The sequence below is a fragment of the Brucella sp. NBRC 12953 genome, assembly GCF_040369775.1.
Lineage (GTDB): Bacteria > Pseudomonadota > Alphaproteobacteria > Rhizobiales > Rhizobiaceae > Brucella > Brucella pseudogrignonensis.
Genome location: NZ_BAABSV010000006.1, coordinates 57,672 through 288,357 on the forward strand (window position 1 = coordinate 57,672; position 230,686 = coordinate 288,357).

Consider the following 230,686-nt stretch of genomic DNA (forward strand, 5'->3'; position numbering starts at 1 on the left):
CGTTGGGCAGTTTCCGACTGGGCAGATGTGTTTATTGCACAGTGACGAAATTTTGTGACGAAGCGTTGCTTTGATTGTACGCTCGCGGCGTGGCGCAGATTCTCACCCTTTTCAGGAAACGTCTGATCAGCAGCATGATTGTGCTGCTGATTGTTATTATTGGCTGTTTTTTGATGTTGGAAACAGCACCGGGCGATGCTGTTGATGCCTATGCGGTAAGCTTCGGCGGTGATGCGAATGCCATTGCCGAAATGCGCGCTCGCTGGGGGCTGGATCAATCTGTTTGGCACAGGTTGACTGCCTATCTTGACGCACTTTTGCAGGGCAATCTTGGCTGGTCGGTCAGTTTCAACCGCCCAATTCTCGATGTCATTCTCGAACGCCTTCCCAATACGCTTTTGCTGATGGGCGCTGCGACGGCGCTGTCATTCGCGGTCGGCTCGGCTCTGGGGATTGTCGCAGGCGCAAGACCGGGAAGCTTTCGCGATCGTTTCCTCTCGGTTGCCTCGCTTGTCCTCTATGCAATTCCCGGTTTCTGGCTGGCACTTGTGCTGGTCATCCTGTTTTCAATCCGGCTGCGCTGGCTGCCTTCAAGCGGCATTGAGACCATTGCTTCCGGCAAGGAAGGTCTGGCGCGTGGGCTTGATATAGCGCGCCATCTCCTGCTGCCGGTGGTCTCGCTGGCGCTGATTTATCTAGCCCTTTATCTGCGTGTGATGCGCGCTTCCATGGCCGACATCTGGCGCATGGATTTCGTCCGCGCACTGAAAGCGCGAAGCATATCACGCCCGCGCATCGTGCTGTGTCATGTGGCTCGTAACGCGCTGTCACCGCTTGTCACCATGCTTGGGCTGCAAGCTGCTTCCATGCTGGGTGGTAGCGTGGTGATTGAAAGCGTCTTTGCTATTCCCGGCCTTGGAAGGCTTGCACAGGAGGCGGTTGCCAGCCGCGATACGCCTTTGCTGCTGGGCGTCATTTTGACGAGTGCCATCATGGTGATCGTGGTCAATTTTATTGTCGATCTTCTCTATCTCTGGCTTGATCCGCGCATATCTGCGGGAAAGGCCCGGCCATGAGTGGGATGAGACGTTACTTCGGATCGGGCGAAGGCATTGCAGGCGCGATTATTCTGCTCGTGCTTATCGCAGCAGCACTTCTTGCGCCGCTGCTCTTTCCCGGCGATCCGCTGCGTATTGTTGCAACGCCGATGCTTGCGCCGTTCGACAATGCATCGTTTCCGCTCGGAACAGACAGGCTGGGTCGTGATGTGCTGGCCGAGCTTTTCCATGCGAGCCGTGCATCGCTGGTCGTGGGGCTGGCCGCAGCGGCTGCATCCATTCTGATTGGCAGCATTGTCGGTACGCTGTCAGGTTTCGCCGGTGGTCTGGTCGATGAAGTGCTGATGCGCATCACGGAAGCTTTTCAGACTGTGCCGGGCTTTTTGCTGGCGCTGGCACTGGTCAGCATAGCCGGACCTTCGCTGCCGGTCTTGGTTGCGGCGATTGCACTTTCTAGCTGGACGCAGGCTGCACGCCTTACGCGGGGGCAGGTGCTGTCGATCCGTGAGCGCGATTATGTGGCGTCAGCCCGCGTTATCGGTATGCACCCGCTGGAAATTGCTTTCCGGCAAATCCTGCCCAATGCCTTGCCGCCCGTGCTGGCGCTTGTGCCGGTAATTGTCGCCTCTGCAATTCTGATTGAAGCAGCGTTGTCATTTCTGGGGCTTGGTGATCCCAATCGCGTGACATGGGGTGGCATGATTGCCGAAGGCCGCACAGTTTTACGCTCTGCACCGTGGTTGTCCATTCTGCCCGGGCTTGTGCTGGCTTTGACTGTCGTCGGCGTCTATCTCGCGGGCGAAGGCATCACGCAGGCTGCATCGCGGCGCGAGGTGCAGGCATGAGTGTGCTCGCCCATATTGAAAATCTCGGCGTGCGTTATGGCAGCGATACCGCGCTCAACAATCTTGACCTCGATATATATGCCCGTGAAACGCTTGCGATTATCGGTGAAAGCGGTTCCGGAAAAAGCACATTGGCGTTGGCCCTTGCCGGCCTGCTGCCAGCCAATGCTCGCATTTCAGGCGCAATCCAATGGCCGAATGGAAAACCAAAGCCGGGCCGCGATGTGGGCTTTGTGTTTCAGGATCCGGCTTCAAGTTTCGATCCCTTGATGCGCGTTGGTGCGCAACTCGTTGAGACAATCCGCGCCCACGAAAACATTGATCGTCATGAGGCAAAAGATAAGGCGCTCAAGCTGTTGGCGCGCGTGCAGATAGCGGAGCCTAATTCAAGTTTTTCGCGCTATCCGCATCAGTTTTCCGGTGGGCAGAAACAGCGTATCGCCATTGCACTTGCCATCGCAGCAAACCCCACTCTGTTGATTGCGGACGAGCCAACCAGTGCGCTCGATACCATTGTGCAAAGGCAAATCGTGGCACTGCTGCGCGCCTTGGTTCAGGCTGACGGCATGACGCTGATCTTCATCACACATGATATTGCGCTGGCTTCCAATTTGGCGGATCGTATTGCCGTGTTCCGTCATGGTGAACTGGTGGAGAGCGGCCCAGCGCGTGCGATCATAGCAAACCCAAAGAGCGATTATACAAAAGCGCTGATTGCAGCCGTTCCCGTGCTGGAGCCGCAACATGGATAGAACTGTGTTGCAGGCGACTGATCTGACCGTGCGCTATGGCGACAAGCTGGCGCTGGATCACGCAAATCTTGAGATTGCAGCAGGTGAAACGCTGGCGCTGGTCGGGCCTTCCGGCAGCGGTAAATCCACATTGGCGCGCGCACTTCTAAGGCTGCATCCGCTTGAATCCGGTTTTATCCAGTTTGAGAATGAGGATTGGCTCGCGCTCAAAGGCAGCAAATTAAGAAAGCGCCGCGCGCTGATGCAGATGGTATTTCAAGACCCGCTTTCGGCATTCAATCCACGCGCAACGGTGCATGATCTGCTCAGCGAACCGCTGCGTATTCATGGGATAAGACGCGATATTTCCGAGCTTTTGCAAAAGGTTGGCCTTGATCCCAAGTTGAGCAAACGCGGAGTGCATGAGATTTCCGGTGGCCAGCGTCAGCGGGTGGCAATTGCGCGGGCCTTTGCAACAACACCGACGCTCATCGTTCTGGATGAAGCAGTGTCGGCGCTCGATGTGACGGTGCGTGGCTCAATTCTGAAATTATTGAAGGAAATACAAAAGGCCGAAGGCACGGCCTATCTCTTCATCACGCATGATCTGGCGGTTGCTGCACAAATGGCCGATCGGATTGCTGTGATGGAGCGGGGGCGTATTGTCGAATGTCGCCCTGCGCGAGATTTGATCGCGGCACCGCAAGCGCTTGTTACAAAGGCGCTTATCGATGCAGTGCCGAAAATACTGATTTAGGCTTTACCCAGCTCAATCGAACGCTTGCGTGCCGCATCGACAGCATCCGCGACCAAATTCTTGAGGCGATCTTCACCCATCAAGACGTTCAGTGCTGCGGCGGTTGTGCCATTGGGGCTTGTAACCTGCTCGCGCAGCTTGGTTGGGCTGTCGCTGCTTGCGGCAGCCAATGCACCTGCACCCATGACTGTCTGCATAGCAAGAAGCGCTGCCGTTTCGCGCGGCAGACCAGCGGTCACACCAGCATCGGTCAGCGCTTCAATGAAGTGGAACACATAAGCTGGGCCCGAACCGGAAACGGCAGTCACGGCATCCATCTGGGCTTCATCGTCGATGCTTGCGACCTTGCCCGATGTCTTGAGTAGGCTCTTTACGAAAGCAGCATCGTCATCGCGGACATTGGCATTCTTATAGGTGACAAGCATTCCCTTGCCGATTGCGGCAGGCGTGTTTGGCATACAACGCATGATTTTTGCATCGCTGCCCAGGTGCTGTTCGAAGAATGAAACCGGAATGCCAGCAGCCACGCTGACAAAGGTAGCATTAGGTGCAAAGCGCTTATAGGCAGGCAATACATCGCCCATGACCTGCGGCTTGACGGCAACCAGCACCATGCGCGGATTGAGATCATCGGAGAGGGAGTCGGCGCTTGAGCAGGCATTTACACCTGCAAGCGCTGCGCGGCTCTGAAGGGCTTCGGAAGGTTCAACCACATGCACATTCTCGGATTGTAAAATGCCGCTGTCGAGCCAGCCTTTGAGCATGGCAAAGCCCATATTACCGCAACCGACGAGAATGACTGTATCTTGCATGAGAAAGTTCCACCTTCATGAATCGAGTGTTTAAGCACTGTCGTTTGTTGGGTCCGATATAGCCCTCCATAAACACAAACCGCAAGGCGCGAAGGCAAAAACTCTGGAGAAGAGACGCGCTTTAATGTTTCAAACTTGCAATCAATTCTTTGTTGAACAGATGCTGTTTTATGGATAGGTCTCTTTCTGGAAAATAGTTACGACCTAATAAAATCTGTTGTAAATCATTGCTTTAAAAGGTGAGCAAATGCTTGGAAAAGCTTTCCATATCGTGCGTGTGGTTGCAATTGCAGCCGGTGTTATGACCGCAGGTGCAGCCGTCGCCGAAACGCCAAACGGTCCGGAATGGGCCGTTAAGGAAATCAGCAAACTGTCCGATGCTGATCTTGTTATTTCGTCACCCGCAGGCAAAGCACTTATGGATAAGCTGGCTCCCGACCATGACAAAGCTTGTGGCAAGCCAGACGAAAACCGCCCGGACTTTGACGAGTATTGCTCATGGGCTTTCAACAATGAAGAGGCCGATTTTGATGTCCTTTTCGGCATTAAAGACGGCAAGATCGTCAGCGTCGTAGCGTCAACTGTGCCTGAAAATAACGATGTATGGGTATGCGGGCCGACCAAAAAAGATATTCCTGAGAGCGACTTGCAGACATGCAATGTGCGTTCAGCTGATGAAAAGAGCCGTGCGCATTGGTCGGAAAGCTGGGAAAGCTTCCTGAACTCGATCAACTAATGCTTAGTAACTAAGCGCAGGCTTTTATTATTCATAATAAGTGGCGCTGACGTAAGTTGGCGCCACTTTCTTTTTATAATTTTATTGTGATTTATTGATTGCTTACTCTTTATGTTCCAAGATGCGGTGCATATTGCATTGAGGGGAACAATGGATCCTGCATTAACGACTGGCGTGCCACCTGCGGAAGCTTTCACGCATGTTCGCATCATCATAGGCATTATTCTTGGTCTTTGCGTATCCCGTCTTCTGACGGGTTTCGCGCGTTTCATCCAGCATCCAGGCAAGCAGAAAATCTACCCGGTTCATCTGGGCTGGGTGGCTTTCATCCTGCTTTCCGTCATCCATTTCTGGTGGTTCGAGTTTAGCCTGCGCACCATTCCTCTATGGACCTTCGAGAAATATTTCTTCGTTATTTTCTATGCCGGGCTTTATTTCCTGCTCTGCACGCTGCTCTTTCCCGACAGCATGGAAGAATATACCGGCTATCGCGATTATTTCCTCTCGCGGCGAAAATGGTTCTTCGGCATTCTCGCGCTGGTTTACGTCGCTGATGTCATCGATACGCTAATCAAAGGCATGGAGCACTATAACCTTTACGGGATCGAATACCCAATTCGTGTCGGTGCGCTGATCGCGGGCAGTCTCATAGCGATGTTCACCGATAACCGGCGCTATCATGCGATCTTTGTCAGCGTCGCGCTCCTCTATGAAATAGCCTTCACGCTCCGGCATTTTGCGACTTTATCCTGAAACTTGCCTTTTCTGAGATTGTCATCTCAGTCGATGACGCTTATTGGCATGTTTTCAGGATCAAGGCGCTGTATCCCAAGGCATCGCCTGTTTAAAACGGAGCATTCGATATGGCCCAATTGATCGATGGCAAGAAGCTCGCCGAGGATGTGGTTTCCACGGTGAAGCGTGAGACCGAAAAGCTCGTTGGCGCGACCGGCGTTGTGCCGGGCATTGCAGTGGTGATTGTCGGTGAAGATCCGGCAAGCCAGGTTTATGTCGCCTCTAAGGGCAAGAAAGCCAAGGAATGCGGCTTTGTTTCCGTTCAGCACGATTTGACTGACGATGCTTCTGAGCAGGAACTTCTCGATCTCATCGACAGCCTGAATAACGATCCTGCCATCCACGGTATTCTGGTGCAGCTGCCGCTGCCAAAGCACATCGATTCAGGTCGCGTGATCCAGACAATCTCGCCAGAAAAGGACGTTGACGGCTTCCATTTCATCAATGTGGGCAAGCTTGGCACCGGCGAAGTCGACACGGCTTTTGTTCCATGTACGCCGGCTGGCGCGATGATCATGATCGAGCGCGTTCATGGCCGTGATCTGTCGGGCCTTAATGCCGTTGTGATTGGTCGTTCCAATATCGTTGGCAAGCCGATGTTCAACCTTCTGCTCGCAGCCAATGCAACAGTAACCGTAGCACATAGCCGTACTAAGGACCTGCCAGCGATTGCCCGCACCGCCGACATTCTGGTTGCGGCTGTTGGTCGTCCGCAGATGGTCAAAGGCGACTGGGTCAAGCCGGGTGCGACAGTGATTGATGTCGGTATCAATCGCATCCCTGCGCCTGAAAAGGGTGAAGGCAAGACACGTCTGGTTGGCGATGTCGATTTTGCGGATGCGGAAAAGGTGTCAGGTGCCATTACGCCTGTTCCGGGTGGCGTCGGTCCGATGACTATCGCTATGCTGATGGCCAACACTTTGACGGCTGCTTGCCGCAGTGTTGACTTCGAAAAGCCAGTATTTTGACACAATTGAAAGGCGTTTTTTGCGCCTTTTTGTGAGTTTTTCGTCAGTTTAAGAGGCAAAGCGGCATAAAAACCGCTTTGCCTTATTTTTAACACGTCAAATTTCAGAAGACCGAAGCGCCTTCGTCAGCTCGCCCGGCGATGTTGCGGAAAGCGCGGAAAAGTTCGCGACCCATGCCATGTTCATTGGCTGAAAGATCCGGGCGCTGTTCGATACGTTCATCAAGAAGCGCATCACTGATGAGAACGTCCAGAGTACCGTTCACGGCATCAAGACGAACAATATCGCCAGTGCGGATTTTTCCAATTGCGCCACCATCGAGTGCTTCCGGCGTCACATGGATGGCAGACGGCACCTTGCCGGACGCGCCGGAAAGACGACCATCGGTAACTAGCGCCACGCGCTGTCCACGATCCTGCAAAATACCAAGCACCGTCATCAGCTTGTGCAGTTCGGGCATACCATTGGCTTTCGGCCCCTGATAACGCACAACTGCGATAAAGTCGCCGGTCAGGTCGCCAGCCTTGAATGCCGCCTGCAATTCGGCCTGATCGTTGAAGACTTTCGCTGTCGCTTCAATGACATGGCGCTCCGGCTTGACAGCTGAAACCTTGATGATCGCATTACCGATATTGCCGGTCAGAACCTTGATGCCGCCGCTTGGCTGGAAGGGCGAGCCGATCTTGGCAAGAACCTTTTCGTCGCCGCTCTTTTCGGGAACGGGCTCGCGAACAACCGTGCCGTTTTGCCCGAGCTTTGGCTCAATCGCATAAGGGCGCAGGCCTTCACCCCAAACGGTGCGAACATCTTCATGCAAAATGCCGCCATCGAGCAATTCGCGGATCAAAAAGCCCATACCGCCCGCAGCATGGAAATGGTTCACATCGGCAAGACCGTTTGGATAAACGCGCGCCAGCAAAGGCACCACGTCTGAAATCTCCGAAATGTCCTGCCACGTCAGTTTTATACCGGCGGCGGCTGCCATCGCAATCAGATGGATCGTGTGATTGGTCGAGCCGCCGGTGGCGTTTAACCCGATGATACCATTGACGAAAGACCGCTCGTCGAGCATCTCGCCGACAGGCGTATATTCATTGCCGCAAGCCGTAATCGCCAGCGCGCGCTTGGCAGCTTCGCGGGTCAGTGCGTCGCGCAATGGCGTGCCGGGATTGACGAAGGATGAACCGGGCAAATGCAGCCCCATGATCTCCATCAGCATCTGATTGGAGTTGGCTGTGCCATAGAAAGTGCAGGTGCCGGGGCCGTGATAGGATTTTGACTCGGATTCGAGCAATTCTGCGCGGCCAACCTTGCCTTCTGCATAAAGCTGACGGGTCTTTGCTTTCTCGTCATTCGGCAGACCGCTCGTCATAGGCCCGGCTGGAATGAAGATCGCTGGCAAATGTCCAAAGGTGAGGGCGCCGACGATCAACCCCGGTACGATCTTGTCGCAAACGCCGAGATAGACGGCAGCGTCGAACATATCATGCGACAGGCCGACGGCTGCTGCCATGGCAATGACTTCGCGCGAGAACAGCGAAAGCTCCATCCCGGCAAAGCCTTGCGTAACGCCATCGCACATTGCAGGTACGCCGCCCGCAACCTGCGCCACGCCGCCTGCTTCGCGCGCGGCTTTGCGGATCAGCTCCGGATAGGTTTCAAACGGCTGATGGGCCGAAAGCATATCATTGTAAGCGGTGATAATGCCGAGGTTTGGTACGACATCGGCGGTCAAAGCCGCCTTGTCATTCGGGCCGCAGGCTGCGAAACCGTGGGCGAGATTGGCGCATCCAAGGATAGAGCGATGCGGCTTGCGGGAAGCAGCCTCGCGCACGCGTCCTATATAGGCTTCGCGGGTCGGTTTCGAGCGCTCAATGATACGCTCGGTGATGGCTTTGATGCGGGTATGCGCAGTCTGCGTCGTCATGGGTATCACCTGCTGAAATAATGCCAGGCTTGCCTGTGGCTAATTATAAAACCCACAGTCTCAAACGCAAACTGCTGCGTTCGATGGGACTGTTAGCTCGTCCAGTAGAGTTGTATCGGCTTGCGGGCGTGACGGAACACGGCGCGAACCGGCATTTCATTTTCGTCGTCGTTGGCAAGTGCTTTCTCAAGCGTTGCCTGCTTGGCAGCGCCTTCGATATGCAGAACAAGCATGTCCGCTTCCACCAACAGTGGCAAAGTCAGTGTCAGACGCTTTTCGCCTGCGCCTTCCGCATGAATTGGCAGAACGACAGCTTTGGTCTTGGGATCGATTGCCTGATCAAGCCTGTCAGCATTCGGAAAGAACGAAGCCGTGTGGCCATCATTGCCCATACCAAGCACAACAACATCAAACGGGCGACGCAATGCATCGATGCGATTTGCTGCTGCAAGTGCAGCGGTTTCTGCGGTTGCTGCCGGATTATAGAGGCCCACAAACTTCGCAACGCCTGCATGATCGCGCAACAGGTGGTCGCGCACCAGCTTTTCGTTGGAACGCTCGCTGGTTGGTGCAACAAAACGCTCATCGACGAGCGTGATTGTAACAAGCGTCCAGTCGATCATCTTGCGGGACAGGATGTCGAACAGCTTGAGCGGCGTTGTGCCGCCGGAAACAGCGATTGTCGCTTGCCCCCGCTCAGCGATAGCGGCAGCCAGCTTGTCCGCAATCGCTTCAGAAAGCGACTGTGCCAATTCCGTTCCGCTGGTAAAATCGTGCCGTTCGATGCTCATGCCATACCTTTCAAGTCAGGACAGAGCGAGCACCCCCTACCAGGTATTCGCGCTCGCTCTTTCTTTTTGGCACAAAGACTGATCCGGAAATGTCTGTCAACGTCTCCGGGTCTTTGCTTTATCAGCTTTCGTGCCAGGTCCGTCCGTCACGCTCGATAAGAGCGATCGAAGACGACGGACCCCATGTGCCTGACGTGTAGCCCTGAACCTGCTGGTTGTTCACATCCCAACCCTTGAGAATAGGGTCAACCCAGCGCCATGCAGCTTCAACTTCGTCGCGGCGCATGAACAGGGTCTGGTTGCCACGAACAACGTCCATGATCAGGCGTTCATAGGCATCCGGGTTACGTTCATTGAACGACTCGGCGAAGCTCATGTCGAGCGGAACGTGACGAAGACGCATTCCGCCCGGGCCTGGATCCTTAATCATCAGCCACTGCTTCACACCTTCATCAGGCTGTAGACGGATGACGAGCTGGTTGGCGACGACCTTGCCAGCATTTTCGCCGAAGATCGAATGCGGGATCGGCTTGAAGGTGACGACGATTTCCGAAACGCGCGATGCAAGACGCTTGCCCGTACGCATGTAGAAAGGAACGCCAGCCCAACGCCAGTTGTCGATTTCAGCCTTCAGCGCAACAAAGGTTTCGGTGTTGCTATCGTCGCTGCCGAGATCTTCGAGATAGCCCTTAACAGGGCCGCCTGCGGATGCACCAGCGCGGTACTGACCGCGAACCGTAACGTCTTCGACATTGGCCGTGGTGATTGGCTTCAGCGAACGCAGCACCTTGACCTTTTCGTCATGGACGGCATCGGCTTCGAGTGACGAAGGCGGCTCCATGGCGACGAGGCAGAGAAGCTGCAGAATATGGTTCTGCACCATATCGCGGAGTGCGCCAGCGGTGTTGTAATAGCCTGCACGGCCTTCAAGGCCGACGGCTTCGGCAACCGTGATCTGCACATGATCGATATGCGCGGAATTCCACAGTGGCTCATAAAGAGCATTGGCAAAGCGCAGAGCCATAAGGTTCTGAACAGTTTCCTTGCCCAGATAATGGTCGATACGGAAAATCTGGTCTTCGCGGAAAACGCTGCCGATGGTGTCGTTCAGCGCATTGGCGGATTCAAGATCGCGGCCAATCGGCTTTTCTACGATGATGCGCGTGTCGCGGGTGATAAGGCCATGCGACTTGAGGCGGCTTGCAATATCGCCAAACAGCGTCGGGCTTACGGCCAGATAGAATGCGCGAATCTTTTCAGGCTTCTTGCCAATGGCATCTTTCAGAGCGGCCCAGCCGTCTTCCGACTTCGCATCGACTGCAACATAGGTAAGGCGAGCAATGAAAGTCTCGACTTCCTTGGCGTCGATTTCAGAAGCTTTGACATGCTCGTTGATCGCATCGCGGGCAAACTTGCGATATTCCTCATCGGTCATGGCGCTACGCGAAGCACCGATGATGCGCGTCGGCTCACTGAGCTGACCTGCACGCTGGCGCTGATAAAGCGCAGGAATCAGTTTGCGCTCGGCAAGATCGCCGGAACCGCCGAAAACGATACAATCGAAGGGCTCTACCGGTATTATCTGGCTGGTCATATATTGCTCTCTTCCACTTCTGACGCAAATCACTGTGCTATAGCATCTGCCCAAAAATCGGAATCGATTTTTGGAAAGCACGATGCGTAGACTGAATAATTTAGAGCGTCCTTTGTACGCCCAAGAGGGCGTACGGCGCTCTAATTGCAGATTGCGATTTTCGTGCAGCCTTTGTCTATAATCTAATCGATTTAAATTCAACCGTCCAATATAACATTCTCGCGAATGTTGCCAATTACAGCTGTCTTTGCATTCCGGTTAACCGCATATGCATAGATGACATGTTCAACATAGAGCCATATTCAGGCATGAACACAGCTGTGCTGAACAAAGTTTTTAATGGTTTGACGGGCGGATCATATCTCTCATCCGCAAAAGGAGAATGACATGAAGAGGCTGCAGGATAAGGTTGCGATCATCACAGGTGCGGGATCGGGTTTCGGTTCTGCCATAGCGCGCCGATTTGCAGCCGAAGGTGCAAAGGTCGTACTGGCTGATGTCAATGTGAAGCGCCTTGAAGACGAGCTAGCCGATATTGGCGAGAATGCATTGTCTGTGCAGGCTGATGTTTCGCGCAAGGATGATATGGAGCGGCTGGCGCGTGCGGCATTCGACAAGTTCGGTCGTATCGACATCATGGTCAACAATGCCGGTTTTACGCATCGTAACATGCCTTTGACGGAGGTAGATGAGCATAATTTCGATCTCATCAATGCGGTCAACATGAAGGCGATTTATTATTCGACATTGCTTGTCGCGCCGATCATGGAACACCAGGGCAGCGGCGTCATCATCAATACCGCATCGGCGATGGCCAATCGTCCACGCAAGGGCCTCACATGGTTTGCTGCTTCCAAAGGCTGGGTTGTAAGCGCCACCAAGGCGATGGCGCTTGAACTTGCTGAGAAGAATATCCGCGTCAACTGCATCTGCCCTGCTGAAAGCGAGGGTGAGGCTCTCGGGTTGTTCCTGGCGGAAGATACCCCAAAGGCGCGTGAAGGTCTGAAAGCCACCATTCCGCTTGGCCGTTTCTCCAAACCGGAAGATGTGGCGGAAGCCGCACTTTTCCTGGCATCGGATGCATCATCGATGGTGACAGGAACCGCGCTCAATGTTGATGGCGGTTACTCGATTTAATAACCCGCCTCGCTCAGGAAGTCATTGAATATGGCTTCCAGTTTTTCATGGCGTGCCGCCGCCATCTGGCTTCCGGTTTCAGTTTTGAAGCCGGAGGCAAGTTTGAAAAGCTTGGTGCGGAAGTGATCCAGCGCATAGATTTTATCATCCAGCGGGCGGTTTTCGGCCATCGGATCGTTGCTGTCGTAAAGTGCGCTGCCAATGCGGCCTGCAATATAAAAGCAGCGCGCGGCACCAATTACCCCAATCGCCTCCAGTCGGTCCGCATCCTGCAATATCTTTGCCTCAAGCGTGCGCGTCTCGATATTGGCAGAAAAGCTGTGTGCCTCGATCACATGGGCGGTGGCAGCAATACGTTCTTCATTCCATCCAAGCTCACGCAGAAGATTGGACGCTTTTTCAGCGGCCAGTCCTGATGCGCGATGGCGATCCGGCGAATTCTTTTCGACGCTGACGCAATCATGGAGCAGGGCGGCGGCGAAGAGTATTTCCGCGTCGCCGCCTTCCGACTTTTGAATTGCAGCAGCATTTTTCCATACGCGCGCAATGTGGGACAGATCATGCGAGCCGTCGGCTTTTGCCTCCAGGGCGTGCGGCAGAAGCTGTTCTGCCAGTGCATCGAAGGGCGCGAATGGTTGGAATGTCATGTCAGGCTTTCAAAAAGGACTCAATTGATGGGTGTACCTATTCCCGCCATACGTCAGTTCTGTGAAGCCCTGCGCAAAACCATCCAATTATAAAGCGCCCCCATCGCCATCAAGAGACAGGTGCCGATAAATACCCACGGCATACCCATGCGTCCGCCGACAAAGCCACCGGCGACCGGACCCGCAACCTGCCCGACATATTGCGCCGAAACAGAGAGGCCAAGTACGCTGCCTGCAACACGGTCAGGGACATTGTGCCGGATGACGCTGCTGATGCAGGGTAAAAGGCCGCCGAGCGCCAAGCCCATCAGGAAGCGTAAACCGATCAGCTGCCAGGCTTCGGTTACGAAAGCCTGCGGAATCAGCAGGATTGCGGCAATCGCCAAAGCGCCAGTGATAACGCGGGTATGGCCGATACGATCTGCCAGACGGCCAAGACGCGAGGCCGACAGGATGCTGCCGAGCGCTGCCGCAGCCATCACGACGCCGGAAATCAGAGTGACCTTGGTCTGGTCATCCATGAGCTGCATCACATAGACGGTGATGATCGGTTCGATCGACATATTGGCGAACATCAACAACATACCGGTCGCAAGCATGGCAATGACCGGTCTGCGGTCGGGAACCGCTGCCCATATCGATTGCTTCTTTTGTTCCTTGTTTCGCTTGGGCGGTTTGCGATCTTCGCGGATCAGAAATGTCGTTGCAAGGAAGGTCAGGAAGATCACGCTGCCCGCCAGCCAGAAGGTCGCGCGGATGCCTATCAGCGGTGGAAGCGCGCCACCCAGCAGAGGGCCAGCCAGATTGCCTGCCATGATGCCGGCAGAAAGTGCGCCGAGCGCCCAGCCGGTCTTATCCTTTGGTGTCTGGGTCGCGACGAGGATCATGGAGCCGGACGAATAGCCGCCTGCGATGCCGACGAACAGGCGGAGTGCGACGAGCTGCCAGATATCTGTGACCATGCCCATCAGCGACATGGCAATAGCCATGCCAAGGCTTGCCCGGATCAGCATCAGCTTGCGGCCATAAAGATCACCGAGCTTGCCCCAGAACGGAGCTACAATTGCGGCTGCGAGAAAGGTCGCGCCATAGGCAATGCCTGACCATTGCACGATAGCGGCATGATCGGCGACGCCCAGTTGTTCAACATAAAGCGGTAGGAACGGCATAAGCAGCGACATGGCAACAAGCGTGGTGAACGAACCGATCAGGCAGATGAGAAGGTTCTGCTTCCAGTAGCGTTCGTGAATTTCGTCTGCGACGGTCGCGTTCTTCGCATCCGCGTTGATTGTGGCCTTGCCGCCGCTTGTGGCGTGCTGGGTGCTCATGCTGTGTTCCGTGTTTTTATGCGTGATTGCATTGTATGCCATTTTGGGATACCAAAATGGAATACACACATGCGCCTGTCCTGACGGCTTGTCAATCAGTCGCGCGCCAGAATTATTGAGGGTCCAATGTCACAGATGCGTCAAGTCGAAGAACAGCTACGCGATATGATCCTCGGGCTTGAGCTGGGGCCGGGTGAGCGGCTGACCGAACGCTGGATCGAAGCGCAGTTTAATGCTTCACGCACGCCGATCCGCGCAGCGCTTTTGCGTCTTGAGGCGGAAGGGCTTGTCGGGCGGGAAGGGCGCGGCTGGACCGTTTCACCGATCAATCTATCGGAGATTGAACAGATAGGCGTTTATCGCGAGGCGCTGGAGATTGCTGCCCTCGATGTCACTTGCGCGCTGGAAGATCGCAGTGGCGTGGAGGCGATTGCCGAAATGCTCAACAGTTGCGATGCCAAAAGCACGCGCGAGGAATGGCATCGTGTGGGCATGGATTTTCACATCGAACTCGCGCGGCTTTCAGGCAATGAATTTCTCAGCCGTGGTGTTCGCGATGCCATGCAGCGGCTGTCACGGGCGCGCTGGCTTGAAGTGCGCGACGCGGACGCGCTGGCGCGTGCGTGGCAGCAGCATCGCGCAATTCTTGATGCCGTGCGGGAAGGAGATGCGTCGCAAGCGACAGCTCTGATGACATCGCATCTTGGAGGAAGCCGGTCGCGCCTGATCGATAATCTGCGCGAGGACCGGCGAGGTTTGAAAGCGCGCGGCTTTGCGGTGGTTAGCGGCTAAAAGCATTTCCAGAAAAAGTGCGAAGCGGTTTTGCTGGAAATGCGTAAAAACAGATAACTTTCACCATTCAGGCAGCTTGTGTCCAGCACGGTCAAAGCAGGATGGTCGTCCTTCTTTAATGCCCACATCGCGCAGCAGATATTCCGGCGAATTCTCGCTGATGACGTAATGGCTCGGCTTCCGCTTGAACAAGCGTGCAATCCACGCACGCAGGCCGGAAGACGCTATTTTTTCAGGGCAAACAACGGCAATCGTAGAAGAGTTGATCTCAACATCACGCATGGTCGATCTCGATTTTTTCTGAGCTTAGAGCCTAGTGTGGTGGATTTGAAGTTCCTATCATTTGTGTTGCATTCACGTTTAGGAACTTCAAATCCGTAAACCACACTAGATTCAAAATTTTACTCGTATGGCTTAGAACCCGAAATTCGCTCCGAGAACTGCTTCAAAGTGATACGAATTTCGGGTTCGCCATACTAGTGGGAGGCTGGGCTGTCGGTTAAACTGTGCCTATAGTTATGACAGAAAAACGCGTTGTTTTCCAATCGAACGTCGATTATGATGCATAAGGAGAACTTATGTATTATGACGTCGCCCTTACCACCGCTCTCAGCCATTCGTGTTTTTGAATCCGCCTCCCGCCATGCAAGCTTTACGCGGGCTGCGGAAGAGCTTGGAATGACTCAGGCTGCTGTCAGCTATCAGATAAAATTGCTGGAAGAGCGTGTCGGCGCACCGCTGTTTCTGCGAAAGCCGCGCCAGGTGGAATTGACCGAACTGGGCAAGCGTCTTGCTCCCGCCATCAATGACGCTTTTGAAACCATGCGGGCCGCCTTTGCATCGGCTCGCGAAGATACGCAAGGCGTTTTGACGATCAGTGCTGTGGTGACTTTTGCAGCCAACTGGCTTGTGCAGCGGTTGGGATCGTTCCAGATGCGGCATCCGGCGCTGGCTGTGCGGCTGGATACATCGAACGATATGGTCGATTTCGCGACCTCGAATGTCGATATGGCCATACGCAGCGGGCGAGGTGAATGGCCCGGTATGATCTCGCATGAGCTGATTAAAGCGCAGTTTTCACCGATGCTTAGTCCGAAGCTTATTGAATCTGTCGGCGGTATTAAAGAACCTGCTGATCTGTTGCGTCTTCGCGCCGTTGACCCCACCGATCCATGGTGGAAAATCTGGTATAAGGCTGCCGGAATTGAAAACCCCGATATCAAGGGCAACGCATTCAGCCGGTATGGCGCGCAGCATCTGGAAGGGCGAGCCGCTGCAGCCGGGCAGGGCGTGGGTATCCTGACGCCTGCCTTTCATGCGGCTGAACTGGCATCAGGGCAATTGATCCAACCCTTTGATCTTCTTTGCGATGATGGACAGGCCTATTGGCTGGTCTATCCCAAAGCGCGAAAGAACATGCCCAAAGTCCGGGCTTTTCGTGAGTGGATTTTGAGTGAACTAAGTTAAGTCTTGAAGACGAATACCAAGGTCCTCGATTTCCGTATCTGCGAAAACCTCAATGCCATGGCCGCGAAGAAGAGTGGCGGTGACACCCGCACCAGAATGCTTCTGGCCGATGAATTTGCCATCATAGATCGTGCGACTGCCGCAAGACGGGCTACCATCGATTAACAGAGCAAAGCGGCAATCATTTGCTTGTGCAATAGCAAGCGCGGCCTGAGCACCGGCGACAAATTGTGCGGTTACATCGCCGCCGGTTTCTTCAATGACGCGGCCTTTTCCGGAAAGAACGGATTCACCATCGCCTCCCGCAGCGATTTCTGCAGGGAGGCGCGGCACGCTGAATCCCGCCATCAATTCGGGGCAAACTGTCACGAGTCGCCCTTCGGCACGCCACTTATCGACAAGTGGATGTGCAAGCGGCTTTGCCGATCCGTTGTAACGGACCGGATGACCCGCAAGGCAGGCGCTGATCAGTATTTTGCCGCTCATGGTGTGAACCTTTGATTATGGATGCGGATTGGGGAAACCGTGCCGCTCGGCAAGAACTGCGAGAATAGCGTCCTTGTCCGAAACGAAAGCATTACCTTCATTCTCGCCGGTCTGATGGACCGAGCGATCCCCTTTCGTCAATATGAACAAAGGTAATGACTGGTTTTCTTCCCCCACAAGAGCAATGACTTCATGCCTTGGACGCGGCCAGGCGACCCGCTTGATGTCGAGGTCTTTCCCGAGTTCGGGAAAGGAAGCCAGAACCCCTTCCATCAAGGCACAATGCTCGCAATAGAATTTTTGTCCGGGATAGGCCGGGTCTTCAAACCCCGGCTGCAAAAGGTAAAGCGTATCGCGATTCATGATTTCAACTTCCATTATTGCTTTGGAACAGGGCGCCATACAGCAGAATTCCATAAACTTGAATCAGTTTAAGACAAAATTATGCTGTAAATATAAAGTGTTAGATCGGCCTTTATGCGCCCAAAAAGGGCGCATAAAGGCCGATCGAGTCATGCTTGAGAGACTCGGCTGAGTTCTTCATTCAGATTAGCAGCCAGTTCAAAAAAGCGCTGACGAATTTGCGGTGCAAAGTCATTTGCACGTTCGATGGCATGGAAAACCTCTGGTGCATCATGGCGCACCATGCCGACGGCCTGCATAATGAGATCGAAGCTCTTCGTCGTCATACGCGTTGGCAATGGCTCCATCTGCACCAGCACTTTAGCGATCAGATGCGTGAGTCCCTGAACCATGGCCGCATCGCGATCATGGTCTTCGGGCGTTGTCATAATCACATCAAGCGCCAGTTGCTTGCGCAAGAATGCGCCGATGCGAAGCGCTTGCGTGCCGCGAACCGGACAAATGGCAATCTTCAGGCCAGCGATCCCGTTGCGTGCGCTTTGCGGACCAAACAACGGATGCGTGGCGACAATATCGACATGATCCGGCAGGCCTTTGAGCATGATATTGGCCGGGCCAACCTTCACCGATCCGACATCCATAACCAGTGCGCCGGGCAACAGATGCGGAGCAATTGCCTCAACAACACCTTCAAGGGTTGATACGGGTGTTGCCAGAATAACGATGTCGCAACCGGCTGTATCTTCGATTGTCGCAAGTGTTACAGAGAGCGCGCCTGCAACATTATCCAGTCTTGCGACAGGATCATAAGCATACAGACGGTAATATGGGCTGAGGTAACGGGCGATAAGCTGCCCGAATGCACCAAAACCGATAATGCCGATTGTTTTATGCTGATGATTTTCGTCGAAAGACATAGACTGACCTCTGAATGGCTGGATCGCCAGAGGCACCGTCTTCAAACTAAACCGCTGGCAATGCAGCGGTTGAACTATGACAAAGCAAAAACACCGCTATATGAGCGGGGCGTAATAAGACCGGGTGTTGATGAGCGCTTTAATCATGGTGCCTTGCTATTCCTGCCGGGACGCATTGTCAATCACTTGAATGCGCCCCGGCGTTCAATCGTTCAAAGGTTGCTCACGCCGCCGTCGACCTGAATTTCCGAACCGACCACGAATGTCGATTCATCGGAGGCAAGAAACACCGCAGCTTTTGCAAGCTCAACGGGCTTGCCCATCCGCCCAATTGGCACGAGCTTGCGTATATCCGCACGCAAGGCTTCTTCTTCATCGGCAGCAAGTCCCAGCTTGCCAAAAGCCGGCGTTTCAGTCGGGCCGGGACTCAGACCATTTACACGAATGCCGCGATCGACAAGTTCACCGGAAAGTGTCCGTGCGAGCGAAAGAATCCCCGCCTTGCTGGCTGCATAGACACTGCTTTGCGGTAAGCCGATATGTGCGCTGGCCGATCCGCACAGGATGACGGATGAGGGATTGGCAAGAAGCGGTAGCAACGCTTTGATGAGAAAGAATGGCCCTTTCAGATTGATCGCCATCAGGCGGTCATAGGCCTCTTCGGAAAAGTCCTGCAGCGGGCTATGGGTGACGTCGCCCGCATTTATGTAAAGGGCATCCAGGCGCGGCCATTGTTCTGCAAGCGTCTGTGCAAGCTGCTCCTGTGCCGCAACATCTCCTGAATCACTTCGGATTTTGAGAACACTGTCAGGCAGCTCGCGAGCAGCCGAGTCCAGACCTTCTGCCTTGCGGCCTGTAATGGCCACGGTCGCCCCTTCAAGGGCGAACTGTCTGGCTGTTTCAAGCCCGATACCGCTCGTACCGCCTGTAATAAGCGTATATTTTCCTTCGAGACGACCCATAATTCACCTTTCTGCAGCCGAAGCATTTTCGCTTCCGGGAGAAAGGACATTGTGTCCATTAGTATCCAATGTATAGTAGGCACCAATTTGGTACTAAAGGAATAATTTTCCGATCTGGAGATCACGTCCATGGGTGACATATCGAGTGAGGTGTCCACCGACAGTCGGTGCCCCATGGTTGATTTCGTCAATCTGATTGCTGGAAAATGGGCGATACCGATCCTGTATCGGCTGATCGTTACGGATGGTCCCATCCGTTTTGGTGAATTGCAGCGTGCTGTCGCGCCGATCACCCAGAAAGAACTGACGCGGCAGCTCCGGCTGTTTGAAACACGCGGGTTGATTACCCGCGTCGTTTATCCGGAAATGCCGCCAAGAGTGGAATATGAGGTGACGCCGTTAGGCAAAACCCTGCGTGATACGCTTGATTCACTTGCCTGCTGGATGCAGGCAAATGGATCAAAGCTGAAGGTCTGAAAGCCGTGTCTTATACCAAGGCGGCTCGAGATGCTGGCGCATCACGCCTAGAGAAAGTTCGAACGCTACTCGGACTAACCAGAACTCCATGAGGCATTCTCATAGAGTTTTGGTATTATGCAGGCTGGTTGGCGGCGCGCATATAGCGAACCGTCGCAAACCACAGCACCACGCCAATGCCGAGCAGCACAGCGGCAATAGCATATTGTTCTGTATCGCGTCCGGTCCAGGGACCGGCAAGGAATGTGCAGCTGATAGCACCCAGTATCGGCAGAATCGTGGGTGTGCGGAAATGCTTGTGATCGACATGATCATTGCGCAAAACCAATACTGCGACATTGACCACCGCGAACACACAGAGAAGCAATAATGCGGTCGTACCGCCGAGCGCTGGAACACCACCTGCAAACAGAATAAGGCCAACTGCCAGCAGCGAAGTGAAAATAATCGCGATATGCGGTGTGCGGCGACCCTTGTGCACCTTGCCTAACACGTCCGGAACCACGCCTTCACGCGCCATACCGTAGATAAGGCGGCTTGCCATCATCATGTTGATCAATGCGGAGTTGGCAACGGCAAACATGGTGATCAGCGCAAAGACACCAATCGGGAAGCCCGGTGCACCAGCTTGAATGACCTTGAGAAGCGGGGTATCGCCTTCACCAAGTTCGGCGGCGGAAACCAGCGTAATGGCCGAAATGGAAACGAGCACATAGACAATACCCGTAATGGCCAGGCCTGTGAGGAGCACTTTCGGGAAAAGGCGACTTGGTTCTTTGCATTCCTCAGCCATATTGACGGAGTCTTCAAAGCCGACCATCGCGAAGAAGGCGAGGGTCGTTGCGGCGATAACAGGCCAGAAATAGCCGCTGCCTTCAGGCGTTTCGAAAGTCCAGGCGCGCGATACATCGCCTTGGCCGCCAGCGATTGCCCAGAGGCCGATGCCGATAATTATGAGCAGGCCTGTGACTTCAACAACAGTGAGAACGACGTTCATTTTCACGCTCTCGCCAACGCCGCGAAAATTGACGGCCGCAATCAGTGCAATAAAGCCGACTGCAATGAGCGGTATGCCCCATTCACCGAAAGCCAGGCCCAGCGATGCCTCGAAGTTTGCAGCAAAGGCGCGTGAGGCCGTGGACGCGGAGGTGATGCCCGAAGACATGACAGCGAAAGCCACAAGAAAGGTAATGAAGTGAACGCCGAAGGCTTTGTGCGTATAGAGTGCTGCGCCTGCCGCACGCGGATATTTGGTGACAAGCTCAAGATAGCTACACGCAGTTAGCAGCGCGACCACGAACGCGATCAGAAAGGGTAGCCACACAACGCCACCGACTTCTGCCGCAACTTCACCGGTCAAGGCATAGATGCCTGTACCCAGCACGTCGCCAATGATGAAAAGTAAAAGAAGACCGGGCCCCATCACCCGTTTCAGTTCAGTTTTTTCTTCGCCCGCATTGTCGATCGGATTTTGCATCGAGTCCTCCTCATTCCGGGCACAAGCAGTTTCAAAGCTGCGCAAAGCCAAGATTTGCCGCAGCAAATGCAAGTATCGTCAATAAAAGCAGTCCAGACATCTTTAATGAACGAATATGCGAAGTGGTTCCGAACATCGGGCATTTCTGGAACGGGTAAAACAGATCACCACTTAATCTCGATCAACATTTTCTAGTTTTCAGACCGCTCAAATCCCGCCGAAAAAATCCCCCTTTGAGGTAGAGCCTACGCCTATTCGTGGAGGCTTTAGCCCGGATTGCTGGAATATTTTCGGTTGGGTCATCGGCTATGATCAGATTCGTAATCTTGGGGCGAAGCAACAGAAGCAGACCATCCGCGTAACACGGATTGGAAGCTTCAGATTTTTGATTTGACGCATCGTGCTTTGCAAAAATCCAAGTTGATTTTAGCCGATGCCTGGCATTCGAAGAGCGGAGGGATCCATGTCATCAGATAATAACCCGCACTCGCCTCGCAATCGCGCGCGACGACACTTTTTAGGCGCTGCCGCAGGAATGGCCGCAAAAGCTGCGGCGCTTGGCGCTTTGGCTTCGTCAATTTCATCACTGCCTGCGCGCGCCATGGGCACGAAATGGTGGGAGAATGGCGGTGGTTCGGCCGCCAATTGCCTTCTCAAGGGCACGCTCATCGATACGCCAAAGGGGCCTGTTCCCGTCGAAAAGGTGGCGATAGGTGATCTTGTCAAAACGGTTCGCGGTGAAACGCTGCCGGTTAAATGGATTGGGTGGCAATGTCTCGTAAGCTCTGGCGCGGAGTGGAATGAGAGCATCATGCCAATCCGCGTCAAGCGTCATGCGCTTGGCGGTAAACTTCCGCGGCGTGATCTTTATCTTTCGCCAAACCATGCCTTGTTGATCGACGGCGTTCTCATCCGCGTAAAAGATCTGGTCAATGGGCATTCGATTGCACGCATTTCAGAAGATGACGCCATCGATTATTACAACATCGTGCTCGACAGCCACGATGTGGTTTTTGCAGAGGGTGTGGCGGTTGAAACCTATCTAATGCGCGACGAAAACTATCTGAGCTTCACGAATTTCGCTGAGTATCAGCAGCTCTATGCTGATGAACCGCGTGTGACCATGACACCTTTCGCGCCGATCATGGGCTATGAAGGCGCACGGGAACATATGCACGCTCTTCTGTGTATGAGCGGCGTGCTGCCCATGCGCGATGTCGTGGAAGAAACCTATCAGAGATTGGCTACACCATCGGCCTAGAAATCAATTTTGATTTTTGGAAAGCACGATGCGTAATTCATGAAGTCATGGTGCCTGAGTAAGTGTCACTTAGAGTAACAGGTCAATTAAACTTGCGGGCGATACATCCTCAGATGTGTCGCCTGCTTTTTTAAATCCGATCCATCAGCGCGTACCATGACAGTGCAAGGAAGAGGAGGGGTGCCCTGAACGTGCGGCCACCCGGAAACGCCGGAATGCGTAACTCTTCAAACAGCTTGAGCTTGTCGCGCTTGCCGGAAATGCTTTCCGCGTAGAGCCTGCCCATGTAATTGGCGAGCATGACCCCATGGCCGGAATAGCCACCTGCGGAAATGACACCGGGCATCACTTCACGCACAAATGGCTGGCGCGGCATGGTTATGCCAACGGACCCACCCCAGGCCTGCGTGATTTCAACCTTGTCGAGTGCGGGATAGATTTCCGCGATCTGTCGGCGGATATGTTCGCTGATGTCGCGTGGATTGTCCGCCGTATAGGCTTCACGACCACCAAACAGCAGACGACCATCCTTGGATTTACGGAAATAGCGAACGACGAAGCGTGAGTCATCAACCGACTCCCCGCCGGGAATGACCGGGCTGTTATCGCCCAAGGGTGCCGTTGCGCCGATGAACGAACGGATCGGCATGACATGGGCAGCGCTCGTAGGCTCCAGATCGCCGCCATGCGCATTGACCGCAAGAAAAGCGTTCTTTGCTGAAATCGTGCCACGCGGGGTTTGAACTTCAACGCGGCCGCTTGCTGTCGTTATCTTCGTGGCTTTGGTGTTCTCAAACAGGTGCGCACCGGCAGCTTGTGCCGTCTTCGCCAGACCAACCAGCAATTTCAGCGGGTGAATATGCCCTGTCCCGGTATCATAGACCCCGCCGTGATAGCGGTTTGAACCGAGAAGCGTGGCCATTTCGTCGCGTTCGACATAGCGAATGTGAGGGTAGTTGAAACGCGTAGCCATCAGTTCCGCATGGTCCTGATAGTTTTTGAGATAGCGCGGCTTATGTACGGCCGAAATCTGGCCGGGCATATATTCCATGTCGATATTGTGCTCGCGGGCAAAACCAAGCAAATAAGTCTTGGCTTCTTCCGCAACGTCAAACAGGGCTTTGGCACGTTCAAAGCCATATTGCTTTTCGAGATCTTCGGCCCACATGCGCTGCCCTGTGCCGAATTGGCCGCCATTGCGGCCCGATGCCCCATCACCGAAGCGTGCAGCTTCGATCAGTACGACATCGGCTCCCTGCTTTGCCAGATGATAAGCCGCTGAAAGCCCCGTATAGCCGCCGCCAATAACCACGACATCCGCCTGACGGGCGCCGTCGAGTTCTTCATATTGCGGGCGTTCTCGAACACTCGCTTCGTACCACGAGAATCCGGGCGAGATTGGGGACTTATATGGCATCAACGACTCCGGAATAGGGCAATAGGGCAGTAAGGCAGTAGGGCAATATGTCTTTATTGATCGGATAATTTCCGGATCAACAATCGCAATAGCTTGCCTACGCTTTCACTCGTTTCCATTATTGAGCTCATCGTCTCTTTGTGTGTGAAATTCAGTCTTTCGGCAATTAGAAGGTGTGTTTCCATTTCTTTGAGGGAGCCTTGAGCGATACGAAGAAACTGTTGATATGAACCGCGATTTTCGCGTCCGAAACCTTCGGCAATATTGGCAGGAACAGAAACAGCCGCTCGGCGCACCTGACTGGTCAGTCCATAAATCTCTTCTTTTGGCCAGCTGTTGGTCAGCTTATAAATTGCAGTAACCAGTTCCATGGCTTGGTTCCAAACCAGGAGATCACGATACGAATTGACTGTCATGTTCCCCCGGGTTTGTATCCTACTGCCCTACTGCCCTACTGCCCTACTGCCCTACTGCCCTACTGCCGTAACTCAAACATTCAACAGCAGGAACTCACGTTCCCACGGGCTGATGACTTCCATGAAGGTCTCAAATTCGGCACGCTTGATCGCCGCATAGGTTGTGACGAATGAATTACCGAACAGATTGCGTAACTCCTGATCATTTTCAAACAGTTCTACCGCGTCGATCAGGCCGCGTGGCAGGTCGATTTCCTTGGTGTTGACGCTGGTTGAAGCTGGCTGATCCGCTTCAATTTTGTTCACCAGGCCAATCAGCCCGCAGGCAAGCGAAGCAGCAAGCGCCAGATAGGGATTTGCATCCGACGATGGAATGCGGTTTTCAACGCGTCGACCACCCGGCTCAGACCGCGGTACGCGGAATGCAGTCGTGCGGTTGTCGTAGCCCCATTTCACGTTGACAGGAGCCGACGCGGACGGTGTCAGACGACGATAAGAGTTTACATAGGGAGCAAACATTACGAGCGCGTTCGGCACATGGCGTTGCATACCGCCGATGAAATGGCGGAAGGCTTCGCTTTCACTGCCATCTTCATTGGAGAAAATGTTGCGTCCGGTCTTCTTGTCGACAATCGACTGATGAATATGCATCGCCGAACCCGGCTGGCCCTGAATAGGCTTGGCCATGAAGGTTGCATACATATCATGCTTGAGCGCTGCTTCACGGATCGTGCGCTTGAACAAAAATACCTGATCGGCCAGTTCAACCGGATCGCCATGGCGCAGGTTGATTTCAAGCTGGGCTGCACCTTCTTCGTGGATCAGCGTATCGATCTCAAGGCCTTGGCCTTCAGAGAAATGATAGATGTCGTCGATCAGTTCGTCGAACTCGTTGACTCCAGCAATCGAATAGCCCTGACCGCCGCCAATGGCGCGACCGGACCGACCGACCGGAGGTGTGAGCGGGTAATCCGGGTCGGGGTTTTTGCGGACCAGATAAAACTCGATTTCCGGTGCCACGACCGGTTTGAGGCCGCGCTTGTTATAGGCAGCAACGACAGAACGCAGCACGTTGCGCGGTGTGAATTCAACCGCACGTCCATCCTGATAAACCAGATCGCAGATAACCTGCGCTGTGGCGTCGGATTCCCACGGCACGGCGGAGAGGGTGGAAAGGTCTGGTAAGAGTCGCAGATCGCCGTCGTCTTCGGGATATTGGAAGCCATGGCCGTCTTCAGGATAATCGCCCGAAATCGTGGTCATGAACACCGCCGATGGAAGCGCCAGCGAAGTGTTCGATGTGAACTTCTTCGATGGCATCATCTTGCCGCGGGCAACGCCCGCCTGATCAGGGGTGATGCATTCGATGTCTTCAATGTCTCGCCATGCCAGCCATTCTGTGGCTTGCTTCCAGTTCTTCACGCCGCGAAGCGATTTGACATAAGCAGGCGTACGGCGACGCGGCGCACGCGTAACCTTCTTCTCCGTCGTATCAGCAGACATCCAACACCAAAAAATGATTTCGTATGTCCGCATGATAGCGGGGACATTCAACAATGACAAATGACCTTTGAGCAACAATAACATTAAATATTGTGGCGTATTTTGCGGGCTAGGTTGGTCCTGTTGGGCGGTCGGCACCCTTCGTTAACATCCGCTGTGTCAGCATGTGAGCAGCTCAGTTGCAAAGAGGGGCAAAGATGTGGATTGCCACTTTTGCGTAATGTTGGCGCCACGTTTGAGAGAAAAATTCCCAAATGCATTTTTTTGGAGATTTTCTTTATGCAAAGAACGATCAAAGCGGCTTTCGGATTGGCAGGCGGCACCTTGCTTGCGATGCTCGCCCTGCAAGGGCAGGCCTCGGCTGCAGGTCAAAAACTCACCTGCATGATCATCCTCAATGCGAACAGCGGTGAGGTCATCGCCAAAGAGGGCGAGATTTGCGACAAGCGCAACAGCCCGGCATCAACCTTCAAAGTGCCATTGGCGCTGATGGGTTTTGAAAGCGGCATATTAAAAGATAGCCACAACCCGTCCTGGCCTTACAAGGAGGGTTATCCGGCGTGGCGTGAATCTTGGAAACAATCTGTCGATCCGACCTATTGGGAAGACCAGTCGGTAGTCTGGTTCTCACAGGAGCTGACGCGGAAGCTCGGAAAAGAAAAGTTTCAGGAATACACAGACCAACTCAACTACGGCAATCGTGATCTGAGCGGCGATCCGGGCAAGAATAACGGCATGTTGCGCTCATGGATTTCCTCGTCGCTGACGATATCGCCCAATGAGCAGGCGGATTTTCTGATGAAAATGGTCAATAACAAGCTGCCGTTCTCGGAAGCTGCAATGACCAAAACCATGGCCATTCTGCCGAGCCATAAGCTTTCAAACGGCTGGACAGCTCATGGCAAAACCGGTTCGGCGTTTGAAACAGGTCCCAAGGGCAAGCCGGATCGGCGTCGTCAATTTGGCTGGTATGTCGGATGGGCTGAGAAAGGCGATGAAAAAGTCGTATTTGTGCGCCTGAACCGAAATATGCTGGCGCATAATGCGGGTATGGGGCCGGTGACGCGTGACGAGCAATGGTCGATACTGGAAAAGACACTTAAATAATCTGAATAGCGCGCCATCGAAATATCTTTCACGGCGCGCTATCGTTTTAAAGTCCGAAATGCTCTTTGATGGATGGAGCTGCAATAATCAGTTGGTCCACCAGATTTGGATCGCGTTCACGGATATATAGAAACACCTGATTTCCGGCATCGGTGATCTGCTCGCTTGAAAGACCGCTTGTGCGGAGATTGGCAGCAGCTTTGAGCAACGCGCTCATCTTTTCGCCAGCAATTGTGTCCATCAAACCTGAAAAAACACCGAGAAAACCGCCGCTTCCCGTGGCGAGCACGTCATGGCTTTCCGCCAGCGGCTTCGCATCGGGTAAAAGCTCGAACACTTTCTCTCCAATTTCCGGTGTGCTGTGTTGCAGCACGGAAAAAACTGATCCGGTCAGTTTTTCGGCAAGCGGCTGATCGATATTGACCCGATTTGCAACGGTGTCGACGAGCGATTGAATGGACATAGTGGCTCCTGATTGCGTCCTGCGACGGTTTTATGGGCCCTGCTTATTGATGGCAATTGTCAAGAACGCATCAAGATTTGATCGAGTTCAGAACTTGCGATGCTTGGCGAAGAAGCGCAAAGACTATAAGCACCGCCCGTAACATTCTGGGATATGCACTAAAATGATCGTTCGTCCGCGTCCGCCCTTGTGGAAATTATTCTTCATCCTCAAAGGCTCTATTGTCACGCGGATATTGCCACAAATCTTTGCGGTATTCGTACTGTCGCTCGTTGTGGTCTGGGCGCATCGCGCCTTTCCGGGTTGGGTTCCGGCATTCAACAATGGCACAGCCTTCGCGCTGCTTGGCATTGCGCTTTCGATCTTTTTGGGCTTCCGCAACAATGCTTGCTACGACCGCTGGTGGGAAGCGCGCAAAGTCTGGGGCAAACTTGTGCATGTGGCACGCAGCTTTTCGCGTCAGACAATGGTGCTGGACCATCTGTCGGGTGCGGAAGGCGCGCGCGCGAAGCTTCTTCATTATGTGATTGCATTCACGCAGTCGATGGTGCCGCATCTTCGGCCAGATGATGGTCAGGCAAAAGCCCACAAGTGGCTTAATTCTGATGAGCAAGCAGCCTTTACTGCAAGCCGCAACGGGCCGGATTTCATTCTACGCAAAATTGGTGAGATACTTGCAGAATTGCGCGGTGCAGGGCGTATTGATGCGATAGATTTCCAGACACTTGATGAAACGGTGAAAAGCCTTTCCGAAGTGCAGGCGGCCTGCGAGCGTCTGCGCTTTACGCCGGTGCCGTTTGGCTACACGTTGCTGTTGCACCGCACGGCCTATCTGTTCTGCTTTTTCATTCCCTTTGGTTTTGCAGATATGCTGGGCTGGGGAACGCCGTTCGCGACCACGCTGGTCGCTTACACCTTCTTCGGTCTTGATGCGCTTGGCGATGAGCTGGAAGAACCCTTTGGCACGCTGCCCAATGATCTTCCGATCGGCGCGATCGCTGATACGATCGAGATCAATCTGCGCGAAGCATTGGGTGAAACGAATTTGCCAGACCTGCCGCAGCCGAAAGATTACCTGCTCATGTAAAAAAGAACCCGACTGGCAGAGCCAGCCGGGGAGGTCAGTCAGGCCAGTCCAACATGGATGAACTGGTATATCAAGGTCTAATCGACTTTCTTTGGATGAAACGACCGGTATGCGACATTTACGCTCGTTATTTCCCGTCGCCGCAGCTTCGCCGAAGTAAACAATATCACGGTGAAGGTAATGGTCGTGAGCGTCATCATGGGTTTCGGGTAATGATAACCGGGATCAGCAGATCCCCCCATTTGCCTTCGCCATTCCCGTGTTGCCGTAGGCACACAAAAATAAAAAGCATGGTGGCGAAGGCAATTGTCGTGAGCGTCATCATGGGTTTCGGGTAACGATAACCGGGATCAGCAGATCTCCCCAGTTGCCTTCGCCACCATGATGTCGAGCGGAGCGAACCAGCTCAACGGAAACACCGGCCTCGACTGCATTCATAACCGACTGGTTGAGGCGGTGCAGGTCATTGGCAAGCATACGGATCGCGCTTTGCTGATCGGTGCTCATCGAGGTTGATTGCTCTTCGGCTCTTTCCTTAACGCGTGCAATCGAAGCCATTGTTATTCTCCTCTCAAGAATTGGGCGTCACTCAGCAGCCGGACGGAACTGTGCTGTTTCGGTGGATTCCTTCATGGCGGTGGTCGAAGACTGGCCGCCGGTGATTGCGAGCGACACGGCATCGAAATAGCCGGTGCCGACTTCGCGCTGGTGTTTGGTTGCGGTGTAACCATTGGCTTCAGCTGCAAATTCTGCCTGCTGCAGCTCGGAATAGGCCGCCATCTGACGATCTTTGTAGCCGCGTGCCAGTTCGAACATGCCGAAGTTGAGCTGGTGGAAACCGGCCAGCGTGATGAACTGGAACTTGTAGCCCATCGCGCCCAGCTCACGCTGGAACTTGGCAATCGTTGCGTCGTCGAGGTTCTTTTTCCAGTTGAACGACGGCGAGCAGTTATAAGCGAGCTTCTTGCCCGGATGCGCCTTATGCACGGCTTCCGCAAAGCGACGAGCCTGCTCGAGATCGGGCTTTGATGTTTCCATCCAGATCAGATCGCAATAGGGCGCATAGGCAATCGCACGGGCGATGCACGGCTCGATGCCGTTCTTCACCTGATAAAATCCTTCCGCAGTGCGGCCCGCATCATAATCAACGAAAGGCTGATCGCGTTCGTCAATATCCGAGGTCAGAAGTTTGGCGGCTTCCGCATCCGTGCGGGCGATAACCAGCGTGGAAGTTCCCATAACGTCAGCCGCCAGGCGTGCCGCATTGAGGTTGCGGATATGGGCCGCAGTCGGGATCAGAACTTTGCCGCCCAGATGGCCGCACTTCTTTTCAGATGCCAGCTGGTCTTCATAATGCACACCGGCAGCACCCGCTTCGATGAAGGCCTTCATGATCTCGAAAGCATTCAGCGGTCCACCGAAGCCTGCTTCCGCATCGGCAACAATTGGCGCAAACCACGTATCGACCGACAGTCCTTTGCCTTCTGCTGTTTCAATCTGGTCGGCACGCTGCAACGTCTTGTTGATGCGCTTGGCGAGTTCAGGTGCGGCATTAGCCGGGTAAAGCGACTGGTCGGGATACATGGCTGAAGCCGTGTTCGCATCCGCTGCAACCTGCCAACCAGAAAGGTAGATCGCCTTCAATCCGGCGCGAACCATTTGCATGGCTTGATTGCCGGAAAGCGCGCCAAGTGCGTTGACGAAGTCTTCCTCGTGGATGAGCTTCCACAGACGGTTTGCACCCATCTCGGCCAGCGAATACTTGATCTCCACCGAACCGCGCAGCCTTTTCACGTCTTCGGCTTTATGCGCACGCTGGATGCCGTCAAAGCGGCCCTTGGGTGCCGAAGGGATGAGGCTGTAAAAATCTGTCATTTCGGTGTCTCCTCACACTTGGATCAGGTTTTTGAAGAGCAGATTATCGTCGCTCTTTCTGTGACTAGATTTACAATCCCACTGCTTAAGCGGCCAGAAAAAGCAGAAAAAAGGCCAAATAATTGAGGTAATGCTGTCTGAAAATTGACTGGGCGGATCTGTAAATTTGTAAATATTGTCAAAGGTGAAATTTGAAGCTATTTTGTCACGAGTTGTAAAACTCATCATTGCTGGTTTGGGAGGACCTGATGAGCGAACGCAAGATTTTTGCCGGTCCACGCATCAGGCGCATCCGCAACGAGCGCGGTCTGACGCAGACATCGATGGCCGAGGCGCTTGGTATTTCGCCGTCTTATCTCAATCTCATTGAGCGCAATCAGCGTCCGCTGACGGTGCAGCTGCTGTTAAAGCTTGCCAGTGTTTACAAGCTCGATCTCGATAGCCTGCAGGCAGAAAGCGGCACGACGGTTGCGGGCCTGAAGGAAGTGTTTTCCGATCCGCTGCTGACGGGAGAATTGCCGGGCGATCAGGAGCTGGTGGAAATTGGCGAGGCAGCACCCAATGCTGCTAGTGGGATCGTCAAACTTTATCGCGCCTATCGTGAGCAGCAGCAGCGCCTTTCCGATTTGTCGCAGTTGCTTTCGCATGAAGGCAGCGATGCGCAGCTTTCCGCTACGCGGTTGCCGCTCGATGAGGTCCGTGATGTCATGGCGCGGCGGCCCAATCATTATCCGCGTATCGAAGAAGAGGCGGAGAGTTTTTATGGTCTGCTGAAGCCCGATGGCGACCTGTCGGGCGCACTGAAAGAATGGCTGCGGCGCGAGCATGGCATTACTGTGCGTACGCTGCCCGTCGCGACCATGCCGAACTGGCGCAGACGTTATGACCGGCATTCGCAGCGGCTGTTTATATCGGAGCGATTGTCGCCCTTTGATCAGTTGCAGGAAATTGCCATGGAGGCGGCGCTTATCCGTATACAGGTGATGATCGGCGCCGAAACGGAAGCGCTGAAACTCTCGTCCAGTGAAGCAAAGCGCATCGCGCGTTTTGAGCTGGCGCGTTATGCGGCGCAGGCCTTGATGATGCCCTATCGGCAGTTTCGCGATGCGGCTGTGCGGGCGCGCTATGATGTTGACGTGTTGCGCTCGCGCTTTGGTGTGTCGTTTCAGCAGGCGGCGAACCGGCTCACAACGCTTCAACGACAGGGTAATGCTGCTTTGCCGTTTTTCTTGATGGAAATCGACCATGCGGGCAATCGCTTGCGCATGGCGGGCTCGCAAGGGTTTCCTGTCCGGTTTGGTGGGCAATGTCCCAAGCTGCCGGTCTATGCGGCCTTTACACAAGCGGGGCAGTTGTTGGTGGAACCAGCCGAATTGCCCGATGGTTCCGCTTTTCTGACGATTGCGCGAACACTTGAAGGACCGCAAGGCGCTTTCAATGAACGTCCGCGGCGCACTGCCATTCTTCTCGGCTGCTCGCTCGATGCAGGTTCTGAGACAATTTATGGTGCGAATAGTGCTCCGCGCACGGAAATCGGACCGGCCTGTCGGCTTTGTGAGCGACAGGGCTGTATCACACGGGCCGAGCCGCCGCTTACCCGTCCATTGGGACTTGATGAAATGGTGGCGGGATTATCGGCTTTCGACTTCCAGTAGAGCCGGAAGATTTTAGCTCTGACGGTCTGCAAATGGCGCGACATCGCAATTTTTGTGTTCGTCTTGTCATCAGCCGGTTGACGAATGCTGCACAATCTAAAAAACTATGAAGTTGAAACAGTTTACCCACCCTTGAGCTGTACCTGGAATCACGGTGCAGAATGGAGCAAGCGATGAGGATGAAATCCTTTCTTCTGGCGACTACAATGGTTTCTGGCCTTGTAAGCGCCGCCGTATTTCCCGCAAGCGCGCAGGAGCGGGTGGTCAATATCTATAACTGGTCGGATTACATCGACGATTCGATCCTCAAGGATTTCACCAAGGAAACCGGCATCAAGGTCGTTTACGACGTTTATGATTCCAACGAAATTCTCGAAACCAAGCTTCTTGCAGGCGGCAGCGGCTACGATCTCGTGGTGCCATCGGGCGAATTCCTTGGCCGCCAGATCCCAGCGGGCGTGTTCCTGAAGTTGGATAAAGACAAGCTCCCGAACCTCAAGAACATGTGGGACGAAATCTCAACCCGTGCCGCGACCTACGATCCGGGCAACGAATATTCCATCAACTACATGTGGGGCACGACCGGCATTGGCTATAACAAGGCCAAAATCAAGGAAGCGCTGGGCACCGACACGATTGACTCGTGGGACGTTCTTTTCGATCCGGAAAAATCGGCAAAGCTTAAAGGCTGCGGCATTTACCTGCTCGATTCAGCCAGTGAAATGCTGCGTCCGGCTCTGAACTATCTCGGACTTGATCCAAATTCCCCATCGCCGGAAGATCTCGAAAAGGCGCAGGAACTTTATCTCAAGATTCGTCCGAATATCCGCAAGTTCCATTCTTCGGAATATATCAATGCGCTGGCTAACGGCGATATCTGCATGGCCGTTGGCTATTCGGGCGACATCTTCCAGGCACGTGATCGTGCAGAGAAGGCGAAACAGGGCGTAGAGATCGGTTACTCGATCCCGAAGGAAGGCGCGCTGATGTGGTTCGACCAGATGGCGATCCCGGCAGATGCGAAGAATGTGCCTGAAGCGCTTGAATTCATGAACTATATCATGCGTCCGGAAGTTGCAGCCAAGGCGTCGAACTTCGTGTTCTATGCAAACGGCAACAAGGCATCGCAGGAATTCATCGACAAGGAAATTCTTGATGATCCGGCTATCTATCCAAGCGATGAAGTTCTGAAGAAGCTCTTCGTACCGACGCCTTATGACACCAAGGTGCAGCGCGTTGTTACACGCGCCTGGACCAAGATCGTCACAGGCCAGTAACAGTCGGATAATATGACGGCTATTATTAGCCGACGCGGGTTTGCCCGTTGAAATTGAGAGCGGCTCACTGTTCGTACAGCTGGGCCGCTCTACGTCTTGTAGTAGATCAATGGCAGGCTGTGCCTGTGAATGTCAGGTTCCTGATAAGTCGATAGGGGAACGGAATGGAATCTTTTGGCAGCTTTCGCCGCAAATTCGCACCCTGGAATGATCCGGCGGCGAAGCCTTATATTTCTTTTGAAAATGTGACCAAGATTTTCGGCGATTTTACTGCTGTTGATAATCTGTCGCTGAATGTTTTCAATCGAGAGTTCTTCGCGCTGCTAGGGGCGTCCGGTTGCGGCAAGACCACGCTGATGCGTATGTTGGCTGGTTTTGAAGAGCCGACATCTGGTCGAATCACCCTTGATGGTCAGGATATGCGCGGCATTCCTCCCTATAAGCGTCCGGTAAACATGATGTTCCAGTCCTATGCACTGTTCCCGCATATGACTGTTGAAAACAATATTGCTTTCGGTCTCAAGCAGGACGGCATGGCAAAATCGGAAATCGATGCCCGCGTTGCTGAAATGCTGAAGCTCGTAAAGCTTGAGCAATATGGCAAGCGCAAGCCGCATCAGCTTTCGGGCGGTCAGCGCCAGCGTGTGGCCTTGGCCCGCGCCGTTGCGAAACGTCCAAAAGTGCTGCTGCTCGACGAACCGCTTGGCGCGCTCGACAAGAAGCTGCGCGAAGAAACACAGTTCGAGCTGATGGATTTGCAGGTCAAGCTTGGTCTCACTTTCATGGTCGTCACCCACGATCAGGAAGAAGCCATGACAATGTCCGATCGTATCGCCGTTATGGACAAGGGCCGTATCATGCAGGTGGCAACACCTGCCGAAGTATATGAAGCGCCGGGCTCCAAGTTCGTGGCCGACTTCATCGGTAATGTGAACATCATTGAAGGCGAAGTGGTGAAAGCCGCGAATGGTGAGGCAGAAATCGCCACCGAAAAATTCGGCTTCAATATTCAGACCGAAACCCGCGAACAGCTGAGCGCTGGCCAGAAGGTCTGGTATGCAGTGCGCCCTGAAAAGACACGCATCACCCGCGAAAAGCCGGAAGAAACCTCCGTCAATGCGGTTGAGGGTGAGCTTTGGGATATTGCCTATTTTGGCGATATGACGGTTTTCCACGTTCGTCTCGACAATGGCCGCACCATCAAGGCTGCAAGCCTGAATGCCGTGCGCAAGACGGAAAACCCGCTGACCTATGATGAGCGCGTATGGGTTTCGTTCGATACCGATGCCGGTCTGGTGCTGACAGCCTGAGGAGGGGAGGCACATGCAAAAGCTCATTGCTTCCATAACCAGTCGCCTCGTGATCGCAGTGCCTTATCTGTGGCTGTTGATCTTCTTTCTGGTTCCATTTTTCATCGTCTTCAAGATTTCGTTGTCCGAAGTCACGATGGCGATCCCGCCTTATCAGCCGGTCATTGATCTGACGCAGGGCTTCAGCCTTGCATGGGAGCGCGTGAAGCAGCTCTCCTTTGATAATTACCTCTGGCTGATGGATGATCCGCTTTACTATATGGCGTATCTCTCCAGCGTGCGGATTGCAGCAATCTCGACGTTCCTGACGTTGCTTGTCGCTTATCCGATGGCCTATGGCATGGCGCGTGCGCCGCAAAGTCTTCGCCCGACATTGTTGATGCTGGTCATTCTGCCGTTCTGGACATCGTTCCTTATCCGCGTTTATGCGTGGATCGGTATCCTCAAGCCTGAAGGCCTGCTTAACCAGTTCCTGATGTGGCTCAATGTCATCGATACGCCGCTTAACATTCTGAACACGGATACAGCCGTCTTTATCGGTATCGTCTATTCCTACCTGCCGTTCATGATCCTGCCGATCTACTCGTCACTCGAAAAGATGGATTACTCGCTGATCGAAGCAGCACAGGATCTGGGCTGCACAGCTTTCTCGGCTTTCTGGAAAATCACGTTTCCGTTGTCGCTTGCAGGCGTCGTAGCGGGTTGTTTCCTTGTGTTCATCCCGGCCGTTGGTGAATTTGTGATCCCTGATCTTCTTGGTGGTTCGCAGACACTGATGATCGGTAAAACAATCTGGAGTGAGTTCTTCTCCAATCGCGACTGGCCGGTTTCTTCGGCGGTGGCAGTGGTTCTGCTGCTCCTGCTTATCGTGCCGATTGTGATTTTCCAGCAGGCGCAGGCGCGCCAGCAGGAGAAGGGGAAATAAGATGCAGAACAACTGGTCTCGTTTTAACATCGCATCAGTCGCGCTCGGCTTTGCCTTTCTCTACCTGCCGATAGTTCTGCTGGTTATCTATTCGTTCAATGAATCCCGTCTGGTCACTGTCTGGGCGGGCTTCTCGACCAAATGGTATGTGGAACTGTTCCGCAATCAGGCGCTGATGGATGCGGCATGGGTGACGATCCGCGTCGGGCTTTTGTCGGCCACGATTGCAACCGTGCTTGGCACGCTGGCAGCCCTGGCATTGACCCGCTACACGCGGTTTCGCGGGCGCATCCTGTTTTCGGGCATGGTCTATGCGCCGTTGGTCATGCCGGATGTCATCACCGGTCTTTCGCTGCTGCTTTTGTTCGTGGCGATGAACTTTGATCGTGGTTTCTGGACGGTAACGCTTGCACACATCACCTTCTCGATGTGTTTCGTGGCTGTCGTTGTGCAATCGCGTCTGGTAAGCTTTGATCATTCGCTGGAAGAGGCGGCGATGGATCTTGGCGCGCCACCCGTAACCACGTTTATGAAAATCACTTTGCCGGTTATTCTGCCTGCGGTGGTTTCCGGCTGGATGCTGGCCTTCACCCTTTCGCTCGACGATCTGGTGATTGCAAGCTTCACATCGGGTCCGGGTGCAACAACGCTTCCGATGAAGATTTACTCACAGGTGCGGCTCGGTGTGACGCCGGAAATCAATGCGGTTTGTACCATTCTTATCGCCCTGGTGACGACAGGTGTTATCATTGCATCGGTCGTCAACAAGCGCCGCGAAGTGCAGCGCCGCCGTGATGAACAGGCGGCATTCCGCATCGGATAATCTGTAGAAAAATGCGGCGGGGCAGGTTTACTGCCCCGTTCCGCTTCCTGTCGATGATGGGGAAATAAATGGTCGATCCCATGAGCCGCCGACGAAGAAATGAAGCGGCGGCTTCGCTGCCGCGCCCTGAGCGTTTGGATCGCCCTGGGCTGGCTGGCCCTGCTGATTGTCGGCATTCTGCTGTTGCTGGGGCTGGCTGTCAGGGAAGATAACTTCGCCACTCAGCGCCAGACTGCGATCGACAAAAGGCACAATGCCAGCAAGGTTGAGCGTGCCTTCCGACGTTGCCAATGTCGCATTTTCCAGCGATGCCACACCATCCGAGAGGTTGGCTTTCATATCGAGGCGATTGAAGGCGAGCGAGACATTGTCCTGTCGCTCAAGGGCAAAGAAGCCCTGGCTTTGTGCCTTGGTCAGAAAGTCCTGAACCGAAAAGCCCTGCATCTGGCCATTGTTTAACTGTACCGAGACATTGCCCTGCGCATTGTTGAGCAAGCCGGACCAGCGATTGGCCGGTCCCTTCATGAACAACGACACATTGCCTTTGCCATTGATGAAAGGTTTGTCAAAGCCGAGCGCCGCAAACAGCTGCGAGCTATCGATGTCGGAGGCATTAAAGCGCAATTCGCCACTGGCGGTCTTCAAATCGCGCACAATCTGGAGATTGGCCTGAAGAATACCATTGAAGGCTTTGGCGTCGCCGATATCGAACATCGCACGGCCGCCTCTGATCTGGACGGCTGCAGCCACACCCGTCATTGAGACAGGCCCGGCAGTTGCCGTCTGTGCTGACAGCCGCAAATCCAACTCGGATCGATTGATGAAGCTTGTATCAATGGTGTCGCGTTCGTTCTGATCACGTTCGCTCGGCGAGCGGGGCTGGCTTACAGGCAGCGGCACAAAGATCGAAAACAGGCGACGCAGGTTCAGTTTCTCAAAAGCGAGCGTTCCCGTGACGGCGGGCGTTTCCTGCTCAAATCCAATCTCGATCACACCCTTGGCCGGGCTTTCATCCGTCGTCATCTCGACATCGGCAAATTTCAACCGACGCGGTGTGGAGGTGATGGTGGAGTCGAGTGAGAAGGCGCCGATTTCTGTGCTGCCCGCGACAGGTGGCAAGGCAAGCCAACGCAGCGAATTGCTCAATGAAGGCGTCTTGGCGCTCAAAGCACCTTCAAAGAAGCGATCATTGGAAATATTGGCTTTGCCCTCAAAGGTGATGTTGACCGGGTTGGACGTAAAGCTCGCGGTCACGTCAGAAGTGCCACCTGCGAGCAACGGAAGGGCTTGCGCTGCAGTCAGGCTGAACTGGGTGTTCTCGCCGCGCCATAGCGCACTGCCGCGAAGCGTTGCAGCACTTGATGTGCGTGGCCATTCGAGAGTGGCATTCACCTTGGTGATCTGCTGGTCTTCTTTTGGTTCTTCTTCCGAATCCGGGTGGTTGAACGAGATTGTGCCGTCGCGAACCACAACGCGGCCAAAAGGCTGCGAAGCCTGCTGCGTTGCAAGAGTCTTGTCATTGCCGCCATTTTGCTGCTGCAAGGCGCGTTGCGCGCGTATCGCTGTGCCCAATCGACCATTCGAACTTGCAATCGCATCCAGCAGCTCAGAAAAATTATCGACCGGACCGCCAATGTTAAAATGCGGCCTTACAATCTGTGTTTCAGAGAATGACAGCCTGCCCATGATAGCATCAAGCGGCGAAAGCTCGATTTCAATGCGGTTGGCGCTCATGAAAGGCTTGGCACCCTGATCGGACAGTTTGCTAAGTGTCACGCCATCGAGCGAAGCCCGAAGAACCGGAAACACGCGCAAGCGCGGTGCTTCGCGCAGTTCAACGCTATAGCCGGTCCACGCGCTGATTTCCTGCGCCACACGAATGCGGATCGCATCGGTTGAGACGATGAAAGGTATGATCGCGAGCAGGGTAGCGACCGCTGCCGCGCCCAGAATGACGAGCGCAATAATAAGGCGCATAAACTTCGGCCAGCGCATCAACCATCCTATCAGTGAGACATATTCCGTAATCTAAACTAGCTCAGCACTGTGGCAAAGCAAAGCCGCCTATGCTGATTCCATCTTATGGTTAAACAATTGTTTCTCAGAAATTAACCCTGATTTTACAGGAGTTTCCAATCTCTAAATTCCGACATCGGATTTTAAGGCCGTATTAACCAGCTAGGCGCGATATAGAATGCAACACTGAGTAATGATCGAGCCGCTTGTTGTGCTTATCTGTCACTTGCTTTCGTGTCTTTGTCTCTGAGATTTATCGCGCTGGCTTTTGCCGGCGCTTTTTTTGTTTGCAAATGAAAAGCCCTCCGGCCGGAGGGCTTTTATTCATATCTAGAGCATTTCCTATTGAAAATGCTCTATCTTTTCCGAAAACCGGTTCCCACTTTTCGGGATACGCTTCGATCATTCCGCGAGAACGCGTGTGGGTGGGAAAACGATTTCCACCACAGTTCCCTGGCCGGGTGTGGAGTCGATGGCAAACTGTGCGCGGTTGGCTTCAACCATCGCCTTGGTCAGCGGAAGTCCAAGTCCCGTGCCTTCGTTGCGCCAGTCTTTTGCGCTTTCGGCCTGACGCCGCTGCATCGTGTTGACCTGACGGAACGGCTTCAGTGCCTGTTCGATTTCAGCCTTGGTCATACCGACGCCGGTATCTCGCACACGCATCACGACATCGCCATTCAGCTCGTAATTCGTCGAAACGATAACCTGTCCGCCGGTTGCGGTGAAGCGTACGGCATTGGAGAGCAGGTTGAGTGCGACCTGCTTGATCGAGCGCGCATCGGCGACGATATCCGGCAGGTTCGACTGGAAGCTGGAACGGATAATGACACGTTCGCGGTTGGCCTGCGGCTGCATGAGCGCAATGGCTTCGCCGATAGCGTCATTGAGCGAAACCGCTTCGAACTGCATGTCGAGCGCACCGGCTTCGATCTTTGAAATATCAAGGAGATCGTTGACCAATGCCAGCACATGATTGCCGGAACGGTTGATGTCACGCAGATAGTCGCGATAACGCTCGTTGCCGATCGGGCCGAATTTTTCATCGGACATTAGTTCCGAGAAGCCGATAATGGCATTGAGGGGCGTGCGAATTTCATGGCTGATACGCGCAAGGAATTCCGTTTTCTGACTGGACGCACGTTCGGCTTCGCGACGTGCATTGGTCAGTTCTTCCTCTGTGCGCTTCCACTGAGTAATGTCGCGCAGAACTGCACAATATCCGTTTGTATGCGGTAGCTTGCCAATAGTCATGAACAGCGGAATGAAACCGCCCTGTGCTTCACGACCAATCACCTCGCGTCCGTCATTGAGGACACTCAAAACGCCATTACCGGAAAGGCCATGCAGATAATCCATCGCCGCACGCTGGCTTTCGATGGCAAAGAGCATGGAGAAGAACTTGCCTTCCGTATCGTCCTGATCGTAGCCAAACAGCGCCGAGGCCGAATGGTTCATCGAGCGAATGCGGCCCTCGGGATCAATCAGCACAACACCATCGGTTGCGGTGTCGAGAATGGTCTTGAGCTCTTCGATATGGGCCTGCAGTTCCTGCTTTTCAGAGCGATCCTCAGGGGCCGGTTCTGGTGTACTTTGAACAAGTGCAGTCGTTTCAACTGCGACAGGCATAAGGCTCAGCATCAATGCGCGGCCAGAACGCCAGTTGATCGCATTAAGATGTGCATCGACCGGTTCTTCATGGCCGTCGGCATGACGTAACACCATGCCCTGGCGTTTTTCACTGTCGTCGGCTTCGCTGTTAAAAAGCGCATCAACGCCACCAGCCTCACGGATGTCTTCAATCGCGTCATAACCCGTCAGATCAAGCAGCGCCTGATTGACGTAATGGATATCGCCGCCAGACTGAATAATCACCGGCACAGGCAGATTGGCAAGCAAAGCCGTTTCGTCAGCAAACACCTTTTCTTCAGAAACAGCGGGTGTTGTGGCCTCTGTGGCAGGCTGTTCGCCGGAATTTGTTTGAGCAGGTTCCGAAACCAGCGCGACAGGTGAGGCGCGTTCGGCGGCAGGTTTTATCTGCTCCGCTGCAATTGTCTTCTCATCTGTTGCATCTTGATCCTGACGCGAGTTAGCGAGACCTTGCTTGCGCAAGCGGTCAGCGATTTCGCGGAATGCATTGCGCTCGGTGGCAGTCAGGCCGCCTTCAGGGCGTTTGTCAGTCTTTGTCTTGTGTTCTTTTTCGTGATCCGCCGCGACTTTTTCGCGGGCTGCAGCGTTGAGAAGCTCAAGCACCTTGTCGGATTCCCGACGACCCGGATTAGGAGTCAGAACCACAGGTGGCTGATATTTGGCTTCTGAAGGATGATCGTCATTCGCAACTTCTTCTGAAAGCGCCAAAACATCATCGTCCGCACCGTCGAGCGGTAGACTGCTCTGTTGTTCTTCTGGAACGCGCTTTTGCGGAACACCGCCAGCCAGCACAATGCCGATGGTTTCAGGGTCTGCTTCTGCATCCTGTGGGTTCACAAGGCCGAAACCACGGAAACCGATAAATTCGCGATCGCGCGAGTAAACGGGAAGGGCGGCAAGCTCTACTGGCACGCGGAGATTTGTGCCCTCAACCGGCCAAAGCAGCTTTTTACCGGACCAGGTATCGCGCTTTTGCAGCAGAACGGCGATAGCGCCATCTGTGTCGAAGCCAAATACATTGGCAACTTCCGCAAAGCGGCGACCGATAACATCGGCAGCATTAGGCCCGATAATGATGCCCAGTTCTGGCGATAGTTCGGTAAATGTACCGGCCGCATCCGTCTTCCATATGAAGCGGGCTGGTGCGCCGTTACGGTCAAAAGCAAATTCCTTTGGCTTCTGGACCTCTTCGGTCTCGACCGCTGTGTCTTTCACTGCGGGTACGATATTTTGTTCAGCCAAAGGCGCATCGGCGGTCAAAGCCGCCTGTGTCGCTTCGCCGATAATGCAGAGCAGGTGCAGAGCAGGGTCGTCTGAAAGACGCGCCAGCGCACCCGGAACTGAATGCTTTCCCGCACGAATACGCCGCTTGACCAGATGATCATCCGCATCTTCTGCTTCGACGATTAGATCTTCAAGGGTGGATGCGGAAATATCAAGCGCTGCAAAACGTGAGCTCGCAGCAAGAATTCTCGCCTGTGCATCAATGAGTGCGACATGCGTTGTGTCATCAGCAAGGCCGGAAATAATATCGCCCGGCTTAACATTCTGACGGTCGACAGACATCAGCAAGGCTTCAATGCCATCGGGCAGGGCGATATTCGAAATCTTCAGGCGGGTCAGTTCGGCCCGCATTCCTCCGCCCAGACGAACGGCAACAATCCTGGGCGCGATGTCGGTTTCATCGGTGGAAGCTGTAATCTGTCGGCGCGTTGCGACCGGCAGATCAAGGGCGCCGGCGATCAGGTCTTCGATACGATCATGGCCAAAGAGGTTTGCGCCAGCGCCATTTGCCCAAAGCACTGTCGATAAGTCGCGCGTCAGCACGAGCTGCGCGTCGCCCTTGGCAAAGCCTTCGCGGATTTGATCCAGCGCGGCAATATCGATGAAGGGGTATGATCCTGACATACCGGTCCTTTACCTGTTCTTCCGTCCACCCAAGAAACCTCTTAACGATCTGTTAATAAGCCTCTTGCGGGTTCGGGTCCATATTTGCATTCGATATGGACCTTACTTTCTGTTCCATTAGTTAATGCAGGTAAGGCAATTTTATGTGTCGGTGGATAATCCGCGTTTATGCACAACCATGCATAAAACATGGTAACCGGATTGCGTCGAATTTTAACGATTGCGGCTTTCGAGCTAACAAACGGGGAAATCTTCAAAAAAGATCATTATAATCACTTGCAATGTGGTTCGATTCTCCGTATGTGACCCCCTGTCGACGGACACCGAAGCGAGTTCGTTGAGATTTAGGTACGCGGTCGTAGCTCAGTTGGTTAGAGCGCAGGATTGTGGCTCCTGAGGTCGGTGGTTCGAATCCACCCGTCCGTACCATCTAATTTCCAACATATACTGTAGACAGTGCCTGAAACAGAGCAGCATGTTGTGTGACATGCTGAAGTCTCTGTATTTGAGCGGAACGTCGGCATCTTTTTGCAATTTTAAAAAAGCTTCCAGCAAGTTATTGAAATTTCGTGATTCTGGATATTGTTCTTCATGGAATCCCGTAATATTGCCGGGCAATTTTGGCTAGCTTCTTCCCTGTGGAACAAAACCACTACCCAATCATTGGGCTATTGTAGGAGCGTCCAGAAAGGGAGGTATTGTTTCATGAAACAGGTCAGCCCGCGTGAAGCGCGACAGGGTCGTGAGGGCAAACCCGTTCTTGTAATTTTGCTGGTTAGCATAGCTGCAGCTGCAGTTGTCTGGCTGCTTGTTGAGCTTTTCGGTAGCGCAATTGCACCTGAAGTGCCTTCCAATAGTGAAGGCTCGGTGCCACCAGCCAGCACCGAAACTGTTCCGCCTGCTTCCGGCAATTGATCTTTAAAAACCAATATGAATTGCGGATACATATTGCGTTTCAATCCGCCTGAACAAAAGCCGAGAATTTCCGTTGAAGGGCATGGATCAATTCTGGGCTGAATTCACCCACGATAATATGCTCAGCCTGCCAGTCGTATTGGCAAGAATGCTGCTCGCAACTCTTCTTGGCGCGGTTATCGGTCTTGAAAGAGAATGGCGAAAGCGACCGGCAGGGTTGAAGACCCACATGATGGTCTGTCTCGCATCAGCAACCTTCACAATCGTATCGCTTGAGCTGGTGAATGTGCCGGTTTTTGACGATCAGAACATCCGCATGGACCCTTCGCGTCTCGTAGAAGCGATCACCAGCGGTGTGGCATTTCTTGCGGCTGGCTTTATCATCTTCGCCAAAGGCCAGATTACCGGCATTACAACGGGTGCGGGCATGTGGCTTGCTGCAGCTATCGGTCTCGCAAGCGGCCTCGGATTGTGGCACATCGCGATTATGGCAACGGCCATCGCCGTTATCATGCTGATCGGAGTTGGAAAGATGGAACGATCGGTAAGACCAGACAGAGGCGACTAGAGCGAATCCCGAAAAATGTGTGGCGGTTTTCGGACAAAGATGCGTGTCAGAAAATATTCAGAGCGCCGCCGCTGCCGTGGCCAGCTCAGTTGTTACTGGGCTAATGCTTGTTCAATTGTGTCTTTCAGTGCAAGCCGCTGCTTGCGCAGGTTGGTTTCCTCTTCCTGACTGACAGGTGCTATCTTGCTTTCGGCCCGATGAATACGGTCATTGACCGAGTCATATTCCTCCAGAATGCGAGCGAAACGCGGGTCAGCGGCCTTCAGGGCATGAATAGCAACCAACTGACCAGGAAACTCTTCACCAAGCGTGTGAGGGGAGTTTGACATGGTTTTCTCCTTCCTTTGATGAGAGCAGATTGGCAGGTGGAAACCGAAGCCTCATTGATCCCAATCAATAGGGATAAATATCGTTATATGCAGTTTCTGCATTGCTCTTATGCAAAGGCAGCACTTCAAACAGAAGTTGTGAAACACCATCTCAAGGGTGCGGACCAATAAGGTGTCCGTGATGGAGATGAAAATGTTTGCCCGCTTTAATAATCGTTTCGGTCGTGCCTTTGCGCAATTCGGTAGTGCCGTTCGCGCATCTGCTGCCCTGCGTGTTGGCCATCAGCCAATGGCAAAAGACCTTGAGACGCTCGGCATCGACGTGGCTCAGTTCCGTAAGATTCACGACTAGGCTTGCAGTTGTTTATTGAAGTAAAGCCCCGGTTTCCCGGGGCTTTTTGTTTTTTGAGTGGATTTCACTCCGGTCGGACTATGCTCTAGTCTTCGTCTGTTGCCATTTGCTTGAGCAACTCGCCCTTGCCGCGCTGGCGCATAATCATCGGCACGACGACTGCCGCGATTGCCAGTGCAATCAGCGTTATCGATACCCATGAATGTACCAGTGTCATCGGGTTTCCCTGGCTGATCTGCAGTGCCTGACGCAAACTCTTCTCTGCCATCGGTCCGAGGATCAGACCCACAACAACCGGTGCAATCGGGTATGAGAAGCGGCGCAGCACATAGCCAAGCAAACCGAAAGCCAGAAGCAGACCCAGTTCAAACGATACCGGAAGACCAAACAGCATTGATGTCGATGCGTTGGCACCGATAGTACCCAGTGTAGCGAAGACCAGAATGCCCGCATAAAGCCAGTGGCGCGGGATGGTGAGCATCTTCACCCAGAGGCCGATCAGCGGCAGGTTCAGTACCAGAAGCATCAGATTGGCGACCAGAAGGCTTGCAACCAGCCCCCATACCAGCGGCGCATTGGTGACAAAGAGCAGTGGTCCCGGCTGCAAGCCGAATTGCTGGAAACCAGCCAGCATGATTGCCGCCGTTGCAGTGGTTGGCAGACCGAGCGTCAGCAGCGGCACGAGAGTACCCGCAGCCGATGCGTTGTTGGCGGCTTCCGGGCCTGCAACGCCTTCAATAGCGCCTTTGCCAAACTCTTCCGGATGTTTGGAAAACTGGCGTTCTGCTGAATAGGACAGAAAGCTTGAAACGTCCGCGCCGCCCGCTGGCATCGCGCCAATCGGAAAGCCGATTGCCGTTCCACGCAACCATGGCATCCACGAGCGCTTCCAGTCATTCTTGGTCATCCAGACTGAGCCTTTGACGGCGATGACTTCATCGTCGGGGCTGAGCTTTTTGGAAACCACCGCCAAGGTCTCGCCAATAGCAAACAGCGCCACCGCAAGCGTGGTAACATTGATGCCATCGAGAAGGTTCGGCGTGCCCATGACCAGACGGGCCTGTCCGGTCAGCTGATCGATGCCGATAAGGCCAAGCGTCAGACCGATGAACAGCGAGGTGAGGCCGCGCAATGTGGAATCGCCAAATGCCGCCGAGACGGTCATGAAGGCAAGCAGCATGAGCGCGAAATATTCCGAAGGTCCGAAGGAGAGGGCGAATTTCACCACCCACGGGGCCACAAATGCCAAAGCCAGCGTTGCAATCAAGCCTGCAATAAACGAGCCGATTGCAGCGGTTGCAAGGGCTGGCCCACCGCGCCCCGCTCGGGCCATTTTATTGCCCTCCAATGCCGTAACGATGGAGGCGCTTTCTCCGGGCGTATTCAGCAAGATCGAGGTGGTCGATCCGCCATACATGCCGCCGTAATAAATACCGGCAAACATGATGAGAGAACCGGCGGGGTCGAGTTTATAGGTAACGGGCAGGAGCAACGCCACTGTAAGTGCTGGGCCGATGCCCGGCAGCACGCCAACAGCCGTGCCAAGTGTGACGCCAATCAGCGCGTAAATAAGGTTTGATGGCTCAAGGGCCACCAGTAGTCCGTTGGCGAGGAGAGTGATTGTATCCATGTTCTTTCGCCTTAAACGAATTGTTCAAGCCAGCCTGACGGCAGCGATAGCTGCAGGCCGCGTGCAAAAATGAACCAGATGACGAATGAGAAGACGATGCCGACCGGCACACTTATCCAGAATTTGCGATAGCCAAATCCGCGCGCCGTTGCTGCAAACAGCAGACCCGTTGCGATGGAAAAGCCCATGGTTTTCATGGTCAGCATCTGGATAACCAGACCGCCAACAATCCACGCCATAGGTGAAATTTCCTGATGTTCACGTTCGGGAAACTCGCCCTTCAATGCGCTGATTACGGTCCAGATAGACAGGATGAATAGCCCAGCTGCAATGATATAGGGGACGGTTTTAGGCCCAACGGGCGAGTAAGACAGCACATTGTTGCCATAGGCCGTTGACCAGGCAATTGCGATAGCAATTGCAGCAAGGATTAGGGCTATGACAAGAGCTGCGTAGTCTGGCGCCGTTCCAGCGGAACGGCGCTCTCCATGCTGTTCAGATCCTGTCATTTGACGAGGCCGATTTCCTTGAGGATGGTTTCAGTGGAAGCCACATCTTTCTTGAGTTGCTCTTTAAAAGCATCGCCTGCAAGATAGGTATCGGCCCAGCCCTTGTCGGCCAGTGCCTTCTGCCAGGATTCAGACTTCACCATCTTTTCGATATCTGCATTGACGGCCGCTTCCTGTTCGGCGGTGATGCCCGGAGCGGCGCCGACCATGCGCCAGTTCTGGATCGAAACGTCGACGCCACCTTCCTTGAAGGTCGGAGCGTCGATGCCTTCAACGCGTTCATCGCTGGAAATACCGATAATGCGAAGCGTACCAGCCTTGATCTGTGGGTCAAATTCGCCATAGCCGGAAATGCCGACTGTTACCTGATTGCCAAGAATTGCAGCGAGCGCTTCGCCACCACCGGAAAAGGCAATGTAGTTGACTTTGGTCGGATCAACGCCTGCAGCCTTGGCAAAAAGACCAGCTGTGATGTGGTCCGTACCACCTGCCGAGCCGCCGCCCCAGGAAACGGAGCCCGGATCAGCCTTGAGCTTGGCAACAAGATCGCCGAGGTTCTGAATGTCGGACGATGCCGGAACGACGATGGCTTCGTATTCGCCGGTGAGGCGGGCGATTGGTGTAATCGCGTCGAGATTGACGGGCGAATTGTTGGTCAGGATCGCACCGACCATGACATAGCCGCCAACGATGAGCTGGCTCGGGTCGCCCTTGTTCTGGTTGACGAACTGCGCCAGGCCAATCGTGCCACCTGCGCCCGGAACGTTAATGACCTGAACGCTGCCGGAAATCTTTTCATCCTGAAGCACGTTCTGCATGGTGCGTGCTGTCTGGTCCCAGCCACCGCCCGGTGCTGCTGGCGCCAATACCTTGTAATCTTCAGCCGAAGCTGCACCCGCCATTGCAAGCGCTGCCACCGACGAAATGGCCAGAATCCATTTACGCATAAATCCTCCCTGAATGCACTTTGCGTGCATTTTGCTGCTGTCTTTGCGACAGCCCTCCTCAAAAACCCCTGCTTCCCAAGCAGAGACTCCTGATCTGGAGACTACAGGAGAGAATTACAATATACCAGCAAGCAGCATCGCTTGTTTTTACTTGCAATATCGTATTAGCAAAAAGTCTTATATAGCGATTTTATAGGGCTGAATAAGCGACCCGGCTCGCTTGACGCTTATATCGGTGCGATGTAATACAGTTACGACGGTTCCCCGACCGAGAGTGAAGGGGATTAATAGGGAACACGGTGAGGACGACCCAAAAGGGACCGAGACCGTGGCTGCCCCCGCAACTGTAAGCGGATTGCCGTTCATCCTTGTGATGCCTCAAAGCGTCATGTCACTGAGACTGTTCCAAACAGCTCGGGAAGGCAGATGAACAGCGAATATCTGTGAGCCAGGAGACCTGCCGTCTAACGTAGTCCATTGTCACGGGCGGGGATGCCCGGTGCAGGAGAGTTGGTTATGACAGCTTTAAGCGTCGCAGGACGTTGCCTCCCATCGTCATTCATATCCCCGGATATGTCCGTCTTCTTTACGCGCCGGATCGCTTCCGCCGTTTGATGCGGCTTTTTCTCTTATCATTTCGGGGTTTTAAATGAACTTTATCGGCAAGACGTCGTTTCGCGTTGCCTTCTCAGCAGTTGCTATTCTTGCGAGTGGCTTCGCTGCACAAGCTGCTGAAACTCAGTATCCGCTGACGCTGAAAAATTGCGGTCGCGATGTTACGTTCAAACAGGCACCAACCCGCGCTGTGGCCGTTGGTCAGAGCAGTACAGAAATTCTTTACAGCCTCGGTCTTGGCGACAAAGTTGTCGGTACTGCTGTCTGGTTTGGCCCTGTTCTGAAGGGTTTTGAAGAAGTTAATGCAAAGGTCAAGCGCCTTGCGGACAACGACCCAAGCTTTGAAAGTGTGCTAGCGGAAAAGCCTGAAATCGTCACTGCTGATTTTCAGTGGCACGTTGGCCCGATGGGCATTGTCGGTAAGCCTGAACAATTTGAAGAATTGGGCATTCCAACCTACACCTCACCCTCCGATTGTGTAGGCAAGGATAATTCCGGCGGCGGCGATGGCGTCCGCACGGCACCTTTCAAGATGGAAATCGTCTATCAGGAAATCACTGAACTTGCTGAGATCTTCAACGTACAGGATCGCGGTGAAAAGCTCGTTGCGGACTTGAAGGCTCGTGAAGCTGCTGCGCGTGAGAAAATTGGCTCCACAAATGGCAAGCTTTCCGCGATGGTCTGGTTCTCCAGCACGCAGATCGATGCTGATCCCTATGCAGCCGGTAAATTTGGTGCTCCCGCCTATATCCTTTCCGCGCTTGGCATCAAGAATGTGATCGAGAGCGAAGAAGAGTGGCCAACTGTCGGTTGGGAAACAATCGCGAAATCCAACCCGTCGATGATCGTTGCAGCGAAGCTTGATCGCCGTCGTTATCCTGCCGACGACATTGCTGTGAAGCATCAGTTCCTTGAAAGTGATGCTGTTACCAAGCTGATGCCAGCCGTCTCAGGCGGCCATGTCTTCGATATGGATGCGCAGTCGATGAGCACTTCGCTCCGCGTGATCGAAGGTATTGAAACGCTTGCTGCGGATATTGCCGCTTCGGATCTCAACAAGTGATAGCACGCGCAGCCACTTCTGGCATTCATCTGGGCAAGGGCATGAGCGGCAGGTTGCTTTTCGTAGCGCTGGCGCTTGTCCTGCTTCTCGGTGCCTTGTGGCTGGGCGCTGCAATTGGTGAAACTGCGATACCTCTGGACGTGGTGGCGAAAACAATCGCCAACCGCGTCTGGAATGCAGGTTATCCGCTTGAGCCGATAGATGAAGGTATTGTCTGGAGCTATCGTCTCAGTCGTGCGGTGGTTGCCGCATGTTGTGGTGCAGCACTTGCCCTTTCCGGTGTGGTGCTGCAATCGCTTCTACGTAACTCATTGGCCGACCCTTATATTCTGGGCATTTCCGCCGGTGCGTCCACAGGTGCGGTCAGCGTTGCCATTCTAGGCATTGGCGCTGGTGTTCTGTCGCTTTCGCTGGGTGCGTTTATAGGGGCAATCATAGCATTTCTTCTGGTCTCGCTGCTGGCGCTAAGAGCAGGGCGAGGAAACAGTGCAATCATTCTGGCAGGTATCGCGGGGTCTCAGCTCTTCAACGCATTGACTTCGTTTATCGTGACGAAGGCTGCAAATGCCGAGCAAGCTCGCGGCATCATGTTCTGGCTTCTCGGCAATCTGTCGGGTGTCCGCTGGCCTGACGCGGCACTTGCCTTTCCTGCATGTATCATTGGGCTTGCAATTTGCCTTTGGCACGCACGGGCGCTTGATGCCTTCACCTTCGGCTCTGAATCTGCCGCCTCGCTGGGTATTCCAGTGCGTCGCGTTTACGCGGTTCTGATTGGTGTCAGTGCCATGATGACGGCGGTCATGGTTTCCATTGTTGGCTCAATCGGCTTTATCGGTCTGGTTATTCCACATGCAGCCCGAATGGTCGTTGGCGTTCGCCATGGGCGATTGTTGCCGGCAGCCGCACTGATTGGTGCAATCTTCATGATCCTCGCCGATATCCTGTCACGAATAATCATTCCGGGTCAGGTTCTACCCATTGGGGTAATTACGGCTCTGGTCGGCGCACCGGCCTTTGCACTCTTGCTCGGGCAGAGGAGGGATCAATCATGATGCTTTCGACGAAAAATGTTGGCTGGTCGGTAGGTGGTGCAGAAATTCTGCGGGATGTTTCGCTTGATGTGCAAGAAGGGGAATTCCTCGGCATTATTGGACCGAATGGGTCCGGTAAAACGAGCTTGCTTTCGCTGCTTTCCGGTGTGCGTCGCGGTCGCGCTGGCGAAGTAAAATTGTGCGGAACGCCGATCCATAAGCTCAACCGTCGCGAGATCGCACGCAAACTTGCACTTGTCGAGCAGCAGGCAGGCACAACTGATCGCATCACTGCACGGCAAGCCGTTGAACTGGGGCGGACACCCTATCTGGGTGCTTTATCGCCATGGTCTGATGCGGATGATGTCATTGTCGAACGGGCTTTAGCCAATGTAGATATGGCGCATCTGGCAAATCGATATTGGCATACGCTTTCAGGCGGTGAACGTCAGCGCGTGCATATTGCGCGTGCGCTGGCGCAGGAGCCTCAGATTCTGCTTCTGGATGAGCCGACCAATCACCTCGATATTGGCCACCAGATTGGTTTGCTCGATCTTGTAAGGCGTCAAGAGCTAACAGTTGTTGCGGCACTTCATGACCTCAACCATGCGGCGATGTTCTGTGATCGTATCGCAGTGATGAACAAGGGGCAGATTGTGGCGCTGGGTACTCCGCGCGAGGTACTACGGGCCGAATGTATTCGCAGTGTTTTCGGTGTTGAAGTCGACGTCGAATACTATGGAGTACGCGGTTGCCATATTCGCTATCGCGCACCAGGTCATGAACAGCTGCATCTAAAGCAATCAGCATAAGCTAAATTAGAATATTTCCAGCAAAAATGGAAACCGGTTTTGCGTCGGATAATGCGATAAAACAAAGAGACAGAGCGGTTTCAATGATTCAGCGCTAGCAGAAACAACTCCTAATAAAAGTTGTTATTAAAGTAGAGTTACCTAATTTATATAATTTGTTGATGCTTATAAAACGATAATATGTTTCACTTTTTACTTAAGTTTGTCACGCTATTGTGACCCATTTTGTTGACAAACTGTTTCCGTTTCATTGACGGTTTGTTTATATGGGACATCTCGTGTTTGGATAAGTGCCGTTTCAACCGCTTGAGTTGGGCAGCATCACCTGAATTTGCGATGCAGTCATATTGCGAATGTATTGTTATTTCTGGTTCCAGATATGCGGGCCGAATTCGATTCGCATAAGCTATTCGTGAAGAGAAGACGGTTCAGTTTGAATAAAGAAATAATATTTGCATTCCGCTCTGCTTAGGCAGTTTTAAAGATGGAATGTGAAAAAGGCTGTTTTAATATCAATTATTGTGAGCATTATTCAGCGGCGACTTGGCTTTTTGACAGGTCGCCGCTTTTTTAACTACGGATACTGCGCACCCGTGACGGTCAAATAGACCGCGTAGAGCGATTTCGTTGCCGCAATGAAAAGCCGGTTGCGACGTGGGCCGCCAAAAGTGACATTTGCAACAGTTTGTGGCGTCTTGATCTTGCCGAGAAGCTGGCCTTCTGGCGAGAAGCAATGCACACCGTCGCCTGCACTTGTCCAAAGGTTGCCATCCGTATCGAAGCGAAAGCCATCTGGCAGGCCGTTATCAATCGTGCAGAAAATATTACCACCCGTGACACGCTTGCCGTCGTCAACGACATCGAAAACCCGGATATGACGGGGTGCTTTTTCGTCGTGGCTATAGGCGCTGTCAGCAACAAACAGCTTTGTTTCATCGGGCGAAAATGCGAGGCCGTTTGGCTGCACAAAGTCTGTGATGGCGGCAGTAAGCTCACCGCTTTTCGGATCAAGTCGATAGATATTGCGGGTTGGCTGTTCGGGATCGGCTTTATAGCCTTCATAGTCTGCCAAGATTCCGTAGGTCGGATCGGTAAACCAGATGGTGCCGTCAGAGCGTACGATAACATCATTTGGTGCGTTGAGCTTCTTGCCCTGATAGCTGTCCGCAAGCACGGTGATGCTACCGTCAACTTCGGTGCGGGTAACACGACGCCCGCCATGTTCACAGGAAACGAGCCGTCCTTCACGATCGCGCGTATTGCCATTGGCAAAATTCGAAGGCTGACGGAACACAGAAACGCCGCCTTCCGGCACCCAACGCAAAATACGCTGGTTGGGAATGTCGCTCCATAGCAGGCAGTTCAGATCACTAAACCAGACCGGGCCTTCGGCCCAGCGACAATCGCTGTAAAGTTCATCAAGACCAGCGCTCGAAACAAACATCTGTCTGAATCGTTCATCGTGAATTTCGTAAATCGAATGATGTTGAGACAAGGAAATAGCTCCAAGGAATGTTGTTTAACGCTCAGGTCTGCGGCTGCTGGCAAGGAAAATCACCGCAATGATGGTGAGCCCTGTCAGGACCAGACGAACACCGGCACCAAAGCCGTAGGTGTTGAGCATTGAGACTATGAGGAACATGAAGAGTGCTGCACCCCAAATGCCGGGGATGTTAGAATCTCCACCTGCTACTGCCGTGCCGCCAATAATGACGACTGCAATCGACATCAGAAGATATTCAGCGCCCATATTGAGTGCTGCGCCACCAGAAAAACAGGCAAGCAGGAAGCCACAGAGCGAAGCCAGAACTGCGCAGAGCAGATAGGTGACGAAGCGTGTGCCATCGACTGGAACACCTGCCATACGTGCTGCAAACGGGTTTTGCCCGATGGCTGAAATCCAGCGGCCATAAATGCTTTTCTTGAGAAGCACCCAGCCTAAAACCGACAGGAGCAGTGCCACGATTGCAACATTGGGAATGCCAAAGACAGAGGAGGTGGTGAACTGTGCCAGAACTTCAGGCGGCTTTACGCGCAGACCGCGATTGCTCCAGATGGCAGTCGACTGGATAAGAAAGCTCATCGACAGGGTTGCGATGATTGGCGGGATGCGCAGCAGCTTGATCAGCGCATAATTGCAGATGCCAATGCCAAGGCCGATCAGAAGTGCGACCGCAAGCCCTGCCAGCACCATGCTGTCTTGCGAGTCCATCAGCTTCAATGCCAATGTTGCGGCAAGGGTCATGGTTGCAGGAACGGAGAGGTCGATATTGCCGGGACCAAGCGTGATGACGAACATCTGCCCGAGGCCGACAATCACCGAGAACGATGCGAAGGTGAAAGCCGCGTGAGAAAGCCCTGCGGCACCCGCACCGCCCGTAAACAATACGGTGATAATCCAGACCGCAATGGTTGCGATGAACGACCATATCCATGGACGACTTGTGAGAACGGAGACAGCGCTCATTGCTTTTTCTCCCTGCGGTCGAGGCGATTGAGGAAGAGGCGAAGCGCCAGCACGACGATGAGGATTCCGCCCTGCGCGCCAATCTGCCAGTCAGGTGAGATACGCATGAAGGAGAGGAATGAACCCGCAAGCGTGAGTGTCAGCGCTCCGATGACTGCGCCAACGGGAGAGATGCGGCCGCCAACAAACTCACCACCACCAAGTATGACACCGGCAATGGAGAGCAGCGTATAGCGCAGCGCAATATTGGCATCTGCCGAAGTGGTCAGCCCCACAAGCGCGATACCGGCAAGCACCGCAAAAAAGGCCGCAAGCGCATAGGTTCCGGCGCGGATTGCGGTGATTGACCAGCCCGCACGCTCAATGGAACGCCCATTGCCACCTGCACCACGCATCAGCACACCGAATGTTGTGCGCATGACGATGAAATGCGTGACAATGGCAATCAAAATGCTTGCGACGATTGCCATGGGTATAAATGGCGGCTTGGTCGTCATGATCCAGCGTGCCCAGTCAGGAGCCTGACCGCCGGGTGAGGGCAGGAGCAAAACGGCAAGGCCACCCCACACGAACGACATTCCGAGTGTGACAACGATAGATGGCAGATTGCGCAGATGGATGATGGCACCCAGTGCTGCATAGGCTGCAATCGCTGCTGCAAGGATCAGAACACCGATCAGGGGTGTCGTGTTGAGATATGTCGCGGCTACACAGACCACGAAGCTCACAAAGGTTCCCATCGAGAGATCAAGGTCATTGACCGCCATGATGAGCATCTGCGCGATTGTTGCGAGTGCAATTGGTACTGCGAGATTGAACAGCAGGTTAAGGCCGGTATAGCTCATGGCACGCGGCTGCATGTAGAAAACAGCGGCCAGCAGCAAAGCAAGCGAGAAAACCGGCGTAAGCAGGCGGAGAGATGAAGCGGAGAGACGCATTATTCGTGTCCTCCCTCAAAGGATGCAGCAAGCACGTTCTTTTCCGTGATTTCGTCGCCGACGAGTTCTGTCACGATTGCACCGTCGCGGAAGACATAGACACGATCACATAGTTCGATCTCGTCCATTTCGGTGGAATACCAGACAAAGGTACGGCCATTTTCTGCTTCATGGCGCAGGATTTCATAGACTTCCTGCTTGGTGCCAACATCCACGCCGCGCATGGGATCGTCCATCAGGATGGCGTTGGCAGTGGTGGCAAGCGCTCTGGCAAAAAGCACTTTCTGCTGATTGCCGCCGGAAAGCGAAAGAATGCGATTGCCCATATCGGGTGTGCGGATTTGGATCTTGTCTTTCCATTGGGCGCCGAGCTGATCTTCACGGCTCTGATCGACAAGCTTCAGCGATGAAAGGCGATCAAGCGAACCTATGGTGAGATTGTGCAGGATGCTCCAGAGCGGAAACGTACCGTTAAGGCTGCGATCACCGGCCACGAAGGCAATTTCGCAATTGCGTGCAGGCAACCAGTTTGGCCGACGTGCATAATAAAGATCGAGCAGCATCTTGGTTTGACCGTGACCGGCAAGTCCAGCGAGGCCGATAACTTCGCCCTTGAAAGCCTGAAACGGCTTGCTGTCATGGGGGCGTTTTTTTGCAGAGAGAACAGCTGTGCCCGTCGTGTCGGTTTTTGCTGCGCGGCGTGCCGCTTTTTCACGTTCGACACTGCCCATGGCTTCGACAAGGCTGCGGTTTGTGAAATCGCCTGCTGTGCGATTGGCGACAACCTTACCGTCTTTCATCACGACGATGCGGTCGGATGTTGAGAGGATTTCACCAAGCATATGCGAAATGAGGATCACCGAACCACCTGTGCCGACAAAGCGACGCACATAGGCCATCAGCTGTGCAGCAATGCCTGCATCGAGCGATGAGGTCGGCTCATCGAGAATAACGAGCTTTGGCGGTGTGCCGGGAGCGGTGAAATTGATGGCGATTTCAACCATCTGCCGTTCAGCAATAGACAACTCATCAACGGTTGCCGCGCAATCGATCTTGTGACCGGGGAAAATCTCACTGAGCTTTTTTGCAATGAGATCAACAGCCTTGCCGCGCCAGTTCGCGCCCGTAAGGTCGCGCTGCATGATGCGGACATTTTCGGCAATTGTCAGATTGGGGAAAAGCGACAGCTCCTGAAAGACGCAGCGGATGCCGTGCTTGCGGGCAGTCGTCACGCCATAGCCTGCCTCACCGTGATAGGAGAGGCTGCCTTCATGCGGGGTAAGACCACCATTGATGACATTGACTATGGTGGATTTGCCAGCACCATTATGGCCGACAAGTCCGACACATTCGCCTTCATGGATAACAAGTTCAGCGCCATCCAGTGCCTTTACCGCACCGAACTGCACGCGAATATTGCGTGCGGCGACGACCTCGCCTTTGTCGATTGAATGAGACATGCATCCGAACTGTATTGGAGATAAGGGAGGGGCGGACAAAGGAAATGTCCACCCCCTGGGAGAAAAGGCTTACTTTGCTTCTGCGATGACCTTCTGTGCGTCTTCCAGCGAATATTCGACATTCGCAACGCCACCCTTCTGGGTATTGCCGAGATCCTTATCGAGCGATTCCTGGCTGACGCTCAGAAACGGAACAACGAGGTCTTTCTTGACTTCTTTGCCATCAAGAATCTGCTGTGCGACCCAGAAAGCCAATGTTGAAACGCCCGGCGCGATGGAAACCGACATGGTTTCATAGCCGTTCGCATCTTTCTGCTGCTTCCACCACTGCAGTTCGTCTCCACGGTTGCCCATGATGATGATCGGCGTTTCGCGCTTTGCAGCGGCAAAGGCCTGTGCAGCGCCGTAACCGTCTCCGCCCTGTGTTACCACGGCGTCGATCTTCGGCAGGCTTGGCAGAACGCCTGCGACTGCACGCTGTGCAACATCTGCAGCCCAGTCACCATGCACAGAGCCTACGATTTTGAAGTTCGGATGCTTCTTCACGCCTTCCTGAATACCGGCGTGCATCTCGTCATCAACGGAAACTCCTGCAAGACCGCGAATTTCAAGCAGATTTCCGCCTTCTGGCAGACGCTTTGCGAGATATTCAACCTGGCCTTCGCCCATGGCCTTGAAGTCAACCGCAATACGCCATGCGCATGGCTCGGTGACAATGCCGTCGAACGAAACGACTGTGATGCCCGCATCGCAGGCTTCTTTCACTGCGCCGTTAAGAGCGGTTGGCGATGCGGCATTGATGACGATGGCATCATAGCCTTGCAGAATCATGTTCTGGATTTGCGCTGCCTGCTCGGTAGCTTGGTTTTCAGCGGTGGTGAAAGCATCGGCTGCAGAAACTGCACCTGCGCTGACGGCTTCCTTCGTCACCTTGTCCCAGCTCTGTAGCATGGCCTGACGCCATGAGTTGCCGGCATAATTGTTGGAGAAGGCGATCTTTTTCGATGATGTGTCGGCAAATGCGCTACCGCTTGCCATCAATGTGGCGAGTGCGGCGGATGCCAAAAGAATTTTCCCAAGCTTCATTTCATTCCTCCCAGTTACAAATATCCGCCCCGCAGTGCGCAATAACACTTCGGATTGTTCGAATTTGAATGTGGCGCGAAACCTCCCGCACCGCCGCTCCTCAACGGCACCAACTTGCCCGTGACATTTCCTGTTGTCTTGCGGGCAATTTTCTGGTGAAGCGAGGATGAAATAAATGCGTTGCGCTGTGAAGGCTGATCGAAGCAACCATGCTGCGGGTTTGCGCAGCAAAATTGCGGGAACCCGCAAGACGCGCCGGTAGAGAAGCGGCGTAATATAAGAGCAAAGCAATCTGTCTTTGGGAGGAGAGTCGCTTGCTGGAACTAGCACCTGCGCGCCTGCTTGACCGCTATCTGAATATTTCCAGATTGCTGGCAGGCCAGCTCGATTTCGATTCCATCATTCAGGCCGTTGCTGCCGAGATCAATCATATCCTGCCCTATGACCATCTCGATGTCTGTATCAAGATGATCGATGGCAAGTTTCACATTGCCTATGAGAGCGGGATTGAGACAGCATGGAGCCGCAACCCGCCCGCGCTTTTGTCAGGAAGTCCGATCCGCACGCTACTGTCCGGCGAGGTCGCCTATTTGCTGACAGACGATGCGCGAACCGATCCGCGCTTTCACTTTGAGGGTGCGTTTTCGACACCGATCATCGAACATGATCTCAAAGCTCGCCTGCATGTGCCGCTGAAAGCGCAGGGAAATATCATTGGCGCGTTGAGCTGTTCGAGTTTGCAAACGGGCAGTTATTCGACGCGCGACGTGGAAAATGCGCAATCGATTGCCGATCTTCTGGCGCCATATTTCTTTGCCATCCGTGCCGCTGAACAGGCCAAGCGCTCGGCGATTGTGGAGACGGAAGCGCGGGCCCGCGAAGAAGGTTTGCGCTTTGGCGCGCTCAAACTCACCGAGGCTTTGGAGATAGAACGCCATCGTATCGGCATGGATTTGCACGATCAAACCTTGGCTGATCTTACGCGTCTTGCCCGTCATGTGGAGCGGCTCACGCGTGTGCCTGACCTTTCCGGAGAACAGCTTGAGCCGCTGTTCCGCGGTTTGCAGCACTGTATGCAGGATCTGCGTCAAATCATTGAAGAAGCAAAACCTTCCGTGCTTCAGCTGTTTGGCTTTGCACAGGCAACGGAGAACCATCTTGACCGCTCGATCCGCGAAAGCGGCGCTGCGATTGAATGGTTTCTGGAAGACCAGAGCGACGGCATGACCGACAGGCTTGAAGAGACGGTCGCGACTTCGCTTTTCCGCATTGTGCAGGAAGCGATCAACAATGCGATCCGTCATGCTCTGGCTGGAGAAATCCGCGTTCGCCTCCGCGATAAGGGTGGTCGGCTTCTCGTTGAAGTTATGGATGACGGCATTGGCATGGATCGTCAGGCGCAGCGTATTGGTCATGGCATCGATAATATGCGCACAAGAGCGCGGCTCATTTCTGCGAGCTTTGCCATCAGGAAGAATACGGACGGCAGTGGCACATGCGTAACGATCCACCTGCCGCCGGAAATGTATGAACCAATTGGAGGGTAAGATGCAGGTTCTGATCGTGGAGGATGATCCGTTGCATCGCACCTATTTGGGTGAAGCGATCCGCGCAGCACTGCCCGAATGCAGTGATGTGCTGGAAGCGGATAATGGCTCGACTGGTGAAAAGCTGGCCCGAATGCATCGTGCAGCACATATTGTGATGGACCTGCAGATGAGCGGGCGTAACGGTATTGAAGCTGCACGTACCATCTGGAAGGAAAATCCGGAAACCCGCATTCTGTTCTGGTCGAATTACGCCGATGAAGCCTATGTGCGCGGTGTCTCGCGTATCGTGCCGGAAGGTGCGGCCTATGGCTATGTGCTGAAATCGGCTTCCGACGACAAGCTGCGCTTGGCACTCCGCAGCATTTTTGTCGAAGCACAATGCGTGATCGACCGTGAAGTGCGCGGCTTGCAGCAAAAAAGCCTCGGTCACGCCAGCGGGTTCAGTGAAAGCGAATATGAAATTCTGATCGATATAGCACTTGGCCTGACGGATCGTGTCATCGCGCGTCGGCGTAACCTGTCGCTCAGAAGCGTTCAGAACAGATTACAGCAACTCTATGAAAAGCTTGGTGTCTATCAGGAAAAGGGTGAGCCGGAGGAGGGGCGTTTCAACCTCCGTGCTCGTGCTGTGACGGTTGCGCTTTTGCGTAAGCTGTTAAATTACAGCGCGTTGGAGCGCGCCGAAATTGAGCTGAATGACTGGATTAGCCGACAGCCGCCTTCAGGCGACGCTGCTCCAGATCGAGGCCGAGTTCCTTCGCGCGAGCAATGATGGGTAAAAAGCGGCGCTGCTTCTTTTCTGCGTGATTTGAAGCAATGTCGGCAATGCGGTGCTTGAGGAACGGGTTTAGGAAGCGCTCGCGAACAGTAATAACATAGGCTTCAGCCTGTTCGCCCAGACCATCAGCGGCAAAAACCGGCAGAACTTCTTCACGCCAAAGCGATTCAAGTTCATTGCGGATCGTTTGATCGTTCATTGCTTCCAGCACGATTTCGTCCTTCGGACGATTACCGTTCAGCCATTGCTCCGCAATGAAAGTGTGACCAAGATTAAGCAGATAGAGCTTTAGACGCTCATAAAGCGCAAGATTGTCCGTCAAGACGATGTCGGGATGCGTGCAGGGAAGCGTGAGTCCGTCTGTCTGTTCAATGGCCCAGATCGCATAGGGTTCGGCAATTGCACCGACCGGATCGATCGGTTCTGATACGATGCGGTCAACGAGGCTGTTGGCAAAAACACAATTGCTTTCAATCCATTGCGTGAAAGCTTTCGGCAGGCTCCAGCTTTCTGCGAGACCAAGCACAATCGAGCGCAGCTTGTCGCCATTGCGCGAGATCAGCTCGCACGGGAAAATCGACAGCGGCGCATCTGGATTGATCTGCCAGCGATGATGCAGCAGCACAAGCAGTTTAGCGGGAAAGCTTTTAGGAAGGTGGTCGATTTCGCTCAGCAGGGAAACATCGTCTGCAGCATCCAGCTCAAAACCTTTGTCGCCAGTATTGGACAGGATCACCTGAACTTGTGCGCTCAGGGCGCGTATGGCGTGCCAGTCGGTGTGGGCGGAATAGGCGGCACTCACGCTTTTTGCCTGATGTTTTTCATCAACGGGCTTGCCGTCACGCAATCCACGAATGATGACCGGATAGCCTTCTCCACTGTTCAGCGCTGCAATGCGGCGTGCGCTTTCAGGGTTGGATGTGGTCTGAACAATGGCAATTGTGCCGATCGCGTCACCTTTATCCAGTGCTTCCGAAATGAAGAAATCCGCATGTCCGAGCAGAAAACGGCTCGTTCCAAACTGTAGAATCGATGGCTGCGCGGTCATGTATTCCTCCCTTGAATTGTTCTGAAATAGCTATGCCAGTGGGTAAAATTGGTCAAGCCACTCTTTAAAAGTCATCTAAAACAAGGTGCGACAAAACTGACAAATTAGCCAATATATAATAATAACAATAGAATAGACCATATTGCACTTTTTGCGGCTTCAAAATATGGTAAGGCCAATTTGGGAGAGAGCATGAGCGAGCATATTGGCTCCGTGGAACCACGGAGGCTTTACCAACAGATTGCCGACCGGGTCAGACTGCTGATCCGCCAAGGTCATTTTCCGGCTGGAAGCAGACTTCCCGCCGAGCGCGAACTTGCGCATCAGCTGGGCGTGTCGCGCCCTTCCTTACGTGAAGCACTGATCGCGCTTGAAATTGCAGGCAATGTCGAAATCCGCATGGGATCTGGCATTTATGTTGCAGCTGAGGAAACACGGCTCCCAGCACAAGGCGGTTCGATTGGCGAAAGCCCGCTCGAAATCATGCAGGCGCGCTCGCTGATCGAAGGCAGTGCCGTCATCATGGCTTGCAGCCAGATCAACACGGAAGCGCTGGAACGCCTGCGCGGCAATCTCGATGCGATGCGGCTGCAGATCGAAGCGGAACGTAAGCCGATTGAACTGGATCGCCAGTTTCATCTGATCATTGCCGAGCAATCGGGCAATTCGGTTGTTGCCCGTATCGTGCGTGATTTGTTTGACGAGCGGCATAGCCCGCTGACCGCGCAAATGCGTACCCGATATGAGAATGCCGAAACATGGACATATGCTTTGGCAGAGCATGAGAAGATTTATGCTGCACTGGAGGCGAGGGATCCGCTTCTGGCGCAGGCAGCGATGCGAACGCATCTGGATACATCAAAGCAGCGATGGATGGAGAACGAGCCCAGATAGTTGGGCTCGTGTTTAACGCTGTTGCGATCTTGGGAGTGAGGTCAGAAAAATGAACGACAAGGCTGTTTCGGCTGTGACGCCGGTAATCCTTTTGCATCCGTCCGATGACGTGGCGGTTGCGCGTATTTCGGTTCGCGCAGGCGACCCGATCGGACTTGGTGACATTATCGCGCGAGATCTGATCGGGCGCGGTCACAAGGTGGCTTTGCGCGATATCGCGGCCGGTAAAGAAGTCCATAAATATGGACAGGTGATCGGTGTTGCCATTCAGGATATTGCGGTGGGTGAGCATGTGCATCTGCACAATCTCGCAATGCTGCCATCTGAGCATGAACATCAGTTTTCGGTCGATATTGAAGAACGCGGTATGCTGCCGGAAGCGGAGCGCCGCCAGTTCATGGGTTATGATCGCGGTTTCGGTGGCGTCGGTACGCGCAACTATATCGGCGTTATTTCATCGGTAAATTGCTCTGCGACCGTGTCTCGCTACATTGCGGATTATTTCAACCGCATGGGTGGTCTGGATGGTTTTGAAAACGTTGATGGTGTGGTGGCACTCACGCATGGCAGCGGCTGTGCGCTGAACACCAAGTCGGAGGGTTATCGTCTGCTGACCCGTACCATTCAGGGTTATGCTAAGCACCCGAATTTCGGTGGCATTCTGCTGATCGGTCTTGGCTGTGAAACCAACCAGATCGCGCCGATCATGGAACATTATCGTATGGAAGAGGGTACTCGCCTGCGCACCATGACGATCCAGCAGCATGGCGGTACGCGCAAGACAATCGACCATGCGATTGCCGAGATCAAAGAAATGCTGCCGCTGGTGAATTCCGCCAAGCGTACGCCGCAGCCTTTGTCGAAGCTCAAGGTGGCACTCGAATGCGGTGGTTCTGACGGCTATTCCGGTATTTCAGCAAACCCGGCTCTGGGCTATGCATCCGATCTCATCGTGCGCAATGGCGGCACGACCGTTCTTTCGGAAACGCCGGAAATTTACGGCGCGGAACACCTTCTGACACGCCGGGCAGTTACGCCTGCGGTTGCCGAAAAGCTGCTTCAGCGCATCGACTGGTGGCGCGATTATACCGCTCGCAACGGCGACGAACTGAACAACAATCCATCGCACGGAAACAAGCTCGGCGGCCTGACCACTATTCTTGAAAAGTCGCTGGGTGCTGTTGCCAAGGGCGGCTCAATGCCTCTCAAGGCTGTCTATGAATTTGCTGAAACCGTAACCGAACAGGGTTTCACTTTCATGGATACGCCGGGCTACGACCCGGTTGCCGTGACTGGACAGGTGGCGGGCGGTTGTAACGTCATCTGCTTTACCACAGGACGCGGATCGGTGTCGGGTTTCAAGCCTGCGCCCTGCATTAAAATCGCGACCAATTCCGAAATGTACGAACACATGAAGGAAGACATGGACTTCAATTGCGGTGGCATCGTCACCGGCGATGAAACCATTGAAGAGTCCGGCACGCGCATTTTCGAGCACATTATCGCGGTGGCTTCCGGTGAGCAGACGCTGAGTGAAATCTACGACTATGGCGATAACGAATTCGTACCGTGGCAGGTTGGCGCCGTAACCTGATCTGCCTCATGCAATAAAAATGACAGGAATATTCTGATGGTCAAAGCTCTGCGTATCGAGAGCGAGAACGTAACTCGTTTTGCTGAAATTACGGAAGCGCCACTGTTGCCTGGCCATGTCCGGGTGAGCGTGAAGCATGTGGGGCTTTGCGGCAGCGATCTGAATACGTTCAAGGGGCTTAACCCGCTGGTGGAACTGCCACGCATTCCCGGTCATGAAATCGGCGGCGAAATCATCGAAGCGGGTGAGGGCGTGAGCACGGCCTATGCCAAGGGCAAACGCGTTATCGTGCTGCCTTACACCAATTGCGGCCAGTGTTCGTCTTGTCGCAAAGGGCGTCTGAACGCCTGTCGTTATAACAAGACGCTCGGCGTGCAACAGAATGGCGGACTGGCAGAACAGATCGTGCTGCCAGCCGAAAAACTGATCCTGAATGATACGCTTGCACCACGTCATCTCGCATTGGTCGAGCCGCTTTCGGTTGGTTTCCATGCGGTCGAACGTGGCTGCGTTCAGGCTGGTGACACGGTTGCGGTGCTTGGCTGTGGCATGATCGGCATGGGTGTGCTGATTGGTGCGGTTGCGCGTGGTGCCAAGGTTATCGCCATTGATCCGAGTGCTGAAAAGCGTGAACTGGCGCTGAAGTTTGGCGCTACGCACGCTCTGCCGGGAGGTGAAGGCGTGGTGGCATCCGTGCAGGAACTCACCAATGACGACGGTGTTGATATCGCCTTTGAAGCGGTCGGTCTGCCGATCACTTTCACGCAGGCGGTTGACCTCGCAGGCTTTGCTGGTCGTGTGGTTTATGTCGGCTATTCCAAGTCGCCAGTGACCTATCAGACCCAGTTCTTCAATCTCAAAGAACTCGACATCATGGGTTCGCGCAATGCGACGCTCACCGATTTTGAGGCTGTCATCGCGCATCTCGAAAAGCTCGGAAGCGATGCAGACCTGCTTATCTCGAAAGTGTTTCCTTTTGAGGAAGCAGAACAGGCGCTGCCCTATTGGGATGGCGACCGCAACGTTCTGAAAATCATCATTGAACGCAACTGAATCGAAGCAAATGCTCCGTGCCGGGAAGGACGGCACTGGGCTGCCACGCATCGATGAAAAGTCGATGCGTAAACTGAAGAAATTAGAGCGTCCTTTATGCGTCCAAATTGGACGCATGGCGCTCTAACGGAGGAAACCGGCCTCGTGGCCATTGTTTGAAGACCCCAAAAGGGAGGAATATCATGAAAAAACTCGTTACCGGCATGATCGCCGCTGGCATGTTGCTGGCAGGAAGCATGGCAACCTATGCTGCCAATGTGTCGATCAAAGTTGCCTATGAAAACAACCCGGGCGAGCCTTTTGATGAGGTGATGCATTACTGGAAAGACGATCTCGCCAAGCGCAGCAATGGCGAAATCACGCTGGAGCTTTATCCAAGCTCGCAGCTCGGCTCCAAGAAGGATGTGACAGAGCAGGCCATGATGGGCCTCAATGTCGTGACGATTTCCGACGTTGGCTTTCTGGCCGAATATGACCCGGACCTTGGCGTGCTTTATGGCCCGTTCCTGACCGATGATCCGGCACAGCTTTTCAAAGTTTATGACGGCGATTGGTTCAAAGGAAAGAGCGAAGAGCTGAAGAAGAAGGGCATTCACATCGTAATGCCAAACTACCTCTACGGTATTCGCCAGATTATTTCCAAGAAGCCGATCCGCACGCCGGAAGACCTCAAGGGCATGAAGATCCGCGTGCCGAACAATGTCATGCAGATCAAGACTTTTGAAGCCATGGGTGCAACACCGACCCCAATGCCACTGGGTGAAACCTTCCCGGCGCTTGCGCAGGGCGTGATCGATGGTGTCGAAAACCCGATTTCGGTTCTCTATGGCCAGAAGTTCCAGGAAGAAGCCAAGTATCTGAGCAAAGTCGGTTATCTGACCAACGTGGCTCTGATCGTCGGTGGTGAAGCCTTCTTCTCGACGCTGCCTGAAGAGCAGCTCAAGATGATCCATGAGTCCGCATATGATGCCGGTCTCTACAGCCAGAAGTTGACGATCGAAAAAGACAACGAGATGATCGAGAAGATGAAGGAAGCTGGCGTCGAAGTGATCGAAGTCGACCGCGCTCCGTTCAAGGCTATGGCCGAGAAAGTCTACTCGCAGTTCCCGGAATGGTCTGACGGTCTTTATGAAAAGATTCAGGCTGAGCTGAAAAACTAATCCTTCCTATTCGGATATTGTCATGTCGCAGCCCTTGCTGCGGCGTGACATGGCTATGGAATTAATCCGATGAAATACTTTGAAAAACTGATCGAATGGCTGGCCGCTGCGCCGCTCTTTGTTCTTTTGGCTATGTTCAATGCTGCTGTCGTCATGCGCTATTGGCTGCATCAGCCATTGCAATGGACCGAGGAAATGGCCGGTCTTCTTATGATCTGGATTGTGATGCTGGGCGCTGTCGCTGCCGAGCGCAGCAATCAGCATCTTGCGATTCCGATGTTGGTAGACCTGTTCTCCGAAAAGGTTCGCGAGGTGATCAATGCGGTTATCTCATTCCTGTCGGGATTGTTTCTGCTGTACGTATCTTACGCCGGGTACAAGCTCTCTGTTGCGGCACAGTTCAAAGTGACTGACGTGCTTCGTGTTTCCTATTTTTGGATAGACATCGCAGTTCCCGTCGGCTTCGTGATTATCTCTGTTTATATGTTTGCAGGTGCTTTCAAGTCCTTGCGCGCCGTCTTTGCAGGAGCCAAGGCATGAACCTGACCACCATCGTTCTTATCATGCTGGCACTGATCGCGCTCAATATGCGCCTTTATGTGGCCATTCTGATTGCGGTCTTTACCTATTTCATCTTCTTCAATCAGATGCCGATCGCAATCGCCGTACAACGTTTCATCAGTCCGGCGCAGAATACATCGCTTCTTGCGATCCCGTTCTTCATCATGCTTGGAACGGTCATGTCCCACACAGGTATTGCTGAACGCCTCATCAAGGTCGCGGATATTCTGGTTGGTCGTATGCGCGGCGGTATGGCGCTCACCAACATCATGGTTTCCACTCTGATGGGCGGTGTGAGTGCTTCCAATCTTGCCGATAGCGCCATGCTCACGCGCATGATGGTGCCGGAAATGGTCAAGCGTGGTTATGACAAGGCGTTTTCATGCGCGGTGACGGCCGCAGGCTCACTGATTACGCCTATCATTCCGCCAGGTATTGCACTCATCATCTATGGCTTGATTGCAGACGTATCCATCGGCAAAATGTTTATGGCTGGCGTTGTGCCCGGTATTCTTGGCGCTGCCATTCTGATGATTGCAGCTTACATTACCTCGGTTAAACGCGGTTACAAGCCAAGTCGCGAAAAGCGCATGAGCGGTGCCGAAGTTGCATCGACGCTTGCATCTGCATGGCCTGCGGTCCTGCTGCTGTTTGCGATTATCGGCGGTATCCGCATGAACATCTTCACGCCGACGGAAGCCGGTGCTGTTGCTGTCACGCTGGTTCTGATTATCGGCTTTGTGATCTATCGCGAAATGCGCGTGTCGCATGTGGTGGATTCGCTTATCGAAACCGCAAAATCAACTGCTTCCGTCATGCTCGTTATCATGGCGTCGTCAGCACTTGCATGGGTATTTTCGCTTGAACAGGCCGGTCAGTCGCTGATGCAGCTGATTTCCTCCTTCACCAGCAATCCTTATGCATTCCTGCTCGCAGTCAATGTGATCCTGTTGATCCTTGGCGCGTTGATTGAAGGCACGGCACTGATGATTGTTCTTGTGCCGTTGTTGATGCCAACCGTGAAGGCTCTCGGTATTGATCCGGTACATTTTGGGATCGTCGTCATCGTCAACCTTTCGATTGGAACGCTGACACCGCCAGTCGGCACAGTGATGCTGATGGTTTGTAATATTGCCAAGGTCAGAGTGGGTGACTTCACCCGTCAGGCATTCAGCATGTATCTGGCGCTGTTCATCCTGCTGGCACTGGTGACTTATGTACCATTCATCTCTACGTTTCTGGCGCATTGATTAGAGCATTTCCAGCAAAAGTGCGAAGCGTCTACGTAGCGAAGTCAGTCCACTGGACTGATTTCTAATCCTGCTGCCATGCGACGGATAATGCGAAAAAACAAAAGAAAAGCGCGGGAAATTCCCGCGCTTTGCTTTTTTACCATGGGTTTTCGACCCGCGGCCAAATTGGCCGTGTCATTTTCTGGTAGTCGGTCACACGCGGATTGACCGGGTAGGAACTCGGCGCATCGACATAGATAATTTCTGCGGCAATCGGCGCGAAGCCTGCATGAAAATGATTGGTCGATTTCACAACCAGAATGTCTTTTTGCATCGGGTCTATGCCGCAATTTGAAAAGATATCCGGCTCAAATGTCTGCGTGCGATTGGTGTTGAGAATGATGTCGATCTCAGTTCCCACGATGCGGACGACTGCCGAAGGACCGAGTGTTACGCGGCTGAGTCCAAAACTCTGCCACCCTTCCTGCAACACTTTCATCACAGTGACGCGCGCATCAATGGGTTCGCCCGCCTGCGGGCCGGATTTGCCACCAATGCGCAGATTGATGACGGCGCCTTCGCCAGCAGCATGGCAGAACGTGACCGCCAACGTATCCCAGATTGTTGCAACGGCGGCCTTCTGAATGCCGCGTTCGATCAAGCGTCGCAGAATATAGGTGCCGTCTCCCGCAACACCACCGCCGGGATTATCCCAGACATCAGCGATGACAGCAGGCTTAGACTGCTGAGCTGCATGGGCAGCGATTGCGCGATCAATGCCTTCGTCAACGTGATACATGGTCATCGGCGTTTGCTCGCGCATGGCGATGAGCTCACGGCCAAGTTTCTCGGCTAATGCTTGCCCCTTGGCTGCATCATTGTCGGTAACGACGAGTATCCGTGTTCCCATTTCGGGGACGTCGGCTGCCATAAATCCATGAATAACTGAAACGGATAGAATGCCGTCCTTGCCATGCAAGTCTTTGATACGGTCTATAAAACTGCGCATCGGCTCCTTGCTGGTCGGGAAAACGCCGATCATCCGGCAATCAAATGTCGAAATGACAGGTTTGATCTTGCCCTTGAGGGTATCCAGAGCCAGAGATACAACGTGCTCGCCGCGCTCATAAAAATCCGTGTGCGGAAATTCGAGGAATGCAGCGTAAATATTGAGGTTTTCGACCCGCTTTTGCGTCAGATGGCTATGCGGATCAAACTCGCTGGCAATAAGAATATCTGGTCCGACGATTACTCGGATACGTTCAAGCAGATCACCTTCGCAGTCATCATAACCTTGCGCAACCATAGCGCCGTGAAGACCAAGGACCACTGCGTCGACAGGCATCGCTGCTTTGAGCTGATCCAGAATTTCATCGCGCAGTTCTTCAAAAGCTTGCCTCTGAAGCAAACCGCCCGGCTCGGCCCATGTGGCAGTGCCTTCAATGACAGTTAAGCCTTCAGCTGCTGCACGCTTGCGCAGAGCGACGATAGGCGATGAACACAGCGTCGGCGTGTCCGGATGTTTTCCGGGTGCAGCATAAAAAGCCATTTCAAACGACGCTCGGTCGGTTGGTACGGGCGAAAATGTGTTGGTTTCAGTTGCAAGCGACGCTGTGAAAATGCGCATATGGTTTGCCCGGGCTATTTTTGCGGTGCGTAGGCGATGGCTTCAATCTCGATCTTGATGTCGATCATCAGACGGGATTCGACCGTGGTGCGTGCCGGAGGATCTTTTGGGAAGTAAGTCGCATAAACCGCGTTCATACGTCCAAAATCGCGTGCATCTTCAAGCCAGATCGTCGTTTTGACGACGTCTTCCATGCTTGCTCCGGCGAGGGCCAGTGCTGCCTTGATGTTCTCAAGAACCTGCTTGGTCTGGGCTTCAATATTGCCTTCTACGATCTTGCCGTCAGCGCCCATTGGCACCTGACCGGAAATGTAGACTGTGTCGCCAGCGCGCACAGCAGGGGAGAGCGGTACGTGGGACGCACCGAAAGCCTGTTTCTTTGACATGATGACTCCGTTTATTTTACAGCCCCGAGCGCCAGACCTTTGATCAGGTAACGCTGCAGCCATATGAAGAGGATTGCGACCGGCAGAGTGGCTACGAGAGTAGCGGCCATGACGTAGTGCCATTCAACCGTGTAGCGGCCTGCAACCAGCGAGAAGACCTGGATAGGAAGGGTGTAACTTCCCTGACTGCGCAGCATGGTGAGTGCGACGACGAACTCGTTCCATGCATTGATGAAGGTGAAAATCGCTGTAACGGCGATAGCAGGCAGACAGAGCGGCAAGAACACTTTGACCAGCGTCTTGAAGCGGCCAGCCCCTTCCATCCAAGAGGCTTCTTCGAGATCTTTCGGGATCGTGTCAAAATAGCTCTGCAGCATCCATACTGTGAAGGCGATATTGAAGGCCATATAGATGGCGCCAACTGCTGTAACGCTTTCAATCAATCCATAAGCTGCAAGCAACCGGAAAAGTCCGAGCACCAGCACTATTGGTGAAATCATCTGCGAAACAAGCAGGAACTGACGGAATGCGCCATGCCCCGCAAAATGGAAGCGTGACATGGCATAAGCTGCTGGGATCGACACAATGATTGCACCGATGGAAGCAATGACCGAGACGTAGAAGGAGTTGAGAAGAGCCGTGCCGAAGCCGGTTCGAACCCACATTTCGGAGAAGTTTGCCCAGCGGAATTCACTTGGCCACCACGTTGGAGACAGAACCTCTTGCGGCGGTTTCACTGCTGTCAGGAACATGACCGCAAAAGGGAACAGCGTCAGCACGATCAAAGGTGCTAAGATGATCCAGGCGATGAATGTACGTTTTATTTTGGATGCGGTCATGCGCGTTCGCTCCGCATGGATAGCCGGATATAGATGGCCGTGAAAACAAGCAGGATGGCGAGCATGATCAGCGATACCGCCGAGGCCTCACCGAGTTTTCCGAGCCGGAAAGCGAGCTTATAAAGGTGAGTTACGAGAATATCGGTGGAGTTCGCCGGTCCGCCCTGTGTCATCACCCAGATGATCGGGAAGGAGTTGAACACATAGATCGTGTTGAGCACGATCGCGATATTCACGAATGGCTTGAGCAGTGGCAGCGTGATTTCACGAAACTGTTGCCAGAGGCTTGCACCTTCAAGCGACGAAGCTTCGTAAAGGTCTTCCGGGATAGAAGACAGACCGCCAAGGAAGATCGTGGTTGTAAATGGTACGGTCACCAGAATGCCGACGAGAACTTGCATCGGAAAAGCGGTTGCAGCACTGGCGAGCCACTGGATGTTACTGTCGATCAGTCCCAGATTGCGCAAAGCCGAATTGAGCATTCCGCTTTCGCCGTTCAGCGCCCAGCGCCAGACGATTGCTGTCATCGTGAGCGAAACTGCCCACGGCAACATGACGATAACGCGCGCTACGGAACGACCATAAAAATCCATATTGAGGATGATCGCAACGGGTATGGACACAACAAGTGCGCCACCGACCACAGCCACGGTCCAGACGGCTGTTCGCCACAATGCATTGAGAAAATCGGGTGATGCGATCAGGGCCGTAAAGTTTGCGCCATCGTTGAAATCGCGCAATTGGCCAAAACGGTTCACGTCATGGGTGGCGATCTCAAAGAGATGCACAACCGGCCAGAAGATCACCACCGCAGCCAGCAGCAGGCTTGGCAGGATCAGAAAATAGGGCAGGGTGCGATTTTGCATCGGCCAAAAAATCCACGGAAGAAAAAGGAACCCGGCAGCAAAACAGCGCAAACTGTCTTGAGTTGACCTGCCGCCGGGTTGATGGGATTACTTCTTCAGGATTGCATCTGCCTTGGCAGCAGCTTCCTTCAGAACGGCTTCCGGTTCGCCTTGACCCAGATAGATGCTCTGCATCGCATTGGATGTGATGTCGGCGATTTCTTCCCAGCCCGGAATGATCGGTGCAAAGCGCGCATCAGGAAGCAGAGCCGTGAATGCAGCGAGATCGGCATTATTGACGTAATAATCCATCTTCGCTTCTTCCTTGTTTACAGGAAGGAAGCCTTCGCCCTGCGTGAACTTAGCACGCCATTCGGTCTGGAACAGGAAGTCGAGAACCTTCCAGGCCTCTTCCTTGTTCTTGGAGTTCTGGAACATGATGACAGAGTCAGTCACGCCATAGGTGCCGCGAGCGCCCGTTGGGCCAGCAGGAATTGCGGTGACACCATATTTCAGGTTTGGCGCTTCTTCCTTGATCTGGTTGGACAAGAACGGCGCAGTGATCATCATGCCGACCTTGCCCTGCTTGAAGAGGTTCTGAACATCTTCACGCGCATAGGACGTAACGCCCGGCTGGGTGAGGCCACCGTCGATCATCGATTTGTAAAGCTTTGCAGCTTCCAATGCGCCCGGAGTGCTCAGGCCAGAAGTGCCATCCTTGTTGAGGATTTCTGCACCCTGCGACCACATCGCATAATAATAATAAACGTCTGTTTCGATTTCCTTGCCCTGAAGGCCGAAACCGTAGTTTTCACCGCCAAGCGCCTTGATCTTTTCTGCAGCAGCTTTGACTTCATCCCAGTTTGCGGGAGGATTGGTGACGCCTGCTTTCTCAAGCAATTCCTTATTGTAATACATAGCGCGTGCAGATGCTGCGATCGGCAGGCCGTATGTCTTGCCTTCCAATACCGAAGGCGACAGGAATGTTTCGATGAAACGACCCTTGAATGAATCGTCCATATAGCCGTCAAGCGGCTCGGCGATGCCCTGCTGAACGAAGTCGATCAGCCAGCGGGTGCCGATGATCGAAAGATCAGCATTGGTGCCTGCCGAGATGTCGGTGGTTAGTTTCTGCAGAAGAACATCCCACGGCACGACCTCGAAATTGAGTGTGATGCCAGGATTTGCGGCTTCAAAAGCCTTCTTCACTTCTTCAAAATATGGGCCGGTCTTGGAGCTGTACTCCGCGACTGTCATACGCACTTCGCCAGCCTGCGCGGCTGAACCAATTGCCAGAATGCTTAATCCAGCCAAAAGGCCGGCCTTCCATTTATTGATAGACATTTTCCCGTTCCCTTGTTTGCCCATGCTTCATGTGAAGACGTCTTAATTTTTGTTATTTTCTTACATTATCGGCAAATTTTGCGCTTTCAAGTAAAAAGTTTTGTTGCAAACTTACATTTTCACTTTTAGGCTGACCAGAATAAGCAGGCGCGAAAAGTGCTGTATAAAGGGGAAGAGAGTGGAGCATTCAGGCGAATTTGCCGGAAAATCCGTTTTGATTACCGGCGCAGGCGGCGGCGTCGGCACAGCGCTCGTGCAGCTATTTTCATCGCGTGGGGCGAGAATCATTGGCTGCGATACAAGCATTGATGTGATGCAGGCTGATGGTTTTGACAGCCGTCATGCATTTGATCTTCTGGACCGTAATGCGCTGGAAAATGCAGCGAATGATATTATGGCAAGTGATGGCGTGCCTGATATCGTGATCAATAATGCTGGCTGGACGCGCTCCGAATCATTCGAGGAGCTTGATCAGGCCGCGATCAACCGCGAAATCGATCTCAATCTGACCGGCGTCAGCGCGGTTTCCACGGCAATCGCCAAGAAAATGGCGGCGCGGGGGCATGGCACATTCGTGTTCATTTCATCCGTCAATGCGCTCTCACATTTCGGCAATCCTGCCTACGCAGCTGCAAAAGCAGGAATCAACGCTTTTGCGCGGGCGCTGGCTGTTGAATACGGGCAAAACGGCTTACGGGCCAATGTGGTTTGCCCCGGTTCAATTCATACGTCAGCCTGGGATCATCGCATCGCGAAAGACCCCGCCGTTTTCGACAAGCTCAAGCGACTTTATCCGCTTGGACGAATTGTCAAAGTTAATGAGGTGGCCGAAGCGGTTGCCTTCCTCGCATCCGACAGGGCATCGGGCATCACCGGCACAATATTGCCGGTCGATGCCGGACTTATGGCCGGCTGTCGTCCATTTATCGATGATATTCTAAACGGGAACTGAGTGATGAAAAATGTTTCCCTGCGTGGCATTACCAAATCTTTCGGACAGATGAATGTTCTTGATCGGGTTGATCTCGATATTGAGGATGGCGAGTTTCTAGTGCTCGTCGGCCCGTCTGGTTGTGGTAAATCCACGCTTCTGCGCATGGTCGCGGGGCTTGAGCCAATTTCGGGCGGTGATTTGATTATTGGCGGCCAACGCGCCAATGATCTGCCGCCGCAAAAGCGCAACATCGCAATGGTGTTTCAGTCCTATGCGCTTTTTCCGCATATGACGGCACGCGAAAACATCGGATTTGGTCCGCGTATTCGCGGCGAAGATGGTTCAACCACTGCAGCCAAAGTGGATAAGGCCGCGTCGATCCTCAATCTGCATTCCTATCTTGATCGTTATCCGCGCCAGCTTTCCGGCGGTCAGCGTCAGCGAGTCGCCATGGGACGTGCGATTGTGCGTGAGCCGTCGGTTTTCCTTTTCGATGAGCCGCTTTCCAATCTCGATGCGCAGCTGCGTGTTCAGATGCGCACCGAGATTAAGGCACTCCATCATCGTCTGAAATCGACGGTCATCTATGTCACACACGATCAGATCGAAGCCATGACTATGGCGGACCGTATCGTTGTGATGAATCAAGGCAAGATTCAGCAAATTGGTGCGCCGCTCGATCTCTATGATCGTCCCGCTAATAAGTTTGTCGCGGGCTTTATCGGTTCTCCTTCCATGAGCTTCATTCCGGGTGAACTGATCGAAGGTGGAAAATTCCGCACAAATGAGGGTGAAGAAATCGCCATACCCGGAAAATCTGCTGCCGGGCGCAGCGTTGAATTGGGTGTACGGCCTGAAAATTTCGTCATTGCGAAAGAGGGTGGCGGGCTGACGCTCGCTATTGAAGTGGTCGAGCCAACGGGACCGGAAACCCATGTTTATGGGAAAATTGCTGGCGAAGCTGTGCGAGCCGTATTCCGCGAACGTATTCACCTTGCACCGGGAGAGCGAGTCCCTGTAACGGCAAAGCCCGAGCATATTCATCTCTTTGATAAGGAAAGCGGTTTGCCGCTGTAAATCCCGTATGAGCAAGGTTGCAGACATCATCACAAGGCTTCATGCCGCAGCACAGGACGGGTCGAAATCCGACCGTCGACTGGCTGCATTGGTGCTGTCTGATCCTGACTATGCGTCAAAGGCAGCAATCTCAGAAATAGCAGCGCGTGCAGGGGTGAGTGAGCCGACGGTAACGCGCTTCTGCCGTGCTTTGGGTTGCGATGGTGTTCGTGATTTCAAGTTTTTTCTCGCGCAGGCGTTGGCGATTGGTGGCCAATATCTGACGGCAGAAGTGCCTGCCCGTGATATCCGCGAGGCCCGCATTGCTTCTGCGGTTGCTGACGCCGCGGTCGCTGCAATTCATCGCGCAAGCGATAACCTCGATATGTCGATCGTCATGAAGATCGCCGAACGGATAATCAGCTCTGGTTCCGTTCTTTGCATAGGCTCTGGCGGCATTTCATCAATGATGGCAACGGAATTGCAAAACCGGCTTTTTCGGCTTGGAATTCCGGTGTTGGCGCAGGTGGATGGCCAATTGCAGCGCATGTATGCGGCTGTTGCGACGCGTGAAACAACAGTCATCGCGTTTTCAGTTTCGGGCTACGCCCGGTCCGTTGTCGAGGCGATACTGGTGGCGCGGCAATATGGTGCCGAAACCGTCGCGATCACCGCACCGGGGTCTGATTTGGCGAAGGCTGCCAACACGGTCATTCCGTTTCAGCCCAATGAAGATGGAAATCTCTATAAGCCGACCTCTTCCCGTTTTGCACTTATGGCAATTCTCGACATGATTGCGACTGCCACCGCTGAAATTCATGGACCGAAAGTGCTTGAGAGCCTGAGACGCATCAAGCACAGTTTGAACACACTCAAGATTGATGATCCGCGCTTGCCGCTGGGAGATTGACGAATGACAAGGCCTACAAACGTCCGTGAGATTGATACGCCTGCAATTCTGATTGATGTTAATCGCGTTCAGGCCAATATTGCCAAGGCGCAAGCCCATGCTGATGCGATCGGCGTGAAACTCCGCCCACATATCAAAACGCATAAACTGCCATTCTTCGCGCGGCGGCAGCTTGAAGCAGGTGCAGCCGGTATTACCTGCCAGAAAATCGGCGAAGCGGAAGTTATGGCCGATGCGGGCATTGTCGATATCTTCCTGCCTTATAATATTCTGGGCAAGGAAAAGCTCGACCGGCTTTATGCCCTTCATCAGCGCATAACGATCTCGGTCACAGTCGATAATGCGACGAGCCTTGAAGGTTTGGCAAAGCGCTTTACCAATGAGGGGCGGCCGCTCAAAGTGCTGATCGAATGCGACACAGGCATGGGGCGCTGTGGTGTGCAAACATCTGAAGAGGCGCTGGAACTTGCGCGTCAGATTGAGCAGAGCAAGGGTCTGAAATTCGGTGGCCTTATGACTTACCCAGCTGCAGGTAAGGCTGAGCAGACTGAACAATGGCTTCTGACAGCACGCAATCTGCTCGCAGAAAATGGCATTCAGTGCGAGACGATATCAAGTGGTGGCACACCCGATATGTGGCGTTCGCCAACGCAAAGCGTCGTTACAGAATACCGGCCGGGCACCTATATCTATTTTGACCGGTATCAGGTGGCAAAGGGTGCTGCGACTTTGAATGATTGTGCGCTGACCGTACTTTCGACGATTGTCAGCCATCCAACTGCAGATCGCGCAATTATCGATGCGGGCTCCAAGTCACTTTCAAGCGATACGCTCGGGCTGGCAGATTTTGGCGAGTTGGCCGGAAAGCCTGAAGCCCTGGTAACAGGCCTCAGCGAAGAGCACGGCACGCTAAAAGGCGATCTGGCCGGTTTGAAAATCGGCGACAAGGTTAGGGTCATTCCCGATCACGTCTGTGTCGTATCCAATCTTTTCGACGAAGTGCATCTCATTTCCGGTGACGATGTCATTGATATTCTGCCGGTCGCTGCGCGCGGAAAACTAAAGTAATCAGGAGGGGTATGTGAAAGAAGCCGTCAATCCATTTGCTGGCGATAGGGATCGCGAGCAAATATGGGAAATGCTTGTGCGCCGCGATATCGAGGCATTCGTGACCGAAAACTGGTCTCTGGTCGCCGATGATTTTGATGAACCGCGCTTTCTGGGCATCCATGCTCATGGTGAATCCGATCCCGATAAATGGGACGCAGCATTCCCGACACTTACCGCCTATCGCGATGAATGGCTGCGTCAGGCAGCGGAAAGCGCTGCAACGGAATATGCCGAATCTCTTGCAGACGGCGTTTTCCGTGCCACGCGACTCAACGTGATTGATATCAATGGCGATGTCGCTATTGCGCGTAAAAAGTTTGATGGGACCATCGCAAAAGCAGATGGAACGCACGACAAATTAAACTGGCAAACGCTTTATTTTTGCCGTCGCCACGGTGATCGCTGGCGTATCACCGGATTCGTTGGATATATGGTTAATCGCTAATCCAGGCCGCTTCATTCACGTTGAAATTTCGGGCACGGATCGCTTGATCTGTGCCCGTTTTTCTGGCAAATGACGCCAGATAAGGCATAAGTATAATCATACAAATTTACTGCAATTAAGCGAAATTATATTCTGCGAATACTAAATTGCCTCATGTCGCAGCTAATTGCATATTTGTCGCAGCTCGCTCGTGTGCAAGCCTTCCCCCGGATTACTATTAATGCCAGACTGGTTGATTAGTCCTCACAATTGGACCTGTCGATCAGCTCGCATATTTCGTCGTGCAACCCATCAAAAATAATCATGGGAACGGGTTGCGCCAAGATGAATCCGTCACTGTGGGTGGACATGTCGGGAAATGGCCTATATAAATACATCACACCAATCGCCAATCATTCTCAGCGGGTCAATCAACGCCTGCAAGTTGCGCATGTCCAATTCGCGCATGAATGAAGAAATAATGATGTTACAAAGGAGATTAAACCCGCCAGCACAGCGGGGTTAAACATAATGCATGGTATTTTATACAAGGAAGATAGTATGAAGTCGCCTGCTAAGACCAAGATAAGCTTGAATGGCGTTTTTAAAGTCTTTGGCGACGATCCGGAGCGCGCAATGCAGGAATTGCGTGCAGGCAAATCAAAAGCCCAGATTCACAGTGATCTTGGTGCTACAATCGGCGTAGATGATGCGACCTTCGATATTAAAGAAGGCGAAGTATTCGTCATCATGGGCCTTTCTGGCTCAGGTAAATCGACGCTTCTGCGACTTCTCAATCGTCTGATAGAGCCAACGGCAGGTTCCATCGAAGTCGATGGCCGTGATATCGTTAAAATGTCGAAGCGCGAGCTGATTGATCTTCGCCGCCGCGACATGAGCATGGTGTTTCAGTCCTTTGCTCTGCTCCCCAACCGTACAGTCTTGAACAACGCTTCATTCGGTCTCGAAGTGGCGGGAATGGGCGAGGCCGAACGCCACGAGAAAGCACTCAAAGCGTTAGCAGCTGTTGGACTTGAACCTTACGCCAACTCTATGCCTGATCAGCTATCCGGTGGCATGAAACAGCGCGTTGGACTTGCGAGAGCACTTGCGAGCGAACCGACCATTCTGCTGATGGATGAGGCTTTCTCTGCACTTGATCCGCTGATCCGCACGGAAATGCAGGATGAGCTGAAGCGTCTTCAGGCAGAACATAGCCGCACGATCATCTTCGTGAGCCATGATCTCGATGAAGCCATGCGTATTGGCGATCGTATCTGCATCATGCAGCATGGCAAGGTCGTACAGGTTGGAACGCCGAACGAAATCGTTTCTGCGCCCGCCAATGATTATGTGCGCTCGTTCTTCCGTAATGTGGATGTCTCACGCGTCTTCAAAGCGGCAGATGTTGCGCGCGAGGATGAGTTGATCGTCTTCGATCCAGCGCAATTGTCTTCGGCACTTGAACGTCTTGATGCGAGTGGCAAGTCTTACGGTGTTTTGCTTGATGGAGATCGCATTTATCGTGGCGTTGTCACACGGGATGCGCTCGCAAGCGGAAGCTTTAAGGCGGAGAGCGATCAGCTGGACGGTGCGGCCGCGATACAGGCCGATGCTCCTCTTTCCGGTCTTTTGGTGCGTGTCGCTGAAAGCCCTTGGCCTGTGCCTGTCACCGACCGGCATAACCGCTATCTCGGCGCTATCAGTAAATCGGCTTTGCTTGAGACTCTCGGCCGCGCGGGTTGATCCGCGCGCTCATATTTTCTCAGGCATTCGGGTTTGATCCCGTATTGGACACCCGTATTGGACAATGTCCAGCCATAGGTAACTCGATCTGAAATGGACGGTAAACCATGGATCTGAATTTTAGTATCGGCGGATGGGCGGATGTAGTGGTGAACTACATTCTTGATCACTTCACGCCTGCGCTCGATATGATCGCAGCCACAATCGGTTTTGTGACCGATGGCATTCAAAATGCTCTTCTTGCAATTCCGCCTTTCGGTGGCATTGCTATTCTCACGCTGCTTGCGCTTTGGCGTGTGGGTTGGAAATTCGCAGTTTTCACAGTTTTTGCACTTGCTCTTATTATCCATATGGGATTGTGGAGCGGCACGATGGAGAGCCTGTCACTTGTGCTTGCCTCCACGATTATCGCAGTGGTGATTGGCATTCCACTCGGTATCGCAATGGCGCGCAGCGATGCTGTTGCATCGGTGGTTCGTCCGGTGCTTGACTTGATGCAGACGATGCCTGCCTTCGTTTATCTCATTCCGGCAGCAATGTTTTTTGGCCTTGGCGCAGTGCCAGGCACGATTGCTACCGTCATTTTCGCCATGCCACCTGTGGTGCGTCTCACTAATCTCGGCATCCGTCAGGTTCATGCTGAATTTGTTGAAGCGGGCCTCGCTTTTGGCTGCACCTCGCGCCAGCTGCTGTTCAAGGTACAGCTTCCCAACGCCATGCCTTCCATCATGGCGGGTATGAACCAGACGATCATGCTGTCACTTTCAATGGTCGTTATCGCGTCGATGATTGGAGCCGGCGGCCTCGGCAACACGGTGTTGACTGGTATTCAGCGTCTTGATGTCGGTAAGGGGTTTGAAGGCGGTCTCGCGGTGGTCATCCTGGCTGTCATCCTCGACCGTATCACACAGAGCTTTGGCAAAAGAAATTCCGGGGGCTTGTTGGGCTTCTTCAAAAGGCTGTCCTTTATGAAAAAGACAGCAGATGAGCCATCCTCATCTGCGTTCCGCAAGCAGGAAGCATAAATAATAATAACGGGAACGACAGTTAATCACAAAGGAGAAGCCATGTTAGGAAAGCTAACAAAATTCGGTCTTGCAGCAGTGGTAGCAGGTAGCTTGTCTGCCGGAGCAGCCTTCGCGCAAGACGGCAAAACGGTGAAGATCGGCTGGGCTCCCTGGTCTGACGCAGAATTCGTCACCAAGCTCGCAGCCAAGCTGATCGAAGACAAGCTTGGTCAGAAGGTTGAGCTGGTTCAGACCGACGTAGCCCCGCTTTATCAGGGCGTAAGCCGTGGCGATATCGATGCCATGATGATGGCCTGGTTGCCGGAAACGCATGCTGATTATTACAAGCGTGTGGAAGACAAGGTCGAAAATCTCGGCCCGCTTTACGAAGGTGCAAAGCTTGGTTGGATTGTTCCAGACTATATCCCGGAAAGCGAAATCAGTTCGATTGAAGATCTGAAGAAGCCAGAAGTTCGTGAGAAGCTGAAAGGTGAAATTCAGGGGATCGATCCGGGTGCAGGTCTGACCCGTCTTTCGGACGAAGCAATCAAGAAATACGGCCTTGATTACAAGCTCAATATTTCCAGTGAAGCTGCAATGTTGACGACGGTTGATCGCGCAATGCGCTCGGACGGCTGGTTCGTCGCCACCTCTTGGAGCCCGCATTGGATGTTCGGCAAGTATAAGCTGCGCTACATTGCCGACCCTGAAGGTGCGCTTGGCGGTGCAGAACATATCGATGCTCTGGCTCGTAAGGGCTTCAAGGAAGAAAACCCGAAGGTTGCGTCTCTCCTTGAGAAGATGAGCATTCCAATCAATGAGCTGGAAGCTGCAATGTTCGATGCGCAGGAAACTTCTTACGAGAAGGCTGTCGACAAGTACATTGCCGATAATCCGGATCGGGTTAAAGAATGGCTTTCTGAATAAGTTCGTTCTAACTTCTAGTTTTGATGCGCGTCCCGAAAATCGTTTCACATTTTTTGGGATGCGCTCTAAGACGCAGAAAAGCCCTGGCCTTTGCCGGGGCTTTTCTGTTTCTTTTCCATAAGATAGGCCTAAATTTGCCTCACAGCATAATTACTTAAAATTGAATCAGTTTAAGGTAAAGTTATGCTGTAAATATACAGTGTTAGAGCGACCTTTGTGCGCCCAAAAAGGGCGCACGGCGCTCTAAAATTGAAAAGGAGCAGGCTCCTCCCCAAGAACCTGCTCCTTAATGCATCGCCCCCCGCCAAGGGATGGTCGATGCTTGTTCTATAGTCTTGGAGCGACTTGTGTGCGCTCAGGAGGGCACATGGCGCTCTAATAGTATTTCGATTAGGATGAACTTATAAAGTTCCCAAAAACTTACAGCAACTTTAACGCACGTTACTTTAGGGATGCAACTGGAATTTGTCATCCGATATGTCATTTTTGACATTTTTAGTCTTAAATCGAAAAGCTGGTAGTTTTAACGGGGTCTCAGTCCAGCCCGCAGGCACGCAAAAACAGCGTCGAGACTTCTTTTTCGATGCGATCAAGGTCCAGCGGCTCGTCTTTGCTGAGCGACATCATGCTACGAACCTGTGCTTCAAAATCAGCATAGTGCTGGGTAACTGCCCAGATATGCATCTGAAAAAGCAGAGGGTCCAAAGGCTTGATACGACCGTCATCGACCCATGACTGAATGAGCTTCACCGCATTGTGCGTTGCCGAGACGTGCTTCTTCCAGTGACGGCTCAGATAGGGCGCGCCATTGGCAATCTCGGTGGTAAAAAGACGAGAGGCCTTGGGGTTTTTCTGGCTATATTCGAGCTTGGCGCGGATATATTGCCTGATCACCTTGGCCGGGTCTTCCTCGGTGCTGGCACCAAGGAAAATATCTTCCCACTCGTCGAGGATGAAGATGATGATATCTTCATAGAGTTCTTCTTTGCTGGAGATATAGTAATGAAGTTGCGGCTTGGTGAGACCAGCACGCTGGGCGATGCCTTGCGTTGAAGCGCCCACAAGTCCTTTTTCCGCAAACTCATCAATGGCGGCTGTGCGAATAGCGCTCTGAATGCGACGCCTGCGGTCGAGAACCTTGTCCCGCCCTGTCAGATCGTCATCGTCATTCTGTTGGTTTGTCGTCATGCGCTCCAGCCAGCGTTGGCACGGAAGCCGCAGAGCGGCTTCCAGATTTTTAAAAGGTGCTTATTGGCCCAGTTGCTTCTTGATGTCGAGACCTGCGCCTTTGTTTACGAAGGCGTCGGTGGCAACCTTGGTCATATCCAGCTCATCACCGCTCACGATACCGGACTTACGAGCCAGTTCGTAGAATTCCTTGACGCGGTTCATATCGATGGCGCCGATACCCTTTTCCAGCGTGTCGCCACTGTCGATGAGCTTAAGGTCCTTGAGACGTGCAAGCTCTGCATCGAGCGTTTCCTTGCTCATATCAGCGTTGTCTTTGAGGATCAGCTCATAGGCCTTGCTGTTGTCGCCATAGAGGAAGTTGGTCCAGCCTTCGATTGAAGCGGTTACAAAACGCTGTACGAGATCAGGGTTATTTTCGATCAGATCCTGACGCGTTTCGATGGTGTTTGCATAGGTGCTATAACCCTGATCTGCGAGCAGGAAGGTTGTGACTTTCGCGCCTTCTTTCTCAGCATAGATCGGTTCTGCTGTAGCATAGGCCTGCTGCACGGTCTTCTTGTCGCCAAGGAACTGCGCAAGGCTATAGCCATAAGGGCGGAGCTGTTCGTCCTTGAAGCCAAAATCTTTCACCAGCCATGGCCAGAACGAGAACTGACCATCCTTGGAAATCAGGATTGTCTGTGCATTGACGAGGTCTTTGAAGTCCTTGTATTCGCCTTCATGCGCCATCAGCGCCTGCGGGTCTTTCTGATAGAAAGCCGCGACAACCGTTGTTGGTACGCCATTGGCAACATTGTTGAACGACAAAAGCAGATTGCCGGTCAGCAGAAAGTCGAGACGACCAGCGGCCAGCATCGGGCGATTGTTGACCTGAGGTCCACCCATTTCGATCTTCACATCGAGGCCGTATTTCTCATAGGTGCCATCGGCAACAGCCTGATAGAAGCCGCCGTGACCGGCCTGTGCCAGCCAGTTGGTGCCGAGCGTCACCTTATCGAGTGCATAGGCCATCTGTGCGGATAGGCCGAGCGAGAAAGCGGCGACTGCCGCAAAGAGTGCTTTTTTCATTTTGGTTCCCCTTGATTAGTCTTTTGCTACCATGTCAGCTGTCCAGCCGCGGGTTTTGCCCGGATTAAGCAGACCATAAGGATCGGCCTGCTTCTTGAATTCGATCTGCATGCTGTCGATTTCCTTCATGCCGCCGTCTTCGATTGTATAGGCATGGGGATCGTAAATATCGCAGCCGTCAACCTGTTCCAGCTCTTCGATCAGGCGATACATCTCATCACGGCCTTCAAAGCGTACAAGCGGCAAGGCAAAAATCTGAACTTCGCCTTCCAGACGTGCCATTTCGTGATGCATATATTGCGTTTCGCCGTAGCGTTCGATCTGGCGTGTCACCACATCAATGTCGAACGGACGCGGATAGGCAACCTGCAAATAGGTCCAGCCCGGCTCTGCCTTCAGCGCCTGAAGGGTGGTGTGGTTCCAGCCGCATTCGTATGCAGGCTGAAGACCGGCTCTGTGCAGCTCATCCAACGTCATCGAGAAGGAAACATTGCCGCCGAACTCTGTGGCCAATTGCTCGAAACGAGCCAGTTCTTCCGGTGCAATCATCGCAAAGACCGCATCCTTGTCGGATGGGAACAATTCGCCAAACCTGGTGTAAAAACGTGCAAAGCGGCGATCTACCGTCGTCAGCAGATAGCAATCGAGGTTTTCTTCGAGTGCTTTGAGACAGAATTTTAGTGTTGCCTCGTAGCTGTCGAAGAGGGCCGCGGTATGCACCCATTCGGTTGCTTTGGTGAGGCCGATTTCGAGCTCTAGGATAATACCATTGGTGCCATAGGCGTGCTGTACCTTATGGATATCGCGGCCTGTCAGCTCAATGATTTTCGGTTCTGGCTCAACGGTCAGAACCTTGACCGAATAGACATTGCCATCGTCACGCAACATGCCGTGGCGCAGCGAACCAATGCCGCCCGAACCGCCTGAGAAAAAGCCGCCAATAGTGGCGATGCGACGGGTGGAAGGATACATCAACAGTTCCTGACCCGTTTCGCGCACCGCGTCGTCGAGGCGCGAAATACGCGCGCCGCCTTCAACGCGAACCTTGCCCGGTTCGATTGCGATGATGCGGTCGATCTTTGTCATATCGAGAATGACACCGCCTTCGAGCGGAACGCACTGGCCGTAATTGCCGGTGCCGCCACCGCGAACGGTGATCGGAATGCGAAGCTTGGCGGCTGCGGCTGCCACGCGGCGCACTTCATCCTGATCTTTTGGGATGACAACGAGATCGCCCAAATAATGGCCGATGTCTTCCGTCAGGATCGGGCTATACCAGAAATAATCGCGGGACCGCAGCTCGACCTGCTTGGGGTCGTCATAAATGCGGATACCTTCGATTTCGGCGCGAAAGGCGGCCCAGTCATAGATGCGCTGTGGTGCGGCAGAATTCATGGGGTTCTCCGATTAAATTTTTGTACCATCGCGCCAGATGACGCGACGCGCTTGCGGATGGCTGATAAGGTCGTTGATGTCTGTGGCGTCATGCCAGATAAAATTCGCAGTCCCGCCTTCGTTCGGCGCCTGTACGCGGTCGCTTCCGATGAAACGCGCGGGGAGGGTGGTGATGCTGTCGAGCCATTCATCCGGCTCAAGGTGGCAGACCGGGGCTGCGAGGCGCAGAACCGAAAGCGGATCGTAATCGCCATAGGGATAGAAAGCGTCGCGTACATTGTCGGACCCAAGCATGGCGTTCATGCCCGCACGACGTGCTTCTTTAAGCGGTGCCACACCGCGAAGACGCGGCGATTTTCCGCCAAGTCTGTCTTGCAGATAGAGATTGGATGTCGGCAGCGATACAAGCGCTGTTCCCGCATCCGCAGCGGCATCAAGAATGCGGCTTAGTTCCTCGGGTGAACGCAGCGAAAGTGAACAGGCATGACCGCAAAGAACGCGGCCTCCCATATTGTGACGCTTGGTTGCCGCAACAATCAGCGAGAAGCCATCAGCTTCCAATTCAAGCCCTTCATCGACGTGAAAGTCGAGCTTGAGATCATGCTGCACGGCGAGACGAAACATCTTTTCGATTTTGGCTTCAAGATCAGCATTGCGATAGAAGAAAGCGCCAAGGACGCCGCCGTCTTTTGCCACGCGCTGGGCAATTGCAGCACCTGCATCCAACACAATATCGCCATGGATAAGCGCTGCTAGCTCAAGGTCGATGCGCTCTTTCCATTCCTGACGTAGCTCATTCAGCACCGGCCAGGCGGTCGGCACATCAGGTGTGGTCCAATCAACATGAGTTCGCATGGCACCAACGCCCTGCGCATAGGCTGTTTCCAGACCGCGTGTGGCGCGTGCGCGGATATCGTCGGAGTTCCAGCTCTCACGGTCGATATTCATAAGGTCAATCGCATCGAACAGACATTCAACTTTGGCGCTGCCACGCTCGGCAATGCGACCGATGGTGAATGTCTTGTCGAGATGCACATGCACATCAGCGAGAAGTGGTGTGATAAAGCCGCCGCCTGTTGCTTGCGAAGGCGTCAGCGAAGCAATTCGTCCGCTATCGATGCTGATATCATAGTGCCCACTGCGACCCGCAACCGCGACGCCTTTGAGTAAATCAGCCTTGCCAATCTTATCTTTCACGACGGATCTCGCTTTCATGCCAGCGTCCCAGCACAAGGCGCGACAGCCAGCTTGTGATCAGGAAAATCACAATGCCAAGCAGCGAAACGAGGAACAGTGCAGCAAACATGCGCGGGATTTCATTGCGGAAGCTCGATTCCAGAATACGCGAGGCCAGGCCCGTGCTTTGGCCAGCACTGCCGGCAACAAATTCTGCCACCACTGCACCGATCAGCGAGAGCCCACCCGCGATCTTGAGCGCTGCCATGAAATAAGGCAGGGCGCTTGGAGCAAGCAGATAGCGCAGACGCTGCCATGGCGAGGCGCGATAGAGTTTGAACAGATCGCGCAGATTATGATCGGCGCTACGCAGGCCGATAACCGTGTTTGACAGGATCGGGAAGAAGGCCACGATCCATGCGCAGATCAGCAGGGCTGAAAACGTATCGCGCACATAGATCAGGATCAGCGGTGCAATGGCAATGACTGGTGTTACCTGAAGAATGACGGCAAATGGAAAGAAAGCCATTTCAATCGGTCGCGACAGCGCGAAGATCATGCCAAGCAGTACGCCGCCGACAATCGCGCAGAGCAGCGAAATCAACGTGAGCTTGACCGTGAACCACATCGACGTCATCAGCGATGGCCCGTCTTTAATCAGCGTTTCGCCGATGAGCGACGGAGCAGGGATCAGATAATGTGGCACATTATAATAGCGCACCAGACCTTCCCAGATGCCAAGTGCGATGATGATCGCAAGCGTTGGCATGATTATCCGCAAGTTGCGGTCTCTGCGGGCGAGGCGATGTTGTTCGGAATTCAGAACAGGCGTTTGGTTTTGCATGATCCCTGTCCTCAATGGTCGATGTCTTGCGACGAAAGCGTTGCGGTGAGTGCATCGGAAACCGTCGCGCAATCCTTTGCGTAAGCTTCCGTGGTGCGGAAGTTTTCAGCGCGCGGATAGCTGCCTTCAATAGCAATATCGGCAACGACCCGTCCGGGACGTGCGGCCATAACGATGACGCGGTTTGAGAGATAGACCGACTCATAAACGCTGTGCGTGACGAAGACCACGGTGAGGCCGTGTTCCTGCCAGAGCCGCAGCACATCATTGTTGAGCTTGAAGCGCGTCATTTCATCAAGCGCTGCGAAAGGCTCATCCATCAACAGAAGACGCGGACGCGTGACCAGTGCGCGGGCAATCGAAACGCGCATTTTCATGCCGCCCGAAAGTTCGCGTGGATAGGCCTTGGCAAAGCGGGACAGGCCAACCTGCGTCAGCACTTCTTCCACGCGCGGCGTGGCTTCCTTGCGCGACATGCCGGAAAGACGGAGCGGCAGATAGACATTGTCGAAAACGCTGGCCCACGGCATCAGGGTAGGTTCCTGAAACACAAAGCCGATGTCCTGCGCACCAATGGGGCCTTTGCCCGGTGCATGGCCATTGACGTGAATGTCGCCCGCCGAAATGGATTCAAGGCCTGCAATCATGCGAAGTGCTGTACTCTTGCCGCAGCCCGATGGGCCGAGGAAGCTTACGAACTGACCTTGTTCGATCTTGAGCGACATATCGCTGACCGCAATGACGCCTGTTCCATATTGCTTATAGACGCCGTTGATATCGATCAGGGAAGATGGGGTTTGCGAGTTGGGGGCCACGCTCATCGTCCTTACCAGGCAGGTTGATTATCGAGCCACGAGAGCGGCGCTCGTTCGATCTCAGCCAGCACCTCGACCAGCCGCTCGGCAGCAAAGTCGATGGTCTTGCGGCCTTTTTCAGCGGTGGCAATCGATGCGTCGCCAGCAGCGCCATGTGCGTTGATGTCCTGCACCTGCCATGCTGGCTTTGCACCACCGCTCAGTGAAAGATGCTTGTAATCAGAAGCCAACGTTTCGGTCAGTGTGCGGAAATTCTGCGCTTTCGACATATCCACCAGGTTCGGGTGGAATTCGAGCATGACAGAGGTTTCCATGTCGCCGGCATGGATGCCGTGCTTGAGATCGTGCTCGCTATAAACGCCTTCAGGCATTCCGAGGCCAAACCAGTTGACGCTGAAAACCATCATATTGTGTTTGATACGCAATTCGCGCGCCACAATGTCCATGACCGTGATCTGGCCGCCATGGCTGTTCAGCAGCGCCATTTTGCGAACGCCGCTTGCGGCAACGCAGGCGCCAATTTCACACCACATGCGAATGAGCGTCTCTGCCGAGAATGTCAGTGTGCCGGGATAAAGGCTGTGCTCATTGCTTTTGCCGATAGCTTGCGTTGGCAGGAACAGCGCTTTGCTTTCATCGGGAAGGCGGGCGATAGTTTCTTTCACCATGCCGTCCACAATCGCTGCATCCACTGCCAGAGGAAGATGTGGTCCGTGCTGTTCGATCGCGCCAACGGGCAGAACTGCCACGATTTTATCGCGCTCCAGGCGGGAGAATGCCTCACTCGTATATTCTGACCAATATCGTTTCAAGTGGAGGCTCCTGGCTGGCTGCTGGGGGTAGGCTGCGTGCTGAAGCAAAGAACTTACTAAACAATCTGACCGATCGGTCAAACTAAATGTTTAAAAAAATAGGGAGGCGTGCAATTAAGGTGTGAATCCGTGACGAATTCGCCACGCGACCGCCTGTCTCATGATTATGATGCGCGGGAAAATTCCGGAGGTCCTATGGACAACAGATGCATTATTATTGGCGCGGGCCACGCAGGTTCGCAGGCAGCAATCAGTCTGAGACAGGAAGGCTATGCGGGCGAGATCATCCTGATCAATGATGAGCAGGATATTCCCTATCACAAACCGCCGCTCTCCAAGTCCTATCTGAAGGCGCCGGAAGCAGGCATTCTGGTTCTACGTCCGGAAAGTACCTATCGCGATAATAATATTGAGCTGCTTTTCGGGCACAGCGTTGAGCATGTGTCTCTGACTGACAAGACAGTCACGCTTGATGACGGCAAGGTGCTAAGCTGGTCGGAGCTGGTTTTTGCGACCGGTGCCCGCGCACGCATTCCTGACATGCCAGGTGTTGGTCTCGATGGCGTTGTCACGTTGCGCCGTTTGGGTGATGCGCGCCGCATTGCAGATATGATGCCGCGTGTTGAAAACGTGGTAATTATCGGTGGCGGCTTTATCGGTCTTGAAATGGCGCATAGTGCTGTAGCTCTTGGCAAGAAGACCGTTCTGATTGAAGCAGCCCCTCGTGTGCTGGGTCGTTCGGTTGCAACACATATTTCGGCGCATGTCGAAACACGCAGCCGTGCGTCGGATATTACGCTTCTGACGGGCGTGGGCGTTGAGGCGATTGAAGGCAAAGATGGCCGCGTGACAGGTGTGAAAGCGGCCAATGGCACGCTTTTTCCAGCTGATATGGTGGTGCTGGGGACGGGGGCTGTCCCAAATGTTGAGCTTGCGACCGAAGCCGGACTTGTTGTCGATAACGGCATCGTGGTGGATGAGCATATGCGTGCGTCGAGTGAGCATGTTTATGCGATTGGCGATTGCGTGAGCTATGACCATTTCCATGCAGGTCGTCGCGTGCGACTGGAATCGGTGCAGAATGCAACCGATCAGGCCAAGCATGTTGCGCGCTCGATTGTCGGGCGCGGTACGCCGTTTCGTGATGTGGCGTGGTTCTGGTCGGATCAGGGCGACATGAAATTGCAGACCGCTGGGCTTTCGTTCGATGCCGACCGTCATATTCTGTCAGGCAATCTCGAAGATAATGCATTCTCGGTGTTTCATTTTGCGGGCGAAAAGTTGGTTGCGGTCGATTCCATCAACCGTCCAGCTGACCACATGATTGCTCGGCGGCTGCTTGCAGCGGGTATCAATCCCACCGAAGACGATATTGCAGCGGGTGCTGCACGGCTCAAAGAATTGCTGGCATCTGCCCCAAAAGCCTGAGGACATAAAATGACTGTTTTGAAACATTTGCTGCCAGCCGATATGGCTGCTCCCTTTGCCGCCTATAGTCATGGCGTGAAGGTGGGTGCGGGTGCCGAGCTGGTATTCTGCTCCGGCCAGCTTGGCATTGCGCCAGATGGATCGGTGCCGGAAGATGCAGGCGCGCAGGCGGAGCTTTGCTTTGAAAACATCGGTCGTATTCTGCGCGATGGCGGCATGGAACTTTCCGATGTCGTGCGTATCAACGCCTATGTGACGGATCGCGCTTATATGCGTCCCTATATGGATGTGCGTGATCGCCTGTTTCCGCAGCCCGCACCGGCTTCAACGCTGATGATCGTTTCCGGCTTTACACGGGAAGAATTCAAGGTCGAAATCGAGGTTGTGGCGGCTACAGCATCATTCCTTAAACCTGAAGCAGTTTAAGGTAAAATTATGCTGTAAATATAAACTGTTAGAGCGAAATTTGTGCGCCCAAAAGGGCGCACGGCGCTCTAAGTAAGCAGCGATTTTCCATGCGCTTATCACGATAAAGCGTATCGCCTTTGCCTGAAAGGAGTGGTAGGGTTGTCCGACATCCTCCATTCCCTTCAGGCACATTCATGTCAAAAATTCAAACTTCGGCTTCGTTGCCGGAAACTTCGTCACGTTCGCCTGCGCGACTGGCGGAACTCGCACTCGCTATTGGCGGCTTCGGTATCGGCACAGGCGAATTCGCGATCATGGCACTTTTGCCGGATATCGCACGCGATCTTCAGGTCGATATGCCCTCAGCGGGTCATCTCATAAGTTCTTATGCATTGGGCGTGTTGATCGGTGCACCGGTGCTTGCAGTCATTGGTGCAAAGCTTGATCGCCGCAAACTGCTCTTTCTTTTCATGGGGCTGTTTGCACTCGGCAGTCTGGCCAGTGCATTCATGCAGGACTATACCGGTCTTTATATCATGCGTTTTGTTGCGGGCTTTCCGCATGGCGCTTATTTTGGGGTTGCTTCTTTGGTGGCTGCTTCCATGGCGGCGCCCGGAAAGCGTGCGCAAGCCGTTGGCCGCGTGATGATGGGGCTGACCGTTGCAACATTGTGCGGAACGCCTTTGGCGACATGGCTCGGACAAGTGGCTGGTTGGCGTGCAATGTTTGCAGCTGTTGGCCTGATCGCTATCCTCACGATGGTATTGGTTACGATATATGTGCCCAAGCAGCCTGCAGACGAAGGTGCTTCTCCGCTGCGTGAGCTTGGTGCCTTCCGTCGCAAGCAGGTCTGGCTGACCCTTGGAATAGGCGCGATTGGCACCGGCGGATTGTTCTCCGTCTTCACCTATGTGGCTGCTACAGTGACTGAAGTTTCGCATGTCGACGTGAAATGGATGCCACTGGTCTTTGCTACATTCGGGCTTGGTATGGTGCTTGGCAATATCGTCGGTTCAAAGCTGACTGACCGCACTGTGATGGGCACTGTTGGAATGGTGCTGCTCTACGACATGGCTGTCATGCTGGCATTTCCATTTTTGATGCAGCATCCGGCCACAGCATTTTTAAACATATTGCTGGTTGGCGGTGGCTTTGCGCTCGTTCCAGCATTGCAGACACGCCTTATGGATGTTGCGGCGGATGCGCAGACATTGGCAGCAGCGCTTAATCATTCAGCACTCAATCTTGCCAATGCGATTGGCGCGTCACTGGGTGGTTTGGCGGTTGCATGGGGATTTGGCTGGACTTCAACCGGAACGGTCGGTGCGCTTCTGGCAGTTGCCGGTCTTATCGTGTTTGCAATCTCTATCGCACTGGATCGGATGGGTCGCGAAAAGTCGGCGCTTGCGATACAGGAGGCTGCATAAAGCATTTCCAGCAAAAGTGCGAAACGGTTTTGCATAGGATAATGCGTAAAAACAAAAACTTACAGCGGTTCCAATGATTCAGTCTTAACTGGAGCCGCTGTTAAAAAAACAACACCCGCCGCGGGAGGGGCGGCGGGTGTCATTTAGGGTAAGACCGGCTTGGGAGGAGGAGTTCCGGTCTTGCGGTCACCGGGGGAATGGGAGGAAAACGCCCCGGCAAAAACCTTGGAAACTGTGAGGACCGCGCGGTTTAAAGGGTCGCGGTCCAGAAAAAGGCGGGTGCCTTTCGAGGCGCTATTAGCGAGCAGCTGCCTTGCGTGCAACGAACGGGATTTCCGAAGCAAGAATGCCAAGGTCGTTCAGTTCGCGTGGGCTCAGGCGGCTCAGTTCATTTACCGTGTTACGGTAGCGGCGCCAGTTGTTGTACGAGCGGATCAGGTTCATTTCTCTCACCTAGTAAAATCTTATCTCTCTGTGTTGCGAACAGCATATAGGCTCGATGATTTCGGAAGTGGAGAGACAGATTTGCATAGCTGCTGTGCAATTTAGCCTGTCGATTGCATGGCTTTTGCGCAGCTTGGTCATTTTATAATCACAATCATCATGCCGACTGCCCAAATCACCAATTTGAGCGTCCTTTATGGCCTCAATCCTTAACGGATTGTAAATTTCCAGCCATATTCACTAATGTAAGGGACTTCGTTAGAGGGTTCTTTTGTGCTTTCGGGAAAGATCGATTTTTGTCGCAAAAACCCCGGGAATTGTCGTCTCGTGACAATAATTATACATGACACCAGAAACGGTTTAAGCTAAGTGACTTATGTCGTGTGATGGAGCGTTGCGTTCTACGAGAATGTTCTGTCACTGTTTGTCTGCGGGAGAGAGCTGACGCAAGTTGGCCACCGAAGGGGAAATCGCCCGAAATCTCTCAGGTACAAGGAACCGCAGACGGGTAAGGCAACTCTGGAAAGTCGGGGGAAACCCCGCGCCGAAGGTGTAAGTATAGCTTTATAGCTATGCGAGTCTCTCAGGCTTGAGACAGAGGGGCACGAAGCAACCGCATTTCGCGGAGGCATACGTGCGACTCTGGAGTTGTTATGGGCGATACCGCACACTTGAATACCCTGCCTTTGCAGGATCTGCATGAGGAAGCTGGCGCACGCTTTGGCGGTTTTGCTGGCTGGAACATGCCGATCACTTATCCGCTTGGCGTTATGAAGGAACATCTTCATACGCGTGAGCATGTCGGCCTTTTCGATATTTCTCATATGAAGCTGATTGAAGTTTCGGGCGCAGATGCAATCGCGCTTTTGAGCGAAACCTGTCCGCTTGATCCTTCGGTTCTGAAAACCGGCCAGTCGAAATACACTTTCTTTCTCAATGACCAAGGCGGTGTTCTTGATGATCTTATCGTCACGCGCCTTGGCGAAGACCGTTTCATGGTCGTTGCCAATGCGGGCAACGCTGATGCCGATATTGAGCATCTCAATGAAGCAGCATCTGGCAAGGATGTAACGGTCAATCCACTGGATCGCGTTTTCCTGGCCATTCAGGGTCCGGAAGCCGAAAGCGTCATTGCCGATGCCGGTCTTAAAGGTGCAGAGCTCGGCTTTATGAGCGGCTTTGAGCCTAATCCCAATTGGTTCATGACCCGTTCGGGCTATACCGGCGAAGATGGTTTTGAAATTGGCTTACCTGCCGATGAGGCGCGCGCGCTTGCAACCAAGCTTCTGGCTGACGAACGCGTCGAATGGATCGGTCTTGCTGCCCGCGATTCCTTACGCCTTGAAGCGGGTCTTTGCCTGCACGGTCAGGATATTACGCCGGAAACCGATCCGGTCTCTGCTGGTCTTACATGGGCAATCACCAAGTCAGTGCGTGAAAAGGCTGCCTTTAATGGCGCCAAAGCCGTTCTGGATGCGATTGCCAAGGGTGCGACCGCCAAGCGCGTTGGCCTTAAGCCGGAAGGCCGCCAGCCAGTGCGTGGCGGTGCAGAACTTTTCGATGAATCCGGTTTTCAGATCGGCACCGTCACATCGGGTGGCTTCGGCCCATCCGCAGGTTTCCCGGTTGCCATGGGTTATGTCGAGGCAAGCCTTGCAGTCCCCGGCACCCGCATTTTCGCAGACGTCCGCGGTAACAAGGTTCCCGTTGATGTTCATGCACTTCCCTTCACACCGCATCGCTATCGCAAAGGATGATTTCCATGGCCAATATCCTGTTCACCGAAGATCATGAGTGGATCAGCGTCGAAGGTGGCGTTGCCACTGTCGGCATCACGATCCACGCACAGGAACAGCTGGGCGACCTCGTATTCGTAGATCTGCCGGAAGTCGGTCGTACCGTTTCCAAGGGCGAAGGCATCGTCGTTGTTGAATCGGTCAAGGCCGCTTCCGACGTTTATGCTCCGGTCGATGGCGAAGTGGTTGAAGTTAACGACGCCGTTTCGAGCGATCCGGCTCTGATCAATCAGGCTGCAGAAGGCGAAGGCTGGCTGTTCAAGCTCAAGCTTTCCGATGAAGGCCAGCTTTCGGGACTTCTCGACAAGGCTGGTTACGACAAACTTGTAGGATAAAAAGATGACGCAACAGGTTCTCCCCTTTGTTGCCCGTCATATCGGGCCACGCGTAGAAGACGAGCGCGCAATGCTTGCAGCGCTCGGTCTTCCTTCCATGGAAACACTGATCACGCAGGCTGTTCCGGCATCCATCCGCTTGAACCGCGCGCTTGATCTGCCAGCGGCTTTGAGCGAACACGCAGCACTTGCCGAGCTCAATGAAATCATGGGCCGCAATGTGGTGAAGAAGAGCTTCATCGGTGCGGGCTATCATGGTGTGCAGACGCCACCTGTCATTCAGCGCAACCTGTTTGAAAATCCGGCCTGGTACACGGCTTACACGCCTTACCAGTCGGAAATCAGCCAGGGCCGTCTGGAGCTTCTGTTCCACTTCCAGACGCTCGTTGCCGAGCTTTCCGGCCTGCCGGTTGCCTGTGCATCTCTGCTGGATGAAGCAACTGCTGTTGCTGAAGCTGTGGGCGTTGCTGTTCGCCATCACCGGGACAAGCGCTCGCGCATTCTGCTTGCAGGCGATCTGCATCCGCAGAGCGTGGATGTGATCAACACTCGCGCAGAGCCACTTGGCTGGCAGATTGAAGCCGGAAGTGCTGTTGACGACAACACCGCTGCCGTCATCGTGCCATGGCCGGATACGCGCGGCGTTTATGGCGACTTCACCGCTGTCATCGCCGATGCAAAGGCCAAGGGCGCTCTGGTTATCGCTGTTGCCGATCCGCTGGCGCTGACCATTCTGGAAGCGCCTGCCAAGTGGGGCGCTGACATGGCTGTCGGCTCCATGCAGCGCTACGGCGTTCCAATGGGCTTTGGTGGTCCACACGCTGCATATCTCGCAGTATCTGAGCCACTGACGCGTATCATTCCGGGCCGTATTGTTGGTCAGTCGGTCGATGCGCATGGCCGTGCCGCTTATCGTCTGGCTCTTCAGACGCGTGAGCAGCATATCCGCCGCGACAAGGCGACTTCCAACATCTGCACCGCGCAGGCTTTGCTTGCCAATATGGCTGCATCCTTTGCCATCTGGCATGGTCCTGCTGGTCTTCAGGCTATTGCAACGCGTGTTGCCGGTCTTGCGTCTCGCTTCGCAACCGGCCTCAAGGCTGCTGGCGTCGAAATCGCGGGCGATAGCCTGTTCGACACCGTAAGCGTCAAGGTTTTCGGCAAGGCGCAGGCCATTGCTGATGAGGCTGACAAGGGTGGTCGTCTCATCCGCATCATTGATACGGATACGGTCGGCGTCACCTTTGACGAAACCTCGACGGAAGACGATCTTGCAGCACTCGCCGTTCTGTTTGGCGCAAAGCCAGTCGGCAACGACGATCTGCTGACGCCGTCAAAAGGCCGTGGTGAAGGCTTCCTGACACAGGACGTGTTCCATTCGCACCGTTCGGAAACCGAGATGATGCGCTTCCTGCGTCGTCTGGCGGACAAGGATCTGGCGCTAGATCGTGCGATGATCCCGCTCGGCTCCTGCACGATGAAGCTCAATGCGGCAGCAGAAATGATGCCGGTGAGCTGGAACACGGTTGCCAATCTGCATCCGTTCGCGCCTGCCGCACAGACGACTGGCTATGCCAAGATGACCTCGGACGTTGAAGCATGGCTTTGCGAAATCACTGGCTTTGCAGGCGTATCGCTGCAGCCTAATGCTGGTAGTCAGGGCGAATATGCGGGTCTTCTCGCAATCCGTCACTATCACCAGTCACGCGGCGAAGGTCATCGCAACATCTGCCTGATTCCATCGTCTGCACATGGCACCAATCCTGCCAGCGCATCGATGGCAGGCATGAGCGTTGTGGTCGTCAATTGCCGTCCGGATGGCGATATCGACATTGATGATCTGAAAGCCAAGGCTGAGAAGCATCGCGATAATCTTGCGGCGTTCATGATTACCTATCCGTCGACCTATGGCGTGTTCGAAGAAGGCATCAAGGCTTTCTGCGAGATCGTCCATGACAATGGCGGTCAGGTCTATTTCGACGGCGCAAACCTCAATGCACTCGTCGGCCTCGCGCGTCCTTGCGATATTGGTGCTGACGTTTGCCACATGAATCTGCACAAGACCTTCTGCATTCCGCATGGCGGCGGCGGTCCGGGTGTTGGTCCGATTGGTGTGGCCAAGCATCTGGTGCCTTACCTGCCGGGCCATGTTGATCTCGGTTCCAAGCACGCTGTTTCCGCAGCACCGTTTGGCAGTGCATCCATTCTGGTCATTACGTGGATGTATATCCGCATGATGGGCGGCGCGGGTCTCAAGAAGGCAACCGAGGCTGCAATCCTCAACGCCAACTACATCGCGCATCGTTTGAAGGACGCTTATCCGATCCTTTACACCGGCGCGCATGATCGTGTGGCGCATGAGTGCATCGTGGATACGCGTGTTCTGAAAGATAGCGCAGGCATCACCGTGGAAGACGTGGCCAAGCGCCTCATCGACTATGGTTTCCATGCGCCGACCATGTCATGGCCGGTTGCCGGAACGCTGATGATTGAGCCAACCGAGTCTGAGCCGAAGTCGGAAATCGATCGTCTGTGCGATGCAATGATTGCCATTGCAGGCGAAGCGAAGAAAGTTGCCGATGGTGTCTGGCCTGCGGATGACAATCCACTTGCCAATGCACCACACACTGCAGGCGACACTCTGGCAACGGAATGGACACATCCTTACACCCGTGAGGAAGCAGTGTTTCCAGGAAGCGCGTTGAGTGGTGATTTTGACACGACGGCGAAGTACTGGCCGCCTGTCAGCCGCATCGACAATGTGGGTGGCGACAGAAATCTCATCTGTTCTTGCCCGCCGGTTGCATCTTACGGCTGATACAGCTCATCGGTCGTATTTTAACGCTTTGTAAAGCGACAGGTCGGAGCGGTACTCTATCGCTCCGACAGAAATAAAATTACCACGTTTGGACGCAGATTTTGTTTGTCGGCGAAAGAACTTGCAATGCGTTTTTACAGCCGGAAAGATGATGAGAACCATGTTCTTTGACAGTCATTCCTGGCGAGAAAAAAGGCATTGTTTTTGGAAGCGCTGCGGTAACGCGGCGCTTTTTATTTTAGTTCTAACTTACTGAAATTTAGGCAAAAAAAGAGCCGGACTAAAAAGTCCGGCTAAGTTATGAAGGTGCCATAAAGGCAAACCTCCAGAGGGGAACACTTACCGCGCGCAATGGGAGGAGGCGCAAGCGGTAAGCACCTGTCATATGGACCGGTTGCAACCATTCTTCAACCCCTGAAACGCGAAATTTTTGACCATTTCGGAAAATTCTGAAACTTTTCGGAATTTTGACTGTTACAGGCAGCTTATTGGTCAATATTTGTTTCCGTCCGGGCTTTCAGAGTGCTCCAAATCGAAACAATCTCCTGTTGCAATGCCGGGACAGGTGCGACTCGTAAATCGGTCCCCCAAAATTGGGGGATGTATTCGCTCTGGCTGATGGCTAGGATGTTTGTGGGAACATACTGGCATCGCTGCGAACGGGAGAGTTCATGGATTTGCGGCTGCTTCTGCTTATGGTTATCGCCGGGATAGGTTTCGGCGTATTGGCAATTCATTTTCTGGGTGGAGGTGTAAAGCGCAGCATTCTTGCGAGTGACGAAATCGTCAAAGCGCGCTTTCATATCGACTATCCGGAAATCGCAGTCAGTGAGATTTGTTATACGGAAGATCGTCGCACAGCGTTTTTCCCGTTGAGGGAGGCCGAAACGGGGATAGTTCACGGTGTTGGCGATCGGTTTCTTACGCGATGTGTGGCAGCATCAAATGTGCTTGCCCTTGAGGAGAAGGGTAGCGCCGAACTGATATTGCACATGAAGGATTTTACCTGGCCCAAGGCGAGGCTCCTTTTCAGCGATGCTGCAGATCGGCAAAGAGTGATAGACTGGCTTTCAGGCTCAGATGGGGAGAGGGGCCGAAATGGATAGCAATCCGGTATTCTTCGATGTGACGCGTGTTGCAATCCCGCTTTATGTGCTGGGAATTTTGATTGAACTGGTGGCAATCCGCTACTGGCAGCGCAAAGGCGAATTTGAAACGCGCGATGCTTTCACAAGTCTGCTGATGGGAGCAGGCAATGTCGCGGCGGGGCTGCTGCTCGGCTTCGTTTCAGTGACGGCGCTGCTTTGGGTTTGGCAGTTCCGCTTTTTCGATCTTGGGCTGCATTGGTGGGTGTTTGTAATAGCCTTCATCTTCGATGATCTGCGTTATTATTGGTATCACCGGATTGCGCATCGCGTTCGCTGGGTTTGGGCGGAGCACGTCAACCATCATTCCAGCCAGCATTATAACCTCACAACCGCCTTGCGGCAGTCGTGGACCGGCCAAATGACCGGCATGTTCGTGCTGCAGGTGCCGTTGGTTTTGCTCGGATTTCATCCGGCGGTGATTGCCTTCGTTTATGGCTTCAATCTGATTTATCAGTTCTGGATTCACACAGAAGCCATCGACAAACTGCCGAAGCCTATCGAGCTTATCTTCAATACGCCTTCGCATCACCGTGTCCATCACGCAACCAATCCGCGTTATCTCGATGCCAATTATGCAGGCACGCTGATTATCTGGGATCGCATGTTCGGCACTTTTGTTGAAGAATTGCCCGAAGATATGCCACGATACGGCATTGTGAAGAATGTCGGCACATTCAATCCTGTGCGCGTGGCATTCCATGAATGGGTTGGCATGTTCAAGGACGTGTTCTCATCCGGTCTCAGTCTTCGTCAGCGGCTGATGTATATGATTGCGCCACCCGGCTGGAGCCATGATGGAAGCCGCAAAACCTCTAAAGATTTGAAGGCTGACTATGTGAGGCTAAACCCGTCGGAAGCGGGCAAAGCGGGATTGCCCGGAAATATTGAACGGTAATTCGATAGCATTTCGGACGGCAGCCGAGGCTTGATAGCCACAATTCAATAGGTGAAAAGGCTTCACTATGAAGCCTTTTCAAAGGCTTACTGCACCCCCATAAAACTTGCAGCCTCATCAGGGGTGTCTAACTTACATCGCTGTAAGCTTCTGAAATAATTAGAATAATTCTAAAACATTCCCATGGTAGTCAACTTCATTTGGCTTGCAGTGGTGCGCGCGTAGATATAGAAAGATGACTAGAGCATCGGCCCAAAAATCGGAATCGATTTTGGGAAGTAAGATGCGTGTGTTCAATAGTTTAGAGCGTCTTTTGTGCGCCCAAGAGGGCGCATGGCGCTCTAATAGACGAAGGCTCGTGCCGGTTGTGAAGAGTGTCAATCAAGGGGCGGATTGATCACTCCGCCTTTTGGATGAAATCGAATGCTCGTACCATTTCTCATCATGTTCCGCGAAGGCGTGGAAGCTGCGCTAATCGTTGGCATTATCGCGAGCTATCTGCATCAGACCGGGCGCAGCGCCTGGATGCCGGTTGTGTGGATTGGTGTCCTGCTGGCTCTGGCGATGTCGCTGGCAGTTGGCGCAATCCTTCAGCTCGTAAGCGCAGAATTTCCGCAAAAGGCGCAGGAGCTTTTCGAGGCCATTATCGGGCTCATCGCCGTTTTCGTGCTGACGTCCATGGTTTTCTGGATGCGTAAGGCCGCCCGGTCCATCAAGGCGGAACTGCATCATTCCATTGATGCGGCATTTGAAACGCCCACGCATAAGGGCTTCGGCCTGATCCTGATGGTATTCTTTGCTGTGGCCCGTGAGGGGCTTGAGTCGGTCTTCTTCCTGCTTGCCGCATTCCAGCAGAGTGAGGGTGGCGCTGCACCGCTTGGTGCATTGCTCGGCGTTCTGCTTGCCGCTTTGGTTGGTTACGGCATCTATCGTGGTGGCCTGAAACTCAATCTGCGCCGCTTCTTCCGCTGGACGGGTGTTTTCATCCTGATTATCGCAGCGGGCATTCTCGCAAATTCGGTGATGGCGCTGCATGAGGCTGGCATCTGGAACCACTTCCAGACGGTCGTGTTCGACACGAGCGAAATCCTACCGCTCGACAGCACGCTTGGCTCGGTTCTGGCTGGTATCTTCGGCTATATCGCAACGCCGACGATCAGCGAAGTGGTTGCCTATCTCGGCTTCCTCGTGCCTGCGCTCATTATTTTCCTGATGCCATCTTCCGCACCTGCGCAGAGCGCAGCCGCGAAGCACACAGTTTAATCGAAGAGATTTTCCATGACCAAGCCGCAAAGCCCAAAACCTGCTGCACCATTCTCCCGCAACCTCGTGCGAGCGGTTCTGGTGCTGGCCATTCTGCTGATGCTAGCGGCAGGCGCTGCTTTCTATTACGCCTCGCGCGTTTCAGATAAATCGCGCCATGCAGATGGCGATGGCAAAGTGCAGATTGTGGTCAATGCGAAAAGCTGTGATCCAGATGAACTGACGGTTCCGGCTGGGCGCACGGTTTTTGAAATCGTCAACAAGTCTGACCGCTCGGTTGAATGGGAAATTCTCGACGGCGTGATGGTTCTCGAAGAGCGTGAGAATATCGCACCGGGCTTCAAGCAGACACTTTCCGCCAAGCTTTCGCCGGGCGAGTACCAGATTACTTGTGGCCTTCTTTCCAATCCGCGCGGAAAGCTGATTGTGACGCCATCGGCAAGCAGTGAAGCCGAAAAGGGTAAGATGCCGCTAACCGCTTTCCTTGGTGCTTTGGCTGAATATCAGATTTATCTCGCTACCGAAGTTGCGGAGTTCCAGAAGGCTGTTGCAACGCTTTCGGATGCCGTTTCAAGCGGCAATATCGAAGCCGCACAGGCTGCTTATGCACCGGCGCGTGAAGCTTATGCCCGTATTGCTCCCGTTTCAGAAGCTTTCTCTGATCTTGATACAGCGATCAATGCGCGCGCCGATTTCTTTGAAAAACGTGAGCAGGACCCTGCATTTGGTGGCCTGCATCGCATTGAATATGGGCTGTTTGAACAGAAGTCGCTGGACGGCTTGCAGCCCGTCGCCACAAAGCTTGTTCAGGACGCGGCTGGTCTGAAAGATCGTATCCGCGCGTTGCGTATTTCGCCTGACCGGATGCTGGCCGGCACATCGTCAGCGCTCAACCGCTTTGCGTCTACCGCTGCTGACGCAGGCGACGATCGCTACGCACACACAGATTTGCAGGTATTTGCAGGCCTTGTTGAAGGCTCCGCAAAGACGGCGGACGTATTGCGTCCGATCGTTGTAAAAGTCGATCCCAAGGCATTTGAAGGGATTGATGCTCAGGTGTCTGCCGTGAAAGCGCTGCTAAGTGCTCAGAATGGCAAGGCATATGACACGCTTTCTGCTGACGAGAAGGCGCAGATCAAGGACGGCGCGACTGCTCTCGCCGACCAGTTTTCAAAACTCCGCGATCAACTTGGAGTGGATTAATGACCAAGAAATTTTTCAAAGACGATAGTTCTGAAACAGACAACCCAACGTCGCCAGCGCGCCGCGCCCTTTTGCTCGGTGCCGGTGCCACAGGTGTCGCGAGCGTGCTTGCATCGCAGGCGGCTAACGCACGCGCCTCTAACAACGCGCTTTCATCGGAAAGCGTGACGAATGCACCTGAAAGCGACAAGCTGCAGGAGAGCCAGCCATTTTATGGCGTGCATCAGCCCGGCATTGTGACGCCGCGCCCTGCCACTGGTCTCGTGGCCTCTTTTGATGTTCTGGCGCGTGATCGCGCGGGTCTCGAACGCATGTTCAGACTTTTGACAGAGCGCGCAGCCTTTCTCATGAAGGGTGGCGAGCCACCGGCGCTTGATCCAAAGTTTCCGCCATCCGATTCCGGTATTCTCGGGCCGACCGTAACCCCTGATAACCTGACGATCACCGTGGGTCTAGGCAGCTCGCTTTTTGATGATCGTTTTGGGCTCAAGCCGTTCAAGCCAAAGCAGTTGCAGCGCATGACGGGCTTTCCCAATGATGCATTGCAAAAAGATCTCTGCCATGGCGATCTGGTAATCCAGTTCTGCTCGAATACCGCAGACACGAATATTCATGCGTTGCGCGATATTATGAAGAACATGCCTGATCTTCTGATGGTCCGCTGGAAGCAGGAAGGTTCTGTGCCGGTGCAGCCGCCGCATTCACCGAAAGCCAAGGAAAGCGCACGCAACTTCCTCGGTTTCCGCGATGGCTCTGCCAATCCAGATGCCGCTGATAAAGCCTTGATGGATCGCATCGTCTGGATCCAGCCCGGCAAGGATGAGCCGGAATGGGCTTCTCACGGCAATTATATGGCCGTGCGTATCATCCGCAATTTTGTCGAGCGCTGGGATCGCACGCCGCTGCAGGAACAGCAGACAATTTTTGGCCGTCACAAGGATAGCGGTGCGCCATTCGATGGCAAAACCGAAGCTGATGTGCCCGACTATTCAAAAGATCCGGAAGGCAAGGTTACGCCGATGGATTCTCATATTCGGCTGGCCAATCCACGCGATGCCAATGCCGAACAACATCTGATTTTGCGTCGTCCGTTCAACTATTCCAATGGGGTCACGAAGTCCGGCCAGCTCGATATGGGGCTGCTGTTCATCGCTTATCAGGCCGATCTGGAAAAGGGCTTTATCACTGTTCAGAAGCGCCTCGATGGCGAGCCTCTGGAAGAGTATATCAAGCCAATCGGCGGCGGTTATTTCTTCACGCTACCCGGCGTGAAAAATCAAGATGACTTTTACGCAAGTGCTCTTTTGCAGGCGAGTGGGCCGCAGAATGCGCGTGGGTGAGGGTCTTATCACCACGGAGAGGTAAACATGAAATATCGTCTGCCACTGCTCGCGTCGGCTTGTGTCGTCGCCCTGTCTCTCAGCTTCGGTGCTGCAAAAGCCGAAGTGTCCCCACTCGATCTCGTTCAGCCAATTGCTGACTACAAGATTTATGTGCAGGAAAATCTCGATACGCTCGTGAAAGACACCAAGGCTTTCACCGATGCGATCAAGGCTGGCGAACTGGATAAGGCGAAAGAGCTTTATCCGTCTTCACGCGTTTCCTATGAAAAAATCGAGCCAATCGCAGAGCTTTTTGCGGATCTCGATGCTTCTATCGATAGCCGCGCTGACGATCACGAAGATGCAGAGAAGTCGGAAGACTTTACCGGCTTCCATCGCCTCGAATACGGCCTGTTCGCACAGAATTCGACCGAAGGGCTCGATAAATATGCTGACGAGCTCTACGCAGATGTTGTCGAGCTGCAGAAGCGTATCAAGGACATGACCTTCCCACCTGAAAAGGTTGTTGGTGGTGCAGCAGCACTTATGGAAGAAGTTGCCGCAACCAAGATTTCCGGTGAAGAAGATCGCTACAGCCACACGGATATCTGGGATTTCCAGGCCAATGTTGATGGCTCGCAGAAGATCGTCGAACTCTTCCGTCCGCTGATCGAAAAGGAAAATCCTGAGCTTCTGAAGAAGTCGGATGCGAATTTCAAAACCGTCAACGACATTCTTGTGAAATACAAGAGGGGCGATGGTTATGAATTATACGACAAGCTGACCGAGGAAGATCGCAAGGTCATGGCTGGCGCCATCACCACGCTGGCAGAAGATCTTTCGACACTGCGCGGTACGCTGGGCCTGAATTAAGGCATTTACAGCGGTTCCATTTAAGACTGAATCGTTGGAACCGCTGTAACTGATTGTTTTTACGCATTATCTGACGCAAAGCTGTTTCGCGCTTTTGCTGGAAATGCTTTTAAGTTGCACTGAAAATGGCGGGCTTGGCCCGCCATTTTTATTTGTAATGTACGATACTTATAAAGAGATATTGCCCACTGCGATATCAAGCCATAGGCTGGGTTGTCCGGATTCATCGAGGAGGATTGTAAGTCATGACCAAGCTGTCCCGCGCAACGCTCAAGAGCTTCAACAAAGTTGATAAGCCTGGTTATGATCTGGAGGCGCTGACACCGGGAATTGTGCATTTTGGCGTGGGTAATTTCCATCGCGCGCATCAGGCCGTTTATCTCGATGACCTGTTTGGTCTGGGGCTCGATCACGATTGGGCTTTGGTCGGCGCAGGCGTGCGGGCCAGCGACGATGCCATGCGCGATACGCTGAAAGCTCAGGATTGGCTCACCACGGTGGTCGATCAGGAAGCTGAACATTCAGAAGCGCGTGTAACTGCTTCGATGGTCGATTACGTGACTATATCGACGGATGAGGGCCGGAAGGCCTTGATGACCTATCTTACATCGCCGGATATCCGCATCGTTTCGATGACGATCACCGAAGGCGGCTATTATATCGATCCGGCAAGCCAGCATTTTGATCCCGCGCATCCGGATATTGTCTATGACAGCGTTCATACCGACAAGCCGAATACCGTCTTCGGCCTCATCATGCAGGCGCTGAAACTGCGCAAGCAAGCCGAAGTTGAGCCGTTCACGGTCATGTCCTGCGATAATATTCCGGGCAATGGCCATGTTACCGAAGATGCGGTCGTTGGCCTCGCCAAGCTCAGCGATCCGGAATTTGCTGACTGGATTGCGGCCAATGTGGCTTTCCCGAATTCAATGGTTGATCGCATCACGCCGGCGACGGGTGCGCGCGAACGCGATATCGCGCTGAACGAGTTTGAAGTTGAAGATGGCTGGCCGGTCTTCTGCGAAGGTTTCAAACAGTGGGTGGTCGAAGACAAGTTCCCGACCGGACGTCCACGACTGCATAAAGTAGGTGTGATCTTCTCTGATCAGGTCGATGCTTATGAGCTGATGAAAATCCGTATCCTCAACGGCGGACATGCGGCGATTGCCTATCCGGGCGGGCTTCTCGACATCCATTTTGTTCATGAAGCAATGGAAAATCCGCTCATCCGGCAATATCTGGAAAAACTCACCAAGGAAGAAATCATTCCTGAGGTGCCACCAGTTCCAAATACGGTTCTTGAAGACTATCGCCTGCTTATCGACAAGCGTTTTGCCAATCCAAAGATCGGCGACACAATCCGCCGCCTGTGTCTTGACGGTTCCAACCGTCAGCCGAAATTTATTCTGCCGACAGTTTCAGATCGCCTGGCCAAAGGTCATTCGGTCACTGGCCTTGCACTGGTATCCGCTCTCTGGTGCCGCTACTGCTATGGAACGACGGACAGCGGTGCGGTGATCGAACCCAATGATCCGTCATGGGATCGTCTGGTAAAGCAAGCGGTTCTTGCCAAGGATGAACCGGCGCGCTGGCTCGAAATGACCGACATTTTCGGCGCATTAGCCACCAATCCTGCCTATATCGAGGCCTTCTCGGCGGCGCTCAAGCGTATCTGGCAGGATGGCACAGCCAAAACGCTCGAACGCTATCTGGCAGATCAGCCGCTATAAAATCTATCCCGAAAAGTGGAACCAGTTTTCGGGATAGGCGTGAAGTGAACAGTTACAATGCGCCCGGATAAACTCTGACCGGGCGGTTGTCTTTGACAGACTCCATCACCACAAAAGTGGAGGTGCTTGCCACATTGGGCAGGCTCGAGATTTTCTCGCCCAGCACCTCGCGGTAACGCCGGATGTTGGGCGTCCGCACTTTCAGCAGATAGTCGAACGAGCTTGCAATCATGTGGCATTCTTCGACTTCGCGTATCTTTCGCACCGCAACATTAAAGGCGGTGAGGGCCGCTTCGCGCGTGTCCGATAATTTCACGGTCGTAAAAGCGATATGATCAAGGCCAAGCTTTTCGGGATCAATCGCTGCACGAAAGCCGATAATATAGCCTTCATCGACCAATCTTTTGACGCGTGCCTGACACGGCGTCTTGGAAAGACCGACTTTTTTTGACAACTCCGTCATGGCGATGCGACCATCATCGCTCAGCACTTCAAGAATGCGACGATCGAACTGATCCATATCGTCTACAGAGTCTATCTTTCGCATTCAAGCTGCCTCTTAAAGTCGCTTTAATAAGATTGATTTGCCTTTATATGGATCAAATGAAGACAGAATGCAATTTGCGTCGATGATAGTGTGCGACCACATATAAGCATAGTTGAATTGGGCCGAAGCCTGTTTTTGCGAGCATTGCACCATGACTGATAAAGTATCCGCTCACACCACTCCTGTTTTCCAGAACTTCGCGCCGCCAATCCGCGAGAAGACACCTCTGCGCAAGGCGATCACCGATGCCTATCGTCGGCCAGAAGCTGAATGCGTGACCGCGCTGGTTCAGCAGGCGACCCTGCCTGAAGAAACGATCACGCAGATCAGAGCGACCGCTCGCAAGCTGATCGAAGCCCTGCGTGCCAAGCACAAGGGAACGGGCGTTGAAGGTCTGGTGCATGAATATTCGCTGTCGAGCCAGGAAGGCGTGGCGCTGATGTGCCTTGCCGAAGCTCTGCTGCGTATTCCGGATATGGCAACGCGTGATGCGCTGATCCGTGACAAGATTTCCAATGGCGATTGGAAGTCGCATGTTGGCGGCGGTCGTTCGCTGTTCGTCAATGCTGCAACCTGGGGTCTTGTTGTCACCGGCAAACTCACCAACACCGTCAATGACAGCGGTCTTTCGGCAGCGCTTACTCGCCTGATCGCCCGTTGTGGTGAGCCGGTCATCCGCCGTGGCGTGGATATGGCCATGCGCATGATGGGTGAGCAGTTCGTCACCGGCGAAACTATCGATGAAGCACTGAAGCGCGCAAAATCGCTTGAAGAGCGCGGATTCCGTTATTCCTACGACATGCTCGGTGAAGCTGCCACGACTGCTGCCGACGCAGAACGTTATTACAAGGACTACGAGACTGCGATCCACGCGATTGGGCGCGCTTCCGCCGGCCGCGGCATTTATGATGGTCCGGGCATTTCGATCAAGCTTTCGGCGCTGCATCCGCGCTATGTTCGCGCGCAGAGCGAACGCGTCATGGGCGAACTTCTGCCAAAGGTGAAGGCGCTCGCAGCCCTTTCCAAGAAGTATAATATCGGCCTCAACATCGATGCGGAAGAAGCAGACCGTCTTGAGCTTTCGCTCGATCTTCTGCAGAGCCTGATTGAAGATCCTGATCTGGCTGATTGGGAAGGCATCGGCTTCGTGGTGCAGGCCTATGGCAAGCGCTGCCCGTTTGTGCTTGATTTCATTATCGATCTTGCCCGACGCAACAATCGTCGCGTCATGGTTCGTCTCGTCAAGGGCGCTTACTGGGATGCCGAAATCAAGCGCGCGCAGGTTGATGGCCTTGAAGATTTCCCGGTCTACACCCGCAAGGTTCACACCGACGTTTCCTACATTGCTTGCGCCCGCAAATTGCTTGGCGCCCGTGATGTGATCTTCCCGCAGTTTGCAACGCATAATGCGCAGACGCTTGCCACGATCTATCATCTGGCAGGCCCGGACTTCAAAACCGGCTCTTATGAATTTCAGTGCCTGCATGGCATGGGCGAGCCGCTTTATGACGAAGTTGTCGGTGCATCGAAGCTGGGTCGTCCAGCTCGCATTTATGCGCCGGTTGGTACGCATGAAACGCTGCTGGCCTATCTGGTCCGTCGTCTGCTCGAAAACGGTGCGAACTCGTCTTTCGTCAATCGCATTGGCGACAAGAGCGTGTCGGTTGATGAACTGATTGCCGATCCTGCGGAAGTCGTTCGTTCGATGGCCGTTGTCGGTGCGCGTCACGACCAGATCAACCTGCCGGAAGGCCTTTATGGCATTCGCAAAAACTCGGCAGGTTTCGACCTTTCCAATGAAGAGCAGCTGGCAGAACTGAGCGAAACGCTCAAGTCCAATGCTACGCGCGTCTGGACCGCGGAACCGCAGGTTGCGGGTGCCAAGGTTAAGGGTGAAAGCCGCCCGGTTCTGAACCCCGGCGATCATTCTGATGTCGTGGGTACGGTTACGGAAATCGCCGCCGACGATGTTGCGCAAGCAATGAAGGCGGCTGAAAAGGCTGTTGCAAGCTGGTCTCAGGTTTCGCCTGCTGATCGTGCAGCCTGTCTTGATCGCGCTGCCGACATCATGCAGCGTGAAATGGCAGAACTTCTCGGTCTCATCATGCGTGAAGCTGGCAAGTCCATGCCAAACGCTATTGCAGAAGTGCGCGAAGCTATCGACTTCCTGCGTTATTATGCCGAACAGACCCGCCGCACGCTGGGCGTTGCGCACAAGCCGCTTGGTCCGATTGTCTGTATCAGCCCGTGGAACTTCCCTCTGGCGATCTTCACAGGCCAGATTGCAGCAGCTCTTGTTGCAGGCAATCCGGTTCTGGCAAAGCCTGCTGAAGAAACCCCGCTCATCGCAGCGCAGGGCGTGCGTATTTTGCATGAAGCTGGCATTCCGGCCGATGCATTGCAACTTCTGCCGGGCGATGGCCGAATTGGTGCAGCCCTTGTTGCAGCACAGGAAACCTGTGGCGTGATGTTCACCGGCTCGACTGAAGTTGCACGTCTTATTCAGGCGCAGCTTGCGTCGCGTCTACTGCCTAATGGCAAGCCGATCCCGCTGATCGCTGAAACCGGCGGCCAGAACGCCATGATCGTGGATTCGTCCGCTCTTGCCGAGCAGGTCGTGTTCGACGTGATCGGCTCGGCTTTTGACAGTGCCGGTCAGCGTTGTTCGGCTCTGCGCGTTCTTTGCCTGCAGGAAGATGTTGCTGACCGCATTCTGACCATGCTCAAGGGCGCGCTCAAGGAACTGTCCATTGGCCGCACCGATAAGCTGAAAGTTGATATTGGCGCCGTAATTACTGCTGAAGCCAAGGATATCATCGAAAAGCACGTTCAGACGATGCGCGATATGGGTCGTAAGGTGGAGCAGCTTCCGCTTGGACCTGAAACCGGGAAGGGCACCTTCGTTGCTCCAACCATCGTTGAAATCGACAGTCTGCGCGATCTGAAGCGTGAAGTGTTTGGTCCGGTTCTGCATGTTGTGCGCTACAAGCGTAACGACATGGACCGCCTGATTGATGACATTAACGCAACCGGCTATGGCCTGACTTTCGGCCTGCATACGCGTCTTGATGAAACTATCGCTCACGTTGCTGATCGCATCCGCGTTGGCAACGTCTATATCAATCGCAACGTTATCGGTGCGATTGTGGGCGTCCAGCCTTTCGGTGGCCGTGGTCTGTCCGGCACGGGCCCGAAGGCTGGCGGTCCGCTCTATCTTGGTCGCCTCGTTGAAACAGCGCCAATTCCGCCGCGTATGGCTTCGGTTCACACCGATGCCGCGCTCAACGATTTCGCAAAGTGGCTTGGCAATCGCGGCATGAACGAGCTGGCGCAGGCTGCTCGTGAAACCGGCAGTGCTTCTGCACTTGGTCTGAATATCGAGCTTCCGGGTCCGGTTGGTGAACGCAACCTCTATGCGCTTCATGCGCGTGGTCGTATTCTTCTGGTTCCACAGACTGAAACCGGTCTCTATCGTCAGCTGACAGCGGCACTTGCCACTGGCAACGAAGTGGTAATCGACGAGGCTTCCAGCTTGCGCAATGTTCTGAAGGACTTGCCTTCAAGCGTCGCTACGCGTGTTGTCTGGACAAAGGACTGGCAGGCCGATGCGCCTTTTGCCGGTGCGCTTGTTGAAGCAGAGGGCGCACGCCTGACCGATATCAACAAGAAGCTGGCAGCTCTTCCAGGCCCGCTCGTGCTGACACAGGCAGCAACTTCGGCGCAGCTTGCCGAGAGCGCTGATTGCTATTGCCTGAGCTGGTTGCTTGAAGAGGTTTCGACTTCCATCAACACAACGGCAGCAGGCGGTAATGCCAGCCTGATGGCAATCGGCTGATTGGTCTTTAGAGCCCCGATCTGAATGAAAAAGGTCGGTGCTCTAACCGTTTTTATTTGAACCCTAATCTTATCGACCTCGTTTCCAACGGGTCGGATTAAGCTCTAAATCAGTTAGAAAGAGGCGGTCTTCGGGTCGCCTTTTTTGTCTTTGTGCATTATTGCAAGGCTGTGCAGAAACAGAATTATTAGACCGTTTCCAGAATTTTCAGAATGAAATTTACAAAAGCAGATTGACACATAAGCTTAAAAGGCAAAGACTGTGCACAGGCTTGCAAAAAGCCGCAGCGTGGAGGCGCTGCATAACAAGTGGAGGTAGAGCGCGATGGGCTTTCAGCCGATCAAGCCGTGCTCTAAAGGGAGGAATAATGATGCGTTGGGCACTCACAGCCGCGGCACTTGCCGCTGGCGTTTCATCATTTGCGGTTTCGGCACAGGCTTCTGGTAATCTCAATCTCATTTGTTCGGCGGACGTGGTGATCTGCGAGCAGATGAAGAACAATTTTGAGAAAGAAACTGATATCAAGGTCAATATGGTGCGCCTGTCTTCTGGCGAAACCTATGCCAAGGTTCGCGCCGAAGCGCGCAATCCGAAGACCGATATCTGGTGGGCTGGTACAGGCGATCCGCATCTGCAAGCTGCTTCCGAAGGCCTGACGCTCGAATATAAATCGCCAATGCTCGACCAGTTGCAGGATTGGGCAAAAAAGCAGGCAGAAAGCTCGGAGTTCCGCACTGTGGGCGTTTATGCCGGTGCGCTCGGATGGGGCTATAACACCGACATTTTCAAGAAGAAGAACCTGAAAGAGCCAGCCTGCTGGGCCGATCTGCTTGATCCGTCCTATAAGGGCGAAATTCAGATGGCTAATCCGAATTCTTCCGGCACAGCCTATACGGCGCTGGCAACGCTCATCCAGTTGATGGGCGAGGAGAAGGCGTTCGAATATCTGGCAAAGCTGAATGCAAATGTGGCCCAATATACCAAGTCGGGTTCGGCCCCTGTAAAATCAGCTGCGCGCGGTGAAAACGGCATCGGTATTGTGTTCATGCATGATGCGGTTGCGATGACTGCCGAAGGCTTCCCGATTAAGTCCATCGCGCCTTGCGAAGGCACCGGCTATGAAATCGGCTCCATGTCGATCATCAAGGGCGCGCGCAATCTCGAAAACGCCAAGAAATGGTATGACTGGGCGCTGACAGCAGAAGTTCAGTCGAAGATGAAGGATGCAAAATCCTTCCAGCTGCCATCCAACAAGAACGCCGAAGTGCCGAAAGAGTCGCCACGCTTTGAGGATATCAAGCTGATCGACTACGACTTCAAGACCTATGGCGAACCGACCAAGCGCAAGGAAATCCTTGAACGCTGGGACAAGGAAATCGGCGCAAAGGCGAATTAAACCTTAACCGCCTCTGCGGTTAGCAATCCATTTTCGTTATCGACCCTCCCGCCGTTATCAGGCGGGAGACGGATCATTGCGTCCACTTTGCCCGCCATGAGCAAAAAAATGAGCAGAAAAGCGGATAGGTATGAAACAACACAATCGACGCCTTGATCTGGTTCTGGTGCTGGCTTTGGTCGCGTTCCTGATCCTGCCCTGGTATCGCATCGAGCAAGGCTTCTTCCGTTTCAGCTGGCTTGAAGGGTTTTTCAGTCAGGCCGAAAACGGTCCCGGTATTCTGCAAATATTCGCTTATGGCCGACCATGGCTGGCTGTTGTCGCGGTACTGATGCTCATTTGCGGCTTCGCACGCTTTGCGATGACGCCGGAAAAACGAACATCCGTTCTGATCGGCGCTAGCCTTCTGGGCGCAGGCTTCCTTGCGCTGCAAGGACTGGCAATCGGTTTCACCGGCTGGAACTGGATGGTAAGCGAAACCCTCTTCGGTCAGCTTTCCGATGGACAACCGGCCTTCGGCGCAGGTGCCGTCCTGACAGGTCTTTGTTTCCTGCTGATCTTTTCCTTCGGGCTTGCCGAACGCGGAGTGATGAAAGGCGATGCCTTTGTCGTTTCCTCGATTACGCTGCTTGTCGCTCTCGTCAGTGTTTTTGTGTTCTATCCGATCTTCAGCATGTTTGCAGGTTCGGTTCAGGATTTTGACGGTTCTTTCAAGCCAGATGGCTTTATCGGTAATATTCAGGATTCTTCGATCTGGAGCCTTGCCTGTGTGATCGGCGAGGGGCGTTGTGGTGTTGCATGGCGCACGCTCTGGCTGGCGCTGATGACGGCAACAGGCTCGACAGTGCTTGGGCTTTCCTTCGCACTCGTTGCAACCCGCACAGGCTTTCCGTTCAAGAAGGGCTTGCGCATTCTCACAGTGCTGCCGATCATCACGCCTCCATTCGTGATTGGTCTGGCGCTGACATTGCTGTTCGGTCGTGCCGGCGTTGTGACAGAACAGATTTCCAATCTCTTCGGCATTGAACCGGGCCGCTGGCTTTATGGTCTTACAGGCATCTGGATCGCGCAGGTGCTATCCTTCACACCAATCACTTTTCTTGTGCTAATTGGTGTGGTCGAAGGTGTTTCGCCTTCCATGGAAGAAGCATCGCAAACTCTGCGTGCCGACCGCTGGCGGACGTTCAACCGTGTTTCATTGCCGCTTATGGCGCCGGGGCTGGCCAATGCATTCCTGATTGCTTTCATCGAAAGCATGGCTGATTTCGGCAATCCGATGGTGCTTGGCGGTAGTCATGGTGTGCTTTCGACGGAGATATTCTTTGCCGTTGTGGGTGCGCAAAACGATCCGTCACGCGCGGCTGTTCTGGCGATTGTGCTGCTTTGCTTCACGCTTTCAGCCTTCCTCATCCAGCGTCTTTGGCTGTCTGGCAAAAACTTTGCAACCGTCACCGGCAAGGGCGACTCCGGCATTCATGCTGGCCTGCCAAAAGGATTGAAGATCGGCGTGTACGCCCTTGTTATTCCGTGGATGGTATTCACTGTTGTCGTCTATGTCATGATCCTGATTGGCGGGTTCGTGCGCACATGGGGTCTCGATAATTCGCTGACACTTGACCATTATCGCCGCGCTTTCTCGGTGGCATGGACGGATAGCGGCTTTGCATGGACGGGCGTTGCCTGGAACTCGTTCTGGACGACTATGGAAATATCACTGATCTCGGCACCGCTCACTGCTGCAGTCGGATTGCTCACCGCCTATCTGATCGTGCGGCAGCGCTTCTTCGGACGCAACGTGTTTGAGTTTGCACTGATGCTGAGCTTTGCCATTCCGGGTACGGTCATTGGTGTCAGCTACATCATGGCATTCAATCTGCCTCCGCTTGAAATGACCGGCACAGCACTGATCCTGATTGCCTGCTTCGTGTTCCGCAATATGCCGGTTGGTGTGCGCGGCGGTATCGCTGCCATGAGCCAGCTCGATAAAAGCCTTGATGAAGCATCGCTCACGCTGCGTGCAGGCAGTTTCCGCACGATCCGCAAGGTGATCCTGCCGCTTCTGCGACCGGCGATTACTGCGGCTCTGGTCTATTCTTTCGTGCGTGCGATTACATCGATCAGTGCTGTAATCTTCCTTGTTTCGGCGGAATACAACATGGCGACCTCTTATATCGTCGGCCTCGTCGAAAATGGCGAATTCGGTGTGGCGATTGCCTATTCGTCGGCACTCATTCTGGTGATGGTGGTTGTGATTGTCACCTTCCAGCTTCTTGTCGGCGAGCGCCGGTTGCGGCGTGAAAACCGCGTTGCCACGCTCACGCCGATCAAAACCGTTCAACAGGAGAAAGCCGTATGACCACGATCCGTCCCGGCTCCGTTACCTTTCAAAACGTCACCAAGAAGTTCGGCAATTTCACCGCTCTGCCCGATCTGTCACTGACAGTGGAACCCGGCACGCTTGTTACGCTGCTTGGTCCTTCGGGTTGCGGCAAAACCACGACCCTGCGCCTTCTGGCGGGGCTTGAACATCCGACATCGGGCCGTATCCTGATCGGCGGCAAGGATGTGACCATGCTGCCTGCCAATGAGCGCGATGTGTCCATGGTGTTTCAGTCCTATGCGCTGTTTCCACATATGAGTTCGCTCGACAACGTTGCTTATGGGCTTGAATCTTCGGGATTAAAGAAGAAGGAAGCGCGTGAGCGGGCGGAGGAAGGGTTGAAGCTTGTTGGCCTTGCCGGTATGGGGCATCGACTTCCGGCCGAGCTTTCAGGTGGGCAGCAACAGCGTGTGGCCGTGGCCCGGGCACTGGTCTTGGAACCACAGGTTCTGCTGCTTGATGAGCCGCTTTCCAATCTTGATGCGCGTCTGCGCCGCCGTGTGAGAACTGAAATCAGAGAACTCCAGCAAAGGCTTGGTTTTACAGCGGTTTATGTCACCCATGATCAGGACGAAGCTTTGGCTGTGTCCGATACAATTATTGTCATGAAAGACGGCGATATAGCGCAGCAAGGCAGTCCGCGTGACCTTTATGAGTCTCCCGCATCTGCCTTCATTGCAGACTTCATGGGTGAGGCCAATGTCGTGCCCTGTGAAGTCGTCAGCGCAGAAAATGGAGAAGCTGTCATTCGTATCGGGAAGCTCAGTCATCGACTGGCATCATCACATGCAAGGCTAGGACCAGCGCAGCTGGCGGTGCGCCCAAATGCGGTGAGCCTGCAAGCCCAGAGTGGCGGAGACTTTCCGGGACGCGTGGCCCATTCCGCCTATCTCGGTGATCATATCGAATATGAAATTGAGACTGAACACGGCAAGCTTTTCATTGTCGATCCGGCTGTGGAAGAAGCGCTTCCGCCACAAACGGATGTGGCTATCCATTTCAAGCCGCGGGGCCTTGCCATCATCAACAATTGAGCGCATGAACCATGCGCCTTTATTCCCTCTGACTGGAAACCAAGCATGACATCAGACATTTCAAAAGAGCTTGAAGCACGGTTTAAGCTTGCGCAGGACATTGCGCGCGAGGCTGGTGTGCTGGCACTCGATTATTTCAATCGCCGCGAGACGCTTGTGATTGAAATCAAGCGCGATCCGCAGGATGTGGTTTCCATTGCTGACCGCAATGTCGAACAGCTGATCAATGAGCGCGTATCGGCAGCTTTCAGCGATGATGGCTTTCTGGGTGAAGAATATGGACTGAATGCGGGCAGCTCAGGCTATACATGGGTGGTTGATCCCATTGATGGCACAAGCCCTTTTGTCAACGGAATGCCGAACTGGTGCGTTTCGATTGCCGTGTTGAAAGATGGCGAGCCGGTGATCGGTGTTATTCAGGCGCCATGCTTTGATGAGCTTTATGCATCCGCCAAGGGGCAGGGTGCAACGCTTAATGGCAAGAAGCTTGTGCTTGATGAAACGCGTACAGTTCGCAACGCGGTGACGGGCATTGGTGCCAATAATTACGTAACCCCGCAGGTGGTTGCGAAGATCGTTGAAGATTTGCTTGAAGCAGGCGGCACATTCATTCGCAATGGCTCTGGCGCGCTGATGATTGCCTATGTGGCAGCAGGGCGTCTGGTGGGCTATTACGAGCCATATATGCACGCTTGGGATTGCATGGCAGGTTTTTGCCTGGTCCGCGAAGCAGGCGGCTATACGCACCCATTTCCAACGGAAGGCGAGCAACTGACCAAGGGTAGCAAGGTTTTCGTTGCTGCACCCGGTGCGGTGGACGATTTGAAAAAAGTGGCAAAACTCTAAGAAAAAAGCCCCGGAAATCCGGGGCTTTCTGTTTATGCTGATGGATTATCGCGTTTATAAATCCAGTCGTGATCCGGATGGTTTTTAAATCGCCATTTGCGGATCGGTCCAGCCATGACGTTGAGATAATACATCTCATAACCATAGGGCGCGCCGCATGGGTGATGTCCCTTTGGCACCAGTACGACATCGCCGTCAGAAACGGCCATGGTTTCATCGAGACTGCCATCTTCGGTAAAGACCCGCTGAATACCATAGCCCTGCGATGGGTTTAGGCGATGATAATAGGTTTCTTCCAGATAGGTCATATCCGGGAAGTTATCTTCATCATGCCGGTGGGGCGGATAGGATGACCAGTTGCCCTGTGGCGTGAAAACTTCCGTCACCAAGAGGCTGTCGGCGACATCGCGGCCTTCCATGGCAATGTTGAAGATGTTGCGGGTATTCGCACCTTGTCCACGCGTATCGAATGTCAGCCCTTCCGGTCCGAGTTTTTGTGCTTTGCGGCCCGGTTTGCCAGGTGCGGTGCAGACAGCAAGCACGCAATCGGTTGTCGCCACTGCATCCCAGTCGCTCTCAGCAGGCACATAGAGGCAATGCGGAGCGAGTTTTTCAAACACGCTCATTCGCTCGCCCATTTCGCCGAAATCTTCTCCCGAGGCTTTGAGCTTTGCTTTGCCTTCGACCAGCACCAGAATGACTTCCCGGTCGCCGGTTTTCTCGGTTGCGGTTTCACCTGCTTTCAGACGATAGAGGCCAAAGCCAACATAGCCCCAATTGGCGCTTTCCGGCGTGATGTCATGCACCTTGCCATGCTTGCCGCTGGGTTTGCGTAACAGATTGGCCATAACTCAGTCTCCTTTGTCTAACCCTGCTTCGCGCGCAAATGCTTTGAGCGATTTCAGCCCCAGCGACTGATATTCGAATGGATTGCGCACATCAGGGTCCTGTTCGGCTTCAATCACCAGCCAGCCCTGATAGCCATGCTGGGCTGCGACCGTAAGCACGGGTACAAAATCGACACCGCCTTCATGATCGCCGGGAACAGTGAATACGCCGCGGCGCACACCTTCCAGAAAGGAGAGGCTCTGGTCGCGTACCTGTGCCGCAATCGCCGGGCGTACATTCTTGGCATGGATATGGCGAACACGCCCCATATGGTTCTTTGCAACGCGTTCAGGATCACCGCCGCCAAACAGACAATGACCTGTATCAAGCAGCAACTTGGCATGTGGACCGGTATGTTTCATCAGAAGGTCGATCTCGTCTTCGCTCTGAACAATCGTGCCCATGTGATGGTGATAGACGAGTGCAATACCCTGCGCGCTCGCATGTTCGGCCAGTGCTTCAACGCCCGCACCAAACTCAGCCCAGTGTGCTTCTTCCAGCACCGGACGTTCGGAGAGCGACTTGCTATCGTCTCCATGAATGGCGTTCGACGTTTCGCAAACGATGATGACCTTGCATCCCATGGCGTTCAGAAGATCAAGTGCTGGCTGCATTGCAGCCTTCTCATCCTCAACGGAATTGGTAAGAAGGTTCAGCGAATGCCAGCCAGAAACGTAGCGCAGATTGCGTGGTTCGAGTACTGCTTTAAGTTCCGCTGCAACTTGCGGAAATTTATGACCTTTTTCGATTCCATCGAAGCCGATTTTTGAAGTCTCATCAAGGCATTGATCAAGGCTTATATGCGCGCCAAGGTTGCGATCGTCATCGTTCGACCAGGCAATCGGGTTGGTGCCATAGAGGATCATCGGTCAGTTTCTTTCTTTGATCTGAGCTTCATAATTTTTACGCGCGGCGCGTACTTGTTCGCGGTCCGAGACTTCCGGCACAGCCACGTCCCACCACCAGCCGCCGGTTTCAGGCGTTGGGTAAGGATCGGTATCGATGACGATAACTGTGGTGCGCGGGCTATTGCGCGCTTCCGCCAGCGCATCTTCAAGTTCGCGGATAGAACCGACTTTCTTACTGTCGGCACCCATCGCACCTGCATGGGTTGCGAAGTCGATATTCGATGCATTCACATGGGTTGTGTGGTCGAGCAGATTGTTGAACTCGGCACCGCCGGTCGCCATTTGCAAACGGTTGATGCAGCCATAACCGCGATTGTCGGTAAGCACGACTGTGATCTTGATGCCCATCATCACAGAGGTCGCAAGCTCTGAATTGGCCATCATATAGGAGCCGTCACCGATCATCACGATCACGTCGCGATCCGGTTCAGCCATCTTGATGCCAAGTCCGCCTGCAATCTCGTATCCCATGCAGGAGAAGCCATATTCCATGTGATAGGACATCGGGCGACCGGCTTTCCAGAGCTGGTGCAATTCACCCGGCATGGTTCCAGCCGCGCACATGACGACGGTATTTTCTTTCGACTGACGCTGAACCGCGCCGATCACCTGCATGTCTGTGGGAAGCTGGTTGGCGTCACCGGGCGCCGCCGTGAAACGGTCTGCTGCTTCAAACCAGCGTGCTTTAAGCGTGGTGTCGAGTGTACTGCGTTTATAGTCTTTTAGGCCATTTGAGAGCGTTTTTAGCGCAATTTTTGCATCTGCAACGAGTGAAATCGCGGCATTCTTGTGGCTATCATATGGCTGAACATTGACCGAGAGCAGCTTTCGGCCCGGATGTTTGAACAATGCCCACGAGCCGGTGGTGAAATCCTGAAAGCGTGTTCCCACCCCAATCACCAGATCGGCGCTTGCTGCAACTGCGTTTGCACTGTCTGCACCAGTAACGCCGACCGGACCGAAATTGAGCGCGTGATCCCACGGCAAAGCCGATTTGCCTGCCTGTGTTTCGATAACCGGAATGTTGTGGGTTTCTGCAAAGCTTTTCAGCGCTTCATGGGCACCTGAACAATGTACGCCGCCGCCTGCAACGATAACCGGGGTCTTGGCAGCTTTGATTGCGGCAATTGCCGTTGCCAATTCGTGTTCATCGGCTGGCGGTCGCCGCCAATGCCAAACCTTTGGCGCGAAGAACTCCTCTGGCCAGTCATAGGCTTCGGCCTGCACATCCTGACAGAAAGACAGCGTTACGGGTCCGCAATCCGCAGGATCGGTCATTGTGCGGAAGGCGCGCGGCAGGGCAGTGAGAAGCTGCTCGGGGCGGGTAATGCGATCAAAATAGCGGCTTACGGGTCGGAAACAGTCATTGACGGTCATGGTGCCGTCGTTGAAATCCTCAATCTGCTGCAACACTGGATCAGGACCGCGATTGGCGAAGACATCGCCGGGAATGAACAGGACCGGCAGACGGTTCACATGGGCGAGTGCCGCCGCTGTGACCATATTGGTTGCGCCGGGGCCGATGGAGGAGGTGACAGCGCAAGCGCGCTTGCGACCGAGTTGCTTGGTATAGGCGATGGCCGCATGAGCCATGGTTTGCTCATTATGGCCGCGCCAGGTCACGAGCTTGTCGCGGATGCCATGCAGCGCCTCTCCAAGCCCAGCCACATTGCCATGGCCAAAAATCGCCCAGACACCAGCGATAAAGGGTTCACCATCGGATGTCATCTGATTGGCAATATAGCGCACAAGAGCCTGTGCCGCTGTCAGTCGAACGGTCTTCATTTTTCCTCCCAGCGGAAATCCGCTTTCTCGCAATTTCAGATTCAGGCCTCCACCTGTTTCCGAGATGCGTTTATTTCTGTCGCAGCCTATCCCAAAGATCACAGAAACCGCGATAGCGTTTTGCCATTTCTGTAATGGCTTCTGCATCGCTTAGCTTGTTCGCAAGCCACTGGCGGGCAACATCGCCCAGAATGGTTCGACCAATGGCAAAGCCTTTCACCAGATCAAAATCGGCAGCAACTTTCAGGCTTGCTTCCAGCTCTTCTGCAGGCGCATCAAGCCCCAGAACAACAATGCCACGCGTATGCGGATCATTGCGGGTGATCGCCTCACAAGCATTGCGCCATGCTTCTGTGGTCTTCAGTGGCTCAAGCTTCCACCAGTCTGGATAGACACCAATCTCATAGAAGCGCTCAATGACTTTTGCCGTGCTCATATCATCGACGGGGGCGACCTTTGATGGAATGATTTCCAGCAGAAACTCCAGACGATTACGCCGGGCAGCAGTGAAAAGCCTCTTTACGGTGGCTTCCTGCTGCGCCTTCACGTCGTCGCTGTCGTCAGGGTGGTAGAAGCAAAGAAGCTTCACAACATTTTCGACGGGCCATTCCACAAGGCCACCGCAATCGGGACCGAGTTCTGGTTCAAGCTCCAGGGGACGTGACCCTGGCCATTCTGTCGGGCGTCCGATCCACAGGCCGCTGCCAGCCGCGCGGTGGAGTGCATCGCGGCCAAGCCGTCCATCGCAAAGGATGCCATAGCCGTTTTCACCGCCCGAAACCTCTAATGCAGCTTTCAAGCATAGTTCCTTGAATTCACCGATCTTTTCATCTGTGGCGCCAGTTTCCTGCGCCATTTCTTCCAGCTGGATACGGTGGTCAAAAGCGAAGACCCGCATATGCGGCCAGTCGCCATTGCGGTTGGTTGACCAATGCACCTGTTCAAGCGCCTGATCCTTGCGCAATGCCTTGTCGCGAATGCCGGTCTTGAAGAAATACTGCAGCTCTTCCCAGCTTGGATAAGCGGGGGTACAGCCATGACGTGACACGGCAAAGGCACCGCATGCATTGGCGAACTTCAGGCTGGTCGGCCAATCTTCATCCTTGAGCCAGCCACGCAAAAGGCCAGACATGAATCCATCGCCTGCGCCGAGCACATTGAAAACTTCAATCGGAAAACCTTGTCCTGATTGCCCCTTGTCGAGATGGTCAGGAATGTCGCCTTCGAAAACCACAGCGCCCATCGGTCCACGTTTGCAGACCAGTGCTGCCTTGGTAACTTTGCGGACGGCTTTGAGCGCCTCAAGCGTATCGGTTGAGCCGCCAGCGATATGGAACTCTTCTTCTGTGCCGACAATGAGATCGAAGAGATGGAGCGTTGATTGCAGCTTCTTGGTTACAGCAAGGGATTCAATGAAACGGTTCTCGCCATCACCATGGCCTGAAAGTCCCCAGAGGTTGGGGCGGTAATCAATGTCGAGCACAGTTCGGCTGTTGTTTTCGCGCGCAAGCCTGAGAGCCTTGATGACAGCTGCTTCAGTGCGGGGATGCGAAAGATGCGTGCCAGTGGCGAGCACACACCGGGCCTCGGCGATGAAGTCGGGATCAATATCATCTTCGCAAAGCGCCATGTCGGCACAGTTCTCACGATAGAAGATCAGCGGGAAGTGTTCCTGATCCCGGATGCCGAGGATGACAAGTGCTGTCAGACGCTGCGGATCGGTGACAACGCCGCGTGTATCCACGCCTTCGCGCGCAAGTTCGCGCAACAGAAAGCGCCCCATATGCTCGTCGCCAACGCGGGTTATGAGAGCAGATTTGAGACCAAGCCTTGCGGTGCCGGTTGCAATATTGGTGGGAGAACCACCAACATATTTGTTGAAGGACGACATATCCTCGAGAAGACCGCCGACCTGTGCCCCGTAAAGATCTACCGAAGATCGGCCAATCGTAATCAAATCAAGCCGCTTCATCCAATTCCTCCCTCGGCGCATGGGTCTTTTTTTAGCTTGGGAAGGCTGTGTGTGACTCACATTACGCAGCAGCCATTCTATTTCTGATTAAAATGGATTTATTATTCCATTTCAACCGAAAAATAGAATGCTGTATTATTTTACGATTGGCGTTCCGTGCCGACGGCAACGGCGAGGGTAATAGCAAGGCAGAGTGTGGCCGAAAGTGACCGGAATGCGCCGAAGTCCACTTCGGAAACAAGCAGCGATTGCTGAGCAAACTTGCTCATTGGGCTGACAATCGTGTCGGTAATCGCAACAACATCGATGCCGCGCTCGCTCGCATTTTCCGCCATTGCAATGGTTTCAGGCGAGTATGGCGAAAAGGAAATGGCAAGGAGCACATCGCCTTTGCGGATGGCGTGCTGGTTCTCCAGTTTGCCGACAGTGCTGTGAAGCATCGCTGGAACCTGCATCTTTTCAAGAGCATAGGCCAGATAGCTTGCAACCGGAAATGCGCGCCGAACGCCAATGATGTGAATGGTTTCTGCCGTTGCCAGCAGCTTAACGGCTTTCTCAAGTGCCTCGGGTTCGATGGTCTTCAACAGGCTTTCAAGTGAAGTGCGGCCTGCCTCGGCAAACTCTGCCAGAAGGGCCGGGGCGCTTCCTGCCGCCGTTTCACGCAAATGCTCAAGCCGCGTGGAATAATCGGGCCAACCGCCAGCATAGGAGTCGCGAAAAAGTTTCTGCATTTCCGAAAAGCCGGAAAAGCCCAATATCTGACAAAAGCGCATGAAGGCCGAACTTTGAACGCCTGCACCTTCAGCCATTTCGGCGACCGTCGAAACAGCGATACGGTCCTGATTGGCAGCAACAAAATCGGCGCATTGTTTGAGGCGTTTTGGCAATCGGTCTGCGACTTCGAGCAGTCTCGCCTCAAATTCTTTGACATTCGTTGGGGCTGGCACACTGGCGGGAGTATCGGCTTGTGCTGCAACAGCTTGTTCGGTGTCCATTGCCATCCTTTCAGAAACGGTCTCTTGACATCCTATATATCACAATCTAGCAAAATAGAATAAATATTCCATTGCGCTTTGTTTCTCCCGAATAGTCGGGAATCGCGCAAAACGGAATAGCGAAACTGTTTTGTCGGTCAATCGAGGATGACCGTTTTGGGAGGATGAAGGCAATGGTTACACGTCTTGCTCTGCTCGGTGCTGGCCGTATTGGTAAGGTTCATGCAGGCGCGATAGCTTCCGACAAGCGCGCGAAGCTTATCGCAGTGGCGGATGCCAATCAGGACGCAGCACGCGCCATTGCTGATGCCGCTGGCGCGCAAGTGCGCACCATCGACGAGATTGAAAATTCGTCTGATGTGGATGCGGTGCTGATCTGTACGCCAACCAACACTCATGCCGATCTGATCGAACGCTTCTCCCGTGCTGGCAAAGCCGTGTTCTGCGAAAAGCCTATCGATCTCAACATTGAGCGCGTGCGTGCGTGTCTCGATGTCATCAAGGAAACCGGTGGCAAGGTTATGCTCGGGTTTAATCGCCGTTTCGATCCGCATTTTGCGGCTGTTCGCAAGGCGATTGATGAGGGGCGGATTGGCAAGGTCGAAATGGTCACGATCACCAGTCGCGATCCGGGCGCGCCGCCTGCGGAATATATCAAGGTTTCTGGCGGTATTTTCCGCGACATGACGATCCATGATTTTGATATGGCGCGTTTTCTGCTGGGTGAAGAAATTGCAACGGTTTCTGCATCAGCTTCAGTTCTTGTCGATCCAAAGATCGGTGAACTGGGTGATTTTGACAGCGCAAGCGTGATCCTGACGACGGCTTCCGGTCGCCAATGTGTGATTTCCAATTCGCGTCGGGCTTCTTACGGTTACGACCAGCGCATCGAAGTGCATGGCTCGGACGGAGCGGTGTCTGCTGAAAACCAGCGCCCGGTTTCCATCGAAGTGGCATCGAAGGACGGCTATACCCGCCCGCCGCTGCATGATTTCTTCATGACCCGCTACACGGATGCTTATGCGGCTGAAATTGCTTCGTTCATCGATGCGATCGATGGCGGCAAGGCACCAACACCGTCGGCTGAAGATGGTTTGCAGGCTTTGGCGCTTGCAGAAGCAGCTCTCCTTTCAGTCAAGGAAGGCCGCACTGTGAAAGTTGCGGAAGTTCTAGCTTAGAGCATTTCCAGCAAAAGTGCGAAGCGGTTTTGCGTAGGATAATGCGTTGAAAAAAGAGTTAGAGCAGTTTGAATGCTCCTGCTTAGATAGAAATTGTTCTAACCGCTCATTTTCGTTTGCCTTTTTCCGCAATCGGTTGCGATATGCGGAACATGGCTTATGAATTCGACAAACTGCCGCTCGATGAGCTTTTTTTGCCCGTGACGAATGCCACGGCAGCATTAACGAGGCTTGACGAGCGGCTCGCCCGTTCTCCAATCCGCGACGGAATGCTGGAGCGTATGCATATGCAGGACGCTGTCGCATCCATGTGGCTTGAGGGTGAGCTGGTGCATCTGGAAGATCTTGTTCTGCATGATGCGCTTATGGATACGCGCACGCCTAGCCATGCTCTGACGATTGCTTATTCTGTGTTGCGACTGCGTCGGCAGATTGTCAGTCGTGCGCCGGGCTGGGCTTTAAGCACGGCAGGTATTCAGCAATTGATTGGCCGAAATATCGAGGTACGTGAGGAAGAAAAGCGTGATTATAGCGAAGTGGCGGAGGGCGAAGCTGATCCGCTGCTGGAGGATATCGACGCTCTGCTAGCTCGTACGGATGCTTTGTTAAAAGGCGTTGTCAAAGAGAAACCAAAGCCGCAGCCTGTTGAGGCGGATGCGCTACTTTATGACGATGACTGGGATGAAGATGCGCGTTTGCAGGAATGGCGCGACCTGTTTGCCAAGACTGCACATCTGCCTTCGATACTATGCGCTGCAATTATGCATGATGCCTGGTATTCTCTTGAAGTGGTGCAGCGTTCAAACTGGATCGGCCGTTTGTTGACGTCTGCATATCTGCGTCAGTCGGGGATTACGACTAATCACCTGCCTGCAATCAGCATAGGCCTTCGGACGAAAAGGCCAGATGAGCGCCGCTCGTCAAACCGGTTGATACGGTTGAAGACATTTTTGTCGGCAATTGAGGACGCGGCGGACGCAGGCATGAAAGAACATGACCGCCTGATGCTTGCGCGTGAACAAATGCAACGCAAGCTCAGAGGACGGCGATCAAATTCACGTCTTCCGCAATTGGTTGATATGATGATGCGCAGCCCTCTGGTTTCGAGCCAGATGGTTGAGAAAGAGCTTGCAGTCACGCAACAGGGTGCGTTGAAGCTGATATCCGATCTCAACTTGCGGGAAATTACCGGACGCGGCCGGTTCCGCGCCTGGGGCGTTTTGTGATTTATTTCTTCATGCAGTGATTGCGCAGATGGGCCGCAAATAGCTGATACTCGTTGCGGCGGGCAGCATTGGCGCGCCATGCCAAAGCAAGCGAACGGTAATTGTGCTGCCCTTCATAGGGCACGGTGCTGATCTCGCTGCCGCGTGTAACGCCCGCCTTGATGGCGACTTCCGGCAGCAGCGTCACTCCCATTCCGAATTCCACCAACTGCACCAGCGTCATAATGCTGGTTGCATGAACATCGCCGCCTGTCTGCGTTGGCTTTGAACCGATTGCCGCCATGACGTGTTCACGCAGACAATGGCCGGTTTCAAGCAACAGAAAAGGCTGATCCTGAAGATCGCTTGCGTCGATGCGGTCACGATTGGCGAGCGCATGATCGCGGCGCACTGCAAGAAAGAACGGGTCCTGACCAATTTCGGCGACTTCAAAGTCATCAAGATCATAGGGATGGGCGACGAGCGCCACGTCAAGGGAGCCTGAGCGCAGACTGTCGAGCAGAGTGCGTGTCAGGCCTTCGCGCACGCTCAATTGCAGTTCTGGAAAGGCCTTGGCCGTCGTGGGCAGCACTTTGGGCAGAAGAAACGGTGCAATTGACGGAATGACACCGAGCCGCAAACGTGTGGTCAAAGGGCGCTCTGCCTGACGTGCATGTTCCGGCAGTTCTTCGATTGATGCGACGATTTCCTGCGCACGATTGAGGAAGTCTTCGCCTGCTGGCAGCAGTTGCATCCGCCGCCCGGTGCGGTCGATCAGAGTAACCCCGATCTCCGCTTCAAGCGCCTGAATTGCTGCACTTAACGTGGATTGTGTCACGCCGACGGCCTCAGCTGCACGCGAAAAGGAGCCTGCTTTGACGAGGGCGATAAAATAGTGGAGCTGGCGAACGCTGATATTGAGCATGGTCTTGGGCTAGACTTATCCCCATCGTTAAAATCGATGGAATTGATCGTTTTAATCGCTTTGACCGATTGATTTAGAGTGCCTATATATGACTCGCAAGCGGATAGTTCTGAAACTTCTGAATTTTCTGCATAACAACGAATTTACAGGCAGGTATGAGATGCTCGGTATCGGTGACAAGCTTCCTTCTTTCAAAGTAACTGGCGTAAAGCCAGGCTTCAACTTCCACGAAGAAAATGGCGTTTCGGCTTTTGAAGAAGTCACTGAAGCAAGCTTCGAAGGCAAGTGGAAGGTTATCTTCTTCTACCCTAAGGACTTCACCTTCGTTTGCCCAACGGAAATCGCAGAATTCGCACGTCTGGCTTCGGATTTCCAAGACCGTGATGCGGTTGTTCTCGGCGGTTCGACCGACAACGAATTCGTGAAGCTCGCATGGCGCCGCGATCATCAGGATCTCAACAAACTGCCAATCTGGTCGTTTGCTGACACCAACGGTTCGCTGGTCGATGGCCTCGGCGTTCGTTCGCCAGATGGCGTTGCTTACCGCTACACCTTCGTTGTCGATCCGGACAACACGATCCAGCACGTTTATGCAACCAACCTCAATGTTGGCCGCGCTCCTAAGGACACGCTGCGCGTTCTCGATGCTTTGCAGACTGATGAGCTTTGCCCATGCAACCGTGAAGTCGGTGGCGAAACGCTCAAGGCTGCTTAATCAGCATCCAATTGCTTGAGAGAAGGCGGGTTAAGGCCCGCCTTTTGTTTATCCAGAACTGATAGTTAAAGAGGGTTCCATGTCCATTGATGATCTGAAGTCAAGAATTCCGGACTTTGCCAAGGATGTTCGTCTTAACCTTTCGTCCATGGCGAGCGATGAAACGCTGACGCCACAGCAGAAATACGGCCTGTTCGTCGCCTGCGGTATTGCTTCGCGCAACGCCGATGTGCGCAAGGCGCTGACTGCAGAAGCAGCAGGTAAGGTTGATGCTACGGTTGTGCAGGCTGCAAAATCTGCAGCATCCATCATGGGCATGAACAACGTTTATTATCGCTTCGTGCACCTTGCCACCAACAAGGAATACCGCACGCTTCCTGCCAAGCTGCGCATGAACGTGATTGGCAACCCAGGCGTCGACAAGGTTGACTTCGAACTGTGGTCACTGGCCGTTTCGGCAATCAATGGCTGCGGCATGTGCATCGACGCCCACGAAGATGTGTTGCGTAAGGCTGGCGTTTCGACGGAAGCAATCCAGACTGCTGCACGCTTCGCCTCGATCATTCAGTCTGTTGCTATTGCTCTGGAAGCTGCTGACACCGAAAAAGGTTAGTCGAGCTTACATTTAAAAGAAAAGCCCGCGTGGATCGCTCCACGCGGGCTTTTTTGTTTGGTATTTAGTTTGGCTTATTCGCCGCGCTTGAACGAGATGAATGCAAAGCCGATCAGAGAAATCACGGCGGCAGCAGTCATGTAGTAGCCAACATAAGCAAAGCTATAATGGGTCGCGAGCCATGTTGCGATGTAAGGTGCAACCGATGCGCCGAGAATGCCTGCCAGGTTGAAGGTAAGCGAAGCGCCGGTATAGCGAACCGAAGTCGGGAAAGGTTCAGCAAGCGCTGCACCAATTGGACCGTAAGTCAGTCCCATCAAGCCAAAACCAAGGATAAGGAAGGCGAGAACGCCAGCTGTTCCGCTCAGGAAAAGCGGAGCCATGAGGAAGCCATAGATACCAATCAGCACCGTGACGATGATCATGACCGGACGCATTCCGTATTTATCGGAAAGCAACGCTGCGACCGGGATGGTGAGGCCGAAGAATATCACGCCGACCATCTGCAGGATGAGGAACTGCTCACGGCTATAGCCGAGCGCACGCGTACCCCAACCGAGCGAGAACACGGTCATGAGATAGAACAGAACGAAGGTTGCAACAGCGCCGATGGTGCCGAGAAACAGGCTCGCCTTGTGCTTCTTGAAAAGCGTTGCGACTGGAACTTCAACGCGTTCAGCCTTGTCGATAGCCTTCTGGAATTCTGGTGTTTCAGCAATCTTCAAGCGAATGAAGAGGCCGACGCCAACCAGCAGTGCACTGGCGATGAAAGGAATACGCCAGCCGAACGACATGAACTGTTCTTCGGTCAGGAGTTCAGCCAAGACCAGGAAGATACCCGTTGCAAGGATGAAGCCAACAGGCGCACCGAGCTGTGGGAACATGCCGTACCAGGTACGCTTGCCTTCCGGTGCATTTTCGGTTGCGAGCAGAACTGCACCGCCCCATTCGCCACCAAGGCCAAGGCCCTGACCCAGACGGCAGAGTGCGAGCAGGAGAGCCGCCCATACGCCGATGGATTCATAAGTTGGCAGGAAGCCGATAGCGACTGTGGAAATGCCCATGGTCATAAGCGCTGCAACGAGCGTTGCCTTACGGCCAACCTTATCGCCGAAGTGGCCGAACAAAGCGCCGCCGATCGGGCGTGCAAAGAAGGCAATAGCGAAAGTTGCCAAAGACTGGAGCAGCGCCGAGTTACCGTCACTTGCCGGGAAGAAGAGGTGCGGGAAAACGATTACCGCGGCGGTAGCATAAATATAAAAGTCAAAGAATTCGATTGTTGTACCGATCATGCTCGCGGCCAAAACGCGGCGCGCAGAATTTTTCTTCGGAACAACTGCTTGAGCTACAGTCATTGTTTCATATCCATATTTGTGGGCTGTACGTTTTGGGGGAAAGCCCGAGATATTGCCTTCTTAGTGCCACAAAATACGAAACCGCAAGCTTAAAAGGGCTCTCACGTAATTTTCTAATTTCGAATGTGCTGTTTTCGAAACAAAATGAATGCTTCAGGTAGTTTCAAGGAAAAGGATGGAGGTCTTTCAATTGCCTTAAGGCAGCCTTAAGCTGAAATTCAGAACATGGAATCACAATGACTGCGCAGGTTTTCAGAAACAGCAATATTGGTATGCGTTTTCGCAAACATTCTGTTTTGCGAATGCCTTCCCGTATGCTGATTGGGCTGTTCTCGTTGCTGTTTCTGGTTTCAACGCAATTTTGTTATGCCATGGCGCATGATCTGCCACTGACGGCAGCAGTTATTGACTGTCACACGACTGTGCAGGTTGCAAAACATGATGGTGGGCATTCAATGCCGACGGATCATGGCAAGAAGGCATCTGCCGCCTGTGTAATGATGAGCTGTGGCGGCATCATACAGCTTAGCTCCAGCGTTGCTCTGTTCACCCCCGATCACGAATTCGGCCTGCCGCCACGCGTCGCAGCATTGAACAGCAACGACCCCTTCGGCGTTCTCCGACCTCCAATACTCAGCCAGATCTGATCTTCTGAAACGCTGTCGGTTTTTCGGCCGCAATAAGCGCATTTCGAAGGTTTCGATGCGCGTTGATTGAGATTTATCTGGAGAATTATTATGACGAGTATGACTCGCCGTCGTCTTTTGACGCTTGGAGCAAGCGCTGCTGCCTTATCCGTCGTCCGGCCTTTTGAGGCCTTTGCGCAGGACCCACATCAGCAGCATATGAAGCATGGTGGAGCCAGCACACAGGCAAAGGCGCAGGCGCTGCCTATTCCGGCTTTAATTGAGCCTGATGCTGCAGGCGTGGTGAAGCTGACCGTCCAGAAGGGACGCCACGCTTTCACACAAGGCAGCGATGCGGCCTGTGCCGGGATAAACGGCACCTATCTTGGGCCGGTCGTCCGCCTCAAAAACGGTGAAGCGGTCACGCTTTCGGTAAGTAACGGCATGGACGAAGACACAACGCTCCATTGGCATGGTCTTTTTGTTCCGTCTGTTCTCGATGGCGGGCCGCATAATGTCATTGCGGCAGGCACTAGCTGGGAGCCAAAGGTTACGGTCAACCAGCCAGCTTCGTTCAACTGGTTCCACCCGCATATGCATGGGGACACTGCGCGGCAGGCGCATATGGGAATTGCCGGGTTGATGATTGTCAGCGACGGCAAGTACGGGGAACGCGGCTTGCCTCAAACCTATGGTGTTGATGATATTCCGCTCGTCTTGCAGGATCGCAGGGTGATCGATGGCGATAAGGTTTACCAGCCTGACATTATGGATCTGATGCATGGCTTTCGCGGCGACAAGCTTATTGTGAATGGCGTTATCGCGCCGCAAGCGCATGTTCCTGCTTCAGTGGTTCGGTTGCGTATTCTGAACGGTGCAAATGCACGCAACTTCCACATCCGTCTTAGCGACGACCAGCCGTTGCAAGTCATTGCATCTGATGGCGGCTTTATAAGTACGCTTGATCCGGTTAAACGACTGACAATCAGTCCGGGCGAGCGCTACGAGGTGTTGGTCGATTTTTCCAAGGCGAATGATATGCTCGACCTGCTGACAGCCAGTGATGACAGCGGTGGCGATGACCAGCCTTTGATGCAGTTCATCATCGATGACAAAATCGAAGGCGCAATCAAAACCTTGCCGACAAAGCTCGATGGTCCGGAACAGCCGGATGAAAAACTTTCTGTTCGCAGACGTTCATACTTCTTCGATGAACGTATGGCGGATAATATGAAGCCTATGATGGGTGGCAAGTCGAGCGATCCGCATGCTGGTCACAACATGGCGAACATGAGTGACCATGATATGCATGGTGGGCGGAGCAATGCGGACGCCGGACCTGCGTTGCAGGCTTTGACATCAGGCGTTCAGATGGCGATTGCGGAGAAGCCTTTCGACATGAACCGCATCGACGCCGAGGTTAAGCTTGGATCATGGGAGATCTGGGAGTTGTCGACGAAAGAAATGGCGCATCCATTTCATGTTCACGGAGCATCGTTCCGCATCCTGACATTGAACGGCGAAACGCCGCCACTGCATCAATCAGGCTGGAAAGACACAGCACTGATTAACGGCAAGGCAGAAATTCTTGTTCATTTTGATCGTGAAGCGAAACGCGATCATCCTTTCATGTTTCATTGTCATGTTCTGGAACATGAGGATGTTGGCATGATGGCGCAATTCGTTACGGTCTAAGTTTCAAATGTTCTACGCGCTGGCAAAACTGGCGCGTGGTTCTTTACAGCGGTTCTAGTTAAAACTGAATCATTGGAACCGCTGTAACTGTTTGTTTTTACGCATTATCCGACGCAAAACTGCTTCGCACTTTTGCTGGAAATGCTATAAATTTCGAACAATTCGCGCCTCTACGCGTTTACCGCTTATCCCACACCAAATTATAGGAGGAGATAATGCGGTCTCTGATTTTAGCTTCGACTATTGTTCTTATCGCCGGTCCGGCTTTGGCGGAGGGCGCAACCGTAAAAATGTTTGAGGCATTGGAATCCGGCCAAGGCAAAGAAATGGGTATTGTTACAGTTTCCCAGAGCGCCGATGGACTTTCTTTCAAAGCAGATTTGAGTGGTTTTCCTGCGGGTGAGCATGGTTTTCATGTTCACGAGAAGGGAAGCTGCGCGCCCGCTGAACAAGATGGAAAAGTGACGCCGGCGCAAGCTGCTGGCGGTCACTACGATCCGGACGGCTCAAAACACCACATGGGTCCAGAAGGACATGGTCATATGGGTGACTTGCCGCTTCTGAAATCCAATGCGGATGGCAAGGTTAGTGAAACTGTTGTCGCACCCCGTTTGAAATCACTGGATGAAGTCAAAGGTCGCGCATTGATGGTTCATGTTGGTGGCGATAATTATTCCGACAAGCCTAAGCCGCTCGGCGGTGGCGGTGCGCGCTTCGCCTGTGGTGTGATTGAATAAACGTTATCTGTTTTTGCACGCTTTTACCGGCGCTGCCTTAACCCCAGTTCTCGATACGGATTTTCGAGCCGTCGGAGAAACGCGAGATATGGAACGGCGATGGATCGACAACCGGCGTTTCGCCGCTGACCATATCGGCGACCAATCGTCCTGCACCGGGGCCGATGCCAAAGCCATGGCCTGAAAAGCCTGTGGCGAGGATCAACCCGTCAATGCCGGGCAGGGGTGAGATAACCGGAATGACATCCGGCATCGTATCAATCAGACCGGCCCATTCCTGCGCGATCGTTGCAGATGCAAAAGATGGGATGGCGACTTTAAGTTTGCTCAGCACTGCTGCATTCGCTGCCCGGTGCGGTTCGGGATCAAGCGTGCGGATTTTTTCAAACACCGAGACCTGATCTGCCGGACGGAGCTTCCATTGGAAAGCTTCTTCAAAAAAGCGTTCACCGAAACGGAAACGCAGGGATTTCCATTCTGTTGAGAGCGATGGAAGGAAGTCGCGGAAGAAGCGAAAACTGTCAGGCACAATGTCGGCGATGGAGCCGCCAAGGCTCGCAACCGTATATCCGCCATCAAGTCGCTTGCGCAGTGCGAAGTCCGAAAATGCGATCGCCGGTTCAACGCCACTCTCGATAGGCGAGGTGCGGAAGACGGACGAGCGCACTTTGAGCTGCGGTAGATGGGCATCAAACGACGATATGATCAGTCGTGACCAGGCGCCGCCAGCAACGACAATCGCTTCGCAAGCTACGCGGCCTTTTTCAGTCAGGACAGCTGACACACGTCCATTGGTGGTTTCGATCCCGCGTACGGCACAGTTTTGCAGAATGACAGCACCGAGTTCCTGCGCCTTTGCGGCAAAAGCAGGCACTGCCTTTTGCGGCTCCGCACGACCATCGAGCGGAGTGATCATGCCACCTTTGAGTGGACGCGTCAGTCCCGGTGCGAGACTTGCTGCCTGCTGACCGTTCAGCAGTTGGGCTTCGATGCCGTGCTCGCTGGCCATTTTGATCCACTCTGCGTAGCGTTCGACTTCTTCTTCCTTCTCGGCAGTGTAGGCAATGCCGGTAACGCGAAATCCAGTTTCGCGACCCACACGTTCATTCATGCCGTCCCAGAGACGCATACTCTCGACAATCAACGGCATTTCGCGGCTGTCGCGGCCGGTCCGACGGCACCAGCCCCAGTTGCGACTGGATTGCTCGCCTGCGATTTCACCCTTTTCAAAGAGGGCAACAGGAATGCCGCGCTCGGCCAGAAAAAGCGCTGTCGATACCCCAATCACACCACCGCCGATAATGGCGACCTTCGTTTCCTGCGGCAAACGCTCGGCGGTTGCCACTTTGTCGGTGATCGGCCCCATGATCAGACTCCTGCAATGCGAATACGAAATGATTTGTGAGCAGAATTGCGCGATTTGCAAGCCAGTTCAACTGGATAGTGCAGCAAACTATTGCGCTTTAAAGGGTGTTTCGACAAATGCCTGACGCGTTTGGTCGGGTTTTATTGGCAAAGTCGTCCAAGTGCATTTATATGCGGATTGATGATAACAGGACTCTCGGCCTCATCTATGGATGCACGCACTCTGCAGGATACGATGCTCGGTAATGAAACGGCTCCGGCACTGACCCTCTCGGGAATTGGTCGGCAGTTTGGAACCGTGCGCGCACTGGACAAAATATCGCTGGATGTGCAGCCCGGTGAGATCATCTGTCTGGTCGGGCATTCCGGTTGCGGCAAGACTTCACTCCTGCGGATTATTGCTGGCATTGATGCACCCGATGAAGGTCAGCTTACGATGGGCGGGCGCACGCTCGTCGGGCCATCGATCTTCGTTGAGCCGGAAAAGCGAAACATCGGCGTAGTCTTTCAGGACTACGCATTGTTTCCACATCTGACCGTGCGTGAAAATGTGCTGTTCGGTCTGCGCAAGGTTCGCAAGGAACAAGCGCTCAGCCGCGTGGATGAATTGCTCGAACTTGTCGGTCTTTCTTCGATGGCGGATCGTTACCCGCATATGTTGTCGGGTGGGGAGCAGCAGCGTGTGGCACTTATTCGGGCTTTGGCACCGAAGCCTGATCTGCTGTTAATGGATGAGCCGTTTTCCAATCTGGATCGCGGCTTGCGTGCGCGTGTGCGTAGCGAGACGATGGCACTGTTACGCGCACTCGGCACACCGGTCATTATCGTTACGCATGAGGCGGAAGAAGCGCTTTCAACGGGCGACCGTGTTGTCCTGATGCGCTCTGGCGAAATCGTGCAGCAAGGCTCTGCCCGTGATCTCCATAACCACCCGAATTCTCGCTATGCAGCCGATTTCTTCTGCGACTTCAATGCGTTTGAAGGCAGTGTTCGCGGCAAAATGATTGAAACAGAGCAGGGCGTCTTTGATGCTCCGGCCGACTTCGCAAGCACTGGTGAAGTTCTCGTTTATATCAGACCGCGCGACATTGAAATTCTGCCGGATGCTACTGCGGGCGCTTTAAGCGGACAGATCGAAACGCGAATCTATCTTGGTGAAACCGAAGAGTTGCTAATCCGCCTTGACGGAAGCGAGCAGAGTCTGCGTGTGCGAACCGACCATCATGTTCCGGAAAGTGCTCATTCGGTCTTCCTTCGAATAAATTGGAGCAGAGTGCTGGTTTTTGCAAAATAATGAGTAAACAGGTCATATTTAGAGTGCCGCGCAATTGACCCTGCAAAACCGAGTTCTTATATTCCAATTGCATACCATATAGTTCCAAATGAACCATATTTTTTCGGAGGTAAAATGCCCAAGATCGCGCGTGCTGGACTTGCACTCATGGCTGCGACGTTTCTCTCAGGTGCTGCAAATGCAAATGAGATTAATATTTACACGACGCGTGAGCCAGGCCTGATTCAGCCTTTGCTCGATGCCTATAAGGAAAAGACGGGCACCACCGTCAATACCGTTTTCCTGAAGGATGGTCTCGCTGAGCGTGTAGCTTCCGAGGGCGAAAAATCTCCCGCCGATATTCTGATGACGGTCGATGCAGGCAATCTGGTTGATCTCGTCGACAAGGGCCTTACCCAGCCTATCGATTCAAAGGCTTTGAAGGATGCAATTCCTGAGCAGCTCCGCGATGCAAATGGCAACTGGTTTGGCCTTTCGATGCGCGCGCGCGTTGTCTATGCCGCCAAGGATCTGGAACTCGACAAGATCACCTATGAAGAGCTGGCCGATCCGAAGTGGAAGGGCAAGATCTGCATTCGCGCTGGTCAGCATCCATATAATACTGCCCTGATCGCCGATTACATCGCTCATCACGGCGCAGAAAAGACCGAAGAGTGGCTGACTGGCCTCAAAGCCAATCTGGCTCGGAAGGCAGCCGGTGGTGATCGCGATGGCGCCAAGGATATCGTCGGTGGTATCTGCGATATCGCAGTTGCCAACTCCTATTATGTTGGTCTGATGCGCTCGGGTAAGAGCGGCGACGAGCAGAAGGCATGGGGCGACGGCATCAAGGTCATTCTCCCAACCTTTGCCGATGGTGGCACCCAGGTAAACATCAGCGGCGCATCTGTCGCCAAGAACGCTCCGAACAAGGACGAAGCTGTCAAGCTTCTCGAATATCTTGCTTCGGACGAAGCCCAGCAGCTTTATGCGAAGGCCAACTACGAATATCCGGTCAAGGCAGGCGCTCCGGTTGATCCAATCGTTGAATCCTTCGGCGAACTGAAGATCGATACGGTTCCGCTTTCGGAAATCGTCAAGCATCGCAAGCAGGCCAGCGAACTGGTCGACAAAGTCGGCTTTGACAACTAAAAGCTGATTATCCCTGTAAAAATGACGCCGGTGCAAAACCATTGCGCCGGCGTTATAATATAAAGGTCGACCAGAGTGCCGGAACCTGTGCAAGCCGCGTCATTATCCATGCCTTATCGTACCCGTTCGGGGCGAGGCTGGTTGTGGATTTCAGGATTGATTGCGCTGCTGGTCTGCCTGCCTGTGCTTGCACTGGTTATCGAAGCGCTTCGCGGCTCATCCGGCCTGTGGAGCCATCTTTTCTCGACGATCTTTGCAACAGCTTTTACTGATACGATCATTCTTCTGGCAGGCGTTGGCCTTATCACTGCATTTGTCGGCACGTCTGCAGCATGGCTGGTGACGGCCTATGATTTTCGTGGACGCGGTGTGCTGGAATGGGCGCTTTTGCTGCCCTTAGCGGTGCCGACCTATATCATCGCCTATGCTTATCTTGATATTTTGCATCCGATCGGCCCGATACAAAGCGCGATCCGCTTTGTGCTGGGTTATGAATCGCCGCGCCAGTTTCGCTTGCCGGATATAAGATCAATGACGGGCTGCATAATCCTGCTCGGCTTTGTACTTTATCCGTATGTTTATATTCCAACACGCGCCATGTTCCTCACGCAGTCAGCGAGCCTGATTGAAGCAGCACGAACATTGGGCGTCAGCCGCAGAGGAATATTCTGGCGCGTCGCCCTGCCACTCGCACGTCCAGCTGTGGCTGTCGGTGTCAGCCTTGCATTGATGGAAACGCTCAACGATGTTGGGGCTGCCGAGTTTCTCGGCGTGCGAACGCTGACGGTTTCGATCTACACCACATGGGTCACGCGCTTCGATCTGCCGGGAGCAGCACAACTCGCCTTGGCGCTTTTATTGCTGGTTGTCGCCATTGTATCAATTGAGCGATGGGCGAGGCGGAAACAGCGCTTCTCTTCCAATATCCGCCACTCGCGGGGCTTTGAACCGCTGAAGGTCAGCGGCGTAAAGGGCATGTGGCTGTTCATTATCTGCGCCGTACCGATCATTATCGGCTTCATCATGCCCGCGACCTATCTCGTCATTGAAGCAGTCAAGCGGATGCGCTTTGCGGGTATCTCACCTCGTCTGGCGGGTGAAGCATTCAACACCGTCATGCTGGCGTCTGTCGCAACCATTCTGGTGCTGCTGTTTGGCATGATGGTGGCCTATGCGATGCGGCTGTTTCCGGGCATGGCTTCGCGATGGTTCTATCGCTTCTCGACTATGGGCTATGCTGCCCCCGGAACAGTGATTGCCATTGGCATTATGATCGTGTCCGGTACGGTTGATCGTTTTTTCGATCATGTGTTCAGCACGTTTTTCGGTCTCTCCACGGGATTACTGCTGATCAGTACCGGCGCGGCCATTGTCTATGCTTATGTCGCACGCTTTCTGGCTATATCTGCGGGCGGCATTGATGCCGGTCTTGAGCGCATCCCACAATCGCTTGACCAGGCCTCCCGTACGCTTGGTCGTGGCGTGACTGCAACCTTCTGCCAGGTGCATCTGCCTCTTTCAAAGACGGCCATCGTTGCCGCTGGCCTGCTGGTTTTTGTCGATTGCGTGAAGGAACTGCCTGCCACGCTTCTGTTGCGCCCGCTCAATATCGAGACTTTTGCCACGCATCTTTATGGCGAGGCAGCACGCGGAACCTATGAAGAGGCTTCGGTTGCAGCATTGGCAATTGTGGCTGTCGGGATTTTGCCGGTCATTCTGCTTTCGCGTGTAGGGCGTCGTTTGGGCGGCGCTCGCAGCTAATTGCAGAAGTTCTGCAATATCAAATTGTTACAATGTCGTTATGGTTCGCGACTTTAACGTGATGCCCGGTATGGTTGCCGAAGTTCCATAAATTCAAAAAATGCTGATCTATCAAGGGGGTTGAGGCGTATGTAGCCTCGCGATCAGCGGAGATAGATGAATGTTTTCAACACGATATTTCGCGTGAACGCAATAATATGTGACTGTATTATGAAGCCGTTTCCATGCTTCTACCACAAAGCGAAAGCTCAATGGTCACAATTGAAACAAGACCGCGCAATCTGAGATGCAAATGGCCATGAAGGTCGATGTCAGGATCGCGGAAGGAATGAGATGATGGAAACTATGCTGAATACGCAACAATGGCTTCCGGTCGAGTTGCTGAACATCGGTTTGGCAGCAGCCGTTTTCTTCGCCTGTCTTGTGCTTTCGCTGTGGAAGGCAGTTTTTGACGAACTCAACCCGGTTTTCTGGCGCCGTACGGCCGCTGTTCTTTGGGCCGGTGTTGTCATCGTTGCTCTGAGCACCGGTATTGAAAGCTTTAACTGGCCGCAGATTGTTGGCTGGGTGATGGTTGCTGGCGGTGTGATCGCAACAGCTACTCGGATGGGCATGAGCTATTATCGCCAGTATTCGGCTCATAATGTTCGCCGCGCCAAGTTTGCAAATCCGCGCTTTTCCGGCCCGCGCGCTACTGGACGGTGATCACCATGTTTGCAAAGACTGTTCAAATGCCTTTGCGGCAACACCGCCCGTATAGCTTGCGCTCTTTCTTTATCCGCGCTTTTGGTTCTGCACGATACCGTAAATATTCGTAGAGCGCGTGCCTGAACGGCAATAGCCCAGAATTGGGCCTTCGGCTTCGGCAAGTGCCGAGGCCATTTCATCGACATTCTCCTGCGTCAGTTGTCCACCAATGACCGGGATGTAATAGGTCTTGATGCCAGCCTTTTCCGCTACTTTCGCGACTTCCGCAAAAGTTGGCTGGTCCGGTCCTTCTTCGCCATCTGGACGATTGCAGATGATCGTCTGAAAGCCTTCAGCCGCAATATCGCGCACGTCATCCGGCGAAATTTGTCCGGTGACTGAGTAATTGTCGTCGATCTGGCGAATATCCATCGTTTTGCACCTAAAAGATTAGCTGTCGGAAGCGGGAGCTCACGTCTTGTTCAGACGTTTTGAGGCCTGCAGGTATAGCTTGTTCGCAATGCTTGCCGCAAGGGCATGATGCCGCCGCTTGGAGTATAAGTGCTATCGGAATGAAACGAGGATCGATAAAATTACGCTTGAAATGAAAGAGAGCAGATCGGCCCTCTGAATAAGAAAATTATCCAATATTTGAACTCATTTGCTCCGGTAAGATTAGCTTGTCTGTCGCTTCAAAGACATTGAGTAGCTGACGGTAAATGATAAGACAGGTCGGAAGCCTTAACGACCATTGACGGAATGATATGAGGATACCGAAGATCAGCCAGAATCTACCGCGTCTTGCGCGTCGCGAGGCAGGCTTTCATGAAAGCTCCCGCGAGGTTCCGGAAGAGGTGCCGGTTGCCATGAGCTACAATGGCACAACCCATGCCGTCATGATGGCAACGCCTGCCAATCTGGAAGATTTTGCGGTCGGCTTCAGCCTGACGGAAGGTATCATATCCAATATTTCCGAAATCGAAGATTTGAGCATTGAGGTCTTTGAAAAAGGTATCGATGTTCAGATGCGACTGGCTGTACAGCCGGGTGATGCGCTTGCCGCGCGGCGCAGGTTTATGGCCGGCCCTGTTGGCTGCGGCTTGTGCGGGATCGATTCCATTGATCAGGCTCTGCGGCCATTATCGGTATTGTCGGTCGACAGTTTACGGTTCAAATCCGGATCGATCATTGCCGCCATGGGCGCTTTAGGTGGTTCGCAGACTTTGAATGCAGAAACGCGCGCGGTGCATGGTGCGGGTTTCTATATTCCGGGTGAGGGGCTTTTTGCCGTTCGCGAGGATGTCGGACGACACAATGCTTTGGATAAGCTCATTGGCGCAATGGCGCGCGCTAACCGGCGTGCGGAGCAGGGTTTGGTGGCGATTACCAGCCGCGTATCTGTCGAAATGGTGCAAAAAGCCGTCATTCTTGGCGTGCCATTATTGGCCGCAATCTCGGCACCGACCGCATTGGCAATCCGCACCGCAGATGAAGCCAATTTAACGCTTGTTGCGCTTGTTCGGGGCGACGACTTCGATGTCTATTCGCATCCAGAGCGTATTATAAGCGAGTAGCCGACCTTGAAAATGCAAGGTCGGCTATGTCGTTTAGACTTTGGCTTACACCAGAGCTGCGATACGTGCGCGTTCGCTGACGATCTGTAGCGCTGCATGTGCAGCTTCCACGCCCTTCTTCTTGAAATGGTTGAAGAAGAACTCGTGATGTTCCTTGCTGTCGTGGTAATGATGCGGCGTGAGCGAAACGCTGAGAACCGGAACTTCGGTCTCCAGCTGCACCTGCATCATGCCGTTGATGACGGCAGTAGCCACAAAATCATGACGATAAATTCCGCCATCAATAACGAATGCAGCACCAACGATTGCCGCATAGCGACCGGTCTTGGCGAGCGTTTTGGCATGAAGTGGAATTTCATAAGCGCCGGGAACATCGAAGACTTCAACTTCGACATTGGTGCCGGTCTTGGCTTCCAGTTCAGCAATGAAGCTCTTGCGCGCTTCGTCGACGATGTCGGCGTGCCAGCGAGCCTGAATGAAGGCGATTTTGAAAGATGTCTTGTTCGGATAGCTCTGGTTCATAGGTTCCTCACGAAACTAGAATCAGGGCGCACAAAGGAACGCAAGCCCGCGCGATAGCCGGGTTTAACGCTCTTTCGCTCTCTTCCATCCGGACTCTAACCGTCGGCTCCGGCATCTCACCGGATCTGCTGACCCTGAAACTACACCCCCAAAAGGCGTCTGCTGCAGGCGCTCGCGGGCTCGAAGATCGCTCTTCATACCGCCGGTGGGGAGTTTCACCCCGCCCCGAGAACAAACCCGCACACCATTGTGCGAGCAGCCGGAAATTATGCATTTCAGAGCGCAATGTCCAGTGCGCTCACGGGAAATTTATACTGATACCGGTGTCGCTTGGCGGCAATTTTTGGCTCATTCTCATAAGGTGGTGAAAGCTTGTCGCCAGAAATATTTTAATCGAACTAAGTCACTATTATTGCTTCATTATTTAGATGAAAATTTCAGCTTCAGGTTTCAATGAACGCGTTATTTCGCTCTTCGCTGTTCAAACCATATTGACACACATCCGGTATCTAAGCCTATGTTAAGGGCACATCTTGTCTTGGGCGAAGGCTTTCATTCAAAAAAGACAACGTTGTCAATCGCAGGAGGAGCTGCGAGAAACATAGTGGGATGGAGGTCTCAAAGCAGATTGAATGCTCTTCTGGATGTGCGGGTCTGAGGCTCGCATAACGTCCGACGAAATTTTGTTTTGTAGAGTTCTACGGGAGGTAGACATATGCATAAATTTTTCAGAATGGCCGCAATGGGCACAGCTGCCTGTGCAATGCTTGCAGCAATGGCGCCTGTTACAGCCAGCGCTCAGGACAAGCAGAACGTTGAAGTCCTGCATTGGTGGACAGCCGGTGGTGAAGCTGCGGCTCTTGATGTTCTGAAGAAAGATCTCGAAGGCAAGGGTATCAGCTGGACGGATATGCCAGTTGCAGGTGGTGGCGGTACGGAAGCCATGACCGTTCTGCGCGCACGCGTAACTGCAGGCAATGCGCCAACCGCTGTGCAGATGCTCGGCTTCGATATTCGCGATTGGGCAGAGCAGGGCGCGCTTGGCAATCTTGACGAGATTGCTGGCAAGGAAGGCTGGGACAAGGTTATTCCGGCACCTTTGCAGGAATTCGCCAAGTATGATGGCCACTGGATTGCAGCACCCGTCAACGTTCACTCCACCAACTGGATGTGGATCAACAAGGCTGCTCTCGACAAGGCTGGCGGCAAAGAGCCAACCAACTGGGATGAACTCGTAGCTCTTCTCGACAAGTTCAAGGAACAGGGCATCACCCCGATTGCTCACGGCGGTCAGCCATGGCAGGACGCGACGATTTTCGACGCTGTTGTGCTTTCTTTTGGTCCTGACTTCTACAAAAAGGCTTTCGTTGATCTCGATCCAGAAGCTCTGGGCAGCGATACGATGAAGCAGGCGTTCGACCGCATGACCAAGCTGCGTTCCTATGTGGATGACAACTTCTCCGGTCGTGACTGGAACCTTGCTTCGGCCATGGTGATCGAAGGTAAGGCTGGTGTTCAGTTCATGGGTGACTGGGCGAAGGGCGAGTTCGTCAAGGCTGGCAAGAAGCCAGGCGAAGACTTTGTATGCATGCGTTACCCTGAAACGCAGGGTTCTGTAACCTTCAACTCCGACATGTTCGCAATGTTCAAGGTTGCTGAAGACAAGGTGCCAGCACAGCTCGAAATGGCTTCGGCCATTGAAAGCCCGGCATTCCAGTCGGCCTTTAATGTGGTCAAGGGTTCGGCTCCTGCACGTACTGACGTGCCTGATACCGATTTCGACGCTTGCGGCAAGAAGGCCATTGCTGACGTGAAGGAAGCTGCAGGGAAGGGCACAATGCTCGGCTCGATGGCTCACGGCTATGCAAACCCGGCTTCCGTCAAGAACGCGATCTATGACGTTGTGACCCGCCAGTTCAACGGCCAGCTGTCTTCTGAAGACGCTGTCAAGGAACTGGTCTCCGCTGTCGAAGGCGCGAAGTAAGCAAAAGTGAGCGCCCGGCACTTCCGGGCGCTCTCCTTTCAAGCATGACAATTCATTGAACGATCGGCGGATTTTTCGCCTGAACAAATTCATTGCAGTGAACGGCAGACAATAATGCCGTTGAAACAATAGCCCGCATCAAGCGCGCCGCGATTGAACGGCACCGGGTGCGCAGCGCAGAAATGGGTGGCGCAAATATGCAGCGTAACAGACGACTACAGGAACTGGTGCCCAAGCTGGTATTGGCGCCGAGCTTTCTCATCGTCCTCGTCTTTGTCTATGGATTCATCATTTACACAGGCGTTCTTTCCGTCACCAACAGCCGAATGCTGCCTTCCTATGGCTTTGTCGGTCTGTCGAATTACGAAAAATTATGGGCCTTGCCGCATTGGTGGCGTGCTGTCACCAATCTCGCGATCTTCGCGTCGCTCTACATCATCATTTGTTCAGTTATAGGCCTGTTTCTGGCTATTCTGCTCGATCAGAAAATCCGTGGCGAAGGCTTCCTGCGCCCGATTTATCTCTATCCGATGGCGCTTTCATTCATCGTGACGGGCACGGCATGGAAATGGTTCCTCGATCCGGGCATCGGTCTTGAGCACACAATGCGGCTGTGGGGCTGGGAAGGCTTCACCTTCAACTGGATCAAAAGCAACACGATGGCGATCTATTGCCTTGTGATTGCGGCTGTCTGGCAGTCGTCGGGCTTTGTCATGGCGATGTTCCTGGCAGGTCTGCGCGGCGTCGATAATGAAATCATCAAGGCTGCTCAAATTGACGGTGCTTCGACCAGCACGATCTACCGCCGCATTATCATCCCATTGATGCGTCCGGTATTCTTGTCGGCTTTCGTGGTGCTCGCCCATCTTGCAATCAAGGCTTATGATCTTGTGATTGCGCTCACCGGCGGGGGGCCGGGACAGGCGACCGAGTTGCCTGCGACCTTCATGTATTCCTACACATTTACGCGAAATCAGATGGGTATTGGTGCCTCGTCGGCAATCATCATGCTGGTGATGATCTTCTCCATCATCATTCCGTATCTCTATTCTGAAATTCGTGGAGGGTCGCGCTCATGAGTGCTCAGACCCAGGAAAATGCGATCAACAGCGGCAAACTCACGCGCGCCCTGATCTATTCCGCGCTGCTGCTGTTTGCGATCTACTACCTGTTGCCGCTCTATGTGATGCTGGTAAACTCGTTCAAGCCTCTGGATGAAATCCGTCAGGGCGGTATGTTAGGTCTGCCACAGCAATGGACGATTGAGCCATGGCTTTCGGCCTGGTCAACCGCACAGATTGGTGTGCAGCCAACGGGCCTCAAGCCATTCTTCATCAACTCGATCCTGATGGTCGTGCCAGCGGTTGCGATTTCGACAATTGTCGGCGCATTGAACGGTTACGTGCTGACGAAATGGCGGTTCCGTGGCTCCAACATCTTCTTCGGTTTGCTGTTGCTTTCATGCTTCATCCCGTTTCAGATTGTTCTGATCCCGATGGCGCGTGTGCTCGGTATGCTCGGCATTGCCGGTACGATCTGGGGCCTGATCCTCGTTCATGTGGTCTATGGTATCGGCTTTACGACGCTTTACTTTCGCAATTATTACGAGGCGTTCCCGACTGAACTGGTGCGCGCAGCGCAGATCGATGGTGCGAGCTTCTTCCAGATTTTCTGGCGCATTCTCCTGCCGTCGTCAGGCCCGATCATCGTTGTGTCGGTCATCTGGCAGTTCACCAATATCTGGAACGACTTTCTGTTCGGTGCTTCCTTCTCTGGTGCAAACTCAACGCCGATGACGGTGGCATTGAACAACCTCGTTTCCTCCTCCACAGGCGTCAAGGAATATAACGTCCATTTCGCAGCTGCTATTCTGGCCGCTCTGCCGACGCTGATTGTTTACATCGTTTCCGGGCGCTACTTCGTGCGCGGCCTGATGTCCGGTGCCGTTAAGGGATAAGTCTCATATGTCATTTCTGAAAATAACCGATCTCTACAAATCCTACGGCAATGTTTCGGTCTTGAAGGACATCAATATCGAAATTGAAGAAGGCGGCTTTCTGGTTCTCGTCGGCCCTTCAGGTTGCGGCAAGTCTACGTTGCTCAACACGATTGCCGGTCTTGAGCCAATTACGTCGGGCGATATTTCGATCAATGGCCGCTCGGTATCGGGCCTGCATCCTTCGCAGCGCGATATCGCGATGGTTTTTCAGTCCTATGCGCTTTATCCAAACATGACAGTGGGCGGCAATATCGCCTTCGGCATGGAAATTCGTAAAGTGCCGAAGCCTGAGCGTGACAAGGCTATTCAGGAAGTTGCTGATATTCTGCAGATCGGTCATCTCCTCGACCGTAAGCCAAGCCAGCTTTCCGGCGGTCAGCGTCAGCGCGTTGCGATGGGGCGCGCGCTTGTTCGTAATCCGCAGGTCTTCCTGTTCGACGAACCGTTGTCGAATCTGGACGCCAAGCTGCGCGTGGATATGCGTACCGAGATCAAGCGTCTGCATCACCGCATGAAGACGACAATCGTTTATGTGACGCACGACCAGATTGAGGCCATGACGCTTGCAACCAAGATTGCAGTCCTCAAAGACGGGATTTTGCAGCAATTCGGTACGCCTGCTGAAATCTACAACGATCCGGCCAATATGTTCGTTGCAGACTTCATGGGCTCTCCTGCGATGAACCTGCTTAAAGCGAATGTTGAAAAGAATGGCTCTGACTTTGCGATTACGCTCACGCAGGGCGAAGGAGAGGCTCTGACGTTGCCGCTGAAGGTTGCCCCCGAGAGCCTTGGCGACTTTGTAGGACAGGAAGTGATCTTCGGCATCCGCCCGGAAGCGCTGACAGATCCTGATGGTGCTGATCGCAATGCAAGCTCGGTCGTGGAAGGCGATTGCCTTATTGATGTGGTTGAACCGGCTGGTTCCGACACTTTCGCGGTGACGCGGATTGGTGGAAAGCAAGTTGTGGCGCGCCTTCGTGCAGATGCACGCATTGCGGCAGGCCAGCGTTCACGCCTGGCTTTCAATCTCGACAAGGCCGTATTCTTCGATCCGAAAACGCAGGCCCGTATTCTGTAAGTTGAGAAGATAGTTAGCAATCTATTGGAATAGCCTCGAATTATTATAGGTTTACTTTCCAGCGCATGTTTTTGAACCAGAGGTCAAAATATGCGCTGGAAGTCGAGCTTGCTAGTCATGGCACTGATCGTTGGAGGAAGTGGCGTCGGCCATGCTGAAGGCATAAACCCGTTCGATGAATTGAAACACAACCTATTCGCAGGAAAAAGAACAACGTCTGTCTTGCGATTGGAAAAATGCGAGCAGATTTCGGGCGAGACGCTTAAATCCAAGAACATCGCCGGTGGTTTTGTGATCGATGCATTCATGAGCTTGCCTGAACCTCAAAAGGCTATTGTTTATTCCAACACACATCAAACCGTCGCCATGGACGGGAAGCCGATTTTCGAATTTATTCGTTATCGAGTTCTTCCCGATAAAACGGCTACTGTTTCGATGAAGACCTTCTCAGCCAAAACGCATGAAGAAATCGGCAAGGGTAAAGCGTTCAAGTGCGGGTTAGGCGAGGGACTGAGTTTTGCTTATCAGCCAAGCAATTAGTGTTGGTAAAAGATCGGACTTCTATCATCGAGGCTCAAATGAAAAGGGTGCTCCCAAATTCGGGAACACCCTTTTTCATGCTTGCCTGGAGGGCAAAATTCTTTGTTGCGGATGCCGCGCTTAGCGCAGGAAGTCCAGCCCAAGAAGACCAATTGCCAGTGCGGTGTTCAGTGAAATGATCATCATTCCATAAACGAGCGCTGTTCTAGTAATGTCATTCATTTTCTACCTCCTTGAACCACGACGCCTCCACATCGGATTCTAAAGCTCGAGAACTGTAACGAAATGTAACAGCCTGTTACGGGTAGCGCAACCCATTTTACATAAATGTGAACGAATGTAACGCTGCGTGAGATGTCATGAGATGGGTCGGCACATCTCAAATCTCAAGACAGTCACCGTAATGTGACGGCGAATTAACTGGAAAAATTCAGACGGACGCTACATAAAGCGAAAGATATAATCGACTGGCAAAGTCGTGTTTAATTCGCTGCTTTTATTCGGATTTTCAATGTGAACCGGATCGTTCCTCTCGTGCTGGCAATTGCTCTTTTCATGGAGCAGATGGACTCGAATGTTATTTCAACATCGCTTCCTGCTATCGCCGCTGATATCGGCACCAGCCCTATCGCATTAAAGCTGGCGCTAACCGCCTATCTCGTGGCGCTTGCGGTTTTTATTCCTGTCAGCGGCTGGATGGCAGACCGATTCGGGGCGAAGAATGTTTTCCGTGCAGCGATTGCGGTTTTCGTTGTCGGTTCGGTCGCCTGTGCTGCATCGAATTCACTAGCAGCCTTTGTTGTCTCGCGTTTTCTGCAGGGCATGGGCGGCGCGATGATGACGCCAGTCGGACGACTTGTGCTTATTCGTTCAACGCCCAGAAGTGAACTTGTGTCAGCCATGGCCTGGCTGACGATTCCCGCAATGGTTGGCCCTTTGGTCGGGCCACCAGTGGGCGGCTTCATCACGACCTTTTTCTCGTGGCACTGGATATTCCTCATCAATGTTCCGATTGGTTTAATCGGCATCTGGTTTGCAACGCGCTTTCTGCCGGATAATGACGAGAGGATCCTCAAGCCGCTTGATTGGCCGGGTTTCTTTTTGTCGGGCATTGCCATGTCGGGTGTGGTGTTTGGACTGTCAGTTGTCAGTCTTCCCGCACTTCCGCCCGTCATCGGGCTCGTCACCGTCACAGTCGGTCTTATTTGCTCGGCGCTTTATATATTCCACGCACGGCGAACGATTGATCCGCTGCTGAACCTGAAACTCTTTGACAATCAGGTTTTCCGCTCTGCTGTTTTTGGCGGTAGCGTGTTTCGGCTTGGGATTGGAGCAATCCCGTTTTTGCTGCCGCTCATGTTCCAGCTTGGCTTCGGCATGACGCCGTTCCAATCAGGTATGATGACATTTGTCTCGGCGATCGGTGCCATCAGCATGAAGTTTGGTGCGAAGCGAGTATTCAATCTTTTCGGTTTTCGGCGCACGCTTATGTATGGTTCGCTGATTTCTGCCGGATTTATTGCAGCTAATGGCTTGTTCTTCCCTGAAACGCCTTATGGCGTCATTGTTGGCTTCCTGCTGATCGGTGGCTTCTTCCGCTCGATGTTCTTTACGGGCGTCAATGCTCTGGCTTTTGCTGAAATCCCCGATGACAAAACCAGTCAGGCAACGCCGATCACGGCGGTTGCGCAGCAAGTTTCGATTGCGCTCGGTGTCGCCATGGCAGGTGGAATTCTGGAAATCAGTACTGGCCTTCGCGCAGCTCCGCTGCAACTCGCAGATTTTCATGTTGGCTTCTTCGTTGTTGCAGCGGTGTCTGCGACGGCGTTCTTCTGGTTTGCAAAGCTTGCACCAGATGCCGGGCATGAACTTTCAGGTCCGAAAATCACCAAATCAAAGAGCAAAGAACGGACAGCACTCGAAGCAGCAGATTCAGCAAACGGCAAATAAAAAAGGCGGCTTTGATGCCGCCTTTTCTCATTCTGATATAGCCCGATAACTAGCCTTTAAAATCGCGAGCGAGCAGATAAAGCTCGACAGATTCTGCGCGCGATGCGGGTGGCTTGATGTGATGCACTGAGCGAAACTTCTGTTTCAGCATAGCAAGCAGATCGTTTTCTGTGCCGCCCTGGAATGTCTTGGTCAGGAAGTGGCCGCCGGGCTTGAGCACCGAAACAGCAAAATCAGCCGCGACTTCACAAAGATGCACGGTGCGCAAATGATCTGTGCGGCGATGACCTGTCGTCGGTGCAGCCATGTCAGAGATCACGAGATCTGGCTTATCGCCAAGTGCTTCCATGAGCTTTTCAGGTGCCGATTCATCGAGAAAGTCCATCTCAAGCAGAATGACACCTGCTAGCGGATCAACATGCAAATAGTCGATGCCGACAACCTGCGGGTTCTCGTCTGTTGAGCCGACGATCTTGGCCGCGATCTGCGACCAGCCGCCCGGAGCTGCGCCAAGATCGATAATACGTTGGCCCTTCTTCAGCAGATTATAGCGGTCGTTGATTTCGATCAGCTTATAGGCCGCGCGCGAGCGATAGCCATCCTGCTTTGATTTGTGAACGTAAGGATCGTTCAGATGGCGTTCCAGCCAACGACGCGAGGACTCCTTGATTGTTCCGGCTTTCTTCTTCACACGAACGCGAAGATTGCTTGTGCCCGCGCCGCCGCGTCCCCCGGTTTTCGTGCCGCCTTTGTTTCCGCCTGCTTTGCTCATCTTCAATGCCTGTTTCTTACGTCGGTTTTACCGCCAGTCTTGGCAGTATGGGCGCGGTTATGGCGCCAGGCACCGTCACGCGACATGAGTTCCGTTAATATGCCTTCGCGCAAACCGCGATCGGCAACCAGTAGTTTTTCACTCGGCCATACATTGCGTATGGCGTCAAGAATGGCACAGCCTGCCAAAACAAGATCAGCACGATCCGCGCCAATACAAGGATTAGCAACCCGCGCATCAAAATCCCACGACAGCAGACGTTGCGTCATCTGTGTCACGTCATCCGAGCCCATCCACATACCATCGACGCGGCGGCGATCATAGCGCTCAAGTCCAAGATGGATGCCGGCGAGGGTCGTCACCGTGCCGGATGTTCCAAGAAGGTGAAAGCGCGATCCGACCGTAAGCTTGCCAAGACAATGACGCTCGGCAAAACCTGAAAGCAAATCAGTGACATGGTCAACCATGGCGCCAAAGCATTCCGGCGTAACATTTCGACCGCCGAAACGTTCCGCCAGCGTGACGACGCCGACGGGCAGGGAGGTCCATGCAGTAATGTGCTCTGCAAGACGTGGAGAACGACGCTGAGAAACGTCGATGAGCGCGATCTCAGACGAACCACCACCAATGTCAAAGAGGACAACAGCATCGGTCTCACGCGTTACCAGCGTGCCGCAACCGGAAACCGCAAGTCGTGCTTCTGTCTGACGATCGACAATTTCAAGCTCTAGCCCCGTTTCTTCGCGGACGCGCGCCAGAAACTCTTCGCCATTTTCTGCTGCACGGCAGGCTTCAGTGGCGATCAGACGAGCACGTCTGATCTTGCGTGCGGCAAGCTTATCGTGACAAATCTTGAGCGCATCAATGGCACGCTGCATAGCGTGTTCGCTCAGACGCCCGGTCGAGCTGAGGCCTTCACCAAGACGAACGATACGAGAGAAAGCATCCACAACGCGAAACTGTCCCGGACGCGTTGGTGACGCAATCAACAGGCGACAATTATTGGTCCCGAGATCGAGCGCCGCATAAAGCGGAGCTTCCTGCGCACTCGTACGCGGCTGTTGCGATCCGGTATGATTACGCTTGGCCTGATGTGGCTGGTTATTATCAGAGCGTGCAGGTGCGTTCTGTGTTTTTGCCGTGTTATCGGTGTGAAGAGGTGTACCGGTTTGCTGGCGGGCCTGCTTTTTCTTGCGAGCACGGCGACGACGATTCGATAGCTTCCCGGCAGGCTTGCCGTCTGAAGGCTTTTCGTTCGCGGAGGGTTCAGCAGAAACAGTTTTTTGCGCAGGGCCTTCTGCACCACGAGACAATTTCCCGCGATTGCGTCTACGCGCGCGCTTCCTCTGGCTTTGAGAGCCCTTGCTTTCAGTGTCTGAGCGCCCTGAATCGGAGGCTTGCGTGGCCTTGCCGACTTCTGAAACAGCATTCTTGCGCAGTTTGCGCTTGCCGTTTTCGGACGGATTCCGGGTCTTTGAATTGCCCGCTAGTCCGCCGGACGCCCCTTGTTGCGCCATTCCTGCGGGGCGCTCCTCGGGGTTCTTCAAGGTTTTTATCCTTATGGCGCCGCGCGAGCCTAAAAGGACGCAATCAAGGCGCTTCAATTTTTACGTTGCCCCTAATGTAACAGCGCTTTGGGCATTTACCAAGGGGCAGGCCCGGAACAGCCGTTGGAAAATTGATAAAACACGAGCGATATTAGTAAGGAGATAACAATTAGGGCTCTTGCAATATGCAAAAGCCCTTTATTGCAAACAGAAACGACCAGATGTTTCTATATGTCGTAGGTATGCGCTGCGTTGATCGTCGCAACAAACTGTCTTGTGCGATCGCGTGTGGGATTTGCGAAAACGTCATGAGCGCTTCCTGTCTCGACGATGTTGCCTGATTCCAGGAATACGACATTCTGCGCGATCTTGGAGGCTAAGCGTAGATCGTGGGTCGCGATGACCATGGTCGTGCCTTCCTTCGCAAGCTTGCTCAAAACATCGACCACTTCGGACGCAAGTTCCGGATCAAGTGCCGAGGTCGGCTCATCACAGAGAAGGACACGCGGCGAGGGTGCGAGCGCGCGGGCAATAGCAATACGCTGCTGTTGTCCGCCCGATAGTGTCGAGGGCCACGCATCGGCTTTATGAGCCATGCCGACCTTTGTCAGAAGTTCCATCGCACGTTCCTGGGCCTTTGCCTTAGGCCATTTCAGAACAGTAACCAGACCTTCCATCACGTTCTGAATGGCCGTCTGATGCGGGAAAAGCTGGAAGTTCTGAAACACCATGCCTGTTTGGCGGCGGATCGACTGAACTGATTGCCAGCTTGGCTTGCGATCAGGGTCGAGCGTAATGCTCTGGCCGCCCAAAACCAGCGTTCCCGAGGTTGGAATCTCAAGCAGATTGATGCAGCGCAGCAGCGTGCTTTTGCCGCCGCCCGATGGGCCGACAAGTGCTGTGACGGTGCCTTCGGCGATCTTCACATTGATATCATTGAGGATAACAACATTGTCGAAGCTTTTGACGATGTGCTGTAGCTCGATCATGCGTTTGTCTCCAGAGTTCCGCCATAGCGACCGAAGCGCTTTTCAAGCCTAGCCTGAAGATTGGACAGGATCGTGCTGAGCACCAGATAAATCAGTGCTGCTTCAATGTAGAGAATGAGCGGTTCATATGTCGTCGCAACAATGCGCTGCGCCGACTGGAATAGTTCGGGCACGGTAATGGCTGCTGCAAGTGAAGTATCTTTCACCAACGAAATGAAAGTGTTGGAAAGCGGCGGGACGGCTGTGCGGGTGGCTTGTGGCAAGATCGTGCGTGTGAGCGCCTGACGCCAGCTCATCCCGATGGAATAGGCTGCCTCCCACTGGCCTTTTGGCACGGAGGAGATGACCGCGCGGATGACTTCGGAGCTATAAGCGCCCACATTCAACGAGAAGCCAATGACTGCAGCAGTGAAGGCGTCAAGATAAATGCCTGCACTTGGCAGGCCGTAGAAAATCACGAACAGCTGTACCAGTAGAGGTGTGCCGCGGAAAATCCAGACATAAAAGCGAGCAATGGCCGAAACCCAGACTGGTGCGAACAAACGCACAAGTGCGGTCAGCAATCCAAGCGAAAGTCCGAAGATGAAGGATAGAATTGTCAGAGGAATTGTGAACAGCAGTCCAGCCCAAAGTAGGGTGGGCAGGGAATCCGCCATGAGTTGAAACCAATCGGGCACTTGTTCGGTCCTTAGATGGAAGATTCCTGAAATAGACGTTTGCTACACTTCTATATAGCCACAACGAAAGGAAGCCGGAAACATGTTCCGGCTTCCTAAATTGCACTTATCCGAAACTTACTTGGAGACGTCCTGACCGAAGTACTTCTGAGAAATCTTGTCGTAAGTGCCGTCGGCCTTGATTTCGTCGAGCGCCTTGTTGATTGCGGCGACGAGATCGTCATCGCCCTTGCGCACGATGATCCCCGAAGCGTCTGCATTTTCCTTTTCAGCAACGACCTTTACAGGTGCATTTGGCTGATGCTTCTTGAAATCGAGGAAGGAAAGGCTGTCGTTGAGCGTGGCGTCTGCACGACCCGTCAAAACCAGCTGGATCGACTGATCAAAGCCATCGGTGGCGACCAATTCAGCACCGGCTTCCTTGGCAATACGACCGTAATTGCTGGTCAGCGACTGTGCGGACTTCTTGTCCTTCAGGTCAGCGAAATCCTTGATCGTATCATTCTTGTCATTGACGATAAGAACGACCTTGGAAACGATGTAAGGGTTCGAGAAGTTGAACTTTTTCTGGCGTTCTTCGGTAATGCCGACCTGATTGATAACGGCGTCATAACGCTTGGCGTCGAGACCGGCGATCAGGCCGTCCCACTTGCCTTCAACGAATTCAGGCTTCACGCCAAGCTTCTGGGCAACCGCTTCGCCGATTTCCACGTCAAAACCGACAAGCTTGTTGTCCTTATCGTGGAAGGTGAACGGTGCATAGGTGCCTTCCGTGCCAATCTTCAGAACGCCTGCTGACTTGATGGCATCGAGGTTTTCGCCCGCCATTGCGGTCGAGAAGAGAGCTACGTTGAGAACACCGACCGTTGCGAGGATTTTTGCGAACTTCATTTGTAAGGTCACCTGTAAAAATATTCGATGAGACGTAAAATACAGGAATTTAATTCTAACGTAGCGTCTAAAATCGCAGTCTTTGCCCGACTTGGAGAAATTATTTCTATTTTATTATCAATTATAGCAATCTGAATCCGTATACAGCGGTTTGGCAATTTCTGGTTCTAAACATCAATAAAAACGCCGCCTCGCGGCGGCGTTTTTAACTCGTATGTTTTGCTATTAAGCTTTGCCGAATCCGCCGCCTGTTGGCGTTATGACGGTGAAGGCTTCGCCTGCTTCAAGTACGGTCTGATCGCAGTTACCCAGCACTTCAATCGTACCATCCTTGCGGCGAACTTCGTTGCGTCCGGTCTGACCGGCTTCACCACCTTCCAGCCCGAAAGGAGCCACACGGCGATGGCCTGAAAGGATCGCGAAGTCGAGCGTCTTCAACGCACGGATCGTGCGCTTCGTGCCGTCGCCTGCGTGCCATTTGCCTTTGCCGCCTGATCCTTCACGTACATGGAAATCTTCAAGAAGCACGGGGAAACGTGTTTCCAGAATTTCCGGATCGGTAAGGCGGGAATTGGTCATATGCGTATGGACCGCATCGGCACCATTGAAGCCCGGTCCGGCTGGTGCGCCGGAGCAGATGGTTTCGTAGTACTGATATTCGTCATTGCCGAATGTCAGGTTGTTCATGGTGCCTTGTGCTGCAGCCATGGCTTTGGTCGCGCCAAACAGACAGTTGGTGACGGCCTGACTAACCTCCACATTGCCCGCAACAACAGCTGCCGGGAAGCGTGGCGAAAGCATTGATCCCTGTGGAACAATGATCTTGATCGGACGCAGGCAGCCCGCGTTCATCGGAATGTCGCCTTCAACGAGCACGCGGAACACGTAAAGCACGGCAGCGCGTGTTACTGGTTCTGGCGCGTTGAAGTTGTCTGGACGCTGTTCCGATGTGCCGGTGAAGTCAACTGTCGCCTCACGCTTATCACGGTCGATAGTGACGCGAACTTCTATCTGGCAGCCCTGATCCATCTCGTAGGTGAAATGCCCATCAGGCAACTTGTCGAGCACGCGGCGCACGCTTTCAGCTGCATTGTCCTGAACGTGTCCCATATAGGCTTTCACTACGTCTTCACCGAAGAGACCAATGATCTTCTTCAGCTCAGCGACACCTTTTTCATTGGCGGCGATCTGAGCTTTAAGATCATTGACGTTCTGCGTGAGATTACGCACCGGATAGGTTGCTCCGGTCAGGAGAGCTGAAAGGGCATCTTCACGGAAGGTGCCGCGATCAACGAGCTTGAAGTTGTCGATATAGACGCCTTCCTGCTCGATATTAACCGCGAGCGGAGACATCGAACCAGGGGCAATACCGCCGATATCGGCGTGGTGGCCGCGGCTTGCAACCCAGAAGCGGATCTCGCGATTATCGTCATCGAAAACCGGAGTGCAGACTGTCAGGTCGGGCAGGTGAGTGCCACCATTGTAAGGCGCGTTGATCAGGAATACGTCACCCGGCTTGATATCCTTGTTCTCACGGATTGCCGTTGCAACAGAAGCATCCATCGATCCCAGATGCACAGGCATATGCGGCGCATTGGCAACCAGATTACCCTCGGCGTCGAATACGGCACAAGAGAAATCGAGACGTTCCTTGATATTGACAGAGTAGGCGGTGTTCTGGAGCGTCACACCCATCTGCTCTGCAATCGACATAAAGAGATTGTTGAAAATCTCAAGCATGACCGGATCGGCTTCAGTGCCGATCGCCGTGCGTAATGGCAAAGCCTTGATACGGGTAAGAACGATATGATCGTGCTTGGTCAGGCGTGCCTGCCAGCCATCTTCGATAACAATCGTCTGGTTCTTTTCGATGATGATTGCAGGACCGGTCACGGTCTGGCCACGCTGAATGTGCTCGCGAATAACGACACCAGCATCGTGGAAATCACCTTGGGAGAAGAAACGTGCGCGCTTGGCTGTTTCGGCCTCAAGGTCGCTTTCAAGCGGCAGGCTGGTCTCGGTTTCGCCCGCACCGCCGCCGACTGCTTCGACTTCAACGGCATCGATTACCAGCGCCTTGTTTTCTGCGATGAAACCGAAGCGACGCTTGTGCGCGGTTTCGAATTCGGTGCGCAGACGATCGGCATCGTCCGCGGCAGGGAAGGTTGCTTCGATGGAAAGTACTGTGTCAGTGCCTGCGTAGCGGATATGCGCGCGAAGATGACGCTGAATTGCGGCTTGTTCGATGCCCTGCGTCGCAAGTTCTGCAACACATTCCAGCGCAAGTTCTTCACCAAGCGCTTTCAGTGCTGCCGGAGCGGATGCATCGAGTGACACGCCGAGCGCTTTCTGTCGGGTGGCGCGAATATCGGCCAGGCCCATGCCATAAGCGGAGAGCAGCCCGGACATTGGATGAAGAAGAATGTTCTTCATTCCAAGTGCATCTGCGACGAGGCAGGCGTGCTGGCCACCAGCACCGCCAAAGCAGCTTAGCGCATAACGAGTGACGTCATAGCCACGCTGTACGGAGATCTTCTTGATCGCTTCGACCATATTCGCAACAGCAATGCGAATGAAACCATCAGCAACCGATTCTGGTGAGCGGCCGTCGCCAATTTCATCAGCAAGAGCTGTGAAAAGTGTGCGAACGCGTTCCACATCAAGCGGCTGGTTTTGTTCAGGGCCAAAGATAGCCGGAAAATAATCCGGGATGAGTTTGCCGAGCATGACATTAGCGTCAGTAACAGCAAGCGGACCACCATTTCGGTAACAGGCTGGGCCGGGATTGGCTCCTGCTGAATCCGGGCCGACGCGGAAGCGCCCGGCATCATAATGCAGGATCGAGCCGCCACCAGCAGCAACAGTGTGGATTAGCATCATCGGCGCGCGAACACGAACGCCTGCAACTTCCGTTTCGAAGGCGCGTTCGTATTCACCATCAAAATGGGCAACATCCGTCGATGTGCCGCCCATATCGAAACCGATGACTTGTCCAAATCCCGCCGTCTCGCCAGTGCGTGCAAGACCAACAACACCACCGGCTGGGCCGGAAAGAATTGCGTCTTTACCCTGGAACAAGTCAGCTGCCGTAAGACCACCTGAAGACATCATAAACATGACGCGTGCGCCGGTGCGCTCAACGTCGAGTTCGTTGGAAACCTGTGCAACATAGCGACGAAGGACCGGTGAAAGGTAGGCATCGACGACTGTTGTGTCGCCACGGCCCACCAGCTTGATCAGCGGTGAGACTTCATGGCTGACGGAAACTTGCTCGAAGCCAATCTCACGGGCAATGCGTGCAATTTCAGCTTCATGCGCTGGGAACTTATAGGCATGCATGAGGGCAATCGCGATAGACTTATAGCCCTGATCTTTCAACGAAAGGAGCGCTGCTTCTGCTTCAGCGCTATCAAGTGCTTGCTCGACAGTTCCATCGGCGTGGATACGCTCATTGAGTTCGGTTACGCTGTCATAAAGCGCTTCCGGCTTAATGATCTCCGTTGCAAAGATGTTTTTGCGTTCCTGATATCCGATGCGCAGAGCGTCGCGGAAGCCCTTGGTGGTGACAAGTGCCAGCCGCTCGCCCTTGCGCTCGAGAAGCGCATTGGTAGCAACGGTCGTACCCATGCGCACTTCGCCGATCAACCCAGCCGGAACCGGCTCACCAGTCTTGAGGCCGAGATGCAAACGGATGCCGTGAACGGCTGCATCGCGATAGGCTGAAGGGTTTTCGGAGAGAACCTTGCGTGCATGCAGAATGCCTTCCGGATCGCGTCCAATGACGTCGGTAAATGTGCCGCCACGATCAATCCAGAAATCCCACACGCCGCTTCCCGTTCCGCTCATTATTGGCTCCCTCATGCATGAAGACAGTGTATTTTGAAATCTTTTCAGAATTTCATACTTCCACTTTATTGACAAAATGTCGATAAGATGGTGACATAAAATTCACAAAAATAAGGGAGCAGCAATAATGGGGAATAAGAGAGACTCGGAGTTAATGGCGGAAACGCCCATAGAGATGCGAGAACAGAGCTTCGATGAAGTTTCTCTTCCAAAGCATCTGCGCTCTGTTGCTTCTCTAGGGCCCATTGTTTCGTCTGCACACCTTGCGGAAGGCGGTTCGCCTGGCATGTCAGAGGTCGAATACGGCCTCATTCTGGCTTCGCACGCATTCTCGCGCTGGATGGTTCGCTGCATGGCAGCAGCTGGTTTGCCGGGGCTTTCTCCAATTGAAGTTTTGATCCTGCATTCGATCCGCCATCGTGGACGTGAGAAGAAGCTGGCCGATATCTGTCTCGTGCTCGATATCGAAGACACACACATCGCAACCTATGCGATCCGCAAGCTTGAGAAAGCGGGGCTGCTTACTACTGGTAAGGCATCCAAGGAAAAGACGGTAAAAATAACGGAGAAGGGCGCTGAAGCCTGTGCTCGCTATGCGCAGATTCGCGAACGCCTTCTGGTTGATTCCACTGCGAACGCACGGCCGTCTGAAGAAACCCTATCTGAAGTAGCGGCCTTATTGCGCTTCATGTCCGGTGCATTCAATCAGGCCACCCGGTCTGCCATAACGTTATAAGAGAGTTACAAGTTTGAACGGAACCGAGTTGAACTTATCTGTTTCAAAACCTCTGCTGACGGTCGAGGGCCTCAGTGTTGAATTCGGCGCCAGTCGGGTCGTCGATGATTTAAGTTTTTCGGTTGCACCTGGCCGAACGCTGGCCGTCGTCGGTGAATCGGGGTCGGGCAAGTCGATCACGTCGCTTTCGATCATGCGCCTTGCCGATATGAGCGGCGCGAAATTCCCCAATGGGCGCATTCTTTTCAATGGTCCTGACGGTGAACGCGATCTGCTGAAAGCCGATCAGAAAGCAATGCGCGGCATTCGCGGCAAAGACATTGCAATGATCTTTCAGGAGCCGATGACATCGCTCAACCCGGTCTTCACCATCGGCAATCAGATATCTGAAGTGTTGATGCTGCATGAAGGCATGTCGAAGAGTGCTGCTCTGGCTGAAGGCAAGCGGCTGCTGGAAATGGTACGCCTGCCAGATGCTGAAGGGCTTCTCAAGCGCTATCCACACCAGCTTTCCGGCGGTATGCGTCAGCGTGTGATGATCGCGATGGCGCTCGCTTGCCGTCCGAAGCTGCTTATCGCTGATGAACCGACCACTGCACTCGATGTCACCATTCAGGCGCAGATTCTGCATATCATCAAAGATTTGCAGAAAGAGCTTGAAATGGCTGTCATTTTCATCACGCACGATATGGGCGTGGTGGCCGAAATGGCAGACGACGTTGTCGTCATGTGGAAGGGCAAAAAGGTCGAAGAAGGTCCGGTTGGCCGCATCTTCGACGCGCCACAGCATCCATATACACAGACACTTTTGTCGGCAGTTCCGAAACTCGGCAGTATGACGGGCGAAGCGTTCCCGAAGCGTATGCCTGTCATGGTGATGCGCGATGGCGTACCTGTTCTGTCGGGTGAAGAGCGTATTCAGGACACGGCACGCTATAGCGACAAGCCGCTTCTTGCTGTCGATGATCTTTACGTGCGCTTTCCGATCAAGAAGAACATGTTGGGCAAAGTCACCCATGTTTGCAACGCGGTCTCGAAGGTTGCTTTCGACATCTATCCGGGTGAGACGCTGGCGCTTGTCGGTGAATCCGGTTCAGGCAAGTCGACCATCGGCCGCACCATCCAGCAACTCCAGTCGCCGCTTTCCGGTGATATCCGCTTTAATGGCAAAGCCTATTCGCAGATGAGTTCCTCTGAGCGCTATAAGATGCGTCGTGAGGTTCAATATATCTTTCAGGATCCGTTTGCCTCGCTTGATCCGCGCAAAACTGTTGGTTTCTCGATTGCAGAGCCGATCCGCACCCACGGCCTTCTTGATAACAACAAGGAGATCAATGCGCGCGTGGGGGAACTACTGGAACGCGTTGGCCTTGGTCCGGAATATGCTTCGCGTTACCCGCATGAGTTTTCCGGCGGTCAGCGTCAGCGTATCTGTATTGCGCGTGCGCTTGCTTCAAAGCCGAAGCTTATCATCGCTGATGAAGCGCTTTCGGCGCTCGATGTTTCCATTCAGGCGCAGGTTATCAACCTGTTTATGGATCTGCAGAAAGAACATGGGCTGGCTTATCTCTTCATCAGCCATGACATGGCCGTGGTTGAAAAAATGAGCCATCGCGTCGCTGTGCTCTATCTTGGACAGATTATGGAGCTTGGCTCACGTCGTCAGGTTTTTGAAACGCCGACGCATCCTTATACGCAGCGCCTGCTTTCAGCTGTGCCGGTTGCCGATCCTTCGGCACGGACTGAACGCGCAGCGCTTGAAGGAGAAATTCCAAGCACGACGCGCGGGATCGACGACAAGCCGACGATCTACAATCACCGCGAGGTTTCATCGGGCCATTTCGTCGCCGAAAGCGCCTGAGATATTGCCGCTTTTTTCATCGCATTATCCAACGCAAAACCGCTTCACACTTTTGCTGGAAATGCTTCAACTAAACCCAAAGGGGAAAATAATGATAAAGAAAGCACTGAAAGCCGCTCTGCTGGCTTCTGCCCTGTCGGCAGCTGTGATTGCATCGGCACCGGCTTTCGCCGCAGGCAAACTCACCGTTTCGTCGCCGCAGGATCCGGGCAGCTGGGATCCGATTGATACGTTCCTCGTCAACTGGGCGTCGGTCGCAACAAATATTTTTGACGGTCTCGTCTATCGCGGCCCCGATCTGAAAATCGTACCAGGTCTGGCAACGTCGTGGGAAGAACTCGACGAAGGCAAACGTATCCGCTTCAATCTGCGTGAAGGTGTGAAGTTCCACGATGGCGAGCCATTCAACGCAGAAGCGGTGAAGTTCACTTTTGATCGTCTGCTTGGTGAGGAAGGCGCGAAAGGTCCGCAGCGTTCCAACTATATCGCAATCGAAAAGGTCGAAGTCATCGACGAAAAGACCGTCGATTTTCACCTCAAGACGCCAGATCCGGTGTTGATCACCAAGCTTGCCGGTTACGGTGCGATGATCGTTCCACCGAAATACATCACCGAGAAGGGTGATGATTATTTCAACACACATCCAGTTGGCACTGGCCCATTCAAGTTCGTATCCTATGAGCCAAAGGTCAACATCAAGCTGGAAGCTTTTGCTGACCATTGGGGCGGTGCTCCGAAGCTTTCGGAACTTGAATATCGCTTCATTACTGAGCCTTCGACAGCTGTAGCCGAACTTCAAGCTGGTCGCGTTGATCTGGTCATTCCACCAACTATCCCAATCGGCATGATCCCGACGATTGAAGGCGATCCAAAGCTTGAGCTCGTTACAGCCTCGGGGCCGTCGGTTTATGCCCTTCGTTTCAACACGCGTGACGGCATCACCAAGGACGAACGTGTTCGCAAGGCGTTGATTATGGCTGTGGATCGCGATGCGATCATCCAGTCGATCCTTGCCGGACAGGCTGAAGCGATCGCAAGCTTCCAGGGTTCGCTGTCGTTCGGTTTCGATCCAAACATGAAGCCGCTGCCTTATGATCCTGAGCAGGCTAAGAAATTGCTTGAAGAAGCAGGCGTTCAGCCCGGCGCAACGGTGCAGATTGACGTGCGCGGTCAGGATGCGAGCTTCAACGAAGTTGCACAGGCAGTCGCAAGCTTCCTGCAGATGGTTGGCGTGAATGCAACCATTAAGCCTTATGACACGAATGTTCTGCTCAATGACATCATCCCACAAGGCAAAACGGGTGCCATGTTCCAGCAGGCATGGGGTGGTTGGACCTTCGATTACGATAACACCGCTTACTCGATGTACCATTCGGGTGAAAAGTGGAACCCGTACGACAAGGATGAAAAGCTCGACAAGATGCTTGAAGCACAGCGTTCGGTTCTCGACCGTGGCGAACGTGAAAAGATGCTTCGGGAAATCGCGCATTATGCTGCCGACCGCGCGCTCGAAATGCCTCTCTACAACCTGAAGGCAATCTTCGGCGTCAATAAGCGCGTGAAGAACTTCGTGCCTGTTCCAGATAGCCGTCTGCGTCTCACCGACGTAACCGTCGATTAAACCAACTAATACGGCAAGCCGTTCATCGGCTTGCCGCTGCATTTCGGAGGCGCTCTGGTGGCTGGATTTCTTATAAAACGAATTTTGCAAGCGTTGTTCGTGTTGATCGCGATGACGTTGCTTGTCGCATATGCGATCCGCCTGACGGGCGATCCGGCGCTGATGTTGACGCAAGGCGCTGGCAGTATCACGGAAGCCGATCTCGAGCGCATCCGCGAGGGGTTGGGTTTGAACCAGCCATTCCTGGTTCAATATTGGCAGTTCCTCAAAGGTCTGTTTACACTTGATCTTGGACGCAGCTTCCTCGGTGGTACGCAGGTTTCCGTTTTGGTCGGAAGCGCGCTGCCAGCCACACTTATGCTGGCTTTCGCCTCGCTGTTCGTTTCCATTGTAATTTCGGTGCCACTTGGCATCAAGGCGGCAGTTTCGCGCGGTAAATGGGCTGATCAGCTCATTCGCATCTGCTCACTTGTCGGTCTGTCTTTCCCGAACTTCTGGCTCGCGACGATGCTCGTCCTGCTGTTCGGCATTTATCTGCAATGGCTACCGCCAAGTGGTATGAGCGGCATTGCAAGCTTCGTGATGCCTGCGCTGACCATGGGCATCATTCTGACTGCAACCAACGTCCGTCTCGTGCGCACGTCGATGCTCGAAACGCTGCAGTCGCAATATATCATGGTGGCTCGTGCCAAGGGTCTGAGCGAAAACAAGGTGCTCTATAAGCACGCGCTGCGTAACTGCGCTATTCCGCTGATTACCTATATCGGCTTGCAGTTCGGTGGCCTCCTGGGCGGTATCGTTGTGGTTGAACGCGTCTTCAACTGGCCGGGTATGGGCACGCTTGCATTCGATGCGGTTGCCGGACGCGACTATCCGGTCCTGCAGGCAACAATCGCAATCCTTTCGATGCTGATTATCGGCGTCAATCTTCTGGTGGACATCGCTTACGGCCTTGTCGATCCGCGAATTCGTACGGAGTAGAGCCTATGGCGACTAAAGTGGCGACCAAAACCTCAACACTCCAGCTTTCCCGCTTTGCCAGTCTGGAATTTATTGTTGGTTTTCTTCTCACCGGAACCATCTGTCTGGCAGTCATTTTCTCGAGCTATCTGTTTCCAGCCGGCGCGAACAAGATCGACCTGATGGCACGTCTGATGCCGCCATTCGTCAATCCGGCCCATATTTTTGGTGCTGATCCCCTCGGCCGCGACGTGCTTGCGCGTGTCGTTATCGGCGGCAAAATCTCACTTTTTGTGGGTTTCATCTCCGTCATTGGTTCGGTGATCATCGGCACGATCATGGGCTTGGTGGCAGGCTATTATCGCGGCTTCTGGGATATGGCGCTGATGCGCTTTGTTGACGTTCAGCTTGCGATGCCGTTTATCCTGCTTGCCATCACCTTCATGGCTATCCTTGGCGGAGGACTGGTCAACACGATCATCCTGCTGATTGTTTCGCAATGCGTGCAATATGCCCGGCTGGTGCGCGGCTCGGTGCTTTCGCTGCGCGAGCGCGAGTTCATCCTGTCTGCGCGCGCTATTGGCGTGAAGGACTGGCGCATCATTTTCCAACACCTGCTGCCAAATCTGCTCGGACCGGTCATCGTTCTGATGACGCTGAATGTGGCCAACAACATCCTGCTTGAATCCAGCCTTACCTTCCTTGGCTTTGGCATTGATTCAACCATTCCAAGCTGGGGCGGAATGCTGGCTGATGGCCGCACCTATCTCCAGACTGCGTGGTGGGTGAGCCTGTTCCCTGGCCTTGCCATTCTTTTCACGGTGCTTGGCCTCAACCTTCTGGGTGACTGGCTGCGTGACAGCCTCGATCCAACTGGCAGGACTTCGCGATGAGCGTAATTTTTGAAAAGACCTATCCGCGTTCAATCAATGTGTTGATCGAACGCTTTTCAAAGCCGGAAATGCGTGGCGCTAACGTAGAAGCCTGGCTGTTCGATGACCAGCCAAGCCGCTTTGCTGCTGAAACAAAGCTGCGCGAGGCGGGCATCGATGCGCGTCTGCGTTCAGCCTATAAGCCGCTTCTGCATTTCTTTCTTGAAGAAGTGGACGGGACAGCCCTCAAGGCTGCAACAATTCGCTATCCGCGCCATGACAGTTGCGTAGAGAACCGTTTTCTGCTGGAAACCTATCCGCTGACAGCACTTCTTCCCGAAGCAAAGATCAGCTTCAGTGCGTCCGGTAAGGATGATTTCTTTTATGAAGTCGACCTCACATTTGCCGATGGTCGCACTGAAAATCATCGTGTTTTCGCACCCAATCGCGTGCATGAAGATTTTATCGGCGAAACGCTTGTCTCACCAACTGGCTGGCTGATTGTCGAACATGAAGGCAGCGTTGAAAACGCGCGCTTTGAGACCGCTTATGAACAGTTGTTTCACGATACTATTTCGACCATTGCCACCCATGACTGGGGCAGGGGCGAGCCCTATTTTGAAGAGTTGAACATTTCGGTCAACATGCCGATTACTGATCGACGCCTTGCCTATGATGAGGAAGCGCTGAGCCTGACGGAAGCTCTCCACGAGGATATCTATTTCTCGCTGCTCGAAGTTTTCCAGAAAAAGTCTGGTCGTCCGGTCGGTGATCGTGGCTTGCAGCCGGGGCAGATCGTGCCCGAAGTCCGCTTCCGTGATGCCGAGCCAACCGTTAAAGTAGAAACACGTCCGCTGGCAACGTCAGATGCACTGACTGCCGAGCAAGTTCTGGAAAATGCGCAGGCTCCCCTTTCGGCTGACCAGATCCGCCGAGAAATTGCAAAGCTTGGCGGCTCACCTTTTGAAGCGAAGACTCGTGCAGGTCGCACCGTGCGCGCGACCTATGTTTCGGGCCATGAAACGGCGATGATGATCAGTGCCGGGCAACATGCCAATGAAACGACTGGCATCGTCGGAGCGCTGCGTGCCGCAAGCCACCTTAGCGCACGCGATGGTGGACATTTTACGATCTCGCCACAGGAAAACCCGGACGGATATGAAATCCATAAGCGTCTCTGTGTTTTGCAGCCACATCATATGCATCATGCGTCGCGCTATACTGCTCTGGGTGATGATCTTGAATATCGCAGCGGCGAGGGGCTTTTTGAGAAAACAATCCGTGTAGAGGCGGAGGCGCGCACTAATGCGAAGCTGCATGTCAATCTGCATGGCTATCCGTCGCATGAATGGACACGTCCGTTGTCTGGATATGTTCCACGATCCTTTGCGATGTGGACGCTGCCTAAAGGCTTCTTCCTGATTATTCGCCATCATGCGTCATGGGAAAAAGAAGCCGAACAGCTGATGGATCATGTGACAAGGCATCTTGGTGCCATAGATGGTCTGCTTGATTACAACGATGCACAGATCAAGCTATTCGAGCAACATGCAGGCGAAACTGGTTTCCGCATTATCAACGGCTTCCCATGTATGGTCGGTGTTGATGATCGTCACACAGTTCCGCTGACGCTGATTACCGAATATCCGGACGAAACCATCTATGGCGATGCCTTTGTCAAAGGCCATACGGCGCAGATGGAAACCGTGCTCTCGGCTTATGAAGCCTTGCAGCTGCTCTTTCCGAGCGAGCCGATTGCCTAACTAAAAGCGCATTCCGAAAAGTGTGTAACGGTTTTCGGAAAAGATGCGCGTTAAAGAAAATTTTAGAGCGTTGAGCCGATTTAATCGGATCGGCGCTCTAAAGATAGTAAATGCCAATGCGATTGCCGCCGATCATTTCGACGGCAATTTCCATCTCGTAAATATCGCGCAGAATATCCGGCTGAATGAGTTTTTCCGGTGATCCCTGATGGACGACCTTACCCTTGCGCATCGCAACAATATGGTCTGAATAGCAGGATGCGAAATTGATGTCGTGCAGCACCAGCACGACTGTCTTGCCCAGTTCATTTGCCGCACGCCGTAGCAGTTTCATCATCGAAGCCGAGTGCTTCATGTCGAGATTGTTGAGCGGTTCATCCAGCAGAACGTAGTCTGTGTTCTGGCAGAGAACCATCGCCACGAAAGCGCGCTGGCGCTGCCCGCCCGAAAGCTCATCGAGAAAACGGTCGCCTAGCTCTTCAAGTTCGAGATAGCCGATTGCCTGATCGACGTGGCTGAGATCTTCGCGTGTTGGGCGGCCCTTGGAATGCGGATAACGCCCGAAAGTCACCAAATCGCGCACTGTGAGGCGCGAGTTAATGGCATTGTCCTGCCTTAAAATAGAAAGCCGTTTTGCCAGCACATCACCCGACGTGGTCGATACATCAAGCCCATCGACGGTAATGCGGCCTTTACACATGGGAAGCAGGCGGCTGACCATGGAAAGCAAGGTGGACTTTCCTGCACCATTCGGTCCGATGATCGAGGTAATGCCGCGTGCAGGCAATTGTAGCGTCACATCATCAACGACGACCGCATCTCTATAGGATTTACTGATCTGGTTTATTTCGATCAACGTGCGTTTCCTCTGACGAGAAGGATGATAAAGACGAGCCCGCCCAGAAATTCGATGATGACACTGAGTGCAGTATTGAACGAGAAGACGCGCTCAAGAATGGTTTGTCCGCCGACAATGCATAGGATTGCCAGTAATACGGCAATAGGCAGCACGATACGATGCTTGGATGAACCAGCAATCATGTAAGCCAGATTGGCCACAAGCAAGCCAAAGAAGGTGATAGGGCCAACGAGTGCGGTTGAAACGGAAACAAGGATCGTGACGATCAGCAGAATGCGATGCACAACGCGGCTATGATCGACGCCCAGATTGATTGCCGGATCGCGTCCCAGCGATAAAACATCAAAGACATTGAGAAAACGCAGGCCGTAAAGCGTGACCACTGCCACGATAATTGCTGCGAGCAACAGAATATCCGCGTTGACGCTGTTGAAGCTTGCAAAGAAACGGTCCTGAAGCACGGCGAATTCATTCGGGTCGATCATGCGTTGCATGAGGTTCGACAGGCTTCGGAAGAAGACACCGAACACAATGCCGACAAGCATGACCAGATGCAGGCTGCGTGCCGCACCTGAAAACAGCCAAGCATAAAGTGTGCTGGCAAAGACCACCATGATTGCCGTCTCGGCGAAAAAGCGGCCATTTGGACCGATCCCATTCACATGGATAGCGCCAAAGGCGAAAACTGCGAAAGTCTGGATCAGAATATAAAGCGCATCAAACCCCATGATGGAGGGCGTCAGAATGCGGTTATTGGTGACGGTCTGAAACAGCACGGTCGAGGCAGCAATCGAATAGGCAACCAGCACCATCGCCGCAAGTTTGGTACCGCGGAAGGTAAGGATGAAAGACCAACTGCCTTTTGCTCCCAGCGTCATGAAGGCTGCGCAGGAAATAATGACGAGGATCGAAAGAAGCGTGATGATGAAGCCGGGACGTTTAAGCAAGGCGTGATCCCCGACGCAAAAGCAGATAGAGGAAGATCGCGCTGCCAACGACGCCCATCATCGTGCCGATGGGGATTTCATAGGGAAAGCGGATGATGCGCCCGACGATATCGCAGGCAAGCACCAGTCCAGCGCCAAGCACGGCCACCCATGGCACGGCGCGGCGCATATTATCGCCAATGAACATGCTGACCACATTGGGTACAATCAGGCCCAGAAAAGGGATCATACCAACCGTCACGACCACGCTGGCGCTGACCATAGACACGATCACAAGCCCGAGGGCTACGACGCGGCGATAGTTGAGACCGAGGTTGGTCGTGAAATCTTCGCCCATGCCAGCGACTGTGAAACGATCAGCCGCAATATATGCGATGACGGTGAGGGCGAATGAAAGATACAGCAACTCATAACGACCGCGCAGCACACCCGAGAAGTCGCCGGTTGTCCATGAATTGAGCGCTTGCAGCAGATCATAACGATAGGCGATGAAGGTCGTCACGGCGCTGATTACGCCGCCCAGCATGATGCCGACAAGCGGCACCACCAGTACCGAACGCAACGGAATGCTGCGCAGGATGCGCAGAAAAAGGGCTGTACCGGCAAGGGCCGTAACGGATGCTACCAGCATCTTGCCGAAAACTGGCGTGTCGGGGGCGAAAAGAATGACGAGCAGAATGCCGAGGCTTGCAGATTCAACCGTTCCGGCTGTTGACGGCTCAACAAAACGATTGCGTGTCAGCATCTGCATGATCATTCCGGCCACAGCCATCGACATGCCGGCAAGAATGATTGCAAGCGTACGCGGTATGCGGCTGATTAGCAGAACTTCTGCCGCCCGATCGGTGCTATTTGCGCCAAACAGTGTGCTGAGCGATACATCACTGACGCCGATAAACAGGCTGATAAAGGCCAGTATGACGACAACAACGATAGCTGCGGCGAGTGCCTTCACGCTTAATTCCCGTTCTCTTGCCTTGTCATGAAATCGGGCCACAAACAGTGCAGCCCGAAATGACTGGGTCAGAAGATATTATTTCGCTTTGTCAAAAGCCGCTGAAAGCTGCTGGATCGTGTTGTGCAGTGCACCAAGGCCGCCGCCAACGAGATACCAGTTCTGCGCGTTCAGATAGACGACCTGATCGTTCTTCCAGGCGTTGGTCTGACGCACGAGTTCATTATCGAGCAATTGTTTGGCAGAGGTGCCTTCACGGCCGATGGCTGCATCGCGGTCGAGTACGAAAAGCCAATCCGGATTGGTTTCAAGAATGAATTCCGAGCTGACTGGCTGGCCATGATTGCCGACAGAAAGATCGGGCGCGGCTGGTTCAACGCCGAAGCTGTCATGCAATACGCCGAAGCGTGAACCCGGACCATAGGCGCTGATTTTACCGCCGGACGTCAGGATCATCAGACCCTTGCCTTTGCCCTTGGTCTTTTCTTTCAGTGCTGCGAGTTCGCTATTGAGCTTGTCGACTTCAGCCTTGGCTTCGGTTTCCTTGCCAAAAATCTGGCCCAGCTTTTCGATATTGGCTTCGGTGCCGGAAATGAATTCCTTGGCTGGAACAGTCAGATCGATGGTCGGTGCAATTTTTGCGAGCTCACCATATTTTGCAGCCGAGCGACCGCCGACAATGATCAGGTCCGGTTCGGCTGCATTAACCGCTTCATAGTCAGGTTCAAAAAGCGTGCCGACTTTCGTGTAATCTGCGCCGTCGTATTTCTTGAGATATTCCGGGAAAGCGATGCTGCCAGGAACGCCGATGATCTTCACGCCAAGGCGATCAAGATTGTCGAGCGTTGCGAAATCGAACACGACGACTTTTTCAGGATTGGTTGCAACCGTTGTTTCGCCTTGGGCGTGTTTGACTGCCACATCAGCAGCGTTCGCGCCGGAGGCAAGGGCTGTGGCAACAAGTGCTGCGCCAAACAGACGGGAAAAATGTCGGCTGATTTTCAGCATGGCGTTCAATCCTTTCGTCAATCTTGTGCTTTATAGTCCGGTTTTCTTCCAGTCAAAGCCGGAAGACCACAATTCAGTTGTTTTGTTGGTCTGGGCTCTCATTGAGCAGGATGAATTTCAAGCTGTCTTCGACCGTGAGCGGAATCATCGAACCGTGGCTTTCGTTATCGAAGCGACGATAGGCGACCTCAAAGCCCGGAAGTTGTTTCAACTCGGTCTGAATATCTGCACCCGACGGTCCGCCGCGCAGCGTCTTCAGGCGCTCAGTATCTTCCTTTGACTGACCTGGGCGTTCGCCGCGCTTGCCGGATGATTCAACAAGCAGCCGCATTGGTTTCGGATCGGCTTTGAATGCCTCCACAAACCGATCCTTGTCGGTGAGAATCGAGCGTCCATTCCACCAGATCGATGGGTCTGCGGCAGCATAAGTCTGAAATGAATCCGGATGATTGAAGAGCGCGTAGAGCGTGAAAAGGCCACCCAGCGAATGCCCAAAAAGAGCCTGCTTGTTCTTGTCGATAGCAAAACGCTTTTCGACTTCGGCTTTTACCTGATGATCAATAAAATCGAAGAACGCGTCGCGTCCGCCAGTTTTCGGAATATTGGTCTGAACAGGGATCAATTCGTCTGGTGTCGGAGGCGTGAGATCGAAATAGCGCAGGCGGACGATTTCGTCCTTGTCTTCGGTCGGATAACCAATGCCGACAAACACTGCGTTGAACTGAGGATTATCAGCTATCAGCTTGGCTGCGATTGGTAACATCCCATTGCCATCACTCATATAGACAACGGCGAAACCACTGGCAGGCGCTTTTTCAGCGGGTGCAGCCACGAAAATTCGATAGTCGATGCCGTTCGCCTGCATGTCAAAGGAGTCGACTTGCGGCTTTCCAGCGTGTGCAGAGGCGTTCACGAGAATGCTTCCGAACATGAGGCAAACCTTCAAAATTACGTTCTTTGTCTTGCTCACGAGAGCATCCATTTCATAAAGAAATGACGCCAGCCAAAATCAGCTGGCGTCATAATGTGCGTTAGAAGCGTGAGGTCATGCCGAGCCAGAGACGACGGCCTTCAACCACATTGTTGATTTCGTCCACTGTGACCTTCTTGTCGAAGATATTGTAGACGGCAGCATTGAGCGTGACGTTCTCGCTGAATTCATAAGAGCCACCGAGGTCGAAAGTGGCATAGCCCTTATATTTGCGGGCGATGACCTGACCCCTGCTGTTATAGGCATACGGCTCACCAACAGTGCCGATACGCAGACCTGCGTTGATTTCAGGACCGTGATAGTTACCAGCTGCCCAGGCAGTCAGACCGTCGACTGGCGTTTCCCAGTCTGCGCGGATGTTTGCCATGTGCTTTGGCGTGCGAGCCAGAGGCAGACCTGCATATTCGCCGGTCTTCTGTTCCGAGTCGGTATAGGTATAGCTACCGCGCAGCTTAATCGTGTCGGTCGCTTCCCAATCTGCCGTCAGTTCTACACCCTGAATTGTCGCTTCATCGATGTTGTAGCTGTAATAGAGGACGTAGTTCGGGTCCTGAGCCCAGCGCAGTGGCTGGCCTGTGATTGGATCATACTGAATGTTGCTGGCGATCTTGTCTTTGAAGTCGGTGTAGAAGTAGGTCGCACCGAGGCGCAGACCCTGCTGGTTGTCCCAAAGCGCACTGGCTTCATAGCTGGTGCTCTTTTCTGGCTGAAGGTTTGGATCACCGATAATGACGCCGCAGTTTCCGGTCGGGCCGTAGGTACAGTTGCCGCCGCCAGTCGTGTAAGCATAACCGGGTGCAATAGTGCGAATTTCAGGGGCGCGGAAGCCGGTTGAAATGCCGCCCTTCAGGGTCAGCTGATCCGTGGCGTGCCAAACTGCATAGCCACGCGGGCTCCAATGCGAACCGTAGATTTCGTGGTGATCCATGCGCAGGCCACCGGTCAGCGCAAAGTCTGGAGTGATCCACCATTCATCTTCAGCGAAAAGTGCCCACTGCTTGATCGTGAACTCTTCGTCCAAGCCTGTACGACGGCCCGGGTTCTGATCTGTCAGCGTGCCTTCGATAAACTGGCCGCCGGTTACGAGCGTGTGGTTGCCATAAAGCTCGAACGGGGTGGTGAACTTGCCGTCCAGTGTAGAGTTGCGGATATGCGGTGAACGCAGGCTTTCAACAAAATCACCGCGAGCCTTGTTCCAAGTGTAGTTTGTTCTCTGAGCAGTTTCCTGCATGAAAGAGAACTCGGAAGTTGTTGGACCCCAACGGCCTGTGTGACTGATCGACCAGTGGTTTCGGTCGTTCATATTATAAGTGTCGAGCGGTGCCGTGCTGCCGGTTGCTACAGGGTTGATCGTGTTTCCAACCGATGAATCGCGGCGCAAGCGCGTCTTGCCGGCTTCTAAAACGATGTCGTGATCGGCGTTTGGCGTAATCGTCACGCGACCGGTGATGTCGATATCACGCTGCTCTGGCGTGCCGCTGATGATTTTGTCTTCCTGACGCTTGAGGCCGCGTCCCCACAGCTGCACACCAACCAAATTCGGAACGAGAGGGCCGGTCATGTAGTATGAGCCCTGTAGCGAATTACCGAACTTCGAGTGCTGCTGAACCGTCGTGTCGAAGCTCAGCGAGCCGCTCCACTTGTCCGAAACCTTCTTGGTGATGACGTTGATCACGCCGCCCATGGCGTCAGAACCATAAAGCGATGACATCGGGCCACGAATAACTTCGATGCGTTCAATAGCGTTGGCTGGCGGCAGGAAACTCTGTTCGAAACCGGAGTTGCCGTTGGTGCGCGCGTCGCGTGTGCTCTGACGCTTTCCGTCAACGAGGATCAGCGTGTAGCTGCCCGGAAGGCCGCGAATGAAGATGTCACGTTCTGCTGCAGCCCCCGTCACAGCAACACCCTGAACATCGCGCAACGCATCACCAAGATCGCGATAAGAACCTTTTTCAAGTTCTTCACCCGGTACAACCGAAATGCTCGCTGGAGCATCGGTTATGTTCTGCTCAAAACCTGTCGCCGAAACAACGATCTGGTTAAGCGTGATACCACCGGCAGCATTTACCTGTTCGGTCGCCTGGGCTTCAGCCTGTTTCTTTTTCGCAGCTTCTTCTTCTGCCGTGGTCGCGGTCTGTGCAAAAGAAGCTGCGCCGCTTAGAATAAGTGCGGTCGAAAGGCATGTGCCCGCAAGAATGGCTTTTGCAAAAAGCGATCCGCTGGCCAATTGCCTGTTCTGCGAACCATTGGTACGCAATCCCCGAAACAAGCTGGTCATAAATATCACCCTTAAAGTTGAGTTTTCAGCTCTCCTTATGTATGGCAATAACGTGACGTCAATCGTCATGATTTATAAGAATTCCAAGTTTCAGAAAACGCAACTGAACGGATGTCGTAGCAATGTCGGGCAAGCGAATGAAAACTCAGGCAGAGGTTGATAAAGTGGAGGGCGAAAGCCTGAAACTGGGGCAGCTGCGCTTGCTGATTGCGCTTGATGCACTTCTTGTGGAAGGCAGTGTCGGCGGTGCTGCAAAGCAGATGGGATTGAGCATTGCGGCCATGAGCCGGCTACTCGGACAGATCCGCGAGAAGTTCGATGATCCGATCCTCGTGCGTTCGGGTCGAAACATGATTGCAACGCCAAAAGCCGAAGCTTTACGTGGTCGCTTGCGCAGACTGGCCAATGAAGCTGAAGCGCTCATGAGCTTCAACGGCAGTGATGCAGTGGAGACGCATTGCAAAAGAAAGCATGGGTGGGAGAGGGCGAGCGCTATTGTTGCGCCGCCGCCGTTGGGTATTCGTAAGGTAATCGAGCTCGAAAACCATCCCACCCCTGAACAGCTTGCGGCCCAATTTGCCAATATTCAGGATGAGAACGATCCGGTCCGGCGGCTCGCGAAATACATTGCAATCACCGGCCGTAAGGTTGGTCACACACGTCCGCTCGAAATGTACGAAGCGGAAGATGCTTTCACCACGATATTTGCAGGTGAAGCAGACCCCATGCAAATCAGCGCTTTATTGCGGCTTATTCATTATCGAGGTGAAACGGCTCCTGAACTTGCCGGTATGGCTCAGGCAGCCCGAAAATATTACTCAACGCAGGCCGACATTCGCCGCCCGGCACTCGACTGGCCTGCATATCTCTCGCCAAACTCACATCAGTCGCCATGGTTTATGCTGGCAGCAATTCTTGTTGCACGCGCTGGCTATCCGGTCGTGATGCATGGCAATTGCGGAACAGGTGAGCTTTCCGGGAAGCTGGAACTCGCAGCTGAAGCTGTCAATATCCCGGTTGCGGGTTCGCTATCATTGGCTGAAACTGCGCTGAATGCGCATGGTATCTGCTTCATGCCATTGGCTGGTTTTGCACCACAGGTTCACGCCCTGCTCGCGCTTTATCCATTGTTTCACTCGAGGTCATCGATCAACAGTCTCGCGCATCTGCTTAACCCGATGCAGTTGTCCACATCGGTCCTCGGTGTCACTCAACCAACCTATCGTGAGTTGCATCGCGATGCGGCGGCGCTGCTAGATTTAAAGTCGGTTTCGGTCGTGTCGACGAGCCGCGATGTGGCGGAGCTGGTGCCGCACCATGCGCATACGGTTTACAGATGGCTCGGCGAACAGAAAACGGACCTCACATTGCCAACCTTGTCGAAGGCAGGAACCGATAAGCATTCCAGCCTCACTTCGTTTGAATACTGGCTCGCCGTTTGGTCGGGTGCCGCCGTTGATGAGCGTGCAGAGCTGACGATTATCGCATCTACCGCGATGGCGCTCATGACTGTTCTTGCTGCAGACAATGATAGTTACGGCCAGTTCTACAAAAAGGCAGAGGAACTTTGGAAAACGCGCCATCAACACTGAATGACGATAATTGTGTGATCAATTTTTAAGCAGGCGTCGAAAACTATTCTACTTATGCCATTTTGGGAAAAAGCATTCCGGTTGCTGATGCAGAACAGCAAGCCGATGCTTTGTTTGCTCTTTTTATAAGCCCTATCGTTCCGCCGTAACTCTTAGTACGCAGCGGGGCGATTTGATGGTCAATCCTATATTCGGTGCATCTGGCACTTCCATTTTTGAATCCATGTCGCGCCTTGCTGCCGAAACCGGTGCTATAAATCTGGGACAGGGATTTCCTGAAGGTTTTGAACCCGAAGAGCTTGTCGAAGCAGCAATTCAGGCTTTACGTGATGGCCCTCATCAATATCCTCCGATGCTTGGGCTGCCTTCCTTGCGCAAGGCGGTTGCTGAGAATGCACGCCGCTTTCTGGGTCTTGAGATCGATTGGGAGACCGAGGTTCTGGTGACGTCAGGGGCCACCGAAGCGCTGACCGATACGTTCCTAGCACTTCTTGATTCTGGTGATGAAGTCATCGTCTTTGAACCTGTTTACGATGCCTATGCCACGCTCATTCGTCGCGCGGGCGGCAAAGTTGTCCCGCTCCGTCTGGCACCACCGCACTGGGAGTTACCGCGTGAAGCGCTGGAAAAGGCCATCACATCAAAGACAAAGCTGATCGTCGTCAATACGCCAATGAACCCGATTGGCAAGATATTCGATCCGCAGGAACTTGAGTTTCTGGCTTCGCTTGCGATCAAGCACGACCTGACCATCGTGTCGGATGAGGTATATGAACACCTGATTTTCGACGGGCGGCATTTTCATTCGCTTTTTGCTGTGCCGGGCATTCGTGATCGTGTCGTGCGGATTGGCTCGGCTGGAAAGAGCTTTTCCGTGACAGGCTGGAAAGTTGGCTATGTGACGGCTGATGCAAAACTTCTCGCGCCCATTTCCCGCGCACATCAATATGTGACTTTCACCACCCCACCGGCTTTACAGGCGGCAGTCGCTGTTGGTCTTTCGCTGCCCGACAACTATTTCACCAAATTGCGCAGCACGCTTGCATCGCGTCGTGACTTGCTGGTTGGTGGACTAAGGGCAGCAGGCTTCGATATCGCAGACGTGCCTTCAACCTATTTCGCCGTGGCCGATGTGAGCGACCTCGACCCTGAAGGCGACGACCTTGCCTTCTGTCGACGCCTGACGCTTGAGGCTGGTGTGACACCTGTGCCGGTTTCGTCCTTCTATGGCGAACGCGACGTGAAAAGCCATGTCCGCTTCTGCTTCGCCAAGACGGAAGCAACGCTTTCTGAAGCCGTCGATCGGCTTGCCCGTTGGTCAGAAAAACAAAACTGGCGCGCCGCCTCCTGATGCGCCGCCCAAAATCACTTCGAGGAATATCTGCATGAAATATACCCCATTCATTCGTGGCGCTCTGTCAGCGGTTCTGTTGTCCATGCTTGCGGCTTCGCCCGCATTGGCTGAGAAAATCCGCTTGGGCGTTACGTCAGGTCCGCATGCCCAGATCGCCGAAGCGTTGGCACCCATCGCGAAAGCCGAGGGGCTCGAGATCGAGATCGTCGAGTTTTCCGATGGCGCAATGATTGATCCGGCAACGAATGACGGTGATCTCGATGCCAATGGTTTCCAACACACGCCTTATCTCAATCAGCAGAACAAGGATCGTGGGCTTAATCTTGTAGCCGTCGGTGGAAACACGGTCCTGCTGCCGATGGCCGGGTATTCGCATAAGTTCAAAACTTTGGCTGAACTTCCGGAAGGCGCACAGATCACCATTCCTAACGACCCAAGCAATGCCGGACGCGCTCTAAAGCTTCTCGAAAAGGGTGGCGTTCTCAAGCTGACGCCCGGCGTAACCTTCAATGGCACTGAACTCGACATTGTTGAAAATCCGAAGAATGTGAAGATCATCCCGATGGAAACGGCGCAGCTCGCCCGCTCGCTGGAAGATGTCGATTTTTCGGTGATCACGTCTCACTTCGCGTTAAGCGCTGGGCTGGTTCCGAGCCGCGATGCGATCCTGATCGAAGATCAGCTCTCTGATTATTTTTGCCTCATCGCTGTTGCTGAAAAGAACAAAGACGCGCCGTGGGTGAAAACGCTGACCGAAGCGTACAAGTCACCAGAAGTCAAAGCCTTCATCGAGAAGAAGTTTGAAGGCAATATCATTGCGGGATGGTGAGATGAACCTTTCGGTTCGCATAGCGGAAGCAGAGCGGGGCCGGATCGGCTCCGCGCTGCCTGTCATCGATGTAAAGTCGCTGACGAAGACTTACGATCCAAAAGCCGGTGCGGTTCTGGACGATGTTTCGTTACGCGTCGGCAAGGGGTCTATCCATGGTATCATCGGCCGCTCAGGCGCGGGTAAAAGCACATTGGTTCGTTGCCTGAACGGTCTCGTACAGCCGACCAGCGGTCAGGTGTTTGTTGCCGGGCGTGAAGTGAGCAAGCTTGAAGGACGTAATTTACGCCAAGCACGCCGCGATATATCGATGATATTTCAGCATTTTAGCCTCTTATCTTCCCGAAGTGCTGCAGCTAATATAGCGTTGCCTATGGAATTTGCTGGTGTGCCGCGCGAAACCATTCGCAAGCGAGTGACCGAGCTGCTGGATCTGGTAGGTTTGAACGGAAAGGCAGACGCCTATCCATCGGAACTGTCTGGCGGGCAGAAGCAGCGTGTGGGCATTGCGCGCGCGCTGGCTCTGGAGCCAAGTGTCCTTCTATCGGATGAAGCGACCTCTGCTCTTGATCCCGAAACCACCGAACAGATTTTGGCGCTGCTCAAAGATATCAATCGGCGCTTGGGCCTGACCATCGTTCTCATCACGCATGAAATGGATGTGGTTCGCCAGATTGCCGACCATGTGACAGTGCTTGAAGGCGGTCGTGTGGTTGAAAACGGGCCGACATTCGACGTCTTTGCCTTTCCGAAATCAGCTATCGCGCGCTCATTTCTCTCAAGCATTGTGGCTCATGATCTGCCGCCGGAAGTTGCCCAGAAGCTTCTGCCTGATGCAGTTCCCGGATCAAGCCCGGTCTTGCGTATCATCTTTTCCGGAGAGGCCGCGCATTCGCCGGTGGTTGCGACGCTTGTTCAGCGTTTTGGCATCAATCCCAATATTCTGCATGGTCGCATTGATTATATTGGCGGGAAGCCACTCGGGATCATGACGTTGATCGCTGAAAACGGCGAGCCTGATCTCGCAGATGTGCTCGCTTATCTAGCGTCGCTTGATTTACACGGAGAGGTGCTGGGCCATGTTGTCTGACCTGCTTTCACCCGCACTCGTCAATCTATTGATGGAGTCGCTCAAGCAGACAATCATGATGGTGGCTGCGTCGGCAATTCTTTCCACGTTGATCGGTCTGCCACTCGGCATTGCACTGGTTGTCACGGCCCCCGGTCAATTTCTCGAACGACCACTTTTCAACCGTATAGCAGGCACTATCGTCAATCTTGTGCGGTCTACGCCCTTTATCATTTTGATGGTGGCGATCATTCCGTTTACCCGCCTTGTGGCAGGCACAACAGTTGGCACTTATGCGGCAATCGTACCTCTGACTGTTGCAATCATTCCGCTCTATGCGCGCCTCGCTGAGACCGCAATGCGTGAGGTAGATCAAAGCCTTATAGAAGCTGCTGAAAGTATGGGTGCAACACCCATGCAAATCATTTTCAAAGTTTTGCTTCCCGAGGCTTTACCCGGAATTATTGCTGGGCAGACGGTCACACTTGTAAGCCTTGTCGGCTATTCGGCGATGGCTGGTACAGTCGGCGGCGGCGGTCTTGGCGATCTTGGTATCCGCTTTGGTTATCAGCGCTTCATGCCCGAAGTGATGATCGCAGTCGTCATCATTCTCGTTGCCATCGTTCAATCCATTCAGGTTACGGGCGATTATGCCGCCCGGATCGTCAATCATCGCGTGGCGCGCAGTCGCCGCTCACGATAGCATTCAGAGGAGACACAAAATGACCGCGCATTCGCATCCGATCAATCTGCCATTGCTCGATATTTCGGTTTACAACGGCACGCCGGAAGAGCGGAAAAGCTTTATCGATGAGCTTCGTCGCACGCTGCATGACCACGGCTTTTTCTATCTAACCGGGCATGGAGTCGATCCAAAGCTGATCGAAAATGTCGTGGCCACCGCCAAGCGCTTCTTCGCGTTGCCGACCGAAGAAAAGCTCAAGATTGAGATGATTAACACGTCGCATTTCCGTGGCTATAACCGTGCAGGTCTTGAGCGCACTCGCGGTGAGCAAGATTGGCGAGAGCAGCTCGACATTAATACCGAGGCCGAGCCTGCCGAAATCGGTCCAGATAGCCCCGCGTGGAAGCGTCTGATCGGCCCAAACCAGTGGCCGGATGCCTTACCGGAACTAAAGCCATTGCTGCTTGCCTATCAGGCGGAAGTCACCCGTGTTGGCATTGACGTGCTCAAAGCGATTGCCGAAGCACTTGGTCAGAGCGAAGATTTCTTCGCACAGATTTATGATCCGCATCCTTCACAGCTTTTGAAAATTATCCGTTATCCGGGTCGTGATGTGGCCGAAAGCGATCAGGGCGTTGGCGCACACAAGGACGGCGGTTTCGTTACCGTTCTGCTCCAGGATGTTGTTCCGGGTCTTCGTGTACAGCGTGAAGATGGCGTCTGGATTGATGCGCCGCCTGTGCCGGGTACGTTTGTCATCAACACTGGTGAATTGCTTGAATTGGCAACCAATGGCTTTGTTCGCGCCGATGTTCATGGTGTTATTGCGCCGCCCGCCGGAACGGAGCGCTTCTCGGTCGCCTTCTTCCTTGGTGCTCGCTATGACGCGACGATCCCAGTCATTGATCTGCCGGAAGAACTTAAAACCAAAGAGCGCGGTGTGAGCGTTGATCCGCTTAACACGCTGTTCCGTGAGGTGGGCCAGAACAATCTGAAGAGCCGTCTGCGCTCGCATCCAGATGTTGCTCGCGCCCATCATCAGGATCTTCTGGATTCACCGGAGTTCGCAAGTCTGAAGCTGGGTGCAGCTTACTGATAAACCCATCCCTTGACGGTTGATTGCCGTGTTTGTCTTTCGTCCGTCAAGGAACGGGTTCGGGGGTACAAAGCCATCATGTGCCCGTTTTGCCACTTAGGGTAGCTGGCAGAATTCCCATTAAAAAAGCGCCGGGTTTCCGGCGCTTTTCATTTCAACAAGGTGGATACGTTTAGCCGCTGATGAGCTTCACTTCCATAAAGTCTTCCAGACCCCACTTGCCGCCTTCGCGCCCATTGCCGGATTGCTTGTAGCCGCCAAATGGGCTGCCGGGCGCACGCGACGTTCCGTTGATCTGGATCATGCCAGCGCGGAGTTTACGTGCTACGCGTTTTGCGCGTTCCGGGCTACCTGTCTGAATATAGGCAGCCAGGCCATATGGCGTATCATTGGCGATAGCAATGGCTTCCTCTTCCGTATCGAAAGGGATCATCGCCAGCACGGGCCCGAAGATTTCTTCGCGTGCAATGGTCATTTCGTTGTTCACATCGGCGAAGATGGTTGGCTTGACGAAATCGCCTTCAGAAATGCCATCGGGGCGACCTGTGCCGCCTGCAACGAGACGCGCACCTTCATCAATACCCTTCTGGATCAACGCCTGCACCTTGTCGAACTGGATTGATGACGACAGTGGGCCGATATGCTCGCCATCCTTGGATGGGTCATCGACCGTCGTTTTTGCCGCAGTCTTCTTGGCAAAATCGACCGCCTGTTCATAGATCGAGCGTTCAACCAGCATACGTGTTGGCGCGTTGCAGGACTGGCCGGTGTTTTCAAAACAATGGTTCACACCACGTTCGATTGCCTTTTCCAGATCACTATCAGCAAAAACGATATTAGGTGACTTGCCACCGAGTTCCAGCGAAACGCGCTTGACGGTCGCAGCCGCTGCACGCGAAACAGCCGTTCCTGCGCGGGTCGAACCGGTAAATGACATCATGTCGATGTCTGGATGCTGTGACATGGCTTCGCCAACGACAGGACCTTCTCCGTTAACGAGGTTGAATACGCCCTTCGGCAAACCTGCTTCATCGACAAATTCAGCAAATAGCATCGCCGACATTGGTGCGATTTCGGATGGTTTGAGCACGACTGTGCAACCAACGGCAAGGGCAGGGATGACTTTGAGTGCGATCTGATTCATCGGCCAGTTCCATGGCGTAATCAGTCCGCAAACACCAATAGGTTCATGCACAATGGCTTGATTAGGATGCTTTGGCGATAGAATTTCTTCGAATTCAAAATTCTCAAAAGCAGCGATGAAAGCCTTGGTATGCGACAGACCGGCCGCGGCCTGAGATTCGCGCGCAAGCTTGATTGGGGCACCCATTTCCTTGGAAATAGCCTGGGCCATTTCTTCAAGGCGACGCTCGTAGATTTCAACAATACGGCGCAGATAACCGATCCGTTCTTCAGCAGGTGTTTCGCTCCAAGAAGGAAACGCTTTGCGCGCTGCAGCTACTGCGAGATCAATATCCGCTGTAGAGCCTGCAGAAATCGCTGCATAAGGCTTCTCATTGGCTGGATTAATGACTTCGATGGTCTTTGCTTCAAGCGGGGACCGCCATGCACCGTCGATATAGAAATCCGTTTTCTGATCCAGATTTTTCTGAAGCATGATGAAATCCTCCAATGCTTTGAATTTTATCCTAAGGGTGGCGAACCACCCGTGCCCTAGTTGCCGCGCAGACTAACCGCCAGCTATGACGCCGTCAAAACACAACGATCAATGGAAACATCAATTTTTCTTATTCATTATCGTAGGCTTCAAACTCGATACCGAGCGTTTCCAAACCTTCTTCGATGTAGTCGCCCAAGAGTGGTATGCCGAGCAGGTACTTCGCTTCGCGTCCATTGTGACGATCACTTGCGGTCGCAAGCGCGTCATCCCATTCTTCAGCGCTAAAATCCCCGCGACCAACCCAGACCAAAGCCAACAACTCAACTTTCTCGTCTTCATTCAGAGAACGAATTGCCGCGACAAGCTCCTTGCGCGTCGGATTATCAACCGAAGCATCAAGAATATCGATATCGCCGTCATCGGAAGCATTGGAACCAGGGTTTTCATCGACCGCCGGAACTTGCACATCATATTCGCGCGCCTTGGCGATAATGAATTCGATGTTTTCGATATTGTTGACCAGTTCAACCATAATGATTTGCCTCCATGACGTCATTGTTTAACGAACGCAGGGCTGGTGGTTCTGGTTCCGTCACAGGCGAACCATCAGAGCATCTTTGCTGCAGCGCGTCCCGCTGTTCGTCCAGAAAAGATGCAGCCACCAAGGAAGGTTCCTTCCAGCGCATTATAGCCATGATAGCCGCCGCCGCCAAAGCCTGCTGCTTCGCCAGCTGCATAAAGGCCAACAACCGGCGCGCCGTTCTTGTCCAAAACTGCTGCGTTAATGTCGGTATGCAGTCCGCCCAGCGTTTTCCGGGTCAAAATATTAAGTTTAACTGCAATCAGCGGACCATTGGCTGGATCCAGCAAAGCATGAAGTGGGACAGCGCGGGTCAGCTTGTCGCCGATATAGGAACGCGCATTATGGATGGCCATGATTTGCGCGTCCTTGGAATAGCGATTGGTGACTTCCCGGTCGCGCGCTTCAATCTGGTTGCGGATATGTGTTGCATCCAGCAGCTTGCTGTCGGTTAGCTTGTTCATCTTGGCTACAAGCTCTTCAAGGCTCTTCGCCGTGACGAAATCCTCACCATGGTCAATGAATGCCTTGACTGGCGGGGGCGGGGCTTTGCCTAATCTGCTTTTGATAAGCAGTTTCCAGTCTTTGCCGGTTAGGTCGGGATTTTGTTCAGAACCGGAAAGCGAGAATTCTTTGCGAATGATTTTTTCGGTCAGTATGAACCACGAATATTCATGTCCCGTTGCGAGAATGTGCTTCAAGGTGCCGAGTGTATCGAAGCCAGGGAGGCAAGGTGAGGGCATTCTGTTGCCTTCCGCGTCGAACCACATGGATGATGGTCCCGGAAGAATACGAATGCCGTGATTGGGCCATATCGGATTCCAGTTTCGGAGCCCCTCCGTATAGTGCCACATGCGGTCACCATTGATCACATGCCCGCCAGCGGCGATGGCGATGTCTATGCCGCGCCCATCCACATGCGCAGGTACGCCAAGCACCATATTTTGAGGTGGATTGCCAAGGCGATCACGCGGCCATGCCTTGCGAACACGTTCCGGATCGCCGCCAATGCCGCCCGAGGTGACAATCACGCAATTGGCTGTAAGCTCAAACTGGCTCTCAACATCGCGTGATGATGATTGCCCGCGCTCGACGGTCGATGGCGTCAGGATATCACCGCGCACGCCGATTGCTCGTCCATTGGTTGTTATAATCTCATTGACGCGGTGGCGACATTTGAGTGTCAGCAGGCCACTAGAGATTGCTTCTCGCATAAGGCGCTCAAAAGGAGCCACCACGCCTGGCCCTGTGCCCCACGTTACATGAAAACGTGGAACCGAATTGCCATGGCCATGAGCCTGTCCGCCACCGCGCTCTGCCCAGCCAACGACCGGAAACCATCGCATACCGAGACTGTGCAGCCAGGAACGCATCTCGCCCGCTGCAAATTGCAGATAGGCTTCTGCCCATTGTTTCGGCCAATGATCCTCCGGGCGATCAAATTGTGCCGATCCGAGCCAATCCTGGCGGGCGAGGTCGAGATTATCTTTTATGCCAAGACGTCGTTGCTCAGGGCTGTCCACCATAAACAGGCCGCCGAGCGACCAGAAGGCCTGTCCGCCGACCGAATTTTCGCCTTCCTGCTCAAGTAGAATGACCTTTCTGCCCGCACTTGTCAGTTCATGTGCTGCCACAAGCCCGGCAAGGCCCGCACCAATTATGATCGCATCCGCATTTTTCATACCCGCATCCTCCCTCACGGGCAGAGTGGCTTATGCAAATGCGGCTGGCAAGTGCCCGTCAGGCTGAGAGGAATGGCAGAACCCAGTCGGCGATCAACTTGATTGAAAGACCGAAAAGCGTGAGCTGCACCAAAAGAAAAAACGGACCGTCCGGCATGATGCGTGTGAGCTTTGCGCCAACGAACGTACCGATAATAGCGGCAGGCAAAAGCCAGAGACCGAGTGACCAGTCGAGATTGGAAAACTGCTGCAACTGCCAGTAAGGAATGAGCTTAACCGCATTGACGATTGCAAAAAGAATGGTCGAAGTGCCTGCGAAGACCAGCTTTTCGAGATGTTGCGGCAGGACATACATTTGAAATGGTGGTGCGCCAGAATGCGAAACGAAGCTGGTAAGACCGGTGATGATACCCCAGAAGGTGCCACGGGGAATATCGGCTTTACGCGCCTGACGGCGGTACTTTGCGCCAACCCAGACATTGAAGCAAAAGAAGAGACCGACAAGCCCCACAAGCATCCCAATGAACGTGCTTGAAAGGTGCGAGCTGAAGAACCAGCCAAGGCCGATGCCGAGGATGGCGGCTGGCGTCAGGATCGCCAGATTACGTTTCGAGAAATGATGACGGTAGAGATAGAGACCGAACATGTCGCTGACGACATAGATCGGCAGCAGAAGAGCTGCTGCCGTTACAGGTGAGATCACCAACGCCATCAGAGGCACTGAAAGCGTGCCGACAGATGGCAAGCCACCTTTTGATAAGCCCACCAGAAAGGCTGCAACAACGGCTACTGTCATAAACAAAGGGGTATGCTCAAGCATTCAGGCAGTAACCGTTATTGGAATCAAACGAGGGTTTAAGCTGTATTTATCAGCTATGCGCCCATTCCCAGTAGAGCGAACGCGCGCGCTTGGCTATAGCGCCATACTCGAGTTTACGTTCATCAAAACCGATGATCGGCACCACCTTACTCATATTGCCGGTAGAGAAGATTTCGTCTGCTTCGCGGAAATCCTGCACCGAGAGCGTGGTTTCATGAACGCTGACGCCTGCTTGGCGGAGCAGTCCGATCACGCGTTGACGCGTAATGCCATTGAGGAAAGTACCATTCGGAACTGGCGTGAACACTTCTCCACCGCGCACCATGAAGACGTTGGATGTAGCAGTTTCGGCAACATTGCCGAGAACGTCTGTAACCAGCGCATTGTGAAAGCCTTTAGCTTTTGCTTCACGGAGCATACGGCCGTTATTCGGATAAAGGCATGCGGCCTTGGCATTGACGGGCATCACCTCAAGATAAGGGCGACGGAAGGATGTTGTCGTGATGGTAAAGCCTTTTGGCTCGACCATAGGGATTGCTTCGAGACACAGCGCAAAATCTGTCGATTCAGGTGCGGCGGCAACCGTGCTGGTATCGCCTTCTTCGGCCCAGTACATTGGGCGAATATATACGTCAGTGCCGGGCTCGAACTTTTTGAGGCCTTCGCGAGCCAAAGCTTCAATGTCGTTGCCGCTGAGCGTTGGTGCCAGACCGAGCGCACGCGCTGAATCATTTGCGCGCGCTGAGTGGCGATCAAGATCAGGTGTGACACCTTCAAAAAGGCGAGCGCCGTCGAATACGAGCGAACCAAGCCAGGTCGCGTGGGAGGCGGCACCAAGAATACGAACATCGCCTTCATGCCATTCGCCTTTGTAATAGGTCCACATTGCCCGGTTCTCGGCCATCATCTTCATCCTTCTTCAATCTCGTTGTCGTGCCAAATCCCGCGCAGGACGCTTTTGATTGACTGATGGAATTTCAGGTAGAAGCGTGGGCGGGACATGAACGTGAGCCGTTATAGCACGTCACCCGAAACTGAAAACCAGTTTCGGGTTTGATATCGCCCTATAATAATCAATCCTGTGAGAGGATTGGGCTATTTCTCTTCCGCCAAGGCGGGTGATGGATCGGAAGTCGCTACTGCCGCCGGACCTTCCACACCACGCTGGCGTTCGCGAACGAAAGTAAACAGGCCGGAAATTGTGATCAGGATAATGCCGATAAGCATCGGCAGATCGATATGGTCATGGAAAATGAAATAGCCGAATAGAATTGCCCAGATCATCTGGCTGTATTGCGGGGAGGCGATAGCGCTTGCCGGTGCACGTTGTGCTGCCAGCATCAGCAGAATATTTGCAAGGGCTGCAAGCAGTCCATAGCCCGCGAGATAGCCCCATTGAACGGCTGAAGGTGTCTGATAGCTCGGGATCATCAATGCGCCGCAGATAAGGATCGGTCCGATAAGGCCAGCGGTATAAAGCGAGATACGCTTTTCCTTCTTACCCATTGCGCGAAAGATTACGATGCTGAATGCGCCGCCAAGCCCGCCGCCCAACGCGCCGAGATGACCGATAGAGAGTTCGCGAAAACCAGGGCGCAGCACAACAAGCACACCGATAAAACCGATAATCACGGCCGACCAACGACGCCAGCCGACCTGTTCTTTAAGAAAGAGCACGGAAAGGATCGTCACAAAAGCCGGAAGCAGAAAGATAAGCGCGAAAGCTTCGGCCATCGACAGATGTGTGAAGGCGACAACGCTGCCGATGACACCCATCGCAGCGGTAAGTGTGCGAAGTAACCACAGCTTTATATTTGTGGTTCGAAACATATCGAGCCATTCATCTTCGGGTTTCTTGATGAACGGTATGGCTAACACACCCAGAACGGCACCATAAAAGGCGATTTCGTAAGGCGACAATGTGCCGTCGAGAAACTTGACGCAGGCGTCGCTTATAGCGAATGCAGCATAGGACGCAAACGCGAGAAAAATACCGTAAAGCATGGTGATATCCGCAGGGGGCTAGAGATAATCTCCTCCAATGACCGGATTAATCGATTGAAGCCGGTTTTGCAAAAGACAATTTGGTAAAAACTCAAAAAATCGACTTACCGCTATCCCCTATGGCGTAGGCGATTGCGGCGTTTTCAAGAAGGCGAGCTCCACCGAAAACGCATGCCTCATTTGCAATCATATCCGTGGTGGAATTTTGTGCAAAAGACTATTTAAGAGGCATCCAACGAGGAGAAAAGAAATGAACATTCGTCAGAAATTCCAGCAGTACGTTTCCCGTCGTCGCGCAATCCGTGAACTGGGTGCAATGGACGACCATCTTCTTGCCGATATCGGCGTATCGCGTTCGCAGATCCAGAGCGCAGTTTTCGGTAAGTAATCACTGATGGTGCGGCTGATAATTGATCGCCCCGAAAGTGAAACTGAAATAATGTAACAAAGCGTCGGTGCTCCAGTCCCGGCGCTTTTGTTATTTAATAAGTATATTATGCATTTATTCTATCGAAGGGCCGTTTTCTGCGCCCGTAAAGTTTCTCAGAAAATTCCGTATCCGACCAAAGGCTGCAGACTTATTCGCGCCTTGTTCTGGCAACGGCCAATGAGACAAAACGATATCTAATATGGGACTTCTGTCACTTGAACAGCAGAGCGCTCTCGATATATCCAAGTGTTGCGGGGGCTGGCGATGAAGACGGCATCTCAAAAGATGCCAATGATAGTTTATCAGTCTTCATCGCCGCCAAATTATCGAGCCTTTCATGACCGATAACTAATTTGACTGTTAATGCGAAGCATATTTGCGTTTGTCTTATTGTCGAGCATTCATTCAAACTGATTATATGCCTTGCGTGTCGGGTGGTCACACGTTTATGTGGCTACCCGACACCGCGAGGACCAGCCCATGCTTAATCTCATCGTCAATGGTATATTGATCGGAATTGGTGCGACGATCGTGATGGACGTCTGGGCATTGGTTCTATCAATGCTTCCCGGTCAATCTCGTCCCAACTGGGGGCTCGTTGGCCGCTGGTTCTGGCATTTGCGTGACGGGCAGATATTCCACGATGACATCTCAGCATCAAAGCCTTATGCACACGAAGTTGCACTTGGCTGGATCGGTCATTACGCGGTCGGCATTCTTTATGGCATTATCTTTGCGCTTTATGGCGGCGCGGCGTGGTTTGCGAATCCAATTTTCCTACCTGCATGGATATTCGGCATCCTGACGGTTGCAGCTGGATGGTTTCTGCTTCAACCAGGATTGGGAATCGGTTGGGCTGCATCGCGTTTGCCAAACGCGCGAAATGTCCGTATCCTCAATCTTGTCGCACATACGTTTTTCGCTTTCGGCATGTATGGAACCGGCATCTTACTAAAAACTACCATTTAATCAGATAGATAGCTTTAAGATTGGCAACTTAGACAGCTACCATTTTTGAAGCTCTTTCAAAAATTAAAGCCTGAATAGGTGACTGGCGCGGTTTTGAAAGTCAGTCCAAACTAAATCACGTTAATAAACAGGCATTCTTGCGGCAGAACTGTGTTTTTGATCGCGTTGGGTGTATGGGGAACAAATCCGCTCGCGTAAAATGCGGCTGCGGCTAACAAATACGGCAATCGCAACAGATTGCACCGATTTCAACCGGCTGGTCGCAAGCAATTGCGCTCGGCTGTTTATTGGTGCCTTTCAATGCGCGCTTTTTGCCCTGGAGGGATCATGCTGGAAAAGCTGTTCAAATTGCAGGAACATGGCACGTCGGTGAGAACGGAAGTGATCGCTGGTGTGACCACCTTCCTGACGATGTCTTACATTATCTTCGTCAATCCTGATATTCTGTCCACCACGGGCATGGATCGCAATGCGGTATTCGTAGCCACCTGTCTTGCGGCAGCTCTTGGTTCGATTGTCATGGCGCTTGTCGCCAATTGGCCAATCGGCATGGCACCCGGCATGGGCCTCAATGCCTTCTTCGCCTTTACCGTTGTTGGCGCCATGGGTTTTTCCTGGCAGCAGGCACTCGGCGCGGTCTTCATTTCGGGTATTATCTTCCTGTTCCTGACAGTGACAGGTATTCGGCGTTGGCTGGTTGAAGGTATTCCGCATTCGCTAAGAAGTGCGATTGCTGCCGGTATCGGTATGTTCCTGGCGCTGATCGGTTTGAAGAGCGCAGGCGTTGTCGTTGATAATCCTGCAACGCTCGTCGGTCTTGGCGATCTGCGCGAAGCTGGTCCTCTTCTGGCGATTGCTGGTTTCTTCATCATTGCAGCTCTCGATGCGCTCAAGGTTCGCGGTGCGATCCTGATCGGTATTCTTGTCGTTACCATTGCGTCGATTTCGCTTGGCATTACGCAGTTTGGTGGTGTGTTCTCCGCTCCTCCGAGCCTTGCGCCTACATTCCTGCAGCTCGATATCATGGGTGCACTGCACACCGGCATTCTGCACGTCATTCTGGTTTTCGTACTGGTTGAAGTGTTCGATGCGACCGGCACGCTGATCGGCGTCGCAAAGCGTGGCGGCCTGATTGAACCGGGCAAGCCAAACCGTCTGGGTAAGGCATTGTTTGCGGACAGCACGGCAATTCTCGGTGGTTCGCTGCTCGGTACGTCTTCCACGACCGCTTATGTTGAAAGCGCTTCTGGCGTTCAGGCTGGTGGCCGGACGGGTCTTACGGCACTCGTCGTCGCCCTTCTATTCCTCGCAGCGCTCTTCATTTCGCCACTGGCTGGTTCTGTACCTGCTTATGCAACGGCACCTGCGCTTGTCTATGTCGCATGTCTGATGATGCGCGAACTGTCCGAAATCAAGTGGGACGAAATCACGGAAGCAGCTCCAGCCGCTCTTACGGCACTGTCCATTCCGTTCACCTACTCTATCGCCAACGGTTTGGCTTTTGGCTTCATCAGCTACGTTGTGCTGAAGTCTGTAACGGGCAAGGCTCGTGAAGTTCACTTGGCGACCTGGATCGTCGCGGCACTGTTTGTGATCCGCTTCGCATTCTTCCCAGAATAACACGAAACGCCGGGGCAACACCCCGGCGTTTTTCTTTCTAGTCTAAGGGAGTTGAGGTAATGACACCGGATGAATTGAAACTGCTCGAAAAACTGATTGAGGTTGTCGAAAAAGACGTCATACCCCTGACTGAACACGGTGTTGCAGAAGGCAACAAGGTTTTTGGTGCGGCTCTGCTGAACAAGTCTGATTTATCTCTGGTGCTTGCCGAAACTAATAATGAGACCGAAAATCCGCTGTGGCACGGCGAAGTCCATACGTTGAAGCGTTTCTATGAAATGCCTGAGCAGGGACGTCCGAATACGAAGGAAATGGTTTTCCTTTCCACACACGAGCCATGCTCCATGTGTTTGTCTGCGATAACCTGGAGTGGTTTCGATAATTTCTACTATCTGTTCAGCCACGAAGATTCACGCGACGCTTTTTCGATCCCGCATGATCTGAAAATTCTCAAAGAAGTCTTCACCCTGGAGCCAGGTGGTTACAACCGCGACAACAGCTTCTGGCACAGCCATTCGATTCCGAAGATGGTGGTTTCGCTACCGGAGCCCGATCGCTCACGACTGGAAAAACGACTTGATGCTATTCGCGCAAAATATGACGCGATGTCGGGCACTTACCAATCTTCCAAAGATGGCAATGCCATTCCATTAAGCTAATAAAAAAGGCCGCATATCATCTGATATGCGGCCTTTCTAAGTATCAAATTCTGTCGAGCAGATTGCGCTTCTGCAGGTTCTGGATCAGTGCGCGAACACCGAAAGTCCATTCGGCGCAATTATCGGTACGATCGACCCAGTTGACGAGTCGTCCAAGCCTAGGCGTCGAAATCTCCACCTTGTCGCCGATTTCGTGCGTGAATCCTTGACCAGCACCGCGACGATCTTTGACTGGTGCAAACATTGTGCCCAGGAAAAGAACAGCGCCATCCGGATACTGATGGTTGCGGTTCATCATCTGTCCGGCAAGGTTTTCCGGATCACGGCTGATCGCTTCCATCGGGCTTTCGCCGGTCATCTCGAAACCGTCAGTACCAGTTACTTTCAGCGATAGCTTGAGCTTACGCAAAACATCCATGGTGAAATTGCCGTCAAAGAGCCGGATGAATGGACCAATGGCGCATGATGCGTTGTTGTCTTTTGCTTTGCCGAGCAGAAGTGCCGAGCGGCCTTCCACGTCACGCAGATTAACGTCATTGCCAAGCGTTGCGCCAACGATGCGACCGTCAGAAGCAACAGCAAGCACCACTTCCGGCTCAGGATTGTTCCATTGTGAAATTGGCAAAATGCCGACAGTATTACCGCAGCCCATCGAAGACATTGGCTGCGACTTTGTGAAAATTTCAGCATCTGGGCCAATGCCGACTTCCAGATACTGCGACCAGAGGCCCATCTCCTGAAGCAACGCCTTGACCTGTGCCGCCTTCTCAGAACCTGCAGCCACGCCGCGCAGACTGTCGCCGATGACAGGTGCCAGACGGTCACGTACTTCACGCGCACGGCTTGGATCACCCTTCGCCTGCTCTTCGATCACACGTTCGAGCATACTGTCGGCGAAGGTAACACCTGCAGCCTTGATCGACTGAAGATCAATTGGAGCAAGCAGTTCACCCTTTTCGCCAGAAAGATAATCGTCAAGCGCACCAAGGTCAGCAAAACGGCTGATATCTTTCAGCTCCCCCACCAAGTCCTTGCGTTCCAGCAGACCCGATACGGTTGCAGAAAGGCTGGAAAGATCATGCACATGGCCATTTACAACCAATACGGGGCAGGGACCATTTTCAGCCTTCGACCACACGCGCCCAATGAGCACTGCCGACGCGCTGTCTTCAGGCAAAATGATGGACGAGTTCAGAGTATGCTTGTCTTGCACGGATATTCCTCCCGGTTTGTTCAGTTCAAGATGCTATTGGATGGTTTCGGCGCGGAGACGCGACTATGTCCAAATCAGAGGCGGATGATTTCCGTCTGTGCTGAAAAGCTCACAATCTAACTCCTCCAAAATTATATTGTAGGGTTGTCTGATAACTATATATTCAAAGCTTGAAAACTCTTTTATGCGTCGAACAACGCAATTGGGATGAATTAGCCTGCCGAACTGCCGCTATTCGCGTAGATCGAAGTCTTCTGTGAAGCGGTGTTGTCGTTGGGTGTGAGGTTTTGACATGCAGGAAGTGCTGGACATGAACACGGAACAGCAAGAAGCGCTGAAGAAGGCGCTTGGAAATGATATGGTCCTGACCGATCCAGATGCGATGCAACGTTTCTGCCGCGATTTTCCTGGCGATGTGGAATATGGCGCAGTTGCCGTCTTGCGTCCGCGGAGCACAGAAGAAGTTTCGCTCTCAGTTAAAGCGAGCCGCGCGCTGGGACTTGGAATCATTCCTCAGGGTGGAAACACCGGTCTGGTGCAGGGCGGTGTACCCGATGGTCAGAGTGACGTGGTCATTCTCAGTCTTGAGCGTATGAACCGCATAAGGCAGGTCGACCCCCATGATTTTTCAGCCATTGTAGAAGCTGGCTGCATTCTCCTCGAAATGAAGAACCAGCTCGCGGCGCAGGGCATGTTTTTCCCGCTGGCGCTTGGAGCACAGGGAAGTTGCCGTATCGGCGGCAATGTCAGCACCAATGCCGGTGGCGTCAATGTGTTGCGCTACGGGATGACACGGGAATTGGTGTTGGGACTCGAGGTTGTTCTACCGGACGGCTCAATTTTCAACGGCCTTTCCACCTTGCGAAAAGATAACCGCGGTATCGATCTCAAGCAGCTGTTTATCGGTGCAGAAGGCATTTTCGGCATTGTTACAGCTGTTGCAATCAAACTGATGCCTTTGCCCGACAAAGTCGAAACCGCGATGCTTGGGCTCAATTCGCTCGAAGATGCGATTGCGCTTTATCGTCGAGCGCGTGTTCAGTGCTGCGATTTAATGTCCGCCTTTGAATTCATGCCGCCGATGGCATTTACCCTTGCACAAGAGGCCATTCCGGATCTCGTCGCTCCGTTGGGGCAATATCCCGCTTATGTGTTGATAGAGATTTCAGGCTCGGGTCTGGTCGATACTGCGGCCTTGATGGAAGCATTTTTGAGTGAAGCATTGGAAAGCGGTCTTGTGCTTGATGGCACCATCGCTTCGTCGCGTGCACAAGCGCAAAACCTTTGGCAATTTCGTGAAGGAATGAATGAAGGTCAGGCGCTGCGTGGTAAACACCTTCGCACCGATATCTCTGTACCTCTATCAAAGCTCGCAGCATTCGTAGCGGAGGCAGAGGCAGAACTTGCTGCAGTCCTGCCAGAATGCCTTGCGATTTCTTATGGTCATGTCGGTGACGGCAATGTGCATCTTAATGTCATCCCGCCAAACGACCTCGACCTCGCAATCAAGGATAAGAAAATCAAACTCGCTAAAGAGACGATTAACGCAGTTCTTGATCGCTATGCTGGCAGTATCAGTGCCGAACACGGCATTGGGCGTTTGAAGCGCGATGATTTCGAAAAGCGGCTTGATCCTGTGAGAAAAGCTCTTCTATCAAGCCTTAAACATGCTCTTGATCCAGATGCGATCATGAATCCCGGATGTCAGCTTTCGCTTGACTTGGTTCAGGACTGACGACAAATCAGATCTAAGGAATACAGAGGGAGGAGCGGAACGTGTTCGGTGAAATCAGGCGCAACGAGCAACTTCCGGCCCGTATTGCTTCAGAGATTGTGCGACAGATAACTGAAGGCAGTTTTCTGCCTGGGCAAAAACTGCCGACCGAACACAATCTTGCACAGAGCTTCGGCGTTAGCCGTTCGGTCATCCGTGAAGCAATTGCCCAGTTGCGTAATGAAGGATTGATAGAAACGCGTCAGGGTGTAGGTGCATTCGTCACCGAACCCGACCGTCGCCAAGCGATCCGCATTGAACCGGAAACACTCGCGGACCGGGATCATTTTCAGAGCCTGTTTCAGCTTCGTATGGCGCTGGAGATTGAAGCTGCAGGCCTCGCCGCTGTGCATCACACAGCCGAAGACATGAGCAGGCTAGACGAAGCTCTCGCTGAAATGACTGGCCGAGAAAAGTGGACGGATGAGGGGATCGCTGCCGATCTCGCTTTTCACCGGGCGCTCGCAGCTGCCACGCATAATGAATATTTTCCGCTTGTGCTCGGTTTCATAGCGGAGCGCATCAGTCAGGCAATACGTGCTGCACGCGCGCGTGCTGTGCTTGAAGAGATCGTCGAAATCACGATCGCGGAACATCAGGCGATCCGTGATGCGATTGCGGTGCGTGATCCTCTCAAAGCACGCGAAGTCATGCGCCAGCACGTTGTGGGTGCAGCCAGCCGCGTCAATCTCAAGCTTGAAACATTTTAAGGACAATGAATTTGCATATCATCGTTATGGGTGTGTCCGGGTCTGGAAAATCGACGGTTGGCGAAAAGTTGGCAGAAGCTCTTAATCTGCCCTTTCTGGAGGGTGATAGTCTTCACCCAAAATCCAACGTTGATAAAATGGCGTCCGGCATTCCTTTGCAGGATGAAGACCGATGGCCGTGGCTTGATAAAATCGGCGAACGAATGGCCACTGCAGAGCAGGGGCTTATTGTTTCATGTTCATCGCTGAAAAAGAGCTATCGGGAGCGCTTGCGTGCAGCGGTTGGTGGGCAACTGGCTTTCGTGTTTCTCGATGGAAGCTTTGAAGTTCTGCATGAACATATGGGGCATCGTACTGGCCATTTTATGCCGGTAACAATGCTGGAAAGCCAGCTTGCCACGCTGGAAAGCCCGGTTGGTGAACCTTTAGTGTTCCGCGCGGATGTTGTCGATCCGATTGAGAAAATCGTCGCAGAAAGCCTTGAGTGGCTCCGGTCTGCGAAGGCTGAGCTATCTTAGAGGCCAGAAGAACATCAGTGCAGGCACAGTCACAAGCGCGATAATGATTGATAGTGGCAATCCAAGTCTCGGATAATCACTGAACTTGTAGCCGCCTGGTCCCATAACAAGTGTATTGCACTGGTGCCCGATTGGTGTGAGGAAATCGCAACCCGCGCCAATTGCCACGGCCATAAGGAAAGCTTCCGGTTTAAAACCAAGGCCCGAGGCAAAGCTTGTCGCAATCGGAGCCATCACCAGCACAGTTGCCGCATTATTGAGAAATGGCGTAACCATCATGGCCGTAACCAGAATAAGCGCCAGCGCGCCGGCTGGTGGTAGCTGGTGACCGATACTGGCCAAGCCTTCGGCAATCAGTTCAGTGCCACCCGTTGTTCTTAAAGCATCGGATACCGGGATAAGCGCTGCGAGCATCACCAGAATAGGCCCGTCGATCTCGTCATAGACCTCATTGATCGGTATGACCTTGAAAAGCAGCATCGCAACTGCTGCAGCAAAGAATGCGACGGCAACGGGAACAAGACTGAGCGCGGTAGCGCCAATCGCTGCAACCAGGATGGCAAGCGGGATAAGCCCGCGCCTCACACTACCAAGCATCAACTTGCGGCGAGCCAATGGCAGCAGCTCAAATTCTGTCAGAAAGTTAGAAAGGCTTGCCTGCCTGCCCTGCAGAACCACAACATCGCCAAAACTCAGACGCACTTCACTGAGACGTTCGGAAATGCGCTGGCCGGGACGACTGACCGCCAGCAGATTGACCTCATAGCGGGCGTAAAGATCAAGCTGTTGCGCATTGAGGCCGACGAGGCGGGAATTGGTCCCAATCACAGCTTCAACAGTTTCGATTTCTGTTGAGCCGCTCGTTTCTGATGGGTTGCGGTTCTTGGACAGGGTAAGCTTGCCAGAGCTGACTACCGTATCTAACGCCTTTGGATCACCTTCAAGCAGAACGATATCGTTCTCGACAATCACAGTATCAGGCAAGGGAGTGATGCGGCTGTTTTTGCGAATAATCGACGTCACCATAGCTTCGCCTTCGGCGGGCTTGATGAGATCGCTTATGCGCTTGCCGACGATGGTAGAGTTGGCAAGCACGCTTGCTTCTGAAGCGTAATTTTTGATCTTGATGGCTTCATCAAGCGAAATGTTTTCACGCGTGCGCTGCGGAACCAGCCAATAAAACGTAACCAGATAAACAAGGCCTACCGATGCCAGAACCGCGCCGACTGGCGTGAAGTCGAACATTGTGAATGGCTCGCCAACCATTTCACCTCTTATTCGAGAAACGACGATATTGGGCGAGGTGCCCACCTGCGTCATCAGGCCACCAAGAAGTGCGCCAAATGCCATGGGCATCAAAAAGGTAGAAGGTGAGACGTTGGAGCGTCGGGCAAACTGAAAGGCAACCGGGATCATGATCGCGAGCGCGCCGACATTTTTCACGAATGCGGATAGAACGGTCACAATGGCAACCAGTACCGCGAGCTGCAATCGCACGCTGTTTATATCTGGCAGAAACCGTTGCACGGCTTCCTGCATCAGACCCGAACGGGCGACCCCAGCACTTACAATTAGAGCACTGCCGACAATAATAACGATATCATCGCTGAAACCGGTAAATGCCTGATCGAAAGGGACGACGCCAACTGCAACAGCCAGCAGTAGCGAACAAAGAGCCACAATATCGTAGCGAAATTTGCCCCAGATAAATGCCCCCATCATGAGAATAATCACTGCGAAGGACAGTATCTGCTGATGGGTCATGTAATGCGCATTCCTCAGAAAGAGAAAAATATTCTACTTTGTGTAGCGCATAACAAAGAAAACGAAAACGGATAATTATAGCATTTCCAGCAAAAGTGCGAAGCGGTTTTGCGTAGGATAATGCGTAAAAACAAACAGTTACAGTGGTTCCTACGATTCATTCTTAACTGGAACCGCTGTAAATCGAATTCTAATGCATTGGGCGCTCAGAATCCTGAACGCCCAATGTTGAAATTAGTTGCCTGCGCGACGACCGTCGGCACCAAAAATATGAACGTCTTTTGCCGACGCACCAATCTTCACAACTTCATCAATCGTATGTTCAGAACGGCCTTGAACGCGGAAGATCAGCGGCTTGCCGTCAGTGAGTGAACTATGGATATAGCTTTCAGCACCAACGAGTTCGATGGCTTCGATGCGAACTTCTGCATTGAATCCGTCGGCTTCCGGTTCACTGTTCTCGATGATGCGAATATCTTCCGGGCGCACGCCGAACGTGTATTTGTCCGAAGGAAGCGTTACAGCCTTGCCCGGTTGCCAAAGGTTCTTCTCGCCGCTTTCCAGTAGGTTCATGGACGGTGAGCCGATGAAGGTCGCAACAAAGGTCGAAGCTGGCTTTTCGTAAAGTTCGATTGGCGTGCCAACCTGTTCGATATTGCCAGCGTTCAGCACCACTAGACGGTCTGCCATGGTCATGGCTTCCATCTGGTCGTGAGTCACATAAACGCTGGTTGTTCCAAGCGAACGCTGTAGGCGTTTGATTTCAACGCGCATCTGCACGCGAAGCTTCGCATCAAGGTTCGACAATGGTTCATCAAAAAGGAATGCAGCCGGTTCGCGCACGATAGCGCGCCCCATAGCAACGCGCTGACGCTGACCACCAGAAAGCTGACGGGGCTTGCGATCAAGGAACTGCTCGATTTCAAGCGCCTTCGCAGCCTTGGCGATGCGGCGCTCGATCTCGTCCTTTGGCGTTTTACGGTTCTTCAAGCCATAAGCGAGGTTATCGCGAACCGACATATGCGGGTAGAGCGCATAGTTCTGAAACACCATTGCGATGTCACGTTCTGCTGGTTCCACATCGTTTACAACGCGGTCGCCAATAGAAATTGTGCCAGCAGTGATGCCTTCAAGGCCTGCAATCATGCGCAGAAGCGTGGACTTGCCGCAGCCGGATGGACCAACGAGAACGACGAATTCACCGTCCTTGATCTCCAGCGAAACGCCTTTGATGACTTCAATACCGCCGCCATAGCTCTTGCGGACATTATCAAGAATGATCTTGCTCATTATTTTTCCGTTTCCACGAGACCTTTGACGAACCAGCGCTGCATTAGCACAACAACGAGGATCGGCGGTATGATAGCCAGAATGGCCGTTACCATGACGTAGTTCCACGGTGTGGAAGCATCAGCGAAATCCACCATGCGACGCAAGCCGATGATGATGGTGTTCATTTTCGCATCGTTGGTAACGAGCAGCGGCCAAAGATACTGGGTCCAGCCATAAATGAAGAGAATGACAAAGAGGGCAGCGATATTCGTCTTCGACAGCGGAAGCAGAATGTCGCGCATGAAGCGGAATGGCCCTGCATTGTCGATGCGTGCAGCTTCTACAAGCTCACCCGGAATGGTGAGAAAGAACTGACGGAAGAGGAACGTCGCTGTCGCCGATGCCATAAGCGGTAGCGTGAGACCTGCATAGGTATCGATCATGCCAAGATCGACGATGACCTTATAGGTCGGCAGGATACGCACTTCGACCGGCAGCATGAGCGTGACGAAGATCATCCAGAAGAAGAACATGCGGAACGGAAAGCGGAAGAACACAATCGCGAAAGCCGACATGAAAGAAATGATAATCTTGCCGACTGCGATCAACATCGCAACCACGAACGAGTTCCATAGAAGCCGTTCGAGGCTCACGCCAACCACACGTTCAACGCCACCGAAAATGGCGTCGCCATAATTCTCCATCATATGCCCACCGGGCAGAAGCTGGATTGGCGGGCGAATAATATCGCCTGAGGTAAGTGTCGAAGCGACAAAGGTATAATAGATCGGAAAGGCAACCACGATGATCCCGATAATGAGGATCAGATGGCCTAACAGATTTGAGACTGGGCGTTTTTCAATCATGGTCGCCTCACTCACGAATAATGCACGCGCTTCTCAATGAAGCGGAACTGGAATGCGGTCAGGGCGATCACGATAATCATCAGAATAACCGACTGCGCCGAGGAGGAGCCGAGGTTAAGATTGACGAAGCCGTCGTTATAAACCTTGTAGACCAGGGTTTCAGTGGCTTTGGCAGGGCCGCCGCCGGTTACAGCATGGATAATGCCGAATGTATCGAAGAACGCGTAGACCGTATTGACCACCAGCAGGAAGAATGTCGTTGGTGCCAGAAGCGGGAATACGATCGACCAGAAACGCCGCGCGCCGCGCGCGCCATCAATGGCCGCTGCTTCAATAAGCGATTTCGGAATTGCCTGAAGTCCTGCAACGAAGAACAGGAAATTGTAGGAAATCTGTTTCCAGGCCGCAGCACCTACGATCATGGCCATGGCTTGATTGCCATTGAGCAATGGGTCCCATGCAAAACCGCTGCTGCGAAGCAGATAGGCAAGCGTGCCCATGGCAGGATTGAACATGAATAACCACAACATACCTGCAACGGCAGGCGCTACGGCATAAGGCCAGATCAGCAGGGTACGGTAGAATGTCTTGCCGCGAATGACACGGTCGGCAGCAGTTGCAAGCAACAAGGCTGCGCCCATGGCAACAAAAGCGGTCAGAAGATTGAAGACAATCGTAACCTGAACGGAATGCAGATAATTGGAGTCGGATAGCACATTGGTAAAATTGGCTAACCCGACAAATGTAGATTTCAGCCCGAATGCGTCTTCACGCATGAAGGACTGATAAATCGCCTGACTTGCTGGCCAGAAGAAGAAGATCACAGTCAATATGATCTGCGGTGCCAGCAGGAAGTAGGGTAAGATTTTATTTGGAAACGTGACTTTCTGCACGGGGAGTTTCCTTGCGGATAGCAATGCCGCCAAGCCCTTGGGGCAGGCGGCACGCTTTAGTTCATCAGATTATTGAGCTGCAGCAATCGCTTCGTTCGCGCGTTTTACAGCGTTATCGAGAGCAGTCTTTGCATCCTGCTTGCCGCCGAGCATGGCTTCGAATTCTTCGTTCAGAATATCACGCACCTGTGGCAAGTTGACGAGACGCACACCCTTGGAGTTTTCCGTTGGTGCCTTGCCCATCATCTGAAGGATTGGCGTTTCGCGACCCGGGTTCTTTTCATAGAAGTCCGAGTTCTTGGTTGCTTCATAGGCGGCCATAGTCACAGGCAGGTAGCCGGACTTTTCATGCAGCTTCTGCTGAATTTTGGTCTGCGAAAGGAAGTTGAAGAACTGCGCAATGCCTTTGTACTGGTCATCGCTGAGACCAGCAAACACCCAGAGACTGGCGCCGCCCGGAATTGTGTTCTGTGGGCCATGGCCTTCATAATAAGGAAGCTGACCGATACCGTAGTTAAGGCCAGACTTAATAACGTCACCAAGACCACCCGACGATTCCGTCAGGATTGCGCATTCACCCGACGTGAAGAGCTGCTTGGCTTCAGATGTACGACCGCCATAACGGAAGGTGCCATCCTTGGCGAGATCGGCAATTGCCTGGAAATGCTCAACGAAGAGTGGCTCGTTGATCTTGAGTTCGACGTTGGTGCCACCAAGACCGTTTTCATTGGTGCCATAGGAAACATTGTTCCATGCGGCAAAGTTTTCAGTCTGAATCCATGTGAGCCATGTCGAGGTAAAGCCGCAAGCAGAGGCGCCGCTCGACTTGATCTTCTTGGCTGCTTCAAAAACTTCCGGCCAGGTCTTTGGTGGGTTGTTTTCGTCAAGACCAGCCTTCTTGAATGCGTCCTTATTATAATAAAGGATCGGCGAAGACGAGTTGTATGGGAACGACAGCATCGTGCCGTCTGGCTTCGAATAATAAGCAACAATGCCTGGCAGATACTGCGACTTGTCGAACTTGAATCCACCCTTTTCAAGCACGTCTGCAGCTGGAACCATAGCGCCTTCGGCAGCCATCATGACACCGCTACCAGCGTCGAAAACTTGAATGATCGCTGGCGGCTGCTTGGAACGGAATGCAGCAATGCCTGCGTTCAACGTTTCAGGATAGCTACCCTTGTAAACAGGAACGATCTTATAATCGCTCTGGCTTTCATTGAACTCTTTTGTAAGTTCAATGATCATTTCGTTGTTGGCGCCAGTCATACCGTGCCACCAGCTTAGCTCCGTCTGAGCGAAAGCCTGTGAACCAATGGTGAGAGCAAGAGCGCCAGTGAGCGCTGAAGTCGTGATCAGACGGGTAAGCATATTTCCTCCTCGGAAATGAGGTTACGTAAACATCAAGAGCGAATTTACCGCTCGAGGTGCCGGAACCTGCATTATGGTTATTACACTTTTATGACTGCAATTTTGCTCGGGATCAACTTCTCACTCGCAATAATAGAATAAATTCGAAAATGTTAATGGTTAAAAGGAAAAAAAACGAAAAAGAATCGATAAATATTGGGGAGAAGATGTGGATAGCTTGCCAAGCAGTCTCTGACGAGAAGAAGTCAATGGAGGTATGTCGTTAGCCGCCTCACAAAGCCGCCATTTATGGCGTTGCCAATTACATAAGCGATAATGTATTTAAGGCACTATTAAAAGTAACCCATAAAATTCAATATTCTCAGGGGCTTGCGCGGGAGAAAGAATCCGAATTATCTGCTGTCGATTTTGCGACGCTGCCGGAGTTTTCACTTAATCTTCAGGCAATCTACGCAAACGTACATTATGACATTCGCATACATGGAGCCGCCAAGGTTCCATGAACCGCCTGACGGAGTTTCCATGCCCATTCATGCTGACTGGAATGCAGCGTCTTTATCTGCAAAAGTTTTTTCCAGAACGTGGAGCAAGAATGAACCCGGCGGGGTAATCATCGGATTTGACACCCATGGTGTTAAGTTTGCCTATGCAGGTGGTTTGGAAAGCCTGCCGTCCGGCACACCTTTTACGGCCAATACGGTCGTTCGTTATGCATCCATCACCAAGCATGTTTTTTGCGCCATGGTATTGCGTCATGCTGATGTAATCAGTCTGAATGACAGGCTTGGCGATCACCTTCCAGAACTGCAAAGCCCACTGGCAGATGTTTCCGTCGGACGCGCACTTGATATGACATCAGGTCTGCCCGATGTGCGCGAAAGTCTGACCTTATTGGGCTTATCGGTCTACACGCATACGGACGCGGACAGCCTTATCGACTTTCTGTCGTCGATGACGCGGCTGAACTTCAGTGCTGGCAGTGATATCTCCTATTCGAATACGGGATATAGGTTGGTTGAAGCAGCACTGGAGCGCAAAGGATTGAGTTTCAACGACTTCGTGAAATCTGAAATCAATGCGGTTCTGGACACTTCCCTTGAAGTTCCAGATGTCTGGGCCGACCCGGTTAAAGGGCTTGTTCCCGGCTATTGGAAAAACGGAGATAAATGGCAGGAAAGTTCGGCAGGCTTGCATCTATCAGCATCGGGCAGCCTTGCAGGTAGTGGAATGGCTCTCACCAACTGGGCGCAAGCGCTCCTTAAAGGTGAAGGTGCATTTAGTGGGTTGCTTTCGACGCTTTCAGCGGAACACTTTTTGAGCGACGGTCGCCCGACAGGCTATAGCCTTGGCCTGCGGTGGAACGAAATCAATGGCAAGCGCTTCGTCGGCCATGGTGGATCGCATCCCGGCTATAAAAGTTATTTTCTTCTCGACCCAGCAGACAAAACAGGCATGATTGTTGTCTGTAATCGAGAAGATGCTGATACATATAAGATTGCCCGTGACTGCATGGCTGCTCTCAACGGGCTGTCGCTTCCTGAAATGACGACAGCTATCCCTGATGGATTATATGTCGCCGATGCAGGTCCATTCTGGCTTGAGATGCGTGGCGGTGTTGCCAATTATCTTGGCGCTGAAGATCGGCTCTACAATATAGGAGAAGGCTGGGCCTCTTCATTATCGCCATCCTCGCCAATGAAATTGCGCTGGAACGGTGAGGTGCTTCAAGGCGAAATAGGTCATGTGAAGCGAGAGTTGCTTCCGGTTCAGGCGAGACCAGTCAATAAAGAGTTTGACGGTCACTGGAGCGCTCCGCTTTATGGTGCATCTTTTACCATCGATAACGGCCATATCATTATGGGTATCGGACCTACGCGTCAGCTTATGCCGCTTGAAGATCTCGGTAATGGAAGAGCTTTGTTCACGTTGCGGGATGGTCCATGGAACAAGCGCATTTGCGTCCATCTGCTTGGCGGTAATAGGCTTGAATTGGTACTCAACCGCAGCCGTATGATTGAATATCAGCGTTGAAACCGCTTCATTATGTTATTTTCGGGAAATTGATTCCGAAAATGATTTGAATGGAGTGAGCCAATGCTTGAACAGATGATCGATCAGGGTGCCGGTCGTGAGCCTGCCGATATCGTGTTGAAAGGTGGCCGCTTCTTCGATCTCGTGACAGGCGAACTGGTTGAAAGCGACATTGCGATCAGCGGTGATCGTATTGTGGGAACGTTCGGCAACTATCTGGGCAAGAGGCAAATTGATATTTCCGGCCGCATTGTGGTGCCGGGTTTTATCGATACGCATCTCCATATTGAATCGTCCAATGTAACACCGCATGAATTTGATCGTTGTGTGCTGCCACAGGGTGTCACAACGGTTATTTGCGATCCACATGAGATTGCCAATGTTCTCGGCGTAGAAGGCCTGCAATATTTCCTCGATAGCTCGCTTGAAACGATTATGGATATTCGGGTGCAGCTTTCAAGCTGTGTACCTGCGACCCACATGGAAACATCCGGTGCCGAACTGCTGATCGATGATCTGCTGCCTTTTGCCGATCATCCGAAGGTCATCGGCCTTGCTGAGTTCATGAATTTCCCCGGCGTGCTTTCAAAAGACCCTGAATGCATGGCAAAGCTCAAGGCTTTTCAGGGACGTCATATTGATGGTCATGCGCCGCTTCTGCGTGGGCTAGATCTGAATGGCTATATTGCTGCTGGTATTCGAACCGAGCATGAAGCGACCAGTGCCGAAGAAGCGCTGGAAAAGATGCGCAAGGGTATGCATGTGCTGGTGCGTGAAGGCTCGGTTTCCAAAGACCTGCATGCTTTGATGCCGATCATCACTGAACGGCACGCGCAGTTTCTGGCGCTTTGCACGGATGATCGCAACCCTCTCGATATCGCTGATCAGGGCCATCTTGATTATCTCATCCGCACGGCAATTGCTGGTGGTGTTGAACCGCTGGCGATTTATCGTGCGGCAAGTGTTTCGGCAGCGCGCGCTTTCGGGCTGTTTGATCGCGGACTTGTTGCGCCGGGGCAGCGCGCCGATCTCGTGGTCGTCGACAGTCTTGAAGGTTGCAATGCTGAAATCGTTCTGTCTGCGGGCAGGGTGGTTTCGGAAGAACTGTTCTCAACGCGTGGATCAGTTGCGGAAGTCGGACGCAACAGCGTGAAAGCGCCCACTGTCAGTGCATCAAGCTTCAGATCACAATCCAACAGCGGCAAAACGCGTGCAATAGGCATTGTTCCGGGAAAGATCATCACGGAAAGCCTGGAGTTTGATCTTAAAGTTGGTCCGTATGGCGTGGAGCCTGATCTTGAGCGCGATGTGGTCAAAATAGCGGTCGTTGAAAGACATGGCAAGAATGGCAATATCGCCACCGGCTTCGTGCATGGTTTTGGCCTGAAAGCCGGAGCCATTGCGTCAACCGTCAGCCACGACAGCCACAATATCTGTGTGGTCGGTGTTTCGGATGAAGACATTGCAGCTGCGGCCAACCGCTTGGGCGAAATCGAAGGCGGATTTGTCGTTGTACGCGATGGCAAAGTGCTTGCGGAAATGCCTCTGCCTATTGCCGGACTGATGAGCGTTGAACCTTACGAAACCGTCCGAGAGCAACTACGTGCGCTTCGCCATGCAGCCGAAGAACTTGGTTCGGTATTGGAAGAACCGTTTCTGCAGCTGGCTTTTGTTGCGTTGCCAGTTATCCCACATCTGAAGATAACGGATCGCGGATTAGTCGATGTCGACAAATTTGAATTTGTTGGCAACTGAGCAGGCTGACATTATCGTCATAATTGCATTAATCTGATCTGCTAACGCACTGGCATAAATCGGATTTTTGACCATGCAGTTTTTGAATACCTTTGATCTTTATCCATTCCTCGACACGGCGGTGAGCTTCACCGCCGCGTTCATCTTTGGCACGATGATCGGCGCCGAACGTCAATATCGCCAGAGAACTGCTGGATTGCGTACCAACGCTCTTGTTGCGCTGGGGGCAGCTGCATTCGTTGATCTGGCTGCGCGTCTTGCAGGCAGTGCCGAGGCGTTGCGTGTTATCGCATATGTCGTTTCTGGTGTCGGGTTTCTGGGCGCTGGCGTCATAATGAAAGAAGGCATGAACGTCCGTGGGCTGAACACAGCTGCGACGCTCTGGTGCTCAGCAGCCGTTGGTGCTTGCGCAGGCACAGACATGCTGGCGGAAGCTGCGCTTCTGACCCTATATGTTTTGCTGGGAAATACGTTATTGCGACCGCTCGTTAATCTCATTAACCGTATTCCAATTGATGAGCAGGCGTTGGAGCAGACCTATGAGGTGCGGGTGATTGCCTCTCATCAAGCCATGGAAGAAATGCGCGAATTGCTTGTCGAGAAACTGGACGAGGCGAAATACCCGGTCGGAGATGTCGAAATCACGGATCGCAACACCGAGACTGTCGAAATTTTGGCAACCCTCGTCAGCACATCGATTGACCCGGAGGAAATCGATGCCGTTACGCATTTCATGGAGAAGCAGCCTGGTGTGTTTTATGCAGGTTGGGAAGGCAGTTCGAAGGACTGACTACCGATCAATCCGCGTCGACAGAATGATAGAAGACATGGTGCGTTCGACACCTTCGAGCGCTCCAATCTTGTCGAGAACAATATCCAGTTCCTGAATCGATGGCGCTTCGACTACAACAATCATATCAAAATGGCCGCTGACCGAGTGAAGTGTTCGGACAGCCATGATGCTGCGAAGTGCTGTTTCAACCTTTGGCGCGAACTTCGGCAACGCTGTCACCAGCACATGCGCGCGCACCAGATCGCGTTCAAATTCAGGAGCGATTCGAACGGTATAGCCTTCGATTACACCGCGCTTTTCCAGCTTTTCCAGCCTGCTTTGTACGGTCGTGCGTGACACGCCGAGCCTTCTTGCAAGGTCGGCGGTTGAGGCGCGCGCGTTTTCGCGCAGTAGGGCTATAAGGGTCAGGTCAGCATTTGTCGTCATAATGCATATTAAATACGTCATATCGCACAAACAAACAACGTGAAATCGTCAGTTTAAATGCTTCTTTTCGCCGAAATTTGTGAGATTCTTTATCTATCGAAATTGCATTACCCAAACAGACTTATAGGGGAAAAGACATGAAAGAGATCGTTGTTGTAGGCGCGGGCAAAATTGGCGCGACCATTGCCGATCTTCTCGCTTCGACGGGTGATTATGCTGTGACGGTTGTTGACCGTTCGCAGGCACAGCTCGACGCGCTGGATACTGGTGCGGAAGTCAAGACACAGGCTCTCGACATTGCAGATGCTAAGGCTCTTGAAGCCGTTCTCACCGGCAAATTTGCAGTTCTGAGTGCTGCTCCATTCCAGCTCACCACGCTGATCGCAGAAGCTGCAGCCAAGACCGGCGTGCATTACCTCGATCTTACCGAAGACGTGGCCAGCACCAAGCGCGTCATGGAATTGGCACAAGATGCAAAGACTGCATTCATTCCGCAGTGTGGTCTGGCTCCAGGCTTCATCTCGATCGTTGCTTACGATCTCGCAAAGCGCTTTGACACGCTCGAAAACGTGCGTATGCGCGTTGGTGCTCTGCCAGAGTTCCCATCAAATGCTCTCAACTACAACCTGACCTGGAGCACAGATGGTCTGATCAATGAATATATCGAGCCATGTGAAGCCATCGTAAACGGCAAGCTGACCAAGGTTCCAGCTCTTGAAGAGCGTGAAGAATTCTCGCTCGACGGCGTAACCTATGAAGCATTCAACACTTCGGGCGGTCTCGGCACACTTTGCGACACGCTCGAAGGCAAAGTTCGCACGCTCAACTACCGCACGATCCGTTATCCAGGTCACGTAGCGCTGATGAAGGCGCTGCTTAACGATCTTGGCCTGCGTCATCGTCGCGAAGTGCTCAAGGACATCTTTGAAAACGCTCTGCCAAGCACGCTTCAGGACGTTATCGTCATTTTCGTAACTGTTTCGGGCACCAAAAACGGCCGTCTGGTTCAGGAAACCTATGCGAACAAGGTTTATGCCAATCAGGTTGGCAAGATCGTTCGCTCGGGCATCCAGATCACGACAGCATCGGCGATCTGCGCCGTGCTCGACATGCTTGCTAAGGGCGAAATTGCACAGAGGGGCTTTGTTCGTCAGGAAGACATCACGCTTGATGCATTCCTCGCAAACCGCTTCGGCAAAGCCTATGCACAGGACGATCATTCGACACGTCTCGTTGCCTGAAAGCACCGTTGAGGCCATATCAGACCCGTTGCGCTGAACGCGCAGCGGGTTATTTTGCGTTTTGATATGACCAAAGTTGCAATTGAATTTGTTCGGCTTTGCGGGCAATCCGAACTGTGGACTTCATAAAAAGCCCGTGTCTAACAAGTGGAATAGGGAAGCAATGTTCAAAACAATTTTGCTGGCCGGTCTGGCCTCCGTCGTCCTTGCCATGCCTGCGCAGGCAAAGGAATGGAAAGAAATCCGTATCGCCAGTGAAGGTGCTTATCCACCCTTCAATTATATGTCGCCAGACGGCAAGCTGGTTGGTTTCGATATCGACATTGCCAATGCAGTTTGCGAAGCAATGGAAGCAAAGTGCACAATCGTTGCCAATGACTGGGATGGTATGATCCCGGGCTTGCAGGCAAATAAGTTCGATGCAGTCATTGCATCCATGGCCATTACGCCAGAGCGTGAGCAGCAGGTTGCTTTCTCAGAGCGCTATTACACGACGCCACTGGCAGTCGTTGTACCGAAAGACACCGACATCGCCTCGCTTGAGCCTTCAGCTTTCGATGGCAAGACCGTAGGCGCACAGGCTGGTACAACGCAGGGCAACTATGCCGATGACGTTTATGGCAAAGCGGGCGCTGATGTGAAGCTTTATCCGACGGCTGACGAAGCTAATGCTGATCTTGAAAGTGGTCGCCTTGATGCCATTGCTGCTGACAAGTTCCTTGCTGCCGACTGGCTGAAGAAGCAGGGTGCTGATTGCTGCAAGTTCCTTGGCGATATTCCGGGCTCTGAAACCAAGATCGCTGTTGCGCTGCGCAAGGGTGACGATGATCTGCGTGAGCAGTTCAACGCCGCAATCAAAAAGATCCGTGACGACGGTACTTACGAGACAATCCGCAAAAAGTATTTCGACTTCGATATCTACTGATAAAATTATCGGACGCCGCCAGATGTTTAACTTGAAACAGGCGGCGTCCGGTGCTTCATTCAATCCATAATATTGCGGGCGGGAAACCTGCAAAACAGAACCATAACAACGGTCAAGGGGAATATTATGTTGAAATCAATCCTGTTCGCAGGCGTGGCCTCTATTATCGCTGCACTTCCAGCGCAAGCCAAAGAATGGAAAGAAATCAAGATCGCAACTGAAGGTGCTTATCCGCCCTTCAATTTTGTTGCGGCTGATGGTTCTTTGCAGGGACTGGATGTTGATATCGCCAATGCGCTCTGCAAAGCGATGGAAGCCAAATGCACCATCATTGCCAATGACTGGGACGGCATGATTCCGGGTCTTCAGACCAATAAGTTTGATGCCGTTATCGCGTCGATGAGTGTGACGGAAGAACGCCAGAAGCAGGTATCCTTTACCGACAAATATTATTCCACACCCCTATCTGTTGCTGTTCCTAAAGACAGCTTGATTACAGCGCTCGATGCCGATGCTTTCAAAGGCAAATCAATAGGCGCTCAGGGGTCGACCACCCAGGCCACTTATGCGGAAGATGTCTATGGCAAAGCTGGAGCAGACGTAAAACTCTATCCAACAGCCGATGAAGCCAATGCCGATCTTAAAAGCGGTCGTCTTGATGCAGTGATTTCAGACAAGTTCCCGATTTCCGACTGGATCAAGGGTGACGGTGCTGATTGCTGTAAGCTGATTGGCGATGTGCCTGGTACACAAACAGATACAGCCATTGCACTGCGTAAGGACGACAACGACCTGCGTGAACAGTTCAACGCGGCTATCAAAAAAATTCGCGATGACGGCACCTATGCGACCATCGTGAAGAAATATTTCGACTTCGACATTTACTGATCGAAGATATGTGACTTGTAAAAGTCTCCACTCTTTGCTGTATGCGGGAGCGCGCTGAAAATCGATCAGCGCGCTCTTTCACTTCATGGAATTGGCGGGAATACCATGCAGAAACAAGACGTCATTGTACTGGGCGCGGGTATCGTTGGGGTTTCGGCTGCACTTCACCTGCAAGCGCGAGGGCGGTCGGTTACGCTGATTGATCGTGGTGAGCCGGGGCAGGGCACGAGTTTCGGTAATGCTGGTCTAATCGAACGTTCGAGCGTCATTCCCTATTCGTTTCCGCAAGGTTTCTGGACGCTGTTGCGTTACGGCCTGAATCGCCGTTCAGATGTGCGATACGACCCGTTTTATGTATCGCGAATGGCCCGCTGGCTGTTCCAATATTGGCGCGAATCTTCGCCAGAGCGCCTGAAAATTGCGACAAACGCCATGTTGCCATTGGTCGAAGCAAGTGTTCGCGAGCATGATGCGCTTATTGCCCAAGCTGGCTGCGAACGACTCGTACGTGCGCAGGGCTGGATCGAAGTTTTTCGCAATGAAGCAGCTTTCAACGCTGCCGTGCAACGCTTGCCACAATTGCAGCAGTTTAATCTAGCCTATGATGTCCTGGATTCAGCGTCGCTGAAACAACGGGAAACAACGCTTGGCGATGTTGCGGGCGGCATTCACTGGCTTGACCCAAAAACAATCGTCAATCCGGGTGGTTTGGTTGAAGTCTATGCTGATCTTTTCCGCGCAAATGGGGGCACATTTGTTCATGGAGATGCAGCCTCACTCGTTGAAAATGGTGATGACTGGCAGGTAACGACTGAAGAAGGTCCAATCATTGCGCGCGATGTGGTGGTGGCTCTCGGACCGCAATCCGGATTGATCTTCAAGAAGTTTGGTTACTCAATCCCGCTCGGTATCAAGCGTGGTCATCATATGCATTTTGAAATGCAGGATGATGTGCGGCTCGGTCATACAGTTGTTGATGAAGAAGCAGGCTATGTACTAGCGCCTATGGTGCAGGGTGTTCGACTTTCAACCGGCATAGAGTTCGCTTCACCAGATGCGCCTGCCAATTTCATTCAGCTTAAACGTGCTGAGAAAGTTGCACGACGTCTTTTGCCGCAACTGGGTACGCCTGTAGAATCCAAGCCATGGCTCGGTTTGCGCCCGTGCCTGCCGGATATGCGGCCGGTTATTGGACCTGCACCGCGCCATAAGGGACTATGGTTTGACTTTGGCCATGCTCATCATGGTTTGACGATTGGCCCGGCAAGCGGGCGTCTGCTTGCCGAATTGATGACAGGTCAGGATACATTTACTGATCCTGCACCATATTCCGCAAAACGGTTTCTCTAATCGCTTTCAATTTTCAGCGAGCGGCCTTGTCAGGCGCGGCACAGCGGGGGTAAGACTTTAGCCCCGTCAAATCCGCGTTCTGCGGGCAAATCGATCCGGAAAAATCTCGTGAAAATGAAACCTTTGGGCCGTACAGGCCTCAATGTTACCGAAATCTGTCTCGGCACCATGACCTGGGGCGTACAGAACACTGAAAACGACGCACACCAGCAACTTGATTTCGCTGTCGATGCCGGCGTCAATTTTATCGATACCGCTGAAGGTTATGCTATTCCGATGAGCCCGGAAAGCTATGGCAAGACTGAAACCTACATCGGTAACTGGTTCAAGCAATCTGGTAAGCGTGATCGCGTTATTCTCGCCAGCAAGATCGCCGGTGGCGGTCGCCAGGAGTGGATTCGTGGTGGTGCAAAGCCAAGCCGCGCAAGTGTTACCGAGGCAGTCAACGACAGTTTGAAGAGACTGCAGACCGATTACATCGATCTCTATCAGATTCACTGGCCATCGCGTCCGCATTATCATTTCGGTCAGGGCTGGGGTTTTGATCCCTCCCATGTTGACCCAAAGGCTGAACGTGAACAGATTCATGATGTTCTGCTAGGCCTTGAAGATGCGGTTCGCGCAGGCAAGATTCGTCACGTCGGTCTTTCCAACGAAACGGCTTGGGGTACGATGCAATGGCTGAAGATTGCTGAAGAGCACAATCTGCCACGTATGGCGTCTATCCAGAATGAATATGGTCTGCTGCAGCGTGAATTTGATCATGACATGGCAGAAGTATCGCTGTTTGAACAAGTTGGTTTGCTTGCCTATTCTACGCTTGCTGCAGGTGTTTTAACCGGCAAATATCTAGGCGGGAAAATCCCCGAAGGATCACGCGCTTCGGTGACAGATGGCGGCCTTTGGCGTGATAATTCCTATTCGGAACCGGCAATTCGCGCTTACATCGATATTGCCAAGAAGTATGGGCTCGATATTGCGCAGATGGCGATTGCGTTCTCGTCTTCGAGACCTTTCATGACATCTGTCATTATCGGCGCCACGTCTGTCGAGCAGCTGAAGATCGACATTGCTGCAAGCGAAGTGACGCTTTCAGCAGAAATGCTGGCAGACATTGAAAAGGTCTACCGCTCTCATCCGCGTCCTCTTTGATTAAAAACCAGCCAGCTATATATTTGTGGCTGGCTTTTATCCTTTAAGCTGTATCTCGTGCTTTACGTGCCATTCATCGATCGGCGTCTCGCTTGATGAACTCACGATCACCAGCCGGTCGAAGCGCAGCTTTCTACCTGAAAGCTCTTTGGCAAGCCGCTGCATTTCCGTTTGTTTCTGCGTTGTATCCTCAACACCATAAGCCAATGAGACATGCGGCATGAAGCTCTGCAAGCTGGCCTCGCCGGATATTTCAAGCGAATCTTGTTTCAGGCGCATCAGCGCCGGTGCTTTTTCAAGCGCTGCGTAGAAAGAGCGAAAATAGGCTTCGCTTCCCGTTACATCCTCAATCAAAAGTTCAAACGGTTTGCGGCCGATCGCAAGGCTTACCACCTGTGGAAGAAGCTCTTCTGCAGATCGATTCATATCCGGTACGAGCGTTGCGTGAGGCTCAAATATCGGTGAGTTAAATTGCCCGCTCAAATCCCGGACGATTTTCTCAAGAAAAACAAGATCATCATGCGCAGGGCGCAGCCAGATAGAATGATCGGACATTCAGGGTTTGCTTCCGTTAGAAGAATTTTCCGTTTTAAGCGGGCGCACGCTGCCTCGCAAAATAAGTGGAGTGTCGATCATCACCATCTGTGGCGGCTCGTTGGGTGCACTTTGTCGTTCATCGAGCATACGGATGATTTCAGCAGACAGGCGTTCGGCATTCTGGTCGAAGGTCGTGAGACGATATGCACCCCAGCGTGCTTCGGTGACATTATCAAATCCGATCACCGACAGGTCTTCCGGAATTGAAAGATTAAAAACGTCACGTGCGCAATCTATCAGCCCAAACGCCATCAGATCATTGACGCAAAATACTGCCTCAACACGGTCACGCTCACTCAGAAGGAGCGACGCTGCAGCAAAGCCACCATCGTAATCCGTCAGTTCTCCGCGCTGTACGCTAACATCCAGGCCTAAATTTTTAGCGCGAGCGACGTAGGCTTCTTCGCGTTCCAGCAGATTAGGGCTGCGAACATTTGATGTGACAAGCCCGAGCCTTTTCATGCCGCGCGCGGCAAACACATCGACAGCTGTTTCCGCCGCTTGTTTGTTATTAATTCGAATATGGTCAGGACCATCTTCGTTACGGCCCACAACGATCAGCGTATGACCGTTGCGCTGCGCCAATTCGACAAATGATGATGACGGCATCCCAGACAGAACGACAGTCGCTTCGGCCCGATAACGAAGAAGCGTCTGGTGGGCCGCCGAGAGATTCTCGCCGTGCTGACCGGTTGGGATCAGCACCGGCACGCTGCCACGCGCCGTCAATCGACGGGATAGGGCCGCGATCTGGCGTGAGCGAAAAGGACTTGCCGGATCGGCTGCGATCATGCCGACGATGCGGCTACGCTTGGCAAGCAGGCCGCGTGCAAGATCATTGACCTGATAGCCGAGCTTTTCAGCTGCCTTCAGCACTTTCTCACGCGTTGAGGGGGATACGCTGGCTCCGGGCGTAAAGGTGCGAGAAACCGCCGAGCGAGAGACGCCAGCCTCCACTGCAACTTCATGCGCGCTGATGAAACGCGGCTGGTTTTCTGGAAGCTCGTCCTGAAAACGATCTTTGTCGGCCATAGTTATCGACCCACTTTCGAGAGAACATCGGCGCGCAGAAAACGCTCGACCACGAACATGAACGCAATGGACGGCACCAGCAGGATTAGCGCACTGATCGACGCTATCTGATAGTTGCCACCGGAGCTTGCTGTATAAAGCATCAGCGGCAATGTTGTAATGTCGGGCGCGCCCACAAAATATGTCCCGGTGAATTCATCAAGTGATTCAAGGAACACGAAGATCGCGCTGGCGAGCAGGCCGGGTGCGGCAATTGGCATTGTAATGTGAAAGAAGGTCTTCATGGCGGAAGCGCCCATGGAACGTGCGGCCTCTTCCAATTCGCGATCAATCGCGGAGAAAGCGGCTGTTGCAATCCACACCGCATAGACCAATCCATGGGTTACATGAACCAGAACCACGCCGGTAATCGTACCGTTTAAACGCAGCGAATAGAACATTTGCGCAATATTGACGTAGATAGGCAGGTTCGGAAATGCCTGTGGGATCAGCAGGATAAGCAAGATCAACCCGCGAAATGGCAGTTTCAGCCGTGCCAGTGCATAGCCAGCCGGAATGGCAAGACCGAGAGAGACAACCACAGTAAGGCTTGCGATAACCACGCTTGTTCCAAGTGATGAAAGAGCGTTGCCGCGTGGCGAAAACACATTGGCCCAGAAGGAAAAGCCATACTGAATAGGCAACGTATGCGGAAAATACCAGCGTTCAGCCACGGCCCAGAGAAGCAGATTGGCAAGTGGGCCGAAGATTGCAAAGGCCAGCAAACCAAGCAAAATGCCGCGCGGTATCCAGCGCCAGTCGAGTGCGGTGCTCATCAGCCGTGCTCCTTCATGGTTTGTCTGAGATAAATCCATGCAACCAGACTGGTCATCAGGAGCGATATTGTGCCGAGCGCGTTGGCAACGCCGTAATCGCCATAGGCATTGATGCGGAAAGCCATATTAGCCGTGATCATTGTTGGAGATTGAGCATTGATCATCAGCGGCACAGAAAGTACCGACATCATGGTGACGAAGCTGAGGATCAAGCCAACGAGCAGGGTGGGGCGCACTTGTGGAAGCACGATTTCGATCAAAATGCGCAGCCGTCCAGCACCGAGATTGCGCGCAGATTCAATCGTACTGCGATCAATCGATGCCATCGCCCCCGCAAGGAGTAATATAACGAAGGGCGTCTGTTTCCAGACAAATGCAATGACGATGCCGCGCCAGTCGAGAAAGCTCATCGCCTGAAGCGGCGTGAGAATGCCGCTTTCAATCAGAAGGCTGTTCATCAGGCCGTTTTTAGCGAGAAACGTGCGCAATATCTGGCCGACCACAATGAATGGAATGAACAGCGGCCAACGATAGAGCCAGCGCAGCACGGTAACGGCACGCTGATTAGAGCCGAGCGTTAGATAGCCACCGATGGCGATTGCAAAAAGTGCGATCAGCGCAGAAGAAAGCGTCACGATCATTAGGGTGAACAGCATGTCGCTTGAATAAAGCTCGAAAGCCTTGGTGAAATTGCCGAAACCCCAGTCCCCACCAACATGAAATGCTCCGGTTATCGCGCCAAACAACGGCACGATGAACAGAAACAACACGATTGCCAATGCTGGCGCGACCAGCAGAAAACCCGTCATTCTCTGCGACATTGATATTCCCCGAATTTTTGATTTAGGGACCGGGTCCGTGTTTCACGTACCCGGTCTATGCTTTAGTGCAAGCTGATTAGTTGCCGACCTGACGCTCGTAAGCTTCGAGGATTGCAGTGTTGTATGGTGCAATCGGAAATGGCTTGCCGTAATTGGCCAGATCTTCCGGCGAGATATCGGTGAAGAGCTTGTTCCAGGTATCGGCATTGAGTTCTGCTTTGACGTGATCAGCATCAATGCCCGGATACCAGTTAAAGCGTTCAACGATGCCTTCAGCCTGAACTTTGGGGCTGGTTGCAAGTGCCACGAACTTTTCAGCAAGTTCCTTGTTGGCGCTCTTTTCTGGAATAACATAATGCATCGGCTGCCCCGGCATGCCCGGCGAAGGCAGAACAAGTTTCATTTCCGGTGGAAGCTGGCCATTGGCCTTCCATGAATAGAACATGTCAACCCAGACCGGGCCCATGGCGATTTCACCGCGGCTCAGCATATCGAGCGTACCGGCATTGCCCGGTGTCAATGTTGCATTCGTCGTGAAGTCCTTGAGCGATGCAAAGGCCTTGTCCCAGTTCTTGGCTTCGCCTTCTTCGAACGGGCCTTTCATCAGCTTGTCGGCATCGCCACCATAGGCATAAATCCAGCCCATGACGAAGCTCACGCCTGATGCGCCACCCTTGATGCCGTTATAGCCGAACTGCTTCGGGTTTTCCTTTGCCCATGTGACCAGCTCGTCATAGCTCTTTGGTGGATTTGCAACGAGAGCCGGGTTGTAGGCGAGGGCTGTCTGGCTGTTGAACATTGGCATGACATAGCCATCAACATTGGTGCCGAGCGCCATCTTCGCATTGTCGCGCGTGACGAGCTTGCCGCTATCGATCTTGCTGCGATAGTTTTCGAGAAATTTCTTTTCGACCATCGGGCCTGCGAATTTCTCATGAACGACAGCAACGTCTGCGTCCCACTTTTCAACGCCAGCTTTCGACTGCGCTTCAAAGCGTTCGAGAATCTTCTGTGAACCAGCGTCGCCTGGACCGGTGCCAACAACACGAACTGTCGTGCCTGGATTTTGCTTCTCGAACAATGGGCCGAGATATTCGTTCACGTAATCGACCATGTTCTGATCACCTGCGGTCAGAACGGTCAATTCATTCGCTGCGGCGGGTGATGCCGTCAGGCCGAGGACAAGAGCTGTTTTCAGGATCGTCTTCATCGAATAATTCCTGCTTTTATATCCGCATGGCGGAAGATTTCGGCGGTTGGATAATTGTGTATCCGGTGAGGTGTGATCGGGAATTTTGTGCGGCTGCGGGCGGTTGAAGGCCCGCAATCCCCTTCTGAGCAGGTGAGCCTGCTAGTGATCGACTTGATGACAACTCTATATCTATGCACACCTGTGCATAATAGAAACAGTTGCCGATTAAGCTGATCAGGTCACTTGTCGAACAGGAAGAGAGCCTGTTCGGGAATGCGGATTTCAACCTGCGAACCGGGTTGATGGCTCTCTGTTGCATCAACCAGAAGATGCCTGCCGCCCACACTTATCATGTGCCGCCAAAGGCCACCCGGGTAGCTCGTCTGATCGACGGTGCCCGTCAGGATAAGTCCAGGTGCTGTGCAAGAATTTGGAGCCCCGGGACTTGTAAGCTTTGCGGCTTCACTGCGGAAGCGTGCTGTTGCGATGCCATCGGACAGATTGCGACGGCCAGCCGGGATTGTGCTTGCCTTGTTTTGTGGCCCTGCGGCGATCTCGATGCGGTCTGCTTTAACACTGACAGGAAGCTCGATGAGGTTCTCAGCACCCATAAAGGCTGCAACGAAGTCAGATGCCGGATGATTATAAACTTCTTCTGGTGCGCCGGCCTGTGCCACTTCACCATTATTCAGGATCACGATGCGATCAGCCATAACCATGGCCTCTTCACGATCATGCGTCACATGCACTGCAGTGATACCAAGGCGGCGCTGCAGAGCGCTGATTTCATGGCGCACCGACAGGCGAATGCGGGCGTCAAGGTTTGAAAGCGGCTCATCGAGCAGTAGAATGTCTGGCTCGATTGCCAATGCGCGACCGAGTGCTACGCGCTGACGCTGACCGCCGGAAAGTGCGGCTGGCTTGCGATCAAGCAGCGCATCAAGCCCTAGAAGGCGCGCAACTTCCTGAACTTTCTGCCGGATTGTATCTTTTGCTGCACCGCGAATACGCAGGCCGTAGCCGATGTTTTGCGCAACCGTCATATGCGGCCAGAGCGCATAGGATTGGAACACCAGTGCCATGCCGCGCTTGTCAGGTGGCAATCGAGTGACATCCTTGCCCCCAACGCGGATAGCTCCATTGCTGGGTGTATTGAATCCAGCAATTGCACGCAGCAAAGTGGTTTTTCCACAACCGGAAGAGCCGAGCAGCGCTACGAATTCACCTTTCTTCACCGAAAGGTCTACACCTTTAAGAATCTCATTATTGCCATAACGGACGCGTGCATCCGCTACCTCCAAAAACGCAGGCATATGCGTATCCTCCCCAGGATCGACGGCCGGTTTTATTTTTTCTGCACAGCCGTGCAATCGGGATTGAAGCATTTTTATTTTACCTCGACAAGCGACAAATTATAGTGCGCTGGAAAATAGCGAACGGTGTTTAGGCACCGCTCGTTGTTATGGTTATCTATCGAGGATTTATAACAGCCGTATGACCGATGCTGCGCAGCTGTGCAAAAACGTGGACAGCTTTGAAAAGCTGTCCACGCTGCACGCAAGCTGTTCCGACACGAAAGGAGACAGCTTACAATAAAGTTCAGGCCATTTCTGCCTCATGCCGCGTTTCTGCGCGTGCGGTTCGCCAGCTCGAGAACAGGAAAGCTGCAATGAAGATCACTGTCATCAGCAGAACAATTGTCGGTGCAGGGGCGCTGTCTATGAAGAACGACAGATACACGCCCATGAAGGATGAGAAGACAGCAACGATGACTGAAGCGATCATCATGCTGCTAAACCTGCGGGTGAGCAAAAAGGCGATGGCGCCCGGAGCAATCAGCATGGCTATTGCGAGAATGATTCCTACCGCTTTTAAGACACCTACAATGGTGAGCGAAATCAGGCACAGAAGCCCATAATGCAGCAGCCGTACTGGCAAGCCGACCGCACGCGCCTGTGCGGGGTCGAATGCATGCAGCAGGAAATCGCGCCATTTGACGATGAGAACACCTGCAGTCACCGCTGCGATAATCGCGGTCTCTATAAGGTCGCTTGCGCTGATACCGAGAATGTCGCCGAATAGGATGTGATCAAGATGCACATTCGCACGTACAGAAACATAGAGCACTAGCCCCAGCCCAAACATGCCGGAAAAGACGATACCCATGACAGTATCCTGCTTGATACGGCTGTTTTCCTTGAGAAAACCTGTGGCAAGTGCGCAGACCATACCTGCAACAAAAGCGCCGATACCAAAGGGCAGACCGACTATATAGGCAATCACAACACCCGGCAGCACCGCGTGGCTTATAGCATCACCCATCAGCGACCAACCCTTAAGCACCAGAAAACAGGAGAGCAGGGCGGTTGGAATGGCAATCAGCACGGACGCGATCAACGCATAGATCATAAAGTCAAACTGAAATGGCATCAGAAACATGTCGGGAAAGCTCATAGCTCAACCTCCTGCAATGCTTTGGCTGCGCGCCTGCGGGCTGCAAGCATTCCATGCTTGGGCGCCAGAAAAAACACGGTCAGAAACACCAGCGTTTGCAGCACGACGATGATGCCGCCGGTTGCGCCATCCATGAAGTAACTAACATAGGCGCCGATGAAGCTGGTCAGCGCGCCGATCAGCACCGCAATCCACAAAAGCCGCGAAAAACGATCTGTGAGCAGATATGCAGTTGCGCCGGGGGTAACGACCATGCAGATGACCAGAAACGCGCCTACGGTCTGCATGGCAGCAACAGTGCTTGCCGAAAGCAGAGTGAAGAACATGATCTTCAACGCCGTTGGTTTTAATCCAATGGAACGTGCATGACTTTCATCGAAAAACACCACCATCAGATCTTTCCATTTCAGCAAAAGCAGCGCGAGCGAAACGAATCCTATGATCGCAAGTTGAAGAATATCGCCGGGCGTTATCGCCAGAATATTGCCAAGCACGATGGTCTGGATACTGATCGAGGTTGGCCGCAATGAAATCATAAACAGTCCAAGGCCGAAGAAAGCTGTGAAAATCAGGCCAATGATTGCATCTTCTTTGAGTTTGGTTCGCTGATTAAGAAACAGCATTGCTGCAGCAGCCAACCCACCGGAAAAGAACGCGCCGATGGAAAAGGGCAGGCCGAGCATATAGGCGCCAGCAACACCGGGAACGATGGAATGGGAGAGGGCATCGCCGATAAGCGACCAGCCTTTGAGCATCAGATAGGCGGAAAGAAACGCACAAACACCGCCGACAAGCGCTGAAACCCACATAGCATTGAGCATATAGCCGTAAGCAAACGGTTCGAGCAGGAGAGCCATCAGTTATGCCCCTGCTGCTTATGCTCATAGAGCACGAAAGGCCGCTCATCATCGGTAATGACACCGATGGCTGAGCGATTCTGCTTCGTTTTCTCATCGAGAATAAGGTGCCGTAGCACCCCGCCAAAAGTCTTTTCGAGATTGGCCTGGGTGAAAATTTCCTCCGTTGGACCATAAGCCAGTACGGTATTCTTGACGAGAACTGTCCGGTCGCAAAACTCAGGTACGCTGCCAAGATTATGCGTGGAAACAAGCATCACGCGGCCTTCATCGCGAAGCCCACGCAGAAGCGTGATAATCGCTTCCTCGGTCTTTACATCAACACCGGTAAAAGGCTCATCGAGAAGAATGACATGTGCATCCTGAGCAAGTGCGCGAGCAAGAAAAACACGCTTCTTTTGACCGCCAGACAGCTCGCCGATTTGCCGCTTGCGAAAATCGAGCATGTTGACGCGGCTCAGTGCCTTTTCGACCGCTTCGTGATCGGCACGGCGGGGAATGCGCATCATGCCCATATGCCCGTATCGACCCATCATGACCACATCTTCGACCAGAACGGGAAAGTTCCAATCAACCTCTTCACTTTGCGGCACATAGGCGACAAGGTTCTGCTTGAGCGCCTGTTTGACCGGCAAGCCGAGGATGGAAATGTCACCCTTTGCCAAACGGACAAAACCCATGATGGCCTTGAATAAGGTCGACTTGCCTGAGCCATTCACGCCAACCAGTGCCGTAATCGTGCCGGTAGGGATTTCAAAACTGGCATTGCGTAAAGCCGTGTGACCATTGCGATAGGTCACAGTCGCGTCTTTCACCTTCAATCCTTCAGCCGCGCTATTTCTAAGCGCGGCCTGATCCTGAAAATGACGATTTATCGGAACGTTCATTGTTTGAGGCCTTTTGCGATCGTGTCCGAAGTTACTTTCAGAAGGTCGATATAGGTAGGCACTGGTCCGTCAGCCTCGGAAAGAGAATCGACATACAGCACACCGCCGTATTTCGCGCCGGTTTCGCGCGCAACCTGCTCTGCCGGTGCTGCCGATACCGTACTTTCAGAAAAAACAGCCGTGATGTTATTTGCACGAACCGCATCAATCACCTTACGCACCTGCTGTGGCGTGCCTTGTTGGTCCGCATTAATCGGCCAGAGGTAAAGCTCCTTTAAATCGAAATCACGAGCGAGATAGGAGAACGCGCCTTCGCTGGTAACGAGCCAGCGCTTGTCAGCTGGTATAGCCGTAAATTCGGCTCTGATGGGATCGATTGTCGCCTTTATCTCGGCCTTATACTTCTCAGCATTGGCTTTGTAGGCTTCGGCATTACCAGGGTCATATTTGACGAATGCATCACGAATATTATCGACATAGATGAGGGCCGAAGTTGGCGACATCCATGCATGCGGGTTGGGTTTGCCACTATAAGGGCCTTCCGTGATACCCATAGGCACAACGCCGTCACTTACCACCGCGCTTGGAACATTCTTAAGTCGCGAGAAGAATTTTTCAAACCACAGTTCGAGATTAAGCCCATTCCAGAGGACGAGATCCGCACCCTGCGCCTTGATAAGATCGCCGGGTGTTGGCTGATACTCATGGATTTCGGCACCGGGCTTGGTGATCGATTCAACAGTGGCGGCATCACCGGCAACATTCCGGGCAATATCTGCAATAACCGTAAATGTAGTTACAGCTTTGAATTTTTCTGCAGCAAAAGTGGTTCCGGACGCCACCAATATTGCAAAGCCAGCAACGAGCGCTGTTGCTAAACCACTTCTAATCGGTCGATACATCACCATCTCCTTAATGCGAATAATTAGCAATTGCATAATGCAGAAGAATATCCATCTCAAGCGCTTTTGCAAATCATTTGCAATTAGATGGGGCAATATTATTGTTAGATATAAATTTAACCCATTCTTTCATACACGCATAAATAGTATTTCTGTTTTTTGCGTGTAAATTCCTGTTTCAGAACAGAGATGATTGCGGTGTCGTTCGTTGCACGAATTTTCACCGAGTGCCCAAACGCAATTTTGATGGATTAACGCTGCCGCGTTTCTCAGAATTATTAGTATTTTTTATCTTTCTGGAGTGGGACAGAATGCCTTACAACAAAGAAAAAAGTCGAGAAAATACGAAATTTTTCAGGGAGAAAGCCATAAGAATGAGGAAAAGAACTGGGTAGAACCAGGCAACTTGGGCAAAAGTTTTTTCTCTTATGGCGTCCAGCAACCAGGGGTAAGACGATGTGTGTCGAAATATGCACTGATAATAATTTTGCTCGAATCCGTTCGCAAGTTAAAGTGGAAAGTTACAGACAATCACGAACTTACTGCGAACTGCATCGCGGGGACTATTTTTTTGTCCCAGCCGAAACGGAAATGACGTTTTCATGGCCAAATTCTGTGGAGTATCTACTGGTAACTATTCCTGAAACGAACCACTCTATAAGCGATCTTGCGAAGGTAAGCGCAGAATCGGTGAAAACACGCGGAGAGATCGTTAGCTTTTCCAGCAAACAGTGTTTGCAGATCAGTCAGCTTGTCGTGGGCTGCTTAAGAGACGCGCATGACAGCGACGAAAGCTATTTGAGCGCTCTACACTCCGTAGTGATTCACATACTGTTACGTAGTGACGGCTTTGTAGGTAAGCCCGGTCCCAGTCTTGTGGGCCTTAGCGCATATGCGACCCGGCAAATCGAATCCTATCTGGCGGAGAATTTCAACCGCCCACTTTCCGTTCCAGATATGGCGGTAACGCTTGGGATATCCGCCGGTCACTTTGCAACCTGCTTTCGGGAAAGCTTTGGCCAGACGCCTCATCAGTATCTGATGAATTTGCGCCTGAATGAGGCGGAGCGATTGCTAAAAGAAACGGAAATACCGATCAATGCGATCGCTGCCCAGTTAAGCTTCTCCAGCCAAAGACATCTTACGACAGCGTTGCGAAAGTACCGTCAATTGACGCCTGGCGAAATCCGACGCCGAGGATCGCGCCAAAGAAGCAATCCACCGGATAAAGCATGAAACAGAACTGAAGAGCGGTCGGACTAGCTAGCAGTCGGTGTCGATCCTCGTTTCAGCCATTTACGCCAAATGTGAATTTCGCTTTTTCGACGCCAACGCCGCACACGATGTGAGTCATGCGAAAGTACGATCAATCCCAGAGGCAACATCCAGAAGCCGAGCACTGGGAGAAAACCTAATGCGCCGCCGACGACCAATGAACCGCCGAGTGTTCGCCGCATGAGCACTGATTGCGGCATTGGGATTCGCTTTCCAAGAATCACAATTGCGCGTTTTCGTGGTGTAGGTTCGTATTCTTCGGTCACTCGGTCTTTCTCACAGCTTAGGGGCAGCAATTTTTCGGTTGGAAACGTACCAGAGAATATAGGGTTTCATTATCAGAATGCAAAAAATTGAAAAAAAACAAAATTAGGGCTTGGCAAATCAGAAATCCTCCTGCTATACGCCACCTCGCTGACGCAACGAGCACCTCTTCCCCGGTAGCTCAGTGGTAGAGCAACCGGCTGTTAACCGGTTGGTCGCTGGTTCGAATCCGGCCCGGGGAGCCACTTACTTCTAAGTGATTTAAGAAATTAAACTTCTTGCTCGTACGATAGAACTTCCAGAATTGAGCAGCTAGATCAGGCTAACAATCCTTTCCAATTATAAAAGATTCTTCTTTCTGAGGTTGGAGTGGAAAAGATTTTTCCGACTTTGTGAATCATTTTAATTGTTCGGAACCAGTTTGGCCGTCATGCATTTTAGTCTCTGTCCTTATAGGAGAGAAATATGCTGACCGCCGGTGTGATGTGGCTTTTTGGCGTTCCCTTTATCGTCGTGATTCTTATCTATTTTCTTGTGCTTCGAAAGCGCTAGATCGATGCGCAGTATCAAAACCATCAATGATTTCGGTAGGTTGAAAACAGAACGTGATGACGCTCCGTTCGTTTTTTTGATTACTATCCCCAATATCGTCAAGTCTCGTGAATGGAGGAAGACATGAAGCTTTCTGTGATTTCGCTGGCCGCCGCTATGGCAATGTTTTCATTCGGTGCAAATGCTGCACCGGTATCAATGCCGGAGCCAACCAACCAAACGGGTTTGACCCATAATGTTGATTATCGCTGCGGACCAGGGCGCGTAACGGACCGTCGAGGCCGCTGTGTACGTGTTCGCCGACATGCGCCCCCTCCGCCCCGTTGGCATCGTGACAGGCCATCCCGTGACTGGAGAGGCGGACATCACCACCGCTCCGACCGACATTATCGCGGTAGAGATAACCGTCACTTCTGGCCAAAGAAGCGAGAATCTCACAACTAAAGGCTTGTGAGTTCTGAATCATCGAAAAGCCCTGTCAGCTCATCTGCGGACAGGGCTTTTTCCTATTCTTGACTTGATCACAGATCACGCCATTAGTGGGGCAGGCTCAACTAGGTAGATGTTATGAAAAGAACACTTCTTGCCGCCATAATTTTTGTATCTGCAGGACCAGCACTGGCAGACAAAATCTACGACAAATGCATCAATCAATCCGACGGCAGCAATAGCGCATGGTCGCAGTGTGGCGGCGACTGGCTGAAACGCGCCGATGGCAAGCTAAACACAGCTTGGAAAAAAGTTTATGGCCAAGCCGATGGACAAACCAAAACCGATTTGCTGGCAGAACAGCGACTTTGGAATAGCTACAAAGAATCGTCCTGCAATTTTTACGCAAATGGTGACTGGGGCAGGGAAGGACAGGTTCTTAGCTATCCCAGCTGTCGAGCTAGCGTGATTGAAGCCCGCACGAAGCAATTGCAGGAATACAGTTCCTCCATATCCGGTAACTAGAACGAGGATAAGATGCCCTGTCGACGCTTTGGCGTGCGACGGGGGAGGTGTCCAAAGGGGCGATCTGGATAGGCTTTAAGATTTTTTGGCACCTGCAATGGATCGATGATTGGCAACGCCGCTCGCGATCCTTGCTGGTGTAAATAAAGCGCCGCTGTCAAGTAAGCGTCTTCCAGGGCGCCATGGCGGGTCCCCACACGCGATAAACCTACTCTCGAAAGACAATCATCCAATTTGGCAGATTTGCCTCTCCAGAGCTTCCGGGCGCCGTCCATTGTGCAATGAACCGGCTGAGTCAGCATTTCCACTTCAGCCTTACGAAACTCGCGCTGAATGTAGCGCATATCGAACTCGGCATTATGGGCAACGATTTCGTCAGCCCACGAAAACCAATCACGCAAAGATCTGGCCAGATCAGCAAACAAATCCTGATAACGCGTCATCCAATTGTCGAAACCGTGAACCGCTTCAGCTTGCGGTGAGCTGTCTTTTCGAGGATCAAAAATCAGATAAAGCGGCTGATTTAGCAACTCATCACCTTCGATTCTCACGGCACCAATTGTGATAATCCGGTCATATGGCAGGAGGCCTGTGGTTTCAGTATCGAAAACAATAATCCTCTTCTTACGTGTGCTAATTGCTGGATGTGAAATATCTGCCATGTCATGCCCTGTGCTTCTGGTGCGGAGGTAAGCACACTTCTTGCGCATGTTGAAGATTTTTAGTGCAGGGAAAGTAACCAAAAGACTTGCTTAAATATGGCGCTAAGACCGGTATATGATATGAGTGTCTTGTTTAGGTGTTACTCCTTGAAACATGGAAAACCTGCAAGATTCGGATGCGAATGCAATCATGGAAGCCGCGTTATCCAGTCGAACTACCCATTCACTGCCAAGATCTTTCGAACCACACGAATTATGCAAAATCCCACGCTTTGGTGATTGCCTTGCATCAACAGCAAAGGAGCTTCTGGCCATCACTGGTAGGTTGCCGCGCGAAGCGCGTTACCTTTCTGATATGCAAAAGTGGCTGCTCAGTCAGGCAACATTCGCAGTGCATTTCGAGCACGCAACCAATCCTGAAAATCCACCGATTTCACCCACAAACCTGCTCAATTTTCTAAAGGGGACGCCTATCGCCAGTAAAAACACCACGCTGGCATTTCTTCAGGAGACCCGCCAATATAAGCTGATTGAGGCTGTACCCACGTCAGATAAGCGACAGCAGCTTTACCGAGCCAAACCTGAAACAGAAGAATTGATCCGCTTTTGGGTGATAACGCATCTCATCGCGCTGGATCTGGTAGATGATGGAAACCGGGTCGAGCTGATGAACACTTATCCTTCTCTTCTCAGCTACGTTCAACCAATTATGACGAGGGAAGTTCTGCACAACAGTGATTGGTGCAGGCCAGTAGCTAGCATTGCCAATTTTACGCATGCGGAATCAGGAAACAACATTCTCCACGACGTTGCATCGCGCGCACCGTGGGAGTTTTCAGAAGATCGCATATGGGTAGGGAACGTCACATCAAACGGCATTTCTAATCGTTATCGCATGTCCCAAAGCAACACTGCGAGAATTCTTGCGCGTGCACGAGACGCGGGATTGATAGGATGGGAACGGCCCGCCAATCGCGGCGCTTGCTGGATATCTGCAACGCTGGTCAACGATTATCGTAATTGGCAGTCATTAAAATTCTCAGCCATTTCGAAAGCGATGCAAATGGCTGTTACTGCATTGGGTATCAATATTTAAGTCTAACAAAAAACGGTTTGATTACTACGTCCAACCGCTCTTGGGCAATCCGATTGAGTATTAAAATGCGAAATTATCTTATTATACCGAATTTTTGCTTGAAATACTTGGAAATCGGTCTTGTACCACCCGACGATATAAATGAAACGGCATCACAGATTTTCAATATTCGCTATCGTCGTGATTATTAATAAGCCATTCAAAATAGAACATCTGAATACTACGGAAAAATCGGGCGCACATAATTATGCTCATTCGGAAATTAGCCGTTAGAGAGCACACGTTTCTCGATGCTTCCGGTGTTAGCAGTGTTATCGCAAACCATCCTTTTCGGAAATTTGGCGATATTTCCCTACTCGATTGAACCAAATCACGGCAGTCGCGTTGTTAATTTGTCATTAACTATAATGGAGATTGCTATGCTGTTCTATTCGAAGATTGAAACAGGTATCGCTGCGGCGTTTCTCGTTCTCATTCCACTGATGCTGTATGTGGTATGATTAGGATGAGACGTTTAGTTTAAAGGTGGCATTGATGCTTATACTCTTCATTGCCGCCTTTTTAGTTTCTGATCACATTGATTTTATTTAATGTTTGCATAGTTCTTTATTCATCTCGTGTTCACTCCCGCGGCGATAAATTCGTTTCAACACAAAAGGAGTGTCCCATGATTAAGAAAGCCGTTCTCGCCGCCATTGCTCTTTCGTTTGTTGGCGCGCCACTTGCTCAGGCTCAGGATTATCATCAGCCACGCAAGCCGGGATATAATCGTGTTGAGCCAACCCGTCCGTCACACGGCAAGGAATTCCAGCGCTATGATCGCCGTGATCAGGGCCACAAACGCTGGTCGCGCGGTGAGCGCTATGGAGATTGGCGCCGTCATCAGGAAATCCGCGACTACAAGCGTTATGGCCTGCGCAAACCAGGTCGCGGTCAGCATTGGGTAAAGGTTGATAACCAATATCTGCTCATCACAGCAGCAACCGGCCTTATCGCAGGGATTCTCGCTGCTCGGTAGGCTTCGGGAAAATCGACATATTCTAAGCTTGAAGGCGGCATAAGCCGCCTTTTTGCATTTTCAGCATTTCATTCTGGGTAGGCAAATACGCTATAAAACAACGAACGAGGAAGAAAGCACTGCTTGCCCAAATAATCCCGAGTCTGCAATGTAAGGCCGCGTGACACGCCCCGTCACATATGCAGGCACGACGCCCAGATACTGACGCGTTAAGCGGAGAATTTTATATGAGCGGCTTTCTTGCCCTTCTGGATGACGTTGCAGCAATCGCAAAAATTGCTGCGGCTTCGGTCGATGATATCTCCGCAAATGCTGCGAAAGCTGGCAGCAAAACCATTGGCGTCCTGATCGACGACGCTGCCGTCACACCGAATTATGTTGTTGGGATAGCTGCTGCGCGCGAATTGCCAATGATAGGCAAAATCGCGATAGGCAGTTTGCGAAATAAAGCCCTGCTTATTCCGGCACTCTTGGCACTGGATTATTTTTTGCCGATCGCAATTACCGCGCTTTTAATGATCGGCGGCGCTTATCTTTGCTTCGAAGGTGCGGAGAAAGTCTGGCACAAACTTTTCCCAAGTAAGGATCATCATGAGGATGGCGGTTCAAAAGAGAAAGATCCAACTGCGCTGGAGGAAAAGCGCGTTGCAGGTGCAATCAAGACCGATCTCATCCTATCCGCTGAAATCATGACACTAGCGCTTTCCATGATCGAAACCAATTCAATCTGGATCGAGCTTTTTACGCTGATTGTAGTCGGCATTATGATCACTGTTTTGGTCTATGGCGTCGTTGCCGTCATCGTAAAGCTTGATGATTTCGGCGTCCTCATGGCTAGGAAAGGACGGCTTTCGGTGACACGCGCATTGGGCCGATGGACAGTCCGCGCCGTACCTAAGCTCCTGCTTCTTCTCACCATAATTGGAACAGCCGCAATGTTATGGGTGGGCGGCAATATCTTTATCCATGGCCTTCATGAACTTGGTGTCCATCAGCCATTTGCATGGATTTCCGAAACAGCCAGCAATCTGGCTGCGTTCGTGCCGGCCGGCTTCTCGGGAACTGTTAACTGGTTCGCCACGGCCTTTGCTGATGGTGTCTTCGGCTTTGCTCTTGGTTCAGCAATAGTGACTATTATGGCCAAAGTTGTAGAACCACTTTGGAATACCGTTGGCCAAAAATCCTGACTATGCAGAATGAGCGAGGAATGGGTCTTCCTCGCTCATTGTTATCTTAGATCATGCCACCATTGGCACGCAGAACCTGTCCGTTTATCCAGCGACCATCTTCGCCGACAAGAAAAGCCACTGCAGATGCGATGTCTTCCGGAGTTCCAAGGCGCTCCAACGGGTTCATTTTTGCCATCCGCTCAATCAGTTCGTCAGATTTGCCATTTAAAAACAAATCAGTTGCCGTCGGTCCCGGTGCAACGGCGTTCACCGTGATATTTCGACCGCGCAATTCCTTGGCAAGTATTCCTGTGAGGGTTTCGACTGCAGCCTTGGTTGCAGCATAAACGCCATAGTTTTCAAGCTTCAGACCAACCACACTTGTTGAGAAGTTGACGATACGTCCACCATCCCGCAAGCGCTGGGCAGCCTCTCTCATCGTGTAAATGCTGCCCTTCAGATTAATCGCAATCTGGCTATCAATGACTGAGTCATCACCGTCCTTTACGGAAGCAAGTTTCATGATACCGGCATTGTTGACCAACACATCAACTCCACCAAAGGCGGATTCGGCACTTTCAAACATATGCTTAACGGCCGCAGCATCGCTTACGTCTGTTTGATGAGCGACGGCCCGACCGCCTGACTGGATGATTTCTGCGACTAATTTTTCAGCAGCATTTTTGTTACCAGCATAATTGACGATTACGGTAAAGCCATCAGAAGCTAACCGACGTGCGATAGCAGCCCCGATACCACGCGATGCGCCCGTAACGATTGCAACTTTGTCCTTGTTTTCTGACATGAGCCTAATTTCCTTAAGATGCGTGTTTAAAAATTTCATCCGAGTGCAGCGCATTGAGAATGCACTTTTCACCTTTGAGACGAAACATAGCGCTTCTATAATGCCGGATAATCATCCATAATTCGGCATCACTATCCGAAAATGGCGAATAGTATTATGGACCGATTTGATGCCATGCGGGTTTTCACCCGTGTCGCGGAACGACGCAGTTTCACGCTCGCAGCAGAAGATTTAGGCCTGCCGCGCTCAACCGTAACAGATGCAATCAAGCAGCTGGAGAAACGTCTGGGTGTATGTCTTCTACAGCGAACGACGCGCCACGTCAGTCCAACGCTCGACGGTGAGGCCTATTACCGCCGCTGCATTTCTATCCTTGAAGAACTGGAAGACGCGGAGGGTGCGTTTGCTGGTGCAAAGCCTAAGGGTCTATTGCGTATCGATGTGCATGGAACATTAGCCCGGCATTTCCTTATGCCTGCATTGCCACGTTTCTTTCAAACATACCCCGATATCGAAATTTATATGAGCGAAGGTGATCGCTATGTCGATCTTGTTCGCGAAGGCATCGATTGTGTTCTGAGGGCAGGTGTTCTGCAGGACAGCGATATGATCGCTCGTCGTGTCGCTTTGTTGAAAGAGGTCACATTGGCTTCCCCGGCCTATGTTGAGCGTCACGGTAAGCCTTCACATCCAGACGAGCTAACAAATGGCCATCACATGGTCGGTTTTCATTCGACATCGACAGGCGGTTTGCTCCCGCTTGAATTTACCGTCGCGGGCAGGGTAGTGGAACTCAGCCCGCCCGCGCCAATGTCAGTTAATGCCGCTGAAAGTTACGTATCAGCTGCTTGTCTTGGTCTGGGACTTATTCAGGTCCCCATTTACCACGTACAGAAATCGCTTGAAGCCGGCGAATTGCTTGAGGTTCTAGCCGATTTTCCTCCAAAACCGACACCGGTATCTTTGCTCTATAGGCGAGAGAGGCAGCTTTCTCCACGCGTACGTGTTTTCATGGACTGGTTGCAACGTGAGTTCAAAGAAGCGCAGGCCTCCGACACAGACCTTGCATTCGTGCAGTCTTAGCGTATGTCAGTGTCCGGGGATGTTTTGAAACATGGTGCGATTGCAATCATTCATGCGAAATATGCGATATGCAGCAATCCGCAGAGGATTGGATGCAATTGCATTTTCCGGTCTGGGTAAGTTGTTCCCATCCAGCGGTGGGCGTGGTGTAATCTTTACTTTGCATCATATCGGCGCGGATAAAACTGACGAGTTTCGCCCAAACTCCATTTTATCGGTTACACCTGAGTTTCTCACAGACACAATCGAAACTGCGTTTGATGCGGGTCTTGTGCCTGTTCATCTGCACGATCTTCCCGCGTTACTTGCAAATGAGTCGGATAATCGAAAATTTGTAGCTTTCACATTTGATGATGGCTATCGCAACAACGCTGAGATTGCTGCTCCGATCTTCCGCAAATTCGGAATTCCCTACACAGTTTTTCCTACAATGGGCTTTGTCGATCGCACCCACACAATCTGGTGGGAAACGACGGAAGCACTCTTGAGAAATACAACGGAGATTAGCTTCGACTTTGGTAGAGGGCTTGAGACCCTATGCACCAAGTCGGTCGCGCAAAAATATGTGGCTTTTGACCGATTAACCGCTTTCGTTCGCGCTTTCGATGAAGACGAAGCTGTCCGACGGATCAATGATCTAGCCGTTAGCCAATGCGATGTTGATCCGCGAGCCATCGTTAATGACATGGTCATGGATCAGACCGAACTCAAAGCACTGGCTGCTGATCAGCTCGCTCATATCGGCGGACACACGATCGCGCATGTCAATCTTCGGCGCGTAAGCGAAGAACGCCTCACACATGAAATAGAGGCATCTCAAGCCGCAATAGAGCGCGTTGTGGGCTATCGGCCAAAATCGTTTTCCTATCCATACGGCTGGTGTTCCGCTGTTGGAGAGCGTGAAATCGAGATGGTCGCAAAAGCTGGCTTTCAGGTAGCGGTCACAACACAGCCAGCGGTCCTCCAACGTTCTGACGCGTTGAGACCAACGGCCATAAAGCGTATTTCGCTGAATGGCGATTTTCAAAAGCAACGCTACGTCAAAGCTTTGATCTCAGGTCTCGCCTTCAAATTCTTATAGGCTCGGCTCGGATTCGAGTAATTCCATGCATAATGCCTTGCTGGCCGCGGAAATATCAGGATTAAAGACTAGCCAATAGCCTTTCTTGCTCTTGAGGGTGACGTCGCAAGCCGGAACGAGTTGCCCTCGTTTGATCGCGCCATCAATCAGACCGGCCCAGCCTAGAGCCACGCCCTGTTCGGCAATTGCTGCTTCGAGCACCAAATTATAGGTGTTAAACACCAAACCGTAATTTCCGTCCTCAATTTCCTCATTAATAGAGTCAAGCCAGGTCTGCCAAGTGTACCAGCGATCACCTTGTAGAGTATCGAGGTGCAAAAGTGCTGTCGAACTCAAGCCTTTTCCATTCGGAAATGGGCCATTTCGTTCCAGAAAGCCGGGAGAGCAGACCGGCACAACGGATTCCCCGACAAAAGGGATAGCATCTTTGGGAAAATCCTCGCGCGATCCGAACAGAACGGCGATGTCAGCCTCCCTGTGATCGAGAGGCTGCAGCATCGAAGATGCTGTAATGCGAACATCAACGTCGGGATACTTTGGCCGAAAATTTGCGACACGCGGCATCAACCAGAAGGCAGCAAAGCCATAATCCGTAGCAATCCTAAGCCCCGGCATGCGCTGTTTACGCTTGATCTGCTGGATAGCCTCGTCGATTCCATTCAACCCTTGCCGCACGGCCTCATAAAGTATGCGTCCTTCGGGCAAGATTTCGACGCCGCGCGCCCGTCTGGCGAAGAGTGAGACGCCCAGACGTTCCTCCATGCGTTTTATTTGATAGCTAACGGCAGGTTGCGTCATCCCCAGTTCACGCGCTGCAAGGGTCAGATTTTCCAACCGCCCCACCGCTTCAAAAACACCAAGACTGCCAAGATCCCAAGATGGAGAAACCATAAATAACCTTTATATCTGCAATAAAAAATGAATGTCTTTTCCCTTATCCTTAAAGATGTTTTCCTTAAAGCCAGAATGCAAGACATAACGAAATTTGATTTTACCGAACAGGTTTCGTTAAAGCCAAACAGGGGAAAAGAATGCGCTATCTCAAATTGACGGCATTAGCATTGGCAGCGTTCACGGGGCTCACGGGCGCGGCTGCTGCAGCAGATCCTGCTGCATGTGAAACTATCCGCCTTTCCGATCCAGGCTGGACCGACATTACATCCACAAACGCCATCGCAAGCGTGCTGCTGGATGGGCTGGGCTATAAAGCCGATGTGAAAACCATGTCGGTACCAATTGGATATGAAGCCCTCAAGACCAGTAACATCGATGTATTCCTCGGCAACTGGATGCCAGCGCAGCAGAAGTTCCGTGACGATCTCGATAAAGCAAAGGCTGCTGAAGTTCTGGTCAAAAACCTTGAAGGCGCCAAATTCACTCTTGCTGTGCCGGATTATGTAGCGAAAGAGGGCGTAAAAGACTTTGCCGACCTGTCAGCCCATGCTGACAAATTTGGCAAGGAGATTTACGGTATTGAGCCAGGCGCTCCGGCAAACCAGAATATCCAAAAAATCATTGAGGATAAGAAATTCAAGCTGGATGGCTGGAATATTGTGGAATCGAGTGAGCAGGCCATGCTTGCGCAGGTCGATCGTCGAAATAAAGACAAGCAGTGGGTGGTCTTCCTTGCTTGGGCACCACATCCAATGAACACCAAACTCAATATTGAATATCTGTCGGGCGGTGACGATTATTTCGGCCCCAACTATGGTGGCGCAGAAGTTTATACGCTTTCGCGTACCGGTTGGGCTCAACAATGTCCGAATGCTGCGAACTTCTTCAAAAAGCTCGTCTTCACAGTCGATATCGAGAATGAATTAATGGACAAAATCCTGAACGAAGGAGCTGAAGGTCCAGCTGCAGCTACTGCTTGGTTGAAAGCCAACCCAGAACATATCGACAAGTGGCTGGAAGGCATGACGACCTTCAAAGGTGAGCCCGGTGCCGCAGCTGTAAAAGCCAAACTCGGTCTATAACCTGCACTGAACATGCTTTTAGGCGGGCGTTCTCGACGCCCGCCATTCTGCATTTTGATTTCTTTCCATTTATGGTCTTAGCCAAATGAAAAAGCCGAATATCCTCGTTCTGATGGTCGATCAGTTGAACGGAACGTTCTTCCCCGACGGGCCTGCTGATTTCCTGCACACGCCAAACTTGCGCAAACTAGCTGAGCGCTCGGCACGCTTTGCAAATTGCTATACCGCAAGCCCACTCTGCGCACCGGCACGCGCATCCTTCATGTCAGGACAGTTGCCTTCCCGAACAGGCGTCTATGACAATGCTGCTGAGTTTTCGTCAGAAATACCCACCTATGCGCATCACTTGCGCAATGCAGGTTACCAGACAGCATTATCTGGCAAGATGCATTTTGTCGGACCGGACCAGCTGCATGGTTTTGAACAACGCCTGACGACAGATATTTATCCTGCCGATTTCGGCTGGACGCCAGATTACCGTAAGCCGGGTGAGCGTATTGACTGGTGGTATCATAATCTCGGGTCGATCACGGGAGCCGGCTCTGCCGAAATTACCAATCAGCTCGAATATGATGACGAGGTTGCTTATCAAGCCGAAGCGAAGCTTTATGACCTTGCTCGCGGTCACGATGACCGCCCATGGTGCCTGACTGTAAGTTTCACCCACCCGCACGATCCTTATGTGGCACGCAAGCGGTTCTATGATCTCTACGCAGATATTCCAGAGCTTGATCCGAAGATCGGACCTTTATCTGAAGGCGAAATCGATTCCCACAGTGAGCGCCTGCTGCGCGCTTGCAAGGCTGAAGACTATGATCTCACGCGCGAGCAGGTAAGGGCTGCCCGCCAGGCCTATTTTGCTAATATCTCCTATGTAGATGAGAAGATTGGCAATCTGCTCGATGTAATAGAGCGATGTGGGATGAGCGACAATACATTGATCGTCTTCACATCCGATCATGGTGATATGCTCGGTGAGCGCGGTATTTGGTTCAAAATGAACTTCTTTGAAGGCTCAGCGCGCGTGCCGTTGATGATCGCAGCACCCCGGCTAAAACCGGGTTTAGTCGACCAGGCAGTATCGACCCTTGATGTTTTGCCAACTTTGTCCGACCTCGCAGGTATCGACCTGCACGGCATCATGCCATGGACCGACGGCGTTTCGCTTATCGATGTCGTATCCGGTGCTAGTTCAAGAGGTGCAGTTCCTATGGAATATGCAGCCGAGGGTACGGTCGCGCCGATGGTTTCTCTTCGGGAAGGGGACTGGAAGCTAAATTTCTGCAAGGTCGATCCACCTCAGCTGTTCAATCTTGCAAGTGATCCTGATGAGTTGGAAAATCTGGCTACTTCCGCAAAACATAAAGACGTGCTTGAACGCCTTGTCGATGCGGCCGAGAAGCGTTGGGACCTTGAATTGTATGATAGCCAGGTGCGAGCCAGTCAGGCGCGGCGCCATGTAGTTTATCCTGCTCTTCGCAACGGCGCTTACTATCCTTGGGACTACCAACCTCTACAGAAGGCATCAGAACGCTATATGCGCAATCATATGGATTTGAATGTTCTTGAAGAAAATCAGCGCTTTCCGCGCTAAATCTAATAAAAAGGCTGATCAAAGATCAGCCTTTCTTAATTAGCGAAGAATGTCAGAAAGACGCTTCTGTTCTTTCTCAGTTCGGTCAAGATTGAGACCCGTCAGAAGGTCCAGAATGTGCGTTTTCATCAAGGCAGATGCCTCATCGGATCTATGTTGTTCTATCGCATCAACGAGCGCATTATGCGCATGGCTTTCACAGGTCGTTTCCCGACGTTGCCAGTACAGAGCAATAATCAGTGAAGACCGTGGTAAAAGCTCAGCCACAAAACCCGCCAGGATAGAATGTCCCGCAATCTCAGCAAGATCGAGATGGAAGCGAGCCGATAATCTGATGGCGTCGCTGTCCCGCCCAGCATGAAGTGCTTCGTGCTCGTCATGCAAATGCTTGCGGAGCTTGGCGATATCCTCGGCGGTTGCGACTTTTGCGGCAATAGCAGCAACTTCCGGCTCGATCAGCGTCCGCGCTTCAAAGACCTCACGCGCTTCTTCGCGTGAAGGCTCAGCGACAAAGGCGCCACGATTGGGTTCAAGCCGAACGAGACGATCATGGGCGAGTGCCTGCAAGGCTGAACGCACAACCGCACGGCTCACAGAATAGATCGTTGCCAGCTCATCCTCTGGCAACTTGGTTCCCGGCAGCAATTGATGGCCGAC

The 230,686-nt window shown here is 53.0% G+C and carries 208 protein-coding genes, 2 tRNA genes and 3 riboswitches (2 of these 213 only partly in view); of the genes, 116 read left to right on the top strand and 94 right to left on the bottom strand.

Going from position 1 to position 230,686, the window contains the following annotated elements:
- The 5 genes in view from ABWV94_RS15275 to ABWV94_RS15295 are tightly spaced (at most 29 nt apart) and all read left to right on the top strand, a layout consistent with a single transcriptional unit that may run on beyond the window.
- Window positions 1-45 carry the 3' portion of an ABC transporter substrate-binding protein gene (locus ABWV94_RS15275; RefSeq protein ID WP_353414172.1) on the top strand. 1,569 nt of this gene lie to the left of the window's left edge, so only the last 45 of its 1,614 coding nucleotides appear in the window; the start codon falls outside the window, past its left edge; the stop codon is at window positions 43-45.
- Between the two features lie 29 nt (window positions 46-74).
- Window positions 75-1,076: an ABC transporter permease gene (locus tag ABWV94_RS15280; RefSeq protein ID WP_353414174.1), complete on the top strand. Its 1,002-nt coding sequence runs from the start codon at window positions 75-77 to the stop codon at window positions 1,074-1,076.
- Window positions 1,073-1,903 (top strand): ABC transporter permease, encoded by an 831-nt coding sequence (locus tag ABWV94_RS15285; RefSeq protein WP_353414176.1) that lies wholly within the window; start codon window positions 1,073-1,075, stop codon window positions 1,901-1,903. The genes ABWV94_RS15280 and ABWV94_RS15285 overlap by 4 nt, the downstream gene beginning before the upstream one ends.
- On the top strand, window positions 1,900-2,655 hold the full coding sequence (locus ABWV94_RS15290) for an ABC transporter ATP-binding protein (RefSeq protein ID WP_353414178.1): 756 nt from the start codon (window positions 1,900-1,902) through the stop codon (window positions 2,653-2,655). The genes ABWV94_RS15285 and ABWV94_RS15290 overlap by 4 nt, the downstream gene beginning before the upstream one ends.
- A complete protein-coding gene (locus ABWV94_RS15295; RefSeq protein ID WP_353414180.1) occupies window positions 2,648-3,391 on the top strand; it encodes an ABC transporter ATP-binding protein in 744 nt (247 codons plus the stop codon). Before ABWV94_RS15290 ends, ABWV94_RS15295 begins: the two co-directional genes overlap by 8 nt.
- On the opposite strand, the gene proC is transcribed toward ABWV94_RS15295, so the two are convergent.
- Complete coding sequence (proC, locus tag ABWV94_RS15300; RefSeq protein WP_079213691.1) at window positions 3,388-4,203, bottom strand: pyrroline-5-carboxylate reductase; 816 nt, start codon at window positions 4,201-4,203, stop codon at window positions 3,388-3,390. The two genes, ABWV94_RS15295 and proC, sit on opposite strands and share 4 nt — an antisense overlap.
- A gap of 247 nt (window positions 4,204-4,450) precedes the next feature.
- Here proC and ABWV94_RS15305 point away from each other — a divergent pair, with 247 nt between their 5' ends.
- The 3 genes from ABWV94_RS15305 (at window position 4,451) to folD (ending at window position 6,702) form a co-directional block, all read left to right on the top strand.
- Window positions 4,451-4,939 (top strand): hypothetical protein, encoded by a 489-nt coding sequence (locus ABWV94_RS15305; protein ID WP_113496718.1) that lies wholly within the window; start codon window positions 4,451-4,453, stop codon window positions 4,937-4,939.
- Between the two features lie 150 nt (window positions 4,940-5,089).
- The gene (locus tag ABWV94_RS15310) at window positions 5,090-5,692 is read left to right on the top strand and encodes a hypothetical protein (RefSeq protein WP_007879710.1); all 603 of its coding nucleotides are present in this window, start codon (window positions 5,090-5,092) and stop codon (window positions 5,690-5,692) included.
- 110 nt (window positions 5,693-5,802) lie between these two features.
- Window positions 5,803-6,702: a bifunctional methylenetetrahydrofolate dehydrogenase/methenyltetrahydrofolate cyclohydrolase FolD gene (gene folD / locus ABWV94_RS15315; RefSeq protein WP_353414183.1), complete on the top strand. Its 900-nt coding sequence runs from the start codon at window positions 5,803-5,805 to the stop codon at window positions 6,700-6,702.
- Window positions 6,703-6,805: 103 nt separating this feature from the next.
- Here the strand turns inward: folD and edd are convergent, their stop codons facing one another.
- The 3 genes from edd to zwf form a co-directional block, all read right to left on the bottom strand.
- A complete protein-coding gene (edd, locus tag ABWV94_RS15320) occupies window positions 6,806-8,629 on the bottom strand; it encodes a phosphogluconate dehydratase (RefSeq protein ID WP_353414185.1) in 1,824 nt (607 codons plus the stop codon).
- A 92-nt stretch (window positions 8,630-8,721) separates the two neighbouring features.
- The gene (pgl, locus tag ABWV94_RS15325; RefSeq protein WP_007879706.1) at window positions 8,722-9,420 is read right to left on the bottom strand and encodes a 6-phosphogluconolactonase; all 699 of its coding nucleotides are present in this window, start codon (window positions 9,418-9,420) and stop codon (window positions 8,722-8,724) included.
- Between the two features lie 121 nt (window positions 9,421-9,541).
- On the bottom strand, window positions 9,542-11,014 hold the full coding sequence (zwf, locus tag ABWV94_RS15330) for a glucose-6-phosphate dehydrogenase (protein ID WP_007879705.1): 1,473 nt from the start codon (window positions 11,012-11,014) through the stop codon (window positions 9,542-9,544).
- Between the two features lie 387 nt (window positions 11,015-11,401).
- On the opposite strand from zwf, the gene ABWV94_RS15335 reads away from it, so the two are divergent.
- Window positions 11,402-12,151, top strand: coding sequence for an SDR family oxidoreductase (locus tag ABWV94_RS15335; protein WP_064321888.1), 750 nt, complete (start codon window positions 11,402-11,404; stop codon window positions 12,149-12,151).
- Here the strand turns inward: ABWV94_RS15335 and ABWV94_RS15340 are convergent.
- Together ABWV94_RS15340 and ABWV94_RS15345 are read right to left on the bottom strand one after the other, a co-directional pair.
- A complete protein-coding gene (locus ABWV94_RS15340) occupies window positions 12,148-12,798 on the bottom strand; it encodes an HD domain-containing protein (protein ID WP_353414187.1) in 651 nt (216 codons plus the stop codon). The two genes, ABWV94_RS15335 and ABWV94_RS15340, sit on opposite strands and share 4 nt — an antisense overlap.
- A gap of 53 nt (window positions 12,799-12,851) precedes the next feature.
- On the bottom strand, window positions 12,852-14,126 hold the full coding sequence (locus tag ABWV94_RS15345; RefSeq protein ID WP_502905182.1) for a multidrug efflux MFS transporter: 1,275 nt from the start codon (window positions 14,124-14,126) through the stop codon (window positions 12,852-12,854).
- Between the two features lie 126 nt (window positions 14,127-14,252).
- Here ABWV94_RS15345 and ABWV94_RS15350 point away from each other — a divergent pair, with 126 nt between their 5' ends.
- Window positions 14,253-14,918 carry a GntR family transcriptional regulator gene (locus tag ABWV94_RS15350; protein ID WP_353414191.1) on the top strand — a complete coding sequence of 222 codons (666 nt, stop codon included), beginning with the start codon at window positions 14,253-14,255 and terminating at the stop codon, window positions 14,916-14,918.
- A 60-nt stretch (window positions 14,919-14,978) separates the two neighbouring features.
- Here ABWV94_RS15350 and ABWV94_RS15355 read toward each other — a convergent pair whose 3' ends face one another.
- Entirely contained in the window at window positions 14,979-15,200 is a 222-nt protein-coding gene (locus tag ABWV94_RS15355; protein WP_353414193.1) for a hypothetical protein, read from the bottom strand.
- 303 nt (window positions 15,201-15,503) lie between these two features.
- Between ABWV94_RS15355 and ABWV94_RS15360 the strand changes: the two genes are divergently transcribed.
- Window positions 15,504-16,385 (top strand): LysR substrate-binding domain-containing protein, encoded by an 882-nt coding sequence (locus ABWV94_RS15360; protein WP_353414195.1) that lies wholly within the window; start codon window positions 15,504-15,506, stop codon window positions 16,383-16,385.
- Here the strand turns inward: ABWV94_RS15360 and ABWV94_RS15365 are convergent.
- From ABWV94_RS15365 to ABWV94_RS15380, 4 genes are all read right to left on the bottom strand, one after another.
- A complete protein-coding gene (locus tag ABWV94_RS15365) occupies window positions 16,377-16,871 on the bottom strand; it encodes a 2-thiouracil desulfurase family protein (protein WP_353414197.1) in 495 nt (164 codons plus the stop codon). The genes ABWV94_RS15360 and ABWV94_RS15365 overlap by 9 nt on opposite strands.
- A 15-nt stretch (window positions 16,872-16,886) precedes the next feature.
- Complete coding sequence (locus ABWV94_RS15370; protein WP_112806971.1) at window positions 16,887-17,234, bottom strand: DUF3088 domain-containing protein; 348 nt, start codon at window positions 17,232-17,234, stop codon at window positions 16,887-16,889.
- Window positions 17,235-17,383: 149 nt separating this feature from the next.
- A complete protein-coding gene (locus ABWV94_RS15375; RefSeq protein ID WP_194779527.1) occupies window positions 17,384-18,151 on the bottom strand; it encodes a prephenate dehydrogenase/arogenate dehydrogenase family protein in 768 nt (255 codons plus the stop codon).
- 212 nt (window positions 18,152-18,363) lie between these two features.
- Window positions 18,364-19,113, bottom strand: coding sequence for an SDR family oxidoreductase (locus tag ABWV94_RS15380; RefSeq protein ID WP_113158200.1), 750 nt, complete (start codon window positions 19,111-19,113; stop codon window positions 18,364-18,366).
- Window positions 19,114-19,242: 129 nt separating this feature from the next.
- Between ABWV94_RS15380 and ABWV94_RS15385 the strand changes: the two genes are divergently transcribed.
- On the top strand, window positions 19,243-19,590 hold the full coding sequence (locus tag ABWV94_RS15385) for a winged helix-turn-helix transcriptional regulator (RefSeq protein ID WP_084479850.1): 348 nt from the start codon (window positions 19,243-19,245) through the stop codon (window positions 19,588-19,590).
- A 115-nt stretch (window positions 19,591-19,705) separates the two neighbouring features.
- Here ABWV94_RS15385 and ABWV94_RS15390 read toward each other — a convergent pair whose 3' ends face one another.
- Entirely contained in the window at window positions 19,706-21,067 is a 1,362-nt protein-coding gene (locus ABWV94_RS15390; RefSeq protein WP_064321879.1) for an APC family permease, read from the bottom strand.
- A 463-nt stretch (window positions 21,068-21,530) separates the two neighbouring features.
- On the opposite strand from ABWV94_RS15390, the gene ABWV94_RS15395 reads away from it, so the two are divergent.
- Window positions 21,531-22,328 (top strand): Hint domain-containing protein, encoded by a 798-nt coding sequence (locus ABWV94_RS15395; protein WP_353414201.1) that lies wholly within the window; start codon window positions 21,531-21,533, stop codon window positions 22,326-22,328.
- Between the two features lie 130 nt (window positions 22,329-22,458).
- Here the strand turns inward: ABWV94_RS15395 and ABWV94_RS15400 are convergent, their stop codons facing one another.
- The 3 genes from ABWV94_RS15400 to ABWV94_RS15410 form a co-directional block, all read right to left on the bottom strand.
- The gene (locus ABWV94_RS15400) at window positions 22,459-23,745 is read right to left on the bottom strand and encodes an NAD(P)/FAD-dependent oxidoreductase (protein WP_353414203.1); all 1,287 of its coding nucleotides are present in this window, start codon (window positions 23,743-23,745) and stop codon (window positions 22,459-22,461) included.
- 53 nt (window positions 23,746-23,798) lie between these two features.
- The gene (locus ABWV94_RS15405) at window positions 23,799-24,161 is read right to left on the bottom strand and encodes a four helix bundle protein (RefSeq protein ID WP_112806863.1); all 363 of its coding nucleotides are present in this window, start codon (window positions 24,159-24,161) and stop codon (window positions 23,799-23,801) included.
- Window positions 24,162-24,233: 72 nt separating this feature from the next.
- Entirely contained in the window at window positions 24,234-25,664 is a 1,431-nt protein-coding gene (locus tag ABWV94_RS15410; protein ID WP_007879682.1) for a glutamine synthetase family protein, read from the bottom strand.
- 90 nt (window positions 25,665-25,754) lie between these two features.
- Here ABWV94_RS15410 and blaOXA point away from each other — a divergent pair, with 90 nt between their 5' ends.
- Window positions 25,755-26,771, top strand: coding sequence for an OXA-919 family class D beta-lactamase (gene blaOXA, locus ABWV94_RS15415; protein WP_353414205.1), 1,017 nt, complete (start codon window positions 25,755-25,757; stop codon window positions 26,769-26,771).
- A gap of 46 nt (window positions 26,772-26,817) precedes the next feature.
- Here blaOXA and ABWV94_RS15420 read toward each other — a convergent pair whose 3' ends face one another.
- Window positions 26,818-27,234 carry a DUF2267 domain-containing protein gene (locus ABWV94_RS15420; protein WP_113158195.1) on the bottom strand — a complete coding sequence of 139 codons (417 nt, stop codon included), beginning with the start codon at window positions 27,232-27,234 and terminating at the stop codon, window positions 26,818-26,820.
- A gap of 163 nt (window positions 27,235-27,397) precedes the next feature.
- Here ABWV94_RS15420 and ABWV94_RS15425 point away from each other — a divergent pair, with 163 nt between their 5' ends.
- Window positions 27,398-28,321: a bestrophin family protein gene (locus ABWV94_RS15425; protein ID WP_353414207.1), complete on the top strand. Its 924-nt coding sequence runs from the start codon at window positions 27,398-27,400 to the stop codon at window positions 28,319-28,321.
- Between the two features lie 321 nt (window positions 28,322-28,642).
- Here the strand turns inward: ABWV94_RS15425 and ABWV94_RS15430 are convergent, their stop codons facing one another.
- Together ABWV94_RS15430 and aceA are read right to left on the bottom strand one after the other, a co-directional pair.
- Window positions 28,643-28,879 carry an SMc00767 family acetate metabolism repressor gene (locus ABWV94_RS15430; RefSeq protein ID WP_007879671.1) on the bottom strand — a complete coding sequence of 79 codons (237 nt, stop codon included), beginning with the start codon at window positions 28,877-28,879 and terminating at the stop codon, window positions 28,643-28,645.
- A gap of 27 nt (window positions 28,880-28,906) precedes the next feature.
- A complete protein-coding gene (aceA, locus tag ABWV94_RS15435; RefSeq protein ID WP_353414209.1) occupies window positions 28,907-30,196 on the bottom strand; it encodes an isocitrate lyase in 1,290 nt (429 codons plus the stop codon).
- Window positions 30,197-30,444: 248 nt separating this feature from the next.
- Here aceA and ABWV94_RS15440 point away from each other — a divergent pair, with 248 nt between their 5' ends.
- The 5 genes from ABWV94_RS15440 (at window position 30,445) to ABWV94_RS15460 (ending at window position 36,186) form a co-directional block, all read left to right on the top strand.
- Entirely contained in the window at window positions 30,445-31,851 is a 1,407-nt protein-coding gene (locus ABWV94_RS15440; RefSeq protein WP_353414211.1) for a helix-turn-helix domain-containing protein, read from the top strand.
- Window positions 31,852-32,024: 173 nt separating this feature from the next.
- Window positions 32,025-33,128, top strand: coding sequence for a polyamine ABC transporter substrate-binding protein (locus ABWV94_RS15445; protein ID WP_007879666.1), 1,104 nt, complete (start codon window positions 32,025-32,027; stop codon window positions 33,126-33,128).
- A 164-nt stretch (window positions 33,129-33,292) separates the two neighbouring features.
- Window positions 33,293-34,438 (top strand): ABC transporter ATP-binding protein, encoded by a 1,146-nt coding sequence (locus ABWV94_RS15450; protein ID WP_007879665.1) that lies wholly within the window; start codon window positions 33,293-33,295, stop codon window positions 34,436-34,438.
- 13 nt (window positions 34,439-34,451) lie between these two features.
- Window positions 34,452-35,363, top strand: coding sequence for an ABC transporter permease subunit (locus tag ABWV94_RS15455; protein WP_064321871.1), 912 nt, complete (start codon window positions 34,452-34,454; stop codon window positions 35,361-35,363).
- 1 nt (window position 35,364) lies between these two features.
- Window positions 35,365-36,186, top strand: coding sequence for an ABC transporter permease (locus ABWV94_RS15460; protein ID WP_007879660.1), 822 nt, complete (start codon window positions 35,365-35,367; stop codon window positions 36,184-36,186).
- A 27-nt stretch (window positions 36,187-36,213) separates the two neighbouring features.
- Here ABWV94_RS15460 and ABWV94_RS15465 read toward each other — a convergent pair whose 3' ends face one another.
- Both ABWV94_RS15465 and pdhS read right to left on the bottom strand, forming a co-directional pair.
- Window positions 36,214-38,181: an AsmA family protein gene (locus ABWV94_RS15465; protein WP_105519673.1), complete on the bottom strand. Its 1,968-nt coding sequence runs from the start codon at window positions 38,179-38,181 to the stop codon at window positions 36,214-36,216.
- 423 nt (window positions 38,182-38,604) lie between these two features.
- Window positions 38,605-41,757, bottom strand: a complete 3,153-nt coding sequence (gene pdhS / locus ABWV94_RS15470) for a cell-division control histidine kinase PdhS (protein WP_353414214.1) — start codon at window positions 41,755-41,757, stop codon at window positions 38,605-38,607.
- A gap of 352 nt (window positions 41,758-42,109) precedes the next feature.
- Between pdhS and ABWV94_RS15475 the strand changes: the two genes are divergently transcribed.
- The 3 genes from ABWV94_RS15475 (at window position 42,110) to ABWV94_RS15485 (ending at window position 43,240) form a co-directional block, all read left to right on the top strand.
- Window positions 42,110-42,186: transfer RNA gene (locus tag ABWV94_RS15475), tRNA-His, on the top strand.
- A gap of 276 nt (window positions 42,187-42,462) precedes the next feature.
- A complete protein-coding gene (locus ABWV94_RS15480; protein ID WP_064321868.1) occupies window positions 42,463-42,672 on the top strand; it encodes a hypothetical protein in 210 nt (69 codons plus the stop codon).
- Window positions 42,673-42,754: 82 nt separating this feature from the next.
- Entirely contained in the window at window positions 42,755-43,240 is a 486-nt protein-coding gene (locus ABWV94_RS15485; protein WP_353414216.1) for an MgtC/SapB family protein, read from the top strand.
- Window positions 43,241-43,332: 92 nt separating this feature from the next.
- On the opposite strand, the gene ABWV94_RS15490 is transcribed toward ABWV94_RS15485, so the two are convergent.
- The gene (locus ABWV94_RS15490; RefSeq protein ID WP_353414218.1) at window positions 43,333-43,569 is read right to left on the bottom strand and encodes an HP1242/YdcH family protein; all 237 of its coding nucleotides are present in this window, start codon (window positions 43,567-43,569) and stop codon (window positions 43,333-43,335) included.
- 193 nt (window positions 43,570-43,762) lie between these two features.
- Between ABWV94_RS15490 and ABWV94_RS15495 the strand changes: the two genes are divergently transcribed.
- Complete coding sequence (locus ABWV94_RS15495) at window positions 43,763-43,921, top strand: hypothetical protein (protein WP_162699557.1); 159 nt, start codon at window positions 43,763-43,765, stop codon at window positions 43,919-43,921.
- Between the two features lie 85 nt (window positions 43,922-44,006).
- Here the strand turns inward: ABWV94_RS15495 and ABWV94_RS15500 are convergent, their stop codons facing one another.
- From ABWV94_RS15500 to ABWV94_RS15510, 3 genes are read right to left on the bottom strand one after another with little or no spacing between them, the layout of a single operon-like run.
- Window positions 44,007-45,551 carry a tripartite tricarboxylate transporter permease gene (locus ABWV94_RS15500; RefSeq protein ID WP_007879650.1) on the bottom strand — a complete coding sequence of 515 codons (1,545 nt, stop codon included), beginning with the start codon at window positions 45,549-45,551 and terminating at the stop codon, window positions 44,007-44,009.
- An 11-nt stretch (window positions 45,552-45,562) separates the two neighbouring features.
- Window positions 45,563-46,060, bottom strand: a complete 498-nt coding sequence (locus ABWV94_RS15505) for a tripartite tricarboxylate transporter TctB family protein (protein ID WP_353414220.1) — start codon at window positions 46,058-46,060, stop codon at window positions 45,563-45,565.
- Window positions 46,057-47,007, bottom strand: coding sequence for a Bug family tripartite tricarboxylate transporter substrate binding protein (locus tag ABWV94_RS15510; protein WP_007879642.1), 951 nt, complete (start codon window positions 47,005-47,007; stop codon window positions 46,057-46,059). Before ABWV94_RS15510 ends, ABWV94_RS15505 begins: the two co-directional genes overlap by 4 nt.
- Window positions 47,008-47,247: 240 nt before the next feature.
- Window positions 47,248-47,486: riboswitch (cobalamin riboswitch) on the top strand.
- A gap of 170 nt (window positions 47,487-47,656) precedes the next feature.
- Between ABWV94_RS15510 and ABWV94_RS15515 the strand changes: the two genes are divergently transcribed.
- Genes ABWV94_RS15515 through ABWV94_RS15525 form a run of 3 tightly spaced genes read left to right on the top strand, consistent with a single transcriptional unit; the run spans window position 47,657 to window position 50,528 of the window.
- Window positions 47,657-48,685 (top strand): ABC transporter substrate-binding protein, encoded by a 1,029-nt coding sequence (locus ABWV94_RS15515; protein WP_064321864.1) that lies wholly within the window; start codon window positions 47,657-47,659, stop codon window positions 48,683-48,685.
- Between the two features lie 41 nt (window positions 48,686-48,726).
- A complete protein-coding gene (locus ABWV94_RS15520; protein WP_039860886.1) occupies window positions 48,727-49,737 on the top strand; it encodes a FecCD family ABC transporter permease in 1,011 nt (336 codons plus the stop codon).
- On the top strand, window positions 49,734-50,528 hold the full coding sequence (locus ABWV94_RS15525; RefSeq protein WP_353414223.1) for an ABC transporter ATP-binding protein: 795 nt from the start codon (window positions 49,734-49,736) through the stop codon (window positions 50,526-50,528). Before ABWV94_RS15520 ends, ABWV94_RS15525 begins: the two co-directional genes overlap by 4 nt.
- Window positions 50,529-51,102: 574 nt before the next feature.
- Here the strand turns inward: ABWV94_RS15525 and ABWV94_RS15530 are convergent.
- From ABWV94_RS15530 to ABWV94_RS15550, 5 genes are all read right to left on the bottom strand, one after another.
- Entirely contained in the window at window positions 51,103-51,972 is an 870-nt protein-coding gene (locus tag ABWV94_RS15530; RefSeq protein WP_113158245.1) for an SMP-30/gluconolactonase/LRE family protein, read from the bottom strand.
- 75 nt (window positions 51,973-52,047) lie between these two features.
- Window positions 52,048-52,995 carry an ABC transporter permease gene (locus ABWV94_RS15535; RefSeq protein WP_007879630.1) on the bottom strand — a complete coding sequence of 316 codons (948 nt, stop codon included), beginning with the start codon at window positions 52,993-52,995 and terminating at the stop codon, window positions 52,048-52,050.
- Window positions 52,992-53,933 (bottom strand): ABC transporter permease, encoded by a 942-nt coding sequence (locus tag ABWV94_RS15540; RefSeq protein ID WP_113496702.1) that lies wholly within the window; start codon window positions 53,931-53,933, stop codon window positions 52,992-52,994. Before ABWV94_RS15540 ends, ABWV94_RS15535 begins: the two co-directional genes overlap by 4 nt.
- Window positions 53,933-55,393, bottom strand: a complete 1,461-nt coding sequence (locus tag ABWV94_RS15545; protein WP_353414225.1) for an ATP-binding cassette domain-containing protein — start codon at window positions 55,391-55,393, stop codon at window positions 53,933-53,935. The genes ABWV94_RS15540 and ABWV94_RS15545 overlap by 1 nt, the downstream gene beginning before the upstream one ends.
- Before the next feature lie 69 nt (window positions 55,394-55,462).
- Window positions 55,463-56,479, bottom strand: a complete 1,017-nt coding sequence (locus ABWV94_RS15550) for an ABC transporter substrate-binding protein (RefSeq protein ID WP_353414227.1) — start codon at window positions 56,477-56,479, stop codon at window positions 55,463-55,465.
- Between the two features lie 314 nt (window positions 56,480-56,793).
- Between ABWV94_RS15550 and ABWV94_RS15555 the strand changes: the two genes are divergently transcribed.
- Both ABWV94_RS15555 and ABWV94_RS15560 read left to right on the top strand, forming a co-directional pair.
- Window positions 56,794-58,026, top strand: a complete 1,233-nt coding sequence (locus ABWV94_RS15555) for a GAF domain-containing sensor histidine kinase (RefSeq protein WP_353414229.1) — start codon at window positions 56,794-56,796, stop codon at window positions 58,024-58,026.
- Between the two features lies 1 nt (window position 58,027).
- Window positions 58,028-58,801 carry a response regulator transcription factor gene (locus ABWV94_RS15560; RefSeq protein WP_112813902.1) on the top strand — a complete coding sequence of 258 codons (774 nt, stop codon included), beginning with the start codon at window positions 58,028-58,030 and terminating at the stop codon, window positions 58,799-58,801.
- On the opposite strand, the gene ABWV94_RS15565 is transcribed toward ABWV94_RS15560, so the two are convergent.
- Complete coding sequence (locus ABWV94_RS15565; RefSeq protein WP_353414232.1) at window positions 58,734-59,855, bottom strand: mannitol dehydrogenase family protein; 1,122 nt, start codon at window positions 59,853-59,855, stop codon at window positions 58,734-58,736. The two genes, ABWV94_RS15560 and ABWV94_RS15565, sit on opposite strands and share 68 nt — an antisense overlap.
- Window positions 59,856-60,047: 192 nt before the next feature.
- Between ABWV94_RS15565 and ABWV94_RS15570 the strand changes: the two genes are divergently transcribed.
- The 6 genes from ABWV94_RS15570 to ABWV94_RS15595 all read left to right on the top strand — a co-directional run bounded on the left by ABWV94_RS15570 (window position 60,048) and on the right by ABWV94_RS15595 (window position 66,367).
- Window positions 60,048-60,749, top strand: a complete 702-nt coding sequence (locus ABWV94_RS15570; protein ID WP_353414234.1) for a FadR/GntR family transcriptional regulator — start codon at window positions 60,048-60,050, stop codon at window positions 60,747-60,749.
- A 49-nt stretch (window positions 60,750-60,798) separates the two neighbouring features.
- Window positions 60,799-62,343 (top strand): UxaA family hydrolase, encoded by a 1,545-nt coding sequence (locus tag ABWV94_RS15575; protein WP_353414236.1) that lies wholly within the window; start codon window positions 60,799-60,801, stop codon window positions 62,341-62,343.
- Window positions 62,344-62,379: 36 nt separating this feature from the next.
- Window positions 62,380-63,396: a zinc-binding alcohol dehydrogenase family protein gene (locus ABWV94_RS15580; RefSeq protein WP_353414238.1), complete on the top strand. Its 1,017-nt coding sequence runs from the start codon at window positions 62,380-62,382 to the stop codon at window positions 63,394-63,396.
- Window positions 63,397-63,578: 182 nt separating this feature from the next.
- Window positions 63,579-64,556 carry a C4-dicarboxylate TRAP transporter substrate-binding protein gene (locus ABWV94_RS15585; protein ID WP_353414240.1) on the top strand — a complete coding sequence of 326 codons (978 nt, stop codon included), beginning with the start codon at window positions 63,579-63,581 and terminating at the stop codon, window positions 64,554-64,556.
- A 69-nt stretch (window positions 64,557-64,625) separates the two neighbouring features.
- Window positions 64,626-65,096 carry a TRAP transporter small permease gene (locus tag ABWV94_RS15590; RefSeq protein ID WP_064321850.1) on the top strand — a complete coding sequence of 157 codons (471 nt, stop codon included), beginning with the start codon at window positions 64,626-64,628 and terminating at the stop codon, window positions 65,094-65,096.
- Window positions 65,093-66,367 (top strand): TRAP transporter large permease, encoded by a 1,275-nt coding sequence (locus tag ABWV94_RS15595; protein WP_064321849.1) that lies wholly within the window; start codon window positions 65,093-65,095, stop codon window positions 66,365-66,367. The genes ABWV94_RS15590 and ABWV94_RS15595 overlap by 4 nt, the downstream gene beginning before the upstream one ends.
- 139 nt (window positions 66,368-66,506) lie before the next feature.
- On the opposite strand, the gene ABWV94_RS15600 is transcribed toward ABWV94_RS15595, so the two are convergent.
- From ABWV94_RS15600 to ABWV94_RS15620, 5 genes are all read right to left on the bottom strand, one after another.
- The gene (locus tag ABWV94_RS15600; protein ID WP_353414243.1) at window positions 66,507-67,976 is read right to left on the bottom strand and encodes a M81 family metallopeptidase; all 1,470 of its coding nucleotides are present in this window, start codon (window positions 67,974-67,976) and stop codon (window positions 66,507-66,509) included.
- Window positions 67,977-67,990: 14 nt separating this feature from the next.
- A complete protein-coding gene (locus ABWV94_RS15605) occupies window positions 67,991-68,362 on the bottom strand; it encodes a RidA family protein (protein ID WP_007879591.1) in 372 nt (123 codons plus the stop codon).
- A gap of 11 nt (window positions 68,363-68,373) precedes the next feature.
- On the bottom strand, window positions 68,374-69,201 hold the full coding sequence (locus ABWV94_RS15610) for a carbohydrate ABC transporter permease (protein ID WP_007879589.1): 828 nt from the start codon (window positions 69,199-69,201) through the stop codon (window positions 68,374-68,376).
- Window positions 69,198-70,067 carry a carbohydrate ABC transporter permease gene (locus ABWV94_RS15615; protein ID WP_353414245.1) on the bottom strand — a complete coding sequence of 290 codons (870 nt, stop codon included), beginning with the start codon at window positions 70,065-70,067 and terminating at the stop codon, window positions 69,198-69,200. Before ABWV94_RS15615 ends, ABWV94_RS15610 begins: the two co-directional genes overlap by 4 nt.
- 87 nt (window positions 70,068-70,154) lie before the next feature.
- On the bottom strand, window positions 70,155-71,390 hold the full coding sequence (locus ABWV94_RS15620; RefSeq protein ID WP_079213725.1) for an ABC transporter substrate-binding protein: 1,236 nt from the start codon (window positions 71,388-71,390) through the stop codon (window positions 70,155-70,157).
- 178 nt (window positions 71,391-71,568) lie between these two features.
- Between ABWV94_RS15620 and ABWV94_RS15625 the strand changes: the two genes are divergently transcribed.
- The 8 genes from ABWV94_RS15625 (at window position 71,569) to ABWV94_RS15660 (ending at window position 79,504) form a co-directional block, all read left to right on the top strand.
- A complete protein-coding gene (locus tag ABWV94_RS15625; RefSeq protein ID WP_007879583.1) occupies window positions 71,569-72,342 on the top strand; it encodes an SDR family oxidoreductase in 774 nt (257 codons plus the stop codon).
- Between the two features lie 3 nt (window positions 72,343-72,345).
- A complete protein-coding gene (locus ABWV94_RS15630) occupies window positions 72,346-73,401 on the top strand; it encodes an ABC transporter ATP-binding protein (protein WP_007879582.1) in 1,056 nt (351 codons plus the stop codon).
- A gap of 7 nt (window positions 73,402-73,408) precedes the next feature.
- Window positions 73,409-74,290 (top strand): MurR/RpiR family transcriptional regulator, encoded by an 882-nt coding sequence (locus ABWV94_RS15635; protein WP_112813893.1) that lies wholly within the window; start codon window positions 73,409-73,411, stop codon window positions 74,288-74,290.
- 3 nt (window positions 74,291-74,293) lie between these two features.
- Window positions 74,294-75,358: a D-TA family PLP-dependent enzyme gene (locus ABWV94_RS15640; RefSeq protein WP_353414248.1), complete on the top strand. Its 1,065-nt coding sequence runs from the start codon at window positions 74,294-74,296 to the stop codon at window positions 75,356-75,358.
- Window positions 75,359-75,371: 13 nt separating this feature from the next.
- Window positions 75,372-75,845 (top strand): hypothetical protein, encoded by a 474-nt coding sequence (locus ABWV94_RS15645; RefSeq protein ID WP_194779553.1) that lies wholly within the window; start codon window positions 75,372-75,374, stop codon window positions 75,843-75,845.
- A gap of 540 nt (window positions 75,846-76,385) precedes the next feature.
- Window positions 76,386-77,570 carry a glycine betaine/L-proline ABC transporter ATP-binding protein ProV gene (gene proV, locus ABWV94_RS15650; protein WP_007879568.1) on the top strand — a complete coding sequence of 395 codons (1,185 nt, stop codon included), beginning with the start codon at window positions 76,386-76,388 and terminating at the stop codon, window positions 77,568-77,570.
- A gap of 107 nt (window positions 77,571-77,677) precedes the next feature.
- The gene (locus ABWV94_RS15655; RefSeq protein ID WP_007879566.1) at window positions 77,678-78,595 is read left to right on the top strand and encodes an ABC transporter permease; all 918 of its coding nucleotides are present in this window, start codon (window positions 77,678-77,680) and stop codon (window positions 78,593-78,595) included.
- A gap of 42 nt (window positions 78,596-78,637) precedes the next feature.
- Window positions 78,638-79,504 carry a glycine betaine ABC transporter substrate-binding protein gene (locus tag ABWV94_RS15660; protein ID WP_007879565.1) on the top strand — a complete coding sequence of 289 codons (867 nt, stop codon included), beginning with the start codon at window positions 78,638-78,640 and terminating at the stop codon, window positions 79,502-79,504.
- Between the two features lie 534 nt (window positions 79,505-80,038).
- Here the strand turns inward: ABWV94_RS15660 and ABWV94_RS15665 are convergent.
- From ABWV94_RS15665 to ABWV94_RS15695, 7 genes are read right to left on the bottom strand one after another with little or no spacing between them, the layout of a single operon-like run.
- Window positions 80,039-80,692, bottom strand: a complete 654-nt coding sequence (locus ABWV94_RS15665; protein WP_007879563.1) for a TetR family transcriptional regulator C-terminal domain-containing protein — start codon at window positions 80,690-80,692, stop codon at window positions 80,039-80,041.
- 60 nt (window positions 80,693-80,752) lie between these two features.
- Window positions 80,753-81,763, bottom strand: a complete 1,011-nt coding sequence (locus ABWV94_RS15670) for an ABC transporter substrate-binding protein (RefSeq protein WP_112813889.1) — start codon at window positions 81,761-81,763, stop codon at window positions 80,753-80,755.
- Between the two features lie 15 nt (window positions 81,764-81,778).
- Window positions 81,779-83,158 carry an FAD-binding oxidoreductase gene (locus tag ABWV94_RS15675; RefSeq protein ID WP_353414251.1) on the bottom strand — a complete coding sequence of 460 codons (1,380 nt, stop codon included), beginning with the start codon at window positions 83,156-83,158 and terminating at the stop codon, window positions 81,779-81,781.
- A 12-nt stretch (window positions 83,159-83,170) separates the two neighbouring features.
- Complete coding sequence (locus tag ABWV94_RS15680; protein ID WP_353414253.1) at window positions 83,171-84,373, bottom strand: amidohydrolase family protein; 1,203 nt, start codon at window positions 84,371-84,373, stop codon at window positions 83,171-83,173.
- Entirely contained in the window at window positions 84,345-85,178 is an 834-nt protein-coding gene (locus tag ABWV94_RS15685) for an ABC transporter permease (protein WP_064321838.1), read from the bottom strand. The genes ABWV94_RS15680 and ABWV94_RS15685 overlap by 29 nt, the downstream gene beginning before the upstream one ends.
- A gap of 11 nt (window positions 85,179-85,189) precedes the next feature.
- Entirely contained in the window at window positions 85,190-85,999 is an 810-nt protein-coding gene (locus tag ABWV94_RS15690; RefSeq protein ID WP_353414256.1) for an ABC transporter ATP-binding protein, read from the bottom strand.
- A 5-nt stretch (window positions 86,000-86,004) separates the two neighbouring features.
- Window positions 86,005-86,805 (bottom strand): creatininase family protein, encoded by an 801-nt coding sequence (locus tag ABWV94_RS15695; protein WP_353414258.1) that lies wholly within the window; start codon window positions 86,803-86,805, stop codon window positions 86,005-86,007.
- Between the two features lie 195 nt (window positions 86,806-87,000).
- Here ABWV94_RS15695 and ABWV94_RS15700 point away from each other — a divergent pair, with 195 nt between their 5' ends.
- The 3 genes from ABWV94_RS15700 (at window position 87,001) to ABWV94_RS15710 (ending at window position 90,068) form a co-directional block, all read left to right on the top strand.
- The gene (locus ABWV94_RS15700; protein WP_353414260.1) at window positions 87,001-88,233 is read left to right on the top strand and encodes an NAD(P)/FAD-dependent oxidoreductase; all 1,233 of its coding nucleotides are present in this window, start codon (window positions 87,001-87,003) and stop codon (window positions 88,231-88,233) included.
- A 9-nt stretch (window positions 88,234-88,242) separates the two neighbouring features.
- Window positions 88,243-88,659, top strand: a complete 417-nt coding sequence (locus tag ABWV94_RS15705; protein ID WP_231195472.1) for a RidA family protein — start codon at window positions 88,243-88,245, stop codon at window positions 88,657-88,659.
- 176 nt (window positions 88,660-88,835) lie between these two features.
- Window positions 88,836-90,068, top strand: coding sequence for an MFS transporter (locus ABWV94_RS15710; protein ID WP_353414263.1), 1,233 nt, complete (start codon window positions 88,836-88,838; stop codon window positions 90,066-90,068).
- A 297-nt stretch (window positions 90,069-90,365) separates the two neighbouring features.
- Here ABWV94_RS15710 and ABWV94_RS15715 read toward each other — a convergent pair whose 3' ends face one another.
- Entirely contained in the window at window positions 90,366-90,512 is a 147-nt protein-coding gene (locus tag ABWV94_RS15715) for a DUF1127 domain-containing protein (RefSeq protein ID WP_007879540.1), read from the bottom strand.
- A 421-nt stretch (window positions 90,513-90,933) separates the two neighbouring features.
- Window positions 90,934-91,023: riboswitch (glycine riboswitch) on the top strand.
- Between the two features lie 142 nt (window positions 91,024-91,165).
- Between ABWV94_RS15715 and gcvT the strand changes: the two genes are divergently transcribed.
- From gcvT to ABWV94_RS15765, 10 genes are all read left to right on the top strand, one after another.
- A complete protein-coding gene (gene gcvT / locus ABWV94_RS15720) occupies window positions 91,166-92,269 on the top strand; it encodes a glycine cleavage system aminomethyltransferase GcvT (RefSeq protein WP_112813883.1) in 1,104 nt (367 codons plus the stop codon).
- A 5-nt stretch (window positions 92,270-92,274) separates the two neighbouring features.
- Complete coding sequence (gene gcvH, locus ABWV94_RS15725; RefSeq protein WP_007879538.1) at window positions 92,275-92,643, top strand: glycine cleavage system protein GcvH; 369 nt, start codon at window positions 92,275-92,277, stop codon at window positions 92,641-92,643.
- Window positions 92,644-92,647: 4 nt separating this feature from the next.
- A complete protein-coding gene (gcvP, locus tag ABWV94_RS15730) occupies window positions 92,648-95,461 on the top strand; it encodes an aminomethyl-transferring glycine dehydrogenase (RefSeq protein WP_353414265.1) in 2,814 nt (937 codons plus the stop codon).
- Between the two features lie 671 nt (window positions 95,462-96,132).
- A complete protein-coding gene (locus ABWV94_RS15735; protein ID WP_353414267.1) occupies window positions 96,133-96,567 on the top strand; it encodes a hypothetical protein in 435 nt (144 codons plus the stop codon).
- Entirely contained in the window at window positions 96,560-97,504 is a 945-nt protein-coding gene (locus tag ABWV94_RS15740; protein ID WP_353414269.1) for a sterol desaturase family protein, read from the top strand. The genes ABWV94_RS15735 and ABWV94_RS15740 overlap by 8 nt, the downstream gene beginning before the upstream one ends.
- Before the next feature lie 423 nt (window positions 97,505-97,927).
- Entirely contained in the window at window positions 97,928-98,767 is an 840-nt protein-coding gene (gene efeU, locus ABWV94_RS15745; protein WP_064321829.1) for an iron uptake transporter permease EfeU, read from the top strand.
- Between the two features lie 15 nt (window positions 98,768-98,782).
- On the top strand, window positions 98,783-99,970 hold the full coding sequence (gene efeO, locus ABWV94_RS15750; protein WP_353414271.1) for an iron uptake system protein EfeO: 1,188 nt from the start codon (window positions 98,783-98,785) through the stop codon (window positions 99,968-99,970).
- The gene (gene efeB, locus ABWV94_RS15755) at window positions 99,970-101,310 is read left to right on the top strand and encodes an iron uptake transporter deferrochelatase/peroxidase subunit (protein WP_231195467.1); all 1,341 of its coding nucleotides are present in this window, start codon (window positions 99,970-99,972) and stop codon (window positions 101,308-101,310) included. Before efeO (ABWV94_RS15750) ends, efeB begins: the two co-directional genes overlap by 1 nt.
- Window positions 101,311-101,337: 27 nt before the next feature.
- Entirely contained in the window at window positions 101,338-102,165 is an 828-nt protein-coding gene (gene efeO / locus ABWV94_RS15760; protein ID WP_353414274.1) for an iron uptake system protein EfeO, read from the top strand.
- 245 nt (window positions 102,166-102,410) lie between these two features.
- Window positions 102,411-103,895, top strand: coding sequence for a mannitol dehydrogenase family protein (locus ABWV94_RS15765; RefSeq protein WP_353414276.1), 1,485 nt, complete (start codon window positions 102,411-102,413; stop codon window positions 103,893-103,895).
- Window positions 103,896-103,947: 52 nt separating this feature from the next.
- Here ABWV94_RS15765 and ABWV94_RS15770 read toward each other — a convergent pair whose 3' ends face one another.
- Window positions 103,948-104,442: an Lrp/AsnC family transcriptional regulator gene (locus ABWV94_RS15770; RefSeq protein ID WP_353414278.1), complete on the bottom strand. Its 495-nt coding sequence runs from the start codon at window positions 104,440-104,442 to the stop codon at window positions 103,948-103,950.
- 151 nt (window positions 104,443-104,593) lie between these two features.
- Between ABWV94_RS15770 and putA the strand changes: the two genes are divergently transcribed.
- The 5 genes from putA to ABWV94_RS15795 all read left to right on the top strand — a co-directional run bounded on the left by putA (window position 104,594) and on the right by ABWV94_RS15795 (window position 113,933).
- A complete protein-coding gene (putA, locus tag ABWV94_RS15775; protein WP_353414280.1) occupies window positions 104,594-108,277 on the top strand; it encodes a trifunctional transcriptional regulator/proline dehydrogenase/L-glutamate gamma-semialdehyde dehydrogenase in 3,684 nt (1,227 codons plus the stop codon).
- A gap of 370 nt (window positions 108,278-108,647) precedes the next feature.
- Window positions 108,648-109,673: an ABC transporter substrate-binding protein gene (locus ABWV94_RS15780; RefSeq protein ID WP_007879521.1), complete on the top strand. Its 1,026-nt coding sequence runs from the start codon at window positions 108,648-108,650 to the stop codon at window positions 109,671-109,673.
- Between the two features lie 130 nt (window positions 109,674-109,803).
- The gene (locus tag ABWV94_RS15785) at window positions 109,804-112,029 is read left to right on the top strand and encodes an ABC transporter permease (RefSeq protein WP_353414282.1); all 2,226 of its coding nucleotides are present in this window, start codon (window positions 109,804-109,806) and stop codon (window positions 112,027-112,029) included.
- Complete coding sequence (locus tag ABWV94_RS15790) at window positions 112,026-113,087, top strand: ABC transporter ATP-binding protein (protein WP_007879519.1); 1,062 nt, start codon at window positions 112,026-112,028, stop codon at window positions 113,085-113,087. The genes ABWV94_RS15785 and ABWV94_RS15790 overlap by 4 nt, the downstream gene beginning before the upstream one ends.
- A 45-nt stretch (window positions 113,088-113,132) precedes the next feature.
- The gene (locus ABWV94_RS15795; RefSeq protein WP_353414284.1) at window positions 113,133-113,933 is read left to right on the top strand and encodes an inositol monophosphatase family protein; all 801 of its coding nucleotides are present in this window, start codon (window positions 113,133-113,135) and stop codon (window positions 113,931-113,933) included.
- Between the two features lie 32 nt (window positions 113,934-113,965).
- On the opposite strand, the gene iolB is transcribed toward ABWV94_RS15795, so the two are convergent.
- From iolB to ABWV94_RS15820, 5 genes are all read right to left on the bottom strand, one after another.
- Window positions 113,966-114,781 (bottom strand): 5-deoxy-glucuronate isomerase, encoded by an 816-nt coding sequence (iolB, locus tag ABWV94_RS15800; RefSeq protein ID WP_007879514.1) that lies wholly within the window; start codon window positions 114,779-114,781, stop codon window positions 113,966-113,968.
- Between the two features lie 3 nt (window positions 114,782-114,784).
- Entirely contained in the window at window positions 114,785-115,687 is a 903-nt protein-coding gene (iolE, locus tag ABWV94_RS15805; RefSeq protein ID WP_353414286.1) for a myo-inosose-2 dehydratase, read from the bottom strand.
- Between the two features lie 3 nt (window positions 115,688-115,690).
- The gene (gene iolD, locus ABWV94_RS15810) at window positions 115,691-117,514 is read right to left on the bottom strand and encodes a 3D-(3,5/4)-trihydroxycyclohexane-1,2-dione acylhydrolase (decyclizing) (protein WP_353414288.1); all 1,824 of its coding nucleotides are present in this window, start codon (window positions 117,512-117,514) and stop codon (window positions 115,691-115,693) included.
- 70 nt (window positions 117,515-117,584) lie between these two features.
- A complete protein-coding gene (locus ABWV94_RS15815; RefSeq protein WP_353414290.1) occupies window positions 117,585-119,486 on the bottom strand; it encodes a bifunctional 5-dehydro-2-deoxygluconokinase/5-dehydro-2-deoxyphosphogluconate aldolase in 1,902 nt (633 codons plus the stop codon).
- A 140-nt stretch (window positions 119,487-119,626) separates the two neighbouring features.
- On the bottom strand, window positions 119,627-120,481 hold the full coding sequence (locus tag ABWV94_RS15820) for a MurR/RpiR family transcriptional regulator (protein ID WP_007879498.1): 855 nt from the start codon (window positions 120,479-120,481) through the stop codon (window positions 119,627-119,629).
- Window positions 120,482-120,654: 173 nt separating this feature from the next.
- On the opposite strand from ABWV94_RS15820, the gene iolG reads away from it, so the two are divergent.
- Window positions 120,655-121,659, top strand: coding sequence for an inositol 2-dehydrogenase (gene iolG, locus ABWV94_RS15825; protein WP_353414292.1), 1,005 nt, complete (start codon window positions 120,655-120,657; stop codon window positions 121,657-121,659).
- A gap of 152 nt (window positions 121,660-121,811) precedes the next feature.
- Window positions 121,812-122,885: an RHE_PE00001 family protein gene (locus ABWV94_RS15830; RefSeq protein WP_353414294.1), complete on the top strand. Its 1,074-nt coding sequence runs from the start codon at window positions 121,812-121,814 to the stop codon at window positions 122,883-122,885.
- A gap of 1 nt (window position 122,886) precedes the next feature.
- On the opposite strand, the gene ABWV94_RS15835 is transcribed toward ABWV94_RS15830, so the two are convergent.
- Window positions 122,887-123,789, bottom strand: a complete 903-nt coding sequence (locus ABWV94_RS15835; RefSeq protein ID WP_007879488.1) for a hydrogen peroxide-inducible genes activator — start codon at window positions 123,787-123,789, stop codon at window positions 122,887-122,889.
- 160 nt (window positions 123,790-123,949) lie between these two features.
- Between ABWV94_RS15835 and ABWV94_RS15840 the strand changes: the two genes are divergently transcribed.
- Both ABWV94_RS15840 and ahpD read left to right on the top strand, forming a co-directional pair.
- Entirely contained in the window at window positions 123,950-124,504 is a 555-nt protein-coding gene (locus ABWV94_RS15840; RefSeq protein ID WP_353414296.1) for a peroxiredoxin, read from the top strand.
- Window positions 124,505-124,583: 79 nt separating this feature from the next.
- The gene (ahpD, locus tag ABWV94_RS15845) at window positions 124,584-125,117 is read left to right on the top strand and encodes an alkylhydroperoxidase, AhpD family (protein ID WP_353414298.1); all 534 of its coding nucleotides are present in this window, start codon (window positions 124,584-124,586) and stop codon (window positions 125,115-125,117) included.
- A gap of 74 nt (window positions 125,118-125,191) precedes the next feature.
- On the opposite strand, the gene ABWV94_RS15850 is transcribed toward ahpD, so the two are convergent.
- Window positions 125,192-126,472 (bottom strand): MFS transporter, encoded by a 1,281-nt coding sequence (locus ABWV94_RS15850; protein WP_007879483.1) that lies wholly within the window; start codon window positions 126,470-126,472, stop codon window positions 125,192-125,194.
- Between the two features lie 236 nt (window positions 126,473-126,708).
- Between ABWV94_RS15850 and ABWV94_RS15855 the strand changes: the two genes are divergently transcribed.
- From ABWV94_RS15855 to sodC, 3 genes are all read left to right on the top strand, one after another.
- Window positions 126,709-127,119, top strand: a complete 411-nt coding sequence (locus tag ABWV94_RS15855; protein WP_353414300.1) for a hypothetical protein — start codon at window positions 126,709-126,711, stop codon at window positions 127,117-127,119.
- 90 nt (window positions 127,120-127,209) lie between these two features.
- Window positions 127,210-128,793, top strand: coding sequence for a multicopper oxidase CueO (gene cueO, locus ABWV94_RS15860; RefSeq protein WP_353414302.1), 1,584 nt, complete (start codon window positions 127,210-127,212; stop codon window positions 128,791-128,793).
- 215 nt (window positions 128,794-129,008) lie between these two features.
- The gene (gene sodC / locus ABWV94_RS15865; RefSeq protein WP_353414304.1) at window positions 129,009-129,530 is read left to right on the top strand and encodes a superoxide dismutase [Cu-Zn] SodC; all 522 of its coding nucleotides are present in this window, start codon (window positions 129,009-129,011) and stop codon (window positions 129,528-129,530) included.
- 37 nt (window positions 129,531-129,567) lie between these two features.
- On the opposite strand, the gene ABWV94_RS15870 is transcribed toward sodC, so the two are convergent.
- Window positions 129,568-130,896, bottom strand: a complete 1,329-nt coding sequence (locus ABWV94_RS15870; protein WP_353414306.1) for an NAD(P)/FAD-dependent oxidoreductase — start codon at window positions 130,894-130,896, stop codon at window positions 129,568-129,570.
- Between the two features lie 207 nt (window positions 130,897-131,103).
- Between ABWV94_RS15870 and ABWV94_RS15875 the strand changes: the two genes are divergently transcribed.
- From ABWV94_RS15875 to ABWV94_RS15890, 4 genes are all read left to right on the top strand, one after another.
- Window positions 131,104-132,189, top strand: a complete 1,086-nt coding sequence (locus tag ABWV94_RS15875) for an ABC transporter ATP-binding protein (protein WP_353414308.1) — start codon at window positions 131,104-131,106, stop codon at window positions 132,187-132,189.
- A 114-nt stretch (window positions 132,190-132,303) separates the two neighbouring features.
- Entirely contained in the window at window positions 132,304-133,320 is a 1,017-nt protein-coding gene (locus ABWV94_RS15880; RefSeq protein ID WP_007879474.1) for a Fe(3+) ABC transporter substrate-binding protein, read from the top strand.
- 108 nt (window positions 133,321-133,428) lie between these two features.
- Complete coding sequence (locus tag ABWV94_RS15885) at window positions 133,429-135,081, top strand: ABC transporter permease (RefSeq protein ID WP_353414310.1); 1,653 nt, start codon at window positions 133,429-133,431, stop codon at window positions 135,079-135,081.
- 333 nt (window positions 135,082-135,414) lie between these two features.
- Window positions 135,415-135,786, top strand: a complete 372-nt coding sequence (locus tag ABWV94_RS15890) for a hypothetical protein (protein ID WP_192798042.1) — start codon at window positions 135,415-135,417, stop codon at window positions 135,784-135,786.
- Between the two features lie 69 nt (window positions 135,787-135,855).
- On the opposite strand, the gene ABWV94_RS15895 is transcribed toward ABWV94_RS15890, so the two are convergent.
- A complete protein-coding gene (locus ABWV94_RS15895) occupies window positions 135,856-136,200 on the bottom strand; it encodes a protein tyrosine phosphatase family protein (RefSeq protein WP_007879466.1) in 345 nt (114 codons plus the stop codon).
- A 332-nt stretch (window positions 136,201-136,532) separates the two neighbouring features.
- Here ABWV94_RS15895 and fdhD point away from each other — a divergent pair, with 332 nt between their 5' ends.
- Window positions 136,533-137,342 carry a formate dehydrogenase accessory sulfurtransferase FdhD gene (gene fdhD, locus ABWV94_RS15900; RefSeq protein ID WP_353414313.1) on the top strand — a complete coding sequence of 270 codons (810 nt, stop codon included), beginning with the start codon at window positions 136,533-136,535 and terminating at the stop codon, window positions 137,340-137,342.
- 45 nt (window positions 137,343-137,387) lie between these two features.
- On the opposite strand, the gene ABWV94_RS15905 is transcribed toward fdhD, so the two are convergent.
- Window positions 137,388-137,864 carry a 6,7-dimethyl-8-ribityllumazine synthase gene (locus ABWV94_RS15905; protein WP_112806744.1) on the bottom strand — a complete coding sequence of 159 codons (477 nt, stop codon included), beginning with the start codon at window positions 137,862-137,864 and terminating at the stop codon, window positions 137,388-137,390.
- Window positions 137,865-137,936: 72 nt separating this feature from the next.
- A riboswitch (FMN riboswitch) is annotated at window positions 137,937-138,101 on the bottom strand.
- Window positions 138,102-138,579: 478 nt separating this feature from the next.
- Between ABWV94_RS15905 and ABWV94_RS15910 the strand changes: the two genes are divergently transcribed.
- The 6 genes from ABWV94_RS15910 (at window position 138,580) to ABWV94_RS15935 (ending at window position 145,418) form a co-directional block, all read left to right on the top strand.
- Window positions 138,580-139,848 (top strand): ABC transporter substrate-binding protein, encoded by a 1,269-nt coding sequence (locus ABWV94_RS15910; RefSeq protein WP_007879461.1) that lies wholly within the window; start codon window positions 138,580-138,582, stop codon window positions 139,846-139,848.
- Between the two features lie 197 nt (window positions 139,849-140,045).
- Entirely contained in the window at window positions 140,046-140,927 is an 882-nt protein-coding gene (locus tag ABWV94_RS15915) for a carbohydrate ABC transporter permease (protein WP_007879460.1), read from the top strand.
- Window positions 140,924-141,805: a carbohydrate ABC transporter permease gene (locus ABWV94_RS15920; protein WP_064321805.1), complete on the top strand. Its 882-nt coding sequence runs from the start codon at window positions 140,924-140,926 to the stop codon at window positions 141,803-141,805. Before ABWV94_RS15915 ends, ABWV94_RS15920 begins: the two co-directional genes overlap by 4 nt.
- Before the next feature lie 7 nt (window positions 141,806-141,812).
- A complete protein-coding gene (locus ABWV94_RS15925; protein WP_353414315.1) occupies window positions 141,813-142,928 on the top strand; it encodes an ABC transporter ATP-binding protein in 1,116 nt (371 codons plus the stop codon).
- 117 nt (window positions 142,929-143,045) lie between these two features.
- Window positions 143,046-143,468 (top strand): VirK family protein, encoded by a 423-nt coding sequence (locus ABWV94_RS15930; RefSeq protein ID WP_353414317.1) that lies wholly within the window; start codon window positions 143,046-143,048, stop codon window positions 143,466-143,468.
- Window positions 143,469-143,981: 513 nt separating this feature from the next.
- Window positions 143,982-145,418 (top strand): MFS transporter, encoded by a 1,437-nt coding sequence (locus ABWV94_RS15935; protein WP_353414319.1) that lies wholly within the window; start codon window positions 143,982-143,984, stop codon window positions 145,416-145,418.
- Between the two features lie 49 nt (window positions 145,419-145,467).
- Here the strand turns inward: ABWV94_RS15935 and ABWV94_RS15940 are convergent, their stop codons facing one another.
- From ABWV94_RS15940 to ABWV94_RS15965, 6 genes are all read right to left on the bottom strand, one after another.
- On the bottom strand, window positions 145,468-146,190 hold the full coding sequence (locus ABWV94_RS15940; RefSeq protein ID WP_007879442.1) for an RlmE family RNA methyltransferase: 723 nt from the start codon (window positions 146,188-146,190) through the stop codon (window positions 145,468-145,470).
- Window positions 146,191-146,192: 2 nt separating this feature from the next.
- Window positions 146,193-147,737 carry a Ppx/GppA phosphatase family protein gene (locus tag ABWV94_RS15945; RefSeq protein ID WP_353414321.1) on the bottom strand — a complete coding sequence of 515 codons (1,545 nt, stop codon included), beginning with the start codon at window positions 147,735-147,737 and terminating at the stop codon, window positions 146,193-146,195.
- A 227-nt stretch (window positions 147,738-147,964) separates the two neighbouring features.
- A complete protein-coding gene (locus ABWV94_RS15950; RefSeq protein WP_007879429.1) occupies window positions 147,965-148,726 on the bottom strand; it encodes an amino acid ABC transporter ATP-binding protein in 762 nt (253 codons plus the stop codon).
- Window positions 148,723-149,403, bottom strand: coding sequence for an amino acid ABC transporter permease (locus ABWV94_RS15955; protein ID WP_007879428.1), 681 nt, complete (start codon window positions 149,401-149,403; stop codon window positions 148,723-148,725). The genes ABWV94_RS15950 and ABWV94_RS15955 overlap by 4 nt, the downstream gene beginning before the upstream one ends.
- Window positions 149,404-149,520: 117 nt before the next feature.
- Window positions 149,521-150,294 carry an amino acid ABC transporter substrate-binding protein gene (locus ABWV94_RS15960; protein WP_064321800.1) on the bottom strand — a complete coding sequence of 258 codons (774 nt, stop codon included), beginning with the start codon at window positions 150,292-150,294 and terminating at the stop codon, window positions 149,521-149,523.
- A gap of 225 nt (window positions 150,295-150,519) precedes the next feature.
- Complete coding sequence (locus tag ABWV94_RS15965) at window positions 150,520-154,155, bottom strand: hydantoinase B/oxoprolinase family protein (RefSeq protein WP_353414324.1); 3,636 nt, start codon at window positions 154,153-154,155, stop codon at window positions 150,520-150,522.
- Window positions 154,156-154,267: 112 nt separating this feature from the next.
- On the opposite strand from ABWV94_RS15965, the gene ABWV94_RS15970 reads away from it, so the two are divergent.
- From ABWV94_RS15970 to ABWV94_RS15995, 6 genes are all read left to right on the top strand, one after another.
- The gene (locus tag ABWV94_RS15970) at window positions 154,268-154,876 is read left to right on the top strand and encodes a winged helix DNA-binding protein (RefSeq protein WP_039860837.1); all 609 of its coding nucleotides are present in this window, start codon (window positions 154,268-154,270) and stop codon (window positions 154,874-154,876) included.
- 13 nt (window positions 154,877-154,889) lie between these two features.
- A complete protein-coding gene (locus tag ABWV94_RS15975) occupies window positions 154,890-156,737 on the top strand; it encodes an ABC transporter ATP-binding protein (RefSeq protein ID WP_353414327.1) in 1,848 nt (615 codons plus the stop codon).
- A gap of 91 nt (window positions 156,738-156,828) precedes the next feature.
- Window positions 156,829-158,358, top strand: coding sequence for an ABC transporter substrate-binding protein (locus ABWV94_RS15980; RefSeq protein WP_353414329.1), 1,530 nt, complete (start codon window positions 156,829-156,831; stop codon window positions 158,356-158,358).
- A gap of 57 nt (window positions 158,359-158,415) precedes the next feature.
- Window positions 158,416-159,339 carry an ABC transporter permease gene (locus tag ABWV94_RS15985; protein ID WP_007879420.1) on the top strand — a complete coding sequence of 308 codons (924 nt, stop codon included), beginning with the start codon at window positions 158,416-158,418 and terminating at the stop codon, window positions 159,337-159,339.
- Window positions 159,340-159,356: 17 nt separating this feature from the next.
- A complete protein-coding gene (locus ABWV94_RS15990) occupies window positions 159,357-160,211 on the top strand; it encodes an ABC transporter permease (RefSeq protein WP_039860841.1) in 855 nt (284 codons plus the stop codon).
- A complete protein-coding gene (locus ABWV94_RS15995) occupies window positions 160,208-161,953 on the top strand; it encodes a peptidase M14 (RefSeq protein WP_353414331.1) in 1,746 nt (581 codons plus the stop codon). Before ABWV94_RS15990 ends, ABWV94_RS15995 begins: the two co-directional genes overlap by 4 nt.
- A gap of 97 nt (window positions 161,954-162,050) precedes the next feature.
- On the opposite strand, the gene ABWV94_RS16000 is transcribed toward ABWV94_RS15995, so the two are convergent.
- The 6 genes from ABWV94_RS16000 to ABWV94_RS16025 all read right to left on the bottom strand — a co-directional run bounded on the left by ABWV94_RS16000 (window position 162,051) and on the right by ABWV94_RS16025 (window position 168,991).
- Window positions 162,051-162,809 carry an iron ABC transporter ATP-binding protein gene (locus ABWV94_RS16000; RefSeq protein ID WP_353414333.1) on the bottom strand — a complete coding sequence of 253 codons (759 nt, stop codon included), beginning with the start codon at window positions 162,807-162,809 and terminating at the stop codon, window positions 162,051-162,053.
- Entirely contained in the window at window positions 162,806-163,759 is a 954-nt protein-coding gene (locus ABWV94_RS16005; RefSeq protein WP_353414335.1) for an iron chelate uptake ABC transporter family permease subunit, read from the bottom strand. Before ABWV94_RS16005 ends, ABWV94_RS16000 begins: the two co-directional genes overlap by 4 nt.
- Window positions 163,752-164,714 carry an ABC transporter permease gene (locus tag ABWV94_RS16010; RefSeq protein ID WP_113486577.1) on the bottom strand — a complete coding sequence of 321 codons (963 nt, stop codon included), beginning with the start codon at window positions 164,712-164,714 and terminating at the stop codon, window positions 163,752-163,754. The genes ABWV94_RS16005 and ABWV94_RS16010 overlap by 8 nt, the downstream gene beginning before the upstream one ends.
- Window positions 164,715-164,792: 78 nt before the next feature.
- The gene (locus tag ABWV94_RS16015; RefSeq protein WP_007879413.1) at window positions 164,793-165,722 is read right to left on the bottom strand and encodes a siderophore ABC transporter substrate-binding protein; all 930 of its coding nucleotides are present in this window, start codon (window positions 165,720-165,722) and stop codon (window positions 164,793-164,795) included.
- 73 nt (window positions 165,723-165,795) lie between these two features.
- A complete protein-coding gene (locus ABWV94_RS16020; RefSeq protein WP_353414337.1) occupies window positions 165,796-166,692 on the bottom strand; it encodes an alpha/beta hydrolase in 897 nt (298 codons plus the stop codon).
- 61 nt (window positions 166,693-166,753) lie between these two features.
- Complete coding sequence (locus ABWV94_RS16025) at window positions 166,754-168,991, bottom strand: TonB-dependent receptor domain-containing protein (protein WP_353414339.1); 2,238 nt, start codon at window positions 168,989-168,991, stop codon at window positions 166,754-166,756.
- Between the two features lie 137 nt (window positions 168,992-169,128).
- On the opposite strand from ABWV94_RS16025, the gene ABWV94_RS16030 reads away from it, so the two are divergent.
- From ABWV94_RS16030 to ABWV94_RS16055, 6 genes are all read left to right on the top strand, one after another.
- Window positions 169,129-170,583 carry a glycosyl transferase family protein gene (locus tag ABWV94_RS16030; RefSeq protein ID WP_353414341.1) on the top strand — a complete coding sequence of 485 codons (1,455 nt, stop codon included), beginning with the start codon at window positions 169,129-169,131 and terminating at the stop codon, window positions 170,581-170,583.
- Window positions 170,584-170,758: 175 nt separating this feature from the next.
- Complete coding sequence (locus tag ABWV94_RS16035) at window positions 170,759-171,934, top strand: aminotransferase (protein ID WP_353414343.1); 1,176 nt, start codon at window positions 170,759-170,761, stop codon at window positions 171,932-171,934.
- Window positions 171,935-171,968: 34 nt separating this feature from the next.
- Window positions 171,969-172,766, top strand: coding sequence for a MetQ/NlpA family ABC transporter substrate-binding protein (locus tag ABWV94_RS16040; RefSeq protein WP_353414345.1), 798 nt, complete (start codon window positions 171,969-171,971; stop codon window positions 172,764-172,766).
- A 1-nt stretch (window position 172,767) separates the two neighbouring features.
- Complete coding sequence (locus ABWV94_RS16045; protein ID WP_353414347.1) at window positions 172,768-173,856, top strand: methionine ABC transporter ATP-binding protein; 1,089 nt, start codon at window positions 172,768-172,770, stop codon at window positions 173,854-173,856.
- The gene (locus tag ABWV94_RS16050) at window positions 173,846-174,538 is read left to right on the top strand and encodes a methionine ABC transporter permease (protein ID WP_353414349.1); all 693 of its coding nucleotides are present in this window, start codon (window positions 173,846-173,848) and stop codon (window positions 174,536-174,538) included. The genes ABWV94_RS16045 and ABWV94_RS16050 overlap by 11 nt, the downstream gene beginning before the upstream one ends.
- Window positions 174,539-174,557: 19 nt before the next feature.
- Window positions 174,558-175,616, top strand: coding sequence for an isopenicillin N synthase family dioxygenase (locus ABWV94_RS16055; protein ID WP_353414351.1), 1,059 nt, complete (start codon window positions 174,558-174,560; stop codon window positions 175,614-175,616).
- Between the two features lie 172 nt (window positions 175,617-175,788).
- Here the strand turns inward: ABWV94_RS16055 and ABWV94_RS16060 are convergent, their stop codons facing one another.
- The 6 genes from ABWV94_RS16060 to ABWV94_RS16085 all read right to left on the bottom strand — a co-directional run bounded on the left by ABWV94_RS16060 (window position 175,789) and on the right by ABWV94_RS16085 (window position 182,323).
- Window positions 175,789-177,234, bottom strand: coding sequence for an aldehyde dehydrogenase family protein (locus ABWV94_RS16060; RefSeq protein WP_353414353.1), 1,446 nt, complete (start codon window positions 177,232-177,234; stop codon window positions 175,789-175,791).
- A 130-nt stretch (window positions 177,235-177,364) separates the two neighbouring features.
- Window positions 177,365-177,769: a DUF3775 domain-containing protein gene (locus ABWV94_RS16065; RefSeq protein ID WP_007879395.1), complete on the bottom strand. Its 405-nt coding sequence runs from the start codon at window positions 177,767-177,769 to the stop codon at window positions 177,365-177,367.
- 74 nt (window positions 177,770-177,843) lie between these two features.
- The gene (locus ABWV94_RS16070) at window positions 177,844-179,499 is read right to left on the bottom strand and encodes an FAD-binding dehydrogenase (RefSeq protein WP_064321786.1); all 1,656 of its coding nucleotides are present in this window, start codon (window positions 179,497-179,499) and stop codon (window positions 177,844-177,846) included.
- Between the two features lie 58 nt (window positions 179,500-179,557).
- The gene (locus ABWV94_RS16075; RefSeq protein ID WP_079213776.1) at window positions 179,558-180,319 is read right to left on the bottom strand and encodes a sulfite exporter TauE/SafE family protein; all 762 of its coding nucleotides are present in this window, start codon (window positions 180,317-180,319) and stop codon (window positions 179,558-179,560) included.
- A 49-nt stretch (window positions 180,320-180,368) separates the two neighbouring features.
- Window positions 180,369-181,223, bottom strand: a complete 855-nt coding sequence (locus ABWV94_RS16080; RefSeq protein WP_113158243.1) for a branched-chain amino acid aminotransferase — start codon at window positions 181,221-181,223, stop codon at window positions 180,369-180,371.
- 191 nt (window positions 181,224-181,414) lie between these two features.
- The gene (locus tag ABWV94_RS16085) at window positions 181,415-182,323 is read right to left on the bottom strand and encodes a DMT family transporter (protein WP_007879386.1); all 909 of its coding nucleotides are present in this window, start codon (window positions 182,321-182,323) and stop codon (window positions 181,415-181,417) included.
- A gap of 250 nt (window positions 182,324-182,573) precedes the next feature.
- Here ABWV94_RS16085 and ABWV94_RS16090 point away from each other — a divergent pair, with 250 nt between their 5' ends.
- From ABWV94_RS16090 to ABWV94_RS16105, 4 genes are all read left to right on the top strand, one after another.
- Complete coding sequence (locus tag ABWV94_RS16090) at window positions 182,574-182,711, top strand: DUF1127 domain-containing protein (protein WP_007879385.1); 138 nt, start codon at window positions 182,574-182,576, stop codon at window positions 182,709-182,711.
- A gap of 522 nt (window positions 182,712-183,233) precedes the next feature.
- The gene (locus ABWV94_RS16095) at window positions 183,234-183,722 is read left to right on the top strand and encodes a DUF2938 domain-containing protein (RefSeq protein WP_151563010.1); all 489 of its coding nucleotides are present in this window, start codon (window positions 183,234-183,236) and stop codon (window positions 183,720-183,722) included.
- 327 nt (window positions 183,723-184,049) lie between these two features.
- Window positions 184,050-185,342, top strand: a complete 1,293-nt coding sequence (locus ABWV94_RS16100; protein WP_079213777.1) for an NCS2 family permease — start codon at window positions 184,050-184,052, stop codon at window positions 185,340-185,342.
- 59 nt (window positions 185,343-185,401) lie between these two features.
- Window positions 185,402-186,001: a deaminase gene (locus ABWV94_RS16105; RefSeq protein WP_353414357.1), complete on the top strand. Its 600-nt coding sequence runs from the start codon at window positions 185,402-185,404 to the stop codon at window positions 185,999-186,001.
- Between the two features lie 43 nt (window positions 186,002-186,044).
- On the opposite strand, the gene ABWV94_RS16110 is transcribed toward ABWV94_RS16105, so the two are convergent.
- Window positions 186,045-187,214: a fumarylacetoacetate hydrolase family protein gene (locus ABWV94_RS16110; protein ID WP_353414359.1), complete on the bottom strand. Its 1,170-nt coding sequence runs from the start codon at window positions 187,212-187,214 to the stop codon at window positions 186,045-186,047.
- A gap of 292 nt (window positions 187,215-187,506) precedes the next feature.
- Between ABWV94_RS16110 and ABWV94_RS16115 the strand changes: the two genes are divergently transcribed.
- From ABWV94_RS16115 to ABWV94_RS16125, 3 genes are read left to right on the top strand one after another with little or no spacing between them, the layout of a single operon-like run.
- Window positions 187,507-188,949 carry an FAD-binding oxidoreductase gene (locus tag ABWV94_RS16115; RefSeq protein ID WP_353414361.1) on the top strand — a complete coding sequence of 481 codons (1,443 nt, stop codon included), beginning with the start codon at window positions 187,507-187,509 and terminating at the stop codon, window positions 188,947-188,949.
- Between the two features lie 41 nt (window positions 188,950-188,990).
- The gene (locus ABWV94_RS16120; RefSeq protein ID WP_064321779.1) at window positions 188,991-189,698 is read left to right on the top strand and encodes a FadR/GntR family transcriptional regulator; all 708 of its coding nucleotides are present in this window, start codon (window positions 188,991-188,993) and stop codon (window positions 189,696-189,698) included.
- 5 nt (window positions 189,699-189,703) lie between these two features.
- The gene (locus ABWV94_RS16125) at window positions 189,704-190,216 is read left to right on the top strand and encodes a gluconokinase (protein WP_113490641.1); all 513 of its coding nucleotides are present in this window, start codon (window positions 189,704-189,706) and stop codon (window positions 190,214-190,216) included.
- Here the strand turns inward: ABWV94_RS16125 and ABWV94_RS16130 are convergent.
- The 5 genes from ABWV94_RS16130 to ugpB form a co-directional block, all read right to left on the bottom strand.
- Window positions 190,208-191,980 (bottom strand): SLC13 family permease, encoded by a 1,773-nt coding sequence (locus ABWV94_RS16130; RefSeq protein ID WP_353414364.1) that lies wholly within the window; start codon window positions 191,978-191,980, stop codon window positions 190,208-190,210. The two genes, ABWV94_RS16125 and ABWV94_RS16130, sit on opposite strands and share 9 nt — an antisense overlap.
- A gap of 234 nt (window positions 191,981-192,214) precedes the next feature.
- Complete coding sequence (locus tag ABWV94_RS16135; RefSeq protein ID WP_105519606.1) at window positions 192,215-193,270, bottom strand: sn-glycerol-3-phosphate import ATP-binding protein UgpC; 1,056 nt, start codon at window positions 193,268-193,270, stop codon at window positions 192,215-192,217.
- Window positions 193,270-194,118, bottom strand: a complete 849-nt coding sequence (ugpE, locus tag ABWV94_RS16140; RefSeq protein WP_007879365.1) for a sn-glycerol-3-phosphate ABC transporter permease UgpE — start codon at window positions 194,116-194,118, stop codon at window positions 193,270-193,272. The genes ABWV94_RS16135 and ugpE overlap by 1 nt, the downstream gene beginning before the upstream one ends.
- An 11-nt stretch (window positions 194,119-194,129) precedes the next feature.
- Entirely contained in the window at window positions 194,130-195,011 is an 882-nt protein-coding gene (gene ugpA, locus ABWV94_RS16145) for a sn-glycerol-3-phosphate ABC transporter permease UgpA (RefSeq protein ID WP_064321775.1), read from the bottom strand.
- A gap of 69 nt (window positions 195,012-195,080) precedes the next feature.
- On the bottom strand, window positions 195,081-196,382 hold the full coding sequence (ugpB, locus tag ABWV94_RS16150) for a sn-glycerol-3-phosphate ABC transporter substrate-binding protein UgpB (RefSeq protein ID WP_162699719.1): 1,302 nt from the start codon (window positions 196,380-196,382) through the stop codon (window positions 195,081-195,083).
- 522 nt (window positions 196,383-196,904) lie between these two features.
- Here ugpB and ABWV94_RS16155 point away from each other — a divergent pair.
- From ABWV94_RS16155 to ABWV94_RS16165, 3 genes are all read left to right on the top strand, one after another.
- Window positions 196,905-198,413, top strand: a complete 1,509-nt coding sequence (locus tag ABWV94_RS16155; protein ID WP_353414367.1) for a serine hydrolase domain-containing protein — start codon at window positions 196,905-196,907, stop codon at window positions 198,411-198,413.
- Between the two features lie 63 nt (window positions 198,414-198,476).
- Window positions 198,477-200,168: an adenine deaminase gene (gene ade, locus ABWV94_RS16160; RefSeq protein WP_353414369.1), complete on the top strand. Its 1,692-nt coding sequence runs from the start codon at window positions 198,477-198,479 to the stop codon at window positions 200,166-200,168.
- A gap of 73 nt (window positions 200,169-200,241) precedes the next feature.
- Entirely contained in the window at window positions 200,242-200,958 is a 717-nt protein-coding gene (locus tag ABWV94_RS16165) for an MgtC/SapB family protein (RefSeq protein ID WP_194779604.1), read from the top strand.
- Here the strand turns inward: ABWV94_RS16165 and ABWV94_RS16170 are convergent, their stop codons facing one another.
- Window positions 200,959-201,387: an Lrp/AsnC family transcriptional regulator gene (locus tag ABWV94_RS16170; RefSeq protein WP_039860826.1), complete on the bottom strand. Its 429-nt coding sequence runs from the start codon at window positions 201,385-201,387 to the stop codon at window positions 200,959-200,961.
- Between the two features lie 137 nt (window positions 201,388-201,524).
- On the opposite strand from ABWV94_RS16170, the gene ABWV94_RS16175 reads away from it, so the two are divergent.
- The 5 genes from ABWV94_RS16175 to ABWV94_RS16195 all read left to right on the top strand — a co-directional run bounded on the left by ABWV94_RS16175 (window position 201,525) and on the right by ABWV94_RS16195 (window position 206,943).
- Window positions 201,525-202,628: a saccharopine dehydrogenase family protein gene (locus ABWV94_RS16175; RefSeq protein ID WP_353414371.1), complete on the top strand. Its 1,104-nt coding sequence runs from the start codon at window positions 201,525-201,527 to the stop codon at window positions 202,626-202,628.
- A gap of 163 nt (window positions 202,629-202,791) precedes the next feature.
- Window positions 202,792-203,553: an ABC transporter substrate-binding protein gene (locus ABWV94_RS16180; protein WP_353414373.1), complete on the top strand. Its 762-nt coding sequence runs from the start codon at window positions 202,792-202,794 to the stop codon at window positions 203,551-203,553.
- Between the two features lie 126 nt (window positions 203,554-203,679).
- The gene (locus tag ABWV94_RS16185) at window positions 203,680-204,441 is read left to right on the top strand and encodes an ABC transporter substrate-binding protein (protein ID WP_353414375.1); all 762 of its coding nucleotides are present in this window, start codon (window positions 203,680-203,682) and stop codon (window positions 204,439-204,441) included.
- 105 nt (window positions 204,442-204,546) lie between these two features.
- Window positions 204,547-205,791, top strand: a complete 1,245-nt coding sequence (locus ABWV94_RS16190) for an NAD(P)/FAD-dependent oxidoreductase (protein WP_353414377.1) — start codon at window positions 204,547-204,549, stop codon at window positions 205,789-205,791.
- A gap of 114 nt (window positions 205,792-205,905) precedes the next feature.
- Entirely contained in the window at window positions 205,906-206,943 is a 1,038-nt protein-coding gene (locus tag ABWV94_RS16195) for an aldo/keto reductase (protein WP_151563067.1), read from the top strand.
- 36 nt (window positions 206,944-206,979) lie between these two features.
- Here the strand turns inward: ABWV94_RS16195 and ABWV94_RS16200 are convergent, their stop codons facing one another.
- From ABWV94_RS16200 to ABWV94_RS16245, 10 genes are all read right to left on the bottom strand, one after another.
- On the bottom strand, window positions 206,980-207,498 hold the full coding sequence (locus ABWV94_RS16200) for a 2'-5' RNA ligase family protein (RefSeq protein WP_200635958.1): 519 nt from the start codon (window positions 207,496-207,498) through the stop codon (window positions 206,980-206,982).
- On the bottom strand, window positions 207,499-208,572 hold the full coding sequence (locus ABWV94_RS16205) for a LacI family DNA-binding transcriptional regulator (RefSeq protein WP_112806691.1): 1,074 nt from the start codon (window positions 208,570-208,572) through the stop codon (window positions 207,499-207,501).
- 2 nt (window positions 208,573-208,574) lie between these two features.
- Window positions 208,575-209,387 (bottom strand): ABC transporter permease, encoded by an 813-nt coding sequence (locus ABWV94_RS16210; protein ID WP_007879337.1) that lies wholly within the window; start codon window positions 209,385-209,387, stop codon window positions 208,575-208,577.
- The gene (locus ABWV94_RS16215; RefSeq protein ID WP_353414380.1) at window positions 209,387-210,208 is read right to left on the bottom strand and encodes an ABC transporter permease; all 822 of its coding nucleotides are present in this window, start codon (window positions 210,206-210,208) and stop codon (window positions 209,387-209,389) included. The genes ABWV94_RS16210 and ABWV94_RS16215 overlap by 1 nt, the downstream gene beginning before the upstream one ends.
- 76 nt (window positions 210,209-210,284) lie before the next feature.
- Entirely contained in the window at window positions 210,285-211,418 is a 1,134-nt protein-coding gene (locus tag ABWV94_RS16220; RefSeq protein ID WP_353414382.1) for an ABC transporter substrate-binding protein, read from the bottom strand.
- Window positions 211,419-211,639: 221 nt separating this feature from the next.
- The gene (locus ABWV94_RS16225) at window positions 211,640-212,713 is read right to left on the bottom strand and encodes an ABC transporter ATP-binding protein (protein ID WP_353414384.1); all 1,074 of its coding nucleotides are present in this window, start codon (window positions 212,711-212,713) and stop codon (window positions 211,640-211,642) included.
- A gap of 286 nt (window positions 212,714-212,999) precedes the next feature.
- On the bottom strand, window positions 213,000-213,854 hold the full coding sequence (locus tag ABWV94_RS16230) for a metal ABC transporter permease (protein ID WP_353414386.1): 855 nt from the start codon (window positions 213,852-213,854) through the stop codon (window positions 213,000-213,002).
- Window positions 213,851-214,711: a metal ABC transporter permease gene (locus ABWV94_RS16235; protein WP_007879329.1), complete on the bottom strand. Its 861-nt coding sequence runs from the start codon at window positions 214,709-214,711 to the stop codon at window positions 213,851-213,853. Before ABWV94_RS16235 ends, ABWV94_RS16230 begins: the two co-directional genes overlap by 4 nt.
- Complete coding sequence (locus tag ABWV94_RS16240) at window positions 214,711-215,598, bottom strand: manganese/iron ABC transporter ATP-binding protein (protein WP_353414388.1); 888 nt, start codon at window positions 215,596-215,598, stop codon at window positions 214,711-214,713. The genes ABWV94_RS16235 and ABWV94_RS16240 overlap by 1 nt, the downstream gene beginning before the upstream one ends.
- Window positions 215,595-216,500, bottom strand: coding sequence for a metal ABC transporter substrate-binding protein (locus ABWV94_RS16245; protein WP_353414390.1), 906 nt, complete (start codon window positions 216,498-216,500; stop codon window positions 215,595-215,597). The genes ABWV94_RS16240 and ABWV94_RS16245 overlap by 4 nt, the downstream gene beginning before the upstream one ends.
- A gap of 456 nt (window positions 216,501-216,956) precedes the next feature.
- Here ABWV94_RS16245 and ABWV94_RS16250 point away from each other — a divergent pair, with 456 nt between their 5' ends.
- A complete protein-coding gene (locus ABWV94_RS16250; RefSeq protein WP_353414392.1) occupies window positions 216,957-217,736 on the top strand; it encodes a helix-turn-helix domain-containing protein in 780 nt (259 codons plus the stop codon).
- A 23-nt stretch (window positions 217,737-217,759) separates the two neighbouring features.
- On the opposite strand, the gene ABWV94_RS16255 is transcribed toward ABWV94_RS16250, so the two are convergent.
- On the bottom strand, window positions 217,760-218,041 hold the full coding sequence (locus ABWV94_RS16255; protein ID WP_039860816.1) for a hypothetical protein: 282 nt from the start codon (window positions 218,039-218,041) through the stop codon (window positions 217,760-217,762).
- A 168-nt stretch (window positions 218,042-218,209) separates the two neighbouring features.
- Here ABWV94_RS16255 and ABWV94_RS16260 point away from each other — a divergent pair.
- Together ABWV94_RS16260 and ABWV94_RS16265 are read left to right on the top strand one after the other, a co-directional pair.
- Window positions 218,210-218,284, top strand: a tRNA-Asn gene (locus ABWV94_RS16260).
- Between the two features lie 874 nt (window positions 218,285-219,158).
- A complete protein-coding gene (locus ABWV94_RS16265; RefSeq protein WP_007879308.1) occupies window positions 219,159-219,545 on the top strand; it encodes a lysozyme inhibitor LprI family protein in 387 nt (128 codons plus the stop codon).
- On the opposite strand, the gene ABWV94_RS16270 is transcribed toward ABWV94_RS16265, so the two are convergent.
- Complete coding sequence (locus tag ABWV94_RS16270) at window positions 219,542-220,207, bottom strand: 3'-5' exonuclease (protein WP_353414394.1); 666 nt, start codon at window positions 220,205-220,207, stop codon at window positions 219,542-219,544. The genes ABWV94_RS16265 and ABWV94_RS16270 overlap by 4 nt on opposite strands.
- Before the next feature lie 154 nt (window positions 220,208-220,361).
- Between ABWV94_RS16270 and ABWV94_RS16275 the strand changes: the two genes are divergently transcribed.
- The 3 genes from ABWV94_RS16275 (at window position 220,362) to ABWV94_RS16285 (ending at window position 223,508) form a co-directional block, all read left to right on the top strand.
- Entirely contained in the window at window positions 220,362-221,303 is a 942-nt protein-coding gene (locus tag ABWV94_RS16275) for a hypothetical protein (RefSeq protein ID WP_353414396.1), read from the top strand.
- 667 nt (window positions 221,304-221,970) lie between these two features.
- A complete protein-coding gene (locus tag ABWV94_RS16280; RefSeq protein ID WP_064321758.1) occupies window positions 221,971-222,321 on the top strand; it encodes an RcnB family protein in 351 nt (116 codons plus the stop codon).
- A 227-nt stretch (window positions 222,322-222,548) separates the two neighbouring features.
- On the top strand, window positions 222,549-223,508 hold the full coding sequence (locus ABWV94_RS16285) for a DUF808 domain-containing protein (protein WP_194779617.1): 960 nt from the start codon (window positions 222,549-222,551) through the stop codon (window positions 223,506-223,508).
- 46 nt (window positions 223,509-223,554) lie between these two features.
- On the opposite strand, the gene ABWV94_RS16290 is transcribed toward ABWV94_RS16285, so the two are convergent.
- On the bottom strand, window positions 223,555-224,295 hold the full coding sequence (locus ABWV94_RS16290; protein WP_353414399.1) for an SDR family oxidoreductase: 741 nt from the start codon (window positions 224,293-224,295) through the stop codon (window positions 223,555-223,557).
- Window positions 224,296-224,451: 156 nt separating this feature from the next.
- Here ABWV94_RS16290 and ABWV94_RS16295 point away from each other — a divergent pair, with 156 nt between their 5' ends.
- Both ABWV94_RS16295 and ABWV94_RS16300 read left to right on the top strand, forming a co-directional pair.
- A complete protein-coding gene (locus ABWV94_RS16295; RefSeq protein WP_353414401.1) occupies window positions 224,452-225,378 on the top strand; it encodes a LysR family transcriptional regulator in 927 nt (308 codons plus the stop codon).
- A 52-nt stretch (window positions 225,379-225,430) separates the two neighbouring features.
- Window positions 225,431-226,459: a polysaccharide deacetylase family protein gene (locus tag ABWV94_RS16300; protein ID WP_353414403.1), complete on the top strand. Its 1,029-nt coding sequence runs from the start codon at window positions 225,431-225,433 to the stop codon at window positions 226,457-226,459.
- On the opposite strand, the gene ABWV94_RS16305 is transcribed toward ABWV94_RS16300, so the two are convergent.
- Complete coding sequence (locus ABWV94_RS16305; protein WP_353414405.1) at window positions 226,454-227,350, bottom strand: LysR substrate-binding domain-containing protein; 897 nt, start codon at window positions 227,348-227,350, stop codon at window positions 226,454-226,456. The genes ABWV94_RS16300 and ABWV94_RS16305 overlap by 6 nt on opposite strands.
- 140 nt (window positions 227,351-227,490) lie before the next feature.
- Between ABWV94_RS16305 and choX the strand changes: the two genes are divergently transcribed.
- Both choX and betC read left to right on the top strand, forming a co-directional pair.
- Window positions 227,491-228,435 carry a choline ABC transporter substrate-binding protein gene (choX, locus tag ABWV94_RS16310; RefSeq protein WP_353414407.1) on the top strand — a complete coding sequence of 315 codons (945 nt, stop codon included), beginning with the start codon at window positions 227,491-227,493 and terminating at the stop codon, window positions 228,433-228,435.
- A gap of 85 nt (window positions 228,436-228,520) precedes the next feature.
- Window positions 228,521-230,029 (top strand): choline-sulfatase, encoded by a 1,509-nt coding sequence (gene betC, locus ABWV94_RS16315; protein WP_353414409.1) that lies wholly within the window; start codon window positions 228,521-228,523, stop codon window positions 230,027-230,029.
- Between the two features lie 39 nt (window positions 230,030-230,068).
- Here the strand turns inward: betC and ABWV94_RS16320 are convergent, their stop codons facing one another.
- Window positions 230,069-230,686: the 3' portion of a GntR family transcriptional regulator gene (locus tag ABWV94_RS16320; protein WP_064321751.1), read on the bottom strand. 102 nt of this gene lie beyond the right edge of the window; 618 of the gene's 720 nt are visible here — the last part of the coding sequence; its start codon lies off the right edge, out of view; the stop codon is at window positions 230,069-230,071.

Coding starts and splice junctions, on each gene's coding strand:
- ABWV94_RS15285 (WP_353414176.1), top strand. CDS start 1,073: ATGAGTGGGATGAGACGTTACTTCGGATCGGGCGAAGGCATTGCAGGC.
- ABWV94_RS15290 (WP_353414178.1), top strand. CDS start 1,900: ATGAGTGTGCTCGCCCATATTGAAAATCTCGGCGTGCGTTATGGCAGC.
- ABWV94_RS15295 (WP_353414180.1), top strand. CDS start 2,648: ATGGATAGAACTGTGTTGCAGGCGACTGATCTGACCGTGCGCTATGGC.
- proC (WP_079213691.1), bottom strand. CDS start 4,203: ATGCAAGATACAGTCATTCTCGTCGGTTGCGGTAATATGGGCTTTGCC.
- ABWV94_RS15305 (WP_113496718.1), top strand. CDS start 4,451: ATGCTTGGAAAAGCTTTCCATATCGTGCGTGTGGTTGCAATTGCAGCC.
- ABWV94_RS15310 (WP_007879710.1), top strand. CDS start 5,090: ATGGATCCTGCATTAACGACTGGCGTGCCACCTGCGGAAGCTTTCACG.
- folD (WP_353414183.1), top strand. CDS start 5,803: ATGGCCCAATTGATCGATGGCAAGAAGCTCGCCGAGGATGTGGTTTCC.
- edd (WP_353414185.1), bottom strand. CDS start 8,629: ATGACGACGCAGACTGCGCATACCCGCATCAAAGCCATCACCGAGCGT.
- pgl (WP_007879706.1), bottom strand. CDS start 9,420: ATGAGCATCGAACGGCACGATTTTACCAGCGGAACGGAATTGGCACAG.
- zwf (WP_007879705.1), bottom strand. CDS start 11,014: ATGACCAGCCAGATAATACCGGTAGAGCCCTTCGATTGTATCGTTTTC.
- ABWV94_RS15335 (WP_064321888.1), top strand. CDS start 11,402: ATGAAGAGGCTGCAGGATAAGGTTGCGATCATCACAGGTGCGGGATCG.
- ABWV94_RS15340 (WP_353414187.1), bottom strand. CDS start 12,798: ATGACATTCCAACCATTCGCGCCCTTCGATGCACTGGCAGAACAGCTT.
- ABWV94_RS15345 (WP_502905182.1), bottom strand. CDS start 14,126: ATGAGCACCCAGCACGCCACAAGCGGCGGCAAGGCCACAATCAACGCG.
- ABWV94_RS15350 (WP_353414191.1), top strand. CDS start 14,253: ATGTCACAGATGCGTCAAGTCGAAGAACAGCTACGCGATATGATCCTC.
- ABWV94_RS15355 (WP_353414193.1), bottom strand. CDS start 15,200: ATGCGTGATGTTGAGATCAACTCTTCTACGATTGCCGTTGTTTGCCCT.
- ABWV94_RS15360 (WP_353414195.1), top strand. CDS start 15,504: ATGACGTCGCCCTTACCACCGCTCTCAGCCATTCGTGTTTTTGAATCC.
- ABWV94_RS15365 (WP_353414197.1), bottom strand. CDS start 16,871: ATGAGCGGCAAAATACTGATCAGCGCCTGCCTTGCGGGTCATCCGGTC.
- ABWV94_RS15370 (WP_112806971.1), bottom strand. CDS start 17,234: ATGAATCGCGATACGCTTTACCTTTTGCAGCCGGGGTTTGAAGACCCG.
- ABWV94_RS15375 (WP_194779527.1), bottom strand. CDS start 18,151: ATGTCTTTCGACGAAAATCATCAGCATAAAACAATCGGCATTATCGGT.
- ABWV94_RS15380 (WP_113158200.1), bottom strand. CDS start 19,113: ATGGGTCGTCTCGAAGGAAAATATACGCTTATTACAGGCGGTACGAGC.
- ABWV94_RS15385 (WP_084479850.1), top strand. CDS start 19,243: ATGGGTGACATATCGAGTGAGGTGTCCACCGACAGTCGGTGCCCCATG.
- ABWV94_RS15390 (WP_064321879.1), bottom strand. CDS start 21,067: ATGCAAAATCCGATCGACAATGCGGGCGAAGAAAAAACTGAACTGAAA.
- ABWV94_RS15395 (WP_353414201.1), top strand. CDS start 21,531: ATGTCATCAGATAATAACCCGCACTCGCCTCGCAATCGCGCGCGACGA.
- ABWV94_RS15400 (WP_353414203.1), bottom strand. CDS start 23,745: ATGCCATATAAGTCCCCAATCTCGCCCGGATTCTCGTGGTACGAAGCG.
- ABWV94_RS15405 (WP_112806863.1), bottom strand. CDS start 24,161: ATGACAGTCAATTCGTATCGTGATCTCCTGGTTTGGAACCAAGCCATG.
- ABWV94_RS15410 (WP_007879682.1), bottom strand. CDS start 25,664: ATGTCTGCTGATACGACGGAGAAGAAGGTTACGCGTGCGCCGCGTCGC.
- ABWV94_RS15420 (WP_113158195.1), bottom strand. CDS start 27,234: ATGTCCATTCAATCGCTCGTCGACACCGTTGCAAATCGGGTCAATATC.
- ABWV94_RS15425 (WP_353414207.1), top strand. CDS start 27,398: ATGATCGTTCGTCCGCGTCCGCCCTTGTGGAAATTATTCTTCATCCTC.
- ABWV94_RS15430 (WP_007879671.1), bottom strand. CDS start 28,879: ATGGCTTCGATTGCACGCGTTAAGGAAAGAGCCGAAGAGCAATCAACC.
- aceA (WP_353414209.1), bottom strand. CDS start 30,196: ATGACAGATTTTTACAGCCTCATCCCTTCGGCACCCAAGGGCCGCTTT.
- ABWV94_RS15440 (WP_353414211.1), top strand. CDS start 30,445: ATGAGCGAACGCAAGATTTTTGCCGGTCCACGCATCAGGCGCATCCGC.
- ABWV94_RS15445 (WP_007879666.1), top strand. CDS start 32,025: ATGAGGATGAAATCCTTTCTTCTGGCGACTACAATGGTTTCTGGCCTT.
- ABWV94_RS15450 (WP_007879665.1), top strand. CDS start 33,293: ATGGAATCTTTTGGCAGCTTTCGCCGCAAATTCGCACCCTGGAATGAT.
- ABWV94_RS15455 (WP_064321871.1), top strand. CDS start 34,452: ATGCAAAAGCTCATTGCTTCCATAACCAGTCGCCTCGTGATCGCAGTG.
- ABWV94_RS15460 (WP_007879660.1), top strand. CDS start 35,365: ATGCAGAACAACTGGTCTCGTTTTAACATCGCATCAGTCGCGCTCGGC.
- ABWV94_RS15465 (WP_105519673.1), bottom strand. CDS start 38,181: ATGCGCTGGCCGAAGTTTATGCGCCTTATTATTGCGCTCGTCATTCTG.
- pdhS (WP_353414214.1), bottom strand. CDS start 41,757: ATGTCAGGATCATACCCCTTCATCGATATTGCCGCGCTGGATCAAATC.
- ABWV94_RS15480 (WP_064321868.1), top strand. CDS start 42,463: ATGAAACAGGTCAGCCCGCGTGAAGCGCGACAGGGTCGTGAGGGCAAA.
- ABWV94_RS15485 (WP_353414216.1), top strand. CDS start 42,755: ATGGATCAATTCTGGGCTGAATTCACCCACGATAATATGCTCAGCCTG.
- ABWV94_RS15490 (WP_353414218.1), bottom strand. CDS start 43,569: ATGTCAAACTCCCCTCACACGCTTGGTGAAGAGTTTCCTGGTCAGTTG.
- ABWV94_RS15495 (WP_162699557.1), top strand. CDS start 43,763: ATGTTTGCCCGCTTTAATAATCGTTTCGGTCGTGCCTTTGCGCAATTC.
- ABWV94_RS15500 (WP_007879650.1), bottom strand. CDS start 45,551: ATGGATACAATCACTCTCCTCGCCAACGGACTACTGGTGGCCCTTGAG.
- ABWV94_RS15505 (WP_353414220.1), bottom strand. CDS start 46,060: ATGACAGGATCTGAACAGCATGGAGAGCGCCGTTCCGCTGGAACGGCG.
- ABWV94_RS15510 (WP_007879642.1), bottom strand. CDS start 47,007: ATGCGTAAATGGATTCTGGCCATTTCGTCGGTGGCAGCGCTTGCAATG.
- ABWV94_RS15515 (WP_064321864.1), top strand. CDS start 47,657: ATGAACTTTATCGGCAAGACGTCGTTTCGCGTTGCCTTCTCAGCAGTT.
- ABWV94_RS15520 (WP_039860886.1), top strand. CDS start 48,727: ATGAGCGGCAGGTTGCTTTTCGTAGCGCTGGCGCTTGTCCTGCTTCTC.
- ABWV94_RS15525 (WP_353414223.1), top strand. CDS start 49,734: ATGATGCTTTCGACGAAAAATGTTGGCTGGTCGGTAGGTGGTGCAGAA.
- ABWV94_RS15530 (WP_113158245.1), bottom strand. CDS start 51,972: ATGTTTGTTTCGAGCGCTGGTCTTGATGAACTTTACAGCGATTGTCGC.
- ABWV94_RS15535 (WP_007879630.1), bottom strand. CDS start 52,995: ATGAGCGCTGTCTCCGTTCTCACAAGTCGTCCATGGATATGGTCGTTC.
- ABWV94_RS15540 (WP_113496702.1), bottom strand. CDS start 53,933: ATGCGTCTCTCCGCTTCATCTCTCCGCCTGCTTACGCCGGTTTTCTCG.
- ABWV94_RS15545 (WP_353414225.1), bottom strand. CDS start 55,393: ATGTCTCATTCAATCGACAAAGGCGAGGTCGTCGCCGCACGCAATATT.
- ABWV94_RS15550 (WP_353414227.1), bottom strand. CDS start 56,479: ATGAAGCTTGGGAAAATTCTTTTGGCATCCGCCGCACTCGCCACATTG.
- ABWV94_RS15560 (WP_112813902.1), top strand. CDS start 58,028: ATGCAGGTTCTGATCGTGGAGGATGATCCGTTGCATCGCACCTATTTG.
- ABWV94_RS15565 (WP_353414232.1), bottom strand. CDS start 59,855: ATGACCGCGCAGCCATCGATTCTACAGTTTGGAACGAGCCGTTTTCTG.
- ABWV94_RS15570 (WP_353414234.1), top strand. CDS start 60,048: ATGAGCGAGCATATTGGCTCCGTGGAACCACGGAGGCTTTACCAACAG.
- ABWV94_RS15575 (WP_353414236.1), top strand. CDS start 60,799: ATGAACGACAAGGCTGTTTCGGCTGTGACGCCGGTAATCCTTTTGCAT.
- ABWV94_RS15580 (WP_353414238.1), top strand. CDS start 62,380: ATGGTCAAAGCTCTGCGTATCGAGAGCGAGAACGTAACTCGTTTTGCT.
- ABWV94_RS15585 (WP_353414240.1), top strand. CDS start 63,579: ATGAAAAAACTCGTTACCGGCATGATCGCCGCTGGCATGTTGCTGGCA.
- ABWV94_RS15590 (WP_064321850.1), top strand. CDS start 64,626: ATGAAATACTTTGAAAAACTGATCGAATGGCTGGCCGCTGCGCCGCTC.
- ABWV94_RS15595 (WP_064321849.1), top strand. CDS start 65,093: ATGAACCTGACCACCATCGTTCTTATCATGCTGGCACTGATCGCGCTC.
- ABWV94_RS15600 (WP_353414243.1), bottom strand. CDS start 67,976: ATGCGCATTTTCACAGCGTCGCTTGCAACTGAAACCAACACATTTTCG.
- ABWV94_RS15605 (WP_007879591.1), bottom strand. CDS start 68,362: ATGTCAAAGAAACAGGCTTTCGGTGCGTCCCACGTACCGCTCTCCCCT.
- ABWV94_RS15610 (WP_007879589.1), bottom strand. CDS start 69,201: ATGACCGCATCCAAAATAAAACGTACATTCATCGCCTGGATCATCTTA.
- ABWV94_RS15615 (WP_353414245.1), bottom strand. CDS start 70,067: ATGCAAAATCGCACCCTGCCCTATTTTCTGATCCTGCCAAGCCTGCTG.
- ABWV94_RS15620 (WP_079213725.1), bottom strand. CDS start 71,390: ATGTCTATCAATAAATGGAAGGCCGGCCTTTTGGCTGGATTAAGCATT.
- ABWV94_RS15630 (WP_007879582.1), top strand. CDS start 72,346: ATGAAAAATGTTTCCCTGCGTGGCATTACCAAATCTTTCGGACAGATG.
- ABWV94_RS15635 (WP_112813893.1), top strand. CDS start 73,409: ATGAGCAAGGTTGCAGACATCATCACAAGGCTTCATGCCGCAGCACAG.
- ABWV94_RS15640 (WP_353414248.1), top strand. CDS start 74,294: ATGACAAGGCCTACAAACGTCCGTGAGATTGATACGCCTGCAATTCTG.
- proV (WP_007879568.1), top strand. CDS start 76,386: ATGAAGTCGCCTGCTAAGACCAAGATAAGCTTGAATGGCGTTTTTAAA.
- ABWV94_RS15655 (WP_007879566.1), top strand. CDS start 77,678: ATGGATCTGAATTTTAGTATCGGCGGATGGGCGGATGTAGTGGTGAAC.
- ABWV94_RS15660 (WP_007879565.1), top strand. CDS start 78,638: ATGTTAGGAAAGCTAACAAAATTCGGTCTTGCAGCAGTGGTAGCAGGT.
- ABWV94_RS15665 (WP_007879563.1), bottom strand. CDS start 80,692: ATGACGACAAACCAACAGAATGACGATGACGATCTGACAGGGCGGGAC.
- ABWV94_RS15670 (WP_112813889.1), bottom strand. CDS start 81,763: ATGAAAAAAGCACTCTTTGCGGCAGTCGCCGCTTTCTCGCTCGGCCTA.
- ABWV94_RS15675 (WP_353414251.1), bottom strand. CDS start 83,158: ATGAATTCTGCCGCACCACAGCGCATCTATGACTGGGCCGCCTTTCGC.
- ABWV94_RS15680 (WP_353414253.1), bottom strand. CDS start 84,373: ATGAAAGCGAGATCCGTCGTGAAAGATAAGATTGGCAAGGCTGATTTA.
- ABWV94_RS15685 (WP_064321838.1), bottom strand. CDS start 85,178: ATGCAAAACCAAACGCCTGTTCTGAATTCCGAACAACATCGCCTCGCC.
- ABWV94_RS15690 (WP_353414256.1), bottom strand. CDS start 85,999: ATGAGCGTGGCCCCCAACTCGCAAACCCCATCTTCCCTGATCGATATC.
- ABWV94_RS15700 (WP_353414260.1), top strand. CDS start 87,001: ATGGACAACAGATGCATTATTATTGGCGCGGGCCACGCAGGTTCGCAG.
- ABWV94_RS15705 (WP_231195472.1), top strand. CDS start 88,243: ATGACTGTTTTGAAACATTTGCTGCCAGCCGATATGGCTGCTCCCTTT.
- ABWV94_RS15710 (WP_353414263.1), top strand. CDS start 88,836: ATGTCAAAAATTCAAACTTCGGCTTCGTTGCCGGAAACTTCGTCACGT.
- ABWV94_RS15715 (WP_007879540.1), bottom strand. CDS start 90,512: ATGAACCTGATCCGCTCGTACAACAACTGGCGCCGCTACCGTAACACG.
- gcvT (WP_112813883.1), top strand. CDS start 91,166: ATGGGCGATACCGCACACTTGAATACCCTGCCTTTGCAGGATCTGCAT.
- gcvH (WP_007879538.1), top strand. CDS start 92,275: ATGGCCAATATCCTGTTCACCGAAGATCATGAGTGGATCAGCGTCGAA.
- gcvP (WP_353414265.1), top strand. CDS start 92,648: ATGACGCAACAGGTTCTCCCCTTTGTTGCCCGTCATATCGGGCCACGC.
- ABWV94_RS15735 (WP_353414267.1), top strand. CDS start 96,133: ATGGATTTGCGGCTGCTTCTGCTTATGGTTATCGCCGGGATAGGTTTC.
- ABWV94_RS15740 (WP_353414269.1), top strand. CDS start 96,560: ATGGATAGCAATCCGGTATTCTTCGATGTGACGCGTGTTGCAATCCCG.
- efeU (WP_064321829.1), top strand. CDS start 97,928: ATGCTCGTACCATTTCTCATCATGTTCCGCGAAGGCGTGGAAGCTGCG.
- efeO (WP_353414271.1), top strand. CDS start 98,783: ATGACCAAGCCGCAAAGCCCAAAACCTGCTGCACCATTCTCCCGCAAC.
- efeB (WP_231195467.1), top strand. CDS start 99,970: ATGACCAAGAAATTTTTCAAAGACGATAGTTCTGAAACAGACAACCCA.
- efeO (WP_353414274.1), top strand. CDS start 101,338: ATGAAATATCGTCTGCCACTGCTCGCGTCGGCTTGTGTCGTCGCCCTG.
- ABWV94_RS15765 (WP_353414276.1), top strand. CDS start 102,411: ATGACCAAGCTGTCCCGCGCAACGCTCAAGAGCTTCAACAAAGTTGAT.
- ABWV94_RS15770 (WP_353414278.1), bottom strand. CDS start 104,442: ATGCGAAAGATAGACTCTGTAGACGATATGGATCAGTTCGATCGTCGC.
- putA (WP_353414280.1), top strand. CDS start 104,594: ATGACTGATAAAGTATCCGCTCACACCACTCCTGTTTTCCAGAACTTC.
- ABWV94_RS15780 (WP_007879521.1), top strand. CDS start 108,648: ATGCGTTGGGCACTCACAGCCGCGGCACTTGCCGCTGGCGTTTCATCA.
- ABWV94_RS15785 (WP_353414282.1), top strand. CDS start 109,804: ATGAAACAACACAATCGACGCCTTGATCTGGTTCTGGTGCTGGCTTTG.
- ABWV94_RS15790 (WP_007879519.1), top strand. CDS start 112,026: ATGACCACGATCCGTCCCGGCTCCGTTACCTTTCAAAACGTCACCAAG.
- ABWV94_RS15795 (WP_353414284.1), top strand. CDS start 113,133: ATGACATCAGACATTTCAAAAGAGCTTGAAGCACGGTTTAAGCTTGCG.
- iolB (WP_007879514.1), bottom strand. CDS start 114,781: ATGGCCAATCTGTTACGCAAACCCAGCGGCAAGCATGGCAAGGTGCAT.
- iolE (WP_353414286.1), bottom strand. CDS start 115,687: ATGATCCTCTATGGCACCAACCCGATTGCCTGGTCGAACGATGACGAT.
- iolD (WP_353414288.1), bottom strand. CDS start 117,514: ATGAAGACCGTTCGACTGACAGCGGCACAGGCTCTTGTGCGCTATATT.
- ABWV94_RS15815 (WP_353414290.1), bottom strand. CDS start 119,486: ATGAAGCGGCTTGATTTGATTACGATTGGCCGATCTTCGGTAGATCTT.
- ABWV94_RS15820 (WP_007879498.1), bottom strand. CDS start 120,481: ATGGACACCGAACAAGCTGTTGCAGCACAAGCCGATACTCCCGCCAGT.
- iolG (WP_353414292.1), top strand. CDS start 120,655: ATGGTTACACGTCTTGCTCTGCTCGGTGCTGGCCGTATTGGTAAGGTT.
- ABWV94_RS15830 (WP_353414294.1), top strand. CDS start 121,812: ATGGCTTATGAATTCGACAAACTGCCGCTCGATGAGCTTTTTTTGCCC.
- ABWV94_RS15835 (WP_007879488.1), bottom strand. CDS start 123,789: ATGCTCAATATCAGCGTTCGCCAGCTCCACTATTTTATCGCCCTCGTC.
- ABWV94_RS15840 (WP_353414296.1), top strand. CDS start 123,950: ATGCTCGGTATCGGTGACAAGCTTCCTTCTTTCAAAGTAACTGGCGTA.
- ahpD (WP_353414298.1), top strand. CDS start 124,584: ATGTCCATTGATGATCTGAAGTCAAGAATTCCGGACTTTGCCAAGGAT.
- ABWV94_RS15850 (WP_007879483.1), bottom strand. CDS start 126,472: ATGACTGTAGCTCAAGCAGTTGTTCCGAAGAAAAATTCTGCGCGCCGC.
- ABWV94_RS15855 (WP_353414300.1), top strand. CDS start 126,709: ATGACTGCGCAGGTTTTCAGAAACAGCAATATTGGTATGCGTTTTCGC.
- cueO (WP_353414302.1), top strand. CDS start 127,210: ATGACGAGTATGACTCGCCGTCGTCTTTTGACGCTTGGAGCAAGCGCT.
- sodC (WP_353414304.1), top strand. CDS start 129,009: ATGCGGTCTCTGATTTTAGCTTCGACTATTGTTCTTATCGCCGGTCCG.
- ABWV94_RS15870 (WP_353414306.1), bottom strand. CDS start 130,896: ATGGGGCCGATCACCGACAAAGTGGCAACCGCCGAGCGTTTGCCGCAG.
- ABWV94_RS15875 (WP_353414308.1), top strand. CDS start 131,104: ATGGATGCACGCACTCTGCAGGATACGATGCTCGGTAATGAAACGGCT.
- ABWV94_RS15880 (WP_007879474.1), top strand. CDS start 132,304: ATGCCCAAGATCGCGCGTGCTGGACTTGCACTCATGGCTGCGACGTTT.
- ABWV94_RS15885 (WP_353414310.1), top strand. CDS start 133,429: ATGCCTTATCGTACCCGTTCGGGGCGAGGCTGGTTGTGGATTTCAGGA.
- ABWV94_RS15890 (WP_192798042.1), top strand. CDS start 135,415: ATGATGGAAACTATGCTGAATACGCAACAATGGCTTCCGGTCGAGTTG.
- ABWV94_RS15895 (WP_007879466.1), bottom strand. CDS start 136,200: ATGGATATTCGCCAGATCGACGACAATTACTCAGTCACCGGACAAATT.
- fdhD (WP_353414313.1), top strand. CDS start 136,533: ATGAGGATACCGAAGATCAGCCAGAATCTACCGCGTCTTGCGCGTCGC.
- ABWV94_RS15905 (WP_112806744.1), bottom strand. CDS start 137,864: ATGAACCAGAGCTATCCGAACAAGACATCTTTCAAAATCGCCTTCATT.
- ABWV94_RS15910 (WP_007879461.1), top strand. CDS start 138,580: ATGCATAAATTTTTCAGAATGGCCGCAATGGGCACAGCTGCCTGTGCA.
- ABWV94_RS15915 (WP_007879460.1), top strand. CDS start 140,046: ATGCAGCGTAACAGACGACTACAGGAACTGGTGCCCAAGCTGGTATTG.
- ABWV94_RS15920 (WP_064321805.1), top strand. CDS start 140,924: ATGAGTGCTCAGACCCAGGAAAATGCGATCAACAGCGGCAAACTCACG.
- ABWV94_RS15925 (WP_353414315.1), top strand. CDS start 141,813: ATGTCATTTCTGAAAATAACCGATCTCTACAAATCCTACGGCAATGTT.
- ABWV94_RS15930 (WP_353414317.1), top strand. CDS start 143,046: ATGGCACTGATCGTTGGAGGAAGTGGCGTCGGCCATGCTGAAGGCATA.
- ABWV94_RS15940 (WP_007879442.1), bottom strand. CDS start 146,190: ATGAGCAAAGCAGGCGGAAACAAAGGCGGCACGAAAACCGGGGGACGC.
- ABWV94_RS15950 (WP_007879429.1), bottom strand. CDS start 148,726: ATGATCGAGCTACAGCACATCGTCAAAAGCTTCGACAATGTTGTTATC.
- ABWV94_RS15960 (WP_064321800.1), bottom strand. CDS start 150,294: ATGAAGTTCGCAAAAATCCTCGCAACGGTCGGTGTTCTCAACGTAGCT.
- ABWV94_RS15965 (WP_353414324.1), bottom strand. CDS start 154,155: ATGAGGGAGCCAATAATGAGCGGAACGGGAAGCGGCGTGTGGGATTTC.
- ABWV94_RS15970 (WP_039860837.1), top strand. CDS start 154,268: ATGGGGAATAAGAGAGACTCGGAGTTAATGGCGGAAACGCCCATAGAG.
- ABWV94_RS15980 (WP_353414329.1), top strand. CDS start 156,829: ATGATAAAGAAAGCACTGAAAGCCGCTCTGCTGGCTTCTGCCCTGTCG.
- ABWV94_RS15995 (WP_353414331.1), top strand. CDS start 160,208: ATGAGCGTAATTTTTGAAAAGACCTATCCGCGTTCAATCAATGTGTTG.
- ABWV94_RS16015 (WP_007879413.1), bottom strand. CDS start 165,722: ATGCTGAAAATCAGCCGACATTTTTCCCGTCTGTTTGGCGCAGCACTT.
- ABWV94_RS16025 (WP_353414339.1), bottom strand. CDS start 168,991: ATGACCAGCTTGTTTCGGGGATTGCGTACCAATGGTTCGCAGAACAGG.
- ABWV94_RS16030 (WP_353414341.1), top strand. CDS start 169,129: ATGAAAACTCAGGCAGAGGTTGATAAAGTGGAGGGCGAAAGCCTGAAA.
- ABWV94_RS16035 (WP_353414343.1), top strand. CDS start 170,759: ATGGTCAATCCTATATTCGGTGCATCTGGCACTTCCATTTTTGAATCC.
- ABWV94_RS16040 (WP_353414345.1), top strand. CDS start 171,969: ATGAAATATACCCCATTCATTCGTGGCGCTCTGTCAGCGGTTCTGTTG.
- ABWV94_RS16045 (WP_353414347.1), top strand. CDS start 172,768: ATGAACCTTTCGGTTCGCATAGCGGAAGCAGAGCGGGGCCGGATCGGC.
- ABWV94_RS16050 (WP_353414349.1), top strand. CDS start 173,846: ATGTTGTCTGACCTGCTTTCACCCGCACTCGTCAATCTATTGATGGAG.
- ABWV94_RS16055 (WP_353414351.1), top strand. CDS start 174,558: ATGACCGCGCATTCGCATCCGATCAATCTGCCATTGCTCGATATTTCG.
- ABWV94_RS16060 (WP_353414353.1), bottom strand. CDS start 177,234: ATGCTTCAGAAAAATCTGGATCAGAAAACGGATTTCTATATCGACGGT.
- ABWV94_RS16065 (WP_007879395.1), bottom strand. CDS start 177,769: ATGGTTGAACTGGTCAACAATATCGAAAACATCGAATTCATTATCGCC.
- ABWV94_RS16070 (WP_064321786.1), bottom strand. CDS start 179,499: ATGAAAAATGCGGATGCGATCATAATTGGTGCGGGCCTTGCCGGGCTT.
- ABWV94_RS16075 (WP_079213776.1), bottom strand. CDS start 180,319: ATGCTTGAGCATACCCCTTTGTTTATGACAGTAGCCGTTGTTGCAGCC.
- ABWV94_RS16080 (WP_113158243.1), bottom strand. CDS start 181,223: ATGGCCGAGAACCGGGCAATGTGGACCTATTACAAAGGCGAATGGCAT.
- ABWV94_RS16085 (WP_007879386.1), bottom strand. CDS start 182,323: ATGCTTTACGGTATTTTTCTCGCGTTTGCGTCCTATGCTGCATTCGCT.
- ABWV94_RS16090 (WP_007879385.1), top strand. CDS start 182,574: ATGAACATTCGTCAGAAATTCCAGCAGTACGTTTCCCGTCGTCGCGCA.
- ABWV94_RS16095 (WP_151563010.1), top strand. CDS start 183,234: ATGCTTAATCTCATCGTCAATGGTATATTGATCGGAATTGGTGCGACG.
- ABWV94_RS16100 (WP_079213777.1), top strand. CDS start 184,050: ATGCTGGAAAAGCTGTTCAAATTGCAGGAACATGGCACGTCGGTGAGA.
- ABWV94_RS16105 (WP_353414357.1), top strand. CDS start 185,402: ATGACACCGGATGAATTGAAACTGCTCGAAAAACTGATTGAGGTTGTC.
- ABWV94_RS16115 (WP_353414361.1), top strand. CDS start 187,507: ATGCAGGAAGTGCTGGACATGAACACGGAACAGCAAGAAGCGCTGAAG.
- ABWV94_RS16125 (WP_113490641.1), top strand. CDS start 189,704: ATGAATTTGCATATCATCGTTATGGGTGTGTCCGGGTCTGGAAAATCG.
- ABWV94_RS16130 (WP_353414364.1), bottom strand. CDS start 191,980: ATGACCCATCAGCAGATACTGTCCTTCGCAGTGATTATTCTCATGATG.
- ABWV94_RS16135 (WP_105519606.1), bottom strand. CDS start 193,270: ATGAGCAAGATCATTCTTGATAATGTCCGCAAGAGCTATGGCGGCGGT.
- ugpE (WP_007879365.1), bottom strand. CDS start 194,118: ATGATTGAAAAACGCCCAGTCTCAAATCTGTTAGGCCATCTGATCCTC.
- ugpB (WP_162699719.1), bottom strand. CDS start 196,382: ATGCTTACCCGTCTGATCACGACTTCAGCGCTCACTGGCGCTCTTGCT.
- ABWV94_RS16155 (WP_353414367.1), top strand. CDS start 196,905: ATGCCCATTCATGCTGACTGGAATGCAGCGTCTTTATCTGCAAAAGTT.
- ade (WP_353414369.1), top strand. CDS start 198,477: ATGCTTGAACAGATGATCGATCAGGGTGCCGGTCGTGAGCCTGCCGAT.
- ABWV94_RS16165 (WP_194779604.1), top strand. CDS start 200,242: ATGCAGTTTTTGAATACCTTTGATCTTTATCCATTCCTCGACACGGCG.
- ABWV94_RS16170 (WP_039860826.1), bottom strand. CDS start 201,387: ATGACGACAAATGCTGACCTGACCCTTATAGCCCTACTGCGCGAAAAC.
- ABWV94_RS16175 (WP_353414371.1), top strand. CDS start 201,525: ATGAAAGAGATCGTTGTTGTAGGCGCGGGCAAAATTGGCGCGACCATT.
- ABWV94_RS16180 (WP_353414373.1), top strand. CDS start 202,792: ATGTTCAAAACAATTTTGCTGGCCGGTCTGGCCTCCGTCGTCCTTGCC.
- ABWV94_RS16185 (WP_353414375.1), top strand. CDS start 203,680: ATGTTGAAATCAATCCTGTTCGCAGGCGTGGCCTCTATTATCGCTGCA.
- ABWV94_RS16190 (WP_353414377.1), top strand. CDS start 204,547: ATGCAGAAACAAGACGTCATTGTACTGGGCGCGGGTATCGTTGGGGTT.
- ABWV94_RS16195 (WP_151563067.1), top strand. CDS start 205,906: ATGAAACCTTTGGGCCGTACAGGCCTCAATGTTACCGAAATCTGTCTC.
- ABWV94_RS16200 (WP_200635958.1), bottom strand. CDS start 207,498: ATGTCCGATCATTCTATCTGGCTGCGCCCTGCGCATGATGATCTTGTT.
- ABWV94_RS16205 (WP_112806691.1), bottom strand. CDS start 208,572: ATGGCCGACAAAGATCGTTTTCAGGACGAGCTTCCAGAAAACCAGCCG.
- ABWV94_RS16210 (WP_007879337.1), bottom strand. CDS start 209,387: ATGAGCACCGCACTCGACTGGCGCTGGATACCGCGCGGCATTTTGCTT.
- ABWV94_RS16215 (WP_353414380.1), bottom strand. CDS start 210,208: ATGTCGCAGAGAATGACGGGTTTTCTGCTGGTCGCGCCAGCATTGGCA.
- ABWV94_RS16220 (WP_353414382.1), bottom strand. CDS start 211,418: ATGAAGACGATCCTGAAAACAGCTCTTGTCCTCGGCCTGACGGCATCA.
- ABWV94_RS16225 (WP_353414384.1), bottom strand. CDS start 212,713: ATGCCTGCGTTTTTGGAGGTAGCGGATGCACGCGTCCGTTATGGCAAT.
- ABWV94_RS16230 (WP_353414386.1), bottom strand. CDS start 213,854: ATGAGCTTTCCCGACATGTTTCTGATGCCATTTCAGTTTGACTTTATG.
- ABWV94_RS16235 (WP_007879329.1), bottom strand. CDS start 214,711: ATGGCTCTCCTGCTCGAACCGTTTGCTTACGGCTATATGCTCAATGCT.
- ABWV94_RS16240 (WP_353414388.1), bottom strand. CDS start 215,598: ATGAACGTTCCGATAAATCGTCATTTTCAGGATCAGGCCGCGCTTAGA.
- ABWV94_RS16245 (WP_353414390.1), bottom strand. CDS start 216,500: ATGTATCGACCGATTAGAAGTGGTTTAGCAACAGCGCTCGTTGCTGGC.
- ABWV94_RS16250 (WP_353414392.1), top strand. CDS start 216,957: ATGTGTGTCGAAATATGCACTGATAATAATTTTGCTCGAATCCGTTCG.
- ABWV94_RS16265 (WP_007879308.1), top strand. CDS start 219,159: ATGAAAAGAACACTTCTTGCCGCCATAATTTTTGTATCTGCAGGACCA.
- ABWV94_RS16270 (WP_353414394.1), bottom strand. CDS start 220,207: ATGGCAGATATTTCACATCCAGCAATTAGCACACGTAAGAAGAGGATT.
- ABWV94_RS16275 (WP_353414396.1), top strand. CDS start 220,362: ATGGAAAACCTGCAAGATTCGGATGCGAATGCAATCATGGAAGCCGCG.
- ABWV94_RS16280 (WP_064321758.1), top strand. CDS start 221,971: ATGATTAAGAAAGCCGTTCTCGCCGCCATTGCTCTTTCGTTTGTTGGC.
- ABWV94_RS16285 (WP_194779617.1), top strand. CDS start 222,549: ATGAGCGGCTTTCTTGCCCTTCTGGATGACGTTGCAGCAATCGCAAAA.
- ABWV94_RS16290 (WP_353414399.1), bottom strand. CDS start 224,295: ATGTCAGAAAACAAGGACAAAGTTGCAATCGTTACGGGCGCATCGCGT.
- ABWV94_RS16295 (WP_353414401.1), top strand. CDS start 224,452: ATGGACCGATTTGATGCCATGCGGGTTTTCACCCGTGTCGCGGAACGA.
- ABWV94_RS16300 (WP_353414403.1), top strand. CDS start 225,431: ATGCGAAATATGCGATATGCAGCAATCCGCAGAGGATTGGATGCAATT.
- ABWV94_RS16305 (WP_353414405.1), bottom strand. CDS start 227,350: ATGGTTTCTCCATCTTGGGATCTTGGCAGTCTTGGTGTTTTTGAAGCG.
- choX (WP_353414407.1), top strand. CDS start 227,491: ATGCGCTATCTCAAATTGACGGCATTAGCATTGGCAGCGTTCACGGGG.
- betC (WP_353414409.1), top strand. CDS start 228,521: ATGAAAAAGCCGAATATCCTCGTTCTGATGGTCGATCAGTTGAACGGA.